The sequence below is a fragment of the Robiginitalea biformata HTCC2501 genome (assembly GCF_000024125.1).
In the GTDB taxonomy this organism is placed as follows: Bacteria; Bacteroidota; Bacteroidia; order Flavobacteriales; family Flavobacteriaceae; genus Robiginitalea; species Robiginitalea biformata.
In genome coordinates, this window is sequence record NC_013222.1 from 519,045 (window position 1) to 749,730 (window position 230,686).

214 protein-coding genes and 1 riboswitch (2 of these 215 only partly in view) are annotated in these 230,686 nt (G+C 54.7%); of the genes, 89 read left to right on the forward strand and 125 right to left on the reverse strand.

The features are described from left to right. Window positions 1-562, reverse strand: partial view of a dGTP triphosphohydrolase gene (gene dgt, locus RB2501_RS02320; RefSeq protein WP_041327419.1) — the beginning only. Its footprint begins 785 nt before the window's first position; the window shows 562 of its 1,347 coding nt (coding positions 1-562); it begins with the start codon at window positions 560-562; the stop codon falls past the left edge of the window. Window positions 563-761: 199 nt separating this feature from the next. Here dgt and RB2501_RS02325 point away from each other — a divergent pair, with 199 nt between their 5' ends. The 3 genes from RB2501_RS02325 (at window position 762) to RB2501_RS02335 (ending at window position 8,166) form a co-directional block, all read left to right on the forward strand. Further along, window positions 762-3,563, forward strand: coding sequence for a TonB-dependent receptor (locus tag RB2501_RS02325; protein ID WP_041326908.1), 2,802 nt, complete (start codon window positions 762-764; stop codon window positions 3,561-3,563). A 50-nt stretch (window positions 3,564-3,613) separates the two neighbouring features. Further along, a complete protein-coding gene (locus RB2501_RS02330; RefSeq protein ID WP_041326909.1) occupies window positions 3,614-5,644 on the forward strand; it encodes a hypothetical protein in 2,031 nt (676 codons plus the stop codon). A gap of 263 nt (window positions 5,645-5,907) precedes the next feature. Then, window positions 5,908-8,166, forward strand: coding sequence for an inorganic phosphate transporter (locus RB2501_RS02335; RefSeq protein WP_015753116.1), 2,259 nt, complete (start codon window positions 5,908-5,910; stop codon window positions 8,164-8,166). Between the two features lie 129 nt (window positions 8,167-8,295). Here RB2501_RS02335 and RB2501_RS02340 read toward each other — a convergent pair whose 3' ends face one another. Next, entirely contained in the window at window positions 8,296-8,649 is a 354-nt protein-coding gene (locus RB2501_RS02340; RefSeq protein WP_041326910.1) for a toxin-antitoxin system YwqK family antitoxin, read from the reverse strand. 265 nt (window positions 8,650-8,914) lie between these two features. On the opposite strand from RB2501_RS02340, the gene RB2501_RS02345 reads away from it, so the two are divergent. After that, a complete protein-coding gene (locus RB2501_RS02345) occupies window positions 8,915-9,646 on the forward strand; it encodes a DUF6503 family protein (RefSeq protein WP_015753118.1) in 732 nt (243 codons plus the stop codon). A gap of 183 nt (window positions 9,647-9,829) precedes the next feature. After that, a complete protein-coding gene (locus RB2501_RS02350; protein ID WP_015753119.1) occupies window positions 9,830-10,255 on the forward strand; it encodes a hypothetical protein in 426 nt (141 codons plus the stop codon). Between the two features lie 74 nt (window positions 10,256-10,329). On the opposite strand, the gene nadD is transcribed toward RB2501_RS02350, so the two are convergent. The 6 genes from nadD to RB2501_RS02380 all read right to left on the reverse strand — a co-directional run bounded on the left by nadD (window position 10,330) and on the right by RB2501_RS02380 (window position 15,210). Further along, window positions 10,330-10,914 (reverse strand): nicotinate (nicotinamide) nucleotide adenylyltransferase, encoded by a 585-nt coding sequence (gene nadD / locus RB2501_RS02355; RefSeq protein ID WP_015753120.1) that lies wholly within the window; start codon window positions 10,912-10,914, stop codon window positions 10,330-10,332. Between the two features lie 18 nt (window positions 10,915-10,932). Beyond that, complete coding sequence (gene gmk / locus RB2501_RS02360; protein ID WP_015753121.1) at window positions 10,933-11,583, reverse strand: guanylate kinase; 651 nt, start codon at window positions 11,581-11,583, stop codon at window positions 10,933-10,935. Continuing rightward, entirely contained in the window at window positions 11,583-12,440 is an 858-nt protein-coding gene (locus RB2501_RS02365) for a YicC/YloC family endoribonuclease (protein WP_015753122.1), read from the reverse strand. The genes gmk and RB2501_RS02365 overlap by 1 nt, the downstream gene beginning before the upstream one ends. 113 nt (window positions 12,441-12,553) lie before the next feature. Continuing rightward, the gene (locus RB2501_RS02370) at window positions 12,554-13,369 is read right to left on the reverse strand and encodes a 3-keto-disaccharide hydrolase (RefSeq protein WP_015753123.1); all 816 of its coding nucleotides are present in this window, start codon (window positions 13,367-13,369) and stop codon (window positions 12,554-12,556) included. A gap of 2 nt (window positions 13,370-13,371) precedes the next feature. Then, window positions 13,372-14,124 (reverse strand): 3-keto-disaccharide hydrolase, encoded by a 753-nt coding sequence (locus RB2501_RS02375; RefSeq protein ID WP_015753124.1) that lies wholly within the window; start codon window positions 14,122-14,124, stop codon window positions 13,372-13,374. A gap of 33 nt (window positions 14,125-14,157) precedes the next feature. Then, window positions 14,158-15,210 (reverse strand): sugar phosphate isomerase/epimerase family protein, encoded by a 1,053-nt coding sequence (locus RB2501_RS02380; protein WP_015753125.1) that lies wholly within the window; start codon window positions 15,208-15,210, stop codon window positions 14,158-14,160. 223 nt (window positions 15,211-15,433) lie between these two features. Here RB2501_RS02380 and RB2501_RS02385 point away from each other — a divergent pair, with 223 nt between their 5' ends. Continuing rightward, window positions 15,434-17,140 carry a GMC oxidoreductase gene (locus RB2501_RS02385; RefSeq protein ID WP_015753126.1) on the forward strand — a complete coding sequence of 569 codons (1,707 nt, stop codon included), beginning with the start codon at window positions 15,434-15,436 and terminating at the stop codon, window positions 17,138-17,140. 14 nt (window positions 17,141-17,154) lie between these two features. Beyond that, window positions 17,155-17,619, forward strand: a complete 465-nt coding sequence (locus RB2501_RS02390) for an ASCH domain-containing protein (RefSeq protein ID WP_015753127.1) — start codon at window positions 17,155-17,157, stop codon at window positions 17,617-17,619. 266 nt (window positions 17,620-17,885) lie between these two features. Here RB2501_RS02390 and RB2501_RS02395 read toward each other — a convergent pair whose 3' ends face one another. From RB2501_RS02395 to RB2501_RS02415, 5 genes are read right to left on the reverse strand one after another with little or no spacing between them, the layout of a single operon-like run. Continuing rightward, window positions 17,886-19,022, reverse strand: a complete 1,137-nt coding sequence (locus RB2501_RS02395) for a Gfo/Idh/MocA family protein (RefSeq protein WP_015753129.1) — start codon at window positions 19,020-19,022, stop codon at window positions 17,886-17,888. Window positions 19,023-19,043: 21 nt separating this feature from the next. Next, entirely contained in the window at window positions 19,044-20,303 is a 1,260-nt protein-coding gene (locus RB2501_RS02400) for an MFS transporter (protein ID WP_015753130.1), read from the reverse strand. A 43-nt stretch (window positions 20,304-20,346) separates the two neighbouring features. Next, window positions 20,347-21,555: a nucleoside permease gene (locus tag RB2501_RS02405; protein WP_041326912.1), complete on the reverse strand. Its 1,209-nt coding sequence runs from the start codon at window positions 21,553-21,555 to the stop codon at window positions 20,347-20,349. Window positions 21,556-21,564: 9 nt separating this feature from the next. Then, window positions 21,565-22,008, reverse strand: coding sequence for a DinB family protein (locus RB2501_RS02410; protein ID WP_015753132.1), 444 nt, complete (start codon window positions 22,006-22,008; stop codon window positions 21,565-21,567). Window positions 22,009-22,023: 15 nt separating this feature from the next. Next, window positions 22,024-23,037 carry a sugar phosphate isomerase/epimerase family protein gene (locus RB2501_RS02415; protein WP_015753133.1) on the reverse strand — a complete coding sequence of 338 codons (1,014 nt, stop codon included), beginning with the start codon at window positions 23,035-23,037 and terminating at the stop codon, window positions 22,024-22,026. Window positions 23,038-23,243: 206 nt separating this feature from the next. Between RB2501_RS02415 and RB2501_RS02420 the strand changes: the two genes are divergently transcribed. From RB2501_RS02420 to RB2501_RS16430, 4 genes are all read left to right on the forward strand, one after another. Next, complete coding sequence (locus tag RB2501_RS02420) at window positions 23,244-24,956, forward strand: GMC oxidoreductase (protein WP_015753134.1); 1,713 nt, start codon at window positions 23,244-23,246, stop codon at window positions 24,954-24,956. Next, on the forward strand, window positions 24,956-25,606 hold the full coding sequence (locus tag RB2501_RS02425; RefSeq protein ID WP_041326913.1) for a gluconate 2-dehydrogenase subunit 3 family protein: 651 nt from the start codon (window positions 24,956-24,958) through the stop codon (window positions 25,604-25,606). Before RB2501_RS02420 ends, RB2501_RS02425 begins: the two co-directional genes overlap by 1 nt. A gap of 109 nt (window positions 25,607-25,715) precedes the next feature. Further along, window positions 25,716-26,570, forward strand: a complete 855-nt coding sequence (locus RB2501_RS02430) for a hydroxypyruvate isomerase family protein (protein ID WP_015753136.1) — start codon at window positions 25,716-25,718, stop codon at window positions 26,568-26,570. Between the two features lie 88 nt (window positions 26,571-26,658). Continuing rightward, window positions 26,659-26,790: a hypothetical protein gene (locus RB2501_RS16430; protein WP_015753137.1), complete on the forward strand. Its 132-nt coding sequence runs from the start codon at window positions 26,659-26,661 to the stop codon at window positions 26,788-26,790. Between the two features lie 384 nt (window positions 26,791-27,174). Here RB2501_RS16430 and RB2501_RS02435 read toward each other — a convergent pair whose 3' ends face one another. From RB2501_RS02435 to RB2501_RS02450, 4 genes are all read right to left on the reverse strand, one after another. After that, a complete protein-coding gene (locus tag RB2501_RS02435; protein WP_041326914.1) occupies window positions 27,175-29,652 on the reverse strand; it encodes a ribonucleoside-diphosphate reductase subunit alpha in 2,478 nt (825 codons plus the stop codon). 125 nt (window positions 29,653-29,777) lie between these two features. After that, the gene (locus tag RB2501_RS02440; RefSeq protein WP_015753140.1) at window positions 29,778-30,764 is read right to left on the reverse strand and encodes a ribonucleotide-diphosphate reductase subunit beta; all 987 of its coding nucleotides are present in this window, start codon (window positions 30,762-30,764) and stop codon (window positions 29,778-29,780) included. Between the two features lie 490 nt (window positions 30,765-31,254). Further along, window positions 31,255-31,830 (reverse strand): hypothetical protein, encoded by a 576-nt coding sequence (locus RB2501_RS02445; RefSeq protein ID WP_015753141.1) that lies wholly within the window; start codon window positions 31,828-31,830, stop codon window positions 31,255-31,257. Beyond that, window positions 31,827-32,051: a hypothetical protein gene (locus RB2501_RS02450; protein ID WP_015753142.1), complete on the reverse strand. Its 225-nt coding sequence runs from the start codon at window positions 32,049-32,051 to the stop codon at window positions 31,827-31,829. The genes RB2501_RS02445 and RB2501_RS02450 overlap by 4 nt, the downstream gene beginning before the upstream one ends. A 284-nt stretch (window positions 32,052-32,335) precedes the next feature. On the opposite strand from RB2501_RS02450, the gene RB2501_RS02460 reads away from it, so the two are divergent. Both RB2501_RS02460 and RB2501_RS02465 read left to right on the forward strand, forming a co-directional pair. Further along, window positions 32,336-33,070: a LytR/AlgR family response regulator transcription factor gene (locus RB2501_RS02460; protein WP_015753143.1), complete on the forward strand. Its 735-nt coding sequence runs from the start codon at window positions 32,336-32,338 to the stop codon at window positions 33,068-33,070. 13 nt (window positions 33,071-33,083) lie between these two features. Then, on the forward strand, window positions 33,084-35,018 hold the full coding sequence (locus tag RB2501_RS02465) for a tetratricopeptide repeat-containing sensor histidine kinase (protein WP_015753144.1): 1,935 nt from the start codon (window positions 33,084-33,086) through the stop codon (window positions 35,016-35,018). Here the strand turns inward: RB2501_RS02465 and RB2501_RS02470 are convergent. Then, window positions 35,011-35,577 (reverse strand): DUF3109 family protein, encoded by a 567-nt coding sequence (locus RB2501_RS02470; protein ID WP_015753145.1) that lies wholly within the window; start codon window positions 35,575-35,577, stop codon window positions 35,011-35,013. The two genes, RB2501_RS02465 and RB2501_RS02470, sit on opposite strands and share 8 nt — an antisense overlap. Window positions 35,578-35,700: 123 nt before the next feature. Between RB2501_RS02470 and RB2501_RS02475 the strand changes: the two genes are divergently transcribed. Next, a complete protein-coding gene (locus RB2501_RS02475) occupies window positions 35,701-36,273 on the forward strand; it encodes a MarC family protein (protein WP_015753147.1) in 573 nt (190 codons plus the stop codon). A gap of 49 nt (window positions 36,274-36,322) precedes the next feature. Further along, window positions 36,323-36,526 carry a hypothetical protein gene (locus RB2501_RS02480; protein ID WP_041326917.1) on the forward strand — a complete coding sequence of 68 codons (204 nt, stop codon included), beginning with the start codon at window positions 36,323-36,325 and terminating at the stop codon, window positions 36,524-36,526. A 55-nt stretch (window positions 36,527-36,581) separates the two neighbouring features. Here the strand turns inward: RB2501_RS02480 and RB2501_RS02485 are convergent, their stop codons facing one another. The 4 genes from RB2501_RS02485 to RB2501_RS02500 form a co-directional block, all read right to left on the reverse strand. Then, a complete protein-coding gene (locus tag RB2501_RS02485) occupies window positions 36,582-38,216 on the reverse strand; it encodes a S41 family peptidase (RefSeq protein WP_015753149.1) in 1,635 nt (544 codons plus the stop codon). Next, on the reverse strand, window positions 38,206-38,658 hold the full coding sequence (locus RB2501_RS02490; protein WP_015753150.1) for a deoxycytidylate deaminase: 453 nt from the start codon (window positions 38,656-38,658) through the stop codon (window positions 38,206-38,208). Before RB2501_RS02490 ends, RB2501_RS02485 begins: the two co-directional genes overlap by 11 nt. Window positions 38,659-38,762: 104 nt before the next feature. After that, window positions 38,763-39,350 (reverse strand): HupE/UreJ family protein, encoded by a 588-nt coding sequence (locus RB2501_RS02495; protein WP_015753151.1) that lies wholly within the window; start codon window positions 39,348-39,350, stop codon window positions 38,763-38,765. A gap of 85 nt (window positions 39,351-39,435) precedes the next feature. After that, window positions 39,436-40,161, reverse strand: a complete 726-nt coding sequence (locus RB2501_RS02500) for a TerB family tellurite resistance protein (protein WP_015753152.1) — start codon at window positions 40,159-40,161, stop codon at window positions 39,436-39,438. A gap of 153 nt (window positions 40,162-40,314) precedes the next feature. Here RB2501_RS02500 and RB2501_RS02505 point away from each other — a divergent pair, with 153 nt between their 5' ends. The 4 genes from RB2501_RS02505 (at window position 40,315) to RB2501_RS02520 (ending at window position 43,776) form a co-directional block, all read left to right on the forward strand. Continuing rightward, a complete protein-coding gene (locus RB2501_RS02505) occupies window positions 40,315-40,725 on the forward strand; it encodes a BrxA/BrxB family bacilliredoxin (protein ID WP_015753153.1) in 411 nt (136 codons plus the stop codon). A 100-nt stretch (window positions 40,726-40,825) separates the two neighbouring features. Next, window positions 40,826-41,563, forward strand: a complete 738-nt coding sequence (locus RB2501_RS02510; protein WP_015753154.1) for a lysophospholipid acyltransferase family protein — start codon at window positions 40,826-40,828, stop codon at window positions 41,561-41,563. Further along, the gene (locus tag RB2501_RS02515) at window positions 41,560-42,219 is read left to right on the forward strand and encodes an HD domain-containing protein (protein WP_015753155.1); all 660 of its coding nucleotides are present in this window, start codon (window positions 41,560-41,562) and stop codon (window positions 42,217-42,219) included. The genes RB2501_RS02510 and RB2501_RS02515 overlap by 4 nt, the downstream gene beginning before the upstream one ends. 135 nt (window positions 42,220-42,354) lie before the next feature. After that, complete coding sequence (locus tag RB2501_RS02520; protein WP_015753156.1) at window positions 42,355-43,776, forward strand: Gfo/Idh/MocA family protein; 1,422 nt, start codon at window positions 42,355-42,357, stop codon at window positions 43,774-43,776. Between the two features lie 68 nt (window positions 43,777-43,844). Here the strand turns inward: RB2501_RS02520 and RB2501_RS02525 are convergent, their stop codons facing one another. The 6 genes from RB2501_RS02525 to RB2501_RS02550 all read right to left on the reverse strand — a co-directional run bounded on the left by RB2501_RS02525 (window position 43,845) and on the right by RB2501_RS02550 (window position 50,851). Further along, window positions 43,845-44,921: a PA0069 family radical SAM protein gene (locus RB2501_RS02525; protein ID WP_015753157.1), complete on the reverse strand. Its 1,077-nt coding sequence runs from the start codon at window positions 44,919-44,921 to the stop codon at window positions 43,845-43,847. A gap of 117 nt (window positions 44,922-45,038) precedes the next feature. Then, window positions 45,039-46,592, reverse strand: coding sequence for a hypothetical protein (locus RB2501_RS02530; RefSeq protein ID WP_041326918.1), 1,554 nt, complete (start codon window positions 46,590-46,592; stop codon window positions 45,039-45,041). Window positions 46,593-46,607: 15 nt separating this feature from the next. After that, complete coding sequence (locus tag RB2501_RS02535; protein ID WP_015753159.1) at window positions 46,608-47,390, reverse strand: enoyl-CoA hydratase/isomerase family protein; 783 nt, start codon at window positions 47,388-47,390, stop codon at window positions 46,608-46,610. Between the two features lie 66 nt (window positions 47,391-47,456). Continuing rightward, on the reverse strand, window positions 47,457-48,869 hold the full coding sequence (locus tag RB2501_RS02540; protein ID WP_041327423.1) for a sensor histidine kinase: 1,413 nt from the start codon (window positions 48,867-48,869) through the stop codon (window positions 47,457-47,459). A 112-nt stretch (window positions 48,870-48,981) separates the two neighbouring features. Further along, complete coding sequence (locus RB2501_RS02545; protein ID WP_015753161.1) at window positions 48,982-49,536, reverse strand: CopD family protein; 555 nt, start codon at window positions 49,534-49,536, stop codon at window positions 48,982-48,984. Between the two features lie 46 nt (window positions 49,537-49,582). Then, window positions 49,583-50,851, reverse strand: coding sequence for a branched-chain amino acid transport system II carrier protein (locus RB2501_RS02550; RefSeq protein WP_015753162.1), 1,269 nt, complete (start codon window positions 50,849-50,851; stop codon window positions 49,583-49,585). A gap of 232 nt (window positions 50,852-51,083) precedes the next feature. Between RB2501_RS02550 and RB2501_RS02555 the strand changes: the two genes are divergently transcribed. Further along, window positions 51,084-51,314: a hypothetical protein gene (locus RB2501_RS02555; RefSeq protein WP_015753163.1), complete on the forward strand. Its 231-nt coding sequence runs from the start codon at window positions 51,084-51,086 to the stop codon at window positions 51,312-51,314. Here RB2501_RS02555 and thiL read toward each other — a convergent pair whose 3' ends face one another. Beyond that, a complete protein-coding gene (thiL, locus tag RB2501_RS02560; protein ID WP_015753164.1) occupies window positions 51,315-52,370 on the reverse strand; it encodes a thiamine-phosphate kinase in 1,056 nt (351 codons plus the stop codon). 56 nt (window positions 52,371-52,426) lie between these two features. Here thiL and RB2501_RS02565 point away from each other — a divergent pair, with 56 nt between their 5' ends. The 11 genes from RB2501_RS02565 (at window position 52,427) to RB2501_RS02615 (ending at window position 63,042) form a co-directional block, all read left to right on the forward strand. Then, window positions 52,427-53,704, forward strand: coding sequence for a choice-of-anchor B family protein (locus tag RB2501_RS02565; protein ID WP_015753165.1), 1,278 nt, complete (start codon window positions 52,427-52,429; stop codon window positions 53,702-53,704). Beyond that, on the forward strand, window positions 53,701-55,113 hold the full coding sequence (locus RB2501_RS02570) for a hypothetical protein (protein WP_015753166.1): 1,413 nt from the start codon (window positions 53,701-53,703) through the stop codon (window positions 55,111-55,113). Before RB2501_RS02565 ends, RB2501_RS02570 begins: the two co-directional genes overlap by 4 nt. Window positions 55,114-55,279: 166 nt before the next feature. After that, on the forward strand, window positions 55,280-55,609 hold the full coding sequence (locus RB2501_RS02575) for a HesB/IscA family protein (protein ID WP_015753167.1): 330 nt from the start codon (window positions 55,280-55,282) through the stop codon (window positions 55,607-55,609). 51 nt (window positions 55,610-55,660) lie between these two features. After that, a complete protein-coding gene (gene sufB / locus RB2501_RS02580; protein ID WP_015753168.1) occupies window positions 55,661-57,106 on the forward strand; it encodes a Fe-S cluster assembly protein SufB in 1,446 nt (481 codons plus the stop codon). Window positions 57,107-57,136: 30 nt separating this feature from the next. Then, window positions 57,137-57,889 carry a Fe-S cluster assembly ATPase SufC gene (gene sufC / locus RB2501_RS02585; protein ID WP_015753169.1) on the forward strand — a complete coding sequence of 251 codons (753 nt, stop codon included), beginning with the start codon at window positions 57,137-57,139 and terminating at the stop codon, window positions 57,887-57,889. A gap of 54 nt (window positions 57,890-57,943) precedes the next feature. Next, window positions 57,944-59,260: a Fe-S cluster assembly protein SufD gene (gene sufD, locus RB2501_RS02590; protein WP_041327425.1), complete on the forward strand. Its 1,317-nt coding sequence runs from the start codon at window positions 57,944-57,946 to the stop codon at window positions 59,258-59,260. A 52-nt stretch (window positions 59,261-59,312) separates the two neighbouring features. Next, a complete protein-coding gene (locus tag RB2501_RS02595; protein ID WP_015753171.1) occupies window positions 59,313-60,527 on the forward strand; it encodes an aminotransferase class V-fold PLP-dependent enzyme in 1,215 nt (404 codons plus the stop codon). A gap of 135 nt (window positions 60,528-60,662) precedes the next feature. Next, a complete protein-coding gene (locus tag RB2501_RS02600; RefSeq protein WP_015753172.1) occupies window positions 60,663-61,097 on the forward strand; it encodes a SufE family protein in 435 nt (144 codons plus the stop codon). A 57-nt stretch (window positions 61,098-61,154) separates the two neighbouring features. Then, window positions 61,155-61,484, forward strand: coding sequence for a DUF59 domain-containing protein (locus RB2501_RS02605; protein ID WP_015753173.1), 330 nt, complete (start codon window positions 61,155-61,157; stop codon window positions 61,482-61,484). A 51-nt stretch (window positions 61,485-61,535) separates the two neighbouring features. Continuing rightward, window positions 61,536-62,048 carry a DUF2480 family protein gene (locus RB2501_RS02610; protein ID WP_015753174.1) on the forward strand — a complete coding sequence of 171 codons (513 nt, stop codon included), beginning with the start codon at window positions 61,536-61,538 and terminating at the stop codon, window positions 62,046-62,048. 67 nt (window positions 62,049-62,115) lie between these two features. Beyond that, window positions 62,116-63,042, forward strand: coding sequence for a DUF3078 domain-containing protein (locus RB2501_RS02615; protein WP_041326919.1), 927 nt, complete (start codon window positions 62,116-62,118; stop codon window positions 63,040-63,042). A gap of 261 nt (window positions 63,043-63,303) precedes the next feature. On the opposite strand, the gene hflX is transcribed toward RB2501_RS02615, so the two are convergent. The 13 genes from hflX to hemA all read right to left on the reverse strand — a co-directional run bounded on the left by hflX (window position 63,304) and on the right by hemA (window position 76,558). Next, complete coding sequence (gene hflX / locus RB2501_RS02620; RefSeq protein WP_015753176.1) at window positions 63,304-64,521, reverse strand: GTPase HflX; 1,218 nt, start codon at window positions 64,519-64,521, stop codon at window positions 63,304-63,306. Between the two features lie 109 nt (window positions 64,522-64,630). Continuing rightward, window positions 64,631-65,311, reverse strand: a complete 681-nt coding sequence (locus RB2501_RS02625; RefSeq protein ID WP_041326920.1) for a DUF4386 domain-containing protein — start codon at window positions 65,309-65,311, stop codon at window positions 64,631-64,633. Between the two features lie 156 nt (window positions 65,312-65,467). Further along, window positions 65,468-66,187, reverse strand: a complete 720-nt coding sequence (locus RB2501_RS02630) for a 3'-5' exonuclease (RefSeq protein ID WP_015753178.1) — start codon at window positions 66,185-66,187, stop codon at window positions 65,468-65,470. Between the two features lie 298 nt (window positions 66,188-66,485). Beyond that, window positions 66,486-66,956 carry a methylated-DNA--[protein]-cysteine S-methyltransferase gene (locus tag RB2501_RS02640; RefSeq protein WP_015753180.1) on the reverse strand — a complete coding sequence of 157 codons (471 nt, stop codon included), beginning with the start codon at window positions 66,954-66,956 and terminating at the stop codon, window positions 66,486-66,488. 159 nt (window positions 66,957-67,115) lie between these two features. Next, window positions 67,116-68,216 carry a CNNM domain-containing protein gene (locus RB2501_RS02645; protein ID WP_015753181.1) on the reverse strand — a complete coding sequence of 367 codons (1,101 nt, stop codon included), beginning with the start codon at window positions 68,214-68,216 and terminating at the stop codon, window positions 67,116-67,118. 50 nt (window positions 68,217-68,266) lie between these two features. Next, a complete protein-coding gene (locus tag RB2501_RS02650) occupies window positions 68,267-69,592 on the reverse strand; it encodes a serine hydrolase domain-containing protein (protein WP_148214273.1) in 1,326 nt (441 codons plus the stop codon). A 116-nt stretch (window positions 69,593-69,708) separates the two neighbouring features. Then, on the reverse strand, window positions 69,709-70,698 hold the full coding sequence (gene hemB, locus RB2501_RS02655; RefSeq protein WP_015753183.1) for a porphobilinogen synthase: 990 nt from the start codon (window positions 70,696-70,698) through the stop codon (window positions 69,709-69,711). 3 nt (window positions 70,699-70,701) lie between these two features. Then, window positions 70,702-71,526, reverse strand: a complete 825-nt coding sequence (locus tag RB2501_RS02660; protein ID WP_015753184.1) for a PhzF family phenazine biosynthesis protein — start codon at window positions 71,524-71,526, stop codon at window positions 70,702-70,704. Window positions 71,527-71,574: 48 nt separating this feature from the next. After that, window positions 71,575-72,477 (reverse strand): oxygen-dependent coproporphyrinogen oxidase, encoded by a 903-nt coding sequence (gene hemF, locus RB2501_RS02665; RefSeq protein ID WP_015753185.1) that lies wholly within the window; start codon window positions 72,475-72,477, stop codon window positions 71,575-71,577. Between the two features lie 89 nt (window positions 72,478-72,566). After that, window positions 72,567-73,616 carry a uroporphyrinogen decarboxylase gene (gene hemE / locus RB2501_RS02670; RefSeq protein WP_015753186.1) on the reverse strand — a complete coding sequence of 350 codons (1,050 nt, stop codon included), beginning with the start codon at window positions 73,614-73,616 and terminating at the stop codon, window positions 72,567-72,569. Between the two features lie 73 nt (window positions 73,617-73,689). Continuing rightward, entirely contained in the window at window positions 73,690-74,361 is a 672-nt protein-coding gene (locus tag RB2501_RS02675; protein ID WP_015753187.1) for a uroporphyrinogen-III synthase, read from the reverse strand. Then, window positions 74,358-75,305, reverse strand: coding sequence for a hydroxymethylbilane synthase (gene hemC, locus RB2501_RS02680; RefSeq protein ID WP_015753188.1), 948 nt, complete (start codon window positions 75,303-75,305; stop codon window positions 74,358-74,360). Before hemC ends, RB2501_RS02675 begins: the two co-directional genes overlap by 4 nt. Next, window positions 75,302-76,558 carry a glutamyl-tRNA reductase gene (hemA, locus tag RB2501_RS02685; protein WP_015753189.1) on the reverse strand — a complete coding sequence of 419 codons (1,257 nt, stop codon included), beginning with the start codon at window positions 76,556-76,558 and terminating at the stop codon, window positions 75,302-75,304. The genes hemC and hemA overlap by 4 nt, the downstream gene beginning before the upstream one ends. A gap of 206 nt (window positions 76,559-76,764) precedes the next feature. Here hemA and RB2501_RS02690 point away from each other — a divergent pair, with 206 nt between their 5' ends. Next, the gene (locus RB2501_RS02690; protein ID WP_015753190.1) at window positions 76,765-77,646 is read left to right on the forward strand and encodes a helix-turn-helix transcriptional regulator; all 882 of its coding nucleotides are present in this window, start codon (window positions 76,765-76,767) and stop codon (window positions 77,644-77,646) included. A 2-nt stretch (window positions 77,647-77,648) separates the two neighbouring features. Here RB2501_RS02690 and RB2501_RS02695 read toward each other — a convergent pair whose 3' ends face one another. Next, on the reverse strand, window positions 77,649-78,644 hold the full coding sequence (locus tag RB2501_RS02695; protein ID WP_148214274.1) for an N-acetylmuramoyl-L-alanine amidase-like domain-containing protein: 996 nt from the start codon (window positions 78,642-78,644) through the stop codon (window positions 77,649-77,651). 91 nt (window positions 78,645-78,735) lie between these two features. Next, window positions 78,736-79,812, reverse strand: a complete 1,077-nt coding sequence (locus RB2501_RS02700; protein WP_015753192.1) for a mechanosensitive ion channel family protein — start codon at window positions 79,810-79,812, stop codon at window positions 78,736-78,738. 385 nt (window positions 79,813-80,197) lie between these two features. Between RB2501_RS02700 and hemH the strand changes: the two genes are divergently transcribed. Together hemH and RB2501_RS02715 are read left to right on the forward strand one after the other, a co-directional pair. Beyond that, the gene (hemH, locus tag RB2501_RS02710; protein ID WP_015753194.1) at window positions 80,198-81,232 is read left to right on the forward strand and encodes a ferrochelatase; all 1,035 of its coding nucleotides are present in this window, start codon (window positions 80,198-80,200) and stop codon (window positions 81,230-81,232) included. A 106-nt stretch (window positions 81,233-81,338) separates the two neighbouring features. Continuing rightward, window positions 81,339-82,715: an MATE family efflux transporter gene (locus tag RB2501_RS02715; RefSeq protein ID WP_015753195.1), complete on the forward strand. Its 1,377-nt coding sequence runs from the start codon at window positions 81,339-81,341 to the stop codon at window positions 82,713-82,715. A gap of 154 nt (window positions 82,716-82,869) precedes the next feature. Here RB2501_RS02715 and RB2501_RS02720 read toward each other — a convergent pair whose 3' ends face one another. After that, on the reverse strand, window positions 82,870-84,144 hold the full coding sequence (locus RB2501_RS02720) for a glycosyltransferase (protein ID WP_015753196.1): 1,275 nt from the start codon (window positions 84,142-84,144) through the stop codon (window positions 82,870-82,872). Between the two features lie 69 nt (window positions 84,145-84,213). Beyond that, window positions 84,214-85,041 (reverse strand): Cif family virulence factor, encoded by an 828-nt coding sequence (locus RB2501_RS02725; protein ID WP_015753197.1) that lies wholly within the window; start codon window positions 85,039-85,041, stop codon window positions 84,214-84,216. 300 nt (window positions 85,042-85,341) lie between these two features. On the opposite strand from RB2501_RS02725, the gene RB2501_RS02730 reads away from it, so the two are divergent. The 4 genes from RB2501_RS02730 (at window position 85,342) to RB2501_RS15715 (ending at window position 93,326) form a co-directional block, all read left to right on the forward strand. Further along, window positions 85,342-86,844 (forward strand): efflux transporter outer membrane subunit, encoded by a 1,503-nt coding sequence (locus RB2501_RS02730; protein WP_015753198.1) that lies wholly within the window; start codon window positions 85,342-85,344, stop codon window positions 86,842-86,844. Beyond that, window positions 86,841-88,106 (forward strand): efflux RND transporter periplasmic adaptor subunit, encoded by a 1,266-nt coding sequence (locus tag RB2501_RS02735; protein ID WP_015753199.1) that lies wholly within the window; start codon window positions 86,841-86,843, stop codon window positions 88,104-88,106. The genes RB2501_RS02730 and RB2501_RS02735 overlap by 4 nt, the downstream gene beginning before the upstream one ends. Window position 88,107: 1 nt before the next feature. Beyond that, window positions 88,108-91,377, forward strand: a complete 3,270-nt coding sequence (locus RB2501_RS02740) for an efflux RND transporter permease subunit (protein WP_015753200.1) — start codon at window positions 88,108-88,110, stop codon at window positions 91,375-91,377. Between the two features lie 263 nt (window positions 91,378-91,640). Beyond that, window positions 91,641-93,326, forward strand: a complete 1,686-nt coding sequence (locus RB2501_RS15715; RefSeq protein ID WP_015753201.1) for a serine hydrolase domain-containing protein — start codon at window positions 91,641-91,643, stop codon at window positions 93,324-93,326. A 60-nt stretch (window positions 93,327-93,386) separates the two neighbouring features. On the opposite strand, the gene RB2501_RS02750 is transcribed toward RB2501_RS15715, so the two are convergent. Further along, on the reverse strand, window positions 93,387-94,205 hold the full coding sequence (locus tag RB2501_RS02750) for a carboxypeptidase-like regulatory domain-containing protein (RefSeq protein ID WP_041326921.1): 819 nt from the start codon (window positions 94,203-94,205) through the stop codon (window positions 93,387-93,389). 133 nt (window positions 94,206-94,338) lie between these two features. On the opposite strand from RB2501_RS02750, the gene RB2501_RS02755 reads away from it, so the two are divergent. Beyond that, window positions 94,339-95,001, forward strand: a complete 663-nt coding sequence (locus tag RB2501_RS02755) for a hypothetical protein (RefSeq protein WP_015753203.1) — start codon at window positions 94,339-94,341, stop codon at window positions 94,999-95,001. Between the two features lie 112 nt (window positions 95,002-95,113). Here RB2501_RS02755 and RB2501_RS02760 read toward each other — a convergent pair whose 3' ends face one another. Next, complete coding sequence (locus RB2501_RS02760) at window positions 95,114-95,818, reverse strand: hypothetical protein (RefSeq protein WP_148214276.1); 705 nt, start codon at window positions 95,816-95,818, stop codon at window positions 95,114-95,116. A 321-nt stretch (window positions 95,819-96,139) separates the two neighbouring features. On the opposite strand from RB2501_RS02760, the gene RB2501_RS16170 reads away from it, so the two are divergent. Next, complete coding sequence (locus tag RB2501_RS16170) at window positions 96,140-96,283, forward strand: hypothetical protein (RefSeq protein WP_015753205.1); 144 nt, start codon at window positions 96,140-96,142, stop codon at window positions 96,281-96,283. Between the two features lie 98 nt (window positions 96,284-96,381). On the opposite strand, the gene RB2501_RS02765 is transcribed toward RB2501_RS16170, so the two are convergent. Continuing rightward, entirely contained in the window at window positions 96,382-96,768 is a 387-nt protein-coding gene (locus RB2501_RS02765; protein ID WP_015753206.1) for a DoxX family protein, read from the reverse strand. A gap of 135 nt (window positions 96,769-96,903) precedes the next feature. Beyond that, window positions 96,904-97,500 (reverse strand): hypothetical protein, encoded by a 597-nt coding sequence (locus tag RB2501_RS02770; protein ID WP_015753207.1) that lies wholly within the window; start codon window positions 97,498-97,500, stop codon window positions 96,904-96,906. A 243-nt stretch (window positions 97,501-97,743) separates the two neighbouring features. Between RB2501_RS02770 and RB2501_RS02775 the strand changes: the two genes are divergently transcribed. Together RB2501_RS02775 and RB2501_RS15720 are read left to right on the forward strand one after the other, a co-directional pair. Then, window positions 97,744-98,844: a DUF6544 family protein gene (locus RB2501_RS02775; protein WP_015753208.1), complete on the forward strand. Its 1,101-nt coding sequence runs from the start codon at window positions 97,744-97,746 to the stop codon at window positions 98,842-98,844. Between the two features lie 70 nt (window positions 98,845-98,914). Then, complete coding sequence (locus RB2501_RS15720; protein WP_015753209.1) at window positions 98,915-99,913, forward strand: M23 family metallopeptidase; 999 nt, start codon at window positions 98,915-98,917, stop codon at window positions 99,911-99,913. Between the two features lie 42 nt (window positions 99,914-99,955). On the opposite strand, the gene RB2501_RS02785 is transcribed toward RB2501_RS15720, so the two are convergent. Next, a complete protein-coding gene (locus RB2501_RS02785) occupies window positions 99,956-101,074 on the reverse strand; it encodes a 3-oxoacyl-ACP synthase III family protein (RefSeq protein WP_041327432.1) in 1,119 nt (372 codons plus the stop codon). Window positions 101,075-101,717: 643 nt separating this feature from the next. Between RB2501_RS02785 and RB2501_RS15725 the strand changes: the two genes are divergently transcribed. From RB2501_RS15725 to RB2501_RS16105, 5 genes are all read left to right on the forward strand, one after another. After that, window positions 101,718-102,716 carry a M23 family metallopeptidase gene (locus RB2501_RS15725; RefSeq protein ID WP_015753212.1) on the forward strand — a complete coding sequence of 333 codons (999 nt, stop codon included), beginning with the start codon at window positions 101,718-101,720 and terminating at the stop codon, window positions 102,714-102,716. A 425-nt stretch (window positions 102,717-103,141) separates the two neighbouring features. Further along, the gene (locus RB2501_RS02800) at window positions 103,142-104,140 is read left to right on the forward strand and encodes a tetratricopeptide repeat protein (protein WP_041326922.1); all 999 of its coding nucleotides are present in this window, start codon (window positions 103,142-103,144) and stop codon (window positions 104,138-104,140) included. A gap of 61 nt (window positions 104,141-104,201) precedes the next feature. After that, complete coding sequence (locus tag RB2501_RS02805) at window positions 104,202-104,477, forward strand: transposase (RefSeq protein WP_015753214.1); 276 nt, start codon at window positions 104,202-104,204, stop codon at window positions 104,475-104,477. 23 nt (window positions 104,478-104,500) lie between these two features. Then, on the forward strand, window positions 104,501-105,175 hold the full coding sequence (locus tag RB2501_RS02810; protein ID WP_015753215.1) for an IS3 family transposase: 675 nt from the start codon (window positions 104,501-104,503) through the stop codon (window positions 105,173-105,175). Further along, the gene (locus RB2501_RS16105) at window positions 105,157-105,324 is read left to right on the forward strand and encodes a transposase (protein ID WP_148214277.1); all 168 of its coding nucleotides are present in this window, start codon (window positions 105,157-105,159) and stop codon (window positions 105,322-105,324) included. The genes RB2501_RS02810 and RB2501_RS16105 overlap by 19 nt, the downstream gene beginning before the upstream one ends. Before the next feature lie 150 nt (window positions 105,325-105,474). Here RB2501_RS16105 and RB2501_RS02815 read toward each other — a convergent pair whose 3' ends face one another. Continuing rightward, window positions 105,475-108,834, reverse strand: a complete 3,360-nt coding sequence (locus RB2501_RS02815) for a TM0106 family RecB-like putative nuclease (RefSeq protein WP_015753218.1) — start codon at window positions 108,832-108,834, stop codon at window positions 105,475-105,477. 624 nt (window positions 108,835-109,458) lie between these two features. Between RB2501_RS02815 and RB2501_RS02825 the strand changes: the two genes are divergently transcribed. From RB2501_RS02825 to RB2501_RS02840, 4 genes are all read left to right on the forward strand, one after another. Further along, window positions 109,459-110,001, forward strand: coding sequence for a hypothetical protein (locus RB2501_RS02825; RefSeq protein ID WP_049764825.1), 543 nt, complete (start codon window positions 109,459-109,461; stop codon window positions 109,999-110,001). Window positions 110,002-110,005: 4 nt separating this feature from the next. Continuing rightward, window positions 110,006-110,974 carry a DUF4407 domain-containing protein gene (locus RB2501_RS02830; RefSeq protein WP_015753220.1) on the forward strand — a complete coding sequence of 323 codons (969 nt, stop codon included), beginning with the start codon at window positions 110,006-110,008 and terminating at the stop codon, window positions 110,972-110,974. 169 nt (window positions 110,975-111,143) lie between these two features. Further along, window positions 111,144-111,890 carry a hypothetical protein gene (locus RB2501_RS02835; protein ID WP_015753221.1) on the forward strand — a complete coding sequence of 249 codons (747 nt, stop codon included), beginning with the start codon at window positions 111,144-111,146 and terminating at the stop codon, window positions 111,888-111,890. A gap of 45 nt (window positions 111,891-111,935) precedes the next feature. Next, on the forward strand, window positions 111,936-112,445 hold the full coding sequence (locus RB2501_RS02840) for a thermonuclease family protein (protein ID WP_083760678.1): 510 nt from the start codon (window positions 111,936-111,938) through the stop codon (window positions 112,443-112,445). Window positions 112,446-112,743: 298 nt separating this feature from the next. Here the strand turns inward: RB2501_RS02840 and RB2501_RS02850 are convergent, their stop codons facing one another. Next, window positions 112,744-113,430, reverse strand: coding sequence for a hypothetical protein (locus RB2501_RS02850; protein ID WP_015753224.1), 687 nt, complete (start codon window positions 113,428-113,430; stop codon window positions 112,744-112,746). A gap of 270 nt (window positions 113,431-113,700) precedes the next feature. On the opposite strand from RB2501_RS02850, the gene RB2501_RS16175 reads away from it, so the two are divergent. From RB2501_RS16175 to RB2501_RS02880, 6 genes are all read left to right on the forward strand, one after another. Next, window positions 113,701-113,862 carry a hypothetical protein gene (locus RB2501_RS16175; RefSeq protein ID WP_015753225.1) on the forward strand — a complete coding sequence of 54 codons (162 nt, stop codon included), beginning with the start codon at window positions 113,701-113,703 and terminating at the stop codon, window positions 113,860-113,862. A 37-nt stretch (window positions 113,863-113,899) separates the two neighbouring features. Further along, a complete protein-coding gene (locus tag RB2501_RS02855) occupies window positions 113,900-115,876 on the forward strand; it encodes a tetratricopeptide repeat-containing sensor histidine kinase (RefSeq protein ID WP_015753226.1) in 1,977 nt (658 codons plus the stop codon). A 14-nt stretch (window positions 115,877-115,890) separates the two neighbouring features. Next, on the forward strand, window positions 115,891-116,556 hold the full coding sequence (locus RB2501_RS02860; RefSeq protein ID WP_015753227.1) for a DNA-binding response regulator: 666 nt from the start codon (window positions 115,891-115,893) through the stop codon (window positions 116,554-116,556). 432 nt (window positions 116,557-116,988) lie between these two features. After that, on the forward strand, window positions 116,989-117,714 hold the full coding sequence (locus tag RB2501_RS02870; RefSeq protein WP_015753229.1) for a hypothetical protein: 726 nt from the start codon (window positions 116,989-116,991) through the stop codon (window positions 117,712-117,714). 279 nt (window positions 117,715-117,993) lie between these two features. Then, a complete protein-coding gene (locus RB2501_RS02875) occupies window positions 117,994-118,374 on the forward strand; it encodes a hypothetical protein (RefSeq protein ID WP_015753230.1) in 381 nt (126 codons plus the stop codon). 120 nt (window positions 118,375-118,494) lie between these two features. Continuing rightward, entirely contained in the window at window positions 118,495-119,112 is a 618-nt protein-coding gene (locus tag RB2501_RS02880; protein WP_015753231.1) for a hypothetical protein, read from the forward strand. Between the two features lie 161 nt (window positions 119,113-119,273). Here RB2501_RS02880 and RB2501_RS02885 read toward each other — a convergent pair whose 3' ends face one another. Further along, window positions 119,274-120,137 (reverse strand): Swt1 family HEPN domain-containing protein, encoded by an 864-nt coding sequence (locus RB2501_RS02885; protein WP_015753232.1) that lies wholly within the window; start codon window positions 120,135-120,137, stop codon window positions 119,274-119,276. 63 nt (window positions 120,138-120,200) lie between these two features. Continuing rightward, window positions 120,201-120,292: riboswitch (SAM-I-IV-variant riboswitch) on the forward strand. 38 nt (window positions 120,293-120,330) lie between these two features. Between RB2501_RS02885 and RB2501_RS02890 the strand changes: the two genes are divergently transcribed. From RB2501_RS02890 to RB2501_RS02910, 5 genes are all read left to right on the forward strand, one after another. Further along, window positions 120,331-120,711 (forward strand): hypothetical protein, encoded by a 381-nt coding sequence (locus RB2501_RS02890; protein WP_015753233.1) that lies wholly within the window; start codon window positions 120,331-120,333, stop codon window positions 120,709-120,711. Between the two features lie 13 nt (window positions 120,712-120,724). Further along, window positions 120,725-121,177: a hypothetical protein gene (locus RB2501_RS02895; RefSeq protein ID WP_015753234.1), complete on the forward strand. Its 453-nt coding sequence runs from the start codon at window positions 120,725-120,727 to the stop codon at window positions 121,175-121,177. 124 nt (window positions 121,178-121,301) lie between these two features. Then, window positions 121,302-122,198 carry a DUF4007 family protein gene (locus RB2501_RS02900; protein ID WP_015753235.1) on the forward strand — a complete coding sequence of 299 codons (897 nt, stop codon included), beginning with the start codon at window positions 121,302-121,304 and terminating at the stop codon, window positions 122,196-122,198. Continuing rightward, window positions 122,182-125,409: an ATP-binding protein gene (locus tag RB2501_RS02905; protein ID WP_041326923.1), complete on the forward strand. Its 3,228-nt coding sequence runs from the start codon at window positions 122,182-122,184 to the stop codon at window positions 125,407-125,409. The genes RB2501_RS02900 and RB2501_RS02905 overlap by 17 nt, the downstream gene beginning before the upstream one ends. After that, on the forward strand, window positions 125,402-126,529 hold the full coding sequence (locus RB2501_RS02910; protein ID WP_015753237.1) for a phosphoadenosine phosphosulfate reductase domain-containing protein: 1,128 nt from the start codon (window positions 125,402-125,404) through the stop codon (window positions 126,527-126,529). The genes RB2501_RS02905 and RB2501_RS02910 overlap by 8 nt, the downstream gene beginning before the upstream one ends. Here RB2501_RS02910 and RB2501_RS02915 read toward each other — a convergent pair. The 5 genes from RB2501_RS02915 to RB2501_RS02935 form a co-directional block, all read right to left on the reverse strand. Next, window positions 126,522-128,813, reverse strand: a complete 2,292-nt coding sequence (locus tag RB2501_RS02915; RefSeq protein WP_015753238.1) for a DUF262 domain-containing HNH endonuclease family protein — start codon at window positions 128,811-128,813, stop codon at window positions 126,522-126,524. The two genes, RB2501_RS02910 and RB2501_RS02915, sit on opposite strands and share 8 nt — an antisense overlap. A 38-nt stretch (window positions 128,814-128,851) precedes the next feature. Further along, a complete protein-coding gene (locus tag RB2501_RS02920) occupies window positions 128,852-129,919 on the reverse strand; it encodes a cysteine desulfurase family protein (protein WP_015753239.1) in 1,068 nt (355 codons plus the stop codon). 87 nt (window positions 129,920-130,006) lie between these two features. Then, window positions 130,007-131,344, reverse strand: a complete 1,338-nt coding sequence (locus tag RB2501_RS02925) for a Gfo/Idh/MocA family protein (RefSeq protein WP_015753240.1) — start codon at window positions 131,342-131,344, stop codon at window positions 130,007-130,009. A gap of 178 nt (window positions 131,345-131,522) precedes the next feature. Further along, window positions 131,523-132,317: a 3-keto-disaccharide hydrolase gene (locus RB2501_RS02930; RefSeq protein ID WP_015753241.1), complete on the reverse strand. Its 795-nt coding sequence runs from the start codon at window positions 132,315-132,317 to the stop codon at window positions 131,523-131,525. Window positions 132,318-132,459: 142 nt separating this feature from the next. After that, window positions 132,460-133,203, reverse strand: a complete 744-nt coding sequence (locus RB2501_RS02935) for an ion transporter (protein ID WP_015753242.1) — start codon at window positions 133,201-133,203, stop codon at window positions 132,460-132,462. A 236-nt stretch (window positions 133,204-133,439) separates the two neighbouring features. On the opposite strand from RB2501_RS02935, the gene RB2501_RS02940 reads away from it, so the two are divergent. After that, window positions 133,440-135,137: a S8 family serine peptidase gene (locus tag RB2501_RS02940; protein WP_015753243.1), complete on the forward strand. Its 1,698-nt coding sequence runs from the start codon at window positions 133,440-133,442 to the stop codon at window positions 135,135-135,137. Between the two features lie 87 nt (window positions 135,138-135,224). On the opposite strand, the gene RB2501_RS02945 is transcribed toward RB2501_RS02940, so the two are convergent. The 6 genes from RB2501_RS02945 to RB2501_RS02975 all read right to left on the reverse strand — a co-directional run bounded on the left by RB2501_RS02945 (window position 135,225) and on the right by RB2501_RS02975 (window position 141,493). Then, the gene (locus RB2501_RS02945; RefSeq protein ID WP_202944105.1) at window positions 135,225-136,436 is read right to left on the reverse strand and encodes a DmpA family aminopeptidase; all 1,212 of its coding nucleotides are present in this window, start codon (window positions 136,434-136,436) and stop codon (window positions 135,225-135,227) included. A 53-nt stretch (window positions 136,437-136,489) separates the two neighbouring features. Then, window positions 136,490-136,762 (reverse strand): DUF4242 domain-containing protein, encoded by a 273-nt coding sequence (locus tag RB2501_RS02950; protein ID WP_015753245.1) that lies wholly within the window; start codon window positions 136,760-136,762, stop codon window positions 136,490-136,492. A gap of 214 nt (window positions 136,763-136,976) precedes the next feature. Beyond that, window positions 136,977-138,302, reverse strand: coding sequence for a vanadium-dependent haloperoxidase (locus RB2501_RS02955; RefSeq protein WP_083760679.1), 1,326 nt, complete (start codon window positions 138,300-138,302; stop codon window positions 136,977-136,979). A 220-nt stretch (window positions 138,303-138,522) separates the two neighbouring features. After that, window positions 138,523-139,347 carry an EcsC family protein gene (locus RB2501_RS02965; RefSeq protein WP_015753248.1) on the reverse strand — a complete coding sequence of 275 codons (825 nt, stop codon included), beginning with the start codon at window positions 139,345-139,347 and terminating at the stop codon, window positions 138,523-138,525. A 165-nt stretch (window positions 139,348-139,512) separates the two neighbouring features. Continuing rightward, entirely contained in the window at window positions 139,513-141,114 is a 1,602-nt protein-coding gene (locus RB2501_RS02970; RefSeq protein WP_148214278.1) for a serine hydrolase domain-containing protein, read from the reverse strand. A gap of 28 nt (window positions 141,115-141,142) precedes the next feature. Continuing rightward, the gene (locus RB2501_RS02975; protein WP_015753250.1) at window positions 141,143-141,493 is read right to left on the reverse strand and encodes a hypothetical protein; all 351 of its coding nucleotides are present in this window, start codon (window positions 141,491-141,493) and stop codon (window positions 141,143-141,145) included. 224 nt (window positions 141,494-141,717) lie between these two features. On the opposite strand from RB2501_RS02975, the gene RB2501_RS02980 reads away from it, so the two are divergent. Together RB2501_RS02980 and RB2501_RS02985 are read left to right on the forward strand one after the other, a co-directional pair. Beyond that, window positions 141,718-142,263, forward strand: a complete 546-nt coding sequence (locus tag RB2501_RS02980; RefSeq protein WP_015753251.1) for a porin family protein — start codon at window positions 141,718-141,720, stop codon at window positions 142,261-142,263. A 166-nt stretch (window positions 142,264-142,429) separates the two neighbouring features. After that, window positions 142,430-145,561, forward strand: coding sequence for a WD40/YVTN/BNR-like repeat-containing protein (locus RB2501_RS02985; protein WP_015753252.1), 3,132 nt, complete (start codon window positions 142,430-142,432; stop codon window positions 145,559-145,561). A 243-nt stretch (window positions 145,562-145,804) separates the two neighbouring features. On the opposite strand, the gene RB2501_RS02990 is transcribed toward RB2501_RS02985, so the two are convergent. Further along, window positions 145,805-147,097: an aminopeptidase P N-terminal domain-containing protein gene (locus RB2501_RS02990; protein WP_041326925.1), complete on the reverse strand. Its 1,293-nt coding sequence runs from the start codon at window positions 147,095-147,097 to the stop codon at window positions 145,805-145,807. A 361-nt stretch (window positions 147,098-147,458) separates the two neighbouring features. Between RB2501_RS02990 and RB2501_RS02995 the strand changes: the two genes are divergently transcribed. The 8 genes from RB2501_RS02995 to RB2501_RS03030 all read left to right on the forward strand — a co-directional run bounded on the left by RB2501_RS02995 (window position 147,459) and on the right by RB2501_RS03030 (window position 157,156). Next, complete coding sequence (locus tag RB2501_RS02995) at window positions 147,459-150,308, forward strand: beta propeller repeat protein (protein ID WP_041327440.1); 2,850 nt, start codon at window positions 147,459-147,461, stop codon at window positions 150,306-150,308. Between the two features lie 7 nt (window positions 150,309-150,315). After that, complete coding sequence (locus RB2501_RS03000) at window positions 150,316-150,705, forward strand: DUF2721 domain-containing protein (protein WP_015753256.1); 390 nt, start codon at window positions 150,316-150,318, stop codon at window positions 150,703-150,705. Window positions 150,706-150,885: 180 nt separating this feature from the next. Beyond that, a complete protein-coding gene (locus RB2501_RS03005; RefSeq protein ID WP_015753257.1) occupies window positions 150,886-151,542 on the forward strand; it encodes a PepSY-associated TM helix domain-containing protein in 657 nt (218 codons plus the stop codon). A gap of 135 nt (window positions 151,543-151,677) precedes the next feature. After that, window positions 151,678-152,349: a succinate dehydrogenase cytochrome b subunit gene (locus RB2501_RS03010; protein ID WP_015753258.1), complete on the forward strand. Its 672-nt coding sequence runs from the start codon at window positions 151,678-151,680 to the stop codon at window positions 152,347-152,349. 1 nt (window position 152,350) lies between these two features. Further along, the gene (locus RB2501_RS03015) at window positions 152,351-154,354 is read left to right on the forward strand and encodes a fumarate reductase/succinate dehydrogenase flavoprotein subunit (RefSeq protein WP_015753259.1); all 2,004 of its coding nucleotides are present in this window, start codon (window positions 152,351-152,353) and stop codon (window positions 154,352-154,354) included. 39 nt (window positions 154,355-154,393) lie between these two features. After that, entirely contained in the window at window positions 154,394-155,140 is a 747-nt protein-coding gene (locus RB2501_RS03020; protein WP_015753260.1) for a succinate dehydrogenase/fumarate reductase iron-sulfur subunit, read from the forward strand. A gap of 259 nt (window positions 155,141-155,399) precedes the next feature. Continuing rightward, on the forward strand, window positions 155,400-155,945 hold the full coding sequence (locus RB2501_RS03025; RefSeq protein ID WP_015753262.1) for a type 1 glutamine amidotransferase domain-containing protein: 546 nt from the start codon (window positions 155,400-155,402) through the stop codon (window positions 155,943-155,945). A 62-nt stretch (window positions 155,946-156,007) separates the two neighbouring features. Then, entirely contained in the window at window positions 156,008-157,156 is a 1,149-nt protein-coding gene (locus RB2501_RS03030) for a methionine aminotransferase (protein ID WP_015753263.1), read from the forward strand. 113 nt (window positions 157,157-157,269) lie between these two features. On the opposite strand, the gene RB2501_RS03035 is transcribed toward RB2501_RS03030, so the two are convergent. From RB2501_RS03035 to trhO, 10 genes are all read right to left on the reverse strand, one after another. Further along, window positions 157,270-158,169 (reverse strand): serine hydrolase domain-containing protein, encoded by a 900-nt coding sequence (locus RB2501_RS03035; RefSeq protein ID WP_316906137.1) that lies wholly within the window; start codon window positions 158,167-158,169, stop codon window positions 157,270-157,272. A gap of 36 nt (window positions 158,170-158,205) precedes the next feature. Continuing rightward, the gene (locus RB2501_RS16475; protein WP_316906139.1) at window positions 158,206-158,421 is read right to left on the reverse strand and encodes a hypothetical protein; all 216 of its coding nucleotides are present in this window, start codon (window positions 158,419-158,421) and stop codon (window positions 158,206-158,208) included. Between the two features lie 11 nt (window positions 158,422-158,432). Beyond that, a complete protein-coding gene (locus RB2501_RS03040) occupies window positions 158,433-159,005 on the reverse strand; it encodes a GNAT family N-acetyltransferase (RefSeq protein ID WP_015753266.1) in 573 nt (190 codons plus the stop codon). Window positions 159,006-159,443: 438 nt separating this feature from the next. Continuing rightward, window positions 159,444-160,097 (reverse strand): CoA transferase subunit B, encoded by a 654-nt coding sequence (locus tag RB2501_RS03045; protein ID WP_015753268.1) that lies wholly within the window; start codon window positions 160,095-160,097, stop codon window positions 159,444-159,446. 58 nt (window positions 160,098-160,155) lie between these two features. Further along, a complete protein-coding gene (locus RB2501_RS03050) occupies window positions 160,156-160,518 on the reverse strand; it encodes a four helix bundle protein (protein ID WP_015753269.1) in 363 nt (120 codons plus the stop codon). Between the two features lie 118 nt (window positions 160,519-160,636). After that, window positions 160,637-161,338 (reverse strand): CoA transferase subunit A, encoded by a 702-nt coding sequence (locus RB2501_RS03055; RefSeq protein ID WP_015753270.1) that lies wholly within the window; start codon window positions 161,336-161,338, stop codon window positions 160,637-160,639. Between the two features lie 12 nt (window positions 161,339-161,350). Next, window positions 161,351-163,714 (reverse strand): penicillin-binding protein 1A, encoded by a 2,364-nt coding sequence (locus tag RB2501_RS03060; RefSeq protein ID WP_015753271.1) that lies wholly within the window; start codon window positions 163,712-163,714, stop codon window positions 161,351-161,353. An 8-nt stretch (window positions 163,715-163,722) separates the two neighbouring features. Further along, window positions 163,723-164,205 carry a gliding motility lipoprotein GldH gene (locus RB2501_RS03065; RefSeq protein ID WP_041326926.1) on the reverse strand — a complete coding sequence of 161 codons (483 nt, stop codon included), beginning with the start codon at window positions 164,203-164,205 and terminating at the stop codon, window positions 163,723-163,725. Next, on the reverse strand, window positions 164,198-165,358 hold the full coding sequence (locus RB2501_RS03070; protein ID WP_041326927.1) for a PSP1 domain-containing protein: 1,161 nt from the start codon (window positions 165,356-165,358) through the stop codon (window positions 164,198-164,200). The genes RB2501_RS03065 and RB2501_RS03070 overlap by 8 nt, the downstream gene beginning before the upstream one ends. 174 nt (window positions 165,359-165,532) lie before the next feature. Then, on the reverse strand, window positions 165,533-166,621 hold the full coding sequence (trhO, locus tag RB2501_RS03075; RefSeq protein WP_015753274.1) for an oxygen-dependent tRNA uridine(34) hydroxylase TrhO: 1,089 nt from the start codon (window positions 166,619-166,621) through the stop codon (window positions 165,533-165,535). Window positions 166,622-167,088: 467 nt separating this feature from the next. On the opposite strand from trhO, the gene recA reads away from it, so the two are divergent. The 4 genes from recA to RB2501_RS03095 all read left to right on the forward strand — a co-directional run bounded on the left by recA (window position 167,089) and on the right by RB2501_RS03095 (window position 170,732). Continuing rightward, the gene (recA, locus tag RB2501_RS03080) at window positions 167,089-168,096 is read left to right on the forward strand and encodes a recombinase RecA (RefSeq protein ID WP_015753276.1); all 1,008 of its coding nucleotides are present in this window, start codon (window positions 167,089-167,091) and stop codon (window positions 168,094-168,096) included. An 83-nt stretch (window positions 168,097-168,179) separates the two neighbouring features. Beyond that, window positions 168,180-168,596: a hypothetical protein gene (locus tag RB2501_RS03085; protein ID WP_148214279.1), complete on the forward strand. Its 417-nt coding sequence runs from the start codon at window positions 168,180-168,182 to the stop codon at window positions 168,594-168,596. A 44-nt stretch (window positions 168,597-168,640) separates the two neighbouring features. Next, entirely contained in the window at window positions 168,641-169,180 is a 540-nt protein-coding gene (locus RB2501_RS03090) for an RNA polymerase sigma factor (protein WP_015753278.1), read from the forward strand. A 10-nt stretch (window positions 169,181-169,190) separates the two neighbouring features. Next, window positions 169,191-170,732 (forward strand): outer membrane beta-barrel protein, encoded by a 1,542-nt coding sequence (locus RB2501_RS03095; RefSeq protein ID WP_015753279.1) that lies wholly within the window; start codon window positions 169,191-169,193, stop codon window positions 170,730-170,732. Here the strand turns inward: RB2501_RS03095 and RB2501_RS03100 are convergent. Beyond that, complete coding sequence (locus RB2501_RS03100; protein WP_015753280.1) at window positions 170,729-171,478, reverse strand: lysophospholipid acyltransferase family protein; 750 nt, start codon at window positions 171,476-171,478, stop codon at window positions 170,729-170,731. The genes RB2501_RS03095 and RB2501_RS03100 overlap by 4 nt on opposite strands. A gap of 89 nt (window positions 171,479-171,567) precedes the next feature. On the opposite strand from RB2501_RS03100, the gene trpS reads away from it, so the two are divergent. Next, window positions 171,568-172,536 (forward strand): tryptophan--tRNA ligase, encoded by a 969-nt coding sequence (gene trpS, locus RB2501_RS03105; RefSeq protein WP_015753281.1) that lies wholly within the window; start codon window positions 171,568-171,570, stop codon window positions 172,534-172,536. Between the two features lie 178 nt (window positions 172,537-172,714). Here trpS and dprA read toward each other — a convergent pair whose 3' ends face one another. Beyond that, window positions 172,715-173,953, reverse strand: coding sequence for a DNA-processing protein DprA (gene dprA / locus RB2501_RS03110; protein WP_015753282.1), 1,239 nt, complete (start codon window positions 173,951-173,953; stop codon window positions 172,715-172,717). A 96-nt stretch (window positions 173,954-174,049) separates the two neighbouring features. On the opposite strand from dprA, the gene RB2501_RS03115 reads away from it, so the two are divergent. Together RB2501_RS03115 and RB2501_RS03120 are read left to right on the forward strand one after the other, a co-directional pair. After that, window positions 174,050-174,997, forward strand: coding sequence for an HU domain-containing protein (locus tag RB2501_RS03115; protein ID WP_015753284.1), 948 nt, complete (start codon window positions 174,050-174,052; stop codon window positions 174,995-174,997). Window positions 174,998-175,041: 44 nt separating this feature from the next. Further along, window positions 175,042-175,557, forward strand: coding sequence for an acyl-CoA thioesterase (locus RB2501_RS03120; RefSeq protein WP_041326929.1), 516 nt, complete (start codon window positions 175,042-175,044; stop codon window positions 175,555-175,557). A gap of 90 nt (window positions 175,558-175,647) precedes the next feature. On the opposite strand, the gene RB2501_RS03125 is transcribed toward RB2501_RS03120, so the two are convergent. The 19 genes from RB2501_RS03125 to RB2501_RS03210 form a co-directional block, all read right to left on the reverse strand. Beyond that, entirely contained in the window at window positions 175,648-176,484 is an 837-nt protein-coding gene (locus tag RB2501_RS03125) for an aldo/keto reductase (RefSeq protein ID WP_015753286.1), read from the reverse strand. A 9-nt stretch (window positions 176,485-176,493) separates the two neighbouring features. Then, window positions 176,494-177,714 carry a murein hydrolase activator EnvC family protein gene (locus RB2501_RS03130; RefSeq protein ID WP_041326930.1) on the reverse strand — a complete coding sequence of 407 codons (1,221 nt, stop codon included), beginning with the start codon at window positions 177,712-177,714 and terminating at the stop codon, window positions 176,494-176,496. An 11-nt stretch (window positions 177,715-177,725) separates the two neighbouring features. After that, window positions 177,726-178,499 carry a DUF4292 domain-containing protein gene (locus RB2501_RS03135; protein WP_015753288.1) on the reverse strand — a complete coding sequence of 258 codons (774 nt, stop codon included), beginning with the start codon at window positions 178,497-178,499 and terminating at the stop codon, window positions 177,726-177,728. Then, on the reverse strand, window positions 178,499-179,467 hold the full coding sequence (locus RB2501_RS03140) for a tetratricopeptide repeat protein (protein ID WP_187289182.1): 969 nt from the start codon (window positions 179,465-179,467) through the stop codon (window positions 178,499-178,501). Before RB2501_RS03140 ends, RB2501_RS03135 begins: the two co-directional genes overlap by 1 nt. Then, a complete protein-coding gene (gene dut, locus RB2501_RS03145) occupies window positions 179,464-179,898 on the reverse strand; it encodes a dUTP diphosphatase (protein ID WP_015753290.1) in 435 nt (144 codons plus the stop codon). Before dut ends, RB2501_RS03140 begins: the two co-directional genes overlap by 4 nt. Beyond that, window positions 179,895-181,361 carry a lipopolysaccharide biosynthesis protein gene (locus tag RB2501_RS03150; protein WP_015753291.1) on the reverse strand — a complete coding sequence of 489 codons (1,467 nt, stop codon included), beginning with the start codon at window positions 181,359-181,361 and terminating at the stop codon, window positions 179,895-179,897. Before RB2501_RS03150 ends, dut begins: the two co-directional genes overlap by 4 nt. A gap of 56 nt (window positions 181,362-181,417) precedes the next feature. Then, on the reverse strand, window positions 181,418-181,930 hold the full coding sequence (locus RB2501_RS03155) for a hypothetical protein (protein WP_015753292.1): 513 nt from the start codon (window positions 181,928-181,930) through the stop codon (window positions 181,418-181,420). A 184-nt stretch (window positions 181,931-182,114) separates the two neighbouring features. Beyond that, the gene (gene atpG / locus RB2501_RS03160) at window positions 182,115-182,975 is read right to left on the reverse strand and encodes an ATP synthase F1 subunit gamma (protein WP_015753293.1); all 861 of its coding nucleotides are present in this window, start codon (window positions 182,973-182,975) and stop codon (window positions 182,115-182,117) included. 49 nt (window positions 182,976-183,024) lie between these two features. Then, entirely contained in the window at window positions 183,025-184,605 is a 1,581-nt protein-coding gene (gene atpA, locus RB2501_RS03165) for a F0F1 ATP synthase subunit alpha (RefSeq protein WP_015753294.1), read from the reverse strand. Between the two features lie 48 nt (window positions 184,606-184,653). Beyond that, window positions 184,654-185,190 (reverse strand): ATP synthase F1 subunit delta, encoded by a 537-nt coding sequence (gene atpH, locus RB2501_RS03170; RefSeq protein WP_015753295.1) that lies wholly within the window; start codon window positions 185,188-185,190, stop codon window positions 184,654-184,656. 3 nt (window positions 185,191-185,193) lie between these two features. Further along, window positions 185,194-185,694 (reverse strand): F0F1 ATP synthase subunit B, encoded by a 501-nt coding sequence (locus RB2501_RS03175; protein WP_015753296.1) that lies wholly within the window; start codon window positions 185,692-185,694, stop codon window positions 185,194-185,196. A gap of 80 nt (window positions 185,695-185,774) precedes the next feature. Further along, window positions 185,775-185,966, reverse strand: coding sequence for an ATP synthase F0 subunit C (gene atpE, locus RB2501_RS03180; RefSeq protein ID WP_015753297.1), 192 nt, complete (start codon window positions 185,964-185,966; stop codon window positions 185,775-185,777). Between the two features lie 46 nt (window positions 185,967-186,012). Then, the gene (gene atpB, locus RB2501_RS03185) at window positions 186,013-187,146 is read right to left on the reverse strand and encodes a F0F1 ATP synthase subunit A (RefSeq protein ID WP_015753298.1); all 1,134 of its coding nucleotides are present in this window, start codon (window positions 187,144-187,146) and stop codon (window positions 186,013-186,015) included. A gap of 100 nt (window positions 187,147-187,246) precedes the next feature. Beyond that, entirely contained in the window at window positions 187,247-187,657 is a 411-nt protein-coding gene (locus tag RB2501_RS03190; RefSeq protein ID WP_015753299.1) for a DUF6168 family protein, read from the reverse strand. Further along, on the reverse strand, window positions 187,654-187,887 hold the full coding sequence (locus tag RB2501_RS15950; protein WP_238528095.1) for an AtpZ/AtpI family protein: 234 nt from the start codon (window positions 187,885-187,887) through the stop codon (window positions 187,654-187,656). Before RB2501_RS15950 ends, RB2501_RS03190 begins: the two co-directional genes overlap by 4 nt. Then, complete coding sequence (locus tag RB2501_RS03195; protein WP_083760680.1) at window positions 187,871-188,371, reverse strand: bactofilin family protein; 501 nt, start codon at window positions 188,369-188,371, stop codon at window positions 187,871-187,873. The genes RB2501_RS15950 and RB2501_RS03195 overlap by 17 nt, the downstream gene beginning before the upstream one ends. A gap of 5 nt (window positions 188,372-188,376) precedes the next feature. Then, window positions 188,377-190,932, reverse strand: a complete 2,556-nt coding sequence (gene porW / locus RB2501_RS03200) for a type IX secretion system periplasmic lipoprotein PorW/SprE (RefSeq protein ID WP_015753302.1) — start codon at window positions 190,930-190,932, stop codon at window positions 188,377-188,379. A 137-nt stretch (window positions 190,933-191,069) separates the two neighbouring features. Continuing rightward, window positions 191,070-191,819: an ABC transporter ATP-binding protein gene (locus RB2501_RS03205; RefSeq protein WP_015753303.1), complete on the reverse strand. Its 750-nt coding sequence runs from the start codon at window positions 191,817-191,819 to the stop codon at window positions 191,070-191,072. A gap of 28 nt (window positions 191,820-191,847) precedes the next feature. After that, complete coding sequence (locus RB2501_RS03210) at window positions 191,848-193,320, reverse strand: DUF5687 family protein (protein ID WP_015753304.1); 1,473 nt, start codon at window positions 193,318-193,320, stop codon at window positions 191,848-191,850. Window positions 193,321-193,446: 126 nt separating this feature from the next. On the opposite strand from RB2501_RS03210, the gene RB2501_RS03215 reads away from it, so the two are divergent. Further along, window positions 193,447-194,496, forward strand: a complete 1,050-nt coding sequence (locus RB2501_RS03215; protein ID WP_015753305.1) for a ferredoxin--NADP reductase — start codon at window positions 193,447-193,449, stop codon at window positions 194,494-194,496. A gap of 28 nt (window positions 194,497-194,524) precedes the next feature. Here RB2501_RS03215 and RB2501_RS03220 read toward each other — a convergent pair whose 3' ends face one another. Both RB2501_RS03220 and RB2501_RS03225 read right to left on the reverse strand, forming a co-directional pair. Beyond that, entirely contained in the window at window positions 194,525-195,310 is a 786-nt protein-coding gene (locus RB2501_RS03220; protein ID WP_015753306.1) for a patatin-like phospholipase family protein, read from the reverse strand. Window positions 195,311-195,400: 90 nt separating this feature from the next. Next, the gene (locus tag RB2501_RS03225; RefSeq protein ID WP_041326931.1) at window positions 195,401-196,957 is read right to left on the reverse strand and encodes a Do family serine endopeptidase; all 1,557 of its coding nucleotides are present in this window, start codon (window positions 196,955-196,957) and stop codon (window positions 195,401-195,403) included. 399 nt (window positions 196,958-197,356) lie between these two features. On the opposite strand from RB2501_RS03225, the gene RB2501_RS03230 reads away from it, so the two are divergent. The 3 genes from RB2501_RS03230 (at window position 197,357) to RB2501_RS03240 (ending at window position 199,594) form a co-directional block, all read left to right on the forward strand. Next, on the forward strand, window positions 197,357-197,692 hold the full coding sequence (locus RB2501_RS03230; RefSeq protein ID WP_015753308.1) for an arsenosugar biosynthesis-associated peroxidase-like protein: 336 nt from the start codon (window positions 197,357-197,359) through the stop codon (window positions 197,690-197,692). A 34-nt stretch (window positions 197,693-197,726) separates the two neighbouring features. Beyond that, window positions 197,727-198,782, forward strand: a complete 1,056-nt coding sequence (gene arsS / locus RB2501_RS03235) for an arsenosugar biosynthesis radical SAM (seleno)protein ArsS (protein WP_015753309.1) — start codon at window positions 197,727-197,729, stop codon at window positions 198,780-198,782. A gap of 197 nt (window positions 198,783-198,979) precedes the next feature. Next, window positions 198,980-199,594, forward strand: a complete 615-nt coding sequence (locus RB2501_RS03240) for a TetR/AcrR family transcriptional regulator (RefSeq protein ID WP_015753310.1) — start codon at window positions 198,980-198,982, stop codon at window positions 199,592-199,594. On the opposite strand, the gene RB2501_RS03245 is transcribed toward RB2501_RS03240, so the two are convergent. From RB2501_RS03245 to RB2501_RS03255, 3 genes are all read right to left on the reverse strand, one after another. Then, window positions 199,558-200,676, reverse strand: coding sequence for a glycosyltransferase family 9 protein (locus RB2501_RS03245; protein WP_238528096.1), 1,119 nt, complete (start codon window positions 200,674-200,676; stop codon window positions 199,558-199,560). The genes RB2501_RS03240 and RB2501_RS03245 overlap by 37 nt on opposite strands. Then, window positions 200,660-201,265, reverse strand: a complete 606-nt coding sequence (locus tag RB2501_RS03250) for a DUF4254 domain-containing protein (protein ID WP_015753312.1) — start codon at window positions 201,263-201,265, stop codon at window positions 200,660-200,662. Before RB2501_RS03250 ends, RB2501_RS03245 begins: the two co-directional genes overlap by 17 nt. Window positions 201,266-201,361: 96 nt before the next feature. After that, complete coding sequence (locus tag RB2501_RS03255; RefSeq protein WP_015753313.1) at window positions 201,362-202,300, reverse strand: DUF6427 family protein; 939 nt, start codon at window positions 202,298-202,300, stop codon at window positions 201,362-201,364. A 39-nt stretch (window positions 202,301-202,339) separates the two neighbouring features. Between RB2501_RS03255 and RB2501_RS03260 the strand changes: the two genes are divergently transcribed. Then, on the forward strand, window positions 202,340-202,561 hold the full coding sequence (locus RB2501_RS03260; RefSeq protein ID WP_015753314.1) for a DUF6341 family protein: 222 nt from the start codon (window positions 202,340-202,342) through the stop codon (window positions 202,559-202,561). A 6-nt stretch (window positions 202,562-202,567) separates the two neighbouring features. Here the strand turns inward: RB2501_RS03260 and purD are convergent, their stop codons facing one another. The 22 genes from purD to RB2501_RS03370 form a co-directional block, all read right to left on the reverse strand. Continuing rightward, window positions 202,568-203,842 (reverse strand): phosphoribosylamine--glycine ligase, encoded by a 1,275-nt coding sequence (gene purD, locus RB2501_RS03265; protein WP_015753315.1) that lies wholly within the window; start codon window positions 203,840-203,842, stop codon window positions 202,568-202,570. A 233-nt stretch (window positions 203,843-204,075) separates the two neighbouring features. Continuing rightward, window positions 204,076-205,062 (reverse strand): UDP-glucuronic acid decarboxylase family protein, encoded by a 987-nt coding sequence (locus RB2501_RS03270; protein ID WP_041326933.1) that lies wholly within the window; start codon window positions 205,060-205,062, stop codon window positions 204,076-204,078. 80 nt (window positions 205,063-205,142) lie between these two features. After that, complete coding sequence (locus RB2501_RS03275) at window positions 205,143-206,444, reverse strand: UDP-glucose dehydrogenase family protein (protein ID WP_015753317.1); 1,302 nt, start codon at window positions 206,442-206,444, stop codon at window positions 205,143-205,145. A gap of 229 nt (window positions 206,445-206,673) precedes the next feature. Further along, entirely contained in the window at window positions 206,674-208,032 is a 1,359-nt protein-coding gene (locus RB2501_RS03280; protein WP_015753318.1) for an exopolysaccharide biosynthesis polyprenyl glycosylphosphotransferase, read from the reverse strand. Between the two features lie 73 nt (window positions 208,033-208,105). Beyond that, window positions 208,106-208,843, reverse strand: a complete 738-nt coding sequence (locus RB2501_RS03285) for a WecB/TagA/CpsF family glycosyltransferase (RefSeq protein ID WP_015753319.1) — start codon at window positions 208,841-208,843, stop codon at window positions 208,106-208,108. 4 nt (window positions 208,844-208,847) lie between these two features. Then, complete coding sequence (locus tag RB2501_RS03290) at window positions 208,848-209,987, reverse strand: glycosyltransferase (RefSeq protein ID WP_015753320.1); 1,140 nt, start codon at window positions 209,985-209,987, stop codon at window positions 208,848-208,850. Then, complete coding sequence (locus tag RB2501_RS03295) at window positions 209,965-211,200, reverse strand: O-antigen ligase family protein (RefSeq protein WP_015753321.1); 1,236 nt, start codon at window positions 211,198-211,200, stop codon at window positions 209,965-209,967. Before RB2501_RS03295 ends, RB2501_RS03290 begins: the two co-directional genes overlap by 23 nt. After that, on the reverse strand, window positions 211,197-212,525 hold the full coding sequence (locus RB2501_RS03300) for a hypothetical protein (RefSeq protein WP_015753322.1): 1,329 nt from the start codon (window positions 212,523-212,525) through the stop codon (window positions 211,197-211,199). The genes RB2501_RS03295 and RB2501_RS03300 overlap by 4 nt, the downstream gene beginning before the upstream one ends. Then, complete coding sequence (locus RB2501_RS03305; protein ID WP_015753323.1) at window positions 212,519-213,346, reverse strand: sulfotransferase domain-containing protein; 828 nt, start codon at window positions 213,344-213,346, stop codon at window positions 212,519-212,521. Before RB2501_RS03305 ends, RB2501_RS03300 begins: the two co-directional genes overlap by 7 nt. A gap of 3 nt (window positions 213,347-213,349) precedes the next feature. Continuing rightward, on the reverse strand, window positions 213,350-214,255 hold the full coding sequence (locus tag RB2501_RS03310) for a sulfotransferase family protein (RefSeq protein WP_083760681.1): 906 nt from the start codon (window positions 214,253-214,255) through the stop codon (window positions 213,350-213,352). Continuing rightward, window positions 214,248-215,597, reverse strand: coding sequence for a flippase (locus RB2501_RS03315; RefSeq protein WP_015753325.1), 1,350 nt, complete (start codon window positions 215,595-215,597; stop codon window positions 214,248-214,250). The genes RB2501_RS03310 and RB2501_RS03315 overlap by 8 nt, the downstream gene beginning before the upstream one ends. 39 nt (window positions 215,598-215,636) lie before the next feature. Next, complete coding sequence (locus RB2501_RS03320; RefSeq protein WP_148214280.1) at window positions 215,637-216,134, reverse strand: hypothetical protein; 498 nt, start codon at window positions 216,132-216,134, stop codon at window positions 215,637-215,639. A 22-nt stretch (window positions 216,135-216,156) separates the two neighbouring features. Continuing rightward, entirely contained in the window at window positions 216,157-217,110 is a 954-nt protein-coding gene (locus tag RB2501_RS03325) for a GDP-L-fucose synthase family protein (protein WP_041327452.1), read from the reverse strand. Window positions 217,111-217,115: 5 nt separating this feature from the next. Continuing rightward, entirely contained in the window at window positions 217,116-218,231 is a 1,116-nt protein-coding gene (gene gmd, locus RB2501_RS03330) for a GDP-mannose 4,6-dehydratase (protein ID WP_015753328.1), read from the reverse strand. A gap of 21 nt (window positions 218,232-218,252) precedes the next feature. Then, window positions 218,253-219,029: a dTDP-4-dehydrorhamnose reductase gene (gene rfbD, locus RB2501_RS03335; protein ID WP_015753329.1), complete on the reverse strand. Its 777-nt coding sequence runs from the start codon at window positions 219,027-219,029 to the stop codon at window positions 218,253-218,255. After that, complete coding sequence (gene rfbC, locus RB2501_RS03340; RefSeq protein WP_041326937.1) at window positions 219,029-219,571, reverse strand: dTDP-4-dehydrorhamnose 3,5-epimerase; 543 nt, start codon at window positions 219,569-219,571, stop codon at window positions 219,029-219,031. The genes rfbD and rfbC overlap by 1 nt, the downstream gene beginning before the upstream one ends. 12 nt (window positions 219,572-219,583) lie before the next feature. After that, window positions 219,584-220,450: a glucose-1-phosphate thymidylyltransferase RfbA gene (gene rfbA, locus RB2501_RS03345; protein ID WP_015753331.1), complete on the reverse strand. Its 867-nt coding sequence runs from the start codon at window positions 220,448-220,450 to the stop codon at window positions 219,584-219,586. Next, window positions 220,447-221,478: a dTDP-glucose 4,6-dehydratase gene (gene rfbB, locus RB2501_RS03350; protein WP_015753332.1), complete on the reverse strand. Its 1,032-nt coding sequence runs from the start codon at window positions 221,476-221,478 to the stop codon at window positions 220,447-220,449. The genes rfbA and rfbB overlap by 4 nt, the downstream gene beginning before the upstream one ends. After that, the gene (locus RB2501_RS03355; protein WP_015753333.1) at window positions 221,475-222,476 is read right to left on the reverse strand and encodes a hypothetical protein; all 1,002 of its coding nucleotides are present in this window, start codon (window positions 222,474-222,476) and stop codon (window positions 221,475-221,477) included. The genes rfbB and RB2501_RS03355 overlap by 4 nt, the downstream gene beginning before the upstream one ends. Window positions 222,477-222,482: 6 nt before the next feature. Continuing rightward, window positions 222,483-224,150: a DUF6909 family protein gene (locus tag RB2501_RS03360; protein WP_015753334.1), complete on the reverse strand. Its 1,668-nt coding sequence runs from the start codon at window positions 224,148-224,150 to the stop codon at window positions 222,483-222,485. A gap of 55 nt (window positions 224,151-224,205) precedes the next feature. After that, window positions 224,206-225,702 carry a GH3 auxin-responsive promoter family protein gene (locus RB2501_RS03365; RefSeq protein WP_015753335.1) on the reverse strand — a complete coding sequence of 499 codons (1,497 nt, stop codon included), beginning with the start codon at window positions 225,700-225,702 and terminating at the stop codon, window positions 224,206-224,208. A 5-nt stretch (window positions 225,703-225,707) separates the two neighbouring features. Then, the gene (locus tag RB2501_RS03370; RefSeq protein WP_015753336.1) at window positions 225,708-226,577 is read right to left on the reverse strand and encodes a M23 family metallopeptidase; all 870 of its coding nucleotides are present in this window, start codon (window positions 226,575-226,577) and stop codon (window positions 225,708-225,710) included. 109 nt (window positions 226,578-226,686) lie between these two features. Here RB2501_RS03370 and RB2501_RS03375 point away from each other — a divergent pair, with 109 nt between their 5' ends. The 4 genes from RB2501_RS03375 (at window position 226,687) to RB2501_RS16185 (ending at window position 230,346) form a co-directional block, all read left to right on the forward strand. Further along, on the forward strand, window positions 226,687-226,869 hold the full coding sequence (locus RB2501_RS03375) for a twin-arginine translocase TatA/TatE family subunit (protein WP_015753337.1): 183 nt from the start codon (window positions 226,687-226,689) through the stop codon (window positions 226,867-226,869). Between the two features lie 342 nt (window positions 226,870-227,211). Then, the gene (locus RB2501_RS03380) at window positions 227,212-229,764 is read left to right on the forward strand and encodes an OmpA family protein (protein ID WP_238528097.1); all 2,553 of its coding nucleotides are present in this window, start codon (window positions 227,212-227,214) and stop codon (window positions 229,762-229,764) included. A 47-nt stretch (window positions 229,765-229,811) separates the two neighbouring features. Continuing rightward, window positions 229,812-229,982 (forward strand): DUF6747 family protein, encoded by a 171-nt coding sequence (locus RB2501_RS16180; RefSeq protein WP_015753339.1) that lies wholly within the window; start codon window positions 229,812-229,814, stop codon window positions 229,980-229,982. A 193-nt stretch (window positions 229,983-230,175) separates the two neighbouring features. Then, entirely contained in the window at window positions 230,176-230,346 is a 171-nt protein-coding gene (locus RB2501_RS16185) for a DUF6747 family protein (protein ID WP_015753340.1), read from the forward strand. A gap of 91 nt (window positions 230,347-230,437) precedes the next feature. Here the strand turns inward: RB2501_RS16185 and RB2501_RS03385 are convergent, their stop codons facing one another. Next, on the reverse strand, window positions 230,438-230,686 hold the final stretch of the coding sequence (locus RB2501_RS03385; protein ID WP_015753341.1) for a DUF4837 family protein. Its footprint extends 765 nt past the window's final position; 249 of the gene's 1,014 nt are visible here — the last part of the coding sequence; its start codon lies beyond the right edge, outside the window; it ends in the stop codon at window positions 230,438-230,440.

The window sequence follows — 230,686 nt, forward strand, 5'->3', positions numbered from 1 at the left end:
ACGCCCCCAGGGTGGCGTGGCTCAGCCGCAGGCCGCCGGGAATACCCTCCCGGGAAGCCGTGAGCAGGCGGAAGCCGTGGGCGTTGCCCTCAAAACGCACCAAATCCTCGAATTGATCTTCCGAAAGGGCATCCTGGTAGCGGCGTCCCGGGCCCCGGCTGAAAAAAGCGCCGATCGCCTTCTCGCCGCTGTGGCCAAAGGGTGGGTTCCCGATATCGTGTGCCAGGGCGGCGGCGGCCACAATGGCACCAAAATCGTTGAAACGGTACCCATGGACTTCGGACAGGTAGGGATGGGTCTTCAGGACCTCTGCCCCTGCCAGGCGACCCAGGCTGCGGCCCACCACGGAAACCTCCAGGCTGTGGGTCAGCCGGGTGTGCACAAAATCCGTCTTGGAGAGGGGGATCACCTGGGTTTTGTCCTGCAGGCTCCGGAAATACGGGGAGAATATTATACGGTCGTAATCCACCTCAAATCCCAGGCGGGTCTCATCCTGTTCCTTCCGGAGACGTTTGTGCGTATCCCCGTGCCGTTTCAGCGACAACAGCCGCTCCCATTGCATCATACCAGTTCGTTGTAATTGCCGCAAGATACTACATTTTCCAGGCCCTGAGGAGAGGCTTTTCCCACCTGTTAACACTGGGGTAACACCGTAACATTGCGCTAACAATAAGGCAAAGAAGGTTTAATCTCAGGCTAACCCGAACCTTACAACACCGGGCGTTCTTTGCGCCGGTACTAAGTATAGCGAAATAAATACAATGAGAATTTTACTATTCGGGCTATTTGCCCTTTCAAGTTTTATGGTGAGTGCACAAAATACAGGAAGTATTGCCGGGGTGCTCACCGACCAGGAAATGAACGGGGAACCCCTGCCGTTTGCCAATATCCTGATCAAGGGAACCACCACGGGAACCACCTCCGACTTTGACGGCCTGTATGAGATTGACGGGTTGGATCCGGGGGATTATACTGTGGTTTTCAGCTTCCTTGGCTATGAAACGGTAGAAATCCCGGCAACGGTTGAAGCGGGGAAGGTTACTCAGATTAACGTGCCCATGTCCGCCAATGAAGGCATGGCACTGGACGAAGTGGTTGTTACCACGGTCTCCCGCAAGGACTCCGAGGTGGCTCTGCTGCTCGACCAGAAATCCGCCATCCTGATCCGGGAGAGTATCGGATCCCAGCAATTGGGGCGGATCGGCGTCTCGGACGCGGCCACCGCCACCACAAAAATCTCCGGGGTTACCGCCAGCGAGGCGTCCGGGGATATTTTTATCCGCGGCCTCGGCGACCGCTACCTCTCCACCACCCTGAACGGGCTGCCGGTCCCCTCCGACGACGTGGACCGGAAAAATATCGACCTGGGGTTGTTCCCTACGCGCGTGATCCAAAACGTCAGCATCGGGAAAACCTATTCCGTCCAGAGTTCCGCCGACCAGGCCTCCGGGACGGTCAATATCACCTCCCGGGAACTCGTCGGGTCTAACGAGCTGACCATCGGCCTGCGGGGCGGTGCAAATACGAACGTAATCCAGGACGGGGTGTTCGACAACTTCAAGTTGTCTCCCGCAAGCGCCAAGGCGCCCCTGGGGTATTACAGCTTCAACCGGTCCGTACAGCAGCTGATCACCCAGCAGGGATGGAATACCCGCACGGAAGAGGCGCCCATGGACTATGTCCTGAACCTGGTGGCCGGGAAAAAATTCGGCGATCGCTTATCCGTGCTGCTCACCGGGTCCCAAAGCCGGTCCTACGACTACGGCCAGGGGCTCTTCCGGCAATTCCGCTCCAACTTCATTGACGATACGCTGACCGACGCCACGCGGTGGCGGAAGCGGGAGGTTACTTCCGGGCTCCTGGATATGGTGTATTTCATCAACGAGAACCACAAACTCAAGTCGTCCTCCATCTTCCTGAATACCTTTACCGAAGAGATCTTTGAAGGGGGTCGCAACGGGGAGGGCTTCATCTTCGAGGAGACCGACCCGGCCGAAGGCCTCGGACAATTTGTCCGCGACCAGAACATCAAGCAAACCCAGATCCTGATTTCCCAGTTGCTGGGGACCCATCGCCTGGGCCAGAAAAATTCCCTGCAGTGGGCCCTGGGATTCAATAATGTGAATGCGGACGAGCCGAACCGGATCCGGAACGAGGTGAACTTTGACCCGGACGGTTCCTTTGTGCAACTGGGCCGGACCGGCGGTTTCCAACAGCGGAAATCCAGCCAGGAAATACAGGACAGGGAATACAACGGCTACCTGAAAGACGTGATGGACATCATCCAGGAAGAGGACAAATCCTTCCGGATTGAGGTCGGCGTCAACTACCGGAACAAGGAGCGGGATTTTGAGTCCGTATTCGTCGGGGTGGAGGAGCAATCCGTCAATACGGTAAACCCGCCTTCCATAGACAATATCGGGGCGATTTTCCAACCCGACAACTTTACGAGCGGCCGCCTCCAGTACAACCTGCTGCAGCCCGACCTGTACAATGGGAAACTGGAATCCATGGCCGGGTTTGCCGACTTTAATGTGGGCCTGAACAAATGGAATTTCAACGCCGGGCTGCGCTTCCAACGGGACGAGATCAACGTCGGCTTTGACGTGGGGAACTTCCCGGGCCGGGTGGGCGAAACCAATAAGGAGTATTCAAACCTTTACCCGAGCCTGAACGTGCGGTACAGCATCGACGACCGGAATGCGCTCCGCCTGGCGATGAGCCGGACGATCACACTGCCGGAATTCAAGGAAATCGCGCCGTTTGAATACGTCTCCCAGGTGGGGCAGGTAACCCGGGGGAACCCGGACCTGGAAGCCTCCCGGGACCTGAACTACGACCTGAAATGGGAGTATTTCCCCTCCGCCGGGGAACTCATCTCCCTGGCAGCCTTTTACAAGGAGATTTCGGACCCGATCAACCGGGTACAGGACCGTGGATCTGCCGGTGTGTTCTCCTATTTCAACTCCGGGGAAAAAGCTGAGGTGATCGGGATTGAGGCCGAGGCCAAGGTAGACCTGATTACCGCCCCGGAAAACGAAGAGGGCCTGCGCGAGGGCTCCGGGCTGGGCCTGGTATTCAACGCCACGCGTATGTGGCACGAGCAGGACCTGAAGGAGGTCCGGGACGAAGAGGGGAACTTTATCCGCACCTTCCGCTACAAAGGCCTGACCGAAACCGGCCTGCAGGGCGCTTCCGACTGGATATTCAACGCGAGCCTGAATTACTCCCTGGAGGGGGCCAACCCCTTTAACGCAACGCTGACGGCCAACTATGCCTCAGATAAGATCTTCTCCCTCGGGGCTCCGGAAATCCAGAGCCAGAGCGATACATTCTACAACGATGCCATCGTTGAAAAAGGCTTTGTGGTCCTCGACGCCGTCCTGATCCAGGAACTCGGGGAACACTGGCGGATCCGGCTGATGGGACGGAACCTGCTGACACCGACAATTGAAAGGACCCAGCTGGTCCGCCCTAGTACCACCAATATTGAAACGGAAGAAGTTGTCCGTAGCTATACTTCTGGAGCACAGATCAGCCTGGGTCTCAATTATACATTTTGACCAAAAATGACCACTAACTGAAATCGATCACTAATTAAACCCCTCTCATTATGAAGACAAACATTTACAGAATTCTCACCTCAATGACCATGGTCTTCGCGCTGATGCTTGCGAGCTGCAGCAGCGACGACGGTGGTACCGATCCGCCCGTACAGGCCACCTGTTCGGACGGGATCCAGAACGGGGATGAAACCGGCATCGACTGCGGAGGTTCCTGCACAGCTTGTGTGGTGGAAGAAGACGCAAACCTTTCCGGCAGCCAGGAAGAAGACCGCACCCTCGACCCGACGGTTGCCTATACGCTAACCGGCACCTACAGCGTGGAAAGTGGTGTCACCCTGACGATCCCTGCAGGGACCGTGATTACCTCCCAAACCGGTACCGATAAATATATCGTGGTCCAGAAAGGCGGGCAGATCGATATCCAGGGTACTGCTGCCAACCCTGTAATCATGACCTCAACCGGCCAGAACCCGGGCGACTGGGGCGGCCTGGTGATTGCCGGAAACGCCACCACCACCGAAGGGGTGGACGCCATTGCCGAAGTAGGCGGGATCGTTTACGGGGGAACTGACGACGCGGACAGCTCCGGGTCCATCTCCTACCTGATCATCAACTACGCCGGCGCCCAGATTAACTCCGAGTCCCAGTACAACGGCCTCTCCCTGTATGCCGTCGGTTCCGGGACTTCTATCGACAACGTCGCCATCCTCAACGGTACGGACGACGGGGTAGAGTTCTTTGGCGGTACGGTAAGCGCCTCCAATTTCTACCTGGAAAACAACGAAGACGACGCAGTTGACTGGACAGAAGGTTGGAACGGTACGCTGACCAACACCCTGGTACTCCATACGATTGCCGGATTCTCTACAGCCGTTGAGGCCGACGGGATAAACGGTAACCCGACCCTGGCCAACTTTACCGCCGTATCCACTACTGGCGGAACGGCCCTGCAATTTAAGAAGGAGTCCGGGGCCACCATTACCGGCCTTTCCCTGACAGGATACGAAGTTTCCGTTGACATGCGGGACGGCGGGCCGCTGGCCAATGTCCAGATCGACGGCGCAGCTGCGGATCCGGCCGAGACCTACCTGGCCGACCCGACGGTGGAAGCCACAGCCTTTGCCTGGGTGGATACGGATGTATCTGTTGAGACGCAGGACCTTGAAGGTTCCATGACTACGGACATGACCCTGGATGCCAGCGTCATCTACCGCCTCCGCGGCAGTTTCAGCGTGGATGCCGGCACCCTTACCATCCCTGCCGGCACGCGCATCATTGCCGACGCGGAACAGGGAGCGGCTACTGAAACGTACATCGTGGTTAAGAAAGGTGCCATGATCGACATCCAGGGCACTGCCGAAGCCCCTGTGGTAATGACCTCTTCCAGCCAGCAGCCCGGAGACTGGGGCGGCCTGGTAATCCTGGGGGATGCCACCACGTCTGAAGGCGTGGATGCCATTGCCGAAGTAGGCGGGTTTGTTTACGGCGGAACTAACGATACGGATAACTCCGGCTCCATCGAATACCTCGTAATCAACTACGCCGGGGCCCAGATCAATTCCGAGTCCCAGTACAATGGCCTTTCCCTGTACGCCGTTGGTTCCGGGACCACCATCAACAACGTCGCCATCCTGAATGGTACGGACGACGGGGTTGAATTCTTTGGCGGTACGGTCAGCGCTTCGAATTTTTACCTGGCCAACAACGAAGACGACGCGGTGGACTGGACAGAAGGCTGGAACGGCACACTCACCAACACCCTGGTTGTACACGACATCGAAGGATTCTCTACTGCGGTAGAGGCCGATGGTGTGGATGCGGGGGTTGCGGTTCCGACCCTGGAGAATTTTACGGCTGTTTCCTCCACCGGCGGCACGGCCCTGCAGTTCAAGAAAACCACCGGCGCCATTATCACCAATATCCTGCTGGACGGGTACACCGTAAATGTGGATATGCGTGACAGCGGCCCGGTAGGGAATATCGAAGTAGACGGTACGGCCATGACCACCGTAGACGACGACGTCTTTGGCGGAACCGGAGTGGATACCTCTGTATTCGCCTGGTTTACCGGAGAATAATTAGCTGAAATACCCCTTTACACTTGTTCTCAAAGAAGGCCCCGCCGATTTCGGCGGGGCTTTTTATTTGATGCATGCCAGGGCTCTATTACGACACCCGCCAACCTGAATACCAGGAATAACACGGAATTGAAACAGTACTTCAGCCTGTAATGCAAATCCCCGGAATTCTCCGTAATATTGGGGCGCGGGAGACTTTTCATAACCTTATTTTAACGTTACTCCCCATTAATAAGTTGATTTTTGTGTTTATTTGAAGCACTATGGGGGACGACCTCTATCTCTACATGATCATTGCCCTGGCTATCCTGGCCATCTCCGACCTGGTGGTGGGGGTCAGCAACGATGCAGTGAACTTTCTCAATTCCGCCCTGGGGTCCAAGGCTATTTCCTTCCGTACCATTATGATCGTTGCGAGTATCGGGATTGCCTTTGGGGCCATGTCCTCGAGCGGGATGATGGAAGTAGCCCGGAAGGGAATTTTTGTGCCCGGGGAATTTATGTTTTCGGAAATCATGATCATCTTCATGGCTGTTATGATTACCGATGTCCTGCTGCTGGACTTTTTCAACACCCTGGGGATGCCCACATCCACGACAGTTTCCATCGTTTTTGAGCTACTGGGTGCGGCCGTTATCACAAGCCTGATCAAAATGTCCGCCGCCGACGAAAGTTTCCTGAACCTGGGGAACTACATCAACAACGACAAGGCCATCGAGATAATCCTCGGTATTGTCCTGTCGGTATTGATTGCCTTTACCATCGGCGCGCTGATACAATTCCTCTCGCGATTATTCCTCACCTTCGAGTTCCAGAAAAAGGCCACCTGGAAAGCTTCTGTATTCGGCGGGCTGGCCATTGCGGGGATTGTATACTTTATCCTTATCAAGGGACTGAGCAGCACAAACCTTTTCAATGGCCTGGTGATAGATTTCGTGGAACAGAACACCTTGCTCTTCCTGGTTGGCAATGCAATCGTCTGGTCGCTGGTATGCGGCCTGTTGCAAAGCCTGGCAAAACTGAATATCTACCAGATCATCATCGTTTTCGGGACCTTTGCCCTGGCCATGGCCTTTGCCGGAAACGACCTGGTTAATTTTATCGGGGTCCCTATCGCCGCCTACCAATCCTTCCTGGACTGGAGCGCTTCCGGGGTAGGGGCGGACAACTATGCCATGGACGGACTGGCTGCCGCTGTGCAGACGCCAACCCTGCTGTTGTTGCTGTCGGGCGTGGTGATGATCCTGACGCTCTGGTTTTCCACCAAAGCCCTTTTTGTTACGGAAACCGAGATTAACCTGGCGCGGGAAGGCGAAGGGGAAGAGCGGTTCCGCCCGAATTATCTGTCCCGGCAAATCGTCCGGCTCACTGTTGCGGCCGTTGAAACCATTTCCTCCCTGCCTCCAGAAAAGGTTCAGGCAGCTATCTCCCGAAGGTTTGAACGGGCCCCCAGCTATACGAGCCGGGTCCAGGCCAAGGAGAAGCCGGCCTTCGATATGGTCCGGGCATCGGTAAACCTGATGGTGGCCAGCGTCCTGATTTCCATTGCCACTTCTATGAAACTGCCGCTCTCCACAACTTATGTCACCTTTATGGTGGCAATGGGTACTTCCCTGGCCGACCGGGCCTGGGGCTCGGAAAGTGCGGTATATCGGGTTGCGGGCGTCCTTAACGTTATCGGGGGATGGTTCCTCACGGCCATTACGGCCTTTACAGGAGCCGGGATCGTCGCCTACCTGATCTACCTGGGTGGGGCCTGGGCTATCGGATTGTTATTTGTACTGGCCCTGGTAATCCTGATCCGGAATTACTTAAACCATAAAAAACGCAGCCGGGAGCTCAAGGAGGAATACGTATTGAGGCGAACGGAAAGCAGCACCATCAGCGAAGTCATCGAAGACAGCGCGGACAATGTGGCAGTAGCCATCAAACGGGTAAACAAAATCTACACCTCCAGCATGGAGGGACTCGTAAAGCACGACCTGAACTCCCTGAAAAAAAGCACGAAACACATCCGGAAACTGGATACAGAAGTCGAAAACCTCCGGGAAAGCATCTTCTACTTTATCAAAAACCTGGATGAGGGAAGCGTCAAGGCATCCAACCTGTACCTGCAGATTTTGCGGTACCTTCAGGATATGACCCAGTCCCTGGAACACATCTCCAAGAGTTCCTATAAACACGTCAACAACAACCACAAGAAATTGCGCTTCCAGCAATTGCGGGACCTGAAGGAAACAGATTCCTTTGTCTCCGGTTTTTTTAAGGAGGTCCAGGAAATATTTTCGGAAGGGAATTTTGAGGAACTGACCCAGACGCTGATCCGGCAGGAGGAACTCTTGCAACGGGTAGATGCAAAAATCCGCAAGCAAATTGAACGGACCCGGGGGGATGAATCGAGCCCTAAAAACACAGCCCTCTATTTCAACCTGCTTCAGGAGACACGAGACCTTCTCGAAGCTACCTTCAAGCTCATGGAGATCTACGACGTTAACATCAACAAAATCGAATTGGAATTATAATCGATCTGGAATGCCTTCATTATGCAACCGGTCCGGCCATTGGTGTCCCTGGTTTCCCGGTTGCACCGGTCAAAAAAAAGCCCGCTGCATGGCGGGCTTTATCGTTGACGGAATCGTTTCGGAAGCGAGTTATCTGTTCACCGCTACCCGGGTGCCGTTGTTCCAATTGACTACGTTCACGATAGCATTATCGGAGTAGTCTACTTCACGCAGGTTATCTTCTTCCCAGAAAAACCATTTTCCGGTTTTGTTACCTGCATCGTATTGTCCGATGGCGACCTTTTTCCCGGAAGTGTCAAACATGATCCATTCCCCGTGCAATTGGCCGTCCCGAAAAAACCCGGTCTGGGCAACCGCACCGTTTTCATGATAATATGTAGCCTTCACCAGGTCATCAGTCCGCTCAAACTGCGGCTCAGGTTGTTGCGCCTCGATTGAAATCACACCACAAATCAACATCAAAAGTGTCATAATTCTATACATAATACTGTGGTTTTATGTGTTGTACTTTACATTAACGTAACAAATATACAATTATTTTACGTCGATATTACTTTCAGCTAACTTTTTATTTACATTAAGTTTACATTAAAGATATTGGTGCCTGTTTATCAGCATATTAAACACCGCCCACTAAGCGTAGTGGTTTACCAAAAACCTGGGAAAAAGGGTGTTTATCGACTCAATTTAATGCCAGTTGTCCCCAACGATTCGCAAAACACTATTTTTAAGAACTAATACCGATCCTATGGGATACCTGCAATTCTTTTGTCTTTACGTCCTGGTTCTCCTCTCCCCGCCTGCACTTGAATCCCAGCAGATAACCGCCCCCGAACTGCTGGAAAAAAGCATCGCCTACCACGACCCGCAGGGTCAATGGGGCCGGCTCCGGGCGGATTTTGAAATCCTGGCCGAACGGCCGGGGGGATCAGACCGCCTCAGCACCATACACATGGATCAGGCTGCTTCCCTTTTTCGTGTCCGCGTGGAACAGGAAGGGGTAACTAAGACCTATCAGGTGCACGGGGGCCACTGCCGCCTGTGGTACCAGGGCGAGGCCGGGTTCCCGGAAGAAACAGCCGCATCGGAAAATCTTACTTGCGAACGGGCCTCCCTGCTCCGCGACTACTACAGCTACCTCTACGGCCTGCCGATGAAACTCCGGGATCCGGGTACCGTGATGGAGCCGGAGGTGAACCGGGCCGATTTCCACGGGAAGGAATACCTCGTGATCGAGGTGCGGTACGAGCCGGGTACCGGATCCGATACCTGGCGCTTCTATTTCGACCCGGTAACCTCTGCCCTGGGGGCCTACCAGTTCTTCCATGACGTGGCCGCAAATGACGGGGAGTACATCCTATTGGAAGGGGAAGCCGCAATCGGGACCATGCGGGTACCCGAATTCCGCAAATGGTACCGCAACGATACGGGGGAATACCTGGGTTCCGATCGGTTGCGGCCTGCAGGTAGCCGCGAGTAGCCCATTCCTGCCCATTTCTGCCAATTCATGCCCGGGCAGCCCCTCGGTAACTTTTCCCTTCCGGGTAGCCCGCCCGAATGCGCCGTGCATTTCCTCCGATATTTTGGGAGTTTGTCGATTTTCTCGCAACCTGAAATTTGCGAATCGGATTATTTGTAACTTTTAATAGCAAATAGCATACTAATGACCGGAACGGAACTCGAAACTACCTTCCTGGCGGAACACCGGCTGGCAATCGGTACGTTTCGGTTCTACCACAACCTGGTCATCGGCCGGATTGACGAAGGGCAGCAGGTAACCCTGGACAGCGCCCTGCCGGTAATTGCCATCGGCATCGAATTCTACAACCGGAAGCGACCGGCTGTTTACCTCTCGGACCGGCAGCACTCCTACTCCATGGATCCGACCCTCCACCTGGAGGCCCACAAGCTCTTCCCCTTCTTACTCGGATACGGGGTGGTTGCATACAATGACATCAACCGTCGCGTGGCCGAGTTGGAGCAACAATTCGTGCCCTGCCCGAGCGGGATTTTCGATTCGATGGATGCAGGGCTCGCCTGGGCGATGCAATTGATCGGGGAACAGGAAAAATCCCGTCCGCATCGGTAAAAGTACCGGAGGCGCGGGCAAAATGCCCAAATACGCAATCAGAAGTCCCAGAGGCACGGGCAGCGGCCCCTGCCCTACCGGTAGAAATTCATTTCATCCATGTACTTCCACACGGCTTCCGGCAACAAGGGCCGCACATTTTTCCCCGCCGCGTGTTGCTTCCGGATAAAAGTGGCCGACAATTCCATCACCGGGGCATCCACCCGCGAAATAGCGGGGTGGTCCCGGAGCGCTTCCGGAATGTCCCCGGGCCCGAGCCGCGGATAGACGTAAATGGAATAGTAATCCAGGATGGCCTCGTAGTTCTTCCACTTATGGAGGCCCTTGAGGTTGTCCTCCCCCATGATCAGGGAAAATTGGCGGGAGTCCCCATGTTTCTCGCGCAGGTGGGTAAGCGTATCGATGGTGTAGTTGGGCTGGGGCAGTTTAAATTCCGCATCGCAGACCTCCAGCCGCGGATACTCCCTGACTGCCTCGTAGACCATCTGGAACCGGTGGTAGTCGTCCAGCAGGCTGTCCTTTTTCTTGAAGGGGCTGCGGGGGGTAACCACAAACCACACCTGGTCCAGATCTGAGAATTCCGCCAGGTGGTTGGCAATGATCAGGTGGCCGATATGGATCGGGTTGAAGGTGCCGAAAAACAAGCCGGTTTTCTTCATGCTTGCGGGTACTGTGTTTTAGGAAGGGTTTTTTGCATCCGTCCCGTTCCCGCCGGCGTCCAAATCGCGGGTTTTCGCCCGGTTTTCTCCCGGTTCAGCCTCCCCGACATAGCCGGCCACGAGGTCCCGGGCTTCCTTCAGGGCAACCTCCAGGTCGTAGTTCTTGATGATCCGGTCGAACTGGGGGGCGGTGGCCAGCTCCACGGATGCCTTGGCAATCCGCATATTGATCTTCTCATCGCTTTCCGTGCTCCTTTTCTTGAGGCGGATCTTCAGCTCGTCCACACTGGGCGGCTTGACAAATACAGCCAGTGTCTGATCCGGGAACTTTTTCTTGATGCGCAACCCCCCGGCCACGTCGATGTCGAATATCACGTTCTTCCCCTCGGCCCATAGGCGCTCCACCTCGCTTTTTAGGGTGCCGTAGAAATTGTCCCGGTACACCTCCTCCCATTCCAGGAAATCGCCGTTTTTGATGTGTTGTTTAAACTCCGACACGGTCATGAAATAGTAGTGCTCCCCGTGTTTCTCCTTGGGCCGCCGTGGGCGGGAAGTGGCCGAAACCGAGAAGGCGAGGTTCAGGTTGGGCTGTTCCAGCAGGTGGCGTACAATGGTGGTCTTGCCGCTGCCGGACGGGGCTGAGAATACGATGAGTTTTCCTCCTGCCATTACAGTACGTTCAGGATTTGTTCCTTGACTTTTTCCAGCTCGTCTTTCATCTGCACGACAATCCGCTGCATGGGGGCGTCGTTGGCCTTGGAACCGATGGTATTGATTTCCCTGCCGATCTCCTGGCAGATAAAACCCAGCTTTTTGCCATTGGAATCCGCGCTGTCCAGGCTCTGCCTGAAATATTCCAGGTGCTTGGCCAGGCGCACTTTTTCCTCGGTGATGTCGTACTTCTCCAGGTAGTAGATCAGTTCCTGTTCAAAGCGGTTCTCGTCCACGTTCTCCCGGATCTCCGCCACGGCTCGCTGGAGGCGCTCCCGGACAGCAGCCAGCCGGTCCGTGTCCCGCTTGTCAACGGCGTCCAGATGGGAAAGGATGGCCTCGATACGCTGGCGGAAGTCATTTTCCAGGGCTTTCCCTTCGTCACGCCGGAATTCCTTAAGGGCCGACAGCGCCTGTTGCAGGGCGGCTTCGATGGCTGCAAATTCCTCCGGGTCGATTTCCTCCCGTTCCGTGCGCAACGCATCCGGAAGGCGGAGCGCCATGGCCAGGAAACTCTGGGAATCCCCCTCGGCGAGTTCCCCTAGCTGCTCCATGTACTTTTTGACGATGGCCCCATTGATCTCCGCCGAGGGCTGGTCGCCGGTCAGTTCCACATAGAGGCTGAAATCGACCTTCCCCCTTTCGAGTTCCCGGGCAATGCGGTTGCGGAAGACCAGTTCCTTTTCCCGGTAGGCCTGGGGCACCCGGGCATTGATATCCAGGTTTTTACTGTTGAGGGATTTGAGTTCTACGGTGATTTTCTTTCCGGGAGACTGGATGACGTGTTTCCCGAAGCCGGTCATGGAGTGGATCATTCCTGCGTGGTCTGTTTTGCCAAAGGTAGTAAATTCTGCCCGTGAAAAAAGGGCCGCCAGACGTGTGCTGGCGGCCCTTTCATATTATAACGCATGCGTATTGCCGAAGGCGATCAGAGCTCCCGAACCCAGATGTTCCGGTAACTCACCCGGCTGTTGTCGCCGTGGTCCTGGAGAATGAGGGGTCCCTTCCCGTGGGCCGGGTTGTCCGGCCAGCCGATATAGGGGGTCGTTCCCTTGAGTTCCACATGGTCCTGCACCAGCACGCCGTTGTGGATCACTGTCAGCGTCCCGGAGCGGATCTTCTCGCCGGCCTCGTTGAACTCGGGCATGTGGTAGATGATGTCGTACGTATTCCATTCCCCGGACGGCACGGAGGCCATGGCCAGGGGGATGTGCTGCTTATAGACGGAGGCCACCTGCCCGTTCACGTAGGTATCGTTGTCGTTGTTGTCCAGCACCTGCACCTCGTAGAGCCCGTTCAGAAACACCCCGCTGTTCCCGCGGTTCTGCCCGTCGCGCTGCACATCCGCCGGGGAGCGCCACTCCAGGTGAAGCTGGATATCGCCAAACTCCTGTTTCGTCCGGATGTCGCCCGTCTTGTCGGCTACAGTCATGCTGCCGTCGTCGTTCAGGTGCCATTTCACCTCGGAACTGTCGCTGACCATCTGCCACTGGTCAAAACCGCCTCCGTCAAACAGAACAATCGCATCGCTGGGGGCCCCGTTCTGGCCGTAGGGGTCCACTTTCGGTGGCACGGGCTCATACACCTCGGTGGCCTCGGGTTCTGTAGGCTCCTCGCCCTGATATTCCTCATGGACAATAGGCTCGGGCCCGCCGGCCGTTTCCGGTTCCGTCGATTGTTCCGGTTGCTGCTGGCATGCTCCCAGCAGGGCCATTCCAGCCAGGCCGGTAAGTAACTTCTTCATGATTATAGCGGTTTGATTTTAATATTCCTGAAGGCCACCCGGTCGCCGTGGTCCTGCAGCCCGATCTTCCCTTCGTGGTACTGGCCAAAGCCTTCCCACCCGTCGAACTTGGAGTCCGCCACCATGGCATCCCAGGCGTCATTCCCCAGGGGGAAGGTGAGCAACTCGGTACCGTTCATCACCACTTTGCCGGTCTCCCCGGCGTAATCGATGGTAATCTCCATGGTATTCCATTCGCCCACCGGGCGCGTAACATCCTCGGACGGGGCGATCATGTCGTAGAGGGCTCCGGCCTGGTGGGTGGTACCTGCCTTGGCATCCGGGTGCTTTTCGTTGTCCAGCACCTGGATCTCCGGGCCGGTCTGGTAGGGCTGGCCAAATTGCTCGAGTTCCTCGACGCCCCAGAACACCCCGCTGTTCCCCCCTTCGCTGATCTGCCATTCCAGGGAGAGTACGAAATTCTCGAATTTGGACTCGGTGACCAGGTTGTAGCTGGCTCCCTCCGGCCGTTCGGCAGGGGGGGTAAAGACCATGGCCCCCTCTTCGATGGACCAGGTGTCCGGCACCCCTTCCTGGTTGTAGCCCTTCCAGCCGTCAAAAGATGTCCCGTCAAACAGGACGATCCAGTCCGACGCCTCATTTTCCGGGGTTGCGGTCTCTGCGGATTCCGCAACTTCTTCGGATGGTGTTTCCTTGTTTTCCTTGCAGGCGATTACTGCAAAAAAGCAGCAGGCCAGCAATGTCAGTTTTCTCATTTCAGTTTGAATATTTAGTGGTTCGTGAGGTTTTTATTGTCCCAGGATCTTCCGGAGCATCTCTTTGTCGATCTCCCCCCCGGCAAAGTCGTCGAAGGTTTTCTCCGTGGCTTCGATGATGTGGTCCTGGATGAATTTGGCGCCTTCCCGGGCGCCCTGTTCGGGGCTCTTGATACAGCATTCCCACTCCATCACGGCCCACACGTCGCACCCGTATTGGGTCAGCTTGGAAAAAATCGTCTTAAAGTCGATCTGCCCGTCGCCCAGGGAGCGATAGCGACCGGCCCGGTCGCCCCAGTCGTTGTACCCGCCGAACGCCCCTTTCTTCCCGGTGGGGTTGAATTCGGAATCCTTCACGTGGAAGGAACGGATAAATTCGTGGTAGTGGTCGATGTATTCGATGTAGTCCAGTTGCTGGAGTACAAAATGACTCGGGTCGTAGAGGATATTCACGCGGGGGTGGTTGCCGGTGGCCTCCAAAAAGCGCTCAAAGGTATCCCCGTCGTGCAGGTCCTCCCCGGGGTGGATTTCGTAACAGACGTCTACCCCTTCCTTGTCGAAGTGGTCCAGGATGGGTTTCCAGCGCTTTGCCAGTTCCTCAAAGCCCATTTCCACCAGCCCGGGCGGACGTTGCGGCCAGGGGTGGAAGGTATGCCAGAGGAGTGCGCCGGAAAAAGTAGCGTGTGCCTTGATCCCGAGCCGGCGGCTTGCCGTAGCGGCCTTCTTTACCACGTCTACGGCCCATTCCGTCCGGGCCTTCGGGTTGTTTTTGACGGCGTCGGGGGCGAAGTTGTCGAACATCAGGTCGTAGGCCGGGTGGACGGCTACCAACTGCCCCTGCAGGTGCGTGGATAGCTCGGTGATCTCCAGGCCGTAGGACTGTACTTTCCCTTTCAGCTCGTCACAGTAATCCTGGCTTTCCGCCGCTTTGTCCAGGTCGATCAGGAAGTGCTCCCAGGTGGGAATCTGAATGCCTTTGTACCCCAGGTCCGAGGCCCATTTGCACATGCCGTCCAGGCTGTTGAATGGCGCTTTGTCGTCGACGAATTGGGCCAGGAAAACCGCCGGCCCCTTGATAGTTTTCATTTCTTGTCAGTTTTTGGTAGTTGTAAAATTTTCCACCTCCCGCCGCGTTGTAAAATGGGGCAGCCGCCCGCATCCGAGGGCGCCCGGACTCCGGTTTCGCCGGAGCTTTTATCCCGCAGCAGTTTGTGAATTATACCCTATATTTAATGAATCGAAAATATCCGGGTAGTCGCGGAGCGACCGTCATAAAGATAGAAAATACCCGAGAATAAACCGTGGAAACGTGAGTAAACCCTCAGGAGAATACGACGCCATTGTCGTCGGTACCGGAATCACCGGCGGATGGGCCGCCAAAGAACTATGTGAAAAAGGCCTGAAGACCCTGGTCCTGGAGCGCGGCAAGATGGTGAAGCATATAGAGGATTACCCAACGGCGAACCTGGATGACTGGGACCTGCCTTACGGCAACCAGATGGACCGCAAACGCCAGCGGCAATACCACAAACAACTCCGCGTAGGTTGGGCGCCCCGTCCGGACGTGGCGCATTTTTTTGTCAACGACCTGGAACACCCCTACCAGGAAACCAAGCGTTTTGACTGGATCCGCGGCTACCAGGTAGGCGGCCGTTCCCTGACCTGGGGCCGGCAGAGCTACCGTTGGAGCGACGTGGATTTTGAAGCGAACAAGAAAGACGGGATAGCCGTGGATTGGCCGGTGCGCTACAAAGACATCGCCCCCTGGTACGACAAGGTGGAATCCTATATCGGCGTCAGCGGGGAGGCCCTGGGGCTCCCTCACCTGCCGGATGGAAAATTCCAGCCGCCCATGGGCCTGAATTGCCCGGAGGAAGACCTGAAAAAGGCTGTTTCCGGGTCCTTTTCGGACGGACGCGTCCTCACAGTGGGGCGGGCAGCCCATATTACCGATCCGAACGCCGTTCCCGAGGGACGCAACCCCTGCCAGTTCCGCGATCGCTGCTGGCGCGGATGTCCGTTTGGCGGGTATTTCAGCAGCAACAGCAGTACGCTGCCAGCGGCCGAACGCACCGGGAACATGACCCTGATGCCCCTGGCCATTGTCCACGAAGTCATCGTCGACGAAGCCACCGGCCGGGCCACCGGCGTCAAAGTAATCGACACGGAAACCCACGAACAGCTAACCTTCAACGCCAAAGTGATCTTCCTCTGCGCTTCGGCCATGGCCACCGTGGGCATCCTGATGAAATCCCGGAGCTCCCGTTTCCCGGACGGAATCGGCAACAACCACGACCAGTTGGGCCGCAATATCATGGACCACCACTACCAGTTGGGGGCCCGTGCCAGCGTGGAAGGCCACCTGGACAAATACTATAAAGGCCGTCGTCCGAACGGTTTCTATATTCCCCGCTTTGTCAACCTGGGCCGGGATTCGGAGAAAAAAGACTACCTCCGGGGCTTCGGGTACCAGGGCTCTGCCAGCCGCGGCGACTGGACGGAATCGGTAGCCGAAATGGGGTACGGGGCCGGCCTGAAGGACAGCATCATGAAACCGGGGAAATGGACTATCGGGGCTACCGGCTTTGGGGAGATGCTCCCCTACCACGACAACCGGGTGCGCCTGAGCGAAACGGAAAAAGACCAGTGGGGGCTGCCCCAGCTGGATTTCGACGTCGAATTCAAAGAAAACGAATACCGCATGCGGGAGGATATCCTCCGGCAGATCGTCGCGATGTTTGAAGCGGCGGGCTTTAAGGATATTGAAACCTACGAACGGGAAACCGGGCCCGGGCTGGGCATCCACGAAATGGGCGGGGCCCGCATGGGCCACGACCCGAAAACCTCCGTGGTCAACCGGCATAACCAGGTCCACGACGTGCCGAACATCTACGTCACCGACGGGGCGTTTATGACCTCGGCCAGCTGCGTAAACCCGTCCCTGACCTATATGGCCTTTACCGCCCGGGCTGCACATCACGCAGCCGAACAATTCAAGGCTGGCGCCTTTAGTTAATCCCACACCACCCGATGAAAAACACATCTGCAAAACGCCTCTGGGGCGATTACCTGGACCGTCACCTGGAATACGCCTTCACCGGCGAACCCAAAGTGCGCCCCCTGGGCCGCGATGCCGACCAGGCCAACCGGAACCTCCAATTGGTCCTGAAGGGAAAAAAACGCTCTTACAGCCATGCCCTCCTGGGCTTGCAGCACCGGGGGGAGACCCTGCCCAGGATCGGGGACTTTACCGTCTTAACGGATTGGGAGGGTCAGGCCCGGTGCATTGTCCGGACAGTGGCCGTGCGGCTCAAGCCTTTTTTCAGCATCTCTTCCTCCTACGCCAAGCTGGAAGGGGAAGGAGACGGGTCTCTGGAGCAGTGGAAAAAATCGCACTGGGAGGCATTTGCCCGGGAACTGGAGCCCTTTGGCAGGGTTCCGAGGGAAAGTATGATCGTGGTGTGCGAGGTGTTTGAGAAAGTGTACGAGGGGTAAGGCTGATTTGAAGATTTGCCGATTTGAAGATTTGAGGATGTGCCGATTTGAAGATTTCAATTTGGCAATTGGGTTTAAGGGTGAATGCTTTTGCGGTACTTCCTGCCGTCGCTCCCCTTCACCTATAAACCGGAATCCCTGGTTTAATCCTCGTCGTCTTCGTCGTCGTCCCGGTCATCGTCTTCCCGGGGGGTCGTCTTCTTCGGCCTCGCATAAAAAAAGCCCGGACCAACCCGGGCTTATTTATTTCTGATAAACGGGTTGCGTCAATCCAGATCCACCCAGGTGTTCCCGGATTTGTGGGATGCTACCGTGGCCTCAACGAAGTTCAGGCCGCGGACTCCGTCTGTCATGGTCGGGAATTCCCCGTCGTTGTACTTTTGTCCCCGGATGGCCTTGGCCACGCCCCGGTAGATGTTGCCCATCGCATCGAAAATGCCTTCCGGGTGCCCGGCCGGGAGCTTGGTTCCATCCAGCGACAACTCGGAATTGTATGCATGCCCGGGTTTGTATACCCGCACGGGTTCCGTGTCTGACAACAGGTAGAGGAAGTTGGGGCGTTCCTGTTCCCACCGGAAACCGGCCTTTTCGCCGTAAATCGTAATGGCCAGTCCGTTCTCCTCCCCGGTGGCTACCTGGCTGGCGCGGATTACGCCCTTCACGTGGTCGTCCATTCGGATCAGCACCGTGCCGTCCACATCCATGACGTTGTCGTCATACAGGTAGTTGAAGTCGCAAAGAAGCGATTTGATCTTCAGGCCCGTGGTGAATTCCACCATGTTGAAAGCGTGGACGCCGATATCCCCCATACAGGAGCTGATGCCCGCTTTCTTCGGATCGAGCCGCCAGACCGAATTCCGCTTTTCCTTATCGTGGATAATCGGGTTGATCCAGCCCTGGTAATACCGGGCATCCACCTTGTGGATCTTCCCGAGGGCACCGGCCTTGATCATTTCCCGCATCTGGCGCACCATCGGATAACCCGTATAGGTGTGGGTAACGGTAAAAACCTTCCCGGATTTCTCGTGCAGGTCGCGGAGGGTTTTGGCCTCTTCGTACGTGGTGGTCATCGGTTTCTCGCAGATTACGTGGAAGCCGTTTTCCAGGAGTTTTTTGGCCATGGGGTAATGGAGGAAATTCGGCGTTTGGATGGAACACACCTGGATCCGCTCGGATTCCGGCAGTTTGGTCTCCTCGGCAATCAGCGTATCAAAATCCGGATAGATACGGTCGGTTGAAATCCCAAGTTCCCGGGCAAATTCCAGGCTTTGTGCATGGTCCGGGTTAAAGACCGCTCCGGTAATCTCATAGCTGTCGTACATATGGGCGGCAACCCGGTGGAGGACGCCGATCAATGAATCGCCCCCGCCTCCGAGGATACCCAGTTTTATCTTTTCAGGCATAGTATTAGGTAATTTTTGATTTTAACTTCCTTTTGTTTGCTCCAGGACATCCGCCATGTCATGCGCCTGTGGTACGCGTCGCTCTTCCAGTTTCTTCCGGAAAAACAGGAACAGTATCCCAAAGAGTACGGCAACGGTAAGCGGGAAGAACATCATCTTTCCGAGGGTTGCCTTCCCGGCGGCCAGTTCCGCCACTTCCTGGGCCATCCCGCTGTCCAGGGCAGTTTGCCGTGCACTGTCCAGCCAGGACCCGATTACGGGCTGCCAGATGGCTGTGGACAACATCCCGGCTCCGCCTACCAGCGACATGCCGAGGGCCCCGGTTTTAGGCATATACTCCGAGGTAAACCCGATCATGGTGGGCCAGAAATAGCACACCCCCAGGGCAAACAGGATCGCCGCCGCATAAATCATCCCGCCTTCTGCAATGCTCATGCTGTAGACGGCCGCCGTCGTGACAATCGCCGACATCAACAGTACGCCAATCGGGTTCAGCCGGTGCACCAGAAAACCGCCAAAATAGCGGCCGAGCGCCATGATACCGGTAACCATTGCCAGGACCAGCATGGGGTTCGCCCCGGAATTCCCGAGGATCCGCTCCACCCATTGCTGGGGCCCGAATTCGGAAATCGCCGTCAGGGTCATACAGACAATGATAAAGAGGAAAAGCGGGCTGGCGAGCGCCTTGATATTGAGGCGCGTGTCCGTTTCCATGTGTTCGCTTTCCGGCAGGGGCTCCTTAAAGAACATGAAGCCGTAAATCAACGTGGGGATCAGCATGATGGCTATCTGGGCCTGCCAGCCCATGCCAAAATCCGTCATAAACTTGGAAATCAGCGCCCCGATCACGATACCCCCCGGAAACCAAACGTGGAAGCGGTTGAGCATGGCGGTTCGGTTGCGCGTATACATATCGGCAATCATCGGGTTGCAGGCCGCTTCCACGGACCCGTTTGCAAAGCCGATAAAGAAGGTGGAGATCAACAGCGTCCAGAACCCTCCGGCGTATATGGTCATCACCAGGCCGATGATATGCGAGAAAAACGCAATCATCATCAACTTTTTCGGACCGAGTAAATTGTAAAGCAGCCCGCCGACAATCGTGGCGATGGGGAAACCCAGGAAGGCCATTCCGTTGATATAGCCCAGTTGCGTATCCGAAAGGTCGAACTGGAGTCCCAGCTGGTCGAGGATCCCCGCCCGGATGGCAAAGGTCATGGACGTTACCACCAGGGAGATACAAGCGGCAAGGAACACCCGATTTCTGTTAATTGGTTTCATAATGTTTGTTTTAGTTTAGTTGCAAGCGATGAATATATTAAAATTATAGTTTGTAGCTGACTTTCTCATTCCGAAAAAAGAGGATAAACACCAGCAAGACGACATATGAGAACCCGGCCGGGTACAGCCAGATTTCCCGCCATGCATGGCCGTCGGCGGTGGCAAAGGCGTCGACGATGCTCCCGCAAACCTGGTAACCGATAAGCATTCCCACCCCATAGGTTGCCAGGGTGATCAGTCCCTGGGCGGCGCTCCGGATCCGCGGCCCGGCTTTGACATCCGTGTAGATTTGCCCGGAGACGAAAAAGAAATCGTAGCAGATTCCGTGGAGCACGATGCCGGCAAACAACATCCATGCCCCCTCGTCCGCATTGCCGTAGGCAAAGAGCGTATAGCGCACCCCCCAGGCGAGCATCCCGACAATCAGCGTCCACTTGAGCCCGAACCGGTTCAGGAAAACCGGGAGGAGGAGCAGGAAGATCACCTCGGAAATCTGGCCGAACGTCATGTTCCCCGCAGCGTTATCCATCCCGATCTCGTTCAGGAAGGGGTTCGCAAAACTGTAATAGAATGCAAGCGGAATACAGATAAGAACACTCGACAGGAAAAATATCAGGTAGTTGCGGCTTTTCAGGAGGCTGAGTGCCTCCAGCCCCAGCACGTCGCTCAGGGTAATCCGGTCGCCTTTGGATTTGGGCGGGGTATCCGGGAGGGTGAAGCTGAACAGGCCCAGGGCCAGGGAAGACCCGGAGGCCAGCATAAAGGTGTAACCCAGCAGGTTTTCGGCCTCCCAATGAAATACGTAGCCGATAAGCATCCCCGCAACAATCCAGCCGATGGTCCCCCAGATCCGGATCCTGGCAAACTGCTTGGACGGGTCGGACAGCTGGTTGAAGGCCACGCTGTTGGCAAGGGCCAGGGTGGGCATGTACAGGACCATATAGACCAGCAAAAGCGGGTAGAATACGGCGAATTCCTGCGTGGACCCGATAAAATACATCAGTACGGCGCCCGCGATATGGATGACCCCGAGCATGCGCTGGGCCGCGAAAAAGCGATCGGCGATCAGCCCGACGATAAAGGGCGCAACGATGGCCCCCCAGGATTGCGTCATATAAGCGGTGCCGACTGCTGCCGCGTCCGTGTTCAGACTCCGGCCCAGATAGGTACCCATGGTTACAAACCAGCTGCCCCAGACAAAAAACTCCAGGAACATCATCAAGGATAGCTGCAATTGGATTCGACCCTTCATGGCGGCGGTTTATCGCTTGTAGAAGATGTAGTCCAGAGCGGGAGGTTCCGCGCCGCTGGCGCGGATTTCCGCCACAATCTGTGCCCGGTGGTGGGTGGAGTGGTTCAGGATATGGAACAGGATGTCCCGGAGCGTATTGCTGAAACTCCGCCCCTCGGAGTTCTCGTATCCCACGCGTTTTTCCAGGTCGTCCGCATTGGTGATCAACTCAAAGGAGGCCCGCTGGTTTTCGTAGTGGATATCCGCCCAATCGGAAAGCGCATGCACGTCCCACACCCCGTATTGGGGTTCGCTCCCGTTCAGCCGGGCATTCCAGATATGGTGTGCATTGAGTATATGACTGAAGAGCTCCGCTGTACGCGCAGACACCTCCTTCATTTCCGAGCAAGCTTCAATAAGCTTTTTGTTACAGTAATAATTGTAATCAAAAAGTTGGTGGAAATACGATTTCATCCCATTAATTACTGCTTATGACAATTCCCCGGCGGCTTTGATCAACAAGTCCCGCGTGGCGATGATCCCGGCTTCTTCCCCGATTTCGCTTCCTTCGTATTCCACCCCGATATACCCGCGGTATCCGGCGTCCTTCACAATTTTCAGCATCCGGACGTAGTCGATCTCCGACTCGTTGCCGTCCGGGCCGAAATCGTGGGATTTGGCGCTCACCGCCTTGGCAAACGGCATGAGCTCCTCGACGCCCTTGTAAATATCGTATGCCTCGGCACAGCCCGAACCGTAGTCCGAAGGGTCGTTTCGCCGGATGCAGAAATTCCCGAAATCCGGGAGTGTGCCCACATTATCCAGTTCCACCTGGCTGAAAACCCTGGCCATCATCTCCCCGTTGGAGGAGAGTCCCCCATGGTTCTCGACAAGGACATTGATGCGTTTGTCGCGGGCGTAGTTGCCCAGTTGCGTCAGGCCGTCGATGGAATTGGCGATCCACTCATCCGGGACGTCGCTGCCGGCCAGGTTGACCCGGATGGCATGGCAACCCATGGCCGCGGCGGCATCTACCCATTTGTGGTGGTTTTCAACGGCTGCAGCGCGTTCGGCTGCGTCGGACACAGCCAGATTCCCCTGGCCGTCCACCATGATCAGGACGTTCTTCATCCCGTGTTTCTGTGCCTCCTCATTGGATTTATCGACGAATTCCTGCATGGCCTCAGCAGAAAATCCCGCCGGTTGCAGGGTGCCGTAATACAGGGCGCTGACGTATTCCAGGCCGGTAAAGCCCCATCCCTTGGCCTTCTCCGCAAAGGTGTACGGGTCTACCCCGTCGTTGCGGATCATCCGGTTGATGGACCACTGGCCCAGGGAGAGATCGAAAAACAAATCGGCTTCAGCGGTGGCGGCCATCGCTCCGGAATCCGGGCTGCCGTCGCTGGTTTCTTTCTTCTCATTTCCCTTACAGGCAAGGGCCCCGAACAGGGAAACTGCGGCCGAAGCCTTGGCACTCTGGTGGAGGAATTTGCGTCTTTTCATCGGTTATCGGCTATTTTAATTGGTTGCTGGTCAGATCCGCTTTGCCGGGCGGCTATGCGGGCAGGCAGGCGCTAAGGTTTTCGCTCTCATTGCATTATCCGTATCTTTACGCCTCCTTTACTGCAAAACCCTAGGATTTATGGGCGTTTAAATGTAGAAAATTAATTTAATATTTAATACTTTTAGGAATTAAACAAACATTCTAAATGAGTAAATTCTATTACAACCAGGAGCAGGATTCCTACGATGCGATTGTCGTCGGGAGCGGGATCAGCGGCGGTTGGGCGGCGAAAGAACTTTGCGAGGCCGGCCTGAAAACCCTGGTGCTGGAACGCGGCCGTATGGTCAAGCACATCGAAGACTATCCAACGGCCAACATGGATGATTGGGATTTCCCTCACAACGGGCAGCTCCCGAGGGAAGAAGCGGCCAAACAGGAAAAGCAGGCCCGGACGGGTTATACCGTGCGCGCCCAGCATAATTTCTGGTTTGTCAACGACCTGGAACACCCCTATAACGAGACCCGGCGGTTCGACTGGATGCGCGGGTACCACGTGGGTGGCCGTTCCATTATGTGGGGACGCCATAGTTACCGCTGGAGCGATATCGACTTTGAAGCGAACAAAAGGGAAGGCATCGCCGTGGACTGGCCGGTCCGTTACAAGGACATCGCCCCCTGGTATGACAAGGTGGAAGCCTATATCGGGGTTACCGGCGAAAAACTCGGGCTGCCCCAGCTACCGGATGGCGTCTTCGAACCCATGATGGAGCTCAACTGCGTGGAAGACCACTTCCGCCAGAAGCTGGCCGAACAATACGAAGACCGCGTGGTTACCGCTGGCCGGGTAGCGCATATCAACAGCGACAAACAATACGAGGGCCGCAACCGCTGCCAGTTCCGGAACCGGTGTATCCGGGGCTGCCCCTTCGGCGCATACTTCAGCAGCGTCTCTTCCACGCTGCCGGCTGCGGAAAGGACCGGAAACCTGACACTCCGGCCGGATTCCATCGTTCACGAAATCACCTACGACCCGGATACCAAAAAAGCCACGGGCGTAAAAATCATCGACCGGGTCACCAAGGAGGAATTCGAGTTCAAGGCAAAGGTGGTATTCCTGTGCGCCTCCGCCATCGCTTCCACCTCCATCCTGATGCAGTCGCGTTCCGACCGGTTCCCGAACGGGCTGGGGAACGATTCGGACCAGTTGGGCCGGAACATCATGGACCACCACCTCAACGTGGGGGCGTCGGGCAAATTCGACGGCTTCGAGGACAAATACTATAAAGGACGCAAGCCCAACGGCATCTACCTCCCCCGTTTCCGGAACCTCGGCGGCGGTACAAACGTGGACAGCTTTAAGCGGGGTTACGGCTACCAGGGCGGCGCCAGCCGCGGAAACTGGGAAGATACCATTGGGGAGCTTTCCCACGGCAAGGACCTCAAGGAGGCGATCCTGAAACCCGGGGGCTGGACCTTCGGCATGGGCGGATTCGGCGAGGTATTGCCCTACGAGGACAACCGGATGACCCTGGACTACAACAAGCTCGACCAGTGGGGCCTGCCCACGGTGACTTTCGACGCGGGTTATAAGGAAAACGAACTGAACATGCGGCAGGATATGATGGAACAGGCCGCGGATATGCTGGAAAAAGCCGGCTTCCGCGAAGTGACCCCGTTCAACGGAAACAGCGCCCTGGGCCTCGGAATCCACGAAATGGGAACGGCCCGGATGGGACGTGACCGTCGGACCTCGGTGGTTAACGGTTACAACCAGGTGCACGACTGCAAAAACGTCTATGTCACAGACGGGGCCTTCATGACCTCGGCCTCCTGCGTAAACCCGTCGCTCACTTATATGGCCTTTACGGCCCGGGCAGCGGACCACGCCGTTAAAGAACTTAAAAAAGGAAATATCTAATGGAAAGAAGAAAAGCCTTAAAAAATATGGGGATGGCTATGGGGCTCACCCTGGCCACGCCCACCGTAATGAGCATCCTGCAGAGTTGCCAGCAGGAGGCAGGCACCGACTGGACCCCGGTCTTCTTCAGCGAGGGCGAAGGAGCCGTCCTGGTGAAGCTCGTGGACATCATCCTGCCTAAAACCGATACTCCCGCTGCCTCCGAATTACAGGTTCACGCCTTTATCGACAGCTATATGGAAGCAGTCCCCCCAGCGGAGGAACAGGACTTTATGCGGATGGCATTCGGGGCGTTTATAGACAAGGCACTGGCGGATTCCGGGAAGGAAGCTGCCGAAGACCTGACCGTCGAGGACCTGGAACCCGTCCTCGCCGAGAGCCTGGCGAAAAAGACGCCTGAGGAGGAAGCGGTGATAATGGAAGCCATCGGCTCCTACCAGGAAGCTGTGGAATCCGGGCAGGAAGCCACCCTGGACGAGGCGATCTCCCGATACAGTTTTGCCAACAACCTGCGCGGCTCCGTCATTTGGGCCTACAAGAACACGGAATACATTGGGGAAGAGGTACTGGCTTACCAGCCCGTACCGGGCGAATACATCCCTTGCGGGGACGTAGACGAACTGACCGGCGGCAAGGCCTGGTCTATTTAACAGACCCCCGGTGAATCGCAGGAAATTCATACGCAATACAGGGCTTGCGGCTGCTTTGGGTGCCGCAAGCCCTATTGCATTCGGACGGGGAGCCGGACCGGGTGCCGCAGTGAAACCGCAACAATACGCCAACACCTTTCCCCAACCAGCGGAAGCATTTACCCTGGACTTCGCCCCCCACCTGGGGATGTTCCGGGAAAGCGCCGGGGAGGACCCCCTGGAGCAGCTGCGCTTTATGGCGGACGCGGGTTTTCGATCTTTTGAGGACAATGGAATGGGCAACCGGCCGGTAGCCCAGCAGGAAGCCATGGCGCGCCTGATGGCGGAACGGGACATGCGGATGGGGGTCTTTGTGGCCCATACCATCTATTGGGACCGCCCGAACCTGGCTTCCGGCGATTTGGCCCTCCGGGAAGAATTCCTCGGGGAAATCCGGGCAGCCGTGGCGGTAGCCCAGAGGGTGAACGCCCGGTGGATGACCGTAGTGCCCGGACACCTGGATTTACGGCAGGATATGGGCCACCAGACGGCCCATGTGGTGGAAAGCCTCCGGCGGGCCGCCGACATCCTGGAACCTCACAACCTCACGATGGTCCTGGAGCCCCTCAACTTCAGAAACCACCCGGGAATGTTTCTCAGCGGGTCGGCACAGGCCTATGAAATCTGCCGGGCAGTAAACTCCCCGGCATGCAAAATCCTTTTCGATATTTACCACCAGCAAATCCAGGAAGGCAACCTGATCCCGAACATAGAGGCTTGCTGGGATGAAATTGCTTATTTCCAGATTGGGGACAACCCGGGCCGAAAGGAACCCACAACGGGCGAAATCAACTATTCAAATGTTTTTAAATACATTGCCGGACGCGGTTATGAAGGTATCCTGGGGATGGAACACGGAAATTCCCAGGAGGGTATTTCCGGGGAAAAAGCGGTGATCGAAGCCTACCGCGCCGTGGACCCCTGAGCATTTCATCGAATTTTTCCTACAAATTTGGGCGCGTTATCGATTTAATTGTACATTTCATCGCATATCCCCCAAAACTAAAGATGTCATGTCCCAAATCGACACCTACCTGTATGTATTGCTGACCTATGTAACCCTGTATTCCCTGGCGCGTTATGCCTACCGGAAATTCAAAAACCGGTTAACGCCTGCCGAACCCGCGGAACAGGAGATGGGTTAGTCCGCTGGCAAGCATTCCGTTGGCGCCCGGAGCCGGGCATTTTTACAATTTCTTTACCCGCCGGTAATCCAAACGGCCATTTTGACCCGTATATATCATACGCGAGCTCGAGATGGAGAATTATTATATTATTTTACTGGGCTACCTGGCCGCATTCCTGGTAATCCGGAGCATCGTCAGACCGATGCTGAAAGATTGACCGGATTCCGGCTTATTTCCGTTGGGTGATCCCTGTAGGGTGATCCGGAGCCAGCGTGCCCAAAATAAAAATACCCCGGCGATTGCTGCTACTGGCAGCAGGCCGGGGTATTTTTTTGAATAAACACTAAAACTTGCAGGGGCTTGCAACCGGCATACCCGTTACGACCCCCTGCATGAACCGGTTTACGAACCGCACATCAGGCAATCGTCGTCGGTTTGGCCTGAAGCCGCTTTGGCCTGGGCTACCAGGGCCTTCATCTCCTCAGCACTGAGAGGTTCTGCATCCACCGGCTGTTCCTTCACCGGGGTGGTCGACACCTTCAGGTTCTTTGCCTTTTCCGGCGCAACGCCTTCCTCGGTCACCACCGCTTCGGGGACTTCCACCTTTTTCTTGGTATTGTCCAGGGTGAATTTAATTGCGTCCACAGCCGCCTTGGTCCGCAGGTAATACATCCCCGTTTTCAGGCCGCTTTTCCAGGCGTAGAAGTGCATGGAGGTCAGTTTTGCATAGTTCGCGTTCTCCATGAACAGGTTCAGCGACTGGCTCTGGTCAATGAAGTACCCCCGTTGCCGGCTCATATCGATGATGTCCTTCATGCTGAGCTCCCAGACGGTTTGGTAGAGTTCCTTGATGTTGTCGGGAATCGCATCGATATGCTGGATGGATCCGTTGGCCCGCATGAGCTCCTGCTTCATATTCTCGTTCCAAAGACCCAGGCTTACCAGGTCTTCCAGCAGGTGCTTGTTGACCACGATGAATTCCCCGGAGAGGACGCGTCGCGTATAAATGTTCGAGGTATACGGCTCAAAGCACTCGTTGTTCCCGAGGATCTGCGAAGTGGAAGCCGTGGGCATGGGCGCCACAAGCAGGGAGTTGCGCACGCCGTTCTTTTTGATGCTTTTCCGAAGTTTCTCCCAGTCCCAGCGGCCGGAGAGCTCCTTATCCTCAATCCCCCACAGGTTATGCTGGAACTGCCCCTGGGAAATCGGGCTGCCTTCATAGGAAGAATACGGCCCTTCCTCCTTGGCCATTTCCATAGAGGCCGTTGCAGCCGCGTAATACAGCGTCTCAAATATCTCACGGTTCAACTTCTTCGCCTCGTCGCTGGTAAAAGGAAGGCGAAGCAGGATAAAGGTATCCGCCAGGCCCTGTACCCCCAGACCAATCGGCCGGTGGCGCATATTCGAATTCTCCGCCTCCTTGATCGGGTAGTAGTTCCTGTCGATGACCCGGTTCAGGTTCTTGGTCACCCGCTTGGTCACCCGGAAGAGCTCCTTATGGTCAAATTCGCCGTTTTTGATAAACATCGGCAGGGCGATGGAGGCCAGGTTGCACACTGCCACCTCGTCTTCTGCCGTGTATTCCAGAATCTCCGTACAGAGGTTGGAAGAGCGGATGGTCCCCAGGTTCTTCTGGTTGCTCTTCCGGTTGGCAGCGTCCTTGTAGAGCATGTAAGGCGTTCCCGTCTCAATCTGGGATTCCAGGATTTTCTCCCAGAGCTCCCGGGCCTTGATCGTCTTGCGGCCCTTGCCCTCTTTTTCATATTTCAGATACAGTTCCTCGAACTCCTCGCTGTGGGTGGTATAGAGCCCCGGGCATTCATTCGGGCACATGAGCGTCCACTCTGCATCGGCCTCCACCCGCTTCATAAACAGGTCGGAGATCCACATGGCGTAGAACAGGTCCCGGGCCCGCATCTCTTCTTTCCCGTGGTTTTTCTTGAGTTCCAGGAAATCGAATATATCTGCGTGCCAGGGCTCCAGGTAAATGGCAAAACTGCCTTTGCGCTTGCCGCCTCCCTGGTCCACGTACCGCGCCGTATCGTTGAAAACGCGCAGCATGGGAACCAAACCGTTGGACGTGCCATTGGTGCCTGCAATATAGGAACCGGTGGCCCGGATGTTGTGGATGGACAACCCGATGCCCCCCGCCGACTGGGAGATCTTTGCCGTCTGTTTCAGCGTGTTGTAGATCCCGTCGATGCTGTCGTCCTGCATGGCCAGGAGAAAACAGGAAGACATCTGCGGCTTTGGCGTCCCGGAGTTAAACAGGGTGGGCGTGGCATGCGTGAAATACTTTTTGGACATCAGCTCGTAGGTCTCCCGGACGGCGTCCAGGTCGTCCAGGTGAATGCCGACGGAAACGCGCATAAGCATATGCTGGGGGCGCTCTACGATCTTCCCGTTCAGCTTGAGCAGGTAGGATCGTTCCAGGGTCTTGAAGCCAAAGTAATCGTAGCCGAAATCCCGGTTGTAGATGATCATCGAATCCAGGGTATCGGCGTGCTTCTGGATCACCTCAAAGACGTCGTCGGCAACCAGGGGGGCCTTCTTGCCGGTACGCGGGTTCACGTACTCGTAGAGGTCCTTCATGGTTTCGGAGAAAGACTTCTTGGTGTTCTTATGCAGGTTGGAGACGGAGATACGGGCAGCGAGCTTGGCGTAATCCGGGTGGGTGGTTGTCAGTGTGGCGGCAATCTCGGCCGCCAGGTTGTCGAGTTCTGAGGTAGTCACCCCGTCGTACAGGCCTTCGATAACCCGCATGGCTACCTTGACCGGGTCTACCAGGTCGCTCAGACCGTAGCACAATTTACGCACCCGCGCGGTAATCTTGTCGAACATTACCGGCTCTTTCCTGCCATCTCTTTTTACTACAAACATGTGTTTCTCCTTTTTGTGATCATTAGTATTCGGGCTCGCCCTGCCCTGTTAAAATTCTTAACATTTTCAATTTGCGGCAGAAAAAAGCCCGGTCGTTGAGCGGACTCTTTTCCGTCGGATGCTCCCTAGAAATCGGCGTCGAAGCTGATTTTCTGTGAGTCCGTGTCTTTTTCCTTGTTCATTACCCCGGCTTTCTGGTATTCCGAGACGCGCTTTTCGAAGAAGTTCGTCTTCCCCTGCAGGGAAATCATGTCCATAAAATCGAAGGGGTTGGTGGAATTGTAGACCTTCTCGCACTCGAGCTCCACGAGCAGGCGGTCGGTCACGAACTCCAGGTACTGGGTCATCAACTTCGCATTCATCCCGATCAGGCTCACCGGCAGGGACTCGGTAATGAATTCCCGCTCAATATCCAGCGCGTTGGTGATGATCTGGGTAATGCGCTCCTTGGGCACTTTGTTCACCAGGTGGTTGTTGTGCAGGTGGACGGCGTAATCGCAGTGCATCCCCTCGTCCCGGGAAATCAGCTCATTCGAAAAGGTGAGCCCGGGCATGAGGCCCCGCTTCTTGAGCCAGAAGATGGAGCAGAAGGCCCCGGAGAAGAAGATCCCCTCCACGGCGGCAAACGCGATGAGCCGCTCGGCAAAGCTCGGGGACTCGATCCACTTCAGCGCCCAGTCGGCTTTCTTCTTGATCGCCGGGAAATTTTCGATGGCCTGGAACAGCACGTTCTTTTCCTTTTCGTCCTTTACATAGGTATCGATCAGCAGCGAATAGGTCTCCGAGTGGATGTTTTCCATCATGATCTGAAACCCGTAAAAGAATTTGGCCTCCGAGTACTGTACCTCGTTGACGAAATTTTCTGCCAGGTTCTCGTTCACGATCCCGTCCGAGGCAGCGAAGAAAGCGAGGATGTGCTTGATAAAGTATTTCTCGTCGTCTGAAAGCTTATTGTTCCAATCGCTCAGGTCCTGGTGCAGGTCGATCTCCTCCGCGGTCCAGAAACAGGCTTCACACTTCTTGTACCACTCCCAAAGATCGTGGTGTTGTATCGGGAATATTACAAATCTGTCCTTATTTTCCTTCAGGATTGGCTCTTCAGCTGCTGACATAATGCGGGATTTAAATTGAGTTAAAAAAGTGTGAAATTTCCTTGCAATAGGGACCAACAAAGATTGGAAAATACCGCCAAAGAGGAAAGGGGGTTAGTCCCCATCTGCCCCAAAGTTTTTAACACAACCTGTTGAAATCTAGCCTCGCAAGCCTCGATACGGCAGGTTCGGGGTTTATAAAAAAAATAAGGGCATTCCCGGGGATGTATATCAAAAAAATAAACCGAACAGTCGCTTATTCAAGCATACTATTCGGTCTATTAATTCGGATAGGTTTTGTCAAACGGTACGGCTCCCGGCGACGTGGTTGGCGGTTGCGGTTGTTGATCTAGGTAGTTCCCCCGAAACCTAAAAATCTAACAGGTACCAGTTCCAAAATTTGGCTTGGTTGCAAACGCCCGACGCCTGAACGCAGCTGTTAAAACATAACGAACATATAAGAGCCGTACTTCCTGTTTGACTAAAAATCTATCGGTTATTGTTAAAACTTTCAATTCAATTGCTGCGTGTACAGCGGTCGGGCATTAAACCGCCCCTTCAGGCGCATGCTCCGGCCGTTCTCGTCCATCAACAGCATATTCATGTTCCCGGCAACCTCTTCAAAACTCGACGCCGAGATTGAAATACTGCCGGATTCCGTAAAATACAGGGTGTTTTTTTCCTTAACGAGGTCCGCATAGCCGAACACCGTCCCCAGGCTGCTCAGGAATTCGTCCTTGGTGGATTCCACGCTGTACTGCTCGGCCCGGATAAACGCAGAGTCCTGGGACAGCGGGATAATGAATCCAAAGCCTTTGCCCTTTTGGGCGTTCGGGTTGATAAAATGCAATTTGAATACCGGGATCTGCCGGAATCCGGAATGCTGTTTGGCCAGTTCAAAATAAACCGGCCCCTCAAAGTATTCCACCTGGCCGTCCTGCAGGGAAGACAGCTGGTATTTGCCAGTGACCATCGGGCTTTCCGGCAACATATTTCCAGGGGTCATATAGGAGATAATTCCCAGCACTACCAGGGACGTCAAAGCGACCCCCGCAATCCGGGTAATCCATTTTGTCCTCTGATTCACGGATTCTCTTGGTTAGGTTCAATTCCCCGGACTTTTTCCAGCGGTGCCCCGGAAACCAGCGCGTCCGAACCCTCGTCGGAAACGGCAGCCGTCTCGGTTCCGTCCAGGACGCTGCCTTCCCCGTAGGTGGCCTTCCCGGACAGCACGGCCAGAACCAGCGCGGCAACCAACCCCAGGAAGTAATACAGACAGCGTTTCATCATCTTTTCCTTTATCTTCATAATCTGCCGGCAATGTAATGCGTACATGCACCGGGCGGGGTCCAAAATGTATAATCGGGCTGAAATCCTGTATAATCCGCAACACCCCGTGCAGGCGATGCGCCCTCCCGGCCCTTTTGGGCGGACGCAACCCGCAATTTCAGGGGCCTGCCAGACCTTGCGGACCGGATTCATCCGATTTGCAACCATTCATAAACTGAAACCTGCAATCAACACAAGTTAACGCCCGGCCTGCCCCCCCGATCTTTAATTTTGTTTAAATTAGGACGTACGAAGTCAAAGTTATGTTAGAGGCAGTCATTGTCGACGATGAAGAGAAAGCGCTCCAGAGCCTCCAGTGGGAACTGACCAATTTTTCGAATGAAATTTCGGTGGTTGCCTCCTTTACGGATGCCTACAAAGCGCTGAGTTACCTGGACAGCAACCAGCCGGATTGCCTGTTCCTGGATATTGAAATGCCGTCCATGGACGGCTTCCAGTTTATCCAGAAGATGCAGAACAGCGATGTGGCCGTGGTTATCACCACAGCGTACAACCAATACGCCATCAAAGCCCTTAAAAACGAGGCCATCGACTACTTGTTGAAGCCCATCGATTCGGACGACCTGGCGGATACCATCACCAAAATCCGGAAGCACCACGCCCGGGGCATGTCCGCCGAGCGCCTGGAACGGATCCTCCTGAACCACAACGCCACTTCTTCTCACAAAAAGATTACTCTGAGTACGGACGGGAAATTGGTTTTCCTGGAAAACGACGATATCATCTATGCGGAATCCGACGGCAACTACAGCACCATCTACCTTTCCGACGGACATAAAATCGTCCTGACCAAAAAATTAAAGGAAGTGGGGGAATTGCTGCCTTCCGACACCTTTTTCCGGATACACAATTCCTTTATCATCAACTTAAACAAAATCAAGGAATTTCTTAAAACGGACGGGTACGTCATCCTCAAACCGAATCATAAAATCCCGGTTAGCCGACAAAAAAAGTCGGACTTCCTGGATATGATTTAAGCCGGCCCCCTCCATGCGGAAACACCTTTTTAAAACCCTGCTCCATATTTGCATTGCCGCCATCTCTATGCAGGCGGCCGCCCAGGGTATCCCGAAAGATTTCCGCCAGCTTGCCGACAGCCTCATCCGTGCCCGGCCGGCAAACTACAGCGCCTATAAAACCGCCCTTGGGCCGTATTCCCAGGATACGCTCCTTATGCAGTATTTTGTGCGGGAGGCCGAAATTGCGGCCTTTACCCCCGGGGCCATATACGGATATACCCAACTCGGGCTGCACTTTCAGAACCTCTCCCAAAACGACCGGGCCCTGGACTACCTGGCCGTAGCGCTGGAAAAGGCCACCGAATCCAATAACCGCGAATTGCGGATTGTCGCCCTGAACCGGCTGGGAATGGCGTACCGGAAAATGGAAGCCATCAAATCCGCCCTGGATTATCACCAGGAAGCCCTGAGCCTAAGCGAATCGATTGCGGATCCCGGGGACTTTGTACTGCGGGAACGCAACACCGCCATCAACGGCATCGGGAATATTTACCGGATGCTGGAGCAGTACGGCCTGGCCATTGAGTATTTCCAGCGTTCCCTGGAGAACGACCAGGCGCTGGGAAACCTGGAGGGGCAGGTAGCCAATTACCAGAACATCGCGGAGTGCCTGGAAGCCCTCGGCGACCTCACGGGGGCCATGTCCTATTACGAGGACGCCCTCCGGGTGAACAAAAGCCTGGGCTCGGACCGGAGCGACGTCATTACCAGATACGGCATGGCCCACGTCCTTGCCCATGAGGAAAAAGCCGCGGAAGCCCTGGAAATTCTGGAGGCCATCCTGCCCAAAGCGCGGTCTTTTCGCGATCCCGAATTACTGGCCAACGTCTATGTGCAGCTCGGGTGGGTATTGTCCCGCCTGAAGCGTTACGACGAGGCCCGGGGCTACCTGCTCAACGGACTCAGGATTTCCGAAGAGCTGAATCTGCCGAGCAATATGGATTCCGCCAACCGCTACCTGCACGACATCGAAATGGCCCTGGGAAATTACCAGGCGGCCATTGAATTCTACAAGGCTTCCGTGGCTGCGCGGCGGATGATCTCGAACGACCTGAACCGCCGGTACGTTTACGAGATGATTTCCAAGTCCGAGGTAGATAAGCGAAAGGACCAGATAGAAATCCTCTCCAAGGAAAACGAGATCGTGAAGCTCCGGCTCCGGCGGAACCGGACCACGCTGCTGGTTGGCGCCCTGATGCTCGTGCTGATTACCCTGATCCTCTACATCCTGTACCGGCAGTACCAGTTGAACAGCGAAAAAAAAGTGCTCACCCTGGAACAGGCTATGCTCCGGAGCCAGATGAACCCGCATTTCCTCTTTAATTCGCTGAATTCCATTAAGCTCTACATCATCAACAACGAGCAGAAAAATGCCGTGCACTACCTGAACAAGTTCTCCAAACTCGTCCGGAAAATCCTGGAGGCATCCTCCCTGAAGGAAATCCCGCTGGCGGAGGAACTGGAAACGGTTGAACTGTATATGAATATCGAAAACATCCGGTTCAACAACGAGATTGACTTTGCCGTGGAGATGGATCCGGAGATCAACCCGAGCCTGGTGAAAATTCCGTCGCTCATCCTGCAGCCATTCCTCGAAAATGCAATTTGGCACGGGCTTTCGTCAAAGGAGGGGGAGAAACGCATCCGGATCCTGATCCGGCAGGAAGATTCCGGATATATCACCCTGGTGATCCGGGACAACGGCATCGGGCGGGCGGAAGCCGACAAGTTAAAACAGCGGCGGGTGCTCAAGCGGAAGTCTGTCGGGATCGACATAACGCGGGAGCGTCTTGCCAATTTTTCCAGGGATTACCAGTACAATTACACCATCGAAATCCGGGACCTTTTCGATGCGGACGGGAAATCTGCCGGGACCGAGGTGATCCTGAAAATCCCGACTATTTGAGGTGTTTCTCCGCCACGGATTCCAGCTCTTCGTACCACGCCTCCCCAAATTTTCGAACCAAGGCCTCCCGGACAAATTTGTAAATCGGCACCCGGGTGGCTTCCCCCAGGGAACAGGCCGGGTCGCAGATGTGCCACTGATGGTAATTCACAGCGGTCAGGGCCGTGTACTCCCGGATACGCACCGGGTAGAGGTGGCAGGACAGGGGTTTCTTCCAATCGATAGCCCCCTCCCGGTGGGCCGCCTCGATACCGCATAGCGCGGTCTCCCCGGAATACACGACATAGGCGCATTCGTTCCCGTCTACCAGCGGGGTCTCCCACTCCCCGTCGGATCCGCGGACATAGGGCCCCTGGGCCTCAATCGCCTTCCGGCCCTCGTCCCGAAGAAACGGCCGCACGCGGGTGTAGATTTTCTCCAGGATACCGCGCTCCTCCTCTGCAACCGGGGCGCCGGCACTCCCGTCCACGCAACAGGCGCCCTTGCACGCCTGCAGGTCGCAAACAAAATGCTTCTCAAAAAGCTCCTCCGAGACTACCGTTTTACCCAGTTCAAACATCGGTTGGAAATTTGGACAAAGATATTCTTTTCAACCTGAAATCCGGGAGTGGAAAATTCCCGTATAACCACTATTGGAATCTCCGGATTCCCATTACATTTGCGCCGCAAAAAATCGAGCACTATGAACTTTAATTTCCGCGAAATCGCCACCGCCACCATGATCCTCTTTGCCGTAATCGATATTGTCGGCAGCGTCCCGATCATCATCGACCTGCGGAAGAAGGCCGGGCATATCCAGTCCGGCAAGGCCACGCTGGTTGCCGCAATTATCATGGTTGCCTTCCTGTTTGTCGGGGAGGAAATCCTCAAGCTGATCGGTATCGACGTAAATTCCTTTGCCGTGGCCGGTTCGTTTGTGCTCTTTTTCCTGGCCATCGAGATGATCCTCGGCATCACCCTGTACCGGGACGAGGCCCCGGAGGCTGCATCCATCGTTCCCCTGGCCTTCCCGCTGATTGCCGGGGCGGGCACCATGACGTCGCTGTTGTCCCTGCGGGCCGAATTCGATGTGGTAAATATCATTGTGGCTATTGTCGCGAACTGTATCTTTGTATACGGGGTGTTAAAAGCCTCCTCCCGGATCGAGCGGGTCCTCGGCCAAAACGGCCTGAGCGTTATCCGCAAGGTTTTCGGGGTGATCCTGCTGGCCATCTCGGTGAAGCTGTTCGCGACAAACATCAACGGGCTGTTTTAAAGCAGCCCGCTGCCTGCCGGGACCTGCGGGTCAATAAAACCGTATTCCGATGAATAGAATCTTATTGATAGTCCTGATTGTACTGGCCCTGGCGCTGATCGTCTTTAACATCACCATGGTGGATATGCAAGACCCGCTGGAAGGGGATAGTCTTGTGGCACTCATCGGCATTGCAGCCGCCTTATGCGCCATTGTGCTGTTGCTGATCTACCAAACCTCCCGGCGTATCCAGAAAAAACTGGACGGGGAATAAACGCAGCCCGGGCTGGCCCCTTATGGACGGCAGGGCTGGCTTATAACGGGAAACTTCAGCTATCCGGCCGGGACTCCGGCCCCTCCTCCGGGTTGAGCCTGGGCCGGTCCAGGTCGCGCACCTTTAACAGCATCGCGTCCGTAGGCGCCAGGATTCGCGCCTTCATGTCCGGCGAAAAGAGCTGCTCGGCGATCCCCGCCTTGATGTAGGTCTTCAGCAAATCCTCGTGCTCGTAGTAGTCGATGCGCAAATTGAAGGCCGAGAGGAAATCCACCATGTGCTCAAAGAGGATATCGTCGGTGCGGAACTCCCGGTAGAAACGCATCTCGTCGTAATCCGCGTAGCGGTTGCGGTCTTCTTCCAGGTGGTCAAAGACAAAGCGGGAAAAATAGCCGCGGGAATCCAGGGCTGCCAGCGCCTCTTCCTCATTGCTGCCAATGGCCACAAAAACATCCGGGACGATGCCGCCGCCCCCGTAAACCACCTTCCCGCCGGGCGTGGTGAATTTCAGGGAGTCGGCCACCCGGATACTGTCTACCGAGGTGAGTTCCCCGTTGTGGTAACGCTCGGTGAACCGGTCGTAGTAGTCCTGGCTCCCGTTCTGGTAATCGCGCTGGATGGAGCGGCCTGTGGGCGTGTAGTACCGGGATACCGTGAGCCGTACGGCCGAGCCGTCGCCCAGGTCCATTTCGCGTTGCACGAGCCCCTTGCCAAAGGATCGCCGCCCGACGATCGTGCCTACGTCGTTGTCCTGCAGGGCCCCGGCGATGATCTCGGAAGCCGAGGCAGACCGCTCGTTGATCAGTACATAGACCGGTTTGTTTTCAAACCGGCCCCGGGAAGTGGCGTAGATGGAATCCGTCTGGCCTTTCTTGTTCCGGGTAAAGAGGATCAGTTTGCCCTCCGGCAGGAAGGCGTCGGCAATGCGTTCGGCCACGTTCAGATACCCCCCCGGGTTGTCCCGGAGGTCCAGGGTGAGTTTCTTGGCGCCGAGCTGTTGCAACTTCCGTAAGGCAGCGTCAAACTCGTCGAAAGTGGTCTCGGCAAAACGGTTCATCCGGATATAGCCCATGTCCGAAGTCAGCATGTAACTCGCATCGATGCTGCGGATCGGGATCCGGTCGCGACGCAGGTTGACGCTAAAGAGCCGGTCCTCGGTTTTGCGGTATACCTGCAGTTTGACGGAACTGCCTTCCTGCCCCTTGAGCCGGGAGACGATCTGCCCGTCGGGTATCCGGCGCCCGTAGAGCGTATCCCCGTCGGCCAGCAAAATTTTATCTCCGGGCTGAAGGCCTGCGCGCTGGCTGGGCCCCCCGGGAATCGTCCGGGTAACGGTAATGGTATCCCGGAAAGTGTAGAAGTTGATCCCGATCCCGACAAAGTCGCCCTTCATGTTCTCGGAAACCCGCTTCATCTCGGATTTCGGGATGTAGACGGAATGCGGGTCGAGTTTGTCCAGGATGTTGTTCACCGTCACATCGACGATACTGTCGGTATCCACCTCATCGACGTACTCGTAATCGATATAGTCGATGAGCCTGTTGAGTTTGTCCTTTTTGGAATTGGTCGTAAAGAGTTTCTCCGGGGTATCGTTGAAGTGCAGTTTCCCGCCCACAAAAATCCCCAGAGCCAGGGCAAAGGCCACGACTGCCGGTCCGATGTAATAGCTTTTCTTCAAATCATTCTTCATTTACGGCCACCCCGATGTCGATAACCGGCAAATGGACGAGTTCCACCCCGGCCCGCGCCAAAAACTGCAACCCGGAATCGTCCTTGTAGGCCTTCTGGTATACCACCCGTCGGATTCCGCACTGGTGGATCAGCTTGCTGCACTCCCTGCAGGGGGACAGGGTAATATAGAGGGTTGCCCCTTCGCAGGACTGCGTGGAGGAGGCCACCTTGGAAATCGCATTGGCCTCGGCGTGCAGCACGTACCACTTGGTATAGCCCTCCTCGTCTTCGCAGAAATTCTCAAATCCGGAGGGGGTGCCGTTGTACCCGTCGGAGATGATCATCCGTTCCCGGACGATGATGGCCCCCACCTGTTTGCGCCGGCAGTAGGAAAGCTTGCCCCATTCGTTCGCCATGCGCAGGTATGCCTTGTCGTATTTCTCCTGTTTTTTCTCCTTCACTCTATTGGTATAACGCGGCCAGAAAAAATTTCGTGCGGGAAAGCACTAATATACCCGCTTTTGGGATGGCTTACAACCTCGCCCGGGTTAATATTAAGTGAAAATCACAAGGGCCATGCCCCGATCAGCAGCGCGGTGGAAATCCCCACAATGGCCAGGCTGGCCAAACGGATATACCAGGCAGTAGGGGCGCGCAGCCGCTCCACCACCAGATAGGTAACCCCCAGCACCACTACCAGGACCAGCAACTGGGCCGCTTCGATCCCGAGGGCAAACCCCAGCAACGGGCCGGTTTTCTCGGACTCCCCGGACATCAGCATCCGGAAGTAATTGGAAAAACCCAGGCCGTGGATGAGCCCGAACAACCCGGTGGAAACCAGGTGCACCCGGAAAGCCGCCTGCCGGTCCGGGCCGGCGCCCGTCAACAGCAGGTTGAACAGGGCGGTCAGCAGAATGGTCAGCGGGATCAGAAACTCCACCCATCCGGCATCCGCATCCACCACCCCGTATGCGGCCAGGGCCAGGGACAAACAATGGGACACCGTAAAGAGCGTCGCCAGCCAGAACACCCGCTTCCAGTAGCGATAGGTAAACGGCAGGGCCAGGGCCGTCAGAAAAAGCACGTGGTCGTAGCCCTGCGGGTCCAGCACATGCAGGAACCCCAATTCCCCGTACATCCAGAAATTCTCCATCCTGTTGTTATTTCAAAAATTCTTGTGCGCCCCGATATGCGAAAGGTGCATTGGCCAGAAACGGCCCGGTATCCGGGGCCGCCGCTTAAATTCCCCGTTCCTGCTGGATGGCCTCATAGGCCTTCTGCACCTCCTTGAATTTTTCTTCGGCCCCGCGCTTGATGGCCTCGTCCTGGGTGTTGACCCGATCCGGATGGTACTTTTTGGCCATATTCCGGTAGGCCTTTTTCACCTCTTCGTCCGTGGCAGTGCGTTCAATCTCCAGGATTTTATAGGCGTTGTCCGCAGATTCGACAAACATCGCCATGATGCTTTCAAAATCCGTGGCCCCTATTTGCAGGTATCCCGCCAACTCCCTGAGTTTGCGGATTTCCGCCTCGCTCACGTGCCCGTCCGCCTGCGCGATCCCGAACAGGAAGTGGACCAGTTGCAACCGCACCTCATAGCGCGTCCGCTGGTTCAGGTAGGCGCAGATCCGCTGGCCGGAAATTTCCCGTTTTTTGATGACCTCGTTAAACGTCCTGAAAATGGCATTGGCCTTCTCCTTCCCGTAGGTGGCGAGGAAATACTGGCGCACGTAGTCGAGTTCCTGCTGGCTCACGCGCCCATCCGCCTTGATAACGATGGAGCAGAGCGACAACAGGTTCAGCTCAAAGTCGGCCGGGGATACCTTTTGCCGGGTAAAATCGGTAAACACCGTCCCGCCGCTGCGACTGGCCCCGTCTATCAGGCTCCCGATCAGGAACCCGATAATGGCCCCCGGCAGCCGGAGGAAGAGGTACCCGACGAAAGCGCCAAACCATTTGATCATCCGGAAAAATTTTTGGCAAAGATAGCGCATTGCCCCGGAATGCCGCAGCGGGCGGATAAGCGGTTCCCGGGTCCTGTAATTACCTGTGCCCCTTATGGTAAAGTGACGTCCTTTTCGTACCTTTGCACTTTAGAAATTCCATAAAAAAATACTATGTACCCTACAGAACTCGTAAAACCCATGCGGGAAGACCTCTCCACCGCCGGCTTTGAAGAACTTTTCACGGCCGAGGAAGTAGAGGCAGCTATAAAACAACCCGGTACCGTACTGGTAGTCGTCAATTCGGTTTGCGGCTGTGCCGCCGCCAACGCGCGCCCTGCCGCCAAGCTGAGCCTGCAGAACGGCAAGACCCCGGACCGCCTGGTCACTGTATTCGCAGGAGTGGACCGGGAAGCCGTAGATGCCGCCCGCAGCCTGATGGTGCCATTCCCGCCTTCTTCGCCCAGCATGGGCCTCTTCAAGGACGGGGAACTCGTACATATGATCGAACGCCACCATATCGAAGGCCGCCCGGCGGAGATGATCGCCGAGAACCTGACCCAGGCGTACGACGAATTCTGCTGATAAGCTGCTGTCGCTGTATTCAGCTCCAAACGCAACGGGGCCCCGACAGATTTGAAACAAGAGCCCCGCCTCAAATGGCGGGGTTTCTTATTTTTACACCATGGCCAAAATCCTCGCATATCCGCTTTCCGCAATCTACCTGCTGGTTTTCGGGATTGTCCTGGTGGTATTCCACCCGGTGCAGTGGGTCTGCCTGAACCTCTTCGGCTACCAGGCCCACAAGGCGAGCGTCAGTTTGCTCAACCTGTGCATCATGCGCTGCACTCATATCCTGGGGACCACCTATCGGTTTGAATACGCCAATCCCATGCCCGAAAGCGGCCCGCTCATTATCGTGACCAACCACCAGAGCATGTACGACATCCCGCCCCTGATCTGGTACCTTCGGAAATACCACCCGAAATTTGTCAGTAAAAAAGAACTCGGAAAAGGGATTCCCAGCGTCTCGTACAACTTGCGGCACGGGGGTTCGGCCCTCATCGATCGCAAGGACCGCCGGCAGGCCCGGGCCGAGCTCGAACGCCTTGGCGCGTATATCGAAAAAACGGGGCGCAGCGCCGTGATATTCCCGGAAGGGACCCGCTCCCGCACCGGGGAGCCGAAACCTTTCCGTACTTTTGGCCTGAGCCTGTTGATGGACCAGGCGCCCTCCGCGCAAATCCTGCCGGTAACCATCAACAATTCCTGGAAGCTGTTCCGGTATGGGACATTTCCGCTCGGCCTCGGGGCCCGGGTCCGGTTTACCGTACACCCGCCCATGCCCGTAGCCGGGTTTACCCCTGAAAAAATGAAAGAACTCGAAGCGAAGATCGCTTCCAAGATCGACCCCCCAGCATGACCGATGCAGAATTTGTAGAACAGACCATTGACTATGTCCGGAGCGAACTCGATGGGGCCGAAGGCGGCCACGACTGGTTCCACACCCAGCGGGTATTCCGCAATACCTTGCTGATTGCCAAAGACGAGAAGGTGAATATCCTGATCGTGAGCCTGGCTGCCCTGCTCCACGACGTTGCCGATTCAAAATTCCACGACGGCGATGAAGATGCCGGTCCGAAAAAGGCCGACGCCTTTATGCGCAAAATCGGGGTGCCCCAGGCCATTCGCACGCATGTGGTGCAGATCATCCGGAATATTTCTTTTAAAAACAGCCTGGAGAAAAACAAAAAGCCGTTTACTTCGGACGAGCTCTTTGTGGTCCGCGATGCCGACCGCCTGGATGCCATCGGCGCCATCGGGATTGCTCGTGCCTTTAATTTCGGCGGCTACAAAGGGCGGAAACTCTACGACCCCGAAATCGCCCCCCGGGTGAAAATGAGCAAGGCGGAATACAAAAAATCGGACGGGCCCACCCTGAACCATTTCTACGAAAAACTGTTGTTGCTCAAGGACCGTATGCACACCGATACCGGTAAACGCCTGGCCGAAAAGCGCCATGCCTTTATGCTGGAATACCTGGAGGAATTCTACCGGGAGTGGAACGGCACGGCCTGATTTCCCAGACCGGTTCCAGGCTCCCGCCCCGTATTGAACCTGCATGTGCCGGCCCGTTCGGGCGTCGTCCGCTTTCCGTAGTTTTTGTATCTTGAAAGCTCATTTTTGAACAAACCGAACAAACACCCAACATCCATGCAAAGAAGAAAATTCCTGAAAAATACGGCTGCCTCTACGGCGGCATTCAGCATTGTCCCGAGTTTCGTACTGGGAAAAGGCCATGTGCCCCCCAGCGACACGCTCTACGTAGCCGCCTTCGGCGTTGGCGGCCGGGGTGCCGGCGTGATGCGCGGCCTGAGCGAAACCGGAAAGGTCAAATACGTCGCCTTCTGCGATGTAGACGACCGGCGGGCTGCCCCTACCTATGAGATGTTCCCGGATGTAAAGCGCTACAAAGACTACCGGGACGTGTACAAGAAGCATTTGAAAGACATGGATGCCATTATGGTAGCGACCCCGGACCACACGCATGCCACCATTGCCTTGCCATTTATGCGGGAGAAAAAACACGCCTATGTGGAGAAGCCCCTGACCCACAACATCGCCGAGGCCCGGATGATGACCCAGGTAGCCCGCGAGATGGGGATTGTTACGCAGATGGGCAACCAGGGGGCTTCCAGCAACGGGAGCCGCGAAGCCAGGGAATGGCTCGATTCCGGGATAATCGGCCGGATTGAAAAAGTGGATTGCTGGACGAACCGTCCTGTCTGGCCCCAGGGGGTCCCGGTGCCGGAAGGAAGCGATCCGATCCCGAAGGAACTGGATTGGGACCTGTGGCTGGGCCCTGCGGCCATGAGGCCGTACAACGACCGCTACCTCCCGTTTAAATGGCGTGGCTGGTGGGACTTCGGCACGGGGGCCCTGGGCGATATGGGCTGTCATATTATGGAAACCCCCTTCAGCGTCCTGGAACTCGGATACCCTACAGAAGCGGAGGCGAGCTGCACCACCAACTGGGTGGGCGACTTTGTGGAAGCGGACTACAGTGAATCCTGTCCCTCCTCTTCCATCGTCCGGTTGAAATTCGACACGGACCAGCACGGGCAGGTAGCCCTGAACTGGTACGACGGCGGGTTGAAGCCCGACCTGCCCGACGAACTGAAAGACGGGGAGACCATTGGCGACAACGGCGGCGGCTCCATTTTCTACGGGACCAAAGGCATCATGGTCTGCGACACGTATTCCCGGAATGCCCGCCTCCTTCCCTCTGACCTTATGGATATGGTCAGCAAGCCGGCTCCCAGGCTGCCCCGTGTGGAAGGCGGTACCGGAGGGCATCAGCGGAATTTTGTGGAAGGCTGCCTGAACGGCACCCCCACCTCTTCGGATTTCGAGAAGGCAGGAAAACTTACGGAATCCGTCCTGATGGGGAACCTGGCCATCCGGGCCTTCCAATACAAAAACCGGGTCACCGACCCGGATAGCGGCCGGTCGTACTTCGAATACCCCGGGCGCAAGAAAATTATGTGGGACGGCGAAAACATGCGGGTCACCAATTTCGACAAGGCAAACGAATGGGTAAACGGCAGTTACCGGGAAGGCTGGGATCTGGCCTAGGCCCGGCAGCCTGTCCGTAAGCCCGGGGCTACTCCTGGTCCGGCCTGCTTTCCAACCCTCCGACAGGGTTAAAAGAGCTCCCACTGCCCGCTTTTATGCGCTGCGTGCAGGGAGGTGTTGAGTTCCGGGAATTTGCGCCCCGCGAAGTATTTTTTCCGTGCAATCGCGGCCAGCTGGTGGATCTGGGATGCAACGGCCCCTTCCCCCTTGTTGCGGATACCGAAACGGCTGTCATTCAGGCTGCCGCCGTGACAGGCGCGGATCTGGGAGAGGATTTTCCCGGCCCGGTCCGGCATTGCCCGATGGAGCCATTCCGTAAAGATTCCGGCGATGGCCCCGTTGAGACGTACCACCGTAAACCCGAAAGAGCGGGCTCCTGCATCGGCAACCGCTCGGGCCATGTCCATTACCTCGTGGCTGTTGATCCCCGGGATGATCGGGGCGAGCATCGCGTTGACGGGGATGCCCGCATCGGATAGTTTGCGGATCGTTTCCAGCCGTTTCGCAATACTCGCGGTGCGGGGTTCCAGCAACCTGCGGGTGGATTCGTCCAGGGATGTCACCGAAATATTGACCCCCACCAAACCGTCGGCATGTAGTTCCGTGAGCAAATCCATGTCCCGGAGTACCAGTGCGTTTTTTGTGATGATGCCCACGGGGTGGCGGTAGCGATGGAATATTTCCAGGCAGGCGCGAGTGATCCCAAACTCCCTTTCAGCAGGCTGGTAGCAATCCGTATTCCCGGAAAGTACGATGGGGGCCGCCTTCCAGGAACTGCGTTTGAGGAAACGATCCAGCAGGGCCGGGGCGTTTTCCTTGACGAGGATCTTGCTTTCAAAATCCAGGCCGGGCCCGTACCCCCAGTACTCGTGGGAGTTCCGCGCATAACAGTAGACGCATCCGTGTTCGCAACCCTGGTAGGGGTTCATGCTGTAGGACATGCCCACATCCGGGCTGGAAACCTTGTTGACGATGGTTTTTGGGTGGACGCGCAGGTAGCCGGTGCGGACCTTCTCGGATTCCCCGCTGATCCGCTGGTGCTCCAGAAAATCCTCCAGGGGCTGCTCCTGAAGGGCCTCAAAGCGGTTTGCCTGGCGGGATTGGGCCCCGCGGCCTTTGCGGATTTCTCTTTCGGGATGCGACACGGCAATTGGAATTTATCCAAATTTATGGATATTATCCTGATATGCGATGGTTGATGGAGAATTTAACACCGCCGAAACGGGATGCCGCGTACGGATCCGGCGGCAGCGGAAAGCGAACTACCCGCGGATATGTACGGAAACGAGTTGCTTCTTACTGCCCCGCTTGGCGTAGAAGTACAGCCGGTCCTCGTCCTCCTCCACCAGCGGTTTGGAAACCATCAGCGGCAGGCGCGCTTCGGACTGGTCAATGATCTTTTCCCAGGAGATCCGGCCTTCCGGGTTCAGGCGGATCAGGAACACGTTCCGGTTCCGGCTGAGCCCCTGCCGGAAAATGAGCCGCTCATTGTTCAGCAACTGGGGGTTGTCTGCAGCGGTACATATAAAGAAATAGGTGTGGCCGTCCTTGGAATAGGCGCTGTAGGAGGCATAGGCCCCGTCGCCCTGGGTCACTTCGGTCTTGTTGATGTTCCGGGCCCAGACCAGGTCTCCGCGGCTATCCAACCGAACGCTGATAATGTCGTTGTGGTGGAAGCGTTCCACGCGCAGCCTGCCGCCGCTCCCGTTATCCTGGATGCTGTTGGTAACAAAATACTCCTCCGCGTTGAAGAGCAGGGAACCGTCCGGCGTAAAATGCACGTCCTTAAACACGAGGTTTTTGATGGCTTTCTCGGATTCCGACCCGAATTTATCGACCATGAACTGGTGGGAGAAGGGATTGTATTTGTGGATACCCGCCTGCAGGGTCTGCGGGTCTACTTCCAGGTATTCCAGGCCGTTGTACCGCTCGTCCTTCCGGTCGGCATAAAAGCCCACGCAAATGAGTTTCCCGTTGCGCAGGATCGGCTTGAGCGCCTCGGAATAAAAGCCTTCCCGGTCGTAGGAGGCGGTTTGGGCCCCATCCCGGGCGAGCTTGATTAGTTCGTACTGGAATTTCCGCTCTTCGGCCTTAAAGCGGCGCTTCCGGAAATACGCCTTGGCAACCAGGTAGGCCGCCGAATGATCCGGAGCCATTTCCAGTGCCTCAAAGGCGTAATTTTTTTCTTCCACGGAGGCCGAGAAATCGACGTCCATCACCGGTTGCATATTGAAATTGTAAACGAGGATCCGGTGCTTGTTCACGTCGCCCTTCTTGTGGTGCAGGCTCAGGGCAAAAGCTTTCTGTTCCCGGTCAAATAGCAGGGTCGTACTGAACCCCGAATTAAATTTCCGGTTGTAATAATTCTTGTCGACCGGGTTTTCCACATATACCGATGGAATAGTGAGCAGGTCCTTCCGGGTAAAATTGTAGGCCCCAACCGGGGTTTGATGCACGGAATACGTATAACTCAAACGCTCCGGGTCGTAGCTCAGGAACAACAGGTATAATTGCCCGTTGGCCACAAAACCGTCCAGGAAGTCGGCTCCCCGGAACTTGTAATTGTATTCGTCTATCAGTTCAAGCTGCGGGTTATACCGCTCTATCAGGTAGCCTTTTGGCCTCAGGATCAGCCCGGTATAATAGGCCCTGACCAGGACTTTGTTGCCCTGGGCAGACTCCGAGAAAGTGACCAGGTTCGAATATCTGTACCGATCGTTATATTTTTCGCCGAACATATAGTCCACAGGCATTTCCTGCGCCCCGCAGACCCAGGCGGCCAGCAGCGCAACTGCCATACAGAGATTCCGATACATAGGATGTCCTTTTGATTATTCCCCGGGGAAATCGGGCTTCCGCTTCTCCAGGAAAGCCGTGGTGCCTTCCTTAAAATCGGCCGTGCCGAAGCACGATCCGAAGGCGTCGATTTCGGTCCGAAACCCGGAAACACTACTCCTAGAACCCGCATTTACCGCTTTTATTGCATACCGGATGGCCACCGGCGAATTTTTTGCGATTTTCCCTGCGAGCTGCAGGCAGTAGCTTTCGAGTTCCTCCAGGGCCGTTACGTGGTTGACCAACCCGTACTCCAGGGCCCGTTCCGCATCGATCATGCCGCCGCTGAGAATCATCTCCAGCGCCCGGCCCCGGCCCACGAGTTCCGGCAGCCGCTGGGTTCCCCCGTAACCCGGGATCAACCCAAGTGATACTTCGGGCAGCCCCATCCGGGCATTGTGGCTGGCCACCCGGATATGGCAGGCCAGGGCCAGTTCCAGGCCGCCTCCAAGGGCAAAGCCGTTAACGGCGGCGATCACCGGGGTGCCGAGCTGTTCCACCAGGTCAAAAAGCGTTTCCTGGCCTTTTGCCGCCAGGTCGCGCCCCTCCTCAGGGCCATAAGACGCGAATTCCGCGATATCCGCCCCGGCCACAAATGCCTTGGGCCCGCTACCCCGCACCACGATGGCCCGGATATCCGGGTCGGCATCCAGGGACGAGAATGCCTCGTGGAGCTCTTCGATGGTTTTGCGGTTCAGCGCATTGAGTTTCTTGGGCCGGTCGATGGTCAGCAGCGCTATCCCATCCTTTTCCTCGGTTTTCAGGTTTTTGAATTTCATGGAATTCCTTAGGGTTTTATTTGAAGTTCTGTCTGAAGTTATAAAATTATCAGTGTCCGCTGTTGCCTATGCCTTTTCCCTCGGCAGGTATACCGTGAAGACGGTACCTTTTCCCTTCTGAGAGGTAAATTCAATCCTGCCGCCATAGGTTTCCACAATGGTTTTGACCATTCCCAGGCCGAGCCCCATCCCGCTGCTTTTGGTAGTGAATTTGGGTTCAAACACTTTGTCGCGGTTGTCTGCTTCGATGCCTATGCCGTTGTCGGCCACCATGATCTTGACAAAACCGTCCTCGGCTGCCACAGACACCAGGATTCGCGGGTGGTCCACCTCCGGGACCGCCTGGATGGCGTTCTTAACCAGGTTGGTCACCACCCGGATGAGCTGCGTCCGGTCCATTTTGGCAATGATCTCCTGCTCATCGGCCATAAAGTGGATATAAGGCTCGTTGAAAATGTCCAGGGCGAGCTTGACGATTTCCACCACGTTGAGCGTTTCGTTCTGCTGGGCGGGCATCTTCGCAAAATTCGAGAAGGCCGAGGCAATGCTGCTCAGCGTGTCGATCTGCTGGATGAGCGTTTTGGAAAACTCGGCAACCTGCCGGCCCACATCCGGGTCCCGGGGGTCGAATTTCCGCTCAAAACTCTGCACGCTCAGCCGCATGGGCGTGAGCGGGTTCTTGATTTCGTGGGCCACCTGTTTGGCCATTTCCCGCCAGGCCTGTTCCCGCTCGCTCCGCGCGAGCTTTGTAGCGCTGAGCTCCAACTCGTCGATCATGCTGTTATAGGCGTCGATCAGCTTGCCGATCTCCTCGCTGGGATCGTCCAGGAAAATCTTTTCGTTGGTCCGGGCCAGGCGCGTATGGGTGAGCTTGTCCGATACGGTTTCCAGCGACCGGGTAATGTACTTGGAAATAAAGTAGGCCAGGGCAATCGCGCTCAAAAGCATGATCAGGTAGACCGCCCCCAGGCGCATCATGAACTCCCCGAGTTCCATGTCGTAAAAGGAATTCTCCTCAAAATAGGGCAGGTTCAGGATCCCGATGGGTTTAAACCGGCTGTCAGTGATAAAGGAATACGAAGCCTGGTAGTTGTCACCCGCTGCAGCCGCCGATTCCACATAGCGCTTTTCCATGCTCCCCCTGAGCGCATTGAGCACATGGGCATCCAGACAGAGGGAAACCGAGTCGTTGTCGAATTTCGGGCGCGAGCTTTTGATCAGCTGCCCGTCCAGGTCGTAGATGTTGAAGTTTGCGTTCTCGATGATCGCGATCCGGTAGATCTCGTCCTTGAATATCAACCCGAGGTTTTCGGTAGTGACCGGGTAGGTAGTGCGCTGCAGGGCAAAGGTAATGGCCTGCTTGATTTGCTCCTCCTTCCGCTCCAGGCGGTCCTGGTGGTAATCCTGTGCCTGTTCCCTGTACTGGTAGACGGTGACCCCGGCAATCAACACGGACGCGATCAGGACCAGGAGGATCATCGATACGAAGATCCGGGACCGTAAAGACATCTTTTTGAACAAGGCGATCGGGTTTCCGCTAAGATAGCAATAATCGGACCAAAAGCAGGTTTATCGGGGGCTTCCCAAATGGTCAATCGGGCTTGCCGGACCGCTCCCTGAGGCGCCTGTAAAGCCGGATGCCGAGCATCAGCAGCACCGCCAACGCCAATAGGCCTGCCAGGCCGAACATCCAGTCGATACTGTTCTTGAGTACGGCCAGGAAAACCACCGCAAACAAGATGAGCGTGGCCCCCTCGTTCCAGATCCGCATAAATCGGGAGGTGTAGGAAATCTGCCCGCGCTGGAAGCGCAGGTACATGCGGTGCATCACCAGGTGGTATATGATCAGCAATACCACAAACCCGAGCTTCACGTGCATCCAGGGCTGGGAGAGCCATCCGGGCATGATCCAGAGCAGCACCAGGGCAGAGGCGATGCAGAGCACGGCCGACGGCCAGGTAATGATCTGCCAGAGCCGGCGTTCCATCACCCGGAACTGGTTGCCCAGTACCCGGGCTTCCGTCTCGGGTTTTTCGAGGGCTTCAATATGGTAGATAAACAGCCGGGGCATGTAGAAAAGCCCGGCAAACCAGGTCACCACAAAGATCAGGTGGAGGGATTTGATATAGTTGTAATAGTCGGCCATTGCCAGGAGTTTCTCCCGGTAAACTTACGCCATCCGGCCCATCCGGTCAAATCCGCCGCTGCAAGAACCTGCCCGCCAGGAAAACGCATACTGCCGGCAGCAACCAGGGAAGGCCAAACGACCGCAGCGGGATCCAGCTCACGGCACCTTCCGGAATGGCCCCCGGCCAGAGGCTTTCCACAAAATCCGGGATGCTGAACAACAAGGTAACGGCAACCACCGCCCGGAACAGCCGGGGGGGCGTATACCGGGCCGGCATCGCATTCAGCCCGATCAGCACAATGGTCAGCGGGTAGATAAACAACAGGGCCGGGAGGGCCACCGAGATAATATAAGCTACGGGGAGTTGGCCAAAAAGCACCCCTGTCGCACACCCGGCAAGGGCCGTCAGGGTATAGGCCCGGGGCGAATCCCCGAAACGGGATCGCGCGTAGTCCGAAGCGCCGGTGACCACGCCGACGGCCGTTGTAAAACAGGCCAGGCCAATCAGCAGGCTCAGCAACGCCTGGCTCCGCGCCCCAAGGGCATATTCCGTCACCTCCCGGAGCAGCCGGGTACGGGTTACCTCCTCCGGGACCCACCCGGTCATGGCAGCCCCACTGTACATCAGGCCCGTATAGAGCAACAACAGGCACATTCCCGCAAACAGCCCGGCGAGCGCAATCGCCCGGAACCGCTGCCCGAAATCCAGGCCGGGGTTTTCCAGCCGGAGGGAAACGAGAATCACCCCGCCGCAAACCACAGCGCCGATGGCGTCAAAGGTCTGGTACCCTTCCTGCAAACCCGCCGTAAATGGTGCCGACAGGGTACGGGCCGTCATGACATCCGGCGGCCAGAACAGGATGCTGCCGATCAGGAGGACCAGGACCAGCAGGATCACCGGGGTGAGGTATTTGCCGATAAGGCTGCCCAGTTTTGAACGGTTCATCACCAGGAAAAACACGAGGGCGAAATACACCAGGCTGGTGAGCCAGGGCGGGCTCCCAAGATAGGGCGCCACGGCCATTTCATGGGTTACCGATGCCGTCCGGGGAGAAGGCAGGGCGAGCGAAATGGCATAGATCAGGAAACAGTAGACGGCGCTGAACCCCGGGGAGACTTTTTTGGCAAAGTCGAACATGCTGCCCTGCAACCGGGAGTGTGCGAGGATCCCGAGCATCGGGATCAATACGGCCGACACGCAAAAGCCCAGGCAGACGAGCCACCAGAGCGGCCCGGCCCGCCATCCCATCTGTGGGGGGAGGATCAGGTTGCCCGCCCCGAAAAACAGGGAAAACAGGGCGAGCCCGAGGATGATGATGGATTTTCGGCTCATGGGTTGAATCAGGGCTGCGCCAGGCGGCGTTTTGACAGGTGGCAGCGGTGATTCGTCGAAAATAAATAAAATTCACCGGCAGCGCTCAATAAATCGGCATTTGCCGTCGTTGTCTTTGAAGGAACAGCTACAAGAGTGCACTATAGGGAAATGAAGGGAATCGGAAATCAATTCGGTTGCCGCTTTACACCGCCCAAATCGGGAGCGACAGCCCTAACCAAAAACCTACGCCATGAAGAAGCTCTTCTGCTCCATCTTCGGACACCACTTCTCGGTTTCCAAAAAGGTAACCTCACACATCAAGGAATACAGCTGCCTGCACTGCGGCAAACAGGTAACCACGGACGTCAGCGGGAACCTTTCAACGCTGACCCCCGAACTGCGCGAAATCAACCGGACCCTGGAACACATCTACCAGAAGCGCCACGCTTCCCATTCTCACCCGCAGCACCAGGTTGCCTGATTATTCGCCGGCACTGCCAAACGCATTCCAACCCCGCGCCGTCAGGTCTATCTGCTCGCCCGCGCGCGTAACCAGTTGTGCCCCGGCCTCCTTTTCGGCCATATGGCCGATTACGGTGAGGGATGGGTTCCCTTTGATTTTCGGGAAGTCCTCCTGCCGGATCGTAAAAAGCAACTCATAGTCCTCCCCGCCGCTCAGGGCCACGGTGGTACTATCCAGATTAAACTCCTCGCATACCGCCTGGGCCGAAGGATCCAGCGGGATTTTATCCTCAAACAACCGGCAACCCAGCTGCCCCGATTCGCACAGGTGCAGAATCTCCGATGAGAGCCCGTCGCTGATGTCGATCATGGCCGTGGGCCGGACTTCCAGCTTGCCGAGCAACTCCACGATGTCCTTCCGGGCCTCCGGCTTGAGCTGCCGCTCCACCAGGTAGCTGTAGGGTTCCAGGTCGGGTTGGTGGCGCGGGTTGACCTTGAAGACCTCCTGTTCCCGCCGGAGCACCTGCAACCCGAGGTACGCCCCCCCGATATCGCCGCTGACAACCAGCAGGTCGTTGGGTTTTGCGCCGGACCTCCGGACCGCGGTGCCCTTGGGAGCCTGGCCAATAGCCGTAACGCTGATAATCAGCCCCTTGTTGGACGAGGTGGTATCCCCCCCTACCACGTCCACCCCGTAGATCTTCCCCGCCAGGGCAATCCCGGCGTACAACTCCTCGAGGGCCTCCAGGGGGAAGCGGTTGGAAACTGCCAGGGAAACGGTGGCCTGGGTGGCCTGCATGTTCATGGCGTACACATCGCTCAGGTTGACGATCATCGCCTTGTACCCCAGGTGTTTCAGGGGGGCGTATCCCAGGTCAAAATGGACGCCTTCCACCAGCATGTCGGTGGTTACCGCAACCTCAGTGTCCCCGATGGCCAGCAGGGCTGCATCGTCCCCGATGCCCTCCAGGGTGGTGGGCTGACGGAGTTCCAGGTGCTGTGTCAGGTGGCGGATCAGGCCAAATTCCCCGAGTTTCCCGAGGTCGGTGGATGGGTGGTCTTTGTCTTCAAACATGGTACAAAAATAAGGCGGATCGTTATTATCGCGTATCTTTAAATCAAAAATACAGCGTGGAAAAGCCTGCTTCCCGAATCCTGAGGGTCCTCGTCCTATGTATCCTGCTCCTGAGTTCCTGTTCCCGTTCGGACGACGCCCCCGGTGACGGGCTCGCCCCGGGGCCGAACCCGAATCCAAATCCCGGCGGATCGGCCGGGGAACCCACGGGCTTTACCCCCTGCGAGAACGGCATGGCCGGGGCGTACCCCTGTTCGGGGCTCGACCTGGTAGCCCGCCTGGACCTGGAAGTTTTCTCCGCCACTTCGGGGAACGACATCTGGGGATGGGCCGACCCTGCAGACGGGACGGAATACGCCCTGGTGGGCCTGAACAACGGCACCGCCTTTATTTCTCTGGCCGACCCGGAAAACCCCGTCTACCTCGGGAAACTGCCCACCCACACCGTCGCCAGCGCCTGGAGGGACATCAAGGTCTATGCGAACCATGCCTTTATCGTTTCGGAAGCCGACGGGCATGGGATGCAGGTCTTTGACCTGACCCGGTTGCGGGATGTTTCCAACCCCCCGCAGACTTTTTCCGCTACTACGCACTATTCCGCCTTCGGGAATGCGCACAACCTGGTGATCGAGGAGTCCTCCGGGTTTGCCTATGCGGTGGGGACCGGCCCGGAATTGCCCTATCAGGGCGGGCCGCACTTTATCGACCTCGCCGACCCTGCAGCCCCCTCCGACACAGGCGGATTTGCCACTGCCGGCTATACGCACGACGCCCAGGTAGTGCTGTACCAGGGGCCGGATGCGGACTATGCGGGACGGGAAATTTTGGTGGGGGCCAACGAATCCGAGGTGGTGATCCTGGACGTTACGGACAAGGGAGCCCCCTTTGAGATTGCGGGACTGGATTACAGCAATCTCGGCTATACGCACCAGGGCTGGTTTACCGAAGACCACCGGTTTTTTATCCTGGGCGATGAACTGGACGAACTGAATTTCGGCCTGAACAGCCGGACCCTGGTCTTCGATTTTACGGACCTGGACAACCCGGTTCTGTCGTTCTCCTATTCCGGGCCCACTACCGCCATCGACCACAACGGTTACGTGCTCGGCGACGTATTTTACCTGGCCAATTACACGGCGGGCATCCGCCTGCTGGACATTTCCGGCATTGCCGGGGGAGAGATGGCAGAAACCGCTTATTTCGATACCTTTCCGGACTCTGACAGTCCGGCCTTCAGCGGGGTCTGGAGCGTCTATCCCTACCTCCCCAGCGGGCATATCCTGGTAGGGGATATCAACCGGGGGCTCTTCGTACTCAAGCCTTCCAACCCATGAGCAGCCGGATAAAAAATACGGCCTGCCCGGGCATTGGCGGGCGGCGGCCTGCAGGCCTTCTGCAGTATGGATTCGCATCCCTGCTCATTGCCGGGATGCTCGTTGCACTCCTGTCTGCGTGCAGCCGGGATGCCGGGGACCTCCCCGCCCCGGGCGCCGGCCAGACCGGGGAAATCCAGTGGGCGAAAACCTTTGGCGGCAGCGGGGCCGAAACCGCCCGTTCCATCATCGCAACCCGGGACGGCGGCCTGGCCATCCTGGGCTTTTCCGAAAGTACGGACGGCGACCTCTCGGACAAGGCCACAGCCGTCAACGACTACTGGCTGCTGAAACTGGACGCCGCGGGCAACCGGGAATGGACGCGCACCTATGGCGGCAGCAAGGACGACCGGGGCCAGGCCGTGGTGGAGCTCTCGGACGGGGGGTACGCCATCACGGGCTACGCCATGAGCGACGACGGGGACGGGTCCAACAACGAAGGCTTTCACGACAACTGGGTGCTGCGCCTGGACGCCGCCGGGGAGATTCTTTGGGAGCGCAGTTTCGGCTTTTCGGGCCACGACCACAGCTACGACCTTTTGGAAACCGACGACGGAGGGCTGTTTTTCATCGGCTTTCTGGATCTCACCGCCGCCCGGGCCGACGGGTATGCCGAAAAAAACCCGTATGCCACCCGCCACGGCGTGGGGGAGTTCTGGTGCACGAAACTCAGCGCGGACGGGTCGCTCCAATGGCGGTATTACTTTGGGGGCACGGACAACGACCGGGCCCATGCCGCAGTCGCTGCGCCGGACGGGGGCTTTGTGATGGCGGGTTTTTCGGAAAGCGACGACTTCGACATCAGCCAGCCAAACGGCAGCTATGACTTCTGGGTGGTCAAGGTAAACCGGCAGGGGGAATTGCAATGGGAAACCAACCTCGGGGGGACCGGCATCGATATCGCCTCGGATATCGCGGCAGATCCGCGGGGCGGCTACCTGGTAGCGGGCCAAAGCTTCAGCACGGATGGGGATATCTCTGCCAACCGGGGGGAGTCGGATGTCTGGGTGGTCCGCCTGGACCCGGCCGGGAATATGCTCTGGGAGCAGAGTTACGGCGGGCCGGCCTTTGATGCAGCGGAGTCCATCGCGCTAACCTCGGACGGGAATTTCCTGATATCGGGTACCACCCGCAGCAGCAACGCGAACCTGCAAAACGCAGGGGAAAACGACGTACTGCTGCTGAAAATCGACGGGGCGGGCCGGCTGCTCTGGCAAACCACGTACGGGGGCCCGGGCATCGACCTCGGTTTCGACGCCGTGGAAGCAGCCGACGGTTCCATCTACGTGGCCGGGGAGCTCTCCCCGGACGGCAGCCCCGGGCTCGCCCCCCTGGGGGAAACCGACCTGTTGCTGCTCAAAATCCGCTAGCGCGTTGGCAGGGGCATCCCGCATGCCGCCGGAAGACACCGGCCAACCCCAGTAAAACCAATAGATAACACCAATCCCCATATACGTTATAATAATGTTAGGAATGATGGGAAACCCGCCTGTTTTGGCTATATTTGTGCACTATTTAGAATAAATCCAAATTCGAATGATCAAAGTATCGGAAACAGCCCGCCAGAAAGTCGTCTCCCTCATGCAGGAGGAAGGCTTCAACGCCGGCACGGATTACGTCCGGGTCGGGGTAAAGAGCGGCGGTTGCAGCGGTTTGTCCTACGAGCTCCGTTTTGACCGGGAAGCCGACGAGGCCGACAAGGTCTTTGAGGACAATTCCGTTCGGATTATCGTGGATAAAAAAAGCTTTTTATACCTGGTGGGGACTACGCTCGAGTACTCCGGCGGGTTGAACGGCAAGGGGTTTGTTTTTAACAACCCGAATGCCCAGCGCACCTGTGGCTGCGGGGAGAGCTTCTCCCTGTAGGCCCGACCGGCCGGAAAAGGCCGGGGGCTGGTAATTATCAGAAAGACACTTATGGCTTATACTGAAGAAGAACTCAAGAAGGAACTCGAAACCAAGGAATACGAGTACGGATTCTACACGGATATCGAGTCGGATACGCTGCCCAAAGGGCTCAGCGAGGAAATTGTCATCGCCATCTCCAAAAAGAAAGAGGAGCCCGACTGGATGACCGAATGGCGGCTCGAGGCATTCCGCCACTGGAAGGAAATGGTGGAGCCGGAATGGGCCAACATCCACTATAAAAAACCCGATTTCCAGAACATTTCCTACTATTCCGCCCCGAATAAAAAGCCCAAGTACGAGAGCCTGGACGAAGTAGATCCGGAACTGCTCGACACTTTCAAGAAACTCGGCATCCCGATCGAGGAGCAGAAGAAGCTGGCCGGGGTGGCCGTGGATTTTGTGATGGACTCGGTTTCGGTGGCCACCACGTTTAAGAAAACCCTGGCGGAGAAGGGCATTATTTTCTGTTCCATCTCCGAGGCGATCAAGGAACACCCGGAACTCGTACGCAAGTACCTGGGTACGGTGGTACCCCGGAAAGATAACTTTTACGCCGCCCTGAATTCAGCGGTATTTTCCGACGGGTCGTTCTGCTACATCCCAAAAGGGGTGCGCTGCCCGATGGAGCTCTCCACCTACTTCCGGATCAACCAGGCCGGTACCGGCCAGTTCGAACGAACGCTGGTGGTGGCCGATAAAGGCAGCTACGTGAGTTACCTGGAAGGGTGCACCGCTCCCTCCCGGGACGAAAACCAGCTTCACGCCGCCGTGGTGGAACTCATCGCCCTGGACGATGCGGAGATCAAATACTCCACGGTCCAGAACTGGTTCCCCGGCGACAAGGAAGGCAAGGGCGGGGTCTACAATTTCGTGACCAAGCGCGGGCTCTGCGAGAAAAACGCCAAGATATCATGGACCCAGGTGGAAACCGGGTCGGCGATTACCTGGAAGTACCCTTCCTGCGTGTTGAAAGGAGACAATTCCATCGGGGAATTCTACTCGATTGCCGTTACCAACAACCACCAGCAGGCCGATACGGGCACCAAGATGATTCACCTGGGCAACAATACCCGCAGTACGATCATCTCCAAGGGAATCTCCGCCGGCCGCTCCCAAAACAGCTACCGCGGGCTCGTACAGATTGGGCGCCGGGCCAAAAATGCCCGGAATTTCTCCCAGTGCGACTCCCTGCTCATGGGCAACGAATGCGGAGCGCATACCTTCCCGTATATCGAGGCGAACAACAGCACGGCCCAGATTGAACACGAGGCAACCACGAGCAAGATCGGGGAAGACCAGATCTTCTATTGCAACCAGCGCGGCATCGACACGGAAAAAGCCATTGCGCTCATCGTAAACGGATTCAGCAAGGAAGTGCTGAACAAACTGCCGATGGAATTCGCAGTGGAAGCACAAAAATTATTGGAAATCAGCCTGGAAGGTTCTGTCGGATAACCCAGGCCACTAGTTACTAAATTGACGGATATGCTCAAGATAAAAAACCTGCACGCAGGCGTAGAAAACAAAAAGATCCTCAAAGGCATCAACCTGGAGGTGAACCCCGGGGAAGTCCATGCCATCATGGGCCCCAACGGCTCGGGCAAGAGTACCCTGGCCTCGGTAATCGCCGGCAAGGAGGAATTCAACGTAAGTCGCGGGAAAATCCTCTTCGAAGGTGAGGACATCGACGAGATGTCCCCCGAGGAACGCGCCCATAACGGGATCTTCCTCTCCTTCCAGTACCCGGTGGAAATCCCCGGGGTATCGGTGACGAATTTTATGAAAACGGCCATCAACGAATCGCGCAAAGCCAAAGGGGAGCCGGATATGCCGGCCAACCAGATGCTGAAGCTCATCCGCGAGAAGGCCGAATTGCTGGAGATTGACCGGAAATTCCTGTCCCGCTCCCTGAACGAAGGGTTCTCCGGGGGGGAAAAGAAACGGAACGAAATCTTCCAGATGGCCATGATGCAACCGAAGCTCGGCATCCTGGACGAGACGGATTCCGGGCTGGATATCGATGCCCTCCGCATCGTTGCCAACGGGGTCAACCGCCTCCGCAGCGAGGACAACGCCTTTGTGGTAATTACCCACTACCAGCGGCTGCTGGACTACATCGTCCCGGACTTTGTACACGTAATTCACGACGGGAAGATCGTCAAGTCTGGCGACAAGGAACTCGCCCTGGAGCTCGAGGAAAAGGGATACGACTGGATTAAACAGGAAGCGGTACTCTAAGGTATGGCGGAAACCCAAAAAGGAATCGCAACGGAACGAATCGCAACCCACACTATGGATTTAAAAGATAAATTGCTCGCCTCTTTCATGGCCTTTGAAAACCAGGTGGACATGGACCACCCGGTCCACGACATCCGTTCGGAAGCCATCCGGAATTTCGAGAGCAAGGGCTTCCCGCACCGCAAGATGGAGGCCTGGAAATACACCTCCCTGGCCCCGCTGCAAAAGGTGGATTTCAGCCTGTTTCCCAAGGAGGACAGCACCTTGGACTACCGGGAAGTGAAGCAGTACTTCCTGCACGAGGTGGACACGTATAAAATCGTATTTATCGACGGAATTTACAGTTCCTACCTCTCGGAGACCACCCATGACGGGGTGGATATCTGCCTGATGAGCGCCGCGCTGAACAAGCCCATGTACCGCCCGATCATCGACGTGTATTTTAACAAGGTCGCCTCCCGGGAGGAATCCCTCACCACGCTGAACACCGCCTTTACGCGGGAAGGGGCATACATCTATATCCCGAAGAACAAAGCCCCCCGCAAGCCGGTGGAAATCCTCCACCTCTCCACGGGGAACGAGGCGTCCCTCCTGCTGCAGCCCAGAAACCTCATCGTGGTGGAGGAAAATGCCGAGCTGCAGGTCATTGAGCGGCACCAGAGCCTCACTTCCAACGAAGTGCTGACCAATTCGGTCACCGAGATCTTTGCCGCCAAAGATGCCATCGTCGATTATTACAAAGTACAGACGGACCGGCCCACGGCCTCCCTGATCGACAATACCTACATCGACCAGAAAACCAACAGCCAGGTAAGCGTCCATACGTTCTCCTTTGGGGGCAACCTCACCCGGAACAACCTGAATTTCTACCAGGACGGGAACCATATGAATTCCATCCTGAAAGGGGTGACCATCCTGGGCGACAAGCAGCATGTGGACCACCATACGCTGGTACACCACCAGCAGCCGGATTGCGAGAGCCACCAGGATTACAAGGGCATCTTCGGCGACCAGTCCACCGGGGTCTTCAACGGGAAGATCATCGTGGACAAAATCGCCCAGAAGACAAACGCCTTCCAGCAGAACAACAACCTGCTGATCAGCGACAAGGCATCGGTCAATACGAAGCCCCAGTTGGAAATCTTTGCGGACGACGTAAAGTGCTCCCACGGCTGTACGATTGGCCAGCTGGACCAGGACGCGCTGTTTTACCTGCGCTCGCGAGGGATCGGCAAAAAAGAAGCCGAAGCCCTGCTGATGTACGCCTTTGCCAACAACGTGCTGGAAAGCGTCCGCATCCCGGAACTCAAGGGTCGCATCAACCGGTTGATTGCCGAAAAACTCGGGGTGCACCTCGGGTTTGACCTCTAGGTCGGTATCCCGAAATCCGAATCAGCCCAATTTCAATCTGAAAACCACGCGAATGTTCGACGTTGCCCGCATCCGTAACGATTTCCCCATCCTGTCGCGGCAGGTGAACGGGGAGCCGCTCGTCTACCTGGACAACGCGGCCACCTCCCAGACGCCCCGGCAGGTAATCGACGCCATTACGGATTACTATTCCCGCTACAACGCAAATATCCACCGGGGGGTGCATACGCTGTCCCAGGAAGCCACCGATGCCTATGAGCAGGCGCGGATCAAAATCCAGAAGCACTTTAACGCGGCCCATCCCCATGAGATCATCATGACCTCCGGGACGACCCACGGCATCAACCTGGTGGCCCAGGGGTTTACCGGGTTTTTACAGCAAGGCGACGAGGTTTGGGTGTCCGCCATGGAACACCACTCCAACATCGTCCCGTGGCAGATGCTCTGCGAGCGGACCGGGGCCAGGCTTCGGGTGATCCCGATGAACAAAAATGGCGAACTGGAGCTGGACACCTTCCGGGAGGGCCTCTCGGACAAGACGCGCCTGGTTTTTGTGAACCACGTATCCAATGCGCTCGGGACCGTCAACCCGATTGAAGAAATTATTTCCCTGGCGCATGACGCCGGGGCTGCCGTACTCGTGGACGGTGCCCAGGCCGCCCCCCATATCCGGGCAGACCTGCAAGCCCTCGACGCGGACTTCTACACGGTTTCCGCCCACAAACTCTGCGGCCCCACCGGGGTAGGCGCCCTCTACGGCAAGGAATCCTGGCTGGAGAAACTGCCCCCCTACCAGGGCGGGGGCGAGATGATCGAAGAGGTCACTTTTGAGAAAACCACCTATGCCGGGCTGCCCCATAAATTCGAGGCAGGCACGCCAAATATCTGCGGGGGCATCGCCTTCGGCGCCGCCCTGGACTACCTGAACGGAATCGGGATGAAAGCCATAGCGGAATACGAAGCGGAATTACTGGCCTACGCCACGAAAAATCTGAAAACGATTCCGGGCCTGAAAATCTACGGGGAGGCCGCCCGAAAAACCTCGGTGATTTCCTTCAACCTGGAAGGCATCCACCCCTACGACGTGGGGACCATCCTGGACAAATTGGGCATTGCCGTGCGGACCGGACACCATTGCGCCCAGCCCGTGATGGACTTTTACGGCATCCCGGGAACCGTCCGGGCGAGTTTTAGCTTTTACAATACCCGGGAGGAAGCAGACCGGCTGGTAGCCGCAGTGGAAAAGGCCCGGCAGATGCTCGCCTAGGTCTGGCAGGTCCTGGTTTAGGCCCGGCAGATGCCCGCCCAGGCCCGTCTGGATACCGGGGCTCAAAAGACACCTGGCACCAGGGGCTGCACGGGTAAGTTGAATGCCCGGAATTCTATTCGTATTTTTGCAACTATGGAGCAGCAATCAATCCAGGAAATCCAGGACGAAATCGTCGACGAGTTCTCACTCTTTGACGACTGGATGCAGCGCTATGAGTACATGATTGAACTGGGCAAATCCCTGCCGGTCATCGAAGCGCGGTACAAGACGGAAGAAAACCTGATCAAAGGGTGCCAGAGCAAGGTCTGGGTACACGCCGAACTCAGGGACGGCCGGCTGTATTTCACGGCAGACAGCGAGGCGATTATCACCAAGGGGATTATCGCTATCCTGGTCCGGGCCTTTTCGGGCCAGAAGCCCGCGGATATCATTGGCGCGAAAACGGACTTTATCGACGAAATCGGGCTCAAGGAACACTTGTCGCCCACCCGGGCCAACGGCCTGGTGAGTATGATCAAACAACTGAAGCTCTACGCTGTGGCCTACGAGACCCAAATGGAGTCCTGAGCCGGCAGGGAGTTGAAAGGGACCGCCCCCGGGCGCTCCCGCCAAATTCGAACGAACATGGAAGCAAATACAGGTATCGACACACAGGAACTGGGCGAAAAAATCGTCGGGGTCCTCAAGACTATTTATGACCCGGAGATCCCGGTGGACATCTATGAGCTCGGTCTCATCTACGACGTCTTTGTCAACGAGGACCGGGAAGTGAAGATTCTGATGACGCTCACCTCCCCCAACTGCCCGGTGGCCGAGAGCCTCCCGGTGGAGGTGGAGGAAAAAGTGAAGTCCCTGGACCTGGTGGCCGACGCCGAGGTGGAAATCACTTTCGACCCGCCCTGGACCCAGGAGCTGATGAGCGAGGAAGCCAAGCTGGAACTCGGCTTGTTATAACCGGTTCGGCGAAATGCAATTTCGCGTGCCATGCACATTAAATCAATCCCAATGAACGAGGAAAAGGAAATCGTCAACCGGGTTGCCAACAGCCCATTGGTCACCTTTGACCTGGAAGCGCTCTACCCGGAAGGTCCCCGTTTCCGGATCGATATCAGCCAGTGGCTGGAGGAAGGCCTGGTCCTGAGGGAAAAGGCTTTCCGAGAGGCCCTGGGCGCCCATGACTGGACGGTTTACCTGGACGGGTACGTATCCCTGTTTTGCACAACCGACGCCATTGTACCTGCCTGGGCGTATTTGTTGATAACCTCCTACCTGAACCCGTTTGCAAAGCTGGTGGTAGCCGGGCCGCCCGAACTGCTCGAATCGGTTGCCTACCGGGACCTGCTCGAAGCCATGGACCTGGAGCCTTATCGGGATAAGCCCGTGATAATCAAGGGGTGCAGCAAAAAAGAAGTTCCCCAGTCCGCCTACCTCTGGGCCCTGGAGAAATTGCAGGGCGTCGCCCGACACGTCCATTTCGGGGAGGCTTGTTCCTCGGTGCCTATCGTCCGCAGGAAATAATGTTGATAACGTGGGGTGTTTATCAACAATCCGTATTTTAGCTGTTGAAAACACTAACACCAAGCACATGAGAAAATTACTCCTTTCAGCGCTTTGCGCTTTGACGGCAACCGCTGCCTTTGCGCAAACCGAGGCTGAACTCAAGGCCGCCCTGGCCGAGAAAAAAGATTCCATCGCAGCAATCCAGGGCCGGGCCGATGCCATCAAGGCGCAGATCGCTGCCCTGCCCGGTTGGAAAACCGGCGCCTTCGGAACCATCGGAGGTTCCATCTCCAACTTCAACAACTGGTATGCCCAGGGCATTCCGAACAACTCCTCGGGGAATATCGGGTTTACCGTCAACGCCTTTGCCAATTTGCAGGAGGAGAAGTTTTTCTGGAGGAATTCCGGGAATTTAAACCTGAGCTGGGTGAAACTGGACGACGAAGACGACCCCACCGACAACGACGGGTTTCGCAACGCCGTCGACGTATTTAACCTGACCTCCCTCTACGGCTGGAAGCTCAGCGAAAAATTTGCCATTTCCGCCCTGGGGGAGTACCGGACCACGCTCCTGGACAATTTCAACGATCCGGGATATCTGGACCTCGGGGTCGGGGGTACGTGGACGCCACTGGCCAACCTGGTGGTGGTGGTCCACCCGCTCAACTACAACTTTGTCTTCAGCGACGAGGATACCATATTTGAGTCCTCCCTGGGGGCCAAGGTGGTGGCGGATTACACGCGGGACATAGGCGCAATCGCTTTTAAGTCAAATCTTTCGGCCTTTTTGAGCTATGAAGGCAGCGACCTGAATAACTGGACATGGGTGAACTCCTTCAGCTATACGCTCTGGAAAATGATCGGGGTTGGATTCGACTTTGGCCTCCGCAGCAACAAACAGGAAGCCGTCAACTACGCGGTCAATACGCTGGGGGATACAGACGCGGATTTCGATTCCGTGGACAACGACCTGCAGACATACTGGACCCTCGGGCTGAGCTATAAATTCTGATCCGATTCGGACCCGGTTCGGGCAAAAAGAAAAAAGCCCCGGCGCATTGCCGGGGCTTTTTCGTTGGGGTAGGTTATACCATCTGGTTATTTAGCACGTGTTTGTTCAGGCGCGACTTGGGATAAACACTATCACTTAAACACAGTATAAATATAGGAGGTTCCTGCCAAAACCCCGCAAATTATGTTGCCAATTTACAGGAAGGTGTTGTCTGTTGGACGAGCTGTTCGGTATTATCGGTGAACGGTCCGGGCCATCCCCTCACTGGCTGTAGGCGTCCAGGTTTTCCGGATAGAGGAAGTTGTTGTAGGGGAACCGCGTTACGTGAATGTCCCGGACGCGCTGGTAGACGCGTTTGCGGAATTCATCCAGGTTCTCCTTGTTTAGGGCGGAGATAAAGATTGCATCCCCGGACATCCGCTGCATCCAGGTGGCCCGCCATTCGTCAATGGAATAGTGGCGGCTCGTCCGCTCGGTGATCAGGTCGTCCTCCTCCAGGGGTTCCGCCTCGTACAGGTCGATTTTGTTGAAGACCATCAGCGTCTCCTTTTCTGCACAGTCAATCTCGGCCAGAATCTGGTTTACCGAATCGATATGCTCTTCAAAATTCGGATGGGAAATGTCCACCACGTGCAACAGCAGGTCGGCTTCCCGGACCTCGTCGAGCGTACTTTTAAAACTCTCCACGAGTTGGGTGGGCAGCTTGCGGATAAACCCTACCGTATCGCTGAGCAGGAAGGGCAGGTTGCCCAATACCACTTTGCGGACGGTGGTGTCCAGGGTGGCGAAGAGTTTGTTTTCCGCAAACACCTCGCTCTTGCTTACCACATTCATCAGCGTGGACTTGCCCACATTCGTATAGCCCACCAATGCTACCCGGACCAGGGAGCCCCGGTTGCCCCGCTGGGTCTCCATCTGTTTGTCGATCTTGGCGAGCTTCTTCTTGAGCAGGGAGATGCGGTCACGGACAATCCGGCGGTCCGTCTCGATTTCGGTTTCCCCCGGGCCGCGCATCCCGATACCCCCTCGCTGGCGTTCCAGGTGGGTCCAGAGGCCGGTGAGGCGGGGCAGCAGGTATTCGTATTGGGCGAGCTCCACCTGGGTCCGCGCATAACTGGTCGTCGCCCGCTGGGCAAAGATATCCAGGATCAGCCCCGTCCGGTCGATGATCTTACAGCGGAGCTGTTTCTCGATGTTTCGCTGTTGTACAGGGCTCAATTCGTCGTCGAAGATGACGGAGCCGACTTCCTCTTTTTTAACAAAGGCCTGTACCTCTTCGAGCTTTCCGCTGCCGATAAAGGTCTTTGGGTTCGGGACATCGATGCGCTGCACAAACCGGCCAACGACCTCGCCCCCGGCCGTGTAAGTCAGGAATTCCAGTTCGTCCAGGTACTCGTTTACCTTCTCCTCGGGCTGTTCCCGGGTAATGATTCCGATGAGCACCGCCTTTTCATATTCCGTTGTCTTCCGCTCGAGCATAGTAATCTTTCCTGATGCAAAATTACACATTCGCCGCGAAGTGCTTGTTGCAATCGAAAAAAGAACTTGGAGTCGGCATCACTCCTTTCGTCTTCGGTTTAGTTCCGGATCAATCTTGCACCGGGCGTATTCCGAAAATCAATAAATAGCCGATTATCCAGAACTCGCCTATGGTAGCCGGAATAGTGAGGGTGCCAACCCAGGAACCTGAGATGCCGGCGTAGTTGATGCATGCGCTAAGTACATAACCCACTCCTCCAATAATCAAAATTCTGCCCAACCAAATTGGCATTCGTTTCGAGCTGGTAATGATATATCCCATCGGAATGAGCCAAAGTCCAAAAAAAAGCGATCCGATACCCCAGGCATTAGACATCAGCCCGGTCAACAAATCAATATGGGCCACTTTGACTTCCATATCCAGGGAAGACAGCGCGGTTTCAATGGCAACTCCCATGGCGATGGCGCTGAACATAATGACAACTGCGTTGACTGTCCCCCAAATCGCCGTAGCCAGGGCGGCCCACTCATTGCTATCCCGGAAGAGTCGGTAAAACCAGATAGCCGTTAACGCCTGTGTAAAAATTATTGCGAATTCTGCCAGTAAGCGAAGGCGGGCAAGGGTTTCCCCCTCTACTAAATTCAAAACGGTCTGTTGGGGATCGGCGACATAAACCCTGGGGTGCAGGAACAAAAATCCCAGCATGCCGGAAATGGCAAGAAGCAAATACCAAATTCCCGTGGTCCTTGCAATAGTGATTGACCTGCCGTGTTCGTTTCTTGTGCGCATACTTACATGAATTTTGGGAAGGCGCAGAATCAGTGGAACGACACAGCAGCCCTGAGGCATCTCACATATGACGATGTGCAAGAGGACTTGTTACAGTATCATTCAAATTCAGGCCGGGCATACAGACAAATGACCCAAATCACAACCACCCGGATCTTACGATTGAACCCGGATGATCTGGTCTTCTGTCAGCAGGCCCTCATTGCGAAGCCGGAGAAAGACCTGTGCTACCGTGACCACATCCCTTTCACAGTATTGGGTGATTCGATCCAGGTCCTGCTCCTCATAATACACGTCCCGGACCATGCTGCCGTCAATGTCGTCTTTGGGCGAAGGGATCCCCAATACATGGGCCATCAGCCTCAGGGAGGTATAATGTTTAAAATCGCCGAATTTCCATAGTTCCATGGTATCCAGGTGCGGGATCTCCCAGGGTTTCTTCCCGAACAGGTTCAGGCTTGGGGGGAGTGGAATGCCGTGGATAAGCATACGCCGCGCCAGGTAGGGGAAGTCGAATTCCTTTCCGTTGTGGGCACAGAGCATTTTCCCTGAGCTACTGAAATGTTCTTCCAGCAAACCGCCAAAATCCCGGAGCAGGCCCTCTTCCTCCCCGGTAAAGCTGCGGATCCGGAATTCCCGCTGTTTTCCGCTCCCCGTAAAATATCCGGCGGAAATACAGATAATCTTCCCGAATTCAGCCCAAATACCCGCGTTCTCATAGAATTCTGCCGCCGTATATTCTTCCTTGCGCCGGTATCGGGATTTCAATTCCCACAGCTCGCGGGCCTCCTCGGAAAGGTCTTCATAGGAAGCCGCCTGGGGGACCGTTTCGATATCCAGGAAGAGGATGTTTCTCAAGGGGATTTTATGGAGCATCGGCGAGTTTCGTTCTACCGAAAAAATACGAAATCCCTGCAAGTTTCAAGCAGCGGCCATTGCCAAAAAGAAGGCATTTCCTCCGGATTCCCGGCAGGGTTGCGGTAGCTTTTACCCCCGAAACCGCCAATTGCTGCCAATTTGGCAAAACCGACCCGGTGGTCGGTTTTGGGTTGCGCTCCCGGTGCGCCGGCGGGGATTGTAGGCAGGCGGATGGAAGATTTCTCCGATAAAAGGCTAAAAAACCGCCGGGTATTGGTGGAGTGCGAAGCGTTACCGACCAGGCGGTCGGTAAATTTCAGAACAGGCTTTGCTGCGGATTCTGGCTCTCGTGGTTCAACAACCATTTTTTCCGGTGAATGCCCCCGGCGTAACCGGTCATCGACCCGTCGGAGCCCACCACGCGATGGCAGGGTACCACCACCCAAAGCGGGTTTTTGCCATTGGCCGCCGCCACCGCCCGGATCGCCTTCGGATCGCCCAGTTTTTTGGCCAGGTCCATATAGGAAATGGTCTTCCCGTAGGGAATATCCCCCAGGGCTTTCCATACCGTTTTCTGGAAGTCTGTGCCCGCGGGGTCCATCGGCAGTTCAAAGCGCTTGCGCTCCCCGTCAAAGTATTCCCGCAACTGCCTGCAAACCGGTTCCAGGGAGGGCGGCACCGTTTCGGGAACGTCTCTGCGGTCCCCGATCCGGATGGAGCGGACTCCGGCTGGCCCGCCTTCGATGTGCACCGTCCCCAGGGGGGTATGGATTACCGCTTCTCCCATATACCTTTCGTTATATTCGCTATTGCTTCAATTCGCTATTGCGCCAGGATTCTTGTAGTTGTGCCCCGTTGCCTCCTGCGGAAAACCGGGGCCACGCTGTGGCAACTAATCCCTGAGCCAACGCCGGTATTCGCCGGTATTCGCCGGCTCCTGCTGCACCTATTCAATGATGCCGCTGCGCTTGGCACGGTCTTCCCATTTCTTGCGCGCCAGGAGTTGCAGGTCTTCCACGTTGTCGCTTTCGTCCATGATTTCCAGCCCGAGCAGGGTTTCGATGATGTCTTCCATGGTCACCAGTCCCGCCACCGAGCCGTATTCGTCCACCACCAGGGCAATGTGCTCCCGTTTGCGGATCAGCGTGTCGAAAAGCTGCGGGATGGGCGTGTCCCGTTTAGTCATCAGCAGTTCGCGCCGCAGGTCGGCCAGGGGTTTGTCGCCGTTTTCGTTGATGAGTGCCTCCAGGACATTGTCTTTCAATACAAACCCGCTAATGGTGTCTACCCGCTCCCGATATACCGGTATGCGTGAAAACCGCAGTTTCGGGTTGTTGCGGAAGAACTCCTCCACGGTCTGGTCTTCCGGGGCAATCAGCATCACCGCCCGCGGGGTCATAATATCCTTGACCAGAATTTCCTCAAATTGCAGGAGGTTTTTGATCACCTTGGATTCCGATTCCTCAAATACGCCCTCCTCATGGGCCACGTCGGCCATGGCCGTAAAATCCTCCCGGCTCAGCACGCTTTGGTGCTTCCCCTTTCCAATGAGGCGGGTAAACAGTTGCAGGATCCATAGCAGGCCGGTAATCCGAAGGATCCAGACCATCCCGTTGAGGATGCGGCTGGAGATATTAGCCAGTTGTTTCCAGTAAGTGGCCCCGATGGTTTTCGGGATGATCTCGGAAGCCACGAGGATCAGGATGGTCATCACAGTAGATACCACCCCCACCATCAGGTCTTCCGTAAAGGCCACCCCAAGGATTTCCACGGTTTCCTGCCCGTACCGCTCTGCATAGGCCACTTTTGCCTGTACCCCCACCAGGATGGCCCCTACGGTGTGGGCCACGGTATTGAGCGTCAGGATGGCGATCAGCGGTTTGTCGACGTCCTTCTTGAGTGCTTCCAGGGTCAGGGCGTAGCTCTTGCCTGCTTTCTTCTTTACATTGATAAATGTCGGGGTGACCGAAAGCAGGACCGCCTCCAGGATCGAGCACAGAAATGAGAAAAATATGGAGATAAAGGCATAGAAAAGGAGTAATCCCATGGGTGTGCTATATAGCGTCTAAGATACAAAAATTGCGGTGCCGCTGCAGTTCAGGGCGTTGAAATTAGTGCCTCATAAAAGACTTGCTGGAGTCGTTTTCGCAGGCCGAGCTCATAGAGCTGCCGGTGCTCTCGGCTGGGGTATACCCGGTTGGAAAGAAAAATAAATACCAATTGGTTTTCTGGATCGGCCCAGACGAATGTCCCTGTAAAGCCGCTGTGCCCGAAGCTCCGCGGGCTGGCCAGGGGGGCTGGATAGGCCTCCTGCAGCGGCAGGGAGGCATTGTCCGGGAGGGGCTTGTCGAAGCCCAGGCCCCGGCGATTGTCATTATCGGGGAACTGCACCCGGGCGAATTCCCGTACAGTGGCCGAATCCAGTATGCGGACGCCCCGGTATTTCCCGTAATTCGAATAACACTCCATGAGCACGGCCAGGTCCGCAGCCGTCCCGAACAAGCCGGCATTGCCGGAAACCCCACCCATCAGGGCGGCATTTTCATCGTGGACCCAGCCCCGGGTGAGGTCATTGCGAAAGATGCTGTCGGCCTCCGTAGGCACCACAACCGATCCGGGCTGCCGGCGCGCAGGCAGGAACCCGAGGTGGTCCAGACCCAGCGGGTCGTAGATGTGTTTCCGGAGGTATGCATCAAAGGGCTCCCCGGTAAGGTCTTCCACCAACTGGGGAAACAACAGGAAGGCCAGGCCGGAATACCGATAGGTTTTTTCCCTGGACACCTGGGAACGGTTGATTTTCCGATACATTTTGCGCACAAACCGGTTCCTGACATAGCGATTCGGGTAGGCTTCCCGCCGGAATCCGGCAGAAGGGGATTCGCGGACAAAGCGGCGTCGGAGCCCCTGGCGCGAACGCACATCGGAGAGGAAGACGATATACGGTTCCAGCCCCGCCTGGTGGGCCAGGATTTCCCGCAGGGTGAGGTTGCGCTTATCGCGCCGACGCTTCCACGGGCGCCAGTAATCGCTGAATGGGGCATCCAGATCCAGTTGGCCCTCCCCGGTGAGTTTCATCAGGGCGGGCAGGGCCGCTGCGATCTTCGTCACGGAAGCCAGGTCGTACACATCGGACTCCCGGGTGGGCCAGAGGCTGTCATACGTATGAAACCCGTAGGCCTTGTGGAAAATCCTCTTCCCCTGAAATGCCACCAGCACCTGGGCTCCGGGGAACGCCTCGGATTCGATTCCCAGATGCACCAGGGAATCCACGCGGTGGTGGAGGGCCGCCGAATCCACGCCCAGGGACGCCAGGGAGCCTTCGGGCAAACCGGGGGGGATGGACTTACTTCCCGGCACCTGGGAATGGGCCATCCCAGCCATACCAATCAGTACAAATAAAAGTATATAACTGTATTTTCGCATAAAACTTTCCTGTTCAGGGGGGATACAAGGCGATATTAAAAGGATTCAGCGTCCTGTCCGGAGCATGCAGTAGCCTATCAGAAGGATACAGGGTCCCTTCAGGAGGATGCAGTACCCTATCGCAGCAGGGCCACGGCTTCCCGGGCAAAATAGGAAGCGATCAGGTCTGCCCCGGCCCGTTTAATCGCCAGCAACTGCTCCAGCATCACCGCATCGTGTTCCAACCATCCCTTTTCGGCAGCCGCCTTCACCATGGCGTATTCCCCGGAAACCTGGTAAACGGCCACCGGAATATCTACCGCGTTGCGGATCTCCCGGACAATATCCAGGTAACACAGCCCGGGCTTCACCATCACGATGTCTGCCCCCTCTTCCACATCCATCCGGGTCTCCCGCAGGGCTTCCTGCCGGTTGGCGGGGTCCATCTGGTAGGTTTTCTTATCCGCAGGTATCCCGGATTCGGAAACGGGAGCGGAATCCAGGGCATCCCGGAAAGGCCCGTAAAATGCGCTCGCGTATTTGGCGCTATAACTCATAATACCCGCGTCCGTGTACCCGGATCCGTCCAGGGCTTCCCGGATGCTGCGAACCCGGCCATCCATCATATCGCTCGGGGCCACCAGGTCGGCCCCGGCTGCCGCGTGGGATACGGACATAGCGGCCAACACCTCCACGGTGGCATCGTTCAGGATACGACTGTCCTGCACTATCCCGTCATGGCCGTATTCCGAATAGGGGTCCAGGGCTACATCGGTAAGTACCACCATCTCCGGGCAGGCATCCTTGACGGTGCGGATAGCCCGCTGCATCAGCCCGTCGGGGTTCAGGGCCTCTGCGCCCCGGTTGTCTTTTAAATCGTCCGGGACCTTGACAAACAGCAGGACGGCCTTCAGGCCCATGGACCAAAGCGCGCGCACTTCCCCGCTCAATCCGTCGAGGCTAATTCGAAAATATCCCGGCATGGAGGGGATTTCCTCCCGCAGGCCCTTCCCTTCGGCAATAAACAGGGGCACGATAAAATCGTCGGGCGACAGGGAAGTCTCCCGGGTCAGGCTCCGAAGGGATTCGGAAGCGCGCAGGCGCCGGTTGCGTCTGTATGGAAACATGATTCAGGAGTTTTTAAGGTTGGGTAGGCGGATCCGGCCCGCCAGGTATGTGACGGCCCGGCCGGCGATCCCTACTCGGTCGCCCCGGGATTCACACCGCAGCTGCCCGCCCCGGGCCGATAATTGGAGGGCCTCCAGGTGTTGCTTTTTGAGCCGGCCGGACCAGTAAGGGACCAGCATCGTATGGGCCGAGCCGGTTACCGGGTCTTCGTCCACGCCGGATTGGGGGGCAAAAAACCGGGACACAAAGTCCACGGCATCCCCCGGGGCGGTGACAATCACCCCCCGGGCTTTGATTTGTTTCAGCAGGCCAAAATCCGGATTCAAAGCCTCAATAGCTGCCTGGTCCTCGTACACCAGCAGGTAATCCGTAGTACCGCGGAGGCATTCCCGGGGTTCGGCCCCCATTGCCTCCACCATCCCGACCGGCAGCTTTGCCTCGGCCGGGGGGTCGGCCGGGAAATCCAGCTCCAGCCAGTCGCCGCGGCGGGTGACGGTGAGCGTCCCCCGCTCCCGGCTGTAAAACTCCAGGCGGTCTGCATCCGTCGGCAGGGGATGCTTTTCTCCGGGTTGTTCGTGGAAGAGTACATGGGCCGTGGCCAGGGTGGCATGTCCGCAGAGGGCCACCTCCGTAACCGGGGTAAACCACCGGATTTCATACCCTTTCCCCTCAGGAACGGCAAAGGCGGTTTCCGACAGGTTGTTCTCCGCTGCAATCGCCTGCATCAGGTTGTCCGGCAGCCATTCCTCCAGGATGCAGACGGCCGCCGGGTTGCCCCGGAACAATTCGCCTGCAAAAGCGTCTACTTGAAAAATCTGCTGTTTCATTCCAACCCAAATTTACGATTAAATCAGCGAGCCCTGCCTCTTCTTGCCTCAGGCCCACTCCCTCGGGTTTTTAAGCACCTCGAGAAGTTCGGCTTCCGGGGTGCCCGGTTCCGGGTGGTGGTCGTACGCCCAGCGAACCACCGGGGGCAGGCTCATCAGGATGCTCTCGATCCGCCCGTTGGTTCTGAGGCCAAAGAGCGTCCCCTTGTCGTGGACCAGGTTGAATTCCACATAGCGGCCGCGCCGGATTTCCTGCCAATGCCGTTCTGCTTTCCCCCAGGCTGCCGACTTCCTGCGCTGTACGATCGGGAGGTAGGCCTCCAGGAAGGAATCCCCCACCCCGGTCACAAAAGCGTACCAGTCCGAAGCGGACCGGTCGGGGCCTGGTTTCAGGTAGTCGAAAAACAGGCCGCCCACCCCGCGGGCCTCCCCCCGGTGGGCATTCCAGAAATACCGGTCGCACTTCTCCTTGTATTCCGGGTAAAATTCCGGGTCGTGGGCATCGCAGGCTAACCGGCATACCCTGTGGAAATGGCGGGCATCCTCCTCAAACAGGTAATAGGGCGTCAGGTCCTGTCCGCCGCCGAACCAACTGTCGGCCACTTGGCCGTCCGGCCCGTACATCTCAAAGTACCGCCAATTGGCATGGACGGTGGGCACCATCGGGCTTTTCGGGTGGAGTACCAGGCTCAGGCCGCAGGCAAAGAAGTCCGCCTCCGCCACCCCAAAGTACTTTTGCATGCTCTCCGGCAACGGCCCGTGGACCGCCGAGATGTTGACGCCCCCTTTTTCAAACACGTCCCCGTTTTCAATCACCCGTGTGCGGCCGCCGCCGCCTTCCGGGCGCTCCCAGATATCCTGGCGAAACCGGGCGGCACCGTCTGCTGCCTCCAGGGCGCTTGTAATGCGGTCCTGCAGTCCTTCGATATATGCGTAGAATTCTTCCTTCACAACCGAGATTTAATCCGGACCCACCCCTTCGGTCGAATCCTTAGGAAAGACCGGGATACTACCCATCCCGGTCCGTAATCGTTCGACACCTATCCTTCCTCCCGATAGGTTTTCACGGCATCGATAAACGCCCCGGCGTGCTCCACGGGAACTTCCGGGAGGATGCCGTGGCCCAGGTTGACGATGTATTTATCCTTGCCGAAGCCCCGGATCATTTCCCGGACCATCCTCCGGATGGTGTCCGGCGGGGACAACAATCGGGCCGGGTCAAAATTCCCCTGCAGCGTGATATTGCCCCCGGAGAGTTCCCGCGCCTTCTGCGGCGTCAGCGTCCAGTCCACGCCCAGGGCGGAAGCCCCGCTCTGCGCCATGGTTTCCAGGGCAAACCAGCAGCCTTTCCCGAAAACAATGACCGGGGCCAGATCTTTCAGGGCATCCACAATGCGCTGCAGGTATTGCCAGGAAAATTCCTGGTAATCGGCCGGGGAGAGCATCCCGCCCCAGGAGTCGAACAGCTGTACGGCGTGGACCCCGGCGGCCACCTTGGCCTTCAGGTAATCGATAGTGGTCTGCGTGATTTTTTCAAGCAGGGCGTGGGCAGCTTCCGGCTGGGAAAAGCAAAACGCCTTGGCCTTGTCGAAGCTTTTACTCCCCTGCCCCTGTACGCAGTAGCAAAAAATCGTCCAGGGCGAACCGGCAAAACCGATGAGCGGCACCTGGCCCCCCAGTTTTTCATTGGTCAGGCGGATGGCGTCCATGACATAGCCCAGGGCGTCTTCCGCATCCGGAACCACCGCCTTCTCCACGTCGGCTACCGAACGCACCGGATTGGGCAACCAGGGGCCGATGCCAGGCTTCATCTCCACCTCGATGTCCATGGCCTGGGGTACCACCAGGATGTCGCTGAAGAGGATGGCGGCATCCATCCCGTATCGGCGGATGGGCTGCACGGTGATTTCGGAGGCGAGCTCCGGGGTCTGGCAACGGGTAAAGAAATCGTACTTTTTCTTGATTTCCATAAACTCGGGCAGGTACCGGCCCGCCTGCCGCATCATCCATACGGGGGGCCGCTCCACGGTTTCCCCTCGGAGCGCTTTCAGGAATAAATCATTGGCCGGTTGCACCCTGTTTTCCGTCATCTTCTCAGTTGTGTTTCCGGTTGTGTTTCCGGTTGTGTTTCCGGCTATGTTTCCGGCTGTGTTGTGCGTCGTGTTATCCGTCATGTCTGTTTACCAGGAGTTGGCGGGCCGCCTGCAGCACCGCTTCGGCACTCGGGGATTCCGCGCTTATAAACTTATCGGTATGTTTTTTTACTGCCTGTGCCGTGGTCGGGCCGATGCAAATGGCCGTCGCGTCGTGCAACTGGTTGGACCCCAGAAAACTCTCCACCCCGCTCGGGCTGAAAAACAGGATGGCATCGAATTGCTTATCGAGAATTCGCTGGTTGAAGCCCGTTTGATATACCACCCGTTCTTCCAGCCTTACCCCGGCTTCCAGGAGTCGGTCGGGCAGGGTGTCCAATCGGCGGCTGCTGCAGAAATAAATAAAAGACCGACTGGAATATTTGTTGATGATGCGTTCCGCCAGGAGTTCTGCCCGGTCTTCCACCGCCAGGATCCGGTGGCCCATTTTCTCCAGGCGCGCCGCGGTTTTACGGCCCACGCAGCAACAATTGAGCATCCGGTCCGGCAACCGGCCTTCCGGGAAACAGGCTTCAATGGCGTGGGTGCTGGTAAAGATAAAGAGGGCCTCGTCGTCCGAGTGCAGGTTGGCCTCCAGGTACGTGACCTCCAGGGCGTCGTAATCCTCCAGGTAAAAATCGGTTTCCGGCAACAGGGCCCGCTGGGCTTCCGTTAGCTTTTTGGTGGAAAGGACTCGGATCATTGCGCAAGTATTTTTCGGATGGATTCCATAAGCACGGCACCCCCGGAATCCAATATTTCCCGGGCACATGCCGCGCCGAATTCCCCCGCATCCTGAAACCGGGCATCCCCAGTTCCGCCAGCCTCAAGGCTGCCGGTATGCCGCGTTACCCGGAAAGCCTTTTTCCCGTCGAGGGAAAACAATCCGCCTTCCAGGTGCAATTGCCCATCCGCTGCATGGACCCGGGCGCCGATGGGTGCGGAACACCCCCCCTCCAGGGTTCGCAGAAATTCGCGTTCCACGGCTACCTCCAGGGCAGATTGCTCGTGGTGCAGCGGCCGGGCCGCCTCCCGGGCCGCCGTATCCGACGTCCGGGCCACCACCAGCATAGCCCCCTGGGCCGGGGCCGGGAGCATCCAGTCCAGGGGTTCGGCATTATCGGGCAATAGCCCAATGCGCTCCAGGCCGGCCTGGGCAAAGATCGCCCCGTCCCAGGAATTTTCCCGGAGCAGTTTCAGGCGGGTATTTACATTTCCCCTCAGGCCGGTTACCTGGTGGGCGGGATAGCGGTTCAGCCATTGGGCCTTGCGGCGGAGGCTGCCGGTGGCGATGGTACCCGGGCCGTCCAGAAAGCCGAGCCCCTTGTGCACGAGTACGTCCCGTGCGCTTGCGCGCTCCAGCACGGCGGCCTGGCAGATTCCTTCCGGCAGGGCGGTGGGCACATCCTTCATCGAGTGTACGGCCAGGTCGATGTCTTCCCTGAGCAGGGCCACATCGAGCGTCTTGGTAAAAATCCCGGTAATACCCAGTTCGTAAAGCGGCTTGTCCAGGACGAGGTCGCCGGTGGATTTCACCGGAACGAGTTCCGCCCGGTGCCCGGCGGCTTCCAGCCGGTCCCTGACGGTCTGCGCCTGCCACAGCGCCAATTCGCTGTCGCGGGTCCCGATGCGAAGCGCCCTGCTCATCGTTGGGGGATTTCGAGTTGGAATACCTTTTGGATCAGTTCCAGGCTATCGTCCGTATCGATATCGGAATCCTTGAGGTGGTTGGCGAAATGGCGGGTGATTTTCTGGATGATCCGTTCGGTGACCACATCGGCCTGGGAGGCATCGAACCCGTCGATCTTCCGCGCCTGGTTGTCCAGCTCTTCCTCCTTCATCGTTTTCAGCTTTGCCTTCAGAGCGCGAATTACCGGGGCAAACCGGCGGCTTTCCAGCCACTGGTTAAATTCCCCGTGTACCTCAGCGATAATGGATTCCGCCTGGGGGATGTAGCTGCGTCGTTGTTGGAGCGTATTGTCCGTGATACGGGAGAGTTGATCCAGGTCTACCAGGGTGATTCCGTTTTTAACCCCCACTTCCCGGGCTACGTTGAAGGGGATGGTCAGGTCCAGGATCCACCGGGGCTTGTCAGCCGGCACCATGGGGGCGGTCACCGTGGGACGGGTGGCACCCGTGGCGACGATCAGTACGTCGCTGGCGGCAATTTCCTCCCGGAGCGCTTCCACCGGCTGGACACGCACATGGAACTTCCTGCCCAGGGCATCTGCACGGTCCTGGGTTCTGTTGATCAGCGTAATCTGGTCGTGCCCGGTGTGCTTCACCAGGTTTTCGCAGGTATTCCGCCCGATCTTTCCGGTCCCGAACAACAGGATTTTTTTGTTGGCAATATCCGGTACACGGGCCAGCAGGTATTGGACAGAGGCGAATGCCACCGAGGTGGCGCCGGAGGAAATCCCCGTTTCGTTCTTGATCCGCTTGCTCGCCTGGATCACCGCATTGACCAGCCGCTCCATAAAGGGGTTGGCCAGGCCGTGCTTCCGGGAAAGCTTAAAGGATTTTTTCAGTTGGCTGATGATTTCGAAATCGCCGAGGATCTGGCTGTCCAGGCCGGTTCCCACCCGAAACAGGTGGCCGATGGCTTCCTGGTTCTGGTAGACGTAGCCCACCCGGTCAAAGTCGGCCTCGGTACCGTTGGAATAATCGCAAAGGAGCCGGATGAGGTGCTGGGGGGCCTGGGCAAAACCGTGGAGTTCCGTCCGGTTGCAGGTACTGGTTACCAGCAACCCGTCGATGCCCTCCTCCAGCGCCCGGTCCAGGAGGACGGCCGTACTGGCATCGTCCAGGGCAAAGAGCCCGCGGGTCGCTGCATCTGCCTTCTCGTAATTCAGCCCGACGGTAATAAACCGGTGATGTCTGGAAATATGGTATTTCTTCATGCCCTCTAAAGGATGCCCACAAAAATAACGGGATTCCCAGTCCAAAAATAACGCTGTAGGTACTTTTAATACCGATTCGGGTTACCCGGAGGTGCTTCCGGGCCGAAATCCGCGAAATATCGTAATTTTACCCCGAAATCGGGGGTTCTGGGCTTAGTAATTTAGATTAATTCTAAATAATTCAATTCCCCCAAACCGATGAAAGCATGAATGAAAATACCGCTAGCGGTTCCCTGTCGGAAATCCGGATCGACCCGGATATCCTCCTCCTGCTCTGCCGGAACGATACGGACCAGCCCACAGGGGTGCAGCGCAATTCCGGTCGCCGGTACCTGCAATTCCACTTTTGCCTCAAGGGCCAGGCCCGGTTTGCCTACAATGAGGGCCGGTACCACCTGGACCTGCCGGGCGACCAGTCGCTGCTGCTCTACAACCCCCAGACCGAACTGCCCGTTCAGGCCACGCTTTCCCCCCATACCTGGGTGGTTTCCGTACTGATGAGCATCCGCACGTTCCACGGCTTGTTTTCCTCCGAGGCGGATTACATCCCCTTCCTGAACCCCGAGTACCGGGACCGGAAATACTACCAGCAAAACCCGGTGGGGCCGTCCATCTCCGTGGTGCTCAGCCAGCTCTGGGGCCAATCCACCCACCCGTCCGTCCGCCCGCTCTACTATAAGGCCAAAGTATATGAACTGCTTTCGCTCTACTTCAACCGGACGGCCGACCCCCAGGCGGAACAGTGCCCCTTCCTGCTGGACGAGGAGAACCTGCGCAAAATCCGGCTGGCTAAGGAAATCGTCATCGAACGGATGGCGGAACCGCCCACACTCCCGGAGCTTGCGGAAGAAACGGGGCTCAGCCTGAAAAAACTCAAAGAGGGCTTTAAGCAGATCTACGGGGATACCGTCTACAGTTTTCTGTTCGATTACAAGATGGAAACCGCGCGAAAAATGCTGGAAAGCGGAACCTTCAACGTCAATGAGGTAGGCCTGAAAGTAGGGTACAGCACGGCCAGCCATTTTATTTCGGCCTTCAAGAAAAAGTACAATACCACGCCCAAAAAATACCTGATGTCGCTGGCCTGAAGTTAGCGCATGGCCTGCGGGCGCGCCACGATGATTCCCGTGTTCCGCTTGATGCCCTGCAGGTAGTCCGCCAGGGGTTCGTCGCTGATAACCACCTCGCCAACGGTAGAGGCGTGCAGCAGGTGGATGCGCCCGTCGTCCAGGCGGATGGCCAAACCTGTATGGGTGACGTCCAGGCCTTCAATATCCGTAGCCAGGGCGATGATGTCCCCGTCCTGTATCAGGTGTTCCCGCTGGGCCACCTCCGAGCGGGGCAATACGATGAGCGGCCTGGAGGAGAGTTGTTTTTCGATTTCCACCATGGCCCGGTAATTCGCATCCGAAGCCAGGAACGGGTACAAATCGCGGTGGGTCCCCATAAAATTGATTTCCTTTTGGATGGTCACCCCGGCGAGTTCTTCGGTGATGTTGCGCACCAGGCCTTTGGCTTCATTGTCCCGGATCCATTCGGTGAAATAGTGCAGGCGGGAGGGGTAACCGTCGCGTTTCCCCTTGCGGTAACGGACCTGTTCCAGGCCCCGGACGTACCGGTTCCATTGGAGTTTCCCCTCGCTGGCCAGCCGGCCCATCACCAGGACGTTCTCAACATACGTGGTGCAGTCCAGACCCCGCAGGTTTACCACCAGCTGCTCATCCTCCCCCACTTCCAGGGTCTTTGCCACATAGGGGGTCCCCAAAAAGGCCCTTCCCACGCGGACTAATTCCGGGCCTATGGCCGTTTTATCCTCGTTCGCATCCTTTTCCAATCCGCTGGTCAACCCGTCAAAGAGCGCCTTGTCGAGCTCCGAATAATGAACGCCTCCTTTTTGGGCCTGAAGCGCATGTCCAAAATCCAGCCAGGGCCCCGCACCCAAACCGGGACCCGGGCAGAACCCCAAAAACAGGGCCAGCAGGATGAGTTTCGCCAGGAGCCGGCGCGGAAAGCAACGGGTTAGACGCAGGGGGCGGTGAAGGCCGGCAAGCCTCCGCGGTTCATCAATTGGAAATGCTTGTTGCATGGGACAGGTGGGATTGGACAGGGATCACGGGCTTCTTCCGGGCCGTTTTTAACGATTTCAAATTCTTATGGCTAAAGATACGGGAGCCGCATCAATCATCGGCCTTCTCCCCGTTAAGATTTTCATGCAGCAGCACCCGGGTATGGGCAATGCTTTCCGGGTAATTTTCCTGGAGGAAGGCGATCAGTTTCTCCCGCACGTGTACCCGCAGGTCCCAGGCCGTAGATGCATCCCGGGCACTTACCAGGGCGCGTACTTCCACGTGGCCGGCTTTGGAATCCGTTACCTGGATATTGGCCACCTCTTTGTCCCAGAGGTCGGAGGCTTCCACAATCCGGTTGAGCTCTTTCCGCAACGCGTCAAAGGGCACCGTGTAATCCGTGTACAGGTATACCGTCCCCAGGATGTCCGATGAGGTTTTTGTCCAGTTCTGGAACGGCTTTTCAATAAAATAAGTGGTAGGCACCACCAGGCGGCGCTTGTCCCAGATCTTCACCACCACATAGGTGAGCGTGATCTCCTCGATCCGCCCCCATTCCCCCTCTACAATTACCACGTCGTCCAACCGGATGGGTTGGGTAAGGGCAATCTGGATGCCCGCCAGGATGGTCCCGATCATCTTCTGGGCCGAAAAGCCGATGATGATCCCGGCTACTCCCGCCGAGGCAAAGACGCTCACCCCGATTTCCCGGATGCTTTCAAAGCTCATCAGCGCTATGCCCAGGGCGAGGACGACCAGGATAAAGATGACGATGCGCTCCAGGATGGTAAACTGCGTGTACACCTTGCGGGCGCGCAGGTTGTCCGCCTCGTGGACGTCGTAATTGTCGACGATCAGCTTTTTGACAACCCGCAGGACCTTGATGCAGAGCCAGGTGAAGGAAAAGATAAACAGCAGCGTGCTCGCTTTCCGGAAATGCCAACCGTAATCCTCCATACCCAGGAGTTCCCGTAGGGATTCCATCCGTATAACCAGAGAAAACATCAGGAAAAAAAGCGGCCACCCCACCTTGCGGACCATCCCTTCCGGCAGCAGGTATTTCGGGTTTTTCCCGTAATGGCGAATTACCCGGGCGATGATCGCATAGCCAATCACCATGGCCAAAAAGCCCGCGCTCAGCAGCAGGATGGAGCGTTGCATCGGGTCGGGGATCAGTTCCTGGAGCATTTGGCGTTTGGGTGTTTCAGTTGCGATTGGCTGCCAGCACGGATTCCGGCAGGAATTTTCGATATTTTATTCGGCACCCGTTCGAGTTCCGACTCCGGTTCCAAATCCAGTTCCCGTTCGAGTTCCAATTCCAGTTCCGGTTCCAAATACAGTTCCCGTTCGAGTTCCAGCGGTAAGCTATAAAAAATTACCCGCAATCGCCAACCCGGCCGCATGAAAGCGCCCGGTCCGGGAACCCATTGCTATTTCCCCGTACCGCCTCCCGGGACAAAAATTGGCGCCGGTTATGGCGCTATTGGCAAATGCTCTGCAGGCCGGGCCTGCGGTTCGGCCCAAAGCCGTACTTTTGCAGCACCTACAAACAACCGCCACAAACCCGTTGCACATGAAAGGTGTACTCCTGGTCAACCTGGGCTCCCCGGACAGCCCAACACCCAAAGACGTCAAGCCCTATCTGGATGAATTCCTGATGGACGAGCGGGTCATCGACGCCCCGAAATGGCTTCGGACCCTCATCGTCCGCGGCATCATCCTGCGCACCCGCCCGAAAAAATCCGCGGAGGCCTATTCCAAGATCTGGTGGGAGGAAGGCTCCCCGCTGATCGTCATTTCCGAACGCTTTAAGCAGGCCGTGGAGGCTCAGGCAGACATCCCGGTAGCCCTGGGGATGCGCTACGGCAGCGGCAGTATTGCCGAAGGCATGGAACAATTGCAGAAGCAGGGGGTGGACGAGGTGCTCCTCGTACCGCTTTACCCGCACTACGCCATGAGCTCCTTTGAAACGGTGGTGGTTAAAGCCCTGGAAGTGCGGGAGGCCCAATTCCCAGACATGCAGGTCACCACCATGCCCGCCTTTGGGAAGAACCCGGATTACCTCAACGTGCTGGCCACGTCCATCCGCGAAAAACTGGACGCGTTTGGCTACGACCATGTGTTGTTTTCCTACCACGGCATCCCGGAGCGCCACATCCGCAAATCGGACCCCACGAGTTACCACTGCAAGATTAACGATACCTGTTGCGGGATGAATTCGGTGGCACACCATACCTGCTACCGACACCAGTGTTACGAGATGACCCGCAATATTGCTGCCCTGCTCAACCTGCCAAAGGACCAGGTGAGCACCTCCTTCCAGAGCCGGCTGGCCGGCGACCCATGGCTGAAGCCCTATACGGATTACGAGTTTGAACGCCTGGCCGGGGAAGGCCGGTCCCGGCTGGCGGTCATCACCCCGGCCTTTGTCAGCGACTGCCTGGAAACCCTGGAGGAAATCGCCATGGAAGGCAAAAATGATTTCCTGGAGGCCGGCGGGACGGATTTTATGCACATCCCCTGCCTGAACGACCGGGAAGACTGGGTGACCCTGATGGCAAAATGGGTCAACGACTGGGCCAGGGACGGCCGGTTGCCGGCAGTTTGAATCCGGCAGGCCCGGACCGGATGCGTCCTGTTTTAACCCGGACGGGCCCTTGCGGCAGGGTGAATCCTATCGGATTCCTGCGTAGTTTTGCACCTCAACAAACCCCATGGCGAAAGTAACCTCGGAACAACTCGGGAAGGAGCCCATCGGGCCGCTGCTCATCCGGCAGGCCGTCCCGGCTTCCATCGGCATCCTGGTGATGAGCCTCAACATCCTGGTGGACACCGTGTTTGTGGGCAACTGGATCGGTTCCATCGCCATCGCCGCCATCAATGTGGTGCTCCCGGTATCGTTTTTTATCGCGGCCCTGGGGATGGCCATCGGCATCGGGGGGAGCAGCATCATTTCCCGGGCCCTCGGGGCAGACCATCCGGAAAAAGCCCTGAAGACCTTTGGGAACCAGATCACCCTCACCATCCTGATCACCTGCTCGATGGTGGCCCTGGGACTCTACTTTGTGGATGCGCTCATCCCGGCTTTCGGGGGGAAGGGCGACATCTTTGACCCCGCCAAAATCTACTACAAGATCGTCCTCTACGGGGTGCCCTTTTTGGCGCTCTGCATGATGGGAAACACGGTGATCCGGGCGGAAGGCAAGCCCAAATTTGCGATGATCGCCATGATCATCCCGTCGGTGGGCAACCTGGTGCTGGACTATGTGTTTATCTATATATTCGACTGGGGGATGCACGGGGCCGCCTGGGCCACCACGGGGAGTTACCTGCTCTGCTTTGGCTACATCCTTTATTTTTTCCTCTCCCGGAATTCCGAACTGAAACCCGGCTGGCACCACCTGGGGCTGGACCGCCCGATCCTGAGCGAAATCGGCTCCCTGGGCTTTGTGACCCTGGCCCGCCAGGCGGTCACCTCCATCACCTATTTACTGCTCAACAACATCCTGTTCAACCTGGGCGGGGAGGCGAGCGTGGCGGTGTACGCGATTATCGGCCGGATGCTCATGTTTGCCCTCTTCCCGGTCTTCGGGGTTACCCAGGGCTTCCTGCCTATTGCGGGCTTCAACTACGGCGCCCGGAAATACCCCCGGGTTAAGGAAAGCATCTACACGGCCGTCAAATACGCGGCCCTGGTGGCCACTGGTGTTTTTGTCCTGCTGATGGTCTTCCCGGCGGAAATCGCCGATTTGTTCCTGAGTAACCGGGAGGATATGTCGGCTGCCGAAATCGCCGCGAACAATTTTGTTCTGGAACACGCCCCGGCCGCCATGCGCTGGGTCTTTGCCGCCACCCCCATCATTGCGCTCCAACTCATCGGCGCCGCCTATTTCCAGGCCATCGGCAAGGCCACCCCGGCCCTGTTGCTCACCCTCACCCGCCAGGGTTTCTTCTTTATCCCGCTAATCCTGATCCTGCCCAATTACCTCGGCGAACTGGGCGTCTGGATCTCCTTCCCCATAGCCGATTTCCTCTCCACGGTCGTCACCGGATACTTCCTGAAGCGGGAGGTGGATCGGGAATTGGTTTGAAGGTTTGGCGATTTGAAGATTCGGAGGGCGATTTGAAGATTCGGAGGGTGATTTGAAAATGCGGGAATTTGGCAATTTGAAAGTTTGCCAATGAGGTCTTGTACTCAGTCACCGCAATATTCCTGCGCGTTTTTGTCCATCAATCTTTGCGATTTCACGGTCCCGCTTGTTCACTATTTCCCAGGATCGTGTCCAGGACGTCCTGCCGGAAATCCTCCCGGGCCATTTCGGCGGCGCATTCCTTGGCTTTTTGTTTATAGCCAGGGTTTTCCCAGAGGTCTTTCAGGAGGGGTTCCAGGCGGGTTTCCGATAAGCGGGTGATTCCGGGGCCCTTAGGGCCTAGCCCGCGGCGGGCGAGCAGGCTGTTCCAGAAGAACTGATCGATGATATGCGGGATGACCAGGGACGGGCACCCGTATTTGACGGCCATGTGAGTGGTCCCCGAACCCCCGTGGTGGACCAGGGCATACATCCGGGGCAAGGCCCAGTCGTAGGGGATACTGTCCACAAAATAAAACTGATCGGTATTGTAGGTTTTTGGGTGCTCAAGTCCCCCGCCGGCCGTATTCACAAGCGCGGGGATACCCAGTTTTTTCAGGGTGTCCAGGAATATCCGGGTTTTCCCGGCCGGGTCCGGGTTCGTCATGCTCCCAAGGGTTACCATCAGGAGTTTCGGATGCCGGTGAAAAAAGGCTATCAGCTCCGGATCCGGTTTCCATTGCACCGCCTTGTCCCGCTCGTGATATCCGAGGACACGCACATGTTCCGGCCATTCCGGAGGCTGCGGAAAGAGGGCCGGAGAAACAGTGTAGATAGCCCGGGATCCAAAAAGTGCCCGGTTGATTGCTTTGGCTGAGAGTCCCGGGTTGCCCGGCAGGTGCCGGGCCGATTTCCGAATGGTATAACTCAAGCCCCAGTGTCCGACCTTAAAAGACAGCCGGTTCAACCAGGGGCCAAGGTTCCGATTAAAGCCGATATGCGAGTAGTCCCGCACAGGATGGAGTACATAAGGTACCGGGCTGATCAGGATGGTTTTCCCGGGGTGTTCTACTCCCCATATTACCGGATATGTGGCTTTTGCATGATGTACCATTCGGTCTGGTTGCCATTTTTCAACCGATTGGTATTGACGCAGGGAGACTTTTTTGCTGATCTTCAGGTACTCCTGCTGCAGCCCCCGGTACGCCCGGAGTTTTTGCCAGGTGGAAGCGCTCCCCCCCATGGCTGCCTGCCCGATATCGCTCTCCAGAAGTTCAATAAATTCCGCGCCCAAAGACTCAAACTGGTGCCCTCCTTCCTCCGCCAGGTGGCGAAACTGTTCCGGGAAAACGCAAATGGTCTCATGCCCTGCCTGACGGAGTATTTCCCCCAGGGCCAGGAAGGGCTCCATGTCCCCCCGGGTTCCTATCGACATGAGCAGAATACGCATAAGACTTATTTTTCAAATCGGCAGATCCTGTAATCTTCAAATCGGCAAATTTTCAAATCCTCAAATCAACTAAATATTCGAATCCATCATAATCCACCACTTCCCCTCCTCGTCCCTGGTCCAGACCAAAATATACTTGCCCGGGTAGGAGCCGCTGCACTGGCCAATTTCGAAGATGAGCTTTTCGTTGACCGGGGCAACCAGTAAGGGTTCCAGGGACAATTTGTAACGGGGATTCCTCATATACTGATAGGTATTTATAAGAGCTTCCCGCCCCGTAATCATTGGCCGGTGGTTGTAGTACAGGGCATCCGGAGTATAGAGTTCCCGTACGAGCTGGTTTACCTCATGGGCATTGCAATGGCTCATCCACTGAGTGCGGCGCACCTTAAGTTGCTCCCGGTAATTCTTCACGGGCCGGACCTCTTCCACCATTTCCAATTCCCGCCGCGGACCGGGCCACTCCAGGTTCCAGATCACCAGCATCCGGAATGTCCGCCCATCCCGCAAGGTGAGTTCAGAAACCTCATACCGATAGGTATCATCATGGGGTTCCAGCAAGCCGATGGTCGCCAGGGAATCCACTTCCAGGTCTTGGTCCGTCCACAGGGCGGCCAGCTGGTCGTCGCCCTGAAACGTATTCCCGTCGGCGAACACCCGGACGGCATCCGCGGTATACATTTGCTTCAATTCTTCGGGCCGCTCCCGAAGGGTTTCCAGCCAGGCCTCGGACAGCCCATCCGAATCCCTGGCCGACTCTTCGTATCCGGTCCGGCCTGCCATTTCCTGGGCATACAGGGTCTGACCCCCCGGGTTTCCCGGAATTCCCGCCCCCCCAAAAAACAGGAATCCAAAAACCCAAAATGCCAGATAATATTTTAGAATGCGGCTGCCCATATGCTTCTTTTGCAACAAGATAGCAATTAATCCCTTGCGGTGATACCGCGAATAATCCGGAAGCCAGCCCGTACGTTTAACCCCACTTTAATAAAGGTTTAACGTTTTTCAACTAGCTGTTTATCAATGGTTTAATATATTGAACGCCTGTCGCCACCCTGCAGGGATTAAACCCTGCACCTTTTATCGTATCTTATTTAATGGCAGACAACCTTTCCAAATACCGGAAACGCTATCGTACCTGAAAACCAACAGAAAACGGGACTTCCTGAAGCACCCCCGTCTGCCCCATTCGGAAGGGTGCCGACCATATACTGCGTAATCTCAAAACAATTTTTCTCCTACGGATCCGGCCGGGAGACAGCAACCGGGGTCTATTCCGCGTTCTCCTCTTTGTTCTCCTACGTATTCTCCCTCTTTGCTCTACTTTTTCTAACTTTTTCCTTTATCGGTTGCGGCCCGTCCCGCGAAAGCATCCAGCCAACTACCGGCCTGGATTCCCTGCAAACGCTATCTGCCGCCGGGGAGGTTCCCCTGCCACAGCGCTGGTGGGAGCAGTTTGACGACCCCCAGCTCGAAGGGCTTATCGATTCCGCCCTCACGCGCAATTTTAACCTGGCAGCGGCCTGGGAACGGTTCCGGCAGGCCCAATTTGTGTTGAAGCGGGAAAAAGGCATCCGCTGGCCCCAGTTCGAAGGGGGAGCCCAGAGCGCCATCAGCCGGCCCCAGCCGGATTTTGCGGGGGGCGAAAATATCCAGTTCGGGGCCTCCGCCCAATACGAGATAGACCTGTGGGGCCGCATCGGGACGGGACTGCGGGCCGAAGCCTATCGCGCCCAGGCCAGCCTGGCCGACTACCGGACGGCTTCCCTGTCCCTGGCCGCCGAAGTGAGCCTGACCTGGTTTCGCCTGAAGGCCGCCCGCCAGCAACTCGCCCTGGCCAAAGACCAGATACAGACCAACGAGGATATCTTCCGCCTGATCCGCGCCCGTTTCGGAGGCGGGCAGGTGCGGGCCGTGGATATCCTCCGGCAACAACAGCTGCTGGAATCCACCCGGAACCAGCGGCTTATTTTTGAGCAGAACGTTGCCCTGCTGGAACACCAGCTGGCCATTTTGCTCGGGAAACAGCCCCAGGCCATCGACCCGCCCGAAGCCCAGGACTTTCCGGAGCTCCCCGCCCTGCCGTCCACGGGCCTTCCCCTGGAACTCGTCCGCCGCCGGCCGGACATCCAGCAGGCGTACCTCACCCTCCACGCCGCCGACCGGGATTACGCCACAGCCGTCCGGGCCAAATACCCGCGACTCTCCCTCCGGCTCTCCGGCCAGCAACGGGCCAATGATTACGAGAGCCTGTTCCAGGAATGGGCCTATACGCTGGCCGGGAATATCGTGGCCCCGCTTTTTTACGGGGGGTCGCTTTCCGCCGAGGCAAACCGCAGCGAAGCGGCCCGGCAGGAAGCCATCTACAATTACGGACAGACCGTGCTCACCGCCTTCCAGGAAGTGGAAGATGCCCTGGTGCAGGAACAGGTTCAGGCCAGCCGCCTGGAAATCCTGGAAAAACAACTGGACCTCGCCCAAAAAACCAACGGCCAGCTGCGGAATGAATTCCTGAACGGATTCAGCCCGTATCTGGACGTGCTCCTGGGGCTGGACCAGGAACAGCAACTCAAGCGCGACCTGATCGACGCCCGCCTTGCCCAGCTGGAGATCCGCGTGGGCCTGTACCGCGCCCTGGCCGGATCCTTTGAAACCGAACGCGAAATCGCCCTAAACTCCGAAGAAAAGACGACACCATGAGCCAAAAGAAAATACTACTGATCTGTCTGGCCATCCTCGGGGCTGCTGCCCTGGTCACCGTGCTGATCTACTCCACCGAGCCGACCGCCCAACGGGAAGCCGCCACCCGGCAGACCGCCATGCTCGTGGAAACCCTGCCGGCCGAAGCCGGGACGTTTACCCCCGTCCTTTCAGCCACCGGCACGGTCCGCGCTGTGGAAGACGTGCAGTTGAGCCCGCTCGTGAACGGGCAGGTGATTCGCCGCGACCCGGCCTTTGCCCCGGGCGGCTTTGTGAGCGAAGGGGACATCCTGTTACAGATTCAGCCGGCGGATTTCCAGAATACCCTGGACCTGCGCGAGAGCGAACTCCTGCAGGCCCGCACGGAACTGAACGTGGAGATGGGCCGGCAGAAGGTGGCCGAACAGGACCTCGCCCTGGTAGGCGGGGATTCCCTCTCGCCAGAAGAGCGGGAACTCGTATTGCGCAAGCCCCAGCTGCAGGCCGTACAGGCACGGATCAAGGCAGCAGAGGCCGCCGTGGCCCAGGCCCGGCTGAACCTGAGCCGCGCCACCATCCGCGCCCCGTTCAACGCCCATATCCTCACCCAGAATGTGACCGTAGGCTCCCAGGTAACCCCGGGTGACAACCTGGGCCGGCTGGTGGGCACGGAGGCCTACTGGGTGGAACTCACCGTCCCGGTAAACCAACTCCGCTGGCTGGAATTCCCCCACGACGGGCAGGAAGGCGCCCGGGTGGAAATCCGCAATCGCTCCGTCTGGGACGACAACGTGATGCGGGAAGGCCGCCTTTTCCAGCAGGTAGGTGCCCTGGATGCCCAGACCCGGCTGGCCCGCGTGCTGGTCCGGGTGGAAGACCCCCTGGCCCGGGATGCGGAACCGGGCACGCCCCCGCTGATGATCGGGTCGTTCGTGGATTGCCGGATTGAAGGCCGGCCCGTGGAAAACACTGTGCGCATCAGCCGGGACCACCTGCGAACGAACCAGACTGTCTGGGTAAACGAAGACGGCAAGCTCTCCGTCCGCGACGTCACCGTGGTACTCACCGACATGAACCACGCCTACATCTCCGAGGGCCTGAACGGGAACGAACAGGTGGTGACCACCAACCTGAGCACGGTTTCGGACGGCATCGCCCTCAGGACGGAAGGCGGAGCATCCGCTGACGGAGAAGGCAACCAGCCCGAGTCCGAAGAGGTTTCAGCCGCCGGGGATACACCCGCTGCCGGCGCTTCCGCCCCGACAACCCCCCAAAGCGATTGAGATGAAAGAAGAAGACCACATGCCGAACGAAAACGCGCCCCAATCCCCAAACGGCCATCCGGGGAAAAACGGGCTGGACGCACCCGACGACCCGGGAAAAAACAGTCCCCGCAAGGAAGGCGCCATCGGGTACATGGCCCGCAACAGCATCGCGGCCAACCTGCTGATGATCATCTTGCTGGCCGGGGGTATCTGGACGATGTTCAACATCCAGAAAGAGGTATTCCCCAACTTCCAGCTGGACTTTGTAAATGTGGACGTGGCCTACCCGGGCGCTTCCCCGGCCGAGGTGGAACAGGGCATCCTGCAGCCCGTTGAAGAAGCCGTGCGCGGCGTGCAGGGCATCAAAGAAATCGTCTCGGAAGCCCGGGAGGGGTCCGGGAGCGTCACCATCGAACTGGTGGCCGGCTCGGACCGGATGAAGGCTTTCCAGGACATCGACCAGGCCGTGAACCGCATCCGGACCTTCCCGGACGACATCGAACAGCCCGAGGTGGCCCTGCAGGACCGCCAGCGGGACGTGATGGAAATCGGCATCTACGGGGAAACGGATATCTGGACGCTGCGCCAGCTGGCCGAACGCATGCGCACCCGCCTGCTCGCCAACCCGAACATCACCCAGGTATCCCTGAACAACGTGCCGGAATACATGACCCACGTGGAGATCCCCCGCCACAACCTGCGGCAGTATGGGCTCACCCTGGGCCAGGTGGCCGACATCATCCGCCAGAGCAGCCGGGACGTGCCCGCCGGGGCCGTGGAAACACAGGCCGGGGAAATCCTGCTGCGCATGCAGGAACGCAAGCAATGGGCCGAGGAATTCGGGGATATCGCCGTGATCACATCGGAATCCGGGGCCAAGGTGACCCTGGCCGAAATCGCCACCATCCGCGACGGGTTTGACGAGGTGGGCTTCCACGGACAGTTCAACGGCACGCCCTCCGTGGAGCTCGAAATCTTCCGAATTGGAGACCAGAGCCCGCTGGACATCGCCGAGGCCGTACAGGCCGAAATGGATTCCTTCCAGCTGCCCCCGGGGGTGAATTTCCGCATCGACTCCAACCGGGCCGAAGACTTCCGCGAACGCCTATCGCTCCTCACCGAAAACGGGCTGGCCGCCATCGTCATCGTCCTGGTAATCCTCACGCTTTTCCTGGAGGCCCGCCTGGCTTTCTGGGTGATGATGGGGATGGCCATCAGCTTTATCGGGGGGATGATATTCCTGCCCATGGTGGGGGTCAGCGTCAACATGATCGCCATGTTCGGCTTCCTGGTTGTCCTGGGGATTGTGGTAGACGACGCCATCGTGGTGGGGGAAAACGTGTACGAATACCGACAGCGCGGCTACTCGTTTATACAGGCCGCCATCCTGGGGACGAAAGACGTGTCCAAGCCGGTGATCTTCAGTATCGCCACCACTATTATCGCCTTTGTCCCCCTGCTGTTTATGCCGGGGGAAAACGGGATGTTCTGGCAGCCCCTGCCCATTGTGGTGATCGTCATCCTGGCCGTGTCCCTGCTGGAGGCGCTCTTTATATTGCCTTCCCACCTGGCGCACAAGGCGAAAACCAACAAAAAGCCTACGCTCATTAAGAAATTCACCGGGCGGCTCGAAGGCTGGCAACGGCAATTTGCCAAAGGTTTCGACCGGGTGATTGACCGCTACTACCGGCCCTTTCTGGACAAGTGCCTGGAATACCGCTACATTACGCTGTCCGCAGCCCTGGCCCTGCTGCTCATGGTAGGCGCCTACGGCCTGAGCGACCACATGGGGATGATCATGATGCCCGAGGTGGCCGCCGACGAAATCGAGGCCGGGATCCGCCTGCCGGTGGGGACCACCCCGGACCAGGCCGCCAAGGTGGCCAACGACGTGACCGCCTCCACCCAGCGGATGTTTGAGGAGCACAACCTGTACGAGGTAGCCGAGGGGATCAAGACAAACGTGCGGGGGCAGAATTTTATCGACGTGGAAATCGTGATGCTGCCGCCGGACCAGCGGGACATCACCGCCGGGGAGGTCATCGCCCTGTGGCGCGACAATATCGGGGACATCGACGGGGTGGACCAGATTTCCTTTGAGGCCGAACGGGGCCCTGGCGGGGCGCGGCAGGCCATCAGCATCGACCTGAGCCATACGGACGAGGAAGTCCTGGAACGGGCCAGCGCCGCGTTCATTGAGCGAATGGAATCCTTTTCCAACACCCGGGACGTCACCGACAACTACAACAAGGGCAAGCTGCAATACGACTTTAAACTCCTGCCCGAGGGCCGCAACCTGGGGCTCACTTCCGGGGACGTGGGCCGGCAGGTCCGGGACGCGTTTTTCGGCTCCCTGGCCATGCGGCAACTCCGCGGGATGAACGAGATCGAGATCCGGGTGAAACTCCCCTACGAGGAGCGCAAAGACATCCAGAATCTGGAGGACTTCCTGATCGTGACCCCGTCGGGGGTGCAGGTACCCCTGCTGGACGTGGTATCCGTGGAGGAGCGGGAGGCCTTTACCAGCATCAACCGGAGGGACGGCCGGCGCGTGATCAATGTGGGCATGGATACCGAACCGGCCAACGCAGTGAGCCGGGTGCTCGCCCGGATGCAGGAAGAAGTGCTGCCGCAGCTGCGGGCGGATTTCCCGGGCATCACCTGGACCTTTGAAGGCTCCCAGGCAGACATGCGGGAGAGTACCGCCAGCCTCTGGAACGGCTTTGGCATGGCCATGTTTGTCATCTACGCCCTGCTGGCCATCGCCTTTGGCAGCTATACGCAGCCGCTTATTGTGATGACGGCCATCCCCTTCGGGATCATCGGGGCGGTCATCGGCCACATCCTGCTGGGGTACGACCTGTCTATCGTAAGCCTCATGGGGGTGATTGCGCTCTCCGGGGTGGTGGTAAACGACTCGCTCATCATGATTGACTACGCGAACAAACAGCGGCGGGAGAACTCCGTCTACGAATCCATCCACGAGGCCGGCCTGCGCCGCTTCCGCCCCATTATGCTCACCACGCTCACCACCTTCGGCGGGCTGGCGCCCATCATCCTGGAGCGTTCCAGCCAGGCGCAATACCTCATCCCCATGGCCATCTCCCTGGGCTTCGGGATCGTGTTCGCCACGAGCATCATCCTGGTGATCGTGCCCTGCCTCTACCTGGCGCTGGAGGACGCCAAACTCTATTTCAAAAAAGGCGAAACGGTGGAGCGGACGGATGTGCTGGATGACCGGCCGGATCCGAAGCCTGCTTCGAAACAGCCAGCGTTGGCGGACAAATAGTTCAATTTGCTAATTTGGCAATTTGAAAATTAATGGGGTTTGGGCGAAGCATGAGAAAGCCGGTTCTGGAGCTAGACGAATGCACAAGAAAGCCGGTTCTTCGTTAGGTGATTCAGCAACTGACGTTGCTGAACCAGTCAATACCGCCTCCTTTTTGTAACTTTTGACTCCGGATATAACCTATTCCCATTCTTCGAACTGCATTGCCGCAGTTGAATTTTTCTATCTTTAATCGGTTTCCCTCTCACATTTAACCAATCAATATGAAAGACCGATTCTATTTGAAATCCTGCCTGTTCCTGGCCGTACTGCTGGCAGGCACAGCCCCTCTTGCAGGGCAGCAGGTGCCCGCTGGCATGGAAGCTTCCATCGATTCCATTTTCAGTGCTTTTGACGGGCCCAACCAGCCGGGTACTGCTGTGGCGGTGTGGCAGGATGGAAAAATCGCCTTTAGCAAAGGATACGGCAGTGCCAATGTGGAATACGGGATACCTGTGACCCCGGATGAGACCATTTTTCACGTGGCGTCTGTATCCAAGCAATTCACCGTGTATGCCATCCTCCTCCTGCAGGCAGATGGAAAACTTTCGCTGGACGATCCCATCCGCAAGCACATTCCGGAAGTGCCGGATTTTGGCACCCCCATTACACTGCGCCACCTGGCAAGCCATACAAGCGGCATGCGCGACCAATGGTCTTTGTTGCAGATGGCCGGATGGCGAATGGACGATGTAATTACCGTAGACCATATCCTGAAACTGGTGGAACGGCAAAAGGACCTGAATTTTCAACCGGGAGAGGAGTTCAACTATTGCAACACCGGGTTTACGCTACTGGCGGAAACGGTGGCGCGCACCTCGGGTTTAACGTTTGCCGAATTCACCCAGGAGCGCATCTTTGAACCGCTCGGGCTGGAACACACGCTTTTCTATGACGACCACGAAAAAATAGTCCCCAACCGGGCGTACTCGTATTACCGCGAAAACGACGTACTAAAAAAAGCCGTGCTGAGTTTCGCGAATGCCGGGGCTACCAGCCTCTTTACCACGGCCGAAGACCTGGTCCGTTGGGCCGACCACCTCAACAACCCGCCCTCTAAGAAAGTTGAGGCCATGGTAGCACAAATGGATCGCCTGGCCGTACTCAACAACGGCGAAACCTTTGGCGGTGCTTATGGGCAGTTCATCTCGCCGTACAAAGGGTTAAAGCAAATTCAGCACGGGGGAGCGGACGCGGGGTATCGCTCGTATCTCGGCAGGTTCCCGGAGCAGGATTTCGCGGTGGCGGTCGTTTCGAATTACGCGGATTCCGGACCCAACAGGCTGGCACTGCAAGTTGCCGACCTCTTTCTGAAGGACCATATTGAGGAGCAGGAAGAAGGACCGGTTCCCCCGGAACCCCCGACTATTGCCATGGACGAAGACGCGCTGAGAGCTTTTGAAGGGTATTATTGGTTTGATGAACAACAGACCTACCGGCGCATTTATCTGAAGGATGGTTACCTCATGTATCACCGGGCAGGGGGGTCGGAAAACCGGATAGCTCCCATCGGTCCGAACCAATTTAAAATGCTGGATATCGGGGTGAATGCCGTGGTGGAGTTTACCGAGGAAAACCAGGGCAGGGTCATGACTTTTAAGGACCCCGGAGGAGAAATTACGCGTATGGCGTCCTTCGATTACGTGGAAGGCGATCCGGACCTTTTTGAACGCTATGCGGGCACGTATTACAGTCCGGAATTGGACACCTCCTATCAACTCGTCGTGGAAAACGGCAAACTGATGGCCCGGCACAACCGGCTCCCGGACGTGCCCCTTTCCCTAATACGCGGTGACCGCTTCAGCATTGGTCCGTACAGCGCGCAATTCAAAAAGAACCCGGACGGTGAAATCTCCGCAATGCTGGTTACCACGGGACGGATTCGGGACCTGGTTTTTGAGAAGCAGTAGTTACGGGGGGCGAAGTTCGAAAAGCGAGTTCTGCACTGCTACCCGGAGCCTGGAAATGGGCTATTTCACTTCCGGATTGATGACAATATCTCCTGTAATTGGTACCACTTCGCCAACGGTGTCACGGATTGTATAATAAACCTCTTCCCCTGCTACAACCTCTGTCCGCATTGTCGACAAGACACCATGGGTATTTGGAAGTTCTTTTAGGAATAATAGCCAGACCTTACCCGGGTTTTTCAATTTGGATTCGTGGATGGAGATTGAAAATTTGCCGATTGAATCCGCTTGGGTTCGTACGCCGGATTCCGCATTGACAACATAGACCCCGGGGAGCACCTGTCCGCTGTAATCTCGTGCTGTCCCCGAAATGACAAACGCTTCGCCTCGATTTTCACATGCTTCACCAATAGGTAGATACAAATCAATCACGCCCGGTCCGGGGGTTAGGGTTGTATCCGGCGCACCCAACACAGGCGGGGGTGGCACAGTTTTTTCCGCGGTGACTTCGAGAGCTTCCTGATCGCGAGTGGATTTGAGGTCAGTTAGTTGCTCCGGGCTGCAAGAAGCAACCAACAAGGAAGTAAATCCCAGTGCGGCGACATGTTTTCGCCATTGGATTCGAGAAGCGGATTGGTGAAGAGCAGCAGCCGGAACAATTGTCCTGTCTAATTGGTTTGGGCGAAACCTCCCGCACAGCTTTTTACCAGCATCGAGTTTTTGAGCAATCTCGGCGTCGGACAAACTGGTAAAGTCAACTACTTCCTTCTCGCACGTTTCGCAGAAGGCACCTTTTTCGGTTGGGGTCATCTCATTCCAATTTTCCCCACAAGGTTCAGGGATGCTGATTTTAAAAGCCATATCGGTTTGTTTTTCCATCAAATTGACTAATTGTTAAGGGCAGAACAAGTTGCGATGAGTGAAATGGGCATGTGGATGAGTTCCGGGTTATTCCTGGATGCGCAGGGGCTTTGGCAGCATATTTGCAGTGCTTCCAGCAAAATCAACTCCTATGACCCCTCCATTCCTTCCCGGGCTCAAAACGAAAAGGCCGGGTAACCGGCGCCTGGTGCAACCACTGGTTGGGCTGGCCATCATCCTGATCAGCCTCACCCCCCTGCACGGGCAGAAGCGGGGCTACCTCCCCGGGCATGTAATTAACCTGGAAGGGGATACCATCCGCGGGCAGGTGCGCGACCGGCATCCCGGGCCTTTTACGGATCTGTATTCCCGGATCCGGTTTATCCCGAAGGGGAAACGGCGGCGGCAGAAACTGGCCCCCGGGGCCATCCTGGGATACCGGGCGGGCATGCGGGAGTACGTTACCGTCCCCCTGCGGGAGGAGTCTGCCTTCTTTCGCTTCCGCTACGTGCTGGACCCCGGCGCAGAGCGGGTCTTCCTGCGGGTCCTTAGACGGGACGGGCCGCTCACCTACTACCATCGGGAATTTATCCACGACGACAACAGCTACCTGGACTACTTCCCGCTCCTCCACCTGCAGGGCAAACCGAGTATGGTGCGGGTTACCCAGGGCATCCTGGGCCTCAAACGCAAGCGGTTGATGGAGTACTTCCGGCACTGCCCGGAACTGGTGCGCGCCATCGAATCCAAAGAGCTCAATGAACCGGATTCCGTATACGAATTCTACCTGGAGCGCTGTGGGGCGATTCGCTGAAAGCTCCAGGGGTTTCTCTGTGGTGCTTGGCTGAAGGCAGCCGGGTTATCTAAGTGATTTCCAGGAATAAAAAAAGCCCCCGAAAGCGGGGGCTATCTATTCGCGCAAATGCCTACCAGGTCCCCATCACAATCATCAGGCTGTTGCGGACTATGCGGAATTCGCCCATGGCCGACATGTGGGCCTGCCAGGCGCGGTCAAAGGCGGCACGCTGGCCTTCCGGGACCAGGCCGCGGGTACCCCCCAGGGCCGATTTCATATCCTTGAAGCCAACTAGCACCCAATGCGTTTCCCCTTTGGACGACAGGCCCATATTGATGGATCCCATGGTCACCAGGCGGTTGGCCGGGTTGTTCGCCGCGTTGAATTTGGCAAAGGAGGCCGTCATCGCATTGGCATCTTCCACATCCAGCACAAAGAGCTGCCGGAAGGGGTAGGCCCCGTCATCGTCCCCGTAGGCATCGAGGATGGCGCCGGATAGCGAGCTGTTACTCTTGGAAATCTGCGCATTGATCCGGGTGAGGAAAAGCTGGAAATCCGTGCTTTGCCCGGCGTCGTACATGCCGCCAAGGGCCTCCTGGGAGCCGGTAAATACCAGCGTATGCGTGTGGTTGTCGCCCGGTTCGTTAAAATGGTTTTCGTACAGCCAAACGGAAACCCCATCGGGCTTGTTCGCCTTGTAATAGGTGTCTACCATGTTGTAGACCGATCCCACGTCCTTGGATTCAACGGTGAAATTGTACGCGGTAAAATACGCGGTTTGCGCCTGTCCGGCCATGGCAACGCACAGCAGCGACAGCAATAGAAATCGTTTCATAATCATATGGTTTAGGTTGTTCCCCATAAGGTAGGAAATGAAATGATAGGTTTCTGGTTTTCAGGGGGATATATTTCAGGCCGGCATCGGGCTGGATGCGGGTGCTATGGCTGTGGGTGGCTGTGCATGGTTCCGGGAAATAGACGGAATTCCCGCCCGGTGTTAGTGGCCCCGCTATCGCCAGTCAACAATCCTAAATATTTCATAATGTTTAATGTTTATATATTTTTATTAAACATTAATTGTATATTGTTGAAGTGTTAGAAAGGCGAAATCTTCCACACCCCGGGAAAGAATCCTGCGGACGAAAAGCTTACAACTATGAAAAAGGAAAACTTTAACCCTACGCAACTGGCAGACATGCACTCAGACGGAGTCCATTTTGATTACCGCAAGAATGCCGGTAGATTTTTTGACCAGCGGCTGCAAGACGCTCGTCAGATTGCTATTCAATCCCGCATTTAGGTACCTGCTACTCGGTACCTCAATGCCTGGGGGATCACTTAAGCCCAGTTCCCCCGGAAGCCCCGCACCTGGTGTCGGGGTTTTTTTATGCCAGGATTTTATCCAACGGCAATCAAACCGAGGGCGCTGGCAATGAGAAACCCGGAGAGCACTAAAAAGAGCAGGGCGGGAAAGGAGCGCCTGATGGGATCCTGCACCTTCAGGTGCATGGCCACAGCCCCGGCCATCATCACCGCCATGACGGTTGCCGACGGCAGCGTGAGGGCCGGATACCAGATGGAGAGCAAGAGGCCCGTAGCGGCGAGTACCTTAATGGCCCCCACCACATAGACCAGCCCGCCGGTAAGGCCGTAGTTGGCAAATTCTTCTTTCATGCTGTTGGCCCCTTCGCCCCTCCAGGAGGTGGATTTATTGAAGCGGAAAAACCAGACGTTTACGATGCTGACAAAAAGAACGATCTTGATGCCAATAAGCAGATATTCCAAAATGTTTAATTTTTAGTTGTATAAGCTAAACAATATTTGGATAGGACTGCGTGAAGTTTTTGTTAAGGTCAAAGAAATATTTGAAAAAGAGCGTGCCGGGGCGGATAAAATGCCCCGCCGACGGGGATCCGGCTCCTAGTTTTTCCCGGTAGCTATATCGTCCTCGTGCGTACAGCTCCCATGGGCATCCAGGGCCGCCCAGGTGGCTTTTTCGGAAATACGGGTGGCTTCCCGGGCAGCCTGGAGGGAACGGCGCATGTAGTAGTGGATGTCGCCCAACTTGCCGGCAGCACTCGCCTTTTTGGCGTTTGTGTACATGGTTTCCGCAAAGTCCCGGGCGTCGATGGAAAGGGCCTCCGCCTCGATGGCGTGGGTGATGACTTCGTCCAGGCCGCAGACCTCGGCGTGGTACTGGGCCTCGGCGGCATAATTCACAGCCTCCTGGGCAGCGGCCAGGGCTTCCCCGGCCAGGAATTCCACCTTTTGGGCATTGCTACGGCCTTCCGTGTATCGGGCGGCAAAGGCGGCTACCTCGGCATATACCTTCAGGGAATCCGTGAGCTGGTTTACTGTTTGTTCAAATTTGCGAACATCGCCGATCTCGCTCTTGAAGACGGCGCATTGCTGCTGGGCCTGGAGGGACCCGGCCAGGAAGCCGGCCAACAGGGTCAGGCCAAGTCGTATCCGGATAACGGGCCGTTTGCAGGAATCGGGGGAACTCTTGATCTCCATAGTAGGGTTTGTAGGTTACCAATCAATAACTCGCAACCGGGCATTCCCGGTATTGTATTTCGTTAAAACGTCCGATTCTTAGGTGAATTGTCCGGAAGCGAAAAAATAGGAGGTTTCTTACAAAAAATAAACACCGTCTGCGGCATTAATCACTTTAACTGCATCCTCCCAGCACCCCATGCTGACATAAATCATAGTTTGTATCGGGTGGCAAGAGTACTTTAGGTGAAGTACTCCCAATAGATGAAATACGTTTTCGGCCTCTTGCTATTGATCCACGGGCTCATCCACCTGATGGGGTTTGCCCGGGCGTTCCGTTTGGCCACCATCGAACAGTTTACCCGGGAAATTACCAAACCCGTGGGGTTGCTTTGGCTGGTGTCGGGACTTCTGTTCCTGGTGGTGACGGCGCTATTCCTTATGAAAAGAGAAGCCTGGCCCCTGGTGGCGATAATCGCAGTGGTGCTGTCGCAAATCCTGATCCTGTTCTATTGGCAGGACGCCAGGTTCGGCACCATTGCGAATGTCATTATTGCGGGGGTGGCCATATCCAGTTTTGTTGCCATAGCATTTGCCAACACGTATCAGCGGGATGTGCGTGCGTCTTCCAGCGCCGCGCCGGTTGAAACCCGGATTATCCGGGAAGAAGACCTGGACCACCTGCCCGCGCCCGTGCAGAAGTATCTGCGATATGTGGGGGTCGTTGGGAAAACCAGGGTGCAGGACTTCCGGATTGTATTCGAAGGGGATATGCGGGGCCGGGACCAGGATTGGTTCCCATTTACCTCCGAACAATTCAATTTTATTCCATCCCCCACCCGCCTGTTTTTTATGAAGGCCCGGGTAAAGGGGCTGCCTGCCGCCGGCTACCACCGCTACAAAAACGGGAATGCCAGTATGCGCGTAAAAGTATTGTCGCTCTTTCCGGTGGTACACATCGATGACCCGGCCCTCTACGCCACGGAAACCGTGACGTTTTTCAACGACCTCTGCCTCTTTGCGCCGGCGGGCCTCATCGACCGGCGCATCACCTGGGAGCCCATCGACCCCCAAACCGCCCGGGCCACTTTTACCACCCGGGGCACCAGCATTTCAGCCGAGCTGTATTTCAATGACCAGGGCCAGTTGGTCAACTTTTATTCGGAAGACCGAATTGCCATTGACGAGATGAAAACCTTTCCATTTTCAACCCCGGTGAAAGACTACCAAAAGATCAATGGCCTGAACCTCCCCACCTATGGGGAAGCGGTGTGGCATTATCCGGACGGTGCGTTGGTATACGGGAAGTTCCGGTTGCAGAGCGTGGACTACAACCAGAGTGGGGGCAGCGATTCGCCCAGGTAGCCTTCCCATAAACCCGAGGGAACTGTAACATGTCCGGCGCGAAGCGCTCTTTCTAATAAAGCCTCGCGCAATGGAACGCTTCCTCTATATTTTTATCCATGTGGGCCTGCCCCTGCTGGTGTTGGTTGCCCTGCTGCGGATCCGCCCGAAATCCCGTCTGGCCCTGCTGGGCAACAAGGCGTTTTACCTGTTGCTGCTCACCTTTATCTATCTCTGGGGGCAGTGGCCGCTGGGGGCGAGCCTGTATTTTAAGTATGTGGTGCTGGCGATTTTGCTGCTCTGCCTCTGGAAATTCTTCCGGGCTTGGCCGGCGGGTGCTTCGCGGAATTCCCGGCCGACTCCCTCGTCTGGCCAAACCGGGCTATCCCAGCAAACCCGAATTTCCGGCATGGAAGGTTTGTGGCCCCGGGGAGTTTGGCGATGGATCCGGACGGGGTTTGTCCTGCTATTGGCGGGGCTGCTCGCCTACCCGGTGTATCAACTGGTGGCCGGCCGCTCCTATCCGGAAGAGCCCGTTCAACTCACCTTCCCCCTGCGGGACGGGCACTATTATATCGCCTCCGGGGGTTCGAACCAGATAATCAACAACCACCACCGGGCCAGCACCCCCTCCCAGCAATATGCACTAGACATCAACAAGCTCGGGAAAATGGGCATGGCCACCACGTCACTGTGGGCCACAGAAAATTCGGCCCACGCCATCTTTGGGGAAGCCGTTTACGCCCCCTGCAAGGGCCGGGTGCTGGAGGTGAAAGGCGGTGTCCCCGACAACCAGGGCGCCAGCATGGACGTGTCCCCGGAAGACGGTATGGGGAATTTTGTGGTCCTGGATTGCGACGGGACCATCGTCCACCTGGTGCACCTGCAGCAGAACAGCGTGGCGGTTGCGACCGGCCAGCGCGTTTTGACCGGTGATCTGTTGGGCCGCGTAGGCAACTCCGGCTTTTCCCAGGAGCCCCACCTGCATTTTCAGGCGGCCCGCTACCAGGCGGATTCTACGCTTGTGGGGGTGCCGATGGAGTTTGGGGGGCGGACTCCCGTACGGGGCGATGTGGTGCAATTGCCGTAAGGTGGTATACGCCCGGTTCCAATCAGCCGGAAACCCTCCGCGTCACATCCGGTACACCATTGCATTGACATTCATCCCGGCCCCCACGGAGGCGAAGATGACGACATCCCCCGCATTTAATTCATGGGATTCCAGGTGTCCCTTCAGCAGGAGGTCCAATAAGGTGGGGATGGTGGCCACAGAGGAATTCCCGAGCCAGGAGATGGTCATGGGCATCACCCCTTCCGGCGGGGTATCCATGCCGTAGCTTTCGTACAACCGCTCGAGAATGGCATCGTCCATTTTACCGTTTGCCTGGTGGATCAGGATTTTCTTGACCTCTTCGATAGCGACGCCGCTTTTCTCCAGGCAGGCCCGGATGGCGCCGGGGACGGTTTCCAGCGCATACTGGTAGAGCTTCCGGCCGTGCATCTTGAGATACAATGCCTCTCCTGCCTTGCTGCCATCCTTGTCGCCGTCCTTGCTGCTGTCCTTCCCGCCACACTGATACGAGGGGCCCATGTATAACATCCCGGAATGGGTCAGGGTATCCGAGCGGGTCTTGTGTGCCAGGACCCCTTGGGGCTTCTCGCAGGGCCTGGCCTCCAGGATCACCGCTCCCGCCCCGTCTGAGTAGATGAGGCTGTCCCGGTCGTGGGGGTCGGAAATCCTCGAGAGCGTATCCGCGCCGATCACCAGGGCGCGTTTTGCGTCCCCGGAGCTCAGGTAATAATGGGCCTGGATGAGGCTTTCCAGCCAGCCCGGGCAGCCAAAAATCATGTCGTAGGCCACCGTGTCCGGGTTTTTGATCCCGAGTTTATGTTTGACCCGCGCCGCCAGGCTGGGGACCATGTCCGAATGCCCGCCGCGGGAGGTGACATCCCCAAAGTTGTGGGCCACGATGATGTAATCCAATGCTTCCCGATCCGTACCGGCCGCCTCCAGCGCCGCCTCCGCCGCCCGAAAAGCGATGTCCGAGGTCTTCAGGTCGTCGGCTACATACCGCCTTTCCCCAATGGTGGTGATCTCCAAAAACTTGTCGATGATTTCCCGGTTGGCCTTCGCCAGCTTCTTTCCTTCCGGATCCACAAAGGTGTGCTCCAGGAAATCTTCGTTCCGGACTTTCCCCGGCGGGATATACGATCCCGTTCCGGTGATCACATTACAAGTGCGTTGAGTCATAGAATTGCGCGATTGGTTGGCCATAAAATTAAATAATGGCTCAGAAAGTGGCCTCCCTAATCTGCCGCTAATGGCTCCAAAAGTACAGAGGCCAGGCAGCATTTGGGGGACCTCTCAAAATTAGGGAATTAGGGGGCGGCGTGCCTGTAAATTCTTAAAAAATATCAGAGCGTGTCCTTTGGGTGGGTGTTCGGGCTAGGTTTTGGCAATCAAAACGACCAACCGAGCCCTGCAGCCCTATGGCGAGGTGAATGACGATCCGGATGATGGCGACAACTAATCCGTAGCGTCCATTCAATTCCTTTTATCTTAGGGGAATGAAACGAACCGTCGTTTTGTTCCCCTTTTTTTTGTCCTGCTTAGGCCTGGTGCTCCTCGGATGCCATCCACAGGCAACCGGGCCGGAAACCACAGCATCCGGGTCGGATTCCGTGTGGGCCCGCTATCTGGTACGCTACGAATCCGACTCCGTGGATGCTATAGAAAAACGCCGGGCCAATCCCCTATGATAAATATCAGACCGTTGCAGCCAGAAGCCCTCCTGCCCAGCTCAACGCGCCAAAACGCTTCCAAAAGGCGCCCACCCAACAGATAACTGTAACATCCCCGGCGCCGCGTCCTCTTTTTTATAAACCCGCGCGCTATGGAACGCTTCCTCTTTATTTTTATCCATGTGGGCCTGCCCCTGCTGGTGTTGGCCGCCCTGCTGCGTATCCGCCCGAAATCCCGCCTGGCCCTGCTGGGCAACACGGCCCTGTACGTGCTGCTGCTCGCCTTTATTTACCTCTGGGGCCAGTGGCCGCTGGGGGCAAGCCTGTATTATAAATATGTGGTGCTGGCGATTTTGCTGCTCTGCCTGTGGAGGTTCTTCCGGGCCTGGCCGGCGCTTGGTTCCGGGAATAACCGGCCAACTCCTGCGCCTGGCCAAACCGGGCGATACCAGCAAACACGCACCTCCAACCAAGCCCTTTGGTGGTCCCAAGGCGCCTGGCGGTGGATCCGGACGGTGGCCGCCCTGCTGCTGGCCGGGCTACTCGCCTACCCGGTGTATCAACTGGTGGCGGGCCGCACCTACCCGGATGCGGCCGTGCCCCTTACCTTCCCCTTGCGCGATGGGCGCTACTACATCGCCTCTGGGGGCTCCAATGTCTGGATCAACAACCACCACCGGGCCAGTACGCCCGCCCAGCGATACGCCCTGGATATCAACAAGCTCGAGAAATGGGGGATGGCCACCCAATCGCTTTGGGCCACGGAAAACTCCGCGCATGCCATCTTCGGGGCACCCGTTTACGCCCCCTGCAAGGGCCGGGTGCTGGAGGTAAAAAGCCACGTCCCTGATAACCGGTGCACGAGCATGGACGTGGCCCCGGAGGACGGGATGGGCAATTATGTGGTGCTCGATTGCGACGGGACCATCATCCACCTGGTACACCTGCAACACAACCGCGTGGCGGTTGCCCCCGGCCAGCGCGTACTCACCGGCGACCGGTTAGGCAGCGTGGGCAATTCCGGCTTCTCCCAGGAGCCCCACCTGCATTTCCAGGCTGCCCGCTACCAGGCAGATTTCACCCTTGTGGGCGTGCCGATGGAGTTTGAAGGAAGGGGGTTGGTGAGGGGGGATGTAGAGGTAAAGGAATAATGAGTTATTATAACGTGGACAAGAACGGCGAGAACCTCTCGGAGCACTACTGACACCCAGTGTGGGGCAACCCAGAGAGCCTGCCCGGGGAGGGGGTGTTTTTTTGGGAGAAGTAGTCGGGATCTATCAGAATTTGATCTACCTGGATGTTGTTGGGCAGCTATGGGGCGGAGGAGGATTGAACGGCGATACTACTTCAACGAAAGTCCTGGATAACACAATGGTTGCGGTTCCACCTGGGCACAATCAGATGGTTTAACTTATTAATTACCCGTTGCTTGTCAACTTTTTGGGCATCCTAATAGAATGCCTATTTTTAGGTATTAAGACTTAGGTTTTCTAATACTCTTTATAAAGATAGTCTTTTCTATGTAGGATTTAAATCTAATATATATCTTACTGATAGAAATCATAAGTACTTCATAATGAAAACTCTTCGACTGCTTATTCTTTGTATTTCCCTGATACCCTCTGCTTATTCCCAGGTAAACAGATACTCCAAACCTGTTGAACCAGCACGATATACGCCAATGAATTTTGATGAGATATCTCGAGTTGCTCAAACGCTTCAACAGAGATATGAAGCCAATCAGAACTATTTATATGCGCTTAAAAATTGGATACTAGATCTAAAACCCCAGATTCAAGAGGAAAGTTTTATAAATAGGCTAAATGGTGAATATTCCATTCTTGAATCTATGGAGGAGGATGATCTGGCAAGAGCAACCAAAGCATTGAAACAAAGGGAAAATGCCATCAAGAAAATAGTTTCTGATTATAATGTATGGGTCAATCAACAAAATCAATCAAGAAGTACTTCAAATAGTTCTGTAACCAATTCTCGTCAAAACTCCAATACTGGCGAAACACTGCTTACGGAAGGAGTCAAAAAGTTCAATGAAAACGATTTTATATCCGCTATCCGAAATTTTTCAAAATACTTAGAACAAGACAAAAACAATACCGATGTTCTGTTTTATAGGGCTTTATCTAAAAGCAATATCAATGACAATTACGGTGCCATTGAAGACTATGAAAAGATTATCCGCCTTAAATCGAATTATCCTCTTAGAGTTGCCAAGATAGCAACGGTATATAACAATAAGGCTTATGCCTTGGTGAAGCTTGGAAAAATTCAGGAGGCTCTTCCCTTTGTAGAAACAGCTCTTGAAATGGACAAGTCTGAATGGTTTATCTGGGATACACGAGGAGAAATCCATTATGAGCTAGGAAATTATAAAGAAAGTATTTCTGACTTGACTAAGGCCATTAAAATTGAAGAAAATGAACATTCCTATTATTTGAGAGGTATGGCTCAAATTAAAATTGGTTTAAACAAAATGGGATGTATAGACTTATCTAAAGCTGGTCAGCTTGGAAATGATAAGGCCTATGAAGAAATTGAAAAATACTGTAATAATTGACTTAAGTCTGTAGATACCCCAAAAATTAGGGCAGTAAGTTTAATCATTAAATTTACTGAACATGACACGAAGAAAATTTACCTCAAAGTTCAAGACCAAAGTGGTTTTGGAAGCCTTAAAAGAGCGGCATAGTCTGGCCGAGCTTGCCCAGAAATATCAAATTCATCCTACTCAAATAAGTTCCTGGAAACGGGATTTTCTCGATGGCGTCGAGCAGGTTTTTGAATCCGGAAAGAAAGACAAGCGCAGCGATGCTGAGAAGAAAAACGACCAACTGCTCAAGACCATTGGCGAGCTTAAAGTGGAAAATGATTTTTTAAAGGACGCCTTGCGCTAAGACCACTCTTCGAGAGAAGAAAAATGATACGCAAGGGTCATTCCAAATTAAGTATTACCAAACAATGCAAGACGCTGTCTGTACACCGCTCCGGGCTTTATTATAAACCCAGGGGCGAGAGCGAACTGAATCTGAAGCTCATGCGGGAGATGGATGAGCATTATTTGCACCATCCCTTTAAAGGCGCCAAGCGCATGCATATCTGGCTAACCAAAGACAAAGGTTACAAGGTGAGTAAAAATCGCATTGAGCGGCTTTATTACCAGGTTATGGGCCTTAGGGCTGTGCTGCCGGGCAGACACACCTCACGCAGATGTAAGGAGCATAAGACCTACCCCTATCTGCTGAGGAACCTGACCGTTGAGCGGCCCAATCAAGTTTGGGCTACTGATATCACCTACATCCCGCTAAAGAAAGGATATATGTATCTGGTGGCCATCATTGATCTGCATAGCCGCTATGTGCTGAACTGGAGTATCTCCAATTCGATGGATGCGCAGTGGTGCAAACTGGCTTTACAAGAAGCCATTGAAGTACATGGAAAACCAGAGATACTCAACACGGATCAGGGCAGTCAGTTTACTGCCGAGGAGTTTGCTAATTACGTCTTAAGCCAGGGCATACGCCTAAGCATGGACGGTAAAGGAAGAGCTACCGACAATGCCTTTATCGAAAGACTATGGAGGAATGTAATGTAAAGTATGAGAAAATCTATTTGAATCCGCCCAAGGATGGTATGGACCTGTACTTGCTACTGGCCGAGTACTTCGACTTTTACAACCACCAAAGAAGACACCAGTCCATCGACTATGAGATACCCGCTGAAGTATTTAAAAAGGCAGCATGAATATTTATCTAAATTTGAAGGAAAGCTGCCCTAATTTTTGGGGTATCTACATTATCACCAATTCTCGTATTTTCTCGCGAAGCTTTTACCCTTTCAATTACGATTGCAAATTCTTTAATAACGGTTTTATCTAAAATGACCCGCAGATAATTAATATTCAATTGCCATCTCTCGAAATCTACAAAAGGCATTAGCCAGCTTTATTTGATATGGGCTTTTGCATTCGGCTTCAAAAATTGCGGGATTGGCAACCATGATAAAACAGGTTCTAGCTCTAGATACGGCAACATTAAAGCGGTTTGGGCTAAATAAGAAGTCCATACCCCGAGGAGCCTCTTCTAAGCTAGAGGTTGCCACGGAATAAATAATGATGGGAGCCTCCTGACCTTGAAATTTGTCAACCGTTCCAACTTCTAAATCGGGTAGTCGCTTTTTGAGTGCTTGGACTTGAGCGTTATAGGGTGTAATTATTTTTATATGCTCTGATCTTATCGTAGCCTTAACACCCTTTTCATTAATTAATTCAACATTTCCGTTGGTAAGCGCCTTAACAATTTCCACCACTTTTTCTACTTCCTCAGACGATGAACTAGTGTTTCCACTATGAACTACCTGTTCCAGATATAATCCTGCTCCATCATATTTCGAGCCAATGACTCTTTGTTTTTCGAGATGCTGTTTTGATTTCAATCTATTTTCGTAAAAAAGCTCAGATACAAAGGCATTTATATTTGGATGCATTCGCCAGGTCTCCGGTAAAAAAACACCAAGTTCTTCCGGAATTGTTTTATGGCTTTGCAAAACATACTCAAGAACTGAAACATCAGTTCCATCTGGATGGACACCTTGCTGGGGTTGCTTTAACTGTTGCGGATCGCCCAATAGAACAAGATTAGAACAAGAATGTGCAACAGCAAGTGTATCAATCAATGATAACTGACCTGCCTCATCTATAAAGAGATAATCCAATCTACCTTCATAAGGAGATTTACACCACATAAATGAAGTTCCGGCAATTACATTGGCAGTTCCAAAGGCATTTTGAATATCATCTTCGTTACTGGCCAATGTCCATGGCGCAGGTTCCTGATTGCTTGAATTCACCTTTTGAATCATTCGAATATCAAAATCCATTTCTTGAGCAACCTCCCAAACTTTGGTTAATAAGTTTCTAATTACTTTGTGAGATAGGGCCGTAATACCAATAGTTTTGCCTTGTTGCGCCAAGCGAACAATAAGCTGACTTCCAGTAAAACTTTTGCCCGAACCTGGAGGACCTTGTACCGGCAAATAACTGTGATCAAGTTTATTGACGTAGTCAAAAGTGTATTCTAAAATATCCTCAAACTCTGCTTTTTTCTCACTAAGAATGGGAGGTATATTCAACAGCAAATTTCTTGCCGCTCGGTATTTGTTTTCGGCGCTTTCCATTCCATTTTCTAGAACCCATTCTGCAAAGCGAATGACAGCTTCTTCCTTACTGGTAGTAGGTATATTCTCCAAACTCATGACAGCCTCTGGGTGAGGAAGATCAATTTTGCTAGGACCTTTTTTTATTCTAAGAATTCCTTTTTCTTTATCTAAATCATGAATTTCTCCCAGTCTATTCTCATGGTCCTCAAGCGTATTGCCCTGTCGCAAATCACATTCTTGAGGAGGGAACGTATAGGTATCAACAAAGCTCTTCTTTATAGATTCTCGTTGGCCAGTATATTGCAATTTTGTAATTGCCTTTCGCTCATCAAGGAGCTCGTCCATTGGCAAATCTTTTAGCCTAAAGAATTCCCACCAAAAAGACTTTTTCTCCCTGCGGTACCAATCCAACATGTGGGCTAGGACAAAGTGTGCCTGTTGAACATTATTTCTTTCTGACTTTACGGGTGGAATCCCAGCAAGAAGTACATCCATGATTGGTTGAATACGTTCTTGATGTGCAGTAATTTTTTCGCTTGCACTACCGTCGCCATCTTCAGGTCTTATTATATCTGAGCCTTTTTGAATAAGATCAATTCTAATTTCTTCCAACCATATCTGTAAGCGTACTAATGATTCACAATCGTCCTGATTATAAAGCTGTACAGCATCCTTATGGCTCGTCGGAAGCTTATCAAAATCTCCTGATTGTATGAGTAACTCCAGTTCTGATTTGTATTTAGATAGCTCACGTAAGTTCATTTTACGCTCATACCCAAAGAATATCTCCAAATCCTTAATAGAGTATTTTTCAACACTAGCTCTTATGGACTGACGAACAACAGAGTGCAGGTCAATAAAGGTGTTCGACCTAAGAAATATGTCAACTTCATTTTCGCGTGTGGCGTATTTGCCCATCAACCGTTTTAAAGCGGTTACTTCATAATTTGCGAAATGGTAGATATGTAAAGTTGGATCTTTTTGTTTTAAGGCAAAGGCAAAGTCAATAAACTGCTCAAATATTACTTTTTCTTCGGTTTCATTTTTTGCCCAAAGGGCCGTATACTGGCCATTATGTACGTATCCAGTCATATATTCCAGTCCATCAGGCTCAACCATGCGGTCTCCTTCAAAATCCAGATAAATATCATTCGGTGAAGGCTCAGGAAGCTTGTAAAGTCCCTTACGTTCCTCTAATTCCAGGGTTTCATAAATAGGCTCATACCCGTTTTTGCGACTGGTAAGCTGCAAACGGGCTTGTTCGCGAAGCTTGTAATAGGTGTCCTTAACACCTACAATGGGATCAAATAGTATTGGCAAATCGAGATTAGCTAGTTCTGCAAGGGTTTCAACTTTGTGAGTATATAACTCCTTCATTTGAGATTTGCCCATCCCTGCCACAAACGTTAAGTGGTCATCCTTTCTTCTAGTAGCATTGCAATTTTTCCACCACTTACATATATCGCAGTAGCTTACTGGATCAGGGTACGTTATTGAATCGGATTCCAAAGCCTGCTCCAAATTACTTTTTACTAGCCGTATGTATGCTGCATATTCATCATAACGATATCTTTCTTCTCCTTCTGGCTTTATGACCCCCATATACTCTGGCGTTCTTCCTTGAACTTGGGCTACCCGCGATGAATAAAGTCCAATCTGCAAGATTGTTCCAGCCCTAGTTTCATTCGCTAGCTTTGTGTCCCAAACCTCATAAGACCAATCACCTAAACTACTAGGTTGGTCAACTTTGATTAAGAAATCAGCCCACCCACTCCATTTACCTGCTTCTTTTAACCTAGCTTGATATATAACTGCTACGCCCTTAGCCATTGCGGCAAGAGTTTGATCCTCGGCCTTTGGATCTTCAGGATTAATTTCTACAACCCTTTGACTTTGCTCTTTAAGCTTCTTTAGATGATCTTCTTCAAAAGCGATACCCCTTTTCTTTAGTATCTGCAAAACTCGATTTGTAGCTGGTTCGGGATTATCTATTTCACCCTTAACTAGCTTCTTATTGAGCTGAGTTAAATGCTTGCAACTACTATGCGCGGATAGGTCCGAAGGGGAATAAATGATTTTATCATTCCTGAATTTCATCTATGAATTATTTTATCATTTGGGATACTTCGGAAAAGTCAGATTGATCACGATTTATTATTTAAAAACTAAGGTTTTTTCATTCACTTTAAACCAAGTGAATTAGTATCAGAGTCTACTATATTAAGAATTCTATTAGGCAGCAGCTGATTAATTAAAACAAATTATTTTGTATCCCAAACTACTGTTAACCATTACTTCATCCGAATTCTTAAACATAAGATCGAATTCATTCAGTCGATTACGGTTTTCCTCAATCATCAGGAAGAATTGAGCTATAACTTCCCTGCAATTTCATTTCAGCAATTCTATCATGAAAAGAAATATTGATGCGGAGGATACCGACGAAAACAACACCCACGGCACATATGGTGCTACCTTATTCGATCCAAGATGGAAATCGAAACGTCAGCATATATTGGATCGGGATCAGAACCGCTGCGTGAATTGTCAGGGTACGGATACCTTGCAAGTACACCATCGCCAATACCACTTTTCGCAAAGTCTGAACAGCTTTTTAAATCCCTGGGAATACAAAGATGAATTGTTAATCACCTTGTGTAAAAGGTGCCATCAGACCGGCCATCGCCAATATAAAGTACCTACCAAATACATTAAATAATTATGGGACTATTCTCATTCTTTCGTAAAAACGGACACTCCCCAAGTACCAATGGGGAGGAAACTATTACAGTTCCCAAAGACCTGTTTGTAGAGGAATCTGATCCTTCCGAGTCTGTCAAAATCCATATGAACGGAACCAGCGAAGTAAATCTGGATGCCATCTATTCCTATTTGCAGCAAGATTATGAAACAAGAGGTTACAATGACGCCCTTACAAATGCTGAGGAGTCCTACAAAAAGGACAACGTAGAATTGATCTACATGGATCTGCGAATTCTCATTGAAAGGGCCTATGCATTCTATGAAAACCTCATCGCAAATCTGGATTATCACATTGATACCCGTTCCAGGTCTGGCTTGGTAGACCTAGTTGAGGAACTCAAATCCCGCAAAGAAACCGTTCAGAAACACCAGGAGAAAATCCGCGAAATAGAAGCGGGGGTTCAGAATAGTTCAGGTCTAAGCAAACGAGCCGAACTTTCTTATACGCGTGGCTTTCACAAGGGCTTGGTGGCCATTACCCAATCCCAAATACTAAAATAGAGCAATGAAAGATTGGTGGCTGAAATTAGGTTGTTTCCTTACAGGTTACAACTATTACTTACTGAAGAATTCGAGCGAAGCAAGTGCAAAATCTGTTAAGAAATACCTCTCGGCAATTTTGATCATTAGTATTCTTTGGGCCTTCATAGGGTATTCTTTTGCAAAGCGCTATTTAAAAACCGATGATGTAGTGTCGATCATCGTTGCACTTATAATGGTTATTGTGGTTATTCAAATTGAACGACAAATAATTTTAAATATCTCCCAAAGCATTTGGCCAAAATTATTTCGCGGTCTTATTGCTATTGTGATGGCAATCATCGGGTCCGTCATCATTGACCAAATCGTTTTCAAGGAGGATGTTGAAAAGATAAAGATTGCTGAAATTCAATCTCAAGTAGATGAGGTTGTTCCGGCCAGAACAAGAATTATACAACAACAAATCTTTGATTTGGACAGTCTAATCACTGTTAAGGAAAATGCGCTCGCAACCACGCAACAGGAGTTCGCCGAGAAGCCCCAGATACGTTCTGTCTTAGTAGAAACAAGGGAGGAATTGGTCCAGGAAGAAGATAGTTCAGGTCAGCTCCAAGATGTAAAAATTCAACTTAAGGATTATAAAACACATCTAATTTCCAACCCAATCGGAGCGCAAATTCCAGTACTCGATGAACAGATTCAAGAGCACCGCAGAATGCGCATGGCCAAGGAAGACGAAATTGTTAATATTCGGGCTCAAACCGAGAAAGAACTTAGCGAGAAAACCGGACTTTTGGATGAGATAACAATACTCTTCAAAATCATACTATCGAGTTGGATAGCGGGAGTAGTTTGGGGTTGTATATTCCTGTTTTTCTTGTCGATAGAGTTGTTCGTCCTGATCAGTAAATCATTCGAATCCGACTCTGACTACGATCGATTAGTTCGACATCAAAAAGAGATGAAACTCAAGATGATTGCTAAAATGGAATAGCCTAATTATCTATACCAAATAATCGAATTGTCCAATCTCGTGCGGAATCCCGTAAGGAACCATGTTTTTATCCTGCTACTTTCGCTTCCAGATTGTCAATTGGAGTCCAGAAACCAATCAAACGGGGTGCAACTGAAAAACCTTACGAGTAGGACCCAATCGTACCTTTATGAAGCGAGCATTTCTATTTTTCATAATCCTACCCTTTATCAGCTGCAGCGACTCTGTTTCCAATGAATTTGAAGCAGTGAATGGCAATGTCGAGGAGCGGCGTCTACAATCCATTTCGGTTGTATCCCCTCAGCGCCCTGAGGATAATAAATACTTTCTTTTCACATACGATGGTCAGGGACGGCTTACGTCTTTTACCGATAGTGAGGAAACCGCAGTTGTGCTCTATGAAGATAATTCCGTTAGTGGCTTTGCAGATTCCTATGGAACCATTGGCATAGAGGAATTATATGCCTCCCCTTACGATGCATTTAGCACAGGACAGGTAGAGGAGTATGACAATAAGGGCAATCCACGAATACTCTCTTTCCTTGAGCCGGTTTATGATTATGAATTAAACACGGTCGTTCAAGAGCAGTACACCCTGGAAATAAGTTACGATGAGCAACCCAATCCTTATTATTATACGCTGGAATCCGCCGGCCTTATTAATGTACTCGATCGGATTCAACTTAATTTTGGAATGGCTCCTCAACCAGAGGAGTTGATACGGGCACGCCTGCTTTTTCCGCTTAATAATCCCTCTCAATTGGTTTATCGAGATGAAGCAGGGGAGATTGTACATACTGTTAATGTAGACTACAACTACGAGGGGGATTATCCAACCTCCGCAACAATAATTGCTCTATCTCCACAAAGCGGCAGTTCCGCAAATCTATCCGTAACTTTTCAATATAGAAACTAAGAAGTGGCTTGCTGCGTTTAGATATCTGAAACCAACTAGATAGTCATGTCAAACGCACATACCTCTATTCTAATTTCGTTATGCTGCTTGTTTCTTTCAGCCTGGCAACCTGTGGTCGTTGGTGCCGAGTTTAATTCACAAGCCAAGATAGAGGAACTAACTGGAAGAGTAGTGGGAATAACGGATGGTGATACGTTTACTCTACTCAAACATGATTCCACCACCGTAAAGATTCGCTTGGCCAGCATTGATTGCCCGGAGCGTAAACAAGCATATTCGGCGAAGGCCAAGGAATTTGTTTCGAATGCCATTTTTGGTAAAGAGGTACGTGTAGAAATTCAAAGTTTCGACCGATATCGCCGTGCTATTGCTCTGGTATACTATGGCCGGAAATGCCTTAATGAAGAATTACTCAAGAACGGGTTTGCCTGGCATTATAAGAAATACTCAAAAGACGCGCGGCTGCAATCTATGGAAGATAAGGCCCGAAAATTACGGAGAGGCTTATGGGCCGATGCGCATCCGGTAGCACCGTGGAATTGGCGGGAGCGGTAATTAGTCTTCATAACCACAAAGGGTCCTTCCCAGTTCCCTGGCTTCTTCGATGGTTACTTTGTAGGTCTGGGTAGAGCAGCGTGAAAGCCCGTGGCACGAAGCCTTGAGGTGGTAGCGTTTGCTTTGAGGTCCCTTGCATATATACACGTCCCCAAAGTCGTCACTCCCACCGGATATTAAAAGGAGGCCGGCTCCCACTACGACGCCTGCAAAAAACTTTCTCATGGTTCCACTGCATTTACCTAGCAGTTAAATTACAAGAAAATGAGAAAATTAGCTTCCGGGAACCCGTAAACGGCTAGTTATTCGGATAGGTGGGGCAGATGTATTTTTTGATCATGTATTCGGTAATGGGGTCCAGGGTCTTGCCAGTCTCCGGGTGCCGGCCCAAGTCCGTAAAGTATTCCAACTCCCCATCTGGGTTCCTGCCATACCACAACAGCTCCAACTTATTCCCATCAAAGAATTCATAGGAACAATCCGGCTCCACTTTTCGAAAATGATCCAGCCGATCCTGGTTGATCTTTTTAAGGTCCGATAACTTATAGGTCTCCAGGTCCATGGGTACCACCTCGTAATGATCTTCCACCCAAATCATCATTTTGGTCTGGAATGGGTTTTCAAAAAGCACCCATAATACCAAGGCAATGACACCTACACCTGCCAGGTAATACCAAACACGCGTATTCCTGCGCGGTCTATTAATTGTAAGTGGGCTACCCCCTTCAAGGGAGTTTAAAAAATCACGGTATGTATCATATCCCAGATAACCCGCCAGGCCGTCCACCACATGGGCGGGCAATTCAAAATCATCGCTCCCTTGTTGCACCTCGTTGAAGTAGTTCCGCAAACTGCGCTCCCCATAGGGCTGTTTGGTGCGCTCCTCAATGGTATCTGAAAGAAATTGGGCGCGCCGTAGAACCTTTTCGGATCCGGTATCTCTTTGCGCCTGGTCGAAAGCTTGTTTCAGCAGCTCAGCGTGCATAGTTGGTTGATTTCCAAGTCGGAATAAAGCTACAAAATCCCTGGAAATCCTATGGAAACTACTTTCCATAAACCTTCCATTCTCCTTCCACCCTTTCCACCTCCTATACCCTTGATTTGTCTTCGGAGTTCGGCCTGGCAGCTCTGAGCAGGGAGAAGGGAAGTACCTGCCCACCTGCCTGGCCCCTCCATACTTCCCTCCCTTAAGGGCCAAAAATTCAGCCACGAGCTGAGGTGACCGGCCTATGTCCAATTTCAAAATTCCAATAAGATGAAAAAAGTAGTTTTTATCCTGGCCATGCTGTTATCCAGCAGCTTATTCTTTGCCTGTTCCGACAACTCCTATGCAGGGGATGACACGCTCTATGAGCAGGCCAACGGAGGTGACGATGACGGCGAGGTGAATGACGATCCGGATGATGGCGACAACTAATCCGTAGCGTCCATTCAATTCCTTTTATCTTAGGGGAATGAAACGAACCTTCGTTTTGTTCCCCTTTTTTGTGACCCTGCTCGGTCTCTGGCTGGTGGGTTGCCAGCCCGGGACGGATGCGTCCGGAGGAGATGGCGCCGGGTCTGATTCCTTGTGGAGCCGCTATCTGGAGCGCTACGATTCAGACGTGCTGGGCACAGCGGAAAAACTCGCGGCCAACGGCGAATTGCTCCGGGGTTCAGCGGGATTGCCGGATACGGTCCGGTCCGTTTTATTCCAGCATCGGGCAGCCCTGTTCCGGCGGGAAAACCAGCTGGATTCCGCCTTGCGCTACTTAAATGAGAACCTCACCCTTACCCAAGCCCTGGGCGATACCACCCGGATTGCCGACGCCCACTACCGCCTGGGTTTTTACTACCGGCTGGCAGAGGAGCCTTCCCGCTCGCTGGAGCATAATTATCAGGCCGTAGAACAATACAAAGCACTGGGTGACAGCATCCAGGTGGGGCGCAAAAGCCTGAACCTGGCAAATTTGTTGAATGCCCTGGGGAATTATTCGGAAGCTGAGACCATTGCGGTGGAGGGGTTGGAATATATCGAGAACAGCCCCCAGATAATGGGCAGTCCGGAAATCCGGAACTATGTGGCCGGGCTCTACAATGCCCTGGCCATAGCCACCAAGGAATTGCGCAACTACCCGGAGGCGCTTGCCTGGTATGAGAAAAGCCTGGAACTGCAACCAGACGGGGAGGCAGCCCTGAACATCCGCCACAATGTGGCCGTGGTGCTTACCCATATGGATTCCCTTCAGGCAGCCCGGGCCCTGAGCCGTGAGCTCGCCGGGGACAGCCTGTTAAACGATCCCGAAAACGCCCGGCTCCGCGCCCGGATCATCGACCAGCTGGGGCATATCCAGGGAAGGCTTAATCTGCCCGGGGCCGAGGAAAACCTGCAAACGGCCCTGAATATCCGGCAGGAACTCGCGTACACCCAGGGGGTCCTTAGCAGCTACCTGCACCTGGGGGAATTCTACCGGGAGCGGAGCCCGGCCCGGGCCCGGGAGATGGCGCAGGCGGCCTACCATATCGCCCGGGAACTGGAAAACCCGAACGACCGGCTTACCAGCCTGGCGCTGCTCATTGACGTGGTTCCGAACCCTGCCGGCTATGCCCGCGCCTATACCCGCCTCTCGGACAGCCTGCAGCAGGTGCGGCGGCAGACAAAGGACCAATTTGCGAAGGTCCGCTATGAATCGGAGAAAAACCTGCGAAACTACCTGATTGCCCGGCGGGAGGCCAGTGAAAATTCCCTCCAACTGGAACGGTCGCAAAACCGGAATTTGCTGCTGCTGAGTTTTCTCGGCCTCCTGCTGATCTCCGGGTTTTTTATCTATCGCTACCTGCGGCTGCGCCACCGCAAACGGGAGATCCAGGCGGTGTACGCCACCGAAAGCCGCATCTCCAAAAAGGTACACGACGAACTGGCCAACGACATCTTTAACCTGTTGAATGCGGCCGTGGCCTTCCCCCGGAAAAACCGGGAGGAGCTCCAGGATTTTGTAAACCGCCTGGACCAGCTCTACCAAAAATCCCGGGAGATTTCCCGGGACAGCGCCGAGATTCCAACGGGTCCGAAATTCAAAACCGTGCTCAGCTCGCTCATCGAGATCTACTCGTCCGAGACGGTGCGCATCATCACCCAGGGGTTTGAATCGATTCCCTGGGAGGCCATTTCGCCGGACAAACAGGTGAATATCTACCGCGCCCTGCAGGAAATCCTGGTGAACATGAAAAAGCACAGCGGGGCCACGCTGGTGCTGCTGGAATTCCGGCAGGAGAAGAAAAGCCTGACCATCCGCTACAAGGATAACGGGGTGGGCTTCCCGGAAGAAGCGCCCTTACGGCAGGGCGGCCTGGCGAATACGGGAAACCGTATTGAGGCGCTGGGCGGAAGGATTACTTTTGAGACAAGCGTTCCACAGGGGGTGGTGATTTTACTGACCCTTCCCGTTTAATAGTGCTTGCAGCTATGTTTAAAAAAGTACTGGTAGTAGAGGATATCGATTCCATCAACATTGGGCTTACCAAGACCCTTGGGGAGGCTTTTGACTTCGACATTGACCACGCCAAGTTTTGCGACAAGGCGAGCCTGAAGATCACCAAGGCGCTGCTGGACAAGGAGCCCTACGACCTGCTGATCACGGACCTGTCCTTTAAATCCAACGGGCAGGAGGGAAAGATCCAAAGCGGGGAAGACCTCATCCGGGAGGTCCGCGCCAAACAACCCAACCTGAAGACGATTATCTACTCCATCGAAGACCGCCCGTTTAAACTCAAGGAATTTATTACGGACCTCAAGGTAGACGGGTACGTGCTCAAGGGCCGGAACAGTTCCCGGGAAATGGTGGAGGCCATCAAAGAGGTGGCTGCCGGCACGCTGTATGTGTCTCAGGACATCATGCAATCCATCCACACGTCCCCCACCCTGGAAATCGACGACTTTGACCTGGAACTCCTCAAGGAACTCGCCGACGGCTACTCCCAGCAGGAAATTTCAAAGCACTTCCAAACCCGGGGGATTACCCCTGCCTCCTTAAGCAGCATCGAAAAACGCATCAACCGCCTGAAGGACTACTTTATGGCCCGCAACACCACCCACCTGGTAGCGCTGGCCAAGGATATGGGGTTGATGTGAAACTACCACCAATGAATTCAATAAAAGTTCTCGCTTTTCTCTTCGTGCTGCTTCTCGCAGGGCAAGGTGTCAACGGGCAAACCTCTTGTGAAGACCTCATAGAGTATGTGAAGTCAGAATCGTATGGGTCTACCTACTATAGTTACAACAGTGAGGCTATTCGGCAAGTAACCTTTTACGAGGTGAGGGATGATTCATTTAATACCTACTATTTCGCAATCGTCCGATTCACCAGCTCCTATACGGACTACATCTACCAGGTGGGGTCTAACACAAAATTCAACTACTCCACGTCTTATCTCTCAAGTGCAGGAAAGGCATTTTGGAAATACATTCAACCTTACAGTGACGTGTTGGGGTGTGCCCCGGATTTTTGATCCTTAAAACTTCGGTTTTCGAATCTTTTTATATTAAATCTTAAACCATAATCGCATGAAACGATCATTAATCCTCGCATTAGTAGTCCTTTATTTATTTCCTCAAAATGTAAAATCTCAAGATGATGGTGCTGCTATTGCAGCAGTGGCTGGTGGATTATTGGCCATTGGGGCAGGAATTGCGGCCGTCGAACAGATGAAGGAACAGGCAGAATTAAACGCAACGGAATGGCTCCTAACAAACCATCCTGAGTACACTCAATTTTCGTTGAAAACACTCGATTTTGACGGCAAGAAATTAAAGGATATGTCTGCAACTTCCGTCATCACATTTAAAATTCAAGAATTTGATATTCGGGACGATGAACCCGAACTCGGGTCAAAGAGAGTCCTATTTGGATTTACGAGTTTTGGATGGATCAATGAATACGGAATAAACTTTGATAAGATCCAATGGTTTTTGATTGATTCCCAAGAGTGGATGAATATGATGATGGCATACACCAAAGTTGCATCAGGTGTAACGGATGAAAATCGGTTGAGGGAATCCCTTTTGGATGGCAAAGTGGTAAATAGAGGCGTCAGAGCCAGAAATGGGGAGAATATAGAATTCTATAAGATTGACGGTGACATGTATCTCGTTACGGACTACTCGCCGGAGATGAAGTTTATCTACAATGAGCGGTCATTAGGTATTTACCTCAAAGAAACCATGAATCTTATTCAAATTGGTCGTGGAGACCTTATTAAAATTCACGAGTTTTTCTTCGAAGATAGCTAAAGAAGTGTTCACTTTATAAGGCTCCTTAATTTTCGAAAAACAGGGTCTGAAAGGTCGGTGCTTAAAATTTCACGTCCAAAATTGGCTAGAAATTCATTGTATTATTCGTAAAAATAATGTGTTATTATGGGCTTTCATTGCAATAAATTTAATTTTTAACTGATAGTGTAGATTTATTCTCATCATTTTCCGCACATTCTTGATTGAAGAGGTTGACAAACTACTTATAAACGGAAGGCACATTTTGTTAACTAGTCGTATTGGCTTAATTCAGAAAAAATGAAAAAGCACTACTTGCATGAGTTTTTGACAGACGATCGTAGATACATTAAAAAACAAAAGAGATCGAAGCCTTTAGAATCTAAAGAATTGTTCTACGAAATATTACAAGAGTGGGCTGAATGGAATGATCATTTGGCTTCTGAAAATCCCAAAATTGGAGATGTGCCGACTGGAAATACTCGACTGATTCATTTGGATTTGAACAACAGCCGCTACTATTTGAACGGTGATACCAATCTCTCCGGAGTAAAAGAGTTCTTACGAAACATGGATAGTCCCTGGAAAATTATACCCAATAATCGGGGAAGGATGAATAAGGTGACGAATGACAAGGAGGGAAGTGGAATTACAGGTTTCTTCCTTTATAAAGAGCTGTAGGGCATATCGCAAAGAGGAATTCCAACTAGAAATCAAAGCGGTCTATGATGATCGATTCAAAATTAACTAAAGACATGACTATTGAGTTATTACTACATCATTTAGAATGTCGCGCTTGGGATGCTTGAGAAAGGCATAAAATTTCTTCACACAATCACCCGCCCAAAAGATGGAGTTCGTGAATCCGAGATTAAACAAATTTATTGTCCACAATGCAAGGAGTTCACCTTTTGGTTCATAGGTAAAGGAAAGGTTCGTATCAGTCGCAAATTGTTTATAACCCGGAATGAAATTCCGGATTTTGATCTAAAGGATCTAAAATCGGAACTGAGAACTAATTTGGAAAATCTGCAATCGATCCGGATTCAACTTAAGAAAGCTACATCCAACATTTTAAGGCGAATGATAAGCCTCAATAAACTGAAATCCATACGACAAAAAGAGAACCGTTTAGTTGAACAATCAGCGGTATTGAAAATTGATTTTACTCAATCCTTATTAAATATTCAGTTCTACAAGGACAACAACCCCATTCCAAGATGTTTAGAATGTGGAGGCATCGAACAAAATGCGAAACCCCCAATACCAATTGCTCGGAATATGGACGTTTCTGATAATTCTATTCGAATCAATCCTGCTCCTTTGAATTGGTTCGTATATGAATATGATGAAATAGGAAATGCCAGAAAAATTGAGTTATTCAATCATCTTCATCCAATTTCTGCCTCTCCGATCTAGATCTGAAATCTCCTATACTTTCTCTTTAAATACTTATTCGCCTTGCTTTCTTTAAAGCGGGCTTTTTTGGTATTCCAGTGCAGGGCTTCCCTGGGGAAGGCGGATTTTTTCGGGATAGGGAATAGCGGCTAAAGGATTAGAATTTAATTTACGCTTACAAATTATAGAATGCTCAATCTTTCCTTTACGAAAGGCCTGAAACTAAAATTAGTGTCGCCTAAGGTGTCTTTTAAATAAGTATCCCCTTCAATTCCAATACTGAGGTCGATTTTACCATTATCTTTTCGAGTGTTGAAAAAATTTTCCGGAGGGCTACATGAGTTCTTTGGTAAGTATATCCAAATCAGTTCCTTCTTTTCTACCAAAAGTATATTTAACTCGCTCTCAAATTTTGATGGGGGAATGTTTAGCCACCAACGAGGCACGGACTTATTTATGTTCGAAAAGACTGTGTTCTTATGAAATAATCGAACATTTCCAATGGCATCATTAACGTGTTTGATTGCCGCTGACTTACCAATTTTTTGGGAATCAGAAGATAAGGAAGCTGGTGATGGACTTGGAATCGACCGTGAACTGAATGAATCCCTTTTAAGCTTCCTCAGCAGTGTTTCCAGTTCACTCATTTCAAGATCCTTAGCCAACCCAATCATATGTAGATATGCTTTTTCAGCTTTGTCATCATCTATAGGTAGGTAATGGGCTGTCATATTTCTTACTTCTGCCAATTCATTGAAAATTGCGGGTAGGTTATGGCTCTTTTTTCCAAAGTGTTCCCAGAAAAATTCTTTTTTAGCTCCAATTGAAAAACTGTTCAAGTTCCCAAAGTCTATTAAGTATTCAGGAGTGAATCCCGCCTGAAGATTTTTGCCCCAGGCTTCTTGTAGTTGAGGAAGTAGTTTGTCAAAATATTTTCTTTCCCAGTTATCACCAAAGCGAGATTTCAATTCAGTTGAAATGAAGAGTCGCATCGCCTGTATGAATGCCCCTAGGGCGATAAATAAGTTAGTCTCCTTCCGTTCCATCAATACTATTCTAAAATTCTCATGACAATCATTTTATAAAGTTATAGGAAAGAATTAAATTTATTCCTGCATCAGGAACGCTAAGGCGCGTACCAACCGAGCATAAAAGCCACGGTGGTTCAGAATGCGGACGGTCGTCAAAAAAATAATTCCTTTCCAATGAGGATTTCTGATGCGTTAAAAGAAGAACGCTATGATTTCCATTGTTACCAGCAAAAGACTGAAAGTTCGCTTTGCCACCCTTATTATGCCTCTGGATTGCGTACTCAGGAATGAGGATGCCTTTTCCAGGTTTAATGAAGTCCAACAGCTTTGGGGCGTGCATAACAAGCAATTATTTCTGCAACACGAAATGTCGTGGCCGCCGCCCGGACTATTAAATCAGATTGAACAATTGCTCTGCCCTTTAGGCCTAGAAGAACTACGGGATTATGTCCTGGTACAGGACGTTCCATGGAATTACATCAATTCCGGCCAGAAACTGCCCGGCACTGAAAATTGTGCCTGGCTCGAATACGAAATCAATCAGCAAGGCACTTTTGTTTGGATGGATTCGGCAGATAAGGCCGATTAAAAATTTCGGTCAAATGAAAAATTCTATTGAATACTACAAGGAATATGTCGACTTACTAGCGCAAAAATCTGACGATGAACTTATCTATTCTTTCAATGTTCAAGTGGGAAATTTCGGTTGGGGAGTTGCCCGTTCCGGGTATCTCTCAGCACTTCACAAAGTGCTCGAATTGAAGGAAATTGACTATTCGGAAATAGGAACTTCCAAAAGAATGAGCTATCGGAACCACGTATATTTAGTGGGTGACAAACTCTTTTTGCTGAGTACGTTGCCTTATGAAAACCTCATAAATATTGTTTATAACTACCTGTGCTCCTTCTACTTAAACATCAAAAAGGAAGAAATGAAATTAGAGCACGTCGACGAGAAGGCGCTTTTGATTAAAATCAATACTTTTCCATTTCTTGCCAGAATTACCTCCTCTTCACTTGCCGGGCTTGGTAAAGTTGAATACAACGGTAAATAAAATTTATCTCATCCTATAGATTCGGCAGGCATACACAGTTATCCACGCCCTGTTTATAACTCAGTGGCTTCCCTGATGGAGGATTGCATCCATTTGGCTAACTTGCATCATATTCCCTTTTCTAATGCTACGATTTTCCGGTCATGACACTTTTCACTGCAAGGAGCAGTGGCTACTTAAAGGAATACAACTCATTGAACAACAAGGAGATGCCAACGCTTTGAAAAAGGAGTCTGCTATATCTAAATTAGGTGTTGGAAAAAATATGGTTCGGTCTATTCAACATTGGCTGAAGGCCTTTGATTTAGCTAATGAAGAAGATGGAAGCCTAAAGCCTCTCTCCCATTTGATTTTTATTTCTGAAGAATTAGATCCATACCTTGAAAATGAAAACTCACTTTGGATCCTCCAGTATCATCTTTGCGCTCATAAGTACGCCTCCATTTTTCATCTGATATTTTCCGAATATTTTTTAAAGAAGGCCTCTTTGGAGTTTACAGAATCACAGGTCATCGCCTTCCTTGAGCGAAAAATTGCAGATGAAAATCACCGAAAAACCTCTCCAAAAACACTCTCTGCAGATTTCAAGGTATTCGTCAAAACGTATTTAGTTGCCGACAAGAATTATAGAAATATTGAGGATGACTTCAGTGCTCCCCTATTAGGTTTGAACCTATTAAAGGAAACTGGCAAAAGAAATTCACAAAATGAACGCGTATTTCGAATTAATCGGAATGAGCAAGAGGGCTTATCTGAAGAGGTTTTTGCGTATGGCATATTGATTCATTTTCCTGATGAAGTCTCCTTGGGCCTAGATCGTATCCGAAATACCGTGTCTGCCTATTTTTGTTTGAGCAATGAGGGCCTCGAATTAAAAATCAGCAACCTCTGTAATAAATACCCGGATCACTTTGTCTACAAAGAGGATGCCGGCATCAAACAACTCCAAATTAAAAAGAACGAAGAAGCAATTCGGATGAACTTCCTTAAGCGCAGTTATGACTATGTCCTACACAGTTAACGTTTCTACCAACATCATCCGTGATAAGGATAAGGAGATAGATTATATCGTAACCCCCAATGCTAAGGAGATCTTTGACCGCATGTTCTTGCACAATTACAGTGCCCAGAAGTCATTCAATCTCATTGGAAACTATGGCACAGGAAAATCCACCTTCCTTTGGGCGCTTCAAAAGCAACTAAGTGGCGAGAAAAATTTCTTTGGAGATGCCCTGCAACCAGAAACGGAATATAAGTTTATTCGATGTATCGGGGAAGATGCTTCCCTCTATTCCGTCTTGGGAGGCAAACTAAAGCTCAGAGGAGAGCGCACTTCCGAAAAAATATTGAGCTCTTTGGAGCGTAGAAGAAAGACTCTCGAAAAAAAGGGGAAGGGATTAATTCTTGTAATTGACGAGTTCGGAAAAATTCTAGAACACGTTGCCAAAAAAAAGGATACCCGAGAGCTCTACTTACTGCAACAGATTTCCGAATGGGCCAACGATGGGGAAAACCAGGTATACTTCGTAATTACCCTTCATCAGTCTTTTACAAGTTATGGCACCCAACTTTCGAGTCAAGAAAAGCTCGAATGGGAGAAAGTCAAAGGTCGGTTTACCGATTTATTGTTCAATGAACCCGTTGAACAACTTCTCTTTTTCGCTGCCAAGCGTCTGGAACAATTCGAGATGCCTCGGTTGATACAGAAGCGATTCATAGGTTTGGAACAGCTCATAATAAAATCGAAGCTTGTTGGGGCACATTTAAAGCATGATCCAACACTCAGCAACGCCCTCTACCCATTGGATTGGCTCTCTGCCAATATTTTGGTGAACTCCTTGCAGCGCTATGGACAAAATGAGCGATCCCTATTCTCATTTTTAAATGACGATAATTCTTATTCGATCCATCAATCCGAATCAGAATTCTATAGCGTTCCAAAAGTTTTTGATTACTTGCTCAACACGATACCGTCCGAAATATCAAGCCCAGACAATCCACATAGAGCCCAGTGGCACTCTACTTTTCGGGCCCTCGAGCGTATTGAACTGCTCTTTGAAGAGCACTTTCAGCTCGCCTCAGATATTGTGAAGACCATCGGCTTGGCAAACATTTTCTCTAAGGCTGGTGGCAGATTTGATGCCCCCTTTATTTCCGAATACTTCCGATTGACTCAAGAGGTCGATATTACGGAAATGCTCCGAAAAATGGAAAAAGCTGGGTTGATTCGATTCTATAGGCACAGCAATAAAATTAATTTCCTCGAGGGAACCGATTTAGACCTCGAGCAGGAATTAATTTCCATTTCTAAGGAGATCAATCCAAATTTTGGAATAGCTCCAGAAATAGAAAGGCGTATTGAACTTCCCATCGTTATGGCCAAGAAGTTCAGCTTTCAAACAGGCACTTCCCGTTTCTTTTCCTTTAGAGTGCTCTCTAAGCTAAAAGATGTTAAAGATGCAGAGGGTTATTTGGATGGATATATTTCTTTGGTATTTGACGATGTATCTCTCGATCAATTGGTAGAAACCTCGCAGAGCACCCTAAATAATATTTTCGTTCATTATCAAAACTTTGAGAAGATCCGTGAGGTAATTTTTACAATAAAAAAGTTCGATCTGCTTATTGAAAAGCATAAATCAGATAGCAACGCAATCAAGTTGCTTACTGAAGAGCGTTTGTTTTATAACCAAGAGTTGCAAGATTTAGTCCTGCAACAATTATTTGCAACTGAGCAAAATCAATGGGTTTATGGAGGTAAGGTTTTTCAAGTCTCTTCCAAAGAGGCTTTATATCAAAAACTCAATGAAATTTGCTTTGAGCTATATTCCGACACCCCCATTTTCAAGAATGAGCTTATTAATCGAGAGCACTTATCGCCCCCCATCAATGCCGCCAAAAAACATCTAATACGCGCCATATTAGAGAATGAACATCAGCAAGATTTGGGCTTTGAGGAGGATCGCTTTCCACCTGAAAAATCAATTTACATTTCCCTGCTTCGCGAAATGGGCATGCATTCCTTCAATTCAGAATTCGGGTATTATGAATTGGGAGAACCTTTTGAAGAAAGTGGTATAAAAAATCTCTGGAGCGTTTCTGTAAAATTTCTGGAGTCTTGTAAAAGCAATAAGAGAAGCCTTGTCGATTTTTATGACGCCTTACTTAAAACGCCTCTTAAACTAAAGCGTGGGCTAATCGATTTTTGGATTCCCATTTTCCTGCTCACTAAAAAAGAGGATTATGCCCTTTTCCATAGAGAAGGGGGATTCATCCCCTTTTTGAATGAGGACACGTTGGACCTAATTAATCGCAAGCCCCAAGATTTTTACATTAAGAGTTACAATGTTTCCGGTTTGCGGCTGAACCTATTGGAAGGCTATAAAGAGCTGGTTCAATTAAACTCCAACAATGAAGTGGGTAACCGCTCTACCTTTTTAAGTATCTTCTCAAATTTTCTTAGGTTTCAACGGTCCCTCAATGCCTACACGTTAGGAACAACCAATCTATCGGCAGAAGCTATCCGCTTGCGAGAAGCCATCGTTTCTGCCAAGGATCCTGAACGTGCATTATTTGTGGAATTTCCAAATGCCTTGGGATACCCAAATCTTTCCCAGGAAGAGGATCCAGAAATACTAAGTAGTTATACCAGTCAGTTGCAAAGTGCTATCCGAGAGATTCGAACGGCTTTTGACAGCCTCGTCGATCGGCTTGAGGCGACCCTTATCGAAGCCTTTCATTGTGAATCCTCAGAATTTTTAACCTACAAATCAGAGATAGCCCATAAGCTACGAAGTGTAGATCCGAATGCCCTAGGCAGTAAGCAAGGCATTTACCTTAAGCGTTTAATTTCTCCCTTGGACGACCGAGAAAGTTGGTTGAAATCCGTGCTAGACGTTGTGTTGGGAAAGGGGATTGAAAATCTGATGGACGTAGAGGAGCCCATATTGCAGCAGCAGATTAAGGACCGCTCACAAAGCCTCTTAAAGGCGGCAGATATACACGAATACAACAAAACCGATTCCAACACGCGCATGTATGCTTTTAGCTTGTATGAGGCATCCGGTGAGTCCCTGCACGATCGCTTTATCATTCCCGATGCTATCTCTGAAAAGGAAACGGAAGAGGAAACCCGCATCCGTAAAGCGCTTATGGATCTCGAAGGGAATCGAAGACAAAAAATACTCTTAGATTTATTGCGCAAAGAACTTCAAACCAAATCTAATGAATAAGGTCAATCATGTATTAGGGATTTCTGGTGGGAAGGATAGCGCTGCGCTGGCAATTTACCTTCGAAGGTCCTATCCGGAACTGGATATTGATTTTTATACCTGCGATACCGGGAAGGAGCTAGACGAGACCTATGATCTTATCGAGCGTCTAAATTCGGTTTTGGGCAAAGAGATTCGCCTATACAGGTCGATGGACGAGGAGAACTCGCCTATGAAGAATCCATTTGATCATTTTTTAGCGCTTTACGGCGGCTATTTACCTTCGGCTACCTCTAGGTGGTGTACCAAAAAAATGAAGCTAGAACCCTTTGAAAATGAAATTGGGGATACTCCGACCGTTTCGTACGTTGGGATACGTGGCGATGAAAATCGGGAAGGCTATATCTCGAAAAAAGAAAATATTCAAACCATCTTTCCATTTCGAAAAAATATCTGGAGCTCCGACGTTGTAAAAAAGATCCTGAGCAACGAAAATATCTCTCAACTAGAAGCACTTTATCGCAATCATGGAGAATCTCCCTCCATTGAGTCACTACTCAAACAAGTGGCGAAGCCAATAAGTCCTAAATTTACTCAAAGCCAAAAACTCAACGTCCTTTTAGAAACAAACGTAAAGCTATTTAACCGTGTGGTTTTTGAATTTTTAAAAGACACAGACTACCCTGTGGGCAAACTAAAGGAGTTTCCATTAATTGATAATGATGACATCATTGTTCTGCAAGACGTATTTGACATTCTCGAAAATTCGGGTGTGGGGGTTCCAGCCTACTACCAACCCCTTGAATACACCGTAGAAATCGATGGAGAGCTTAAGCATGGGGCCTATTCACGTAGTAGATCGGGTTGCTTTTTCTGCTTTTATCAACAAAAGATTGAGTGGGTTTGGCTACTAGAACAGCACACCGATCTCTACGAGAAAGCCATTGAGTACGAGAAGGAAGGCTATACCTGGATGGACGAATCGCTAGAAGATCTCAGAAAACCGGAACGCGTAGCTTCCATTAAAAGGGAGCATTATCGAAGAATGCAGCGTCAAAGCCAGCGATCCAGAACGGGCGTGACTTGGCAAGATGAAATTTTGCAGGCCGAAGGGGAGGGTTGTGCGAGTTGCTTTATTTAAAATTGATCCAACTTGCGGTTTTTCCCCAAACTAATTCTAAAATCTTTTTTGCTCTTTTTTCTACCAAGTCAGCGTTCCAATTGATTTTATCGCCTTCTTTTACAATCGCATCCATATGTTTACTATAGCGAACTTTCTCTAAAATTTTAATGGTTTCCTCTTTTAATTCGATACCGGCATCCTGTGCTTTTTTTCGAAGCTTTTGTTTTTTCGTTGGATCCTCTTCTCTTATGTGCTTGTAATATATCAACTTCTCTGTCCAACTTTTATTTCCAATGGAACTGTTAATGTCTGTTGGCAACAGGGTTAGATTTCCTATCGACTGATATAATTCCGATTCAATAGTGTAAAGTTTATCATCCCAACTACCATTGTTTACTTGGGGAGCTATATGTTCTATCGTTTTCAAATCATCAGAATTCCATCTTTCTAGTTTAAGGTATGGCGCAACCCCTTCCGCTCCTATTTTCATAAGACCTGGATTCTCTTCGTCAGAAATAGTTTGATGAAAAGCCATTAAAAGAGCCATTCTGCACACTGTCTTTGAGTTATTATATTTTAAATACCTCAAAGCTTTTTCACTCCATGTCTTAAAACCATCTACCCCAATCTCACTTAAGCAATTAATATAGTGAGACCTCAAATCATCTAATGAAATAGATGTACTCTCTTTCCATGAATAGCCCTCATAGTCTTTCTTCTTCTGGTAAAAGTCCCTATAAGCCTTGTCCAAACCAGAATTTGACTTTACTGACCTCCATAAAACATAAAAGGAAAATGTTAGTTTGCATGCCTCGATAAAATTAGGCACCGATTCTTCTTCATTATTTAATACATCATTATAAAATCTTCCAAGAACTGCTATGGACATTTTATGGTTCGCTTGTTTCAAAAATAACAGCATCAATGAGCATAAATCTGCATCTTCATGACTGCTAATCCTTGAAAGAACTTGAGAATTTTCACCGGAATACTCAATCCAAACCTCCTTATAATATGTCGCGTAATTACCGAAAAAGCTGATCAAACCCTTTTTCAGTTCATAGGGCTCAAGACCTGTATAAATTTCATGAAGCCACTTTCTTTGATTACTAAAGTGACTAGACAATTGACTTCCATCAGTTGTTAATGCCAATGATGTTAAAAAGTCGTTTGTTAATTTATTCTTTTGAGCAGCCGTATTTGTCGAGTCAAAGAGCTTTTCTACATTTTCAAAATTTTCTTTTGTTCTTGAAGAATAATAAGACCCCTCGCATTGATTTGTAGTATTGACAACTAAGGGAGCAAATGTTTCTATAGCCGTAAGAGGTGTTCCAGTTGCATTAAGTGATTGAAATAAATCAAAAGCCCAATCATCTTTAGTTGGCTTAATTACAGTAAAACAACATCTATCCAAGAGATAATGACAAATGGAAAATAATTGGACTACTGAACACAACAAATAACTAATTGACTTCTTGTTCTCTACTTCCCTTTTATTTATTTCTGCAACCAAATTGTCTCTTTCATACTGCCAAATGTATTTTTGATCAATCTCGTTAATAATATCCCAAGCGGGTAAAAAATCAGACCCATCAATTACATGAGCTATTTCAATCGTTTTTGACAACCAATTTTGAATTAGTCTTAAATTCTTGCCGACTCTATTTTGTTTGTTAAACTTAGGCTTATCTGTCTCACCCTTTGGGTCTAGAACATATGATATATATTGAGCAAGATAATTTGAAACAGGTGATTTATAATTTCTCTCAATTTCACCATTCATTGTCCATTGATCAATATTACCTCTTATTATAATGGGTTTTCTTTCAGGAGTTCCTCTTCCAAGGTCCAAAGAAAAAATATCTACTAGTTTCTTCTTCCAATCCTTTGTAGTTTGAATGATTTCATCCCTTAAGGGCTCATTGTCAGCAATTTTGTCCTCAATTATCGAAATTCGATCGTACAACATAGCCGCCATAAGTGCTAAAGTAGATAGCCTTTGTTGACCATCAATTACTTTATCAATTCTACTGGGTAGTCCTCTTGGATCTTGAGGCTCTATATTTTCAGTCGGGTTTGATTCTTGTACCAAGATTATGGTACCCAAGAATCGAATTTCATCATCATCAGATAGACTGTTTTCAATTCCCCTTGATAAGTCAACCACTAGTTGGTCTATATTATCTTGATCCCAAGTATATTCTCTTTGGTAAAGCGGGATATAATAACCTACGCCAGGTTGCTGAAAAAAATTATGAATACTTAATGTTATCGGATCAAATGCACTGTCAATTCTGATCATAAATAAATATAAACGTGGGTTACTAAGGATTGAATACTCTAGGCGATACTAATTCTAAATGTTGACTTTACATTGAAATTAGGAATTGAATTCAGAACATGAGAATCCTCCATAAGTGCGGAAGAGCATGCGCTACCAGTTGATGCCACGAATTTCTGTGAATTGGAAATTAAAAACTCTGCTGCATCTTTATTTCGTAAACTTATACTCAATATATGAGGCGCCCTTTTAACTTCCTTAAAATTTACCTGTCCGAGCTTATTATTTTCATAGAAGTCCTCGATAAATTTTCTTCTTAATTCAATACTTTGTACCCTTTGGATTCTTTCACTATTGGCGATTTCACAAGCTTTACCCATTCCGACAATTAATGGCGTATTATAGGTTCCACCTCTTAAGCCATTCTCTTGCCCTCCTCCATGAATCAAGGGTGTTAGTTGGAGTCCCTCTTTACGATACAATATACCCACTCCCTTAGGACCACGAAGCTTATGGGCCGAAAAACAAAGCATATCAATTCGATCCGCTAGAACATCAACAGGCACCTTGCCAACGGCCTGCGTAGCATCGCAGAAAAATATAACATTGTGCTTTTGAGCAATTTTTCCAATTTCTTCAATCGGTTGAATAATACCTATCTCATTATTTACATACATAATTACAATGAGTAGGGTAGATTCCTTTATGGCTTTCCGTAAATCATCAAGATCTATTAGCCCATTTTCGTCTACTTTCAAATAGGTAACATCTAACCCTTTCGATTCCAAATACTCACACGTGGAAAGAACAGCCTTGTGCTCAGTCTTTACGGTTATGATATGATTCCCTCTATGAGCATTTGCTTCCGTATAGCCTTTTATCGCAAGGTTTATAGATTCTGTTGCACCCGAGGTGAAGATGATCTCGCTGGGTTCCGCATTAATTATACGCGCAACTTGTCCGCGAGCCCTTTCAACAGCATTCCGTGCTTGCTTTCCAAACTCATGATTGCTGGAAGCATTACCAAAAATGTCGGAGAAATACGGATCCATAGCCTTCTTAACCCGATCGTCTACACGGGTTGTAGAAGCACTATCTAGATATTTAATTTTGGATAGATCTCGCACTAAAGCCTTATTCAGAGAAATGAAATTCTAAAATAGAGTCTTATGGTTAGACACACAAAATCCCTTTGCTTGTGTTGTACATAAATTCTAAAACCTCCGATACTTCCCCTTCAAAAACTTATTCGCTTTGCCTTCTTTAAAGCGGGCTTTTTTGGCATCCCAGTGGAGGGTTTCCCCGGGGAAGCGGCCGGCGATGGTGCCCAGCAGGATGGTCTCCGTCAGGCGCGCGGCGTAGTCAAAGGGCGCTGATGTTTCGCCTTTGCCCAGGCAGGCATCCACAAACTCGTGGTAGTGCTTGGGGCCCTCGCTGGCGTAGTTGCGCACCGGGGTGCCCAGATTGTATTTCTCCACGTCCATTTCCTTGTACTGGCCATCGACGATAAGCTTGGGCTCCAGCATAAAGTGCGGCAGGTACAATTTGCCTTTTTCGCCCAGGAACATGGCGCCCTGGTCGTGCAGGGCCTCGCCTCCGGGGAGTTTCAGGTCCTCGTGCTCGGGCGGGACGCCAGGGCCGTCGTACCAGACCCATTTCAGGGATTCGGCCGTGTAGTCGGTGCCCGGGAATTCATAGGTGACTGTGTTGTTTTCCGGGTAGCCAAAGCCGGTGGGCTCGCGACACTCGGTCATGATGGTGCGGGGCACGTCCAGCTCCAGGGCGTTGTAGGGGGTGTCAAAGATGTGCACGCCCATATCCCCCAGGGTGCCACAGCCGTAGTCCATAATCCGCCTCCAGGCGCCCGGGTGGTAGAAGCCCTCCTTATAGGGCCGCTCCGGGGCAGTGCCCAGCCAGAGGTTCCAGTCCAGGTCCTCGGGGATGGGGTCCGATCCCGTGGGTTCCGGGCCGTTATACCCCCATTCCTTGGGGCTCCAGGCGCGCACCGTGTGCACCTTCCCGATGATGCCGTCGCGGATCAGCAGTGTGGCCAGTTTGTAGTCGTAAAAGCTGTGCACCTGGATGCCCATCTGGGTCACCAGGCCTTTCTCGGCAGCCATTTTTTTCATCTCCCGCGACTCGGACACAAAATGCGTAAGCGGCTTCTGGCAGTAAACGGGCTTGTCCATCTCCATGGCCATGAGCGAAGCCGGGGCGTGGGTGTGGTCCGGGGTGGCCACGATTACCGCGTCTATCTCGTCTTTCATCTCATTGAGCAGCGTGCGGTAGTCTGTATACGTTTTGGCGTCCGGGTAGCGGGCTGAGGCATTCGCCAGGGCGGTAGCATCCACGTCGCACAGGGCCACAACCTCCACAGCCGGGTGGGATGCCGTGTCCTGCAGGTCGGCGAGCCCCTGTACGCCCAGGCCAATGTGGGCGGTGCGCAGGCGGTCTTGCGGGCCCAGGTGTTTGAGGTTCTGCAAAAAGGATGGAGCCAGGGCCACGCCCAGGGCGCCGAGGCCGGATTTCTTGATAAAGTCGCGTTTGTTCATTTTGATACTGTTAGGCTTGTTTCGTTTAGTTTGTGTTCATTTGGCAGCGCTGGCGGTGTGCTGACGATTCTAATTTTTGTTGTTGCCTGATTGGAAATTGCAGTTTGCCTTCTGGCTTTTTGCTGCTTGGAAGTTGCAGTCCGGCTAATTACGGGTTCGCTGCTTGCAACTTGCAGCCTCACAATTTCCGGATCTTAATATTCCGGAACCAGATCGGGCTCGCGTGGTCCTGCAGGGCGATATAGCCCTTTTTAAACGTCCCGTATGCCGGGCTGTTCTTCCATTTGTCCGAGTTCTTTTTCTCCTCCCAGGCGTCGTCCCAGGGCACAAACGACAGGATCATCTCCCCATTCAACCAGTGTTCCACCCGCTCCGGGGTAAACACAATCTTGGAGGAGTTCCACTCCCCCACCGGGTGGAGCGTCTTGCCCGGGTCCGGCGGGTGCATCGCATAGTCCGCCCCGGTCTGCTGCAGGGGCTTGAGCTCATTCGGGTTTTCCGTATAGCCCAGGCTCAGGTTGTATTCGGTGAGGTCGTGGATGCGGGCGTAGTTTTCATCGTCGATCAATTGGTATTCCGGGGCCACCACGGGCGGGCCGTCGTACCCTTCTTTTACGTGGTAAAAAATCCCGCTATTGCCGCCCTCGGGCAGCTTCCACTCCAGGTACAATTCAAAATTATCGAATTCCTCGGCGGCGTATAGAATGTCTTTCCCGCCTTCGTAATCCTGCTCCAGGCCCAGCTCGGTCTTAAAGGTGAGCACCGAGTCCTCAATGACCCAGCCCGGGGGCATGGTCTCCGCGTTGTAGCCGCGCCACCCCTCCAGGGAAGTGCCGTCAAAGAGGTATTGCCATTCGCCCGTATCTTCCGCAGCCATCTCGGACAATTCGTCTACAACGTCCTCGGCCTTGGGTTCGCCCTTGCAGGATAAAACCAGCGCTGCGAGCGCCAGCGTCGTGATTGTTTTTTGCATGTTGAGTTGTTTGATTGTGAAAGATACGGAACTGTTTGAAATTTTCATTGGAGGGTTCCCATACGGGCGAAGGAATGCGGTGGGATCGAAGGCGATGGGTTCGAATGCCGGGGGATTCTTGTGGGCCCACGCCCCGGCACCCCTATTCGGATTCCCCCTGCGCCTTTTTCTTCTCGGATGCCTCGGTTTCAATCTCCCGGGCCTTCGACAGGGAGGAGGCCACCAAACCGGCGGGGACCGTCACGATGCCCACCCCGATGATCAGCACAAAGAAGGTGAAGATCTTCCCCCCGACTGTTACCGGGTACACGTCGCCGTAGCCCACCGTGGTAAGCGTCACAATCGACCACCAGAAACTGTGGAAAATGGAGGCGAAGGCCTCTGGCTGGGCGGCGTGTTCAAAGTAGTAGATGCCCGCCGAGGTGAGGTAGAGCACGATAAAAGTGATGATAAAAAACAGGACGATTTCCTCCCGCACCATCCGGGCGGCAATGGTAAACCGCTCAAGGGCCCGGTTGTAGCGGATCATCTTCAGGGCGCGTACCAGCCGCAGGATTCGGAACGACCGCAGGGCCCGCCAGTCCAGCGCGCTGTTCAGGTAGAAGGGCAAAATGGCCAGCAGGTCGATGATACCGTAAAAACTGAAGATGTACCGCAGGGGTTTGGGGGCCACATAGATCCGCAGCAGGTATTCCACCGTAAAAACCGACACGGTAAAGATTTCAAAAACGTAGAGGCCGTCCTGCACGGCAGGGCTCAGGCCGGGAAGCGTCTCAATGGCGTAGGCGATGAGCGAGAGCAGGATAAGCGTCTGGATAAAATAGTGGAAGTACAAGCCGGTGCGGGAGTCCTGGCTTTCCAGGATGTGCCAAAGTTTTTTGCGCATGGTTGGAAGGTTGATGGGCCTTGTGGGGGCTCGCGGGGCATGGGGTGCCCGTTGTGCCTGACCTGATTGCCCGTTGCGCCTAAATATATTTAAGATTCGCAAACAGGCCAAGGGGCAGGCGGCCCATTCCGCGCCTGCGGGATTGCGGCAGGATTAGTATCTTTAAGTACCTGCCGGAAATGCCCTGGCGCAAGTGCCTCGCCGGTTGGTCGAATGTTTATGTGGTCTGAATTGTGATGTCGAAAAGTATCCTGTTATTCCTGTTGATTTTCCCTGCCGCCTGGGCACTGGCGCAGCCTGCGGGCGAACGGTACCGAGTGTACACGTCCCGGGAGTACCAGGTACGTGAAAAACAAATCCGCGAGCAGCAGGCCCGGGAACACAACGCCCGGGAACACCAGTTACGGGCGAACGCGAACCGGAGCGCACGCCATAGGCTCAGGGGCTGGCACCTGGCAGACTGGAAGCAGGACAGCCTGCCGGGGATTAGCCTGGAGAAGGCCTACGCCTGGCTGGACACCCATAAGAGCGGCCACACCGGAGAGGAGGTGGTGGTAGCCGTGCTCGATACCAAACTCGACATCCGCCACGAGGCGATCCGCGACAACCTCTGGACGAATCCGGGTGAAATCCCGGGCAACGGCCTGGACGATGACGGCAACGGGTATACGGACGACGTGCACGGCTGGAATTTCCTGGGGAATTCAGCCGGGGAAGACGTGCTGTACCAACTGAGCGAAACGGCCCGGGCGGCCCGCCTCCTGGAACAAATCGATACGGCGGCGCTGAGGCTCTCAGACCCCAAACGGCTGGCCACCCTGCAGAAGTACGCGGCGGCCTACCGGGAAGACGCCGCCTTTTTCCGGGAGAACTACCGCGCCCTGGATTCCATCCTCAGCCGGGAGGAAGCAGCCCTGCGGGATCAGGCTGCACTCGGGGATAATGCGGCACTGCGGGATGGTGAAGCCCTCCGGAATGGGGCAGCCAACCAGAATGTGGCGGCACTCCGGGAATCCCGGGCGCTCCGGGAGCAACGCAATGCCATCGCCATCCAAAAGCAGTTCTTCTACAACCCGGATTACCAGGAACGGGCCATTACCGGCGACCGGCCCGACGACCTGTACGACCGCCGGTACGGGAACCCGGTAATTTCCGGACGGGCACCCATGGAACACGCCCTTGGGGTGGCCGGGGTGCTGGCGGCCCGGCCCAACAATCGCCTCGGGGTTGCCGATGTTTCCGAGAAGATCCGGATCATGCCCGTGGTGATGGTGGCCGAAGGGGATGAACACGACAAGGATGTGGCCCTGGCCATCCGATATGCCGTGGACAACGGGGCCAAAATCATCAACATGAGCTGGGGGAAGCGCCAGTCGCTGTATCCCAAGTGGGTGCAGGACGCCATCCGCTATGCCTCCCAGCGGGACGTGCTGCTGGTACACTCCGCCGGGAATACGGCCGATGACCTGGATGCCGTGGATTACTACCCGCTGGACTACACCCCGGATGGGGAATTTACCGAGTCCTTCCTGAGCGTGGGAGCCCTGTCGCCCCGAAAAGGACCCGCCCTGGTTGCCTCCTTCAGCAATTACGGCCAGCGCAACGTGGACCTGTTTGCCCCGGGGAACTTCATCTTTACCCCCCATACGGGGAACGGTTATGCCTATAAGCAGGGGACTTCCTATGCCGCACCCCTCGTGGCCGGGGTGGCCGCCCTGGTGTGGTCCCACTATCCGGATTTTACGGCTGCGGAAATCAAGGACATCCTTATGGCTTCGGCCACACGGGTGGATGGGGAGGTGTATTTGCCCCGGAAAACCCGGTCTGCATCCCCTCAGCGGGTTCCCTTTACGCGGCTCTGCAAATCCGGGGGCATCCTCAATGCGTTTGCCGCCCTGCAGCTGGCCGCAGTCCGGAACCGGACCCGTTTATAAACCGATAGACTTGGGCCAGACCTGCCCGAATTCCTGACCTACCGGAATTCCCGGCCGGATCGGGGATTTCCCAAAGCGAAACTTGCGCTATTCCCGCACCAGTTCCAGGACTTTCGCTACCGGCAGCGCTTCGGCCCGGTGACCGTCCCGGCCATCCAGGGTTTCGGCCGCAAACAGGGAATTCCAGATGGCTTCCTCGGTGGCCTCGATGGCAGCCAAAAACAGGGGGGACATAAAATCATTGGAGACGGTGGGCACCTCAGCAACCATGCCCTCCGGGGTATGGGGGATGCGATTGGATTCCGCAGTGGAAACGGCTATTACGTAATCCCCGCTCCCATTCGAGGCGATGCCCCCGGTCCGGGCCAGTCCCAGCATGCAACGTTTGGCGAGCCGCTTTAAGTTGCGGGCATCCAGGGGGGCGTCGGTAAACACCACCATCATGCAGGACCCGTCCGTGTCGTACCGGTAATTCCGGGGTACGCGATTAAGCGCCTTCGCCAGGTTCCTGCCGTTCAGGGTAAGCACCCCGCCAAAATTGGACTGTACAAGCACCCCCACCGTATACCCGTTGAACCGCTCGGGCAGCACCCGGGAGGAGGTGCCGATCCCGCCTTTGTAGCCAAAGGCCATCGTCCCTGTCCCGGCCCCCACATTGCCTTCGGCCACGGCCCCGCCCCGGGCGTTTTCAATGGCTTCCAACACGTGGGCTTCGGTAATATGTCGGCCGCGTATATCGTTCAGGTAACCGTCGTTGGTCTCCCCCACCACGGCATTGACCGAACGTACTTCCTCATTGCCCGGGAGCCCTAGCGTATAAGATATAAGCGCGTCCATGGCCGAGGGCACGCTGAGCGTATTGGTGAGGATAATGGGCGTCTCGATATTCCCGAGCTCTTCCACCTGGGAATACCCCGCCAGCTTGCCAAAGCCGTTGCCGATGTGGATGGCCGCCGGCACCTTCTCCTGGAAGATGTTCCCCCCGTGCGGGAGGATGGCGGTAACCCCTGACCGGATGGTGGTGTGTCCACTTGGGGAGCCTGCGGGCCCGCCTGTGGTTTCTGCATTCCCTCCCGAGGTATCCACATCCTCGATAAGCGTCGTATGGCCTACGCTCACCCCGGGCACATCGGTGATGGCATTGTGAGTTCCCGGGCGCAATACGCCCAATTCAATCCCGTGGTCGCGGAGGCGATTTTGGCTATGGAGGGGTGAAGACATCTGGAGAAAAAGCATCCCTGCAAGTGCCAGGAAAAGGTTCAGCGGACGCGGGGTCCGGAATAAAAATAAGCATCTCATGGGCAGCTGGATTGGCTGCCCTAAGATAGGAAATTGCCGCAGGGTGTAGGCGGTTACTCGGCGGTAACCGGGTCGATCATCGTTTTGACTTCCCGCACGGCGTTAGCCGGGAACCCCCCTTGTTTTGCGTGCTCCCGAATCATCTCCTCGTTGGGGGCCACGTAGACGCAGAAAACCTTGTCTCCGGTTACGTAGCTGTGTACCCATTGGATGCTCGGGCCCATCTCCTGCAGTACCCCGCAGGACGTCTGGGAAATTCCCTGAAGTTGTTCCTCGGTCAGGCTCCCGGCTCCCGGGAGGTCCCGTTCAATAATGTACTTTGGCATGGCTGCAATTTGAATTTTTATGGTGCTCCGCCTCCGGGCCTGCCGGCAAATACATGCATCGGATGGCCCGGTTTAGCGAAGCGATTGAATATACAAAAAATATGCACGCGGTATACGGCCTTCCAGCTGTTAAATTGCTTTTTGCCAGGTAGTTGCAGGGGGTGGGGTTAGGTTGGATGTGGCGGGAGGGTGGGGGCCCATTTCCAGATTCGATTTAACGCGGCAACGGCCTCAAAAAATTGTCATTTGCATAATCCCCGATAGCATTGCCCAGCCGGTGGCCTTCCTCCGAATCGTACCGGAAGTGGATGCCCAGGTACACCCTGGACATGGCCGCTTCCAAACCCGCCTCGGTAAAGGAAGAAAAGGATCGCACGGGCGGGTCCATGGTCATTTTCCCGGAAAATGGCCCGGCGCTGTCCACCTGTACGGTGCGCATGGTAAAGGCGTAGTCGTCTCCGGTTCCCAGGGTTTCGGAAAGGACGCGCATGGCTGCGGAACTCGCAGAGCCATGGGCCGAAGGGTAGGATGGGAAGGCATAGGTATGCCGGTGCAGGTTGTTCCACTCCTCGTCGGGTTCCGTATCCGGGTTTTCATCGTTGGCGGCCCATCGGATCGCCGTATAGGGGCGCCAGTGGTTGTAGTGGAACTTGTTGTCGAATACGTTCACATAGGCATCGTAGACGGTCATGTTCAGCAGGGCCATGCTGCGGACCGTTTCCCACAGGTTCAGGCCTTCCGCAGCGACCAACTGCCTGGCCAGCCGGTTATGCGAATTTTCCACAAAATCCTTCCACCACATAGCCAGATGCGCCTGGTCTTTCGTACGGGTATCGCTGGATTCACTTCCCACGGATTTTACCTCGTTAAAGGCAGCCGTGTAGGCATCCGAAGCGATATCCGGAGGCGGAGGCGACCGGAACTGGTCCGGGGACTCCAACAGGAAGGGTTCGGCCCGGGCCCAGCCGGCCCCGAAAACAAATCCCTCCGGGGTGCCGCTATGCTCGTTAAACTCCGCGTAAACGCCCGGGGCCATGGGGTGCCAGGTATATTCGGCCTCCCCGTTCCACTGGTCCGCCTGCCGCATCTCCAGCAGGGCTTTGGCGGCTTCCTTTCCCATTTGGATGCCGGCCTCCCGGGCAGCACCCTCCGGGATCGTATCCAGCACCTCCCCCAGCCAGCCCCGGATCTGTTCCTGCTGGTCCGGAAAACTGGCTGCCGTCACCTCATACAGCGCCTGGGCTACGGCCGCAGATGGGTTGGCATCCGGGAGCGACCCGGAAAAATGGTACGTTTCATATACGGGGTGGATGGCATTGAGCGCATTGTGTGCCGCCGTAAAAGCAATGGCTTCGGTGCGTACGCCGTTAAGCGTCAAGAGCCCGTCTTTTTCCACGGCCAGTTCCATAATCCGGTCATTCCATTGAATGGCCATCTCGGGCGAATAATCTTCGGGTTGCACCTCCTTATCCGCGCATCCAAAAAGGAGGGCCAGGACGAAGATGCAGAAAGGAATGGGGTGACGTCTGGATGGTTTCATCTTACACAGGTTTTTTGTCCAAACCGGATTTACCTTGCCGGGGGAAATTCGGGGAACGGGCCTGTGGCCGGAAATGCGGGGTTCCGGGATGAGAATTCCTTCTAAAGATAATAAAATCAGGTGATTAACCGGGTGTTTGGAATGTGGATATTGATAGGAACTTGCAGGGGGTGGGGTTAGGTTGGAAGTGGCGGGCGGGTGGGGGCCCAGTAAACAGCGTTTATTGCTTCGCCACGTCCCCAATGGCATGATACGCCGCCTCAACCGCCTCCAACCCGTACTTTCGCTCCAGGCGGCGGACGGCAAAATGGGCCTCGGCCATGTTCTGGAAGTGGGTCATAAACGCCGTGTTGATGGCAGCCCCGCCCACAGCCCCGATTACCGGGACGGCCTGGGCGGCAAATTTCTCAGTCACCTGCACGCTGAAACGGCCGGCCACCTGCCCGATGGCCTTGGCCAGCGGGTTGGCCACCCCCCGCAAGGCAGACCGGATGGACATGCGCAGGGCATAGTACCCCGTATCCAGGCTGTCGTCGTGCTTGGATTTCCCGCCCAGGGCAAACACCTGCAGGCAGGCCAGCTGGGTGTCAAGTTCCCGCAGGTCCTCCCCCTCGCTGCGGGCGATGTCCATGATGGAACGCATCATCAGCTTGGTGGTCAGGGCCATATCGGCCGCAAAGGCCACAAAGCCGAAGGCCCCGCCAATGGCGCCTGAGAGGGAGGCCATGGCCTGGTAGGCCGTGTTGAGAGAAGCCGGCTTGGCCTTATCCGGGTCCATGGTTTTCAGGTTGGACTGCACTACCCGCTGCAGCACGGTATAACTGATCTGTTGCAACTGCTTTTGCTGGCCCTCAGACAAACGGGACACCTGCTTGTCGATCTTGTTCCCGAGCTGGTTGAGCCCCTCCATGGCCCAGCCAATATTTTCCATCCGCCGTTTGGCAGATTCCAGCACGCGCAGGTCCTCCGCCTCCAATTGCGTGGCGGGCACGACGGCCAGCGCCCGGGTGCTTTTCTTTTCTTTCTTGCTCTTTTTCTCAGCCATTAACCATGATATTGTTGGGGATGCGTCCCGGCAAATTTCGACTCAAAATGTACAACAACCGTGCCCATTCACCCCCGCCGGGAAGTGCACGAGTCCCGGACCCGGGCCCGGGTCCGGATACGAAGCGATCAGGAACCAGGGCACAACATGTCTGTTTAATTGTGTTTAATCCTCATTTTCGCCTTCAAAACTCACGTCCAGTTGCTGCACCTTCGGGTCGGCCTCCGGGGTAAGGGTAAAGAATACAACCACCTCCCCGTTTGCGGCCTGCATGCGGAACCGTCCGCGGAGCTGGTTTTCCGGCTCTAATTCGCCCACGGACGAAATGTCCCCGGCTTCCTCCAGGACTTCCGCGATTTCAGACCGGCGGTGTTCCCTGCTCTGGTCCATAAAGAAGTTTTCGGCCATGATGCGGGCTTCCACCTGCGGATCGCCGCTGCGGACCCACTGGGCTACTTCCTCCTTGCGGGTTTTAAGGATATCCGACACCGGCAGGGCGCGCGGCTTTACCTGGAGCGAATCGAAGATTTTGCGGTAGACGGGCCCGAGGGAGTACGGGGAGGTGTAGGTGCGGTTGCCGAAGGCCATGACCCCGATCCCGTAGTCCGGAAAAAACACATAGTTGCTGCCGTATCCGGGCAGGGCGCCCCCGTGGGAGACCTGTCGGAGGCCGTTGCAAAATGTAGCGCTTCCCAGGCCAAGTGCGTAGCCGGACATCACGGCGCAGTCTTCCCCATTCCAGTCTTTGGCCTCCGCGTACAAACGGGAGAAACGCGGTTGCTGCATGTCCCGCAAAGAACTTCGCTTCACCGGTCCCTCATCCGGGGCGCTCCGGGGCGGCCAGGCAGACAGGTGGAAGCTCACATACTTGCTGAAGTCCTCAATGGTGGTGATGAGCCCACCCATGGCGCCATACGACCCGTCGTGTAAAATGGGCTCCGGCTTCCATTGTTCGTCTTCCCACCGATAGCCATGGGCCAGGATGTCGGCCGGCACGCTGTCGTATTCCCAATAGGTCCGGGTCATGCCCAGGGGCAGCAGGATTTCTTCCCGGATGTACTCCTGGTAGGGCTGCCCGGAAACCTCCGAGATGATCTTGCCCAGCAAGGCATACCCCGTATTGCTGTACTCAAATGCAAAGGAGGCCGGGTTGCTGAAGGAGACCCCGCCGGCCATCAGGTCGGTGAGCATCTGGTCCGTTTCGTCCAGTTGCCGGTCGCCCCAGGGGTTGTCTTCCGGGAAGCCGGCAGTCATCGTCAGCAGGTTTTCGATGGTAATGGCGGGGGCATCGCTGGTGAGGTATTCAAGACCGGCCATCTCCGGGATGTATTTTTCGGCCGGGTCTGCCAGGGCCAGGCGGCCTTCATCCCGCAATTTCACGATGGCCATGGCCGTAAAGCTCTTGGTCATGGAAGCAATCCGGAAGGCGGAAGAGGTGGTGGCCGGTCGCTCGGATTCGATGTCGAGCACGCCCGTGGCGCCGGACACGACCAGTTCGTCGTCCACAACGACGCCGTAGGCAATGCCGGGGATGTGACGCTCTGCAGCGTGCTCCTCGATGAGTCGTTGCATGTCGGGGGCGAGGCTCCGGATCCTTTCGGCCCGGTTGTCCTCCTCAAAGCGGGCGGGCTGGTAGGTGTCCGATACCGGGCGGTCCGGGGCGGACGCGTTTGAAGCCGAATGGGCCTCCGGTTCGGTTTTACAGGCTGTCAGGCCCAGCATCAAGCCTGCGAACAGGAGGAGCGGCCATTTAAGTTGCGTGTTCATCATTCGGTATTTTCCCGGAATGTAAGGATTATTGGGGAGCACGGCGGATAAACAACCGGATAAACACCAGGATCAATATCCCGAACCACCCGAGCGGGTAGGGCAGCACGAGCATCCCCCAGCCGTCGGCCAGGGCGGCCTCCGCATCCAGGCCGCTGATGGCAAAACGGGTCCAGAGCGAGATCACCCCCAGGACAATCATTAGAAAGCACACGCGGTACCACCGGGCATGCGGGTCGCCGTAGCGGCGGGTGGTCACCATCAGAATCCCGCTGCCGGCCACCACCAGGGGCGCGCCCCAGAGCGGGAAGAGCACCCCGATCATCGACAGGAACAGGCCCACATAAAAGGCGGTTTGGAGGTTGCGGTTTTCTTGCATGGTTCGGGCGCTTTTTCCACTCCGGCCGGAGCGGGCAGTAAACACCCGGAAAGGTACGAATTCAATCCCGGTTCACCCGGTAGGTGATGCCGCAATCTGGTGATCTGGGAGGTGGGGATGTCGCGGGTTACCCGGCCTGTCGATTCCCGAAAATAATTGGCCGACGAATTGCTTTTCGCACTACATTTACTTTGTTTAATAGAAACCTAATCCTTTGATACCGAATGAAAAAACTCTTGATTTTTTGCCTGGTTTTAGGGGCCTTCCAGCTGCAGGCCCAGGACCGCGACATCACCTTTGGCGTGAAGGCCGGGGCGAACTTTTCCAACCTGAAGCTCGACTTTGACGGCGACGGGATTTCCCCGGACGGTGCCACGAGCATTTTTGTCGGCGGCTACGTGGATATCGGCATTGCTGAAAAGCTGAACTTTCAACCCGAATTGCAATATTCCATTGAAGGGGCGAAAGATGCCAGCGTGAGCTTTATCAACCTCCCGCTCATGCTGAAGTACTACGTCGTGGATGGATTTAACGTGCAGGCGGGCCCGCAAATCGGCTTCCTGGTGGATGCCGAAGACGGGGATACCGACGGCCTTAAATCCACCAACTTTGCGCTGAACTTTGGGGCGGCCTATGAGTTGCCGGCCGGTTTCTTTGTGGATGCCCGGTACAACCTGGGGCTGTCCAACATCGCCGAAGAGGAGCCCGGTTTTGAGGACATCTCCTTAAAAACCAAAGGCTTCCAACTCGGGGTCGGCTACCGGTTCTGAGACTGAAAATTTCGGTTTTTCCGATACGGAATACCAGATGGAGGGGGCAGGGGCCCCCTCTTTTTTATGCCCGGCGGCAGGTGGCTGCCCCGGGCGGGAGCAACCGCCGAAAATAAAAATAATTAGTACCTTCAACAGCTGACTAATTCGAATACGAAAAACAACTATGAGTAACCCACTTTTCAAAGCAGGGATCCTCCTGCTTTTCCTTTGCCTGGCGCCCTGGCAAACCGATGCCCAACGGCGCAACCGATCGAATACCACAACCTTTCCCGAATCCTTGTATTCCTCCATGGAATACCGGCTGGTAGGCCCCTTCCGGGGCGGCCGGTCCGCGGCGGTAACCGGCGTGCCGGGCAAGCCGAACCTGTTTTACTTCGGGGCCACCGGGGGCGGTGTCTGGCGCACCCAGGACGGGGGCCGCACCTGGGAAAATATCTCGGACGGCTACTTTGGCGGCAGTATCGGGGCGGTTGAAATTGCAGCGAGCGACCCGAACGTCATCTACGTGGGCGGGGGCGAGAAAACCGTGAGGGGGAACGTCTCCAGCGGCTATGGCGTCTGGAAGTCCGTGGACGCCGGGAAGACCTGGCAGGAAGCCGGCCTGGCGAAAAGCCGGCACATCCCGCGCCTGAAAGTGCACCCGAAAAACCCGGACGTGGTCTTTGCGGCCGTGCTGGGGAATATCTACAAACCTACCCAGGAACGGGGCGTATACAAGAGTACGGACGGGGGCGAGACCTGGCGCAAGGTCCTCTTTGCCAACGAGCAGGCCGGGGCCGTGGACCTCACCTTCGACCCCACCAACCCGCGCATCCTCTACGCGAGCACCTGGCGCGTGCAGCGCACCCCCTACTCCCTGAGCAGCGGGGGCGACGGCTCGGCCCTCTGGAAGTCTACGGACTCCGGGGAAACCTGGACAGAGATCTCCAAAAACGACGGCTTCCCGACGGATACCCTCGGGATCATCGGCGTAGCCGTATCGCCGGTGAATTCCCAGCGCGTCTTTGCCATTGTGGAAAACAAAGATAAGGGCGGCCTCTACCGGAGCGAGGACGGAGGCGAGACCTGGAAACAGATCAACGACGACCGGAACCTGCGCCAGCGCGCCTGGTATTACACCCGCGTGTATGCGGATACCCAGGACGAGGACGTGGTCTACGTATTGAACGTGCGCTACCACAAGTCGTCGGACGGGGGCAAGACGTTTGAAACCTTCAACGCGCCCCACGGCGACCACCACGACCTCTGGATTGCACCCGAGGACCCGCAGCGGATGATCATCGGGGACGACGGCGGCGCCCAGGTTTCCTACGACGGGGGCACCACCTGGAGCACCTATTACAACCAGCCCACCGCCCAATTCTACCGGGTGACCACCGACAACGCCTTTCCCTACCGGATTTACGCGGCCCAGCAGGACAACTCCACCGTCCGCATCCGCCACCGCTCGGACGGCTTCGGCATTGGGGAGGAAGACTGGGAACCGACGGCCGGGGGCGAATCGGCCCACATTGCCGTAGACCCGGAAAACGACGACATTGTCTATGGGGGCAGCTACGGCGGCTTCCTGACCCGCGTGAACCACGACGCCCAAACCGTGCGCGCCATCAACGTCTGGCCGGACAACCCGATGGGGTACGGGGCCGAGGGGATGAAGTACCGCTTCCAGTGGAACTTCCCGATCATCTTTTCCCGCCACGACCCAAACAAGCTCTACACCTTTTCGAACCACGTGCACATGAGTACGAACGAGGGGCAGAGCTGGGAACTCCTGAGCCCGGACCTCACCCGGAACGATCCCGACAAGCTGGTCTCCAGCGGCGGGCCCATCACCCAGGACAACACCGGGGTAGAGTATTACTGCACCATTTTTGCCGCCAACGAGAGCCCGCTTAAGGAGGGCCTCCTCTGGGTGGGCAGCGACGACGGGCTCATCCACATCTCCCGGGACGGGGGGCAGAACTGGGAGAATGTCACCCCGCCGAATATGCCGGAATGGAGTATGGTCAACAGCATCGATCCCTCCTATTTTGACGAGGGTACGGCTTACGTGGCGGCCACCCGCTACAAGCTCGGGGATTTTAAGCCCTACCTGTACAAGACCACCGATTACGGCCAGAGCTGGACGGAGATCACCAGCGGCATCGACCCGGAGCACTTTACCCGGGTGGTACGCGAAGACCCGAAGCGGAAAGGCCTGCTCTACGCAGGTACCGAGACGGGCATGTATATCTCTTTTGACGACGGGGCCTCCTGGAAACCCTTCCAGCTGAACCTCCCCGTGGTGCCGATCACCGACCTGACCATCAAGGACAACAACCTGATTGTAGCCACCCAGGGCCGGAGCCTCTGGATCCTGGACGACCTCACCGTCCTCCACCAGCTGGACGACGCCAAGCGGTCTGCCACCAGCATCCTCTACAAGCCCAAGGATGCCTATCGCACCAAGGGCGGGGCGCGCAGCACCCCATCGCTCACCGAGGGGCAGAACCACCCGAATGGCGTGGTGACCCACTTCTATATGAAGAATTTCTCCGAGAAGGACAGCGTGGCCCTGACCTATACGACGATGGCCGGGGATACCCTGGCGAACTTCAGCACGTATGCGTCGGAGAACGACAAAAAGCTAAAGGTGGAAAAAGGCGGCAACACGCATGTTTGGGATACCGAGGGCAAGGGGGCCAAACGCCTGCCCGGCATGATCCTCTGGTGGGCGAACCTCAGCGGGCCCAAGGCGGTTCCCGGCAGTTACCAGGTACACCTGACGGCGAACGGGGAGACTCAAACCCAGCAATTCCGGATTGTGCCGGACCCGCGGGCCGAGGCAACCGTGGCCGACATGCAGAAGCAGCACGACTTTATCACGGCTGTGAACGAGACCGTAGACCGGGCCCACCAGTCTATTGAGAAGATTCGGAAGGTGAACGACCAGCTGGACGCCTTTATGAAGCAGTATAAGGGCAATGAAGCGACGGAAGAGTTGGTGGAAAAGGCGAAGGAGATGAAGGAAGGCTTCGGCGAGATCGAAAAAGCGCTCTACCAGACCCAGAACCGCAGCGGGCAGGATCCGCTGAACTTCCCGATCCGCCTGACCAACAAGCTGGCCCACCTGAATTCCCTGGTGAGCCTGGACGATTTCCCGCCCACCGAGCAGGACATCGCCGTGCAGCAGGAACTCAGCCGGGAGATCGAAACCCAGCTCAGCGCATTCGACAAAATGGTCGACGAGGAAATCACCGCCTTCAACAAGGCCTTCAACGACCTGAACCTAAACTATCTTTTTATCGAAGAGTAGTTTGTTTTTTGAGTTACACGAAGAAAAACCCCGCGGCCAGTGCCCGGGGTTTTTTAATTTGAAAATTTGCCGGTTTGAAGATTTGAAAATGGGGTATCGCGCCATCCCGGCGAGTTGGCTGGTATCGGCTCGTTCACTTTCCCTCTTTGATATCGAGCGGGCTTAGCCATTGCCTCATTGACAAATTTCCAAATCACCTCGCTGCATTTTCAAATCGACAAATCTTCAAATCTTCAAATCGAATCACCCATTCATCAGTGATTCAATCTCCTCCACCTCAATCGGGATGTCCGCCATCAGGTTCAGTGGCTCGCCCTTATCCCGGATAACCACGTCGTCTTCCAGGCGGATGCCGAAGCCCTCTTCGGGCACGTAGATGCCGGGCTCCACGGTAAAGACCATGTTGGGCTGCATGGGGGTTTTCAGCGCCCCGTAGTCGTGGGTGTCCAGGCCAATGTGGTGGCTGGTGCCGTGCATGAAGTATTGTTTATAGGCCGGTTTGTCCGGGTCCTCGTTCTGTACGTCTGCCTTGTCCAGCAGGCCCAGGCCCAGGAGCTCAGAGGTCATCAGCTTGCCCACCTCTTTGTGGTATTCCGCCCAGAGCGTGCCGGGCACCAGCATTTTGGTGGCCTCCTTCTTGACGTTCAAAACAGCGTTGTACACCTGTTTTTGCCGGTCCGTAAAGCGGCCGCTCACCGGGATGGTCCGCGTCATGTCGCTGGAATAATTGGCGTATTCGGCCCCCACGTCCATCAGGATGAGCTCCCCTTCCCGGCACTGGTTTTTGTTCTCTACGTAGTGCAACACGTTAGCGCTGTTGCCCGAGGCGATAATGGGCGTATAGGCAAAGCCGCGGGAGCGGTTCCGGATGAATTCGTGCAGGAATTCCGCCTCGATCTCGAACTCCCAGACGCCGGGTTTTACGAAGCCGAGCACCCGGCGGAAGCCCTTTTCGGTAATCCCGCAAGCGGTTTGCATCAGGTCGATTTCCTCGGGTTCCTTGACTCCCCGGATCTCCTGCAGGATCGGGTTGCTCTTGGCCACCTTGTGGGCCGGGAATTTCCGTTTGGTCGCGTGGATGAACCGGTCTTCCCGGGTCTCGGTTTCCACGGCCTGCCGGTAGTGTTCGTTGGTGTTGAAGTAGATGGTGTGCGCCTCGGTCATCAGGTCAAAAAACACCTTGTCAAAGTCCTGGAGCCAGTACACTGTGCGGATACCCGAAGTGGCGAAGGCCCGGTCCTTGGTGAGTTTTTCGCCTTCCCAGACGGCGATGTGGTCGTTGGTCTCCCGCAAAAAGAGGATTTCCCGGTGTTTCGGGTCGATGGCGTCCGGGAACAGCAGCAGGATGGATTCCTCCTGGTCCACCCCGGAGAGGTAGAAGATGTCCGGGGCCTGGCGGAAGGGCATCGTGCTGTCCGCCCCGATGGGGTATACGTCGTTGGAGTTAAAAACGGCCAGGCTGCCGGGCTGCATCTTCGCCATAAACTTCTGGCGGTTCCTGGTGAAAAGCCCGGAATCGATCGGGTGGTACTTCATAGGTATTTTCGGTTTGCCCAAAGGTAGGGATTCGCGGGGGTGGGAACAAAAATTCGGCAGGCGGGAACAATAATTCGGGGGGCGAAGATTCCGGGCGGTCGGGACAAAAAAAGGGGGCTTTGTGAAGCCCCCGAGGTGTGGTTGGTTGGTTAGTTGCTATTAGAAGCAGGATATGCGATCTTTGGTCTTCCGGGAGCTGTCCTGAAAGCGGGCAATGTTCATTGAACAGGTGTCGCGCTTTTTTGGTAGATTCGTCCGAAAAGAGGAATAAATTAACAATTTTTTAGGCACCCGTGCAACTGTTTTGTGTAAAAATCACACATTGCAGGGGGAATCCTACAAGCAAAACCAGCCCATAGAAATGAAGATTTTCCGTACCCTTGCCGCCTGCCTGGCGACCCTACCCTTACTGGCCCAAGCCCCTGCTACCGACGCCTCTGTCGTACAACAGGCCCTGGAGCAAAAAGCCCGGATGGCCAACGCCTCCAAAGTGGCCAACCTCCGTTTGGAGAATATCGGCCCGAGCGTAATGAGCGGCCGCGTGGTGGACCTGGCCGTCAACCCGGACAACCCGGTGGAATTCTATGTGGCCTATGCATCGGGCGGCCTCTGGTACACCGACAACAACGGGACGAGTTTTACCCCCGTCATGGACAACGCCCCCACGCAGAACCTCGGGGCGGTTGCCGTACACTGGCCTTCCGGCACCATCTGGGTGGGAACGGGAGAAAACAACGCGTCCCGGTCGTCCTACGCCGGGATCGGCCTGTACAAATCCACAGACGGGGGGGAGAGCTGGACCTTTGCCGGCCTGCCGGATTCCCACCATATCGGCCGGATCGTCATCCACCCGGAAAACCCGGACGAGGTAGTGGTGGCCGTGGCGGGACACCTCTACTCGGACAACGAGGAACGGGGCATCTACAAGACTACGGACGGGGGCGCCAGCTGGCAGCGGACGCTTTTTGTGGACGACAAAACCGGGATGATCGACCTGGTAGCCTCCCCGGGGCGCCCGGAAGTCCTCTATGCCGCTTCCTGGCAGCGCGACCGGAAGGCCTGGAACTTTGACGGCAGCGGCCCGGGTACGGGTATCTATAAAAGCATTGACGGGGGCGACAACTGGAATTTGATGACCGCCGCAGGCAGTGGGTTCCCCACCGGATCCGGCGCCGGTCGGATTGGCCTGGCCGCATTTGACCACCAGATTGTCTATGCCGTCATCGACAACCAGGACCGGCGCCCCAAAGAGTCCGGCGACGCAGATGCGGATGAGGGGCTTACCAAGGACGATTTTAAATCGATGTCCGCCTCCCGGCTCCTGGCCCTGGACAACGGCGAGCTGAACGAATTCCTGAAGACCAATGGCTTCCAGGAGAAATACCGGGCGGAAAACGTCAAGCAACTGGTGCGGAGCGGCTCGGTGAAACCTGCGGACCTGGCCACCTACCTGGAAGACGCAAATTCCCTGCTCTTCGACACCCCGGTCATCGGGGCGGAGGTGTATCGCTCCGAGGACGGGGGTCGCACCTGGACGCGGACCCACGAGGGCTACATCGACGACCTGTTTTACAGCTACGGCTACTACTTCGGGCAGATCCGGGTGGCCCCGTACGACCGGGATCAAATCTACCTGGCCGGCGTCCCGCTGATCCGCTCGGCAGACGGGGGCAAAACCTTTGAGGCGATAGACGGGGACAACGTACATGCAGACCACCACGCCCTCTGGATCAACCCGGAGAAGGAAGGCCACCTGATCAACGGGAACGACGGGGGCATCAACATCACCTACGACTACGGCGAACACTGGATCAAGAACAACTCCCCGTCCGTGGGGCAGTTCTACGCCATTGCAGTAGACCACGAGGACCCCTACAACGTGTACGGCGGCCTGCAGGACAACGGGGTGTGGAAAGGGGCCCACAACGCCGGCGAATCGGACGGGTGGCACCAGAGCGGCCGCTACCCCTGGGAGATGCTCCTGGGCGGGGACGGCATGCAGGTGGAGGTCGATAGCCGCAACTCGGACATCGTCTACACGGGCTTCCAGTTCGGGAATTATTTCCGCCTGGACCTCGGGGCAGACAAACGCACCTACATCCAGCCGAAACACGAACTGGGGGAATCGCCCTACCGCTTTAACTGGCAGACGCCCATCCTGCTTTCGCCCCACAACCAGGACATCCTCTACCTGGGCGGCAACAAACTGCACCGGTCCATGAACCAGGGCGACGACTGGACAGCCATCTCGGACGACCTGACCCGGGGCGGGAAAAAGGGGAACGTCGCCTACGGCACGCTGACCACCGTCTCGGAATCGTCCTTCCAGTTTGGATTGCTCTACACGGGCAGCGACGACGGGCTGGTACATGTGAGCAAAAACGGCGGCGGCTCCTGGCAGCAAATCTCCGGCAGCTTCCCGGAAGACTTATGGGTGAGCCGCGTGGCGGCCTCCTCCCACAAAAAGGAACGGGTGTATGTTGCCCTGAACGGCTACCGCTGGGACGACTTTACCCCCTATGTGTACGTGAGCGAGGATTACGGGGCCACCTGGAGGTCCCTGGCGGACGGCTTGCCGGCCTCCCCGGTAAACGCCTTGGTGGAAGACCCCAAAAACGAAAACCTGCTCTTTGTGGGCACGGACAACGGGCTCTACGCCAGCCTGGACCGGGGCGCTACCTGGGAACTCATGCAAAACGGCCTGCCCAACGTGGCCGTGCACGACCTGGTGATCCAGCCTAAGGCGGGCCACCTGTTGGTGGGCACCCATGGCCGGAGCATCTACAAGGCGGACATCGGCGCCCTGGAGGCGCTTCCCGCCCAGGACCTCTCCGAACCGCTCGTGGTCTTTGACCTGCCGGAGATCCGCCACTCCTCCCGCTGGGGGAATACGCGCTCCACCTGGGGGGAGCCCAACACGCCGGGCCTGGACATCGAGTTCTTTGCCCAGTCGCCCGGGACGGTGCAGGCGCGCATACTGAGCGCGGACGGCACCGTAGTGAGCGAGACGCAGCTCAACGCCGATGCGGGCTTCAACATCCTTTCCTACGACCTGGCCTTCAGCAAGGAGGGCAAGAGCGACTTCCTGAAAAAGAACAAGGTGCCGCTGAAAACAGCCGGCAACGGAAAGACCTACCTGCCGGAAGGCACCTACCAGGCCGAACTCCAACAGGGCAAAACCAAGGTGAGCCGGGAATTTAAAATCAAATAAGTTGCCTATGGAACTCTCCCTGAGCATCCCTGCCCTGCTCTTCCCGGCCATCTCCCTGAGCATGCTGGCCTACAATGCCCGCTACCTGGCCATTGCCGCCCTGATCCGCCAATTGCACGGGCAGTTCCGGGAAACCCAGGCAGCCCCGCTGGAAAAACAGATCGGGTCCCTGAAACGCCGGTTGCGCATCATCAAGGACATGCAGTCCACGTCCATCGCGAGTTTTTTGCTGGCCGCCATCAGCATGTTCCTGATCTATGTGGAGCTCCGGCTCTGGGCCAATGGTATTTTCGGGTTGAGCCTGATTTTCCTGATGGTTTCCCTGATCCTTTCGCTCTGGGAAGTGCGGCTTTCCACCCGGGCCCTGGAGATCCAGCTGCGGGATATGGGCACGTGAAGCCAGGGCGCTGTGGGCCATGGGAGGGTGAAGCCTCGGCCCTGCGGGATTTCGCAGCTGCCTCCCGGGCAGCCTGCATCCGGAGATTGCCACCCGACGGAGCCGGCGGTTTTAACAAGTCTTTGACCCGGGATTCCCCGGAATTGGCCGATATTTGGGGCTTTCTGATTGCAACCTGCCATGTCTTTTTCCCATTCCCGACCCAGTGCGCGTAAACCGGCTGAACCTGCCTCCTCCCAGGGAAGCAGCACCGCCTTGCCAAAACCGGAAACCACCCGCCGCAAGAAACAGGCCAACACACTGCGGATCTTCCGGAAAATCCACCGCTATACGGGGGCCTGCCTCTTTGCCGTTTTCTTTTTTATCGCCGTCAGCGGCCTGTTGCTGGGGTGGAAAAAACACTCCGGGGACGCCATCCTGGCCAAAACCCGCACGGGCAGCACTACCGACCTCGCCCGCTGGAAATCCCTGTCGGAGCTCCGGGACAACGCGGTGGCTTATTACCGGGACTCCCTCCAAACGCAGGGAGCCTTTGAGGTGGACCGCATGGACGTGCGTCCGGACAAGGGGGTGGTGAAATTCACTTTTACCCCGGGATTCCGGGGCCTGCAACTGGACGGGGCCACCGGGGAGGTACTGTATGTGGAAACCCGGCGGAGCGACTTTATCGAAAAACTGCACGACGGCTCCCTGGTAGACCTCTGGCTGGGCCTCGACAACGGGGCGTTCAAGCTGTTCTACACCTCCCTGGCCGGGGTGGCCCTGCTGGTGTTTACCATCACCGGGTTCTGGCTCTGGTACGGGCCCAAACGCATGCGGCGGGCCGCGCGGAAGTAAATTCCGGACCCCCTGTGGAGCACTGGCTCCTACCCTTCTTTAAAACGATTCTAAAATGGTTGGCCGGCGGCGGCAAAGTTTGTTAAAACGCCGCCTGTAAGCTATTTTTGTAGGGCTTTACTAAACCCAACTGAAATGAGCGGATTCGCTAGTTCTTCTATAGCCCGGAAGGTCGTCATGGCGCTCTCGGGCCTTTTTTTGGTCCTGTTCCTGGCACAGCACGCCACCATCAACCTCAGCTCGGTGGTGAGCCCGGAGACCTTCAATAAATGGTCGCACTTTATGGGGTACAACGCCGTGGTGCAGTTCATCCTGCAACCCATCCTGATTGCAGGGGTCATCGTGCACTTTGTGATGGGGATTGTCCTGGAGATCCAGAACAACCGCGCGCGGAATGTTAAATACGTGAAATTCAAGGGCAGCGCGAATGCGCCCTGGGTTTCCCGCAACATGATCATCACCGGCCTGGTGGTGCTCGCCTTCCTGGGGCTGCACTTCTACGATTTCTGGGTACACGAGATGGCCTACAAATACGTGGAGGCCCGTCCGGAAGACCCGACCCGCTACCACGCGGAAACCGTCGAGAAGTTCGAGCCCATCTGGCGCACGGTCATCTACGTGGTGAGCTTTGTGCTTTTGGCGCTCCACCTCTGGCACGGCTTTGCGTCGTCCTTCCAGAGTATGGGGGTCAACAACAAGTACACCCCGGCGATCCGCAATTTTACCCGGCTCTACGCCATCGTGGTGCCGCTGATCTTTATCTTCATCGCCCTCTACCATCATTTTAATCCGATAACGCACTCATAATATGGCAACCCTGGATTCCAAAGTCCCCTCCGGCCCGCTGGCCGATAAGTGGACAAAGCACAAGAACGAGATCAATCTGGTCAACCCGGCCAACAAGCGGAATATCGATATTATCGTCGTCGGGACCGGCCTGGCCGGCGGGGCGGCAGCTGCCACCCTGGCGGAACTCGGGTACAACGTGAAGACCTTCTGTTACCAGGATTCCCCCCGCCGGGCGCACAGCATCGCGGCCCAGGGCGGGATCAATGCAGCCAAGAACTACCAGGGCGACGGGGACAGCCCCTACCGCCTGTTTTACGATACCATCAAAGGGGGCGACTACCGCTCCCGGGAAGCCAACGTCTACCGGCTGGCCGAAGAGTCCGTGAACATCATCGACCAGTGTGTGGCCCAGGGGGTCCCATTTGCCCGGGAATACGGCGGGCTCCTGGATAACCGCTCCTTTGGGGGGGTACTCGTATCCCGGACGTTTTACGCCAAGGGGCAGACCGGCCAGCAACTGCTGCTGGGCTGCTATGCGGCCATGAACCGGCAGATCAACCGGGGCAAGATCCGGCCCTACAACCGGCACGAAATGCTGGACCTGGTCCTGGTGGACGGCAAGGCCCGGGGCATCATCGCCCGCGACCTGGTAACCGGGGAGATTGAGCGGCACAGCGCCCACGCCGTGGTGCTGGCATCCGGCGGGTACGGCAATGTCTTCTATCTCTCCACGAATGCGATGGGGAGCAACGTAACGGCTGCCTGGCGCGCCCACCGGCGGGGGGCTTATTTTGCCAACCCCTGCTTTACGCAGATCCACCCTACATGCATCCCGGTTTCCGGCGACCACCAGTCCAAGCTCACGCTCATGTCCGAATCCCTGAGGAATGACGGACGGATCTGGGTACCCAAACGCAAAGAGGACGCCGAGGCGATCCGCGCCGGGAAACTCAAGCCCACCCAGCTTGCGGAAGAGGACCGGGATTACTACCTGGAGCGCCGCTACCCGGCCTTCGGTAACCTGGTGCCCCGGGACGTGGCCTCCCGCGCCGCCAAGGAACGCTGCGATGCGGGCTACGGGGTCAACAAGACGGGCGAGGCCGTCTACCTGGACTTTGCTGCGGCCATTGAGCGCTACGGCAAGGAAAAAGCCTATACCTCCGGGATCAAAGACCCGGACAAGGAGACCATCACCAAGCTGGGCAAGGAAATCATCGCCGCCAAATACGGGAACCTCTTCCAGATGTACGAAAAGATCGTCGACGACAACCCCTACGATACGCCGATGATGATCTACCCGGCCGTCCACTACACCATGGGCGGGCTCTGGGTGGACTACAACCTGCAAACCACTATCCCGGGCTGCTACTGCGCCGGGGAGGCAAATTTCAGCGACCACGGGGCCAACCGCCTGGGCGCCTCCGCCCTGATGCAGGGGCTGGCCGACGGGTATTTTGTGTTGCCCTATACTATTGGCGACTACCTCTCCGACGACATCCGTACCGGGCCCATCCCGACGGACAGCGAGGCCTTCGACAAGGCCGAGGCCGACGTGCGCTCCCGCCTGGAACGCCTGCTGAATGCCAACGGCACAAAATCTGTGGATTACTACCACAAGAAGCTCGGCAAGATCATGTGGAACAAATGCGGGATGTCCCGGAATGCCCAGGGTCTTGAGGAGGCCATCGAGGAGATTGCCGCCCTGCGCAAGGAGTTCTACGAAAACGTCCGGGTACCCGGCAGCATGGACGAGACAAACCCCGAGCTGGAAAAAGCCGGGCGCGTAGCCGATTTCCTGGAACTCGGCGAACTCTTTGCCAAGGATGCCCTGCACCGGAACGAATCGTGCGGCGGGCATTTCCGCGAAGAGTACCAGACCCCGGAAGGGGAAGCCCTGCGGGACGACGAGAATTTCAAGTTCGTTTCCGCCTGGGAATACAAGGGGGAACCCAAGGATGCCGTACTCCACAAGGAGGACCTGGTGTTTGAGAATATTGAGTTGAAAACACGGAGCTATAAGTAATTTGGCAATTTGCCGATTTGAAAATTTGATAAAATCGCTATGAATTTACTACTGAAAATTTGGCGGCAGAAAGACGCCGACTCCAAGGGCAAGATGGTGGATTACCCCATCAGCGGCATCGAGGGCGACATGTCTTTCCTGGAAATGCTGGACGTATTGAACCAGCAACTCATCGACAAGGGGGAGGAGCCCGTGGTGTTTGACCACGATTGCCGCGAGGGCATCTGCGGTTCCTGCTCCCTGCAGATCAACGGGGAGCCCCACGGGCCCGATCGGCTGATCACTACCTGCCAGCTGCACATGCGGAAATTCAACGACGGGGATACGATCGTCATCGAGCCCTTCCGCGCTACGGCCTTCCCGGTTATCAAGGACCTGATGATAGACCGGACAGCCTTTGACCGCATCCAGCAGGCCGGGGGCTATATCTCGGTGAATACTTCCGGGAATACCGTAGACGCCAACGCCATCCCGATTGAAAAAGACGATGCCGACAAATCCTTTAACGCGGCCACTTGTATTGGCTGTGGGGCCTGCGTGGCCGCCTGTAAAAACGCGAGCGCCATGCTGTTTACCTCGGCCAAGGTATCGCAGTTTGCCCTGCTGCCCCAGGGCCGGGTGGAGGCTTCTGAGCGCGTCCAGAACATGGTCCGCCAGATGGACCTGGAAGGCTTCGGCAACTGTACGAATACAGGGGCATGCGAAGTGGAATGCCCCAAGGGGATTTCCCTGGAGAACATCGCCCGAATGAACCGGGAGTACCTCTCAGCGACCACGGAAGGATAACACGGATTTTCAGGAATCAATCTCAAACCCCTGCCCCCCGGCGGGGGTTTTTTATTTCCCAAAGGCAGGTGATATCCCATGGGCGGATGTTATCTCCAGCGCGGATGTTATCCCCAGGGAAGGTGTTCTCCCCAGGGAAGATGTTAAAGGAACTTAACAGGTCGGGCCCGGGATTTATAAGGGCTTTAACGGAGATTCCGGGGGCTATCGGCTATATTAAAGAGTGAACTGAAAGATAAACCAATAAAACATACGCAACATGAAGAAGATAGCCATATTAGCTACGAATGGATTTGAGGAAAGCGAATTAAAATCCCCGAAAGAAGCGATGGAAGCCGAAGGTTTCCAGGTCGATATAGTCAGCCCGGAATCCGGATCCATCAAAGGATGGTCCGACGGAAACTGGTCTAACAGTTATACGGTGGATAAAACGCTGAGCCAGGTGGATGCCAAGGACTACAATGCCCTGGTACTGCCCGGAGGCGTATACAACCCGGACCAGCTGCGCGTCAATGAAGACGCATTGCTGTTTGTCCGCGATTTCTTCAAGCTGAAGAAGCCCGTGGCAGCCATTTGCCACGCCCCGCAAATCCTGATCAGCGCCGGCGTCGTAGAAGGACGCACGCTGACCTCCTATAAATCGATCAAAGACGACCTGATCAATGCAGGCGCAACCTGGAAAGACCAGGCGGTAGTTGTGGACGAAGGTTTTGTGACCAGCCGCAACCCGGGAGACCTGCCCGCCTTCAACAGTAAAGTGATCGAAGAGATCCGCGAAGGCAAGCACGAGGAACAGCACGCCTGATAACTGATGAATTCCCCCAACCCCCGGCCCGATGCCGGGGGTTTTTTTATACATTTAATTCTATGAAACTACCTTTTGAATCGAAACTCCCTGGTCTGGAACCCTCCATTTTCGGGGTGATGAACCGCATTTCCCTGGACGCCGGGGCCCTGAACCTCGCCCAGGGGTTCCCGGATTTCGGCGCCGACCCGGAACTCATCCGCCTGCACAGCGAGGCCCTGGAGGAAGGCTACAACCAGTATGCGCCCATGTCGGGCATCTACTCGCTCCGGGAAGCCATTGCCGAAAAGACGGAAACCCTTTACGGGGCCAGCTACCACCCGGAAACTGAAGTCACGGTAACGGCCGGGGCCACCCAGGCGCTCTATACGGCCATTGCAGCCACTATCCGGCCCGGGGACGAGGTGATCGTCTTTAAGCCGGCGTACGACCATTACGAGCCTTCGGTAAAGGCCCACGGCGGGGTACCCGTGCTCCTGCAATTGCAGGGACCGGATTTCCGGATCGACTGGGTGGCCTTCGATGCCGCCCTGACCGCCTCCACCAGGATGGTGATCATCAACACCCCCCACAACCCGAGCGGGACCGTGCTTTCCCGGGAGGATATGGAAATGCTCGAAACCCGGCTTCGGGGGACGAATATCCTGGTGCTGAGCGACGAGGTATACGAACACCTGGTCTTTGACGGGCAGGAACACCAAAGCGTCGCCCGGTTCCCGGGCCTCCGGGAACGGGCATTTGTCTGCGCCTCTTTTGGGAAAACCTTTCATATCACCGGGTGGAAAACCGGGTACTGCCTGGCCCCGGAACTGCTGATGCAGGAATTCCGGAAAATCCACGAATTCGCGATTTTCTGCGTGAGCCACCCGGCCCAGCGGGCCCTGAAAACCTACCTGGAAAACCCGGACCACTACCTGGAACTCAACGATTTTATGCAGCGCAAGCGCGATCTCTTCCTGGAGGCCGTGGCCAGCTCCCGTTTTACGTTTACCCCTGCGGCAGGCACCTATTTCCAGCTGCTGGGTTACCAGGACATCAGCGAGGCCCCGGATACGGAATTCGCCGAAACACTGGCCCGCGACAAGGGCCTGGCCGGCATCCCGATTTCCGTATTTAACCGAAACCGGCAGGACAACCGCCAGCTGCGTTTCTGTTTTGCTAAAAAAGATGAGACGCTCAAACGCGCGGGGGAGATCCTGAGCCAGGTCTGAAGGGTTCGGGATGTCGCATCTCCAGAAATCACATTGCCGTAAATTGCATTGCCGTAAACCGCATCCCCCAAGGATGCCGCGCACAGGAACTGCGTCCCGTAGGGCGGGCTGCCCTAAATCCCCTCAAAGACCTTCCCCACAAACTCCCCGATCCGGGAGGGTTCCAGCCAGCGAAGGACCATCACCAGGTCTTGTTCCGGGCAAACCACGATAAAGTTCCCCCCGAACCCGGCCGCGTAATAGACGGACTCGGGGACCCCTTCCCATTGCCGGCTGCCCGGCCGGTTCAGCCACCACATAAACCCGTAATTCGGGTTGGGGGCCGAGGGCGAAACGGCCTGTTCAATCCACCCCGGGCTGAGCAATTGCTCCCCCTCCCAGCTGCCGTCCGACAGAAAAAGCAGTCCAAACCGGGCCATATCTTCCGCACTGATGAAAATCCCACCGCCGGAATGTCCTCCGCCGGTAACCGATTGCATCTTCAGCCCGTCTACCACGGTCCAGGCGTGGTCGTAGCCAAACCAGCGCCAGGTGGCGGAGGCCCCGACGGGGTCCATCAATTCCTCCTTGAGCACCCGTGGCAACGGCTGCCGCCAGAGGTGCGTGAGCACATAGGCCAGCACGTTCACGCGCACGTCGTTGTATTCCATGACGGTGCCCGGGGTGCGGAGCTCCCGGTGCTTCCAATCGTCGATGCCGCCTTCCCGGGGCGGGCGGTCCGCCCAGTCGTGCAACCCCCAGAGGCTGCCGGTCCAGTCCGAATTTTGTTGCAACAGGTGCGACCAGGTAATGCCCGAGTTGTGTTCGCCGGCAAAGGTCCCGTCCCAGATATATTCCGAAACCGGGTCGTCCACCGAGCGGATCAGGCCCCGGTCGGCGGCCAGGCCCGCCACAGTAGACAGGAAGCTCTTGGTGACGCTGAAGGTCATGTCCACCCGTCGGGTATCCCCCCAGGAAGCCAACACGTACCCGTTTTTCAGGATCAGGCCGGCCGGGCCGCCCCGCTTTTTCACCGGCCCCAGCAATTCGTGGTAGGGCTCCCGTTCAAATCACTCCAGGATCGCCCGGCGCAGGTCGCGGGATCCGCTGTATTCGTTGGCCCGGGCAAAGTCCACTGCCTCTGCGATGGCCGCCTCGTCCAGCCCGAGGGATTCCGGGGAACGGGTTTCCCAATCGGCCCCTCGGGGCGGGTAATAGAATCCCGCCTGGGCTGTTGCCACAGGAGCTGCGAGGATGAGGAGAAGAAAACAAAGTGCAAAGCGCATAACCATCAGTTTTAAGTTGTGTTGTCGGAAGCCGGTCCGCGGTCCGGGGCCATCCCTTTTGAAGCCGGCAGGTCCAGCCGCATGAGCCAGTCCCATTGCCGGTCGTTGCCGATATCGTATGGGTGTTTCCCAAATGTAACAAAACCCTGCCGCTCGTAGAATGCAATGGCCCGCGGGTTGTGTTCCCAGACGCCGAGCCATAGGTAGGTTTTCCCGGCGCTCCGCGCATGGCCGCAGATCCAGTCGAGCATACGGGCTCCCATCCCCCTGCCCTGGAAGCCGGCCAGCACATAGATGCGCTCAAGCTCCATGCCTTTGGGTTCCCTGAGCTCGGTTTGCGCATTCCCGGTATTCAGTTTGAAGTAACCCACCAGGTCCCCTTCGCTCCGGACAAAATAGAAGTGCATGTCCGGGTGGCGGAATTCGGTTTCGAGTTGGTTGCGTCCAAAGGCTTTCCGGAGGTAGGCGGCAAAATCCTCCGGGTTGTTCTGGGTTTCGAAGGCGCGGGAGAAAGTGGAAATGGAGACGTCCCGGAGCACGTCCAGGTCGGCGGGGGTACACCGGATGAATTCGAGCGGTTCCACGCTCTAAAGATACGGATTTCGCCAACCGGGTCCCGGACGGGACAACCCCGGTTTCATGTCTTAAAAAAAGTCCTGGTTTCAGGCTATAAAAAAGGCCCCTCGGAAGGGGCCTTCATGGCTGGTTGTTTAATTTGGCTTTTCGGCTCGGGCCTAAAGCATGAACAACTTTTTGGTGAGCAGGATCAGGCCGCTGATAAAGTCGTTGCGATAAACCTGAATTTCCTCCTGCGGGGGCATTTGGTTGATTTGGGACTCCATAGGCTATTTCGGTTAGCGAGACTTTGTTTGGGGAAAAAGGCTCAGATGCATGTTCGAATATACCAGATTTCCCGCATCGCGCACAGGAATTGTTGTGAAGGCCCGGGATGTTGTTGTAAAAAAATACTTCCGGGTTGCCCGATCGACGAACAGCATGCCCGGCGGGCGACGACCCCGGGGCTAGAGTTGCATTTCCGGTACGTGCTCCGGCACCACCAGGCGGCCCAAAGTAGCTTTGCGGATTTCGTCTACGGAAACGCCGGGGGCCCGCTCCTGCAGCAGGAAGCCCTGGTCGGTAACCTCCAGAACGGCCAGGTTTGTGACAATCTTCCGGACGCAGCCCACCCCGGTAAGCGGCAATGTGCACTGCTTGAGGAGTTTCGATTGTCCGGCCTTGTTGGTGTGCATCATGGCGACGATGATATTCTCGGCGGAAGCCACCAGGTCCATGGCGCCCCCCATCCCCTTGACCATTTTGCCGGGGATTTTCCAGTTGGCAATATCCCCGTTGTCGGCCACTTCCATGGCCCCGAGGATGGTCAGGTCCACGTGCTGGCCCCGGATCATCGAAAAACTCAGGGCCGAATCGAAAAAGGACGCGCCGGGCAGGGCGGTGATGGTCTGTTTCCCCGCGTTGATCAGGTCGGCATCTTCCTCCCCCTCGTAGGGAAACGGCCCCATCCCCAGGATGCCGTTCTCGCTCTGGAATTCCACCTGGATGTCGTCCCGGACAAAATTGGCCACCAAAGTCGGGATCCCGATACCCAGGTTTACATAGTATCCGTCTTTGACTTCCTTGGCGATGCGCTGGGCGATTCCGTTTTTATCCAACATGACGTTGATTTGAAGATTTGAAAATTTGGAGATTTGAAGATTCCAGGTTAATTACTTTTTAATTGTAAATATTTCGTTTACTAGTTCCGATAATCTTTGAGATTACTAAAATGGTCGATTTGATTTTTTGCAATAGATCGGAAGACGGGCTTGGATATGATGCGGATGCATTGCATAAACTTAGCCAGTATTCGGTTTCTTCTGCCTCCTTAGCTGCTACCTTGAATTTATGAATAAAATCCGTTTTACTTTCTGCATTCTGCGCTTCCCTGACGTTCGCTCCGATGGATGTGCCACTCTTGAAGAGTTGAGAGGCCATTTCGAATTTTCGAAACTGTCGTAGTTGCTCTGTAAAATCAACAATTTTCAGGGCTACTTGGAAACTCAGGTCTACGATGTAATTATGTCTATCATCACGCATGCCATATATCGACTTCAGAAACAGACAAATATAGGCCCTATGGATGCATCACTTCTGCATGTCAGATTTGGATCCCATCCTCATTTTCAAATCTTCAAATCGCCAAATTTTCAAATCCCTAACCCCTTTCGCGCACCGTCCGCTGCTCAATCCGCTTCTCGTACCCGGTTCCTTCAAAGATTCGCTGGACGAAAATCCCGGGGATGTGGATCTGGTTCGGGTCCAGGCTGCCGGCGGGCAGCAGTTCCTCCACCTCGGCCACCGTAATGGCGGCTGCCCCGCACATGACCGGGTTGAAATTCCGGGCGGTGCCTTTGAAAATCAGGTTGCCCGCCGTGTCGCCCTTCCAGGCTTTCACAAAGGAGAAGTCCGCCTTGAAGGCTTCCTCCATCACGTACATCTTATCGTTGAATTCCCGGGTCTCCTTGCCTTCCGCCACCTCGGTGCCATATCCCGCTGGGGTAAAAAAGGCCGGGATGCCTGCCTGGGCGGCCCGGCATTTCTCGGCCAGGGTCCCCTGGGGGGTGAGTTCCACCTCGAGTTCCCCGCTGAGCATTTGCCGTTCAAATTCGTCGTTCTCGCCCACATAGGAGGAAATCATTTTCCGGATTTGCCGGCCCTGCAACAAGAGGCCCAGGCCAAAATCGTCCACGCCGGCATTGTTGCTGATGCAGGTCAGGTCCTTCACCCCGAGGCGTACCAGTTCGCTGATGGCATTTTCAGGGATGCCGCAGAGGCCGAACCCCCCCAGCATGAAAGTCATTCCGTCTGCCACTCCTTCCAGGGCGGCCTTGGCGTTGGCAACTTGTTTGTCAATCATGGCGTTTGTGTTCTAAAAATCGATGTCGTCCAGGTCGTCTTCCAACTCATCCGGCTCCTCGAGCTCCTCTTCGGTCTGGCTGCAATCGATGCGGATGGAGAGGTCCTCCGGTTCTTCGAAGTCTTCTTTGGACACGTTCAATTCCGGGTCTTCGTAGTTCTGCCGCATGTAGAGCGCCCAAATGGGCAGGGCCATGGACGCCCCCTGTCCGTAGGTGATACTCCGGAAATGCACCGATCGATCCTCTCCGCCGACCCAGACCCCCGTTACCAGGTTCGGCACCATCCCCATAAACCAGCCATCGCTGTTGTTCTGGGTAGTGCCGGTCTTCCCGGCAATCGGATTCGTGAATTCGTACGGGTAGCCGGTGATAATTTCCTTGTAGACCGTTGTGTTCGTTTGGTAGTTGCCCCGCAGCCGCACCCCCGAACCGGACTGGGTGACCCCTTTTAACAGGTCCACCATGGCGTAGGCGACGTCCTTGCTGAGAACGTCTTTGGTCTCCGGGGTGTACTCGTATAGCACCGTCCCGTTCCGGTCTTCGATCCGGGTAACCATCACGGGTTTTACGTACACCCCCTGGTTGGCGAAAGTGCCGTAGGCCCCCACCATTTCATAGACGTTGAACTCCGGGGTCCCAAGCGCAATTGCCGGCACCTCCAGGATGTCCCGGTTCAGGCCCAGGTCTTTAACCATGGTCACAACGGCTTTCGGGCCTACCTCGTCAATGAGCTGGGCAGTTACCGAATTCACCGAATTGGCCAACGCCTCCTTGAGGGTAAGGCTGCGTCCGGAAAACTTGTCGTCGGAATTGTCCGGGCACCAGGCTTCCATATTCCCGTGCTTCCCTGCTTCGATGCAATACTGCGTATCCGGCTTGGTGTCGCAGGGGGAGCGGCGCAACTGGTCGATGGCCGCCGCATAGACGAAAGGTTTAAAGGTGGACCCCGCCTGGCGGGAACCTTGAATGACATTGTCGTACTGGAAGTGGCGATAGTTCAGCCCGCCCACCCAGGCCTTTACGTGGCCGGTCTGGGGTTCCATGGACATCATGGCTGCCCGCAGGAATGTTTTGTAATACCGGATGGAATCCATGGGGGTCATCACCGTATCCTTCTCATAGACCGGGGGGGAATTCCAGTCAAAGACGGTCATTTCGGTCTTTTCGTTGAAGGACTGGCGGATTTCCTCTTCGGTCTTGCCGGCCCGGTTCATGGCCCGCCAGCGTTCGGAATTCTTCATGGCCCGTTCCATGATGGAATTGATTTGCTGGGATTCCAGGTCCAGGAAAGGGGTGGTGGGGTTCCGGTCCGGGGTATTCTGGTGGAAGAATTCTGCCTGGAGGTTCTGCATATGTTCCTTCACGGCACTTTCGGCGTGCTCCTGCATGCGGGAATCGATGGTGGTGTAAACCTTGAGGCCGTCCAGGTAGATGTTCCATTTGTCGCGCTCGCCTTCCCGGGCCGGTTTCGGATTCTCCTCTATCCAGTCCCGGAGCCAGCCCTGCAGGTACATGCGGAAGTAGGTGGCGGGTCCTTCCCGGTGGTTTTCCGGGTTGAAGTTGATATCCATCTTCAGGGCCATGAGCGAATCCCGGTCGGCGTCCGTGATATAATCGTATTTGGCCATCTGGGCGATAACCGTGTTCCGGCGGTTGAGCACGAGTTCTTCCCGGCGGATCGGATTGTAGAGGGAGGAGTTCTTGAGCATGCCCACCAGTACGGCCGATTCCTCGGTTTTCAAATCCCGGGGTTCCTTGCCGAAGTAGATGCGCGCTGCACTCCGGATACCGTCCGCATTGTAGTTGAAGTCGTAGATATTCAGGTACATGGCGATGATCTCCTCCTTGGTGTAGTTGCGCTCCAGGCGCGTGGCGATCACCCACTCCTTGATTTTCTGGATAATGGCCTCGGCCAGGTTGTTGGAACGCACCCCGACGAAAAGCTGGCGGGCCAGCTGCTGGGAAATCGTACTCGCCCCGCCCCGGGTGCCGAGAAAGACAAAGGCCCGGATGGTCCCGCGGGCATCGATGCCGGAATGGTCAAAGTACCGCGCGTCTTCAGTAGCCACCAAAGCGTTGACCAGGTTGTCCGGCAGCTGGTCAAAGGGGACGTCCGTGCGGTTGTCGTCCAGGAAAAATTTGCCGAGGGTTTCCCCGTCGGAGGAAATGATCTCCGTAGCGAGGTTGGTCTGGGGGTTTTCCAGGCGTTCAAAGGTGGGCATCTCCCCGAAAACCCCCCAGGAAGCCAGCAGGAAGGTTAGGAATACTGCCAGGATGCCGGCCCCGAACAAGATCCAGAACCACTTGATGAAGGGCCAGAACGATGCCTGTTTTTTCTTTTTGCCGCCCCCGGCCTTTTTGCGAGTCCTTGCCATGAAATTGCCTATTGATTTGGTTCAACCTGGAGCCCTACGTCGAGTACGCCTGGCAAAGCCTGGACCCCGTCCACACTCCCGTTCTTTCGCATGGCATGCGATACGGTAAAAGTATATACGCCGGAAGACGGAAAAACGACGTCCCGCTTGTATCCGAGTTTGTTTTCCCGGACGCTGCCGAGGCCCTCCCCCAGCCAACGGCCCTGGGCATCCGCCATTTCGTACTCCAGGGTATCCCTTTGCGTACTGCCGTCCGGAAATGTCATTTCGGCAATCAGGAAGAGGTTGCTGTACGGATAGGTATTGTCGTTCCTAAGGAAGATATAGAGGTTGTGGGAAGCGGTGGTGTCCGGGTCCTCCAGGGAAAATTCCATGGCCTGGTCGCGGCCCCACTGGCCGTTACGGGTACTCTGGAATTCAGAATAAACCAGGTGGTCGGTACAACTGGTACCGATCAGTATAATTAGTAGTGCAATGGGTAACCTACGCATTACGGGCCTTTCCTTGTTTCTGATTGCGTCTTTTCTTACGTTTTTTCCCCCGGCGTTTGCCCCTGGGCCGGTCAAAACGAGTGAGGCTGTCCTGTCCGACGGGGTTTTCAAATGTAACGTTTTCACGGTCGAAATTGTTGCTCGCGTACTCCTCGAGGCTCCGTACTTTTTTCTTCTGCCGGTTCTTCTCGCGGATCTCGTGCACCTGCTCCTTGGTCAGCACGTGCCAGTTCCCCGGGTCGTCCTTGTAGGAAAACCAGAGAATCCCCTTGAAAATATCGCTCTTCTGGCAAAAAGCCGTGCCTTTCTCGGTATACAGTTTCGTGTCGGTCGGGGGGAAATCCTTCAGGGCATCCAGATAGGTGTCCAGTTCGTAATTCAGGCAGCATTTGAGCTTGCCGCACTGGCCGGCGAGTTTTTGCGGGTTCAGGGAGAGTTGCTGGTAGCGGGCAGCCGCGGTACTCACCGAGCGGAAATCCGTCAACCAGGTAGAACAGCAGAGCTCCCGGCCACAGGAACCGATACCCCCGAGCCGTTGGGCCTCCTGCCGGTAACCGATTTGCCGCATCTCGATGCGGATGCCGAACGCCTTGGCCATGTCCTTGATGAGCTGGCGGAAATCTACCCGATCCTCGGCCGTGTAGTAGAAAGTGGCCTTGGAGCCGTCGCCCTGGAATTCCACATCCGAGATCTTCATCTGCAAACGGAGGATGATGGCCATCTCCCGGGAGCGCTTCTTGATCTCCTCTTCCTTGTTGCGGCATTTCTGCCATTTATCGATATCGCGCTGGGTAGCCTTCCGGTAAATTTTGGGCAGGTCGGCCCCGGGGTTGACCTTTTTCTTCTTCATCTGCACCCGTACCAGTTCGCCGGTCAGGGTAACGATACCCACATCGTGACCGGACCGGGCCTGCGTGGCCACCACGTCGCCGATGGAGAGCGTAAGCCCCTCGGTATTCCTGAAAAATTCCTTTCTGCTGTTTTTAAACCGCACCTCCACCCCGTCAAATACCTCCGCTCCGGCGGGCAATGACATGTTGGAAAGCCAGTCAAACACGGTCAGTTTGTTACAGCCATCCGTACCGCAGGTACCATTGTTCCTACATCCGCGCGGCTGTCCATCCGAACCGGTTGAACAACTGCTACACCCCATGTTCTGTATCTCAATTCCACCCGGCCCCGTGGGACCCCGGCAGAAATAGGTTCATAATAATTTACAAACGTAAAGATAGGATAATTTTAGCACGATAGCGAACGGCCCAATACGCCGGAGCGGGAACCGCCCGGCATCCCCGCATTCCCGTCGGGGGTGCAGGTTCAGGGCCGGTCAGGAGGCTCCGGCCGGGTCTTTATCCCCGGCGACCGGGCTGAAGGGGTCGGGCACCTGCCGCTTGTAGGTAAGTACCTCCGAACGGCCCTTTTTAAAGATGCGGTTGCTGTTGAATTTCCCCTTGCGCAGTTTTTTGCGCTCCTCCGGCGGCAGGGCGACGATGTCCTTGCAGGCATCGCTGCAGCAGCCATCCATCTCCGCGGCACAGGCATCGCACTGTATAAAGAGCAGGTGGCAGCCTTCGTTGGCGCAATTGGTATGGGTGTCCGCCGGTTCCCCGCACTGGTGGCACCGGGCGATGACCTCATCGGTAATCCGTTCGCCCCGGCGGTTGTCGAAGACAAAGTTCTTGCCGTGGAATTTGTTCTCCAGGGACTCCTTCTGAACCTGGCGGGTGTATTCGATGATGCCCCCCTCCAGCTGGTAGACCTGTTTAAAACCTTTGTGCTTGTAATACGCACTTGCCTTTTCACAGCGGATCCCGCCTGTGCAGTACATGACGAGCTTTTTGTCTTCCTTGTGGTCGCGGAGCTGTTCTTCGATCAGGTCCAGGGAATCGCGGAAAGTATCCACGTCCGGGGTAATCGCATTCTCAAAATGCCCGATCTCGCTCTCGTAGTGGTTCCGCATATCCACCACAATGGCCTCCGGGTCTTCGATGAGCTCGTTAAACCGGCGCGCATCCACGTGCACCCCCTTGTTGGTAACGTCAAAACTGCCGTCGTCCAGGCCGTCGGCCACGATCTTCGGGCGCACCTTGATCTTGAGTTTCAGGAAGGATTTGTTGTCCTGTTCGATGGCGATGTTGAGCCGCACCCCTTCCAGGAAGGTAATGCTGTCCAGGTGTTCCTTGAATGCGCCGAAATTGACGGCAGGTACGGAGAGCTGCGCGTTGATCCCCTCCCGGGCCACGTAGATCCGGCCGAGGACTTCCAGGGCGTCCCAATGGATGAACAGATAGTCCCGGAAAAGGCCCGGGTTGCCAATGTGGGCGTACTTGTAGAAAGAGATGGTGAGGCGGTCCTGGCCGGCCTCGTCAATAAGCGCTTCCCTTTCTTTGGCACTCAGCGTGTTGTACAGTTGCATGCTATACGTTTTTGCAGGTTACCCCCCGCCCGCGTCTTCCCGGGAAGGGTCAAAGAAATCGAGGGTGCAAATTTAGGGAAAAGTTTCGATTTGCAGGCAGGCTTTCCGGGTCCCGCGGAAGGCTACATGGGCGACGGCTTTTTTGAGCCGCATAGCAGCGCTACGTGGGGAGAAAAAGACAAGAAACAAATTCAAAAGGACATTTTGTAGCCAAAGTGTATAGCTCAAACTCGTTCCAAAAAAAAAGCCCTGTTCTTGCGAACAGGGCCTTTGGGACCGCAAAACATTTTCCTTCTTCTTCATAGCAATTCAGTGAAATGCCGTTGCGGTAACCCGCATTAAATTGCGGGCTTCTCATGTGGATTCACCTACTAGATACGGCATTGCCAAAAAGGTTGCTTCCCGCATTGTGAAACTCGGAAAAGAAATGGTAATTTAGCCTCCCACTTAGAAATTCGAACACACTCATGAGCAGCGAAAAAGACGCCAAATTAAAGGCCCTGAAACTCACCCTGGACAAACTCGACAAGACCTATGGAAAGGGGACGGTCATGAAGATGGGGGACGATGTGGCACAGGATGTTGAAGTAATCCCGTCTGGTTCCCTCGGCCTGGATGTCGCGCTCGGAGTGGGCGGGTACCCCAGGGGGCGCGTGGTGGAAATCTACGGCCCGGAATCCTCGGGAAAAACCACGCTGACCCTGCATGCCATTGCCGAGGCGCAAAAAGCCGGGGGCATCGCCGCCTTTATCGACGCAGAGCACGCGTTCGACCGGTTTTACGCCAAAAACCTCGGGGTGGACATCGACAACCTGATTATCTCCCAGCCGGATCACGGGGAACAGGCGCTGGAAATTGCCGATAACCTGATCCGCAGCGGCGCCATCGACATCATTGTGGTAGATTCCGTCGCGGCACTGACGCCCAAAAGCGAGATCGAAGGGGAAATGGGCGACTCCAAGGTTGGGCTGCACGCCCGGCTCATGTCCCAGGCCCTCCGGAAACTTACAGCTTCCATCAGCAAGACACACTGTACGGTGATCTTTATCAACCAGCTCCGGGAAAAGATCGGGGTGATGTTCGGAAACCCGGAAACCACCACCGGGGGGAATGCACTGAAATTTTACAGTTCCGTACGCCTGGATATCCGCCGCTCCACTCAGATTAAGAATACGGACGGGGATGTGCAGGGGAACAAGACCCGGGTGAAAGTAGTCAAGAACAAAGTGGCCCCGCCCTTCCGCACGGTGGAATTCGACATCATGTACGGGGAAGGCATCTCCAAGGTGGGCGAAATCCTGGATATCGGCGTGGACTACGAGATTATCCAGAAAAGCGGCTCCTGGTTCAGCTACGGGGACACGAAGCTCGGACAGGGTCGGGATGCCGTGAAGATCCTGCTCAAGGACAACCCGGAACTCCTGGAGGAACTCGAGGAGAAAATCAAAGAGGCCATCAAGGCAATCAAGGCGTAAACCCTTTAATTTACCGTATCGGGCAAGCAACCTTTGGGCGCCGGGGTCATCTTAGGGACGAGGAATAGTTAAAGATGATGCATATGAAGCGCTTTTGGAAAGGGCTGCCTGTATTCCTGTTGGTACTCCTGTTTTCGGCCTGCGACGTCAATGACGACGGCATGAGCTACCACTTTGTCACCCTGGAGATCTCAGAGGTGGATGTCCCGGAGTCTTTCCAACTGAATGAAACCTATGAAATCGGGGTGTCTTTTGTCCGGCCCAACGGGTGCACTTCCTTTGAGGGGTTCGACGTTCAGTCGGAAGGCAGCACCACGCGTCGCGTGGTGGCGATCGGGGCGGAATTTCCCGAAGAGGACTGCTCCGGGGACGCCGAGTTGGTAACCGCCAGTTTTGAATTCACCTGCCTGTACTCCCAGCCCTATCTTTTCCGGTTTTATTCCGGCCGGGATGAATCCGGAACCGCCCAATTCATCGAGGTGGAAGTACCCGTATATTAACTGATTCCCGCATTCAGCGCTTCCTGTGTAACCGAACCGACATTTTGACCCAAAAAGAGCTCATAAGGAAATGTAAGAAAGGAAACCGAGCGGCCCAGGAGGAGTTATACCGGACCTATTCCGCCGTGCTTTTTGGCATTTGTCTGAAGTATTCCCGCAACAAAACGGAAGCCGAGGACAATTTGCACGACAGCTTTATGACTGTATATGAGAAGATCCACCAGTTCCGGGACAAGGGTTCCTTCGAGGGCTGGCTCAAGCGGATAACGGTGAATACCGTGCTGCAAAAATACCGGAAAAAGGAACCCCTGAGCCTGGTGGAAGAAACGCCGGACCCGGACGGGGACCCGGAGCCCGGGACCGGGACGGGGGAGGAATTGTCCCTGGGGACGCTGCTGCAATTTGTGCAGGAACTCCCGGAAAAATACCGGATCACCTTTAACCTGTATGTCCTGGACGGCTATTCCCACAAGGAAATCAGCGAGTCCCTGGGCACATCGGAAGGCACCTCCAAATCGAACCTGGCCCGGGCACGGGCCATCCTGAGGGACCGGATAAAGAATACAAAAATCAACATCGCCTAACACAAGACACATGGAACCAGAAAACACAGACGACCTTTACAGGGAGAAGCTCGGGAACTATGCCCGGGAGCCCGACCCCCGTGTGTGGAAACGCATCAGCGATTCCCTGGACCGCAAAAAAAAGCGTCGGGCAGTACCGATTTGGTGGGCCCTGGGCGGGGCCGCTGCCGTGCTGCTGCTCGGTTTGTTCCTGTTCCGGCCGGATGATCCGGCTGTGCTTTTCGATTCCACGCCGGTGACTGATACGCAGACGGCCCCCCCCGGGGAAACGGAACGCAACGGCCAGCCCGGACTGGAGTCCCAACCCGGAACGGTTTCCCAACCCAACATGGATTCTCAACCCAACATGGATTCGGAATCCGAGCTCGAATCCCGGCCTGGAAATCTACGCGCCGGGGAAGCACAAAATAATGAGGAAGCACAAAATAATGCAGGCGGTGTTGCCGGAACGGCAGGTACAGACGCAGCCCGGGAAAATGCAGCAGGTAGCCGGTTAGGGCTTTCCACAGAGGAGGCTGTTGCTGCGCGTACCAAAAACGCGGCAGGGGATGAATCGATCAACCCGGAACCACCTGCGACAAACCTCGCCGATTTCGCCGATCCCTCCGATCCCACCGATCCCGCTGACCTTACCGACCCCGCACGCGTCCCGCCACCCGGACGGGAAACAGTAGCGGCACGTGAGGCCCTTGCCGGTCGTGAAGTGGCGCCGGACGATGAGGCTGCACCGGACGAAGAGCGTCAATCGCTGTTCGAAGCGATTGCTGAAGCGAATGCAGCGGAAGACGGAGTGCCGAAAACCCGGAAAGATGAAGGCGGGAAGCGCTGGACGTTGGGTACTTCCCTGGCACCGGTTTATTACAATTCCTTTGGGGATGGTTCGCCCATATCACAGAATTTTGTGTCTAACAGCAAGTCCGGGACGATGAATTTCAGCTATGGAGTCTCCGTGGGATACGCGGTGACGGACCGGCTGAGCCTCCGTTCGGGCCTTAACCGGGTAGATTTCGGTTACAATACCAACCAGGTGGCATTTACATCCACCCTTTCGGGTCCCTCCTCCGCTTCCCTGATCCGCACCATCAGTTATTCCGAAAATGCCCGAACCGTGGTAGTGGAGAGCACCGCGCGGAACGGCACCCCGGCCATGGACAACACCACTGCGGATGTAAACGCGCAAACCCCGGCACGTGAAGGCCGGATGTTGCAGGAGTTTGGATACCTTGAGGTCCCCGTTGAAATGGAATACCGATTGGTAGATAAGAAGCTCGGGGTGAACCTGGTAGGCGGGATGAGTTCGCTTTTCCTGGTGGACAACTCAGTAAGCCTGGATTCGGACGGAGCCACGACCCAGATTGGGGAGGCCACCAACATGAATTCGGTCAGTTTCAGCACAAACCTGGGCTTGGGCGTCTTTTACAACCTGAACCGGGAGCTGCAATTGGAGGTGCAACCGATGTTTAAATACCACCTGAATACCTTTTCCAATACGGCCGGGAATTTCCAGCCCTATTCGGTAGGGGTGTATAGCGGGATCCGGTATCGCTTCTAAACTGCGGACGGGCCCTGCCTGAGTTGCGCGAGGATCCTGTCACGGACCGACTCCCGGAGCTCCGCCTTGTCTTTTTCGGTAAGTTCAGTGGTTTCTGTGAATGCGAGTACCCGGGCCCTGAGGCGGCCGGGGGAACCCGCAAAAAACCGGAATGGAAATCGTTTCTTTGAATCGTAAAAAACCACCGGGACAATCGGGATCCCATGCGCAATGGCCATTTTAAACGCCCCGTCCTTGAACGCATCGAGTTCCACGGTTTCGTCCGGGACGCCTCCCTCCGGGAAAATACAGATGCTCAGCCCGTTGCGAATCCGGCTCTGTGCCCTGCGGTACACCCCGGTCCGGCTCCGGCTGTCTTCCCGGTCTACCATGATGCACACCCGTTTGTAAAAAAACCCGAACACCGGGATGCGGACCAATTCCTTCTTGCCCACAAAAACAAAGGGATTCCGGCTGACCCGCAGCATAAACATGATATCCAGCATGCTCGTGTGGTTGGCAACCAGCATATAGCTCTTCCCCCGGACAGGCCGCTGGTCGTACCGGATGACGGGAGGGCACCCCATCCCGTAAAGGATTACCGGGGCCCAGAGGTTCCGGGCCATCCAGAAAAACTGGGGATAGGTGCGGGGAGATAGCGTAAATAACAGCAAAATCGGGAAAAACACCAGGATGGGCAGGGCTACCAGGATGTAGAACCACACCCTCCATAGGGCTTGGGCCATCATGCGGAGCAGGGTCGTCATGCTTCCAAAAATAGGCATTTTGCCCCGGCGGGGCTTGCACAAGGCGAATTGCCAGCCTACATTTGCGCATAGAAGCAAAGAATGACGCTATGCCAAGGATTCTCACCGGGATTCAGAGTACCGGGACCCCCCACCTCGGGAATATTTTAGGAGCCATCCGGCCGGCCATCGAAATGGCGGGACGTCCTGAAAACGACTCCTTCCTGTTTATCGCAAACATGCATTCCCTGACCCAGATCAAAGATGGGGACACCCTGCGGGGCAACACCCTTGCCACGGCTGCAACCTGGCTCGCGTTTGGCCTGGACATCGAGAAAACGGTATTCTATCGCCAAAGCGACGTCCCCCAGGTTACGGAACTCGCCTGGTACCTGAGCTGCTTTTTCCCCTACCAGCGCCTGACCCTGGCCCACTCCTTCAAGGACAAGGCCGACAGGCTGGAGGATGTAAACGCGGGGCTTTTTACTTACCCGATGCTTATGGCGGCGGACATCCTGCTCTACGACGCCGACCTGGTGCCCGTAGGCAAGGACCAGTTGCAGCATTTGGAGATGACCCGGGACGTGGCGTCCCGTTTCCACGCCCAACTGGGGGAAACCTTTGTGATGCCCGAGGCCCGGCTGCACGAAAATACCATGTACATTCCGGGGACGGATGGGCAGAAAATGAGCAAGAGCAGGGGCAACCTGATCGATATTTTCCAGCCGGACAAGGCCCTGCGCAAGCAGATTATGGGCATCGTCACGGACAGCACTCCCCTGGAGGAGCCCAAAGACCCGGATTCCGATACGGTTTTTGCCCTCTATAAAATCCTTGCTACCCCAGAACAGACAGAGGAGATGCGCGCCAACTACGAGGGAGGCAATTACGGGTACGGCCATGCCAAGCAGGCCCTGTATGAGTGTATCCGGGAGGTCTTCGGGGAGGCCCGCGAACGTTTTGAATACTACAAACAACATCCCGGGGAAGTCGAGGAAGCGCTCGAAAAAGGCGCCCAAAAGGCCGCTAAGGTGGCCGATGGCGTGCTGCAGCGCGTCCGGGAAAAGCTCGGGTATTAACCCTTCCGTTTCCGGGCCCAAAATGCAGGAACCGACCGGGTAGTCGGAAAAGCACCCCTTCATCGATGCGCCCCTGCAGTCATGGATCGGATCAAATGCCGCTTGCCGCCGACAAACTTCCCGATACGCCTCCGGAAAACAACTTGCCGGGGCGGTAACCGACCCGGTGGTTTGTTTTTTACGCCCCCCACCGAAACAATTTTCCGGGCAAAGAGCGCACCAACCCGCGCATTTCGAGGTTGAAAAGGCCCGAAACCGCTTCGGACACCCCAAGTTGGCACCGAACAGCCACTTCGTCCAGGTGCATGCACCCGGATTCCGCCAGGCAACGGGCCAGGGTATTTTCCGTAGGATCCAGGTCGCCCGGTACGGGGTTCACAGCCCGATTTGGGTTGGGAAGCCCCCCTTTCACTCCGGGATTTCCGGTTTCCGCAGGATTTTTCGTTTCCCTGAAATTTCCGGTTTCCACAGGGTTTCTCGTTTTGCTGAGGGATCCGGCGTCCACAAGCCCCCCGCTTCCCTTTGTTTCCGGGGATTGTGCTTCTTCCCAATCCATGGCTAGCAGGAATTCCCGCGCATTGGTGAGCAATTGCGCCTTCTGGGTACGAATCAGGGCGTTGCACCCGGCACTTTGCGGGTCGGACACCCTCCCGGGGAAGGCAAATACCTCCCGGTCGTAACCAAAGGCCAGGTCTGCGGTTACCAGGCTCCCGCCCCGTTCGCCGGATTCCACCACGACGGTAGCCGGGCTCATTCCGGCAATCACGCGGTTCCGCCGGAGGAAATGGCCGGGCTCAGCGGGGGTGCCGCTGGGAAATTCGGTCAAAAAGCCCCCGTTTGCAACAAGGGCATCCCGGTACTTTCGGTGGGATGCCGGGTAGAGGCTGTCCAGGCCATGGGCCATTACAGCGATGGTCTGTAAACCGTAGCGCATGGCGGTACTTTGCGCACATATGTCAATGCCATAAGCAAAACCACTGATAATTATGGGGTTGGCCGGGGCAATACCGGCAATAAAGGCCTCACAGGTTTCCCTACCGTATCCGGTCATACTCCGGGTTCCGACTACGGAAACCAGGGGGTGCCTCCCGAAATTGATCCTGCCGCGGGTGTAGAGCACCAGCGGGCTGTCCGCACATTCCCGCAACCCGGCCGGGTAATCCGGATCCAGGCAGCCCAGGCAGCGGGCACCCCGCTTTTCCGCAAATCGTAGCTCCGCCTGCGCCCTCCGCAGGTAGGCTTCCTCCTCCAGGCTGCTCAGCAGGTTGTGCCGTAAGCCGTTGCCAGCCAGCATTTTCGTCTGGGAGAAAACCGCGGAGGGACTGCCGCATATGGCAATCAGATTTCGGGCTCCAATGGGGCCCAATCCCGGAATAAGCTGTAAACGGATCAGTGCAATTAGCTCTTTTTCAATCATTTAAAAGAATAGTTCACAACTTGCCAGGAGAAAAAGTTGATAAAAAGGTAGCGGCTCCCGTTGGTGTAAATGTTAAATTTTAGCATCTTTGTCTCTATGGACACCGCCAGACATATCGAATCGCTGCTCTACCGCTACCAATGCGTGGTAGTGCCCGGATTCGGGGCGTTCCTGACGCAAATTAAATCTGCCTACCTGCAAAAAGACAGCAATACCTTCCACCCGCCTTCCAAGGTATTGTCCTTCAATGCCCAATTGCGCACCAATGACGGCCTGTTGGTATCCCACGTGGCGCAGGCCGAAAAAATATCCTACGAAGAAGCCCTGGAATGGGTGGAACAGGAGGCGCAATCCTGGCTGGAAGCACTCCGCCGGGAAAAGAAATTTACCCTGGAAGCACTGGGGACGTTCCGGCTGAACAGCGAGAATAAGGTCTTTTTCCAGCCGGCTGACACGAACAATTACCTGACCACTTCCTTTGGGCTGAGCTCCCTGATTGCCACGCCGGTAACCCGGGAAGCCCTGAAGGAGGAGGTTGCGGAACTGGAAGAGCGGATCCCCTTTTCCTTTACCCCGGAGTCGCGCGATTCGGCCGGCATCCGGCCGTTCCTGAAATACGCAGCCATTGTCCTGCTCGCCATTACGGCCGGTATTTCCGGCTACGGTTTCTACAGAAACCAAAATGCTTCCGGCGACCTGGTGCGCGCCGCCGCCCGGGAGGAGGTCTCCCGCCACATCCAGGAAGCCACTTTCTTCGGGTCCCAGCCCCTGGAGCTCCCTTCCATTACCCTGGACGTGGTAACCGAATCCCCAAAGGCTTCCCACCATATCATTGCGGGGGCCTTCCGCGTACGGGGGAATGCGGACAAAAAAATCAGCCAGTTGCGCAACCGCGGCTTTGAGGCCCGATACCACGGGGTGAATGCCTTTGGCCTCCACCAGGTATCCTGCGGCTCCTTCAGCGACCCGCAGCGCGCCCTGGAAGCGCTCCGCCGGATTAAGCGGGAAGTCTCGGCCGATGCCTGGCTACTCTCCGAAAAATAGGTGTCCCTGCTCCCGGAATTGTATCTTTGCCGAAATTTTAATCCATGAAACCAAAAACTCCCAGCGATTCACGGACCGTGATGACGGATCTGGTGCTGCCCAGCGAGACCAACCCGCTCAACAACCTCTTCGGGGGCGAATTGCTCGCCCGGATGGATCGGGCTGCGAGCATTGCCGCCAGGCGGCACAGCCGGCGGATCACCGTAACGGCCTCGGTGAACCACGTGGCCTTCAACCGCTCCATCCCCCTGGGGAGCGTGGTAACGGTGGAAGCGGCGATTTCCCGTACCTTCCGCACGTCCATGGAAGTTTTTATCGATGTGTGGATTGAAGATCGGTTCAGCGGGGAACGGGATAAGGCGAACGAAGCGATTTACACCTTTGTCGCGGTAGACGACACGGGCATCCCCACGGAAGTTCCGCCCCTGGAACCCGAGACCGAACTGGAAAAGCAACGGTACGAGGCAGCCCTCCGGCGGAAACAACTCAGCCTGGTCCTCGCGGGCAAGATGAAACCCGCGGATGCCACCGAACTCAAGGCGTTGTTTCTGGAATCTTAACAGAAAAGCAACGGGAAACCTGCCGCGATCCCGGGGAGCGTCTTCGGGGTATCCCTGTGGAATAGGAGCCCTGGCCGCGGTGCGACTGGCCTAAAAGTCGAAGTTGTCCGGGTCCGGGCCAAAGCGGTGCCCGCGGTCCATGGCGTCGAGTTTCGCGACGTCCTCTTCGGATAATTCAAAATCGAACAGGTCTGCATTGGCCCGGATCCGCTCCTTCTTAGAGGATTTCGGGATGGTCACCACGCCTTTCTGCAAGTCCCACCGCAATACCACCTGGGCGATACTCTTTCCATAGGAGTCCGCCATGGCCTCCATTTCGGGCAATTTAAAGATCTCCCCCTGCATGAGCGGGGACCAGGCCTCATATTGTATCTTTTTGGCCTGGCAATAATCCTGTAAAGGCTGTTGTACCAGGTAGGGGTGGAATTCGAGCTGGTCTACCGCCGGGATTACTTCGGCATCGGCCAGCAGGTCCTCCAGGTGGTGTTGCAGGAAATTGCTGACGCCGATGGCCCGTACCCGGCCCGTATCGTAGAGGTGTTCGAGTGCCCGCCAGGTATCCTTGTATTTCCCCTCCACCGGCCAGTGGACCAGGTACAGGTCCAGGTAATCGAGGCCCAGGTCGTCCATGGTGCTGTCAAAAGCCTTCAGGGTGCTCTCATAGCCCTGGTCGGAATTCCAGACCTTGCTGGTGACAAACACCTCTTCCCGGTCCACGCCGCTCTCCCGGAGGGCTTTCCCAACCCCGGCCTCGTTACCATAGGCCCGCGCCGTATCGATATGCCGGTAGCCGGCTTCCAGGGCCCATTGCACGGCCCGTTCCACCTCCCCGCCTTCTTCAGCCTGGTAAACCCCCAGCCCGAGGTAGGGCATCTGCACCCCGTTATTCAGTTCAAATGTTCCTTGTATGTCTGTAATTGTACTCATCGTTATATTTTATAGGCGATAGATCCAATCCTCCGGATTCAGGCGCGTAGCGTCCCGGTACAGGTAGAATTTCAATTGCGTCAAGCCGTTAGACCGATTAGTATGTATCTCGCCGAGTTCATCTTTCACCTCTACCTTGTCCCCCTTCTTCACATAGAGTTCCGAGAGGTTGTAATAGGTGCTGATATAATTCCCGTGTTTTACCTGGACCCCCTTGTTGCCTCCCGGGACGGCCAGGATGGCAATCACCTCCCCTTCAAAAACCGCCCGGGCCCGGGCACCCTCGTCTGTGGCGATGATCACCCCGTTGCTCTGGTGTTTGATCCCGGGGTAAACCGCATCCTGATAGATCCCGAAGCCCTGTTTCTTCACCCCTTTCTCCACGGGCCAGATCAGGTTGCCTTTATTGGCCGAAAAATTGCTGGCGATAAGCGTGGCTTCCGGCGTAAGCGCAAACCGGCTGCTCGAGGTATTCCCCGAGCCGCTGTCCCGGTTGGAAGCCGCGATGGCCGAGCGGATCAGCCGATCGATTTCCCGCTCGATTTCCCGGGCCTCCCGGCGTTTGGATTCAATCTCCGCCGCATAGGCGCTCTCGTTTTGGCGAATGGTCTGCAACAAGCCTTTCTGGTTTTGGATTTCGGCCATGAGCTGGTCCCTGACCCGTCGGTTGGCAGCAATCAATTCCTCTTTTTCCTTTCGCTGGGCAGAGAGGTTCTGGTTCAGGACGACGAGCTCTTCCGTTTTTTCCTGGATTTCCTCCCCCTGTTCCTTCCGGAACTGGGTGTATTGTTTCATGTATTGTAACCGCTTGAACGCCTGGTACCAGGATTCGGAGGAGAGCAAAAACAACAACCGGTTCTGTTTGGACCGGTTCCGGTAGGATTTTTGGATCATGGCGGCATAATCCGTCTTGAGGGCCTCCAGGTCTTCGCGAAGCTTGCTGATATTCCGGATATTCGCGTTAATCCGCCGGTTGAGCAGGTTGGACTGCTGGTTGGTAATACGAATGAGCTGCTGCTGCCGGCTGATCTTCTGGTCCAGGGCCTCCATCTGGTCCAGGACGCTCCCCTTCTGCTTCCGCTCGGATAACAACAACCGGTTGATCTCCCGGATCTCTTCCTCGAGCTGCTCCTTTTTGGCTTCCAGGGCCTCCTGTTCACCCTCCTGGGCATAGGCGCCCTGCCCGGCCAGAAACGCCAGAAACAGCGCTAGAGGAAACCGCAAAGCCATGAATGGTCGGATCACTTGGCCGATATCTGATTAAAACCTTTTGGTATTTTATATGGAAAATTCAGTTCCCGGTTCAATTCCACCTGTCGGTAGGTGATCCCGATCGTTACCCGCTCCTCCTTTTCAATGGCCGCAATATAAAGCCGTTCGGGAACAATCCGGCCATCCACTTCCTGATAGCTCGGGTATCTCACGTGCATCAACCGCTTGAATTCGGGTTGGGAAAGCTGCTGGGAGGCCAGGCGAAAATTCCGGGGCTCAATTTCGTAGAGCAGTTTGTAGATCCACGGGTTTGCCTCCGGTTTCAATTCATACACCTCCCCGTCTACGGACAGGTGGTATTTCTGGCCGCGCAGGTCGTGGACCGCCTGGCCCAGGAGGAGGTTCTGGAGGTTATTGAAATCGATCTCCGATCCCAGCAGGTTGCGGATATAGGTAAAATCCCCGTCGAAAAATTCGTTCTGGAGTTTGTTGTAATAAGAAACCCGGTTCGGCGTGATCAACACTTTAACCACCCCCAGGGGGGCGCTCAGCCAGATCACCTCATCGCGCTTCATCCGCAGGCTCACCGTAACACTCTGGTTGTTTTCGGCGTCCGAATAGTCGATGGCCAGCCGGCCGCTCAGGGTCTTGAAATCCGGCGTGCCGGACATGTGGTACCGGACCACGTTCTTTGCGGTCATCCGGGAGTCCACCTCGCCTGTGGCCGTCAATTTCCGCGCCCCGCAGCCGGTTGCCAGCCACGCTGCGGAAAGGATTACGATCCATGTTTTTAACTGTTGCATCACTGCGATCCGTTTTTACTTTTAGCCCGGTACTCCCCGGCCTTTTCCATGTTGCCCAGGGCGGTATGCGCATCTGCCAGCGCCGTGTAGATCCGCCGGGCGAGCTCCCCGCTTTCCAGCAGGAATTCCTCCCCGGATTCCAGAACAGACACGGCCTCAGCAGGCCGGCCAAGTCCCAGCAGCCCGCGTCCCTTCGCAAAATAAAAAAAGGGCTGCAGGGGATAGGTTTCTATCGCCTCCGATCCGAGCTCCTCAGCCTCGCCCCACGATTCTGAGACGAGCAGCGCCTCGAGTTGTTTCATAAAATGCGTAACAGAACCCACTTCTGCCGGCGGATCCGTCGCCGAATCGGCCGCCGGGGTTTCCCTCTCCGAATCGGCTACGGAAGGTGCTCCCTCCGGCACGGATGGCGATTCCGGTTCCAGCTGCCGGGCCTGTTGGCGGAGTGCCAGGACCTCGTCGGTATCCTCCAGCCCCCGGAGCTGTTCCAAAACCTGTTCCCCGTCTTGTTGTTCCAGGTACCACCGGGCCAGGTTGATCCGGAATTCCGGCATATCCATCGGCAGGAAGTCGCGCAGTTCCGCAGGTTGTTTGTATTGGGGCCCGAGGGCCTCCATTAACGTGTGAAGATACCAGTATTCCGCAGGTTCCGCCCGGACAGCCGTGAGGGCGTACTGCTCGGCAGCCGGGTATTGCTCCTGCCGGATCAGGACTTTGGCGAGCTCGTGGTCCAGAACCGGGGCCAGGGGGTCCAGCTGCTTGCATTCCAGCAGCAAGGCTTCGGCCCGGTCGTAATTTTCGATTCCCTTTTCCCTCAGGGCCTGGAAAAACGTCTCCTGGAAGGCGTCCGAGTAGGACTCCAGGAATACGTCGGCACTGCCCTCCTCCTGGGCGCCTGCCAAGAGGCACCAGCACACGGGCAACACCCGGATGGCATTCGGAATTGGAACCAGTAATTTCATCGTCATTTCTTGCCGGTACTGCCAAAGCCTCCAGCCCCGCGTACCGATTCATTCAGCGCTTCTACCTCCACCCATTCGGCCCGTTCGTGCCTGGCAATCACCATCTGCGCAATCCGGTCTCCGTCCGAAACGGTGACGGGGTCATTGGAAAGGTTCACAAGAATCACACCAATCTCTCCCCGGTAATCCGCATCGATGGTTCCCGGGCTGTTCAACACCCCGATGCCCTGTTTGGCTGCCAGGCCGCTCCGGGGCCGGACCTGGGCCTCGTACCCCAGGGGCAATTCCATAAACAGGCCGGTTTTGATCACGGCCCGCTCCAGGGGGCCGAGCGTGACGGGCCCCTCCAGGCAGGCCCGCAGGTCCATCCCTGCGGCACCTTCGGTCTGATAGGCCGGCAGGGGCCGCCCGGACCGGTTGATGATCTTTACCTTCATTTCCCGCGTATCAGTTTGAGCAACAATTCTTTTTCAAGCCGGTAGAGCATCCCCAAAAATACTAAAAGTAACCCCAGGCCGATATATAAGTTCCTGTTAAATACGTAAAAGGACAGGGCCGAAAAACCGATGGAAATACCCAGGTAGAAGGCGATTTTCCGCATGTTGTAGGGGATCGGGTAATACCGTTTCCCCAGCAGGTAGGAGAGGACCATCATCGTGCCGTAGGCGGCCAGGGTGGCCCAGGCCGAAGCAGTATACCCGTATTCCGGGATAAAGACCACGTTGATGGCGATGGTGAGTACGGCGCCCACCAGGGAGATCACGGCCCCGAACCGGGTGCGGTCCGTGACCTTATACCAGACCGAGAGGTTGTGGTAGATTCCCAGGCAAAAGCTCCCGAGCAGCACAATCGGTACCACCTCCATGGCCTCCCAGTAGGCAGCATCCCTTACGAAGAGGACTTTGAGCACGTCCGCAAAGACCACCACGGCCAGCAGGATGACGCTTCCCAGGACAACGAAGTAATTGGTGATCTGCGCATAGGCGCGTTTTGGGTTATCCGAAGTGGCATGGCTGAAGAAAAACGGCTCGATCCCGAGTCGGAAAGCGGTGGCAAATAGCGTCATAAACATGGCGAGTTTGTAGCATGCCGCGTACTTGCCCACTTCCGCCTTGGCTTCCTCCGGGGTGAGCGGCAACAATTCCGAGAGCAGGTACTTGTCAAAGACCTCATTGATGGTAAAGGCCATGCCGGCCACCATCACGGGCAGCCCGTAGGCGAGCATCCGCCTCCAGAGGGCGCGGTCAAAAGCCAGGCGCATATGCCGGTAGTTCCCGCTGAGAATCAGGAGGGTGAGGCCGCTGGCCACCGTGTTGGCAATCAGGATATAATTGATCTGGAAATCCGGCACGTACAACGCGGACCAGATGCCTTCCGTCTCGCTTTCCGCCAGCCTGGGCAGCGCCAGGAGGAAAAACAGGTTCAATACGATGTTCGTGGTGACATTGGCGATCTTAACCATTGCGTAGATCCCCGGGGACTCCTGGGCGCGCAACCGGGCAAAAGGCACAATCACCAGCGCATCCAGGGAGAGGATGATGATAAAGTACCAGAAATAGTTCACCTCAATGTTCATCAGCCCGGCCAACGGCTCGCGCATCAGGACGCCGAGGGTAAAGAACAGGAGCGTGGACCCGCCGATGGAGAGCAGGGAAGTGGACAATACCCGCTCCTTGTCGTCCTCCTTGCTGTAAAAGCGGAAAAAGGCTGTTTCCATCCCGTAGGCCAGGATTACGTTGAAGATGGCAAAAAAGGTGAAAATCAGCGTAATTTCCCCGTATCCTCCGGGCGGCATCACCTCAGTGTAGAGGGGCACCAGCAGGAACGACAACATCCGTGGCAACACGGTGGCCAGGCCGTAAATAAACGTTTGCCTGAAGAGTTTACGAAACAGCTTCAAAGAAGAAGGGGGTTAGATAAACCCCTAAATTAGGTAATTACCCGACGCCGGCAAAGTTATTGGCGCTGCTTGCCGGGATACACGCGGGCGGGTTTTTCCTTCACCCCGTCGACCCGGACATAGAAACGCTTCCCGTCGGACAGGCGAATGTAGGACAACACGGCCTGGTCGGGCTCCAAGTCAAAAGGGAAATCCGGGGCCGGCAGGGGTTTGGGGGGCTGGTTACCCACTTCCCGACGGGCGTCCGCATGCATCACCCGGTCTGCGTCCCCGCCCAGATCCGTGCGAAAACTCGCCGTCACCAACATGCCGGTTTCCGTGTCCTCGACTACTGCCGGCATAATCTGGCCCCTGAAATAGAGGGAGTCCGGCCGGACCTCCCCGGGGCTCCCGGGCGTATAGCGCAGCCGGAGTTCCATCCCGGCGCCCGAAGCCTCCCGCCCCCCCATCCACATTTGGGCGGTGGGGTCGGCGACCTGGAAGGGAGGGTCTTCCTGGAAGGATTTCTGGGAAGAACACCCCATGAGCCCCATGGTCAGCAACAGCGTGGCAAAGTGGCGATGTAACATACTTCTTTTCATTTTACGGGTCTGTGTAAAGATAAGTAACCAATATTGATGCCAAAGCCGCAGAACCCGTTTATGGTGCGTATTTCTCCGGGATGCGTTGCCACAGCCGCCGGCAAAAAAAAATCCCCGGCGAGGTGCCGGGGATGCTGTCTTGTTTGATCGCCCTTCGCGGGCAGCGGCCCGCCTATCCGGCCAGGGCTTCTGCCCCACCGACGATCTCGAGGATCTCGTTGGTGATGGCCGCCTGCCGCGCCTTGTTGTAGGTGAGCTTGAGCTGATCGCGCAGTTCGGCCGCGTTGTCCGTGGCCTTGTGCATGGCGGTCATCCGCGCCCCGTGCTCGCTGGCAAAGGAATCCCGGATGGCCTTGAAGAGCTGTGTTTTCAGGGATTTCGGGATGAGTTGTTCCACGATTTCCGCCTCGGACGGCTCAAAGATATAGTCCGCAGATACGCTGGATTCCGTTTCCGCCGGCTGGATGGGCAGGAATTGCTCCGTCCGAACAATCTGGGTGGCCGCATTTTTGAACTGGTTGTACACCAGGTCGATCCGGTCGTATTTGCCTTCCGCAAATAACTGCATCAGCTCCTCGGCAATCGCCTCCACCGCCTCAAAGGTCAGGTTGTCGTAGACGGCGCTGTGGTCGCTGATTATCGTATGGCGCTTGCGGATCAGGTCGTGGGCCTTCTTGCCGATGGTCAGGAAATCTACCTGTTTGTCGCCGTAAGTGCCCTGCACCAGGCTCATGCTCTGCTTGATGATGTTGGAGTTAAACGCCCCGCACAGCCCCCGGTTGGAGGAGATAGACACCACGAGTACCCGGCGCACCTCGCGCACGTCCGCGTACTGGCTGCCGCTGTCCCCGTCCAGGTTGGCGCTCAGGCCCTGCAGCAACTCCGTAAGCTTATCGGCATACGGCCGCATGGCGGTAATGGCATCCTGGGCTTTCTTCAGCTTGGCTGCCGATACCATCTTCATCGCAGAGGTAATCTGCATGGTGGAGCTCACCGAGGTGATCCTGTTGCGTATTTCCTTTAAGTTTGCCATATCCTATGGATGCATTATCGCGGTTGCGGGCCCGGCCCGCAACCCGTTATCACGCTTTGTATTTGGCTGCCAGGTCGCGGCATACCGCCGTGAGCGTATCGGTTACTTCGTCCGTGAGTTTCCCTGCCTTCAGGGTATCGAGTACGTCGCGGTGCTTGGCGTTCAAAAACTCCAGGTAGTCGCGCTCAAACTCCTTCACCTTGTTGACCGGCACATCCCGCAGCAGGTTCTTGGAGCCTGCGTAGATAATGGCTACCTGGTCTTCTACGGTAAAGGGATCGTTCTGGGCCTGCTTGAGGATTTCCACGTTGCGGCGCCCTTTTTCGATAACATTCAGCGTAGCGGCATCCAGGTCGGAACCGAACTTGGCAAATGCCTCGAGTTCGCGGAACTGGGCCTGGTCGAGCTTCAGGGTACCCGCTACCTTCTTCATCGATTTAATCTGGGCCGATCCACCGACACGGGAAACCGAGATCCCCACGTTGATCGCCGGGCGAACCCCCTGGTTAAAGAGGTCCTGCTCCAGGAAGATCTGTCCGTCCGTAATCGAGATCACGTTGGTAGGGATATAGGCCGAAACGTCCCCTGCCTGGGTTTCAATAATCGGGAGGGCCGTCAGGGACCCGCCACCCTTTACCTTGTCTTTCAGCACGTCGGGCAGGTCGTTCATGTCCTTGGCGATGTCGTCGTCGGCAATCACCTTGGCCGAGCGCTCCAACAGGCGGGAGTGGAGGTAGAAAACGTCCCCCGGATAGGCTTCACGCCCTGGCGGACGGCGAAGCAGGAGGGATACTTCCCGGTATGCGACGGCCTGCTTGGACAGGTCGTCGTAGATGATCAGGGCCGGGCGTCCGGTGTCCCGGAAATACTCCCCGATGGCCGCTCCCGCGAAGGGGGCGTATACCTGCATGGGGGCCGGGTCGGATGCGTTGGCCGCTACGATGGTGGTGTAGGCCAGGGCGCCTTTGTCCTCGAGGGTCTTGGCAATTCCGGCCACGGTGGAGGCCTTCTGGCCGATGGCTACGTAGATACAGTAAACCGGTTCCCCCGCATCGTAAAATTCTTTCTGGTTGATGATCGTATCGATACACACGGTGGTTTTCCCCGTCTGGCGGTCGCCGATTACCAGCTCCCGCTGGCCGCGTCCGATCGGGATCATCGCGTCGATGGCCTTTACCCCGGTCTGGAGGGGTTCGTTTACCGGTTGGCGGAAGATCACCCCGGGCGCCTTGCGCTCCAGCGGCATTTCGTAGGTTTCCCCGGTAATGGCACCTTTCCCGTCGATCGGGTTTCCGAGGGTATCCACCACCCGGCCCACAATGCCTTCGCCCACATTGATCGATGCGATCCGCTGGGTCCGTTTAACCGTGGCCCCTTCGACCACCCCGCGGGACGGACCGAGGAGTACCACCCCCACGTTGTCCTCTTCCAGGTTCAGGACGATGCCTTCAAGCCCGCCGTCGAATTCCACCAACTCCCCATACTGGGCGTTGGCAAGCCCGTAAACGCGGGCAATACCGTCTCCTACCTGGAGTACGGTTCCCACCTCGTCCAGGGAGGCGGACGCTTCGAATCCGGATAATTGCTTCTTTAAGATCGCTGATACTTCAGCAGCTTTGATTCCAGCCATTTCTCTATGATAAAAAGGCGATCCGTCCAACCGGGCGGACCGGGTTATTTATTTCTGTACTAATTCTCTTTTTAAGTTTTCGAGCTTGTGCGCCAGGCTCGCGTTGTATTCCAGGTCGCCCACTCGGAGCACAAAGCCCCCGATCAGCTCCGGGTCTACGGTTTGTTCCAGGGTCACATCCTTGCCTGTGATGGCCTGCAGTTGCCCGAGCACTTTCTTCTCCAGGGCCTGGGTCAGCGGTACAGCCGTGGTGACGTGGGCCACATCCTGCCCCTTGATCTCCTCGTACCGGGCGATGTATTGCCGGGCCACCTCATCGAGCATCCCTATCCGCTTGTTCTCGGCCAGGAGCCCAAAGAGTTGCACGGTAAGTTTGCTGGCATCCCCGAATATCGCGCCGAGGGCCGAAGCCTTGTCCGTGCCCTTCAGTACGGGGCTTGTCAACACTTCCCACAGGCTATCGCTTCCGGAAAGCGTATCCAGCAGTTGCTGCATATCCTTTTCCACGTCCCCCGCTTTTTTCTGTTCCAGGGCCAGGTCCAGGACCGCCTTGGCATACCGGGAGGCTGCACGTGCTTCGCTCATCTCTTAACGCAGTTTAATATCGTCCACCAACGTGTCGACCAGCTTCAGCTGCTTGTCTTTGTTGCCGAGTTCGTCCCGCAGCACCTTTTCAGCGATTTCCACGGAGAGGGAAGCCACCTGGTTCTTGATGTCCGCGATGGCGGCTTTCTTTTCGCCCTCGATACTCTGTTGGGCAGCCCGGATCATCTTATCGCCTTCCACCTGGGCCTGCTCCTTCGCGTCGGCGATCATCTTCTCCTTGATCTGCCGGGCCTCCTTGAGCATCGCCTCGCGTTCGGCGCGCGCCTCCTGCAGCAGCTTCTCGCTGTCCGCAGTGACGTTCTGCATTTCTTTTTTCGCTTCCTCTGCGGCCGCCAGGGCGTTTTTAATGCCTTCCTCCCGGTCGTTGACCGCTTTCAGGATGGGTTTCCACGCAAAACGGCGCAAGAGGATCAGCAGCAATACAAACAGGATGATCTGCCAGAAAAAAAGTCCTGCCGAAAATTCGTTGATTAATTTATCCATTGTCGTCGGGTTATTCTATGATTCCGAAATACCAGGACAACCCCAACCAACCGTTGGGGTTGTCGTGGTTTCGATTGGGTTTATCCGGCGAAAATCGCGGCGAAACCAATCCCTTCAATAAGCGCCGCTGCAATCAGCATCGCCGTTTGAATCTTTCCGTAGGCCTCAGGCTGACGGGCAATCGCTTCCATGGCACGTCCGCCGATCATCCCGATACCGATACCGGCACCGATTACGGCGAGGCCTGCTCCTACTACACTTGGAATTTCCATAAAATAATTATTAAAGAATTAAACAATTCAACTACTAAGGCACCCCTTAAGGATGCGCCAGTTCCGTTTCTTCCCCATGTCCGTGATCGTGCTCCTCGGCGGCAAAGCCGAAATAGAGCGCAGCCAGCATGGTGAAGATATAGGCCTGCAACAGGGCCACCAGCACCTCGATGAGGGAGATGGCAAAGCTCAGTCCGAATGAAAGCGGGCCGCCGACCCAGCTTTTAAATATGAATATCAGCCCGATCAGGCTCATCAGTACCACGTGGCCCGCCGTCATGTTCGCGTAGAGACGGATGAGCAGCGCAAATGGCTTGATGAAGATCCCGAGGATCTCGATCGGTACCAGGATGATGTAAATCACGATTTTCCCATACCAGGGCATCCCGTCCCCGAGCGGGTCGAAGATGTGCTTCCAGTAGTCTTTGGTCCCGGTGAAGTTCGTCAGCAAAAAGACCAGGATGGCCAGGGCGGTGGTTACCGCGATGTTCCCGGTGACATTGACGCCCAGGGGGGTCAGGCCAAACATGTTCAGGAACCAGATAAAGAAAAAGACCGTGAGCAGAAACGGCATGTAGCGCTTGTATTTCTTCTCCCCGATGTTCGCAATGGCGATGTCGTCCCGGATGTAGAGTACGATGGGCTCAAAGAACCGCCCGATGCCGCGCGGGATGTGCCCGTTTTTGGCGTAGCTGCGGGCCAGACTGCTGAAGAGCCAGATGAGCAGCAGGCCGGTCACCAGCATCATCACGACGCTCTTGGTGATTGAAAAATCCAGGGGTTTCGCATTGGTCGGGTGGTCTTCCGCGTCCATGTTCAGGTCCCCGGCGGCATTGGTTTTATAAATTTTGCTGTGGTGGAGCACGTAGTAATTGCCATCGACTTCGGCAACTTCCTCCCCGTGGTGGAAACGGGCGGAGGAAAAGACCTTCAGGCCGTCGTCCCAGAGGATGACCGGCAGCGGAAAGCCGACGTGAACTTTTTCCCCGGCGTCATTCGTGTAGGAGAACAGGTTGAAGTCGTGGGAATCCTGCAGGTGGTGCTGGATGTATTCCTGGATCTCGGCCTTGGTTCCCTCGGGGGTGTCTTCCCCCTGGGGGGTTTCTTTGGCGAAAAGCCCGATACTGCAAAGTAAAGCGGTAAGGGACAGGATTTTGCTCAGGAAATCAAATCGCATCATGCTCAAATCTTGGGGTCGCTAAAAATCGGTGCAAATGTAAGCTATTCCTCCAAAAAGAAAAAAGCAATTGCATTTTATTTTAGGCCCTTGAAGCCGGGAGCTAGCGGGTATCTTCCTTTTCCAGATCGCGGAGCATTTTTGCCGTAAAATAGGTCTCGGCCAGCAGGGCCAGCAGGTAGGGGATAAAGAAGGAGGCGAATTCAGGCCGGGACATATCGCCGTCGGCCTGGAAACCCGGGTAAATCAGGGCAAAAAACACGAGGAATTTTAACAGGCTCCCCCCGATAAACAGGAAACCGATCTGGGTTCGGAGGCGTTGGCGGAAAAAGTAGAGGCTCCAGACGATGGCTCCGGCCAGGAGGCAATTGATGGCGTACGAAGCCAACAGCAGGTCGCCCAGGGGGTCCAGGCCAAAATGCGAGCGCAGGGCGGCATGGATGGCAAAGGCCCCGCCCAGCAGCAGGAGCAGGGTAGCGGTAAAGCGGGTAAGGAAGGCGCGGTTTTGCCTCATGGGTTCAAACGCTTGATTTGGCGCAGGACCACCCAGAGGGATATGGCTACGCCCAGGATGGTACACCCGGCCGTAAACAGTCTTTTATCGGAACCGTAGTTCGCATCGAGCCACATGCCGGCCCGGGCGGCGAGGAAGATGATGACCCCCATCTCAATGGCAATGCCGGACAGGACGGCTACCTGCCTGAGGGGGTTCCTTGGCTTGTCCGGGTCAGGATGCTTTGGCACGTTCCCCGGTACTTGATGGGCTGCCTACGGCCGGTTTAACGCCCTGGCTGCCGGAGCCGGCGGAACCTCCCGATCTTGCGGATGCGGATGAAGCAGACGGGGCAGGGCTGTTGCCGAGGCCGCCCTTGCCTTTCATACTGCAGGAGGCATTGAAGGTAGCACCCGGTTCTACCGAGAGCTTGGATACGATAACCGTCCCTTCGATGACCGCCGTATTCTTCAGGGACAGCAGGTCGCTTACCTGGAGTTCGCCGTTGAAACTGCCTTCGATATCCGCGTTGACGCATTCCACCTTGCCGTGGATGTAGCCGTCCTTGCCGATGACCACCTTGCCGGAGGTCTTGACGTTGCCGTCCAGCTTGCCGTCGATGCGGAAGTCTGCCTCGGAGATGATATCACCTTTGATTTTTGTGTTTTTTTCAATCCGATTGGGTTGTCCGCCGATCTCGCTCATAGCTCTGGGTTTTTTGTTGTCTGAAAACATGGGGATTAGGATTTTGGGGTTTCAAGCTGACTCCGGTACGCTTCGATATTCTTGTGTATCTGCACGACCTTATAGTTGGCCGATAAAATTACAAAATTCTCATTATCAATCCGGTAATCGCGATTCTTTTTTAACAGCTCCACATAGCCGAGGGCAAAATCCCGGGACCGGAAACCGTGTACCACCACAAACTGGTCTTCCAGGTTGTAAATGTCCCGGGAGATGCGGTTGCGGTACCCGAGGTCCTTCAGGGATTTTTCCAGATCTTCCATCAGCGCCAGGGCTTCCTTTTCCTGGTGGCGCTTGAAAGGGAAGACCACCTTCCAGTTCTGGGTACCCGGCGCGCTGAGTTCCTGGGTGAATTCCGTGGATTCCAGCTGGGGCAACTGCTCCGTGATGATCTGCTGCGCCTTGCGGCCTTCCTCCGTATTCGGGTAGTTCAGGGCCACGTAGTTCAGGGCTTCCCGGAAATCCTCAAAGCCCTGCAGCCGCCCAATGGCATTGGCCTTCAGCAGCTCGAGTTTCGGGACAATCGGGTCGCCGGTAAACTGGGAAATGCTCTCCTCGCTGCCGGTGATGACCTCCAGGTACCGCTGCGCCTCAAAGGCCTTGAACAATTCCCCGTACCGGTATTCCGGGCTGTTCTCCATGGCGGCCAGTTCAATCTCCGGATTGGTCAGGATGGCTGCATACCTGGACTGGGGGTGGTTCCGGATGATGTCCTCCCGCATGGATGCTTCCAGGGGGCTGCCCACCTCCTGGTAAATCTTGTACAGGTTGTACTTGGACGGCAATACGAGCCGCTCTTCCGGGTCCGACGCCAGGACGCGTTCGAGTTTTCCCGCAGCCAGGAGGAGTTCCTTGAATTTTTCCTTATAGATCAGCCCGAGTTGGTAGTTCGAAAAATTCCGCTCCCTTCGCAGGCTGTCGATCACTGCCTCGTCGGTTGGGATCCGGCCCAGGTAAAATTCCAGGGAATACTTTTCCTCCTCCGTAAGGTCTTCCGGCCCGGCCGCAGCCCCTGCCAGGTCGCCGGCCTCCCCGGATTCCGGCAATACCCGGGCCCGGTTGCTCCAGCGCCAGTTGTCCTCGAGTTCCCGGTTCCCCCATTTGTTGGTAAACGCGGTCTTACCGTAACCGAGGCTCGTGATATTGTAGAAATAGAACTTCCCTTGATTGGCTTTTCCCCCGGCCGAATTTGCAAAAGCCTCAAACCCCGCTTCGGCCTGCCGCTCCTTCCGGGCAGCTTCCGCCTCGTCCAGGGCGCGGATGGAATCGATATAGGTCTGGAAATAGATCTCCCGCTGCACGGGCTCCATCTCATAGAGCGCAATCACGCTGTCCGCTTGCCGGACGATTTCCTCGTGGGCAATCACATCGTCCAGGTTCTCCCGTTTCTTGCGGATGGCCCGAAATTCCCGGGTGTTCTCCTCCAGGTTCAGCAGGACGCTGTCGTAGTACGCCCCGGCCGGCTTGTAGGCGTTTCGGTCAAAGTTGTAATCCGCCAGGTCCGTATAGTTGAACGCGTTGATGACCCGGTCTCCCTGGGCAGCCCGGAGCGATCGGTTGTAATAATCCACCGCCAGGCTGTCGTTCCCCTGCCCCATGTGGAATTCGGCCAACTGCCGGTAAATCTTATCCAAAAAGGGCCGGTTTTCGCGGTTTTCCTCCAAATCCGTCAGGTATTCCAGGACGGCGTCGCGGGATTCCGCGTCCACTTCGGTATTCTGGATTTTTTTCAGGTGGGCGTTGATCAGGTAAACCCTGGGGATCTTGCGGTTCATCGCGATGATCTTGTCGAAGGCCAGGTTGGCGCTGTCCGGGTGCTGCATTTGGTTGAACAACTGCCCGATGATGAACAGGTAACGTCCGCGTTCCTCGTTTTTCCGGGTGTAGGCCGCCGCGGTCTTGAGTTGCTGCAAGGCGGTATCCGGATGGCTCAGATTGATGTAGGCCTGCCCCATAATGGCCCGGGCATCCGCGTATTCCTGGTCGCTGAGCTCGATGTACTTGAAAAGCTGTTTCAGATTTTTGATCGCAAGCTCCTCATACCCGAGGCGGATGTTGGTCTTCTCCCTCCAGATCCGGGCTTCCGCCCGTTTGTCGCTGGATTCGTATTTCTGCAGGACGTAGTTGAAGGCTTCCAGGGCGGGGATGTACCGCTCGTCAAAATACCGGGCCTTGCCCAGCAACAGGAAGGCTTCGTCCGTAAGCGGGTTTCGCTCCCGGTCCGAGATGTCCATGCTGTGTTTCTGGATCGCCTTGGCGGCCTTTTCCTCGGCACGCAAAAAATTCGGGTTGTTGTCCTCGGAATCGAGCTTTACTTCGCCGGAGACCTCCAGACGTTCTACCGGCAGGAGTTCCCAGTAGTTGTCCCGGTAGGTGGCATTGAGTTCCTCCCGCCCGTCTTCAAAGGCGAGTTCGCCGTTGTAGAGGACGTTGTACCTGGTGTTCAGGGCGTGCCAGTTGCGGTTGACGAAGGTGTCTTTCTTTGTCGAGCAGCCCCAGAATAATCCTGCCACCAGCGGCAGGCCGTAAAAAAATGCCAGACGAAGCTTCAAAATTCCCGGTATTCGTATGGTATGTAAACTGGAAAACCCCCGATTTAGTATGCCGCGGTGGCGATAATTGCGGCTGGGTTCCCCCCAGGGAGGATCTGCGCAAAGGTATCCCGCAGGCTTCGCCGGGCGGCAGCCGCTTATTCCCCCGTTTCTCCCGGGTCATCCGCCGGGGTCAGCGAGGTGGCCGCCGGTTCGCCCGCAAAGAAGGTCTCGAGCTCCCTGAGGGTTTCCGGGGTGGTCTCAATATCGCGGACAATGCGCCCCTTTTCAAGCACCACAATCCGCTGGCAGACCTCCGTGACGTGGATCAGGTCGTGGCTGGAAACCAGGACGGTCACCTCCCGCCGGTCGGCGAGTTCCCGGATGATCTTTTTCAGTCGGATCTGGGTGGTCGGGTCCAGGTTGGCAAACGGCTCATCCAGGATGACCACCTCGGGCGACCCGATAAAGGTGGCCACAATGCCCACTTTTTTCTGGTTCCCCTTGGAGAGGTCCCGCAGGTATTTCTTCTGGCCCATGATTTCCCCGTGGAAAAAATCCTCAAACCCGGCCAGCAGCGCATCCACATCGGCACGGCTCTGGCCGCGGAGTTCCCCGATAAAGTAGAAGTACTCCTCCGGGGTCAGGTAGCCAATGAGGAAACTCTCGTCGATAAAGGCCGAGGTAAATGGCTTCCAGTCTTCGCTCTCGCGCACTGGCACCCCCCCACTGGTTATCTGACCGGTAGTGGGTTCGATCAGGTCCAGGAGCAGGCTGAAGAGCGTGGTCTTCCCGGCCCCGTTGTTGCCGACCAGGCCAAAGCTCTGGCCCTTTGGGATTTCCAGGGACGCGATGTCCAGGACGGTTTGTTGGCTGTATTTCTTGGTGAGATTTTCTGCGTGAATCATCGGTGATGCCAGTATTATGTTACCTGAATTATGCTTTTTGCTTGTAGGCAAGCAGCGTTTTGTATTTCTCTTTTTTGTAGATCTTTTCGATCATTCGGAATACCCGCTCCTTAAACGCAAACCCGAGCACCCCGAGCAGTGCCACCAGGAGGAAACCCGCCGTTTCGCCCAGGAACATATCGCCCAGCCAGTAGACGAGCAGGGGGAGGAGCAGTTTCGGGATGGTGAGCAACAGGGTTTTCATGTTGAAGGCCTGTTTGTCTCCAAACGCTTTCTTGTTGGAGGTCAGGTCGATCGGGGTCTTGATATAGGCGCCGCCCCAGAGTACCAGGTAGGAGTTGATCCCGATATTGTAGACGGCCCCCACCAGGATGGCCAGGTACGCTTCCCATCCAAAGTAGAGATAAAATGCCGAGAGCACCGTACTGATGCCGGTGGCAATGACGATGAGCCACCATTTGGAACTGAGGTATTCCCGGTACTGGATGTTCTGGCTCATCATCAGCGGGTAGTAGGAGCTGTCCCAGCTGGGCACGTACTGCCCGAAACTGAACAGGAAGCCCCCGGAGACGAAGATGCCTGCAAACACCCGCCAAACCGGGCTTTCGTACACCTCCAGCCCCCCCGAAAAGAACAGCAGGCCGTAGAACAGGAACAGCACGCTGACAATTACGGTGGTCTTGGAGCGCTTGTTGCGCCGGATGAGCTTGATGTCGTTCTTGAGGAAGGTCCCCAGATTCCCAAACCGGTTGAGCCAGGTGTAATCCTCTGTCTTCCCGACCGCCGTTTTAGTGGCCAGGCCGGCGTCCAGGTACATGTGCCGCTTGAAATAATTGAACGACGCCCAGACGGCAATTGCCAGGGCCGCCCAGGGAATCGCGGCAGTCCAGGGCTGGTCGTAGAACAGGTCAAAGACGGGCCCCGTGTAGGCGGTAATATCGAACCAACCGTAATACTGGGAAATTCCCAGGAGGGCCAGCACCGCAATGAGCGGGTAGAATATCCGGTCTACATTGTTGATCAGTATATTCAAAAAGTTATTCGTGTAAAAGAGCGCAAAACACGCCAGGTGCCAGCCGATGACCGAACCGGCGGGGTAGCCTTTGATCAGGAGCACGATGGAAAACGGCACAAAAAAGAAGGCGTGGCTGAAATTGAAAAAGGACAGGACCGTCTTGCCGAGTGAAAACCGGACCACGCTGGCCTTGGAAATGGGGAGGTAGAGCAGCGGCCGGATGTTGAGTACCGGCATCTTCTGCAACATATAGCGCAGGTACAGGTCGCCGGCCAGATAGTAGATCAAAAAGCGGTTGACCACCCGCAGTGGGTCGCCCAGGCCGGATTTTTCGATCATGAAATAGGCGCCCACCCCCAGCCCCAGGAAGACCAGGATAAAGTACAGGGCCCCCAGGGCCATCAGGATCTTGAACCAGATTTCGGTTTTGAAGGAGGCAGACCGGAAAAAGGCCTTCCACTGCAGCCGGATAAAATGTCTGAACATCGGGTTGGTGTCGGAATTCGATTCGATTAGTCCCAAAAGAGCCCCATTTGTTACAATTAGGAGAAATTGCCGCCGGAACCTGTGCCGAAAGTACGCCATTGCTTAGTTTTGCACAAAATTTTGCGCATGAGCGATTTTCATACCCTGAAAGTTTCCCGGGTCCGACGGCTGACCCCGAATGCGGTTGCCGTATCCCTGGAGATCCCGGCATCCCAAAAAGAACGTTTCAAATTTACGGCCGGCCAGTATATTACCGTCCGTTCCGAAGCAACCGGCAGCGACGTCCGCAGGGCGTATTCCATCTCCTCCCGGCCGGGGGATGCCGAGCTGACCATCGGCATCAAAAAAGTGACGGATGGAACGTTTTCGGTATTTGCCAACGAATCGCTCCGGGAGGGCGACTCCCTGGAGGTCATGCCCCCCGAGGGTCGGTTTACCTATGAGCCCGGTACGCCCGGACGGCACCTGATCGCTTTTGCCGCCGGCAGCGGGATCACCCCGATAATGAGTATCCTTCGCACGGCCCTGGAGGCCGACGCGGAAGCCCGGGTGGTATTGGTTTACGGGAACCAGAGCCGGGAGTCCACGATGTTCCTGGAAGACCTGCAAGCCCTTGCCAATGAATATCCCGATCGGTTTATTCCTTATTTCACCTTTAGCCGCGGACAGTACGACGACTCGCTGTTCGGCCGGATTGAAAGGAGTACGGTGAACTACATCGTCAAAAACAAGCACAGCGACCTGGAATTTGACCGCTACTACATCTGCGGGCCGGAACCGATGATCCGGACCGTGGAGGAAACCCTCCTTGACAATGGAGTCCCTGCAGACCGCGTCCTCCACGAGCTCTTTGAAACCGCCGACCAGCCGGATGAGCTCCGGGAGCAACTCGAGGGGACGACCCGCCTGACGGTGGTCCTGGACGAAGAAACCCACGAGCTGAACATGGACCAGAAAAACGTGGTACTCGATGCGGTGCTGAACGAGAAAATCGATGCCCCCTACAGTTGCCAGGGGGGGATTTGCAGTACGTGTATTGCCCGGATCCGGTCCGGAACGGCGCGGATGGCCCAAAACCAGATTCTGACGGACTCGGAAATTGAAGAGGGCTTAATTCTCACCTGCCAGGCGCATCCTACCTCCCCGGAACTGACCGTAGACTACGACGACGTCTGATCCCCGGGCAGGAGTTTCTCGCCAAAATTCAGGGCTGCCCGTTGCCCCGGGCCCGATCCAGAACTATCCGCCCGTGGTCGTAACCAATCTGGTAGGCCCGTTCGATCCCCTTTTTATCGAGTACGCCGATTTTTTCGAGTTCGGGCGGTTCAAACACCAGGTCGCAACTGTGGATCTTGTTCCGGTTGATGGCGTAGATCATCAGGGCCGTGGTGCGGTTGGTGAGCTGGATGGAAGACCGGATTTCCCGGGAACCGACCTTCCCGATAACCGATACGTTGCTGCCGATCACATACCGGCAGTGCGGGGCGATGGGTTCCAGGGGGAAGTTATTCATGATGCCCCCGTCCGCGTAGAGGGCTTCCCCCATGGCGACCGGGCTGAATATGGGCGGCAGGGCGGCCGAAGCCAATAACGGGCGGATCAGTTCCCCTGACTGAAAATAGGCTTCCTGCCCGAGGTTCAGGTTGGTGGCGGCCACATAGAGCCGCCGGCTGAGTTTCTCGAAGGAATTATCCGGCCAGTAGGATTCGAATAATTTATAGTACCGATCGGTATCAATGAAGCCCGGTTTGCTGATACTGAAAAAATTATAGCGGAACAACGGGGTTTCCTTGAAAAATGACAGCATGGCATCCACCGAGGCGTCGGCGGCATACAGGGCTCCCACCAGCGCGCCCACGCTGCTGCCGGATACCCATTGGGGGTCCAGGTCATACTCCCGCAAGGCGCGGATTACCCCGATATGCGCCATCCCGCGGACCCCGCCTCCTGAAAATACAATCCCGGATTCGTCTCCTCCCGGATATTCCATAGCACCAACTCTTTCTACAAATATAAAAGCCGCAGGCGATCGGAGCGAATCCTTTGGCCTGCGGCTTTCCGGGTATCGGGTTTATTTCAATCAGGAATCCAGTCCGAAAGCGTAATAATAGGTTTTCGGGCTGTCCGGATAGCGGCCGGCGAGCATCACGCCCCCGTCCTCGCTTTTCTCCAACTCGGACCGGAATTCCTCCAGGTTATTTACCTCCCGGCCATTGACGCGGGTTACGATAAAGCCTTCCCGCATCCGGGTTTCCTGCCGCAGCAGGCCGGGTACCAGTCGGGCGACCTCAACGCCCCCGTCAATGCCCAGTTCGGAAGCCTGATCCGCGGGCAGGTTTCGGAATTCGGCCCCCAGGCGGTTGAACAACTCCCGGTCCGCACGAGCCACCAGGGAAGTCGTGCCGGCGGAATCCTTCAGGGTGACCTCAAATTTGCGGGATTTCCCCTCCCGGTCCAGGGTGATGGTTACCTCATCCCCCGGGCGGAAGCCTGCAATCAGCTCCTGCAGGCGGGGCGAACTGGCAACGGGTTTGTCGTTCACTGCCGTGATAATATCCCCTTCGAGGATGCCGGCCTCCTGTGCTGCGCTGCCGTCATTTACCGATGCCACGTAAACCCCCGGAATCAGGTCGATACCCTTATCCTCGGCCAGGCGGCCGTCCAGGTTTTGGATCCGTACCCCGAGGATGCCCCGCTGTACGTTCCCGTATTCCAGGAGGTCTTCCACCACCTTGGACACGATGTTGCTGGGTACGGCAAAGCCGTAGCCGCTGTAGCTTCCGGTACGGCTGGCAATGGCCGTATTGATGCCGATCAGGTCGCCGTTGAGGTTGACAAGCGCTCCCCCGCTGTTGCCGGGATTAATGGCCGCATCCGTCTGGATAAAGCTCTCAACGGCCAATTCCTCCCGGTTGATGTTGATGTTCCGCGCCTTGGCGCTGACGATCCCGGCCGTGACCGTGGAGTTCAGGCTAAAGGGGTTGCCGATGGCCAGTACCCATTCGCCTACTTCCACATCGTCCGAATTTACAAGGGCCAGGGATTTCAGGTTTTCGGCTTCGATTTTGAGCAGAGCCAGATCCGTTGTGGGGTCCACCCCGATCACTTTCGCATCGTACGTGCCGTTGTTGTGCAGGGTTACCTCCACCTCATCCGCATTGGCGATGACGTGGTTGTTGGTCACTATATAACCGTCTTTATTGATGATCACGCCAGATCCGGTTCCCATGCGCGGGAGTTCATCGGGATACTCCCCGCGGCTTCCGTCTCGCCCTGGGGAATCGCCCTCCGGGGCTTCAAAGTACCGGCCAAAGGGGCTGTCCTTAAAGAATTCCCGGAACGGGTCCGGCAACTGGCGGTAGCTCCGGCCATAAGACTGGGTTCCGCGCGAGGTGATATGCACTACCGCGTCCAGGACTTTTTCAGTAGTCTCGGTAAAATCCAGGGGGGTAATGTTCCCCTCTTTATCGGCCGTATACAACACGGGTTTGGCCAGGTTTTCGGGTGCCCGGTCCAGGGTTACCCGGCCGGTGTCCTGCCATTTGTCGATCCCGACCACCGTCAGGCTCACCAGCAGGGCGATGAGTGCCGCGAACAAATAGGTCCGCTGCGCCGGGTTGATAGTTCGCTTTTTCATATTGTGGTATTTAAGTTTGACACAAATTTTTTTCGACCCACTCCAGGACAAATCCCATGCCATTAAACCGGCTGTCAGTGCTAAAATTTTTTTAAAATTGGCCCGGGTGGGGGGCGGATAAACCGACTCCCTGGTCGGCAGGCCATTTCGAAACGGCCCATTACGCATATCGGGAGGATTTTTATCGATTCAGGGATCCGGTCGTCGGGGATCCGGCGGATTCCGAGGCTAACCCGAACCGGTCAAACCGACCGGGGGGTCGGTTACGGCAAAATCGGCCCGGGAATGTTAAAATCCCGTTTTTGGGTAATGAAAAACCGAACCTTGCGACGAAACTCCCGTAAGTTTAGACAGCAGACCAGGCCAAACGACCCGACTTAAATAAAAGAGTAAATCAATATGGCAACAAATTATTACGACCCCGCCGACCTGAGGAAGTTCGGCAACATCACGGAATGGAGCGAGGAACTCGGCACCAAATTCTTTGACTACTACAACTCCGTATTCAAGGACGGGGCCCTCACGGCTCGCGAAAAATCCCTGATCGCCCTGGCGGTTTCCCACGTGGTCAAATGTCCGTACTGTATTGACGCCTACACCAAAGACGGCCTGCAGCGGGGCATCACGCGGGAGGAAATGATGGAAGCCGTTCACGCAGGAGCGGCCATCGAAAGCGGGGCCAGCCTGGTCCACGGCGTGCAGATGATGAACAAATACGACAAATTATCCATGTAAGCCGGCACGCATAGCCTGCTCAAAACCCTGAATTTTGGCTACAAAATCCCTCAAGGCCCAGGAAAAGGACCTGGCCAACACGCAATATCAATTAAAAATCCTCGACGGAGGGCCGTTCGCTTCCGGGGAATTACCCCGTTTCCGGGAGAAACTGCGGGAAACCGGGCAGAATACACTTCGTCCCAAACCCCTGGAAATCCTTCAGATCAACCTGGGATATATGTGCAACCAGGTTTGCGCCCACTGCCATGTGGATGCGGGGCCGGACCGCAAGGAGATCATGACCCGGGAGACCATGGAGCAATGCCTGGAGGTAATCCGCCGCACCGGGGCGCATACCCTGGACCTCACCGGCGGGGCACCGGAGATGAACCCGGATTTCCGCTGGTTCGTGGCCGAAGCTTCCAAAGCGGGGATCGCCGATTTTATCGTCCGGTCCAACCTGACCATTATCCGGGCCAACAAAAAATACTACGACCTGCCGGAATTTTTTGCCCGGTATAACGTGCATGTGGTCTCCTCCCTCCCGCACTACACCCGCGGGAAAACGGACCGCCAGCGGGGCAGCGGGGTTTTTGACCAATCGATCGAAGCCCTCCGGTCGCTGAACGAAGCGGGGTATGGGAAAGCCGGCAGCGGGTTAAAACTCGACCTGGTCTACAACCCGTCGGGAGCCTTCCTCCCAGCCGACCAGCAGGCGATGGAGAAGGACTTTAAAAAAGCGCTCGCCTCAGACTTCGGGATCGTTTTCAACAACCTCTTCGCCATCACCAACCTGCCCATTGCGCGTTTCCTGGACTACCTGATTGCCTCGGAAAACTACGAGGACTACATGACCGCCCTGGTGGACGCATACAACCCGGCAGCTGTCGAAAACGTCATGTGCCGGAATACGCTGTCGGTGAGTTGGGACGGGTGGCTCTACGACTGCGACTTCAACCAAATGCTCGGCCTGAAAGTGGCCAGCAAGGTGAAACACATTGCGGATTACAACGAAGCGGTATTGCAGGACCGGGAGATTTTAATCTCCCAGCATTGCTATGGTTGCACGGCCGGGGCGGGCAGCAGCTGCCAGGGATCCGTGGCCTGAGGCGTCCGCTCATCCATAAATCCGTGCGCTTTAACCGACCGGGTGGTCGGTGCGCCTTTCCAGCCAGGTGGTCATTCACCGGAATTTTTACACTTCGTCGAAATTTTTCCGGGATTCGTCAGATAAAACCTGCCATGCCCTGAATCCGCGAGTTCTTTGTAAACGACCGATTAGTCGGTTGCCCAAAATCTTACATCATGGACAAGAACCTCAAGCGCATGGCGACGATGAATCGCATGCAGATGACCGGCCTGGAACTTTTTTACGCCCAGGGCTACTACAACACCAGCATCGACGACATCCTCAAATCCCTGAATTTGTCGAAGGGTGCCTTCTATTATCACTTCCAGTCTAAGGAGGAATTCTTTATCAGCATTGTGCAGAACCTCGTGTTTCGCAAGGTGTACACCATGCTGATCGAGCCCATCGAAGGGGTGGAAAACCCGCTCAGGGCCATCGAGATCTGCCTGGACGACGCGTTGAAGACCGCCGAATTCAACGACCTGGATTACGGTTTCGTCCTTGCAAACTTCCTGAACGAATTCAATGGGAGGAACGACAAGATCACCCGGTACCTGACGGATATTTCCAAGGTCTGGGAAGTAAACCTCGTTACCGCCCTCCAGAAGGGGAAAACCGACGGTTTTGTGGAACGGCACGTGGATAGCGAAGGGGTTGCCTCTTTTATTATCTCGAGCTATTTCGGGGTTCGCAGCCTGATGGTCTCCGGGAATTGCAAGATTCTCCGCTACAACTATATCCAGCAGCTGCGGAACTACTTCCGCTCGCTCTCCCCGGTCGTACTCGCCTGATTGGCAGTATCCGGGGCGAGTGCCCCGCGGATGCACCCGTACACGGTTTCCGGCGGGATGCTCGCCATTACCTCCTCATACCCGGGCGGCACCTTGTTGCCGTATACGGAAGTTGGGATCAGGGGGAATTGCTCCCGGTCGGACAGGAGGGAGTTCTCCCTTGGCTGGCCAAAAGGCGCAAATCCCGCATACGGGTGGGTCACCCCCCAAAGGGTAATGACCGGAATGCCGAAGAGGGCAGCCAGATGCCCGTTGCCGCTGTCCATGGATACCACCAGGTCCAGGTTGCCGATAAGCTGTAATTCCTGCCCCAGGCTGCCTTTGCCGGCCACACAGGTACAATTCTGGAATTCCCGCTCCCACTGTTTCAGTTTCCGGGTCTCCTCCGGGCCCCCGCCCAACAGGTATACCCGCAGCCCTTTCTCTTCCTGCAAAAGCGCCAATAGGCGTTTCATCTCCTTTTCCGGGTAGCACTTGCCGGCGTGTGCCGCAAACGGCGCCACCCCGATATTCGCTCCTGCGCCATCCCGGGAGCGGAATCCCCCATCATCCCCGGGTTTGGGGATCCCGATGGCTTCCGGCCAGGGCGGCTTCCCCAGCACGTCAGCCGGGCGGAGTTCCACGGGATAGCCCAGGGCGGCAAAAACGGCCGCGTATCGCTGGTGGGTAGGGGTGAGGGGCGCCAGCTTCCGACCCCGGGCTGCAACCAACCGGCGCTTTTCCTTCCGACCCTTATCCAGGACTGCAACCCGGACCCCGGAAATCCGGAAAAAGAACCGCAGGATGTGGGTGCGCAAGACCGCATGGAGGTCTGCAATGGCATCCGGTTTCAGGGCGAGGAGTTCCCGGTAGAGCTTCCAAAGCCCCCCCAACCCCCTGTGAGCGCCCCGGGTATCCACCGGAAACACACGGACACCCGGGATTTGCTCAAATACGGGCGTGTAACCCTTTTTCGTCGCAACGGTCAGGCGGATTCCCGGGTATTCCCGCTGCAAGGCGAGTAAGACGTGAACGGCCATGGCGGCATCCCCCAGGGCCGAGAAACGCCAAACGAGCAGGTGCGGGTTATTGCTTCCTCTCACGGAGCACCGGGTTTAACTCCTCGTCGTTGTACATCTTCATCTGTTTGTAGACCTTCATGTACTTCCGGCCGGCTTCGATATCTGCGAGCAACTGGTCGATGGCGGTGGAGAGGTCGGCCCGTTGCTCCAGGAGGATGTCTAGTTTCTTTTTACAGGCCTCGCGGTGTTCCTGACCCGCGTCCGGCCGGCCGGCCTCTTCCCGCATATGGTAGATCTTCAGGGCCAGGATGGAGAGCCGGTCGATGGCCCAGGCCGGGCTTTCCGTATTGATGGTGGCCGTTTCCGACACTTCTACCGATTGGTATTTTTTCAGGAAATAGCTGTCGATGTACTCCACAAGGTCCGTGCGCTCCTGGTTGCTCGCATCGATCTTTCGCTTGAGTTCCAGGGCAGCCTCCGGGTCGATGCCCGGGTCGCGGATCAGGTCTTCGTAGTGCCATTGCACCGTGTCGATCCAGTTTTTGAGGTAGAGCAGGTATTCGATACTCCCGGGTTCATACGGGTTGGGACGGGGCTGGTCTACCCGGTCCTCCTCGTGGTATTTGTCGATACTTGCCTCAAAAATCCGGAATGCGAAGTCGCTGAACATAGGTTGCATTTTCCGCAAAGATACCGCTTATTTGAGAACCCCTTATTGGTGAACCGGGTGGTGTTCGACGCGCCCCCCGGGGGGGGGGCGCCCAGGTCAGGCCAGGAGCCACTCCCCGGAAAAAACCGCCAGGCAGATCAACAGGGCCCCTATAAGCAGACCCTCCCGGATTTTCTCCTTCCGGACAGACTCGATATACTTGGACAGGAATACGGCCGCCGGGAAGAAGGTCAGGACAATCGGACTCCCCCGCATCCCACTTCTGAGAAGCACCACCCCAATCCCCACGAGCAGGGATATCGCCAACAGGCGCATGACCACAATCCGTCCATGCCCGGCTTTCCCCAGCTTTAAAAAGGCGGTAAACCCGGCGATCAGGACCACCAGGATGTAGCTCCCCAGTTTTGCTGCATTCCGCCATTGGGCCCAGTATTCCACCGTTCCCTCCCAGCGCAGCCGGTAGTGGGTGCCGATAAAATCGGGGATCCCCGCCAGGAACGCGACGGCCGCCCCGATCAGGCCCACCACCGCCACAGCTGCCAACGGGTTCAGCCAGTTCCGCAGGTTCCGGGGTTCGTAGAAATAGACATAGATCCAGGGCAGCAGCATAAACAGCAGGACCCAGTCTACCAGCAGGCTGCCCACGAGGATCCAGAGGGCCCCGTCAAAAATTTTGGCCTTGACGTTCCGCAGGGATTTCAGGCTGATCAGCCGACGCATGGCCAGCAACAGGAACAGGTTGGCCACCAGGGCGTGACGGTCCAACAGGGATTCGGGAAAAAGCAGGACCAGCAATGCAAAGAAGTAGCTGGTATAGGAATGGGAGCCCGTAAGCTGGTTGCGCTGGACGATGAAGTTCACCAGCAGCACGCTCAGCAACAGGGCACTGATCCCCAGCACGTCCATCGGCAGGGTTTCCAGGCTGATTTCCCGGTTGAACCGGAGAAATAGCGCGCAGGCATACAGGAGGGTGAGAAAGCAGAGAACCAGGATGTAATTGACGGGTTTTGTTTTGCCAAAAACGCTTGAAATCATCGCTGGTTTTCGTATGTTTGCAGGGTAAATATAGGTACAATGAGAGCTTTTTTTGAAGGGATCGAAAATTTATTTGTCAACTTCCTCTTCGCCCCTTACGACTTTTTCCGCTTCATGGAAAGCTGGTGGGCCGCCAACACCATCAATTGGATTTTCGTCATTATCGGCACGGTAGCAATGGTATACTGGCTCGGCCAATTGCGCTTGTTTGACTCCCGAGGGGAAGAAGACCGCAGCATTACTTCCCATTCGTATTTATAGTCCCTCTCAGAGGTCGAAACCGATATCTTTCCGGTAGTAGGCATCCTGGAAGGTTAACGCCTCCACGGCCCTGTAAGAGCCTTTCAGGGCCTCCCTGAAGTCCGTACCATAAGCGGTAACGGCCAGCACCCGGCCGCCGCTGCTCACCACCTGCCCGGATTCGTCCCGTCGCGTCCCGGCGTGGAAGACCACGGCATCCCCGGTCGCTTCCAGGCCGCGAATCACGCGTCCTTTTTCGTACGCCTCCGGGTACCCCCCGCTAACCATGACCACCGTGGTGGCCGCTTCCGGCCGCACGCGCAACTCCACCTCATCGAGCCGGCCCTCGGCCGTCGCCTGCATCAGGTCCAGCAGGTCCGTTTCAATCCGCGGGATAACCACCTCGGTCTCCGGGTCGCCCATGCGGACATTGTACTCGATAACAAGCGGGTCGTCCCCCACCCGGATCAGCCCGATAAAGATAAAGCCCACATAAGGCAGCCCTTCGCGCTGCAACCCTTCTACCGTGGGCCGGATGATGCGGTTTTCGATTTTCTCCATAAAAGCGGCATCCGCAAAGGGCACCGGGGAAACAGCGCCCATGCCCCCGGTGTTCAGGCCGGTGTCCCCTACCCCGATCCGCTTGTAGTCCTTGGCGGTGGGGAGGATTTTGTAATTCCTGCCGTCTGTGAGTACAAAGCAACTCAACTCAATCCCGGACAGGAATTCCTCAATCACCACCCGGGCGCTGGCCGAACCGAATTTGGCATCCAGCAGCATGGAGCGGAGCTCGGACTTTGCATCGTCCAGGGATTCGAGGATCAGCACCCCTTTGCCGGCGGCCAGGCCGTCGGCTTTTAACACGTATGGGGGCTGCAGGGTTTCCAGGAAGCGGTAACCCTTGTCGAGATCCTCGGGCCCGAAGCTTTCGTAGGCCGCTGTGGGGATGTTGTGGCGGCTCATAAAGGCCTTGGCGAATTCCTTGCTGCCCTCGAGTTGGGCAGCCGCCCGGGACGGGCCGATGACCGGGATGCCTGAAAGCTCCGGGTGGTCTTTAAAATAGTCGCTGATTCCCTCTACCAGCGGGACTTCCGGACCCACGATCAGCATGTCGATGTCGTTGTCCCGTACGCTTTGGGCAATACGGTCAAAATCGTCTACTGCCAGGGGCAGATTGGTTGCAACTTGGGAGGTGCCCGCATTTCCGGGGGCCACGTAGAGTTTTCCGAGGGAATTGCTTTGCGCCAGTTTCCAGGCCAGGGCGTGTTCGCGCCCGCCGGATCCCAGGACCAGGATATTCATGATGCCATATTTTCGACAAAAATAGGGGATGCCGGCCAAATGGACGGCTTCCCGGGGAAGCTATTTGCCGGTAATTGCACTTTTGAGCAGGCGGCCTGCATCCTGCCGGAACCTCAACACAAGGAGGCAGCCGCTACCCGGCCGCGAGGCGCCAGGCGCTACCCAAGCGGGGGGCGTCAGCGGTTACCCAACCGGGGGACGGCACCAGCGGCAACCCGTCCCGGGGTGCGTTCTCAGCGCCGGTTCCTGCCGGAAAAGTCCCGATGTTCCTTCCGTTCCAGGTCTTCCCGGGAGAGCGTCCGGAAGTAATCAAAGGTTTTCTTCATCCCTTCTTCCCGGCCCACCTGCGGTTCCCAGCCCAGGATTTCCCTGGCCTTGGTGATATCCGGCTGCCGCTGCATCGGGTCGTCCTTGGGCAATGGCTTAAACACGATTTTCTGGTCCGTGCCGGTCAGTTTGATGATCTCTTCGGCAAAGTCCCGGATGGTAATTTCGTGGGGGTTCCCGATATTCACCGGGAGGGCGTAGTCCGAGAGGAGCAACCGGTAGATCCCCTCTACCTGGTCGTCCACGTAGCAGAAGGAACGCGTCTGGGAACCGTCGCCGAAGACCGTCAGGTCCTCGCCCCGGAGCGCCTGGCCCATAAAGGCCGGGATCACCCGTCCGTCATTCAGGCGCATCCGCGGCCCGTAGGTGTTGAAGATCCGCACGATCCGGGTCTCCAGCCCGTGGAAACGGTGGTAGGCCATCGTGATGGATTCCTGGAACCGCTTCGCTTCGTCATAGACCCCCCGGGGGCCGATGGTATTTACATTGCCGTAGTACTCCTCGGTCTGCGGGTGCACCAGCGGGTCGCCGTATACCTCGGAGGTGGAGGCTATCAGGATACGTGCCTTTTTCTCCTTGGCGAGCCCCAGCAGGTTGTGCGTGCCCAGGGCGCCCACCTTGAGTGTCTGGATCGGGATTTTCAAATAGTCGATCGGGCTGGCCGGGCTCGCAAAATGCAGGATGTAGTCCAGCCGGTCCGGGACGTGGACAAACTTCGTTACATCGTGGTGGTAATACTCAAAGTGCTCGTGGCGGAACAGGTGTTCGATGTTTTTCAGGTCGCCCGTGATCAGGTTGTCCATGGCGATGACGTGGTAGCCTTCAGCGATAAACCGGTCGCACAAATGGGACCCCAGAAATCCGGCCGCCCCTGTTATCAAAATTCGCTTCACCTGTTTGCTTATTTGTTGTTGTTACTTAATTGCCTTTCGTGCCGGCGGGAACGCAGGTTGCCCGCAGACCGGATGATGTGCTATCCGCGGCCGATGGATTCGTAGTGGAACCCGCGCGACTTCATCTCCTCCACGTCGTAGAGGTTGCGCCCGTCAAAAACCACCGGGGCTTTCAACAGGTCCTTGACCATGCTGAAATTCGGGTTGCGGAACACGCTCCATTCCGTACAGATCACCAGGGCATCCATATCCTCCACCGCCCCGTACATGCCGGGTGCAAAAGCGATGGCATCGCCCAGCTTCCGCTTCACGTTTTCCATGGCTTCCGGGTCAAAGGCAGTAACCTCAGCCCCGGCGGCCAGCAACTCCTCGATAATATACAGGGCCGGGGCCTCCCGGATATCGTCGGTTTCCGGTTTAAAGGCCAGCCCCCAGAGGCCGATCTTCTTACCCTTCAGGTCATCCCCGAAATATTTCCGGATCTTGGGGATCAGGGCCGTTTTCTGTTTCTGGTTTACGTCGATCACGGATTCCAGGATCTGGAAATCATAGCCGGAATCCTTGCCGGATTTATGCAGGGCCTTGACATCCTTCGGGAAACAGGACCCCCCGTACCCGATGCCCGGGAACAAAAAGCGTTTCCCGATGCGGGAGTCGGTGCCCATCCCAATCCGGACCTTGTCCACATCGGCCCCCACCAGCTCGCAGAAGTTGGCGATCTCGTTCATAAAGGTGATCTTGGTGGCCAGGAAGGAATTCGCCGCGTATTTGGTGAGCTCCGCCGACCGTTCGTCCATGATGATCACCGGGTTCCCCGATCGTACAAAGGGCTTGTAGAGTTTCTCCATCAATTCCGTGGCACGGGGAGAGCTGGAGCCCACCACAATCCGTTCGGGCTTCAAAAAATCGTCCACCGCAAAGCCCTCCCGGAGGAATTCCGGGTTGGACACCACGTCAAAGTCGCATTTGGCATTTTTTGCAATCGCCTCCCGCACCTTATCGGAAGTCCCGACAGGCACCGTACTCTTGTCCACAATTACCCGGTAATCGGTTATCAGTTTCCCGATTTCATCCGCCACGCCCAGGACGTATTTCAGGTCCGCAGACCCGTCTTCGTCCTCCGGGGTGGGGAGCGCCAGAAATACGATTTCGCCGTGCTCCAGGCCCTCGGCCAGGGAAGTCGTAAAGGTGAGGCGGCCCGCATTGATGTTCCGCTCAAACAATACGTCCAGGTGCGGCTCGTAGATGGGCACCTCCCCCTCCTGCATCCGTTTGACCTTGAGCTCGTCGATGTCGACGCAAACCACGTCGTTACCGGTTTCGGCCAGGCAGGTCCCGGTTACCAAACCGACATAGCCCGTACCTATTACTGATATTTTCATTGATTGATTCTTTGTTGCTGATTAAAAGCCGTGCGATGTGGCCGCAATATTAATTAGAACGGGGCGTACCGCGCAACTGTTTTGGTCGAACAACCCAATTCCGGGATAAAAGTACTCGTTTTCCTACTGTGTGAAGTACCTCCCGGTTCCATTAACGCGCTTTTTTCCGCGATGGTATGCCGATTTGCCGACAAATCCGAAATGCAACCCCGGGATCGGAGGCAGGCTTCTAATACGCCTTTTCCTCCCCCCGGAACATATTGAGGACCGTCTGCACGATGATTTTTACATCCAGCAGAAAGGACCAGTTCTCGATGTAAAAAATGTCGAATTTAATCCGGCCGTGTATGTCCGAATCCCGTTCTACCTCCCCCCGGTAGCCGCGCACCTGGGCCAGGCCGGTGATGCCCGGTTTGATAAAATGCCGGACCATGTATTTGTCTACCTTGCTGGCGTACTCGTCCGTGTGCTTGAGCATGTGCGGCCGCGGGCCCACCACGGACATATTCCCGAAGAGCACGTTGTAGAACTGGGGCAGCTCGTCGATACTCGTCTTCCGGATAAACCGGCCAATCCGCGTTACCCGCATATCGTTTTTCCCGGCCTGGAGCTTGTCGGCGTCTTTGTTCATGGCCATGGAGCGGAATTTATAGCAATAAAATTCCCGGTTGTCCAGCCCCGTGCGCTTCTGCACAAAAAACAGCGGCCCCGGCGATTCCAGCCAGATCAGGATGGCCAGCAGGGGCCCGAGCCAGATCAGCACGCCGAATATCACCACCAGGCTGAAGGCGATGTCGAACGAACGCTTGACAAAAGCATTGATGGGGTTGTGGAGCGGGATATCCCGGAGGGATAGGATCGGGAGGTAGTCGTAGTACTCGAATTTCAGCTTTTTTGAATATAAATTTTTGTTGTCAGGAAGAAATTTAAGTGTTATCAAGTTGTTGTCCGCAAAGTTGATGAAATCAATGATTTCGCTGTTTTTTAATTCTGAAACCGAGCAATACACCTCATCGATCTTATTGCTTACAATAAATTCGAAACAGGCTTTCAAGTCAAAGTTTTCAGATCTGGGGCAGAATTGCTTCCTGAATCGATAACCAAATTCTGTGCGATCGTTAAACACCTGAACCAATTGGTCTGTTTTCTTGTTTTTGCCGATCACAACAACGTCGCGCAGATCCCCTTTGACTTTTTCGCGATACTTCATGAGAAGGTAATAGCTCAATAATTTCATGCTGCTAACGGATACAAATACTATCCCAACATACTGTGCCAGCGCAAAACGACTCATGTTTGGTTGCTTGAAAAAGCCGATAAATGCATAAACGATCAGGAAATAAATAAAGAATTGCTGAACGAGAAGGCGCAAAATGTGAACAACCTTTGCATGCCTCCTGATTACATAAAATTCAGTTTTAAACGCGATTATCAACCAACCAAGGGATATATAGCCATGAAATAGCAGGTCAACCTCCAAATTGATGGGGAGCAGTTTTGCGATATAGTTGATTATCACAAAATCCACCAAAAAAGATACCGGAGATATAAGATCCAGATATTTGGATTGTTGAAAGGGCATGATCATTTGTTCTCGGGTACCGCGATAATGGACTTATGCGGCCGAATGTCCCCAGGGTTCATTCGCCTAAAAATAGGGGTTATTTTATATAATGGCGAGCCAGTAAGTAGAGAAATTTGGAGTTCGTGTACAAATATCTTTTGAACATTCTCCTAGGCTCCTTTAACAACCTGTAAAACCATTCGAGGCCAGATTTGCGCATCCAGGCTGGTGCCCGCTTAATAACCCCAACGTATGTCGGCAATGCTCCACCTATGCCGAAAAGAAACGCGTCTATCTGCCGGGTGTGGGCGTGCATCCAGACTTCCTGTTTTGGGCAACCCAAAGCAACAAAAACGACCTGTGTGTTGGATTCGTTCAATTGTCTTACATATTTCTCATTTTCCCAGGACTGCCCAAAGGGAGGGGAAATTAAATGAGTCAAAACAATTCCCGGCAACTCTCTGTTGATTTTGGATCGGGTCGCCTCCAGAACCTCTTCGGTTGAACCGATGAATGCCACCCGGTATTCTTTTAGATTGCAGTGATGCAAAAAGAGCGGCAAGAAATCCATTCCTGCAATCCGCTCCTGACTGATCCCGTGAAGTACCCGAAAGCTTTTGGCAACGGGTAAACCATCCGGTAAAGCATATGTGGCAGAATTGACCACCTCGGCGAAATCGGAATTATCATACGCTTCAATCAACATGTGAACATTGGAAAAGCAGGCATAACCGGATTCTTCCTGTTCGATTCTATGATGAAGTTGTTCAATTAAATCGACCTCCCGGATGGCATTTACATCGATGCTGATAATTCTTTTCTTGCTGTTGTCCATGAATCTAATTCACTACGGAATTGTATATCTTCAGTAAGTTCTCCAGATTAATTTTATGAGTGTATTTTTCAAGATATGTCCGCCGGGCACATTTTTCAAAATCCTCTCTCGGCACCATATCGTAATCCTCGATTGCCTGTATTAATGATTTAACCTGACCGGAAGAAAACAATAACCCATTGTAATTGTGGTTTACTAATTTGCTGATATTCTCATTGTCACATGCTATTACAGGGGTTCCCGCAGCGTAAGACTCGATAATGGTATTTGGCAACCCTTCATAACACAGGGATGGAAATACAAGTGCCTTGGTGGTTCTCAACAGTTCCGCCACCGAGGACCTGGGCTGCTCACCCCGAAAATGGATGTTCTTACCTGCCAAATCCCTGAGCTCCTGCTCCAGTGGGCCCGTGCCGACGATGGTCAGGGACTTTTCGGGGAGTCCCTGAAAAGCTTCTAACAACAAATGAACACCTTTTTCCCGGGACAGTCTGCCGATATATAAAAACCCTTGGCGAGCGGGAGGCACTTTCTCAGTGTCCTCATAAATGTCGTCCGTACTATTTGGCTTCACAATTAGCTTTTCCCCTCCAACTCCCAGGCTCGATTGAATAAATAAATCTTTGATAAACGGGGTCAGGACAATAAACCGATCTACAGAATCCTTCCAGATCCCCTGGACCTTTGAATACCACAAAAATGTTGATAGCAATAGGCTCTTCGGAACAGAGTCCTGAAAGCAAGCGTGATATACTCCATGGGCGGGAAATTTTAAATTCACACATTTCGTGCAGATTTGTCCATCCCGGAGTAATAGTGCCGCCGGGCATATCAGCCGGAAATTATGTAGCGTCATCACGATGGGTACTCCCAAATCCTTTGCTGCCTTCAATACAGCCGGGGATGCCTGGTAAAACAAATTATGTGCGTGTACGACGTGTGGTTGGAATTCTCGAATTGCCTCCCTGGTCCGGGAATAGGCCTGCTTATTGAAGAAAAGACGGCCCGCATTGATTTGCTTATTGTCAAAATGCAGTTGTTTTACGTTCAGGCCGTATTCCGTAAGCAACTTCATTTCGTTGTCTACCACAGCGTCCTCGCCTCCCGAAAACCGATACAAATTATGTATCTGAAGAACGTTCATAGGCAGAAAATTTGAAGTAGAAAAAAGCGTGGAAGAATGCAAAAAGCAGCACGATGGCGTTCCTGTTAAAATGGGATTCGGTCAGGCTCGTTCCGAGAAAAAGGACGAGGAACGCAAAATAAATGGTGGCTTCCCGGTTCCATAGCCGGCTGGTAGCATATACCAATGACGTTAAAAAAAGCACAAGCCCCACCAGCCCTGTTGCCAGAGTAATTTGCAGGAATAAATTATGTGCGTTAAACGTATTTCCTTTTAGAAGCAAGGCCTGATACCTGTGGCGTCGAAAGCAAAGTTCCAACTCGGTTTGTTGGTCACCATAACCCGTGCCTAAGGCCGGATTTGCCTCTATTACGTGTGCCGTACAGTCCCAGATGAGTTCCCGGAAACCCCTGCCTCCCCAGTACTCAGTGACCTCGTATTGCCCATCGAAATTAACCGCATCCTTGAATTTTTCTATCAGGGCCCGATTACTAAAAACAAATACAACGGCGAGTACTATAATTGCTATAATGCCGAGGAACTCCGGTGTGGATGCTATTTTCCTCGCCCTCCAAAGTAAAAAAACAGACAGGATCAAAGTAAAAACTATTGTACTTCTACTGCTCAATAGTAGTAGAATCCCTAAAAGGAAAATTAAAATAATCGGAGCCGGCTTCCGATACCATTGCGGCATTGAATTGCGGTGGAACAACCAGAGGGTCAATGTCAAAACAATGGCCGCGCCAACGTACAGGGAGAATCCCAGATAATGAAAATTTATTAGGGAGGTGGCAAGATTTTCCTGAAGCAACGCGTCCAAGGAAAACTCCGGGGCATTCATGGCCACAGAGAGAGAGAGTATCGAGAGAATTGACGTGGAAAACGTAAAGCACCCTACAAGTAGACCTGCATCTGAAATGCTGAATATGCCTTTTAAATGACGCATTACGAGAAAAAACAGGGGAATGAAAACGAGCAACAGTGATTTCTGGAGACCGTGCGCGAGGTCATCACTCCAAAACAAGGATAGGAAATGCAACAATACGTATCCATTGATCACGAGGAACTCCAACCAATCACGCCGGGAAGCCTGAACGCGAAAGTGCAATAATTCAAACAACCAGAAAGCCAAAATTGCGCCAGCCATCAGGTTGGGCAAGGCCGGCCCAAACGGTAGCACAACCAGGAAAGTTGCGAATAGGCCGATCCATATGTTTTTACGGGATAATTTCAATCAACATGCATTTGCTGTGCGCGGTCAAACTCGGCCAGTTTAAATAATAGTATAATGGGTACGATGATTTCCGGGTACTCCAGGTAATTCTGAACCGAAAGTAAAAAAAAGGCATATATACCAATAAACTTAAGGAATTCTGCTCGCTCCCGGCTGATCAGATTACCCTGGATCTGCCAAATCCTGATAAAAAAGAAAATCAGGTAACCGCCCCCGGCAAGCAGGCCGTACTCAAGAAGAAGCGCAACCAGAGAAGAAAATGTTTGGTTCCTTGTACCGTCATTGTAGGGTTTCGACAACAATTCCCTGTTCAGGAGGGGGTAAACATCTTCGGAATGTGCTGGTGTACGGATTGAAAAGTTGCTCCTTAGCCATTCGTTCTGAACGAAGTCGCCATTAAGGTAGAAGGCGGTTCTGGAATTATATCCCCCGGGTGCGGCCCCTAACATAAAAACCTTCATGTCGCCGAGAAATCGTTTCTGGGACCCGTCCAGAAACGTTATAAAACGCGGTATCTGGGTGACTTCCAATTGGCGAGATCGCTCCACTTCCTCCTGATAGTCGTAAGAATCAAAAACCAAAAGCGCCCGGTTGATATTGGCCTCGATATAATCCAGGTTCCTGGGATTGAATACTCCTATCATCCCCACCGCAATAATCGAACTCAATAAGATGGCCCCCATGATTTTCCAATATCTAAGGAGCCGCGTGGCGTACAACAGCAGAAGGGAAATCAGAAAAATCACAAGTCCCAGTCCATAAAAACCAAAAACACCACTAATCAGAAAAAAGGCAAAGGAATAATATTTCCTTTTACTGAGATAGTACACGCTAAACCCCAGGTTTATAACCGAAAGCGTATGGGAGCCCAGACCGTCCAGCCCATAGAGTCCCGTAAAGGCGTCATCGTAATTCATCAGGGAGGGGTCTATAATAAATTGTGCATAAATGAATGCACTGACGTTCACCACCACCAATACGCGTGATGCAATCGCCAGGAATGTGTCAAATACGGAAAAAACCCTGCCAGATTTCCAGGCTATGGGACGAGCTTGTAAAAAGACCCAAATAGGCAATATCAGATAAGCAGAGACGAAAAAATTGAGAAAATACCCCCCCGCCAGATACGCTGACAACAAGCCCAACAGAAAAAACAATAGCGTGAAAAGCAATATGCTCCTATTTAATTTTAGCCGGAGCAAGTACCCAAGGACGGCTAGAATCACAGGATAAACCAGAATAAGGGTTTGGCGCAAAAAGGTGAATACCAGAAGCCCTGTCAGTAACAGTGTCCAAAATATTGCCTGCTTACGGGAAACTACCATGTCATATCCGGTTCATAGCCGAGTTTAACAAGCACGTCCCCCGAATGCTTCTTGAAGCACTCTTTCTCTTCCTGACCAAAATAATTTTTCCAATCGCCGGAAATGCCTTTTCTAAGGAAACTGTTTTTCTTTTCGTCTCCCTTTTTGCGTTGCGACTGGTTCTCAAATGAATATTTTTGAACCACTTTTTCCAGGCGCTCCTTCTCGATATGTGAAACACCAAGTTGCTCTTTTAATAACTTAGAGACCGTCCCAAAAGTATCATGTAACAAATCCTCGTACTTCACTAAATAGATGTTTTCACTACCGTGTTCCATTTCCCTGAGCCAGGCCCGGTTGAACTCAGCCCAATTTCCCATATAAGTGAATTGTTGCCATTTACTCGGCTTGCTCATAAAAGCGTAGTCGATGAATGCACGAAGATTGTATTTTATATCCTCAAAATTTTCGAATCCTGTTTTGTTTCGGTGATAAATGACATCCTTGGGGTTCAGCTTATTCTTTTCGTTCCAGATCAATTGGTGATAATAAAGAGAAATCATCACATCCCGCCCATCTCTCACCAGAAACAAAATCTTTTTGTTACTCGGAATCCGTCCAGTGGGAAGATAATGGCCGTGAAATACCGAAGACCCCAGGGCCGGCATCCGGTTTCTCGGAAACGGCAACCCCAGATACGCAGAAACCAGTTGACCAAGCCAGGTGCCTCCGGATTTGGGGTATTCTACAATGAGAACCGAGTCATTGACCGTTGTCAGGGTGTTTATCAACAAGAGTCGAGTGGCTTGTTCCAATTTACTTTTAATTGTGCGTAAAATCATCTTTTAGGATTTCCAGCTTTTCAGATCTGTGCCCAGCAGTTCCTCTAATTGCTCAATTTCTTCCGAAAGGGCCTCCCGAATTAATTCCCGGGCCTTATTGTCATCCGGATTTGCCACACGCTTTTTTGATTTTTGGCTGGTAACGAGATTCAGAAAGAAAATCTTTAATTTATATTTCAAATTGTACGGCACCAATGGGTCTATGATATACCTGACAAGTGCTTTTTTTATGCCCGATTGGCTATAGAGTGCATTCCGTATCCACGGAAACCGCACTTCCCCTGTTTTATTCAGCTGTTTTAGTTCCGGTTCAAAATCCGGGTCCACGCCAATAAACTCATAGGCATCGCGGACAACTGCCAACGGGTCATTTTTTATCTCCTCATAAAACACAATGTGGGCGCTCTCAGCAGGGAAGTATTTTCTCAAACGGGTGATCTGCGTAAAATACCTTCCATGATCGACATATGTGTTGTTGGATAGGGTCCGCAAATCCCCTTCCCTGATCCGGCTCTCTTCCAGGCTGATTGCCTTGTGCAGGATTTCCTGCTCCATGTTTCTTTTAACAGCAAAGTTATATGCTGAAATAGCGCGTTCCACCGGGTTTCTGAGTACAAGGATGAGTTTGGCGTCCGGGTTCAGTGAGGCGATTCTTTGGATGGCTTTCTCAAAATATATGATGTTGGCGCTTCCGTTCAATACAGCGGGTTGCCCCGAATATTCATCCCGGTAAATCCTATCCAGAAACTTTGTTCCTTTTTCAAAAAGTTCATCATCTATAAAGAATGGTGTGTCTTTCATGGAAAACGGCGCACAAACTTCCGGGTGCTGGGCCAGCCAGTCGTATAGAGAAGTTGTTGCGGCCTTTTGAACGCCGATAAGGAATACATTGGGAGTTAGCTCAGCCATTTCTATTAATTTTATTCAGCAGGGCCAGGGGGTCCAGGTAACTTCTCAGTCCGGTTCGCTTTTTAACATAATAGGCCCCCAGGAAATTCCATGTCAACAAGCTTGCAATTGTTGCAATAGCCACCCCTTCAATGCCAAAGCGTTGAACTAGTGCGAAATTTAAAGTCAAATTGACGATGAGGCCAATCAGCATGATTTTCTGATGCGTCTTTTGATGGCCTGTCATCTGGAGAATATTGCCCACTGAACCGCAAAAACAATTCAATAGTTGCCCGACTCCCAAAATTAACAAGACCCCGGTTCCCGAGAGGTAGGCTTCCCCAAAAAGCCTCAGGAGGATGTCCTTCCCCAATAGAATTACCAGAAAAGTCCCCAATGCGATGGCTGCACTGATGCCTACGGCAAAAGTCAATAGGGTTTGCAACGGTTTTACATCATCCTTTCGATAAAGCTCAACAATTTTTGGCGCCAAAATTGAATTAATTGCATCCAAGTTGAAGGATATGAGCAAGGCCAGTTTTGCACCAACATCGTAAACAGCCACATCGGATTCATCTAAATAGGCTCCGACGAACAACCGGTCGATCCAGATCAGCAGAATCCCCAAAACAGATGTAATCAATATCGGTCGGGACTCCTTATTAAACTTGCGAAACGAGCCTTCAAGAGACTGGTAGAGACTATATCCAAAAACTCTGTAAGTGAACCAGCAACAACTCAACCACAGAAGGAATATGGCGATAAAATGCGCAACAATGGGCAATTCGTCGTATCTATTTCCAAAGAAAAGCACTCCGGCCAGTAAAACCCCGATTGTAAGCAGGAATCTCCCGAATGCGGCATAAATCGAAAAAAGTGTATTTTTTTTCAGGCCGCGATAAATTCCATTGTGTATATAGATCAGTGACCAAATCGGAAAAGTGAGGGCTGTCCATCTAAGAAATGGTGCAAATTCAAGCCTGTTAAAAACTCGGGAGGCAATCCATTCATCAAAGAGCACCATCGGCGTCGCCAGAATAGCGCACACCAGGAAAGAGCGTATGGTAGCCTGTGCCAAATACCCGGATAGTTCGTTTTTAGGGAGGTTTCCGGCAGCTACGTATCTCGTCAGGCTGACGTCGTATCCCAGCTTACCGGCAATGGACAAAACCATGAACAGGGTAAAGCCAAGGACCACCATGCCGTAAACTTCATTGCCGAAATAATGGATTACCATAAGTGTAAATCCATAGCCTAAAATCAATGCTGCTACACGAAAAAACACAAATACGCCCGCCTTGGCCACGAGTTCCTTTTGGTCTTTCCCCGAAAGGAGTTTGTAAAGGATTTTTTTTAATGGCATAGGTGAACCGGCATTGTTACTTCATTATTGTAAATAATACTATCTGATGCGGATCGGAATCGAATCAACAGCAAGCGTAAACAATCGCCTCCGATTTCCGTCTACCAATCCAAAACGCAGCATCTCAAACCGCTCAAGATCCGACTCAAAAGTGCCCGTAAACACCCATATCCCCCGCCGAACTTCAGAAGGAGTGGCTTGCGCAGGATAAAATCCACCCTGGGCCTCTGTATTAATTTTAGGATAAAAATGCAGGTAAAAGCTATGATCCGACCAATGCTCCGATCGACGGGTTTCTTCTAAATACACCCGAACCTGGTATCGTTTTGAGTTGCTTTGGGGATAAACCCGTATGTCCCGAACGATCAACCCCAGCGTGTCGTTAAAATACTCAAGATCCAAAACGCTATTCCCCGGCTCGCTTTGAATCCACGACGAATCCGGGTTTCGGCAACCACAGAACAAGATTAATATAACAAAGAACCCCCAGAATGAGCACCCGGCCTTAAAGAGGCCGAGGTTTTTAATACGGTACATGAGGCTTCGGGTATTCATTGAATCAAGAAAGTCGTACCTGTTTATACATATCCTGATTTTTCAAAAACCAATCATAAGTAGACCGGATACCATCTTCCAAACCAATGGATGCGGTCCACCCGGATTCCTTCAGGCGACTGACGTCCATGAGTTTTCGCGGCGTTCCGTCGGGTTTATCCATATCCCAGTGAATCGCTCCCTTATGGCCCACAATTTCCTGTATCAACTTGGCCAGGCTCCGAATGGTTAGGTCCCGGCCGGTCCCCACATTATACAGATCATGAGGCAATTTATTTTCCATGGCATAAACCACAGCATCTGCCAGGTCGTCTACGTGAAGAAATTCCCGCATTGGTTTTCCAGATCCCCAAAGGTCTACGCTTTTATGATCCGCTAATTTCGCTTCGTGAAACTTCCGGATCATCGCCGGCAAAACATGGGATGTTTTCAGGTCAAAGTTGTCATTCGGCCCGTAGAGATTCGTAGGCATCAGGCTTATATAGTATTTTCCATATTGCCTTCGGATAGACTCACATAGTTTAACTCCGGCAATTTTGGCAATGGCATACCATTGATTCGTCGGTTCAAGCGGCCCGGTGAGCAAACTGTCTTCTCCAAGTGGCTGCGGTGCTAATTTCGGATAGATACACGAACTCCCAAGAAAAATAAATCCTGTGACCCCGCTCTCATGTGAAGCCTGGATGAGATTGTTCTGGATGCTCAGGTTCTCCATCAGGAACTGGTAAGGGTAGGTGTCGTTTGCCAGGATACCCCCCACCCGCGCCGCCGCATCAATTACAAACTCAGGCTTTTCCGATTGAAAAAATTCATTGACCGCAGCCTGATCCCGCAAATCCAAATCACGGCTACTCCTGCCTATGAGATTGGTATAGCCTTTACTTTCCAACGCGCTCCAAATGGCTGAGCCCACCATTCCGCGGTGGCCGGCTACAAATATTTTATCTTGTTTATGCATGGGGCTCATTCAAAGTAATTCATAATCGTATACCCCCCCTTCCGGAGGTATTGTTCTTTTTTCATGAATTTCAGATCGGATTGCATCATATCCCGAACCAGATCCTCGAGGTTGAAATGTGGTTCCCAGCCCAGTTTATTTTTTGCCTTCGAAGCATCCCCGATCAACAGATCCACCTCTGTAGGCCGGAAGTATTTCGGGTCAACGCTGAGCACTTCCTTACCCACAGGTATCTGGTAATCAGGATCTGAACAGGAACTGATATAGGCTTTTTCCTCAACACCCTCTCCCCTAAACTCCAGTTCTATTCCCACTTCCCGGAAACTCATGCGAACAAAATCCCTTACAGTTGTAGTGGTTCCCGTCGCTATTACCCAGTCTTCAGGTTCATCGGCCTGCAGGATCATCCACATCATCCGGATATAATCCTTTGCATGGCCCCAGTCCCGTCGGGCATCCAGGTTCCCGAGATAAAATTTCTCCTGAAGGCCTAGTGCGATCCGTGAAACGGCCCGGGTGATTTTACGCGTCACAAATGTTTCGCCACGAATTGGCGACTCGTGGTTGAACAATATGCCGTTGCATGCGAACATCCCATAAGCCTCACGGTAATTTACAGTAATCCAATAGGCATACATCTTTGCTACTGCATACGGACTTCGTGGATAAAAGGGAGTGGTTTCACTTTGCGGGACTTCCTGAACCTTTCCGTAGAGTTCCGAAGTGGATGCCTGATATATTCGCGTGTGTTTTTCCAGACCCAGAAGCCGAACTGCTTCCAAAATCCGAAGCGTTCCTATTCCATCAGCATTTGCTGTATATTCCGGAATTTGAAAAGAAACATGCACATGGCTCATCGCCGCCAGGTTGTAAATTTCATCCGGCCGAATTTCCTGAATGAGCCGAATCAGGTTGGTGCTGTCCGTCATATCCCCGTAATGGAGGAAATACTGCTGATTCTCAACATGCGGATCTTCGTAGAGGTGATCGATACGATCTGTGTTGAACAGGGAGGAACGCCTTTTGAGGCCATGTACTTCGTAGCCCTTTTTCAGGAGGAATTCGCTCAGGTACGCCCCGTCCTGACCTGTAACTCCGGTAATCAATGCGATCTTGCTCATATTGGGTATGATACTTTTTTGTTATGGAAGAAGAATACTACATTCCGGCCGTTTGGCAAAACTACGATAATTATTTCCCCTTCGAATCTTTGACGTACTATCGGGAGCATATCTATTCTTGATCCGCAGGGCAAATTCGTACCAGGTCATCGGCTCCCCGTCTGTAAAATGCCTGATCCCAAAATCCTGATCATCAGAGGTAATGAGCTCCAGAATATATTTTGCTAGATTCCCGGCCTTTGTAGGACAGCCTCGCTGCTGGTCAGTTACTTCCAAGTTTTCATTTTTATTAAGGCGGTTGAGGATTGTTGTAAAGAAATTCGGAGGATATTCGGAATACAACCAGGAAGTGCGAATAATAAAATACCTGTCCAGACACTTACCGATACGCTTTTCCCCTTCCCATTTGGAACGACCATATGCATTGATCGGATTTGGTTTGTCAGTAGGTCGATAGCCGTGCGGTTTACTCCCGTCAAAAACATAATCTGTTGACAAGTGAATCAGTATAACCCGGAATTCGGCGCAAGCTCTGGCCAAATTTTCTGCCCCGCAGGCGTTGACCTCCATGGCTTTGTCTTCTGCTACTTCTGCCTCATCTACCTCGGTGAAAGCCGCCGTATTTATACAGTATTCCGGAGCATGTTCCTTGAATCGTTTTCTGATTTCTTCCACACGCGTTATGTCGAGGGACTCCTTTGATAAAAAAACGCCGTTGATTTCGTCGTAACTCCCAATTCTGGCTTGAATGCTTTTTCCCAGTTGGCCGTCTGCGCCGGTTACAATTACAGAGGTCATTATTTCAACATTCTAAAAAACGGAAGTGCTCGGTCCCTTGGCGAGAGTTTGATCTCGGATTCCGGAACCCCCCAGTCCAGATCCAGGTCCGGATCGTTGAACCGAATGCCAGCCTCGGCTTTCGGGTTATAGTAGGCATCGCATTTGTAACAAAATGTCGTATCGTCCTCAAGGCTCAGAAAACCGTGAGCGAGTCCTTTGGGTATCCAGAGCATCCGGGAGTTGTCCGATGAAAGTTCAACAGCCACGTGCCTTCCGAACGTTGGACTGTCAGTCCGGAGATCCACAACAATATCCCGGACCCTTCCGCGTACCACGCGTACCAACTTGGCCTGAGCCCATTGTCCTTTTTGATAGTGCAGGCCACGAAGTACGTTTCGGGAAGAAACCGAATGATTGTCCTGCACAAAGTCCACAGACAGGCCGAGATTCTTTTCGAATTTCGCCTTGTTGTAGGACTCCATAAAAAAACCCCTGTCGTCTCTGTAAATGGTGGGTTCAATTAGGTAACATCCGACTATTTCCGTCTTTGAAAGTTTCAATATACAAGTCCTTCAGGTGTGTTGAATGAGGCTTAATAAATATTCTCCATATCCGCTGCTTCGCAGCGGTTCGGCCAGTTGTCGCAATTGAGCCTCCCCGATGTAACCCATTTCAAACGCAGCCTCCTCGATTGCCCCGATCTTCTGACCCTGCCGGTTCTCGATTACTTCGACAAATTGCGACGCCTGCATTAGTGAGGATACGGTGCCGGTATCCAGCCAGGCCGTTCCCCGGTCAAGTACAGAGACGTGCAACTTTCCCATTTTCAAGTATGCCTTGTTAACATCCGTAATTTCCAGTTCGCCTCGGTGACTAGGTTGAATGCCCTTGACGATATCCAAAACCTCATTGTCGTAAAAGTAAATCCCGGGAATGGCGTAATTGGAACGGGGATTTTCGGGCTTTTCTTCTATGGAATCTACCTGACCCGTGGCGTCGAGGTTAACAACCCCGTAGCGCCTCGGGTTATTGACATGGTAGGCAAAAATCACCCCTCCGTCCGGATTCAGCCTCTCGGACAGTTGTTGGTGCAGGGAAGAACCGTAAAAAATGTTGTCCCCAAGGATGAGTGCCACATTATCCTCGCCGATGAACAACCTGCCGATGTTAAAAGCGTCAGCTATTCCTCTTGGATGTGATTGAACTGCATATTCAAAGCGGCATCCAAGTTGGCTGCCGTCACCGAGTAGCTTTTGAAATAGTCCAGAGTCCCGGGGTGTTGTAATTATCAGGACTTCCCGTATTCCCGCACGCATAAGCGTAGCCAACGGGTAATAGATCATCGGTTTATCGTAAACAGGCATCAATTGCTTACTGAGGGCAATGGTCATCGGGTACAAGCGCGTGCCGGAACCGCCGGCGAGTATAATGCCTTTCATAATTTCTTATTTAATTTCCCGATATACCAGTGAATTGTTTCGGTTAAACCCGACTCAAAAGTAGTGACGGGCTTCCATCCAAGCTCGCCGGTTAATTTCGAATGATCTACCGCATAACGGATATCATGCCCGGGGCGATCTTCAACAAACCGAATTTGATCCGTATAGGATTTTCCCCCCAGCGACGGTACGATCTCGTCAAGCTTCTGGCAAATAAGTCGTGCCAGATCCAAATTGTTTTGTTCATTGTTGGCGCCGATCAGGTAGTGCTCCCCGGGATCGCTGTATTCAAAAATGCCAAGAAGCGCTTCGCAATGGTCTTTAACAAACAACCAGTCCCGGATATTGGAGCCGTCACCGTAAATCGGGATTTCCTTCCCTGTCATCGCTGTGTTTATCACTGTGGGAATAAATTTTTCCCGGTGCTGACGGGGGCCGTAGTTGTTCGAGCAATTGGTGGTAATACAGTCCATCCCGTAGGTTTTTACATAGCTCCTGACCAGGTGGTCAGACCCTGCCTTCGAGGCGCTGTATGGGCTGTTTGGTCTATAGGGGCTTGTTTCTGAGAAAACACCTGTTTTGCCAAGCTCGCCAAAAACTTCATCCGTTGAAATATGCAAAAATCGTCCCTGACATGCACTTCGACCCTTTGGCATCCACCATTTACGGGCGGCCTCGAGTAATGTGAAGGTGCCCATAACATTGGACATTACAAAAGTTTCTGGGGACGCAATGCTATTGTCCACATGAGATTCGGCTGCGAAATGAACGATCCCATCGAAATGATAACGTCGGTGAAGGCGGTTAAGCAGCCCCCCATCCGTTATATCTCCCTGAATAAAATCGTATTGAAAATCCGGATTCAGCCCGTCCAGGTTGTCCAAGGATCCGGCATACGTAAGCTTGTCGAGATTTACTATGTGCCAATCCGGCCGCTCTAAAGCCAGGTAATGAATAAAGTTCGACCCGATAAACCCAGCGCCTCCGGTAATTAGTATTGTTCGCTTTTCGGTGGCAGGCTTCCTCATGCTTCCAGTTCCCGGGCCTTTTTAATCATAAAAACAAAAAAATCTTTCAACAGGTACAACAACAATAAGACTAGCGGAACCAGAATAAGGGGCCTGGCCAAAAATGTTGGGTTTACGCGTTGTGACCGTCCGAAGTTCATGATCTGGACAGGCTGCGTTTCCCTGGCCAATGTAAAACGGTTGGATTCGATTTCGCGTAGCAACGTGCTTTTAAGTTGTAATAGAGAGGTTGGCTCAACTCCATCACTTCCCTCGAGAACGATCCGGTTCGGGGCTTGAACCTCTTCGCGCATCAGACTAGCCGTGTAGCCGGAAATAAGCGAGTCTACCTGGCCTATCAGGCGGTAGTTCCAGGCTATACGATCCTCACTATTCTCCTGGCGTACCTCAACCAGTTTGCCATAGTAGGTGTTGGAATTTATATACTCTAATATGGCTTTTGCATATTCGGGCCCTCTGACCGGATCTGGATAGGTGCATATAATTCGGTGGTTTATACCGGACTTATCCAGAATTTCCTCTCGTATGACCTCAGAAATCGTCGGATCGGCCTGAAAATTTTCGAGCAATTCCAAATACCTGAGATAGTCTTTGTTGTTGAGGCTTTCTGCCCCTTCATTAACCGGTTCGATTTCAATTTGAAACTTATCGGCTGCAAGCCCCGGAATTCCGAGTGCTTCGAAAAACGAGGAATCTTCGGCTTGTAGGTTCGCCTGGATTTCCGAAACGGCATCGTACAGATAGTTCTTATTCTCCATATTGGGCCGTACAATTACTTCTGTCTTGAAGGAATCGCTCGTCAAGCCTTCGAGGCCCCATCCTAAACCAAGACCGATTACTACCAGCAGGCAAAAGATCCAAAACCTTTTTACCAGGTATAATAAAGCTTTTAGAATACCCCGGAAAACAACTCGAAACCCGTTCCTTACACCATCGAACAATTGCCCGATGTCAATCTGGTCTTCAGGTTGAGACGTGTTATTGGAATTTGCGTTCATACGTACTTACGAATTAAAAATTTGTTTCAATATTTTGTCGGTAATCAGGTAGGTGGGTTTGACGCCCGTGGTGCCCAGCCCCCCGGAGGCCAGGGTATGGCCGGTCTTGAGCGGATTGTCCGAGGCGTAGTATGCGTACCGCACCTTCACGTCCTCCCGGATGCTCTTGCGGATGCGGGAAGCCGATTGGATGGCCTTCTGGTAGTGTACCCCCTCCATCTCCAGGCCGATGACGTTCCAGGTGGAATCGTGGAAAAAACTCAGGATGTCCTTGTTCTGCAGGGAGGTCCCCAGGACGGTTACCATGGTGCCTTCGAAAACGCGCAAGCCGTTCCCCTCGAAATCCGATTTGCAAAGTTCGTTCCGGAACGGGTAGTTGTCGGCCGTGCCTTCAAAGATATGGGCCGATGGGATCATCAGGTCGCCTTTGTCGCCCTCCAGGATCCCTGCCTTTCCCATGATTGAAATGGAGTCCACCGACATATAGTGGAGTTTCCCGTCCATGTTGTAGGGCTTCAGCAACTCGTCGATCGTCTCGAAAGCCTGCTCCCCGAAGGCGTAGTCCATGACCAGGATCACCGGCTTGTCCGCTTCCTTCTCCGCCGCCAGTTCATAGCAGCAGGCATCCGGGCCCAGACGGGCCGTGTCGAAGAGTTGGACGTCGATGTTTGTGCCGGACAGGTCGTCGATGGGTATCATCCCGTTTTTGACCGCCCGGGAGGTTACCAGCTCACGGAGCTTGGCGCTTCCGGGCTGGCTCAACGCCTCGTAGAGCTCCAGGGGCGACTTGCCGGGCAGCGTTTTAGCCAGGGCCTTCCGGGCAAAAAGCGAGTTTAGCACGCTGTGCATATTGCTGCTGATAATGTGCAGCGGCCGGTTGAGTAAACCTTCTTTCCGAAGCACCCCCTTGATGTTGTTGGCCCACCGCTCCCCGTGGATGTGGTGGCCCAGGCGTTCCCGTAGGAGCGAGCTGAAGGTGATGGTTCGTTTTTCTCCCGTGGTGATTTCCTCGATGGCCAGCTTGCCGAGCCAGTAGATAATCTGCAGGAAGCGGGCCGGGTTCTTCTTGGTGGCCAGTTTGTCGTAGACCTCGGCGACATCCACAAAGGAACGTCCCAGGATGTTCGCCGTATGGATAAGCGCCACCTCCCGCTCGGCCTGGGAGAGCTTCTCTTTACCGATCGCCTTTTCGAGTTTCTGCCAGTCCCGGATGGTCCGGGGCCCATCGTCAATGAGCACGCGGCGCCCGATTTTGTCCGATTCCACAAAGAGGAAGGTCAGGTGGGTGAGGATGTCATAGATATCGGAACGCCCCCGGGTAATCTCGATATTCATTTGCTCCTCGTCAATGCGGTAGCAGTTCCGGCGCCTCTTTGGGGGGATGATCGGCTTGAAGTGGGATTTGCCGTACCCTTCGTCCGAGGTGAGGTTGATGAAGCGGCACTGTTCGATGCCTTCGGGCAGCCGTTCCAGGACGTACATCAGGCCTTCGAGTTCCGTCTTGTCCTCCCCAATGGACCCGTAAATCTCCGGGCGCAACTGCAGGAGCGCGTTCCGCAGCGTTTCGCCGGAAACGCCCATGGGCTTGTAGAAGCCCCGGTTGAACAAATGGCGCATGGTGATGTACATGCGCTCGATAGCATTGGTGGATTCCTGCGCTCGGGTTGTCTCCATCAGTTAGGTTCCTGCGGCAAATTTACGTTTAATTTTCGTACACGGAAGGGTGCTGCTATTTGCGGAAGGGGTACAGGGCGTCGGCCACTTTCCGGTCGTTGGCAAGCCGTTGCACCTTGTTCTGCCCTCCGAGCTTTCCTACCGACTTCATATATTCCCGGAATCCGCCGGCGCGGATCCGGGTGATCTTCAGGGGTTGCAGGATGTTCCCGGCAATCAGGTCGTAGTAGTAACTGTTTTGCCGTTGGAGGGAAGCGTCCAGCCTGGCGATAAATGCCGGCATATCCTCCGGTTCGGCTTCAAACTCCACGAGCCATTCGTGGTAGGGCAGTTCCTCCCCCCCGGTTTCGATCACCGGGGCCACCGTGAACTCGGCAACCCTTGCCCCGGATCCCTCCAGGGCCTCTTCCATGGCGTATTCCACCTCCTTGGCAATCACGTGCTCCCCGAAGGCGGAAATAAAATGCTTTATCCGGCCCGAAACGATTACCCGGTAAGGGTCCAGGGAAATAAACTGAACGGTATCTCCCAGGTTATAACCCCAGAGACCGGCATTCGTGGAGATAACCATGGCGTAGTTCACCCCGGTCTCCACCTCCCCGATGGTCAGCCGGCGCGCCCCCGGTTCAAAGAATTCGTCCGCCCGGACAAACTCGTAGAAGATCCCCGCGTCCAGCAAGAGGAGCAGCCCCTTGCCCCCGTCCGTATCCTGGTAGGCAAAGAACCCTTCACTGGCCGGGAAGAGTTCAATGCTCGCCACCCGCCGGCCCAGCAGGTGTTCAAACCGGCCCCGGTAGGGCTCAAAGTTCACGCCCCCGTAAATAAATAACTCCAGGTTGGGGAACAATTCGCCCACATCCTTCCCGGTGCGCTCCCGCAATTTTTCAAAGTACATCTGCACCCAGGAAGGGATCCCCGCAATGACGGTCATGTCTTCCTCCACCGTTTCATCCACGATCCGGTCTACCTTGGTCTCCCAGTCTTCAATGCAATTGGTCTCCCAGCTGGGCAGGCGGTTTTTCTGCAGGTACCCGGGTACGAAATGGGCCGAGATACCGGATAACCTCCCAACCTTGATGCCGTTCTTTTCCTGGAGTTCCGGGCTGCCTTGCAGGAAGATCATCTTCCCATCCACAAAGGCGGCCCGACCCGTCCGGTGGATATAGCTCAGGATTGCATTCCGGGAGGCGCGTACCTGTTCCCGGATGGAAGGCCGGGTAATCGGGATGTACTTGGCCCCGGAAGTAGTCCCGGAAGTCTTGGCAAAATAGAGGGGCCTGCCGGGCCAGAGGATGTCTTCCTTCCCTTCCAGGGCGGGCAGCACCCAGGGTTTCAGTTCCTCGTAATCCCGGATCGGGACGCGGGAGGCAAAATCCTCATACGTGTTGATGTCGCCGAAATCGTGATCCTTTCCGAATTGGGTCGCCCGGCCCTGCCGCAGCAATTCCCGGAAAACCTTGAGTTGGGCAGCCTGGGGGTTGCGCACCCACCGCCGGGACCGGTAATGGACAGTTGCTGCAAAAATCCGCGCTGCCAGGGCCTTCAGGGACATAGAAATCAATTAAAGTCGATGTAATTCAACGGGTTGACCGGGTTGCCGTTTTTCCAGAGTTCAAAGTGCAGGTGCGGGCCCGTGGTAAGCTCCCCGGTGTTCCCTACCGAGGCGATGACCTCCCCGGAGCGGACGACTTCGCCCTGCTCTTTGGCCAGCGACCCGTTGTGTTTGTATACGGAAAGGAGGCCGTCTTTATGCTCCAGGATAACCACGTAACCGGTGGCGGCCGTCCATTCGGAGAAGATGACCGTCCCGTTGGCAACCGCTTTCACCGGGGTGTCCCGGGGGGCTACCACGTCCACCGCATAGTGCCGGCCTTTGGGGTCGTACCCCTGGGTGACCGTCCCGGTAAGGGGGGCAAACAACAGGGTGCTCCCGTCGGCGCTCGGCCGTTCGAACAAATTGTACTTGTCCTCTAGGGCCACCTGTGCCCGCAGGACGCTGTCTTCGCGGATCGGGCTCAGGTCTACCTGGGCGGGATCGATTTTAAAAGGCTCGAAAACGGAGTCCCGGTTGCTCTGGTTATTTTCGATGTCCCCCCGGAGGACTTTGCGGATGTTATCAATATACCTATTGGTATAGTTGAGAACGGTTACCAGGGAATCCGTGGTATAGGTAAGCTCGGTAGCCTGTCGTTTCAGGGCGGTGGAGGAATAGCCGGGGATATATTCCCGCAGCGGGGTGAAGGCAATCAGCAGGGTAGTCAGCGCAATAAGGCCAATGACGGCCAGGGACCCGGATACAAATACATTCAGCCGGCTCAGTTTAAAGGATATCTTCTCCTCAAAAGTGTTCTCGTTCAGGATAACCAGCCGATACTTGTGCAAGAGTTTGCGCCTGATCTCCTTCCGTCGTTTATCTTTCTTCGCCATGGATCGGGAGTCAAATCGAGATGATTTGTCTAAAATAAGGCTTCTGCCACAATAAAACGGGCAGGAATATGTTTTTTCATTACCTTTACATTCCTAAAATGAAGCAGGCATGAATGCACTTTTATTATTCTTAGCAATTGGGCCCTGGCAGATTGCCATCATCGTCCTGGTGGTATTGTTGTTGTTCGGCGGAAAGAAAATCCCCGAGCTGATGCGCGGATTGGGCAGCGGGATCAAAGAATTCAAGGATGCCTCCCGCGAAGACGAAAAGCTGGACGAAAAGAAAGACTGAATTTTCGGAACGGTCGGGATTCCACCGCACATTCCGGATTGAATTTGATATTGTATAAGCACCCTGCAGGGTGCTTTTTTTATTCCCGTCCCTTTCCTTTTTTTCACGCCTATGCCCGCCAAACCCACCCTGTTCCGTTTGTCGATCAGGCCCGTGATGCTGCCAGCGCAGGCCCGTTTTCACCCGCCACTAATCCCCTCAAAACCACAACAAATCCCCATTCACGACGTAATTCCCCGGGTTCACAACAAAAAGTTACCCCCCGGTACGGGATGCCTTATTTTCGGGGCATGCAGACGAACGGGCTGAATTCCGTTTCGAGCACCCTCATAACCGACCCCGATGAAGAACCCGTTAAAAATTTGGTTGGCAGCCGGCTGCCTGATCTTCGCGAGTATGCTGCCGGCCCAGGAATCGCCCCGGGCCGAATGGGCGGCTGCGTCCCCGGCCTCTGTTGGCAACAGCCCGGCTGCTGCCGATGCCGATTATGAAGCGGGCCTTCCGGCGGAGCGTACGAATATTTTTGACGAAGCGGCTTTTACCGCGCGCGCCAGCGAGGCCGGGATCCCCGTGCGTCGCTTTGGCCGGCCAGCCTCCGTATCCGACGGCTTTTATCTGATTGTCGGGGTGTTCAAGGAGGGCAAAAACCTCCGGCGTTCGGTGAGGAAACTAAAGCGCCAGGGCCTGGATGCGGGCAGCTTCATCAACCCGGAAAACAACCTGAACTACGTCTACGCCTCCCACTATACAATCCCGGAAGAAGCGCTCCTGGGGGCTACCAGCCAACTGGATGGAAACTATCAGGGAGACTTGTGGATCCTGATCAACGGGGAAATTTCCCCGGCACCGGAACTCCGGGCGCCCGCCGACGAGTTCTCGGCAGGCACCAGCCCCGGGATTGCAGGAAAGGAATCCGCAATGGGGCAAGCCGGCCGGCAAGCCGCGGCAGAAACGCCCATACAGGTATCAACCGGGCAGGGAACCCCCCAGCAGACCAACCGAACCGTATTGTTGCAGCGGGCAGACCGTTATTTCGATATCATGTGGTATGCGGAGGCGGCCCGCCTGTACGAGCAGTTGCTCGACCGGGACGAGAATGCCTACTCTTTTGAGATTATTCGCAAAGTGGCGGACGCCCATTATTTCAATACGGATATGGAGCGCGCCTACCACTGGTACGACATCCTCTACGACCGGTACGGGGACGAGATGAGCGCCGCCAACCTCTTTAAGTACGCACACGCCCTGAAGGGCAACGGCAAATACGGCCGGGCCCGTCGGATTATGCGGCTGTACGACAAGGTGACGGACGCAGGCAGGTCGGGGGAGGCAGGCCAGAACCGGTTGCTGCGCGAAACGGTAATGGACAATATCCTGAACCGGGAGGCCGCATACGGCATCCGGAACCTGGATGTCAATTCGAAGTACTCGGAATTCGGGCCGATGTTCTACCAGGAAGACCAAATCGTATTTGCGTCGTCCGTGGATTCCGCGTTCTTTCATACCAGAAGGTATAAATGGAACAACCAGCCCTACCTGGACCTCTATGTTTCCCGCTTGAATGCGGAGGGGGACAACCTGGAACACGGGGTGAAGTTTTCAAAAACCCTGAATACAAAATACCACGAGGCCGGAGTGGCCTTTTCCCCGGACAAACAAACGGTATATTTTACCCGAAACAATTACGGGAAAAGGCTCCGCCGGGACAAGAACGGCGTAAACCACCTGAAACTCTACCGCTCCCGGAAGGTCGGGGATGAGTGGACGGAGGCCGAGGAACTCCCTTTCAACGGGGAGAGCTATTCCACCGGCCACCCGGCCCTGAGCCCGGACGGGAAGCAGCTGTATTTTGTTTCCGACATGCCGGGTACCATCGGGGGAACGGATATTTTTGTGGTAGACGTCCTCGGGGACGGGACATTCTCGGAACCCCGGAACCTGGGGCCGGGTATCAACACCCCTCAAAAGGAAATGTTCCCGTTTATCACCGGGCGGAAACTCTACTTCTCCTCCAACGGCCACGTTGGCCTGGGAGGCCTGGACATTTTTCAGGTTTCCTTCGACGAGGAAATCGGGTTCCTGGAGGTGGAAAACCTCGGGCAACCCATCAACAGTAAAAAGGACGATTTCTCCTATATCGTGGACGAGGCCACCCAAAAGGGGTTTTTTGCCTCCAACCGGGTGGGTGGCAAAGGGGATGACGACCTGTATTCCTTCCAGCGCCTGTTGCCGGAGGAAACCAACGAGAACGCCATTGCCGGCGTGGTGACGGACCTTGTAACCGGGGATGCGATTCCCGAAGCCCTGGTCACCCTCCTGGATGCGAATAACCGGAAACTTAAGGAAATTGTCACGGAGGCCGATGGAAGTTTTGTCTTCCAGGACCTGGACAGCAATACGCGCTACCGAATCCTGGTGGAAAAAGCAACGTATTCCGAGCAACAGGAAGAGGTCGCCACCCGGGACAACGAGCAGGTAGACGTGGAACTGCCCATGAGGAAACTCCAGGAACGGATCGTCGTGGAGGACGGGGTCCGCAAACTCAAGACCGGACCGATCTACTTTAATTTCGACAAACACAACATCCGCTCCGATGCCGCCGAAGAACTCGACAAGCTCGTTGCCGTGATGCAGGAATACCCGAGTATGGTGATTGCCATCGAATCCCATACAGATTCCCGGGGAAGCAGCGTTTACAACCGCTACCTCTCCGATCTCAGGGCCAAGTCCACGCGCGCCTACCTGATCGAGAACGGCATCGACCCGTCACGGATCCAGAGCGCCAAGGGGTACGGAGAAGACCGGTTGCTGAACGATTGCGACGGTAGCGTCCGTTGTACCTCCCAACAGCACCAGCTCAACCGCCGGTCCGAATTCATCGTCGTGGACATGTAGTCCCGCCGTCGAGGACATGTAGTCCCGCAAACTTTAAAGCCAAACACATGAAAACCATCACGCTTATCGCCGAAATCTACCGGGAGGCCTTCCAGGCTATCGGGTCCTTCGTGGTCCGCAATCTCTACAGGATCCTGTTCTGGTTCTGTTTTGCCTGCTATCTGATTGCCCTTTACGCTTTCATCTACCGGGTCGCCACGGGCTTTGCCTTTGATTGACGTCTCCCAGCCCCGGTAAGACTGCGGGCTACGGCTTTGTCCCCGCCCTGTTCGTCGAATATTTAAACCCTTCGCCGAACAGACGTACAATCCGTCCCGCTTTGACTAATTTTTCCGTGCTTTACCCGATTTTTAAGGGATTCGCCAGGCGTCCGTTGATCTTTGACCCTGTAGAACCACTTAAAAGCCCCCTATGGAAAAATTATTACTCCTTAAAGAAATTTACCTGGAAGCATTTCGCAACTGGACCAACCTGATCCTGCAGCGCTATTTCAAGGCCTTTTCCTGGTTTTGTTTTGCGCTCTGGATAGTGACCATGTACGCCTTTATTTTCCGGGTTTCCACCGGATACGCGTTTGACTGATCGGGTGTGTTACAATTAAAAAAAGCCCTGCGGTTCGCAGGGCTTTTTTTTGTCTTATGCGTCGGTCTTCAGCCCACGCGCATTATTCCGGCTACTTCGCCGCCGGGGCGGAATCCGCGGGGGAATTGCCGAAACGGACCGTCCGAAGGATGGCCTCCAGCTCAAACATATAGTCCCGCTTGTTGGTGGCAGGGGCAAAGGTAAATCCCTCCAGGACCAGTTTGCGGTTGTTCTCCGGGTCGTTGATGATGTAGGTCAGGAACGGGCCCGCCATCGGGTAATTGACGATTTCCCAGATCCCGCGTACCTCGGCTGCCGGCTTCCCCCCGACTTCTGCCGG

What these genes read in the sequence shown, in the direction of transcription:
- RB2501_RS02325 (WP_041326908.1), top strand. Translation starts at nt 762, where the DNA reads ATGAGAATTTTACTATTCGGGCTATTTGCCCTTTCAAGTTTTATGGTG.
- RB2501_RS02330 (WP_041326909.1), top strand. Translation starts at nt 3,614, where the DNA reads ATGAAGACAAACATTTACAGAATTCTCACCTCAATGACCATGGTCTTC.
- RB2501_RS02335 (WP_015753116.1), top strand. Translation starts at nt 5,908, where the DNA reads ATGGGGGACGACCTCTATCTCTACATGATCATTGCCCTGGCTATCCTG.
- RB2501_RS02340 (WP_041326910.1), bottom strand. Translation starts at nt 8,649, where the DNA reads ATGTATAGAATTATGACACTTTTGATGTTGATTTGTGGTGTGATTTCA.
- RB2501_RS02345 (WP_015753118.1), top strand. Translation starts at nt 8,915, where the DNA reads ATGGGATACCTGCAATTCTTTTGTCTTTACGTCCTGGTTCTCCTCTCC.
- RB2501_RS02350 (WP_015753119.1), top strand. Translation starts at nt 9,830, where the DNA reads ATGACCGGAACGGAACTCGAAACTACCTTCCTGGCGGAACACCGGCTG.
- nadD (WP_015753120.1), bottom strand. Translation starts at nt 10,914, where the DNA reads ATGAAGAAAACCGGCTTGTTTTTCGGCACCTTCAACCCGATCCATATC.
- gmk (WP_015753121.1), bottom strand. Translation starts at nt 11,583, where the DNA reads ATGGCAGGAGGAAAACTCATCGTATTCTCAGCCCCGTCCGGCAGCGGC.
- RB2501_RS02365 (WP_015753122.1), bottom strand. Translation starts at nt 12,440, where the DNA reads ATGATCCACTCCATGACCGGCTTCGGGAAACACGTCATCCAGTCTCCC.
- RB2501_RS02370 (WP_015753123.1), bottom strand. Translation starts at nt 13,369, where the DNA reads ATGAAGAAGTTACTTACCGGCCTGGCTGGAATGGCCCTGCTGGGAGCA.
- RB2501_RS02375 (WP_015753124.1), bottom strand. Translation starts at nt 14,124, where the DNA reads ATGAGAAAACTGACATTGCTGGCCTGCTGCTTTTTTGCAGTAATCGCC.
- RB2501_RS02380 (WP_015753125.1), bottom strand. Translation starts at nt 15,210, where the DNA reads ATGAAAACTATCAAGGGGCCGGCGGTTTTCCTGGCCCAATTCGTCGAC.
- RB2501_RS02390 (WP_015753127.1), top strand. Translation starts at nt 17,155, where the DNA reads ATGAAAAACACATCTGCAAAACGCCTCTGGGGCGATTACCTGGACCGT.
- RB2501_RS02395 (WP_015753129.1), bottom strand. Translation starts at nt 19,022, where the DNA reads ATGCCTGAAAAGATAAAACTGGGTATCCTCGGAGGCGGGGGCGATTCA.
- RB2501_RS02400 (WP_015753130.1), bottom strand. Translation starts at nt 20,303, where the DNA reads ATGAAACCAATTAACAGAAATCGGGTGTTCCTTGCCGCTTGTATCTCC.
- RB2501_RS02405 (WP_041326912.1), bottom strand. Translation starts at nt 21,555, where the DNA reads ATGAAGGGTCGAATCCAATTGCAGCTATCCTTGATGATGTTCCTGGAG.
- RB2501_RS02410 (WP_015753132.1), bottom strand. Translation starts at nt 22,008, where the DNA reads ATGAAATCGTATTTCCACCAACTTTTTGATTACAATTATTACTGTAAC.
- RB2501_RS02415 (WP_015753133.1), bottom strand. Translation starts at nt 23,037, where the DNA reads ATGAAAAGACGCAAATTCCTCCACCAGAGTGCCAAGGCTTCGGCCGCA.
- RB2501_RS02420 (WP_015753134.1), top strand. Translation starts at nt 23,244, where the DNA reads ATGAGTAAATTCTATTACAACCAGGAGCAGGATTCCTACGATGCGATT.
- RB2501_RS02425 (WP_041326913.1), top strand. Translation starts at nt 24,956, where the DNA reads ATGGAAAGAAGAAAAGCCTTAAAAAATATGGGGATGGCTATGGGGCTC.
- RB2501_RS16430 (WP_015753137.1), top strand. Translation starts at nt 26,659, where the DNA reads ATGTCCCAAATCGACACCTACCTGTATGTATTGCTGACCTATGTAACC.
- RB2501_RS02435 (WP_041326914.1), bottom strand. Translation starts at nt 29,652, where the DNA reads ATGTTTGTAGTAAAAAGAGATGGCAGGAAAGAGCCGGTAATGTTCGAC.
- RB2501_RS02440 (WP_015753140.1), bottom strand. Translation starts at nt 30,764, where the DNA reads ATGTCAGCAGCTGAAGAGCCAATCCTGAAGGAAAATAAGGACAGATTT.
- RB2501_RS02450 (WP_015753142.1), bottom strand. Translation starts at nt 32,051, where the DNA reads ATGAAGATAAAGGAAAAGATGATGAAACGCTGTCTGTATTACTTCCTG.
- RB2501_RS02460 (WP_015753143.1), top strand. Translation starts at nt 32,336, where the DNA reads ATGTTAGAGGCAGTCATTGTCGACGATGAAGAGAAAGCGCTCCAGAGC.
- RB2501_RS02465 (WP_015753144.1), top strand. Translation starts at nt 33,084, where the DNA reads ATGCGGAAACACCTTTTTAAAACCCTGCTCCATATTTGCATTGCCGCC.
- RB2501_RS02470 (WP_015753145.1), bottom strand. Translation starts at nt 35,577, where the DNA reads ATGTTTGAACTGGGTAAAACGGTAGTCTCGGAGGAGCTTTTTGAGAAG.
- RB2501_RS02475 (WP_015753147.1), top strand. Translation starts at nt 35,701, where the DNA reads ATGAACTTTAATTTCCGCGAAATCGCCACCGCCACCATGATCCTCTTT.
- RB2501_RS02480 (WP_041326917.1), top strand. Translation starts at nt 36,323, where the DNA reads ATGAATAGAATCTTATTGATAGTCCTGATTGTACTGGCCCTGGCGCTG.
- RB2501_RS02485 (WP_015753149.1), bottom strand. Translation starts at nt 38,216, where the DNA reads ATGAAGAATGATTTGAAGAAAAGCTATTACATCGGACCGGCAGTCGTG.
- RB2501_RS02495 (WP_015753151.1), bottom strand. Translation starts at nt 39,350, where the DNA reads ATGGAGAATTTCTGGATGTACGGGGAATTGGGGTTCCTGCATGTGCTG.
- RB2501_RS02500 (WP_015753152.1), bottom strand. Translation starts at nt 40,161, where the DNA reads ATGATCAAATGGTTTGGCGCTTTCGTCGGGTACCTCTTCCTCCGGCTG.
- RB2501_RS02505 (WP_015753153.1), top strand. Translation starts at nt 40,315, where the DNA reads ATGTACCCTACAGAACTCGTAAAACCCATGCGGGAAGACCTCTCCACC.
- RB2501_RS02510 (WP_015753154.1), top strand. Translation starts at nt 40,826, where the DNA reads ATGGCCAAAATCCTCGCATATCCGCTTTCCGCAATCTACCTGCTGGTT.
- RB2501_RS02515 (WP_015753155.1), top strand. Translation starts at nt 41,560, where the DNA reads ATGACCGATGCAGAATTTGTAGAACAGACCATTGACTATGTCCGGAGC.
- RB2501_RS02520 (WP_015753156.1), top strand. Translation starts at nt 42,355, where the DNA reads ATGCAAAGAAGAAAATTCCTGAAAAATACGGCTGCCTCTACGGCGGCA.
- RB2501_RS02530 (WP_041326918.1), bottom strand. Translation starts at nt 46,592, where the DNA reads ATGTATCGGAATCTCTGTATGGCAGTTGCGCTGCTGGCCGCCTGGGTC.
- RB2501_RS02535 (WP_015753159.1), bottom strand. Translation starts at nt 47,390, where the DNA reads ATGAAATTCAAAAACCTGAAAACCGAGGAAAAGGATGGGATAGCGCTG.
- RB2501_RS02540 (WP_041327423.1), bottom strand. Translation starts at nt 48,869, where the DNA reads ATGATCCTCCTGGTCCTGATCGCGTCCGTGTTGATTGCCGGGGTCACC.
- RB2501_RS02545 (WP_015753161.1), bottom strand. Translation starts at nt 49,536, where the DNA reads ATGGCCGACTATTACAACTATATCAAATCCCTCCACCTGATCTTTGTG.
- RB2501_RS02550 (WP_015753162.1), bottom strand. Translation starts at nt 50,851, where the DNA reads ATGAGCCGAAAATCCATCATCATCCTCGGGCTCGCCCTGTTTTCCCTG.
- RB2501_RS02555 (WP_015753163.1), top strand. Translation starts at nt 51,084, where the DNA reads ATGAAGAAGCTCTTCTGCTCCATCTTCGGACACCACTTCTCGGTTTCC.
- thiL (WP_015753164.1), bottom strand. Translation starts at nt 52,370, where the DNA reads ATGTTTGAAGACAAAGACCACCCATCCACCGACCTCGGGAAACTCGGG.
- RB2501_RS02570 (WP_015753166.1), top strand. Translation starts at nt 53,701, where the DNA reads ATGAGCAGCCGGATAAAAAATACGGCCTGCCCGGGCATTGGCGGGCGG.
- RB2501_RS02575 (WP_015753167.1), top strand. Translation starts at nt 55,280, where the DNA reads ATGATCAAAGTATCGGAAACAGCCCGCCAGAAAGTCGTCTCCCTCATG.
- sufB (WP_015753168.1), top strand. Translation starts at nt 55,661, where the DNA reads ATGGCTTATACTGAAGAAGAACTCAAGAAGGAACTCGAAACCAAGGAA.
- sufC (WP_015753169.1), top strand. Translation starts at nt 57,137, where the DNA reads ATGCTCAAGATAAAAAACCTGCACGCAGGCGTAGAAAACAAAAAGATC.
- sufD (WP_041327425.1), top strand. Translation starts at nt 57,944, where the DNA reads ATGGATTTAAAAGATAAATTGCTCGCCTCTTTCATGGCCTTTGAAAAC.
- RB2501_RS02595 (WP_015753171.1), top strand. Translation starts at nt 59,313, where the DNA reads ATGTTCGACGTTGCCCGCATCCGTAACGATTTCCCCATCCTGTCGCGG.
- RB2501_RS02600 (WP_015753172.1), top strand. Translation starts at nt 60,663, where the DNA reads ATGGAGCAGCAATCAATCCAGGAAATCCAGGACGAAATCGTCGACGAG.
- RB2501_RS02605 (WP_015753173.1), top strand. Translation starts at nt 61,155, where the DNA reads ATGGAAGCAAATACAGGTATCGACACACAGGAACTGGGCGAAAAAATC.
- RB2501_RS02610 (WP_015753174.1), top strand. Translation starts at nt 61,536, where the DNA reads ATGAACGAGGAAAAGGAAATCGTCAACCGGGTTGCCAACAGCCCATTG.
- RB2501_RS02615 (WP_041326919.1), top strand. Translation starts at nt 62,116, where the DNA reads ATGAGAAAATTACTCCTTTCAGCGCTTTGCGCTTTGACGGCAACCGCT.
- hflX (WP_015753176.1), bottom strand. Translation starts at nt 64,521, where the DNA reads ATGCTCGAGCGGAAGACAACGGAATATGAAAAGGCGGTGCTCATCGGA.
- RB2501_RS02625 (WP_041326920.1), bottom strand. Translation starts at nt 65,311, where the DNA reads ATGCGCACAAGAAACGAACACGGCAGGTCAATCACTATTGCAAGGACC.
- RB2501_RS02630 (WP_015753178.1), bottom strand. Translation starts at nt 66,187, where the DNA reads ATGCTCCATAAAATCCCCTTGAGAAACATCCTCTTCCTGGATATCGAA.
- RB2501_RS02640 (WP_015753180.1), bottom strand. Translation starts at nt 66,956, where the DNA reads ATGGGAGAAGCGGTAATCCATACCCCCCTGGGGACGGTGCACATCGAA.
- RB2501_RS02645 (WP_015753181.1), bottom strand. Translation starts at nt 68,216, where the DNA reads ATGGGATTACTCCTTTTCTATGCCTTTATCTCCATATTTTTCTCATTT.
- RB2501_RS02650 (WP_148214273.1), bottom strand. Translation starts at nt 69,592, where the DNA reads ATGCGAAAATACAGTTATATACTTTTATTTGTACTGATTGGTATGGCT.
- hemB (WP_015753183.1), bottom strand. Translation starts at nt 70,698, where the DNA reads ATGTTTCCATACAGACGCAACCGGCGCCTGCGCGCTTCCGAATCCCTT.
- RB2501_RS02660 (WP_015753184.1), bottom strand. Translation starts at nt 71,526, where the DNA reads ATGAAACAGCAGATTTTTCAAGTAGACGCTTTTGCAGGCGAATTGTTC.
- hemE (WP_015753186.1), bottom strand. Translation starts at nt 73,616, where the DNA reads ATGACGGAAAACAGGGTGCAACCGGCCAATGATTTATTCCTGAAAGCG.
- RB2501_RS02675 (WP_015753187.1), bottom strand. Translation starts at nt 74,361, where the DNA reads ATGATCCGAGTCCTTTCCACCAAAAAGCTAACGGAAGCCCAGCGGGCC.
- hemC (WP_015753188.1), bottom strand. Translation starts at nt 75,305, where the DNA reads ATGAGCAGGGCGCTTCGCATCGGGACCCGCGACAGCGAATTGGCGCTG.
- hemA (WP_015753189.1), bottom strand. Translation starts at nt 76,558, where the DNA reads ATGAAGAAATACCATATTTCCAGACATCACCGGTTTATTACCGTCGGG.
- RB2501_RS02690 (WP_015753190.1), top strand. Translation starts at nt 76,765, where the DNA reads ATGAATGAAAATACCGCTAGCGGTTCCCTGTCGGAAATCCGGATCGAC.
- RB2501_RS02695 (WP_148214274.1), bottom strand. Translation starts at nt 78,644, where the DNA reads ATGCAACAAGCATTTCCAATTGATGAACCGCGGAGGCTTGCCGGCCTT.
- RB2501_RS02700 (WP_015753192.1), bottom strand. Translation starts at nt 79,812, where the DNA reads ATGCTCCAGGAACTGATCCCCGACCCGATGCAACGCTCCATCCTGCTG.
- hemH (WP_015753194.1), top strand. Translation starts at nt 80,198, where the DNA reads ATGAAAGGTGTACTCCTGGTCAACCTGGGCTCCCCGGACAGCCCAACA.
- RB2501_RS02715 (WP_015753195.1), top strand. Translation starts at nt 81,339, where the DNA reads ATGGCGAAAGTAACCTCGGAACAACTCGGGAAGGAGCCCATCGGGCCG.
- RB2501_RS02720 (WP_015753196.1), bottom strand. Translation starts at nt 84,144, where the DNA reads ATGCGTATTCTGCTCATGTCGATAGGAACCCGGGGGGACATGGAGCCC.
- RB2501_RS02725 (WP_015753197.1), bottom strand. Translation starts at nt 85,041, where the DNA reads ATGGGCAGCCGCATTCTAAAATATTATCTGGCATTTTGGGTTTTTGGA.
- RB2501_RS02735 (WP_015753199.1), top strand. Translation starts at nt 86,841, where the DNA reads ATGAGCCAAAAGAAAATACTACTGATCTGTCTGGCCATCCTCGGGGCT.
- RB2501_RS02740 (WP_015753200.1), top strand. Translation starts at nt 88,108, where the DNA reads ATGAAAGAAGAAGACCACATGCCGAACGAAAACGCGCCCCAATCCCCA.
- RB2501_RS15715 (WP_015753201.1), top strand. Translation starts at nt 91,641, where the DNA reads ATGAAAGACCGATTCTATTTGAAATCCTGCCTGTTCCTGGCCGTACTG.
- RB2501_RS02750 (WP_041326921.1), bottom strand. Translation starts at nt 94,205, where the DNA reads ATGGAAAAACAAACCGATATGGCTTTTAAAATCAGCATCCCTGAACCT.
- RB2501_RS02755 (WP_015753203.1), top strand. Translation starts at nt 94,339, where the DNA reads ATGACCCCTCCATTCCTTCCCGGGCTCAAAACGAAAAGGCCGGGTAAC.
- RB2501_RS02760 (WP_148214276.1), bottom strand. Translation starts at nt 95,818, where the DNA reads ATGAAACGATTTCTATTGCTGTCGCTGCTGTGCGTTGCCATGGCCGGA.
- RB2501_RS16170 (WP_015753205.1), top strand. Translation starts at nt 96,140, where the DNA reads ATGAAAAAGGAAAACTTTAACCCTACGCAACTGGCAGACATGCACTCA.
- RB2501_RS02770 (WP_015753207.1), bottom strand. Translation starts at nt 97,500, where the DNA reads ATGGAGATCAAGAGTTCCCCCGATTCCTGCAAACGGCCCGTTATCCGG.
- RB2501_RS02775 (WP_015753208.1), top strand. Translation starts at nt 97,744, where the DNA reads ATGAAATACGTTTTCGGCCTCTTGCTATTGATCCACGGGCTCATCCAC.
- RB2501_RS15720 (WP_015753209.1), top strand. Translation starts at nt 98,915, where the DNA reads ATGGAACGCTTCCTCTATATTTTTATCCATGTGGGCCTGCCCCTGCTG.
- RB2501_RS02785 (WP_041327432.1), bottom strand. Translation starts at nt 101,074, where the DNA reads ATGACTCAACGCACTTGTAATGTGATCACCGGAACGGGATCGTATATC.
- RB2501_RS15725 (WP_015753212.1), top strand. Translation starts at nt 101,718, where the DNA reads ATGGAACGCTTCCTCTTTATTTTTATCCATGTGGGCCTGCCCCTGCTG.
- RB2501_RS02800 (WP_041326922.1), top strand. Translation starts at nt 103,142, where the DNA reads ATGAAAACTCTTCGACTGCTTATTCTTTGTATTTCCCTGATACCCTCT.
- RB2501_RS02805 (WP_015753214.1), top strand. Translation starts at nt 104,202, where the DNA reads ATGACACGAAGAAAATTTACCTCAAAGTTCAAGACCAAAGTGGTTTTG.
- RB2501_RS02810 (WP_015753215.1), top strand. Translation starts at nt 104,501, where the DNA reads ATGATACGCAAGGGTCATTCCAAATTAAGTATTACCAAACAATGCAAG.
- RB2501_RS16105 (WP_148214277.1), top strand. Translation starts at nt 105,157, where the DNA reads ATGGAGGAATGTAATGTAAAGTATGAGAAAATCTATTTGAATCCGCCC.
- RB2501_RS02815 (WP_015753218.1), bottom strand. Translation starts at nt 108,834, where the DNA reads ATGAAATTCAGGAATGATAAAATCATTTATTCCCCTTCGGACCTATCC.
- RB2501_RS02825 (WP_049764825.1), top strand. Translation starts at nt 109,459, where the DNA reads ATGGGACTATTCTCATTCTTTCGTAAAAACGGACACTCCCCAAGTACC.
- RB2501_RS02830 (WP_015753220.1), top strand. Translation starts at nt 110,006, where the DNA reads ATGAAAGATTGGTGGCTGAAATTAGGTTGTTTCCTTACAGGTTACAAC.
- RB2501_RS02835 (WP_015753221.1), top strand. Translation starts at nt 111,144, where the DNA reads ATGAAGCGAGCATTTCTATTTTTCATAATCCTACCCTTTATCAGCTGC.
- RB2501_RS02840 (WP_083760678.1), top strand. Translation starts at nt 111,936, where the DNA reads ATGTCAAACGCACATACCTCTATTCTAATTTCGTTATGCTGCTTGTTT.
- RB2501_RS02850 (WP_015753224.1), bottom strand. Translation starts at nt 113,430, where the DNA reads ATGCACGCTGAGCTGCTGAAACAAGCTTTCGACCAGGCGCAAAGAGAT.
- RB2501_RS16175 (WP_015753225.1), top strand. Translation starts at nt 113,701, where the DNA reads ATGAAAAAAGTAGTTTTTATCCTGGCCATGCTGTTATCCAGCAGCTTA.
- RB2501_RS02855 (WP_015753226.1), top strand. Translation starts at nt 113,900, where the DNA reads ATGAAACGAACCTTCGTTTTGTTCCCCTTTTTTGTGACCCTGCTCGGT.
- RB2501_RS02860 (WP_015753227.1), top strand. Translation starts at nt 115,891, where the DNA reads ATGTTTAAAAAAGTACTGGTAGTAGAGGATATCGATTCCATCAACATT.
- RB2501_RS02870 (WP_015753229.1), top strand. Translation starts at nt 116,989, where the DNA reads ATGAAACGATCATTAATCCTCGCATTAGTAGTCCTTTATTTATTTCCT.
- RB2501_RS02875 (WP_015753230.1), top strand. Translation starts at nt 117,994, where the DNA reads ATGAAAAAGCACTACTTGCATGAGTTTTTGACAGACGATCGTAGATAC.
- RB2501_RS02880 (WP_015753231.1), top strand. Translation starts at nt 118,495, where the DNA reads ATGCTTGAGAAAGGCATAAAATTTCTTCACACAATCACCCGCCCAAAA.
- RB2501_RS02885 (WP_015753232.1), bottom strand. Translation starts at nt 120,137, where the DNA reads ATGGAACGGAAGGAGACTAACTTATTTATCGCCCTAGGGGCATTCATA.
- RB2501_RS02890 (WP_015753233.1), top strand. Translation starts at nt 120,331, where the DNA reads ATGATTTCCATTGTTACCAGCAAAAGACTGAAAGTTCGCTTTGCCACC.
- RB2501_RS02895 (WP_015753234.1), top strand. Translation starts at nt 120,725, where the DNA reads ATGAAAAATTCTATTGAATACTACAAGGAATATGTCGACTTACTAGCG.
- RB2501_RS02900 (WP_015753235.1), top strand. Translation starts at nt 121,302, where the DNA reads ATGCTACGATTTTCCGGTCATGACACTTTTCACTGCAAGGAGCAGTGG.
- RB2501_RS02905 (WP_041326923.1), top strand. Translation starts at nt 122,182, where the DNA reads ATGTCCTACACAGTTAACGTTTCTACCAACATCATCCGTGATAAGGAT.
- RB2501_RS02910 (WP_015753237.1), top strand. Translation starts at nt 125,402, where the DNA reads ATGAATAAGGTCAATCATGTATTAGGGATTTCTGGTGGGAAGGATAGC.
- RB2501_RS02915 (WP_015753238.1), bottom strand. Translation starts at nt 128,813, where the DNA reads ATGATCAGAATTGACAGTGCATTTGATCCGATAACATTAAGTATTCAT.
- RB2501_RS02925 (WP_015753240.1), bottom strand. Translation starts at nt 131,344, where the DNA reads ATGAACAAACGCGACTTTATCAAGAAATCCGGCCTCGGCGCCCTGGGC.
- RB2501_RS02930 (WP_015753241.1), bottom strand. Translation starts at nt 132,317, where the DNA reads ATGCAAAAAACAATCACGACGCTGGCGCTCGCAGCGCTGGTTTTATCC.
- RB2501_RS02935 (WP_015753242.1), bottom strand. Translation starts at nt 133,203, where the DNA reads ATGCGCAAAAAACTTTGGCACATCCTGGAAAGCCAGGACTCCCGCACC.
- RB2501_RS02940 (WP_015753243.1), top strand. Translation starts at nt 133,440, where the DNA reads ATGTCGAAAAGTATCCTGTTATTCCTGTTGATTTTCCCTGCCGCCTGG.
- RB2501_RS02945 (WP_202944105.1), bottom strand. Translation starts at nt 136,436, where the DNA reads ATGAGATGCTTATTTTTATTCCGGACCCCGCGTCCGCTGAACCTTTTC.
- RB2501_RS02950 (WP_015753245.1), bottom strand. Translation starts at nt 136,762, where the DNA reads ATGCCAAAGTACATTATTGAACGGGACCTCCCGGGAGCCGGGAGCCTG.
- RB2501_RS02955 (WP_083760679.1), bottom strand. Translation starts at nt 138,302, where the DNA reads ATGAAACCATCCAGACGTCACCCCATTCCTTTCTGCATCTTCGTCCTG.
- RB2501_RS02965 (WP_015753248.1), bottom strand. Translation starts at nt 139,347, where the DNA reads ATGGCTGAGAAAAAGAGCAAGAAAGAAAAGAAAAGCACCCGGGCGCTG.
- RB2501_RS02970 (WP_148214278.1), bottom strand. Translation starts at nt 141,114, where the DNA reads ATGAACACGCAACTTAAATGGCCGCTCCTCCTGTTCGCAGGCTTGATG.
- RB2501_RS02975 (WP_015753250.1), bottom strand. Translation starts at nt 141,493, where the DNA reads ATGCAAGAAAACCGCAACCTCCAAACCGCCTTTTATGTGGGCCTGTTC.
- RB2501_RS02980 (WP_015753251.1), top strand. Translation starts at nt 141,718, where the DNA reads ATGAAAAAACTCTTGATTTTTTGCCTGGTTTTAGGGGCCTTCCAGCTG.
- RB2501_RS02985 (WP_015753252.1), top strand. Translation starts at nt 142,430, where the DNA reads ATGAGTAACCCACTTTTCAAAGCAGGGATCCTCCTGCTTTTCCTTTGC.
- RB2501_RS02990 (WP_041326925.1), bottom strand. Translation starts at nt 147,097, where the DNA reads ATGAAGTACCACCCGATCGATTCCGGGCTTTTCACCAGGAACCGCCAG.
- RB2501_RS02995 (WP_041327440.1), top strand. Translation starts at nt 147,459, where the DNA reads ATGAAGATTTTCCGTACCCTTGCCGCCTGCCTGGCGACCCTACCCTTA.
- RB2501_RS03000 (WP_015753256.1), top strand. Translation starts at nt 150,316, where the DNA reads ATGGAACTCTCCCTGAGCATCCCTGCCCTGCTCTTCCCGGCCATCTCC.
- RB2501_RS03005 (WP_015753257.1), top strand. Translation starts at nt 150,886, where the DNA reads ATGTCTTTTTCCCATTCCCGACCCAGTGCGCGTAAACCGGCTGAACCT.
- RB2501_RS03010 (WP_015753258.1), top strand. Translation starts at nt 151,678, where the DNA reads ATGAGCGGATTCGCTAGTTCTTCTATAGCCCGGAAGGTCGTCATGGCG.
- RB2501_RS03015 (WP_015753259.1), top strand. Translation starts at nt 152,351, where the DNA reads ATGGCAACCCTGGATTCCAAAGTCCCCTCCGGCCCGCTGGCCGATAAG.
- RB2501_RS03020 (WP_015753260.1), top strand. Translation starts at nt 154,394, where the DNA reads ATGAATTTACTACTGAAAATTTGGCGGCAGAAAGACGCCGACTCCAAG.
- RB2501_RS03025 (WP_015753262.1), top strand. Translation starts at nt 155,400, where the DNA reads ATGAAGAAGATAGCCATATTAGCTACGAATGGATTTGAGGAAAGCGAA.
- RB2501_RS03030 (WP_015753263.1), top strand. Translation starts at nt 156,008, where the DNA reads ATGAAACTACCTTTTGAATCGAAACTCCCTGGTCTGGAACCCTCCATT.
- RB2501_RS16475 (WP_316906139.1), bottom strand. Translation starts at nt 158,421, where the DNA reads ATGCGCTTTGCACTTTGTTTTCTTCTCCTCATCCTCGCAGCTCCTGTG.
- RB2501_RS03045 (WP_015753268.1), bottom strand. Translation starts at nt 160,097, where the DNA reads ATGTTGGATAAAAACGGAATCGCCCAGCGCATCGCCAAGGAAGTCAAA.
- RB2501_RS03050 (WP_015753269.1), bottom strand. Translation starts at nt 160,518, where the DNA reads ATGCGTGATGATAGACATAATTACATCGTAGACCTGAGTTTCCAAGTA.
- RB2501_RS03055 (WP_015753270.1), bottom strand. Translation starts at nt 161,338, where the DNA reads ATGATTGACAAACAAGTTGCCAACGCCAAGGCCGCCCTGGAAGGAGTG.
- RB2501_RS03060 (WP_015753271.1), bottom strand. Translation starts at nt 163,714, where the DNA reads ATGGCAAGGACTCGCAAAAAGGCCGGGGGCGGCAAAAAGAAAAAACAG.
- RB2501_RS03065 (WP_041326926.1), bottom strand. Translation starts at nt 164,205, where the DNA reads ATGCGTAGGTTACCCATTGCACTACTAATTATACTGATCGGTACCAGT.
- RB2501_RS03070 (WP_041326927.1), bottom strand. Translation starts at nt 165,358, where the DNA reads ATGGGGTGTAGCAGTTGTTCAACCGGTTCGGATGGACAGCCGCGCGGA.
- trhO (WP_015753274.1), bottom strand. Translation starts at nt 166,621, where the DNA reads ATGCAACTGTACAACACGCTGAGTGCCAAAGAAAGGGAAGCGCTTATT.
- recA (WP_015753276.1), top strand. Translation starts at nt 167,089, where the DNA reads ATGAGCAGCGAAAAAGACGCCAAATTAAAGGCCCTGAAACTCACCCTG.
- RB2501_RS03085 (WP_148214279.1), top strand. Translation starts at nt 168,180, where the DNA reads ATGAAGCGCTTTTGGAAAGGGCTGCCTGTATTCCTGTTGGTACTCCTG.
- RB2501_RS03095 (WP_015753279.1), top strand. Translation starts at nt 169,191, where the DNA reads ATGGAACCAGAAAACACAGACGACCTTTACAGGGAGAAGCTCGGGAAC.
- RB2501_RS03100 (WP_015753280.1), bottom strand. Translation starts at nt 171,478, where the DNA reads ATGACGACCCTGCTCCGCATGATGGCCCAAGCCCTATGGAGGGTGTGG.
- trpS (WP_015753281.1), top strand. Translation starts at nt 171,568, where the DNA reads ATGCCAAGGATTCTCACCGGGATTCAGAGTACCGGGACCCCCCACCTC.
- dprA (WP_015753282.1), bottom strand. Translation starts at nt 173,953, where the DNA reads ATGATTGAAAAAGAGCTAATTGCACTGATCCGTTTACAGCTTATTCCG.
- RB2501_RS03115 (WP_015753284.1), top strand. Translation starts at nt 174,050, where the DNA reads ATGGACACCGCCAGACATATCGAATCGCTGCTCTACCGCTACCAATGC.
- RB2501_RS03120 (WP_041326929.1), top strand. Translation starts at nt 175,042, where the DNA reads ATGAAACCAAAAACTCCCAGCGATTCACGGACCGTGATGACGGATCTG.
- RB2501_RS03125 (WP_015753286.1), bottom strand. Translation starts at nt 176,484, where the DNA reads ATGAGTACAATTACAGACATACAAGGAACATTTGAACTGAATAACGGG.
- RB2501_RS03130 (WP_041326930.1), bottom strand. Translation starts at nt 177,714, where the DNA reads ATGGCTTTGCGGTTTCCTCTAGCGCTGTTTCTGGCGTTTCTGGCCGGG.
- RB2501_RS03135 (WP_015753288.1), bottom strand. Translation starts at nt 178,499, where the DNA reads ATGCAACAGTTAAAAACATGGATCGTAATCCTTTCCGCAGCGTGGCTG.
- RB2501_RS03140 (WP_187289182.1), bottom strand. Translation starts at nt 179,467, where the DNA reads ATGACGATGAAATTACTGGTTCCAATTCCGAATGCCATCCGGGTGTTG.
- dut (WP_015753290.1), bottom strand. Translation starts at nt 179,898, where the DNA reads ATGAAGGTAAAGATCATCAACCGGTCCGGGCGGCCCCTGCCGGCCTAT.
- RB2501_RS03155 (WP_015753292.1), bottom strand. Translation starts at nt 181,930, where the DNA reads ATGTTACATCGCCACTTTGCCACGCTGTTGCTGACCATGGGGCTCATG.
- atpG (WP_015753293.1), bottom strand. Translation starts at nt 182,975, where the DNA reads ATGGCAAACTTAAAGGAAATACGCAACAGGATCACCTCGGTGAGCTCC.
- atpA (WP_015753294.1), bottom strand. Translation starts at nt 184,605, where the DNA reads ATGGCTGGAATCAAAGCTGCTGAAGTATCAGCGATCTTAAAGAAGCAA.
- atpH (WP_015753295.1), bottom strand. Translation starts at nt 185,190, where the DNA reads ATGAGCGAAGCACGTGCAGCCTCCCGGTATGCCAAGGCGGTCCTGGAC.
- RB2501_RS03175 (WP_015753296.1), bottom strand. Translation starts at nt 185,694, where the DNA reads ATGGATAAATTAATCAACGAATTTTCGGCAGGACTTTTTTTCTGGCAG.
- atpE (WP_015753297.1), bottom strand. Translation starts at nt 185,966, where the DNA reads ATGGAAATTCCAAGTGTAGTAGGAGCAGGCCTCGCCGTAATCGGTGCC.
- atpB (WP_015753298.1), bottom strand. Translation starts at nt 187,146, where the DNA reads ATGATGCGATTTGATTTCCTGAGCAAAATCCTGTCCCTTACCGCTTTA.
- RB2501_RS03190 (WP_015753299.1), bottom strand. Translation starts at nt 187,657, where the DNA reads ATGAGGCAAAACCGCGCCTTCCTTACCCGCTTTACCGCTACCCTGCTC.
- RB2501_RS03195 (WP_083760680.1), bottom strand. Translation starts at nt 188,371, where the DNA reads ATGTTTTCAGACAACAAAAAACCCAGAGCTATGAGCGAGATCGGCGGA.
- RB2501_RS03205 (WP_015753303.1), bottom strand. Translation starts at nt 191,819, where the DNA reads ATGATTCACGCAGAAAATCTCACCAAGAAATACAGCCAACAAACCGTC.
- RB2501_RS03210 (WP_015753304.1), bottom strand. Translation starts at nt 193,320, where the DNA reads ATGTTCAGACATTTTATCCGGCTGCAGTGGAAGGCCTTTTTCCGGTCT.
- RB2501_RS03215 (WP_015753305.1), top strand. Translation starts at nt 193,447, where the DNA reads ATGAGCGATTTTCATACCCTGAAAGTTTCCCGGGTCCGACGGCTGACC.
- RB2501_RS03220 (WP_015753306.1), bottom strand. Translation starts at nt 195,310, where the DNA reads ATGGAATATCCGGGAGGAGACGAATCCGGGATTGTATTTTCAGGAGGC.
- RB2501_RS03225 (WP_041326931.1), bottom strand. Translation starts at nt 196,957, where the DNA reads ATGAAAAAGCGAACTATCAACCCGGCGCAGCGGACCTATTTGTTCGCG.
- RB2501_RS03230 (WP_015753308.1), top strand. Translation starts at nt 197,357, where the DNA reads ATGGCAACAAATTATTACGACCCCGCCGACCTGAGGAAGTTCGGCAAC.
- RB2501_RS03240 (WP_015753310.1), top strand. Translation starts at nt 198,980, where the DNA reads ATGGACAAGAACCTCAAGCGCATGGCGACGATGAATCGCATGCAGATG.
- RB2501_RS03250 (WP_015753312.1), bottom strand. Translation starts at nt 201,265, where the DNA reads ATGTTCAGCGACTTCGCATTCCGGATTTTTGAGGCAAGTATCGACAAA.
- RB2501_RS03255 (WP_015753313.1), bottom strand. Translation starts at nt 202,300, where the DNA reads ATGATTTCAAGCGTTTTTGGCAAAACAAAACCCGTCAATTACATCCTG.
- RB2501_RS03260 (WP_015753314.1), top strand. Translation starts at nt 202,340, where the DNA reads ATGAGAGCTTTTTTTGAAGGGATCGAAAATTTATTTGTCAACTTCCTC.
- purD (WP_015753315.1), bottom strand. Translation starts at nt 203,842, where the DNA reads ATGAATATCCTGGTCCTGGGATCCGGCGGGCGCGAACACGCCCTGGCC.
- RB2501_RS03275 (WP_015753317.1), bottom strand. Translation starts at nt 206,444, where the DNA reads ATGAAAATATCAGTAATAGGTACGGGCTATGTCGGTTTGGTAACCGGG.
- RB2501_RS03280 (WP_015753318.1), bottom strand. Translation starts at nt 208,032, where the DNA reads ATGATCATGCCCTTTCAACAATCCAAATATCTGGATCTTATATCTCCG.
- RB2501_RS03285 (WP_015753319.1), bottom strand. Translation starts at nt 208,843, where the DNA reads ATGGACAACAGCAAGAAAAGAATTATCAGCATCGATGTAAATGCCATC.
- RB2501_RS03290 (WP_015753320.1), bottom strand. Translation starts at nt 209,987, where the DNA reads ATGAACGTTCTTCAGATACATAATTTGTATCGGTTTTCGGGAGGCGAG.
- RB2501_RS03300 (WP_015753322.1), bottom strand. Translation starts at nt 212,525, where the DNA reads ATGGTAGTTTCCCGTAAGCAGGCAATATTTTGGACACTGTTACTGACA.
- RB2501_RS03305 (WP_015753323.1), bottom strand. Translation starts at nt 213,346, where the DNA reads ATGATTTTACGCACAATTAAAAGTAAATTGGAACAAGCCACTCGACTC.
- RB2501_RS03310 (WP_083760681.1), bottom strand. Translation starts at nt 214,255, where the DNA reads ATGGCTGAGCTAACTCCCAATGTATTCCTTATCGGCGTTCAAAAGGCC.
- RB2501_RS03315 (WP_015753325.1), bottom strand. Translation starts at nt 215,597, where the DNA reads ATGCCATTAAAAAAAATCCTTTACAAACTCCTTTCGGGGAAAGACCAA.
- RB2501_RS03320 (WP_148214280.1), bottom strand. Translation starts at nt 216,134, where the DNA reads ATGTACCGTATTAAAAACCTCGGCCTCTTTAAGGCCGGGTGCTCATTC.
- RB2501_RS03325 (WP_041327452.1), bottom strand. Translation starts at nt 217,110, where the DNA reads ATGCATAAACAAGATAAAATATTTGTAGCCGGCCACCGCGGAATGGTG.
- gmd (WP_015753328.1), bottom strand. Translation starts at nt 218,231, where the DNA reads ATGAGCAAGATCGCATTGATTACCGGAGTTACAGGTCAGGACGGGGCG.
- rfbD (WP_015753329.1), bottom strand. Translation starts at nt 219,029, where the DNA reads ATGACCTCTGTAATTGTAACCGGCGCAGACGGCCAACTGGGAAAAAGC.
- rfbA (WP_015753331.1), bottom strand. Translation starts at nt 220,450, where the DNA reads ATGAAAGGCATTATACTCGCCGGCGGTTCCGGCACGCGCTTGTACCCG.
- rfbB (WP_015753332.1), bottom strand. Translation starts at nt 221,478, where the DNA reads ATGAGGAAGCCTGCCACCGAAAAGCGAACAATACTAATTACCGGAGGC.
- RB2501_RS03355 (WP_015753333.1), bottom strand. Translation starts at nt 222,476, where the DNA reads ATGAACGCAAATTCCAATAACACGTCTCAACCTGAAGACCAGATTGAC.
- RB2501_RS03360 (WP_015753334.1), bottom strand. Translation starts at nt 224,150, where the DNA reads ATGGAGACAACCCGAGCGCAGGAATCCACCAATGCTATCGAGCGCATG.
- RB2501_RS03365 (WP_015753335.1), bottom strand. Translation starts at nt 225,702, where the DNA reads ATGTCCCTGAAGGCCCTGGCAGCGCGGATTTTTGCAGCAACTGTCCAT.
- RB2501_RS03370 (WP_015753336.1), bottom strand. Translation starts at nt 226,577, where the DNA reads ATGGCGAAGAAAGATAAACGACGGAAGGAGATCAGGCGCAAACTCTTG.
- RB2501_RS03375 (WP_015753337.1), top strand. Translation starts at nt 226,687, where the DNA reads ATGAATGCACTTTTATTATTCTTAGCAATTGGGCCCTGGCAGATTGCC.
- RB2501_RS03380 (WP_238528097.1), top strand. Translation starts at nt 227,212, where the DNA reads ATGAAGAACCCGTTAAAAATTTGGTTGGCAGCCGGCTGCCTGATCTTC.
- RB2501_RS16180 (WP_015753339.1), top strand. Translation starts at nt 229,812, where the DNA reads ATGAAAACCATCACGCTTATCGCCGAAATCTACCGGGAGGCCTTCCAG.
- RB2501_RS16185 (WP_015753340.1), top strand. Translation starts at nt 230,176, where the DNA reads ATGGAAAAATTATTACTCCTTAAAGAAATTTACCTGGAAGCATTTCGC.